Genomic DNA, 170,497 nt, shown 5'->3' on the forward strand with positions numbered 1-170,497 from the left:
AAAAACGACCCGGACGCACATGCGACCGGGTCGTCAAATCCCGCCCTAAACGGTACACCGTTCGCTATCTAAGAAAAGACCTTAACTGAACGGCATTACTCGCGAAGAGGGCTTTTTTGCGTTTCGACCGATCGAATCAGAGCTGCGGATTGAGCTTTTCGACCTTCGAATGCAGCTTGTTCAACGCGGCGATGTACGCCTTCGCCGACGCCGCGACGATGTCCGGATCCGTGCCCACGCCGTTCACGATGCGACCGCTCTTCGACAGACGCACGGTGACTTCGCCCTGCGCCTGCGTGCCGGTCGTGATCGCGTTGACCGAATACAGCACGAGCTCCGCGCCGCTCTCGACCTTCGATTCGATCGCGTGCAGCGTCGCATCGACCGGACCGTTGCCGCGCGCTTCGCCCGTGACTTCGGTGCCTTCCACCGCGAACACGACCTTCGCTTGCGGCTGCTCGCCGGTTTCCGAATGCTGCTTCATCGACACGAAGCGGAAGTGCTCTTTCGCCTGCGCCTCGGCGGATTCCTCGGAGACGATCTGCATGATGTCTTCGTCGAAGATTTCGGCCTTGCGGTCGGCGAGATCCTTGAAGCGCGCGAACGCCGCATTCACGTCGGCTTCGGATTCGAGCGTCACGCCCAGTTCTTCCAGACGCTGCTTGAACGCATTTCGGCCCGACAGCTTGCCGAGCACGATCTTGTTCGCGCTCCAGCCCACGTCTTCCGCGCGCATGATTTCGTAGGTGTCGCGCGCCTTCAGCACGCCGTCCTGATGGATGCCCGAAGCGTGCGCGAACGCATTCGCCCCGACGACCGCCTTGTTCGGCTGCACGACGAAACCGGTGATCTGCGAGACGAGCTTCGAGGTCGGCACGATCTGCGTCGTGTCGATGCCCAGATCGAGGCCGAAGTAATCCTTGCGCGTCTTCACCGACATCACGATTTCTTCGAGCGACGTATTGCCCGCGCGCTCGCCCAGACCGTTGATCGTGCATTCGACCTGACGCGCGCCGCCGATCTGCACGCCCGCGAGCGAATTCGCGACCGCCATGCCGAGGTCGTCGTGGCAATGCACCGACCAGATCGCCTTGTCGGAGTTCGGCACGCGCTCGCGCAGCGTCTTGACGAGATTGCCGTAGAGCTCCGGCACGCCGTAGCCGACCGTATCCGCGATATTGATGGTGCGCGCGCCTTCGTCGATCACGGCTTCGAGCACGCGGCAGAGATAATCGATATCCGAGCGGCTGCCGTCTTCCGGCGAGAATTCGACATCATCCGTGAACTTGCGCGCGAAACGCACCGCGAGGCGCGCCTGGTCGTAGACCTGCTCCGGCGTCATGCGCAGCTTCTTCTCCATGTGCAGCGCCGACGTCGCGATGAACGTGTGGATACGGAACTGGCCGGCGGGCTTGAGCGCATCGGCGGCGCGCTGGATGTCCTTGTCGTTCGCGCGGGCGAGCGAGCAGACCGTGCTGTCCTTCACGAGCCCCGCGATGGTGTGGATCGCGTCGAAGTCGCCGTTCGAGCTGGCCGCGAAGCCGGCCTCGATCACGTCGACCTTCATGCGTTCCAGTTGCTTCGCGATGCGGATCTTCTCTTCCTTCGTCATCGACGCGCCGGGGGACTGCTCGCCATCGCGCAAGGTCGTGTCGAAGATGATCAACTTGTCTGCTGCCATGTTGGGCTCCTGTGGGGAGATTTATCGATTGTTGGAGATATCGAGACGAAACTCAAAAGGGAATTCGGGTGTTCGCGCCACCGCTGGCGTCGAAAACCTGAATGGACGAGCAGACGGGAGGCGTGAAGGATCAGCGCGGTAGGCGCGCTAGCAGCGATAGTGCGCGTAGCGACGCACTAGCCGGAAACAACGAGAAGGGGAACGTGAAAAAGTTCATTTAAAAACTATAACGACTTTTGATGACCTGTGCAATGAGGCTTTCCGATTGCGCCGATTGACGCTGCCTCGCGCCCGAACGCAAAACAAAAAAGCCTGCGTCCGCAAAGGAGGCAGGCTTTTTTCGATGCCGACAGACGATCAGTAACCGCCGATCGACGCGCTCACGCGCTGGCGCAGTTCCGCGCCGTCGCCGACTTGCGCGTTCTCGATGCGACGCGCGCCCTGAAAACGCTTTTCCCAATAGCCGTCTTCCATGTCGTCGACACGGATCGTGCTGCCGGTCGACGGCGAATGCACGAACTTGTTGTCGCCGATATAGATGCCGACGTGCGAGAACGAGCGGCGCATCGTATTGAAGAACACGAGGTCGCCCGGCTTCAGGTCGGAGACGGTCACTTTCTCGCCGACCCGGCTCATTTCCTCGGCGCGGCGCGGCAAGGTCATGCCGAGCGTGTCCTGGAAAACGTAGCGGACAAAGCCGCTGCAATCGAGACCGGAATCCGGCGTGTTGCCGCCCCAGCGATAACGCACGCCGATCATGTTGAGCGCGCCGACGACGACGTCGCCCGCCTTGCTCGCCACGCCCGACAGAAACGACTTCGCGCCGCCCGGATTGCTGGCGGCGTCTGCGCTTGCTGCATCGCTGGATTTGCTGGAGAAAATGCCGTTGTTGGCATTTTGGCTGCTACTGCTGACTTCGTCGGCGAACGCGCCGGAAGTTGTTGTCATCAGAAGGCCGATTAACATGCTCGCGGCGGCGCGCGCACATGTCTGAGTCATCGTTAGTGGCTGCATCGGTCGGTAGGTTTTACAATTAAAAGCTGCTAAATCAGGGAGATACGTGAAAGTTTGGAGGGATACTAGCCATAAAGTATTTAACTGTCAAAAGAAATAGAAAAATACAATTGAGACGCGCACCCAATTGGCGAAAAAGAAAGATTTTTAGGAAACTAGCGATGCTTTCAGAAGCTTTCTTGTGTATTCGTCAGAAGGGTTCGCAAAAATCTTCTCTACTTCCCCCGACTCCACGACAAAACCATTCCGCATGACCGCGACGCGATGAGCCATCGCGCCGATCACCTGCAGGTCGTGGCTAATGAAAACGTAACCAAGATTGTGCTTCTTCTGAATATCGGCCAGAAGCGCAAGCACTTGAGTTTGAATGGAAACATCGAGCGCGCTGGTCGGCTCGTCCAGGATCAGGATGCTCGGTTCGAGCACGAGCGCGCGCGCGATCGCAATGCGCTGGCGCTGTCCGCCGGAGAATTCGTGCGGATAGCGATCGAGCGCCGCGCGCTCCATGCCGACTTCGCGCAGCACGGCGATCACTTTCGCCCGTCGAGCGGCGGCATCGAGTTCCGGTCGATGCAGCGCGAGCCCTTCTCCGACGATGCGCTCCACCGTCTGCCGCGGCGAGAGCGAGCTGAACGGGTCCTGAAACACCACTTGCAAGTTCGAGCGCAGCACGGTTTTTTCGCGTCCGCGAAAATCGCCGATTGCGCGCCCCTGGAACTCCACCGCGCCGTTCGAGATGCGCTGCAGGCCGAGTAGCGCCATCGCAAGCGTCGATTTCCCCGACCCCGATTCGCCGACGATGCCGAGCGTCTCGCCCTGGCGCACCGTCAGCGTGACGTCGTCGACGGCCCTGAAGCGGCCGCGCCGGAACCAGCCAGCGAAACCCGGCAGACGCGTCGGGTAATCGACGGACACATCCTTCGCATCGAGCAGCACCGGGGCGATGGGCAGCACCGGCAGCACGCTGCGCTTCGGCTTGCTCTCGATGAGCCGCTTCGTGTACGGATGCTGCGGCGACGCGAAAATGGCCTCCACCGTGCCGCTTTCGACGAGCACGCCCTTCTCCATCACCGCGACGCGCTCGGCGAAGCGCCGCACGAGATTCAGGTCGTGCGTGATGAGCAGCACCGCCATGCCGCGCTTTTCGGCTTCATCGCGCTGAAGTTCGAGCAGCAACTCGACGATCTGCGCGCGGATCGTCACATCGAGCGCGGTGGTCGGCTCGTCGGCGAGAAGAAGCCGCGGCCGGCAGGCGAGCGCCATCGCGATCATCACGCGCTGACGCTGTCCGCCCGAAAGCTGATGCGGATAACTGTCCACGCGCCTTTCCGGCTCGGTGATCCCCGTACGCGCGAGCAGCGCAATCGCGCGTTTTCTCGCCTCGCGCGGGCTCGTGCCGTCGTGCAGGCGGATCGTCTCGCCGATCTGGTCCCCGACCGTGTAGAGCGGATTGAGCGCGGTCATCGGCTCCTGAAAGATCATCGCGATGTCGGAACCGCGCAGACCTCGGATCGCGCGTTCGCTTTTCGACAGCAATTCCTCGCCGTTGAAGCGGATCGATCCGCTCACTTCGGCCTCGTGCACGAGGCGCAACACCGACAGCGCCGTCACGCTCTTGCCCGAGCCCGATTCGCCGACGAGCGCCACACGCTCGCCCGCGCGAATGTCGAGATTGACGCCATCGACCGCGAGCGTGTCGCCGAAGCGCACGCGCAAGTCTTCGATCGAAAGTAGCGGCTCCGTCACTGCCCGCCTCCGGCTTTCACGGCATCGGAAATACGCGTATCGAGCGCGTTGCGCAAGGCGTCGCCCATGAAGGTCAGCAGGAGCAGCGTCGCGACGAGCACGCCGAACGTCGACAGCGAAATCCACCACGCGTCGAGATTGGCCTTGCCCTGCGCGAGCAACTCGCCGAGCGACGGCGTCGGCGACGGCACGCCGAGGCCGAGAAAATCGAGGCTCGTGAGCGCGAGAATCGCTCCGCTCATGCGAAACGGCAGGAACGTAATGACGGGCGTCAGGCTATTGGGCAAGACGTGCCGCCAGATGATCTGCCAGTTCGACAAACCCATCGCGCGCGCGGCGCGGACATAATCCTGCGTGCGGTTGCGCAGAAACTCCGCGCGCACGTAATCCGACAGGCCGATCCATCCGAACAGCGACAGCAGGATGATCAAAAGAATGAGACTCGGCTCGAATATCGACGCGAAGATGATCAGCAGATAAAGCTCCGGCAACGCGCTCCAGATTTCGATCAGGCGTTGCCCGGTGATATCGATCCTGCCGCCGAAGTAGCCCTGCACCGCGCCCGCGACGACACCGAGCACGGTGCCGATCGCCGTCAGCACGAGCGCGAACAGTACCGACACGCGAAAGCCGTAGACGAGGCGCGCGAACACGTCGCGGCCGCGATCGTCGGTGCCGAGCCAGTTCTCGCGCGACGGCGGCGCCGGGTTCGAGCCCTTCGAAAAATAGTTGAGCGTGTCGTAGTAGTAGTGATTCGGCGGATAGATCGCGAAGTTGCCGGGCGCGCTGAAGCGATCGCGCACGAACGGATCGAGATAATCGGCGGGCGTCGGAAAGTCGCCGCCGAAGGTCGTCTCCGCATACGTCTTCACGAGCGGAAAGTAAAAGTGGCCCTGATAGCGCACGACGAGCGGCTTGTCGTTCGACCACAGCGGCCCCGCGAGACTGATGACGAACGCCGCGATGAACACGATCAGGCTCCAGTATCCGAGCCTGTTTCGCTTGAAGCGCAGCCATACGCGCCGTCCTGGCGGCACCGATGCCGCGCCGCGCAGCGGTTGCGCATCGCTGCCGTTGGCACCGCGCCGTGACGATTCCGGTGAAGCGGCTCGATTCAAATCAGCGCTCCAGTTGTTCGAATTGAATGCGTGGATCGACCCAGACGTAACAGAGGTCCGAGATGAGCTTCGTCGCGAGGCCGATCAGCGTGAAGAGATAAAGCGTGCCGAGCACGACCGGATAGTCGCGCCGCACGACGGATTCGTACGAGAGCAGTCCGAGGCCGTCGAGCGAAAAGAGCGTCTCGATCAGCAGGCTGCCCGTAAAGAACGCGCCGATGAACGCCGCCGGAAAACCGACGATCAGCGGCAAGAGCGCGTTGCGGAATACGTGCTTCCACAGCACGCGCCGCTCACTCAAGCCTTTGGCGCGCGCGGTCAGCACATATTGCTTGCGGATTTCGTCGAGGAACGCGTTCTTCGTGAGCATCGTGACGACGGCGAAGCTGCCCACCACCGACGCCACGACCGGCAACGTGATGTGCCACAGATAATCGAGAATCTTGCCGCCGAGCGAGAGCGTCGCCCAGTTGTCGGACGTGAGATTGCGCAGCGGAAACAGTTGCCAGAACGTGCCGCCGCCGAAGAGCACGAGCAGCAGCACGCCGAGCACGAAGCCCGGAATCGCAAAGCCGACGAGCACGATGAGACTCGTCGCGACATCGAACTTCGAGCCGTTCTTCACGGCTTTGGCGATGCCGAGCGGCACCGATATCAGATACGTGATGAAGAAGGTCCACAAGCCGATGCTGATCGACACCGGCAGCTTCGACACGATCAGCGACCACACGCTCTGATGCCTGAAATAACTCTCGCCGAGATCGAAGCGCGCGAACTTGCCGAGCATCAGAAAGTAGCGTTGCAGCGGCGGTTTGTCGAAGCCGTAGAGCTTCTTCAGTTGCTCGACCTGCTGTGCATCGACGCCCGTATGCGTGCGCAGCCCGAAGCCGCCGCCGCCTTCGGACTGTCCGCGCCGCAAGTCGTGCACCGCCTGTTCGACCGGACCGCCCGGCACGAACTGGATCACGACGAACGTGAGCGTCAACACGCCGATGAGCGTCGGGATCATCAAGAGAATGCGTTTAAGGATGTAGCTCCACATGGCGCGTCCTCGTTACTTCGCCGCGTGCGCGGCGGGCCCGGATTTGGCCCACCACGTCGATATGACCCACTCTTCCGCGCCGTAATACAGCGGCAGCGTCGACGGGTACGCCAGCGTATTCCGATACGCCACGCGATGCGTCGCCGAGTACCAGTGCGGCACCACATAGTAGCCGTTCATCAGCACGCGATCGAGCGCGTGCGTCGCGTCCACCAGTTGCTCGCGCGTCTGCGCGGAGATCACTGTCTGCAGGATCGCATCGACGGCCGGCGACTTCACGCCTGCGAGATTGTCGGAGCCCTGCTCGTCCGCGGACTTGCTGCCGAAGCGCGAAACCTGCTCGGTGCCCGGCACCTGCACGTCGGGCATGCGCACGCTCGTCATGTCGAAGTCGAACGCATCGAGACGTTTCTGGATCAACGCGTAATCGACGGTGCGAAAGTTCATCGTGATGCCGAGCTTCTGCAGATTGCGCCCGAACGCGGCCGCGACCGGCTCCATCGACGCGCCGCCGCCGGTGTCGTCGAGAATCTCGAAGACGAACGGCTCGCCCTTCGCGTTGCGCAGCGCGCCGTCGCGATACGTCCAGCCGGCTCGAGCGAGCAATTCGCGCGCCTTGATGAGATTGGCGCGCAGCGAGCCGGGCGGATCGGTGTCCGGCTGACGCGGCATCTCGCCGAACACGGAAGGATCGAGCTGCTTCTTCAGCGGGTTCAATATCGCGAGTTCGCCTTCGCTCGGCAATCCCTTCGCCTGCAGATCCGTGTTGACGAAAAAGCTGTCGATGCGCCTGTACTGATTGAAGAACAGTTGCCGGTTGAGCCACTCGAAATCGAGCGCGAGATCGAGCGCCTGACGCACGCGCACGTCCTTGAAGAGCGGCTTGCGCGTGTTCATGAAGAAGCCCTGCATGCCGGTGCCGTTGTGGTGCGGGAACTCGCGCTTGATGAGCTCGCCGCTGTCGAAGCGTTTGCCGATATCGCGCCGCACCCAACTGCGCGCGACGTACTCGACCAGCACGTCGTACTCGCCCGCCTTGAACGCTTCGAGGCGCGCGGTCGGATCGCCGTAAAGCTTGTAGTCGATGCGCGCGAAATTGAACGTGCCGACACGCACCGGCAGCGCCGCGCCCCAGTAATCCGGATTGCGCCGGTACGAGATCGTGCGGCCGTTGTCGTAACGATCGATCAGATACGGCCCGCTGCCGATGGGCTTCTGGAACGCGATCTTGTCGAACGGAATGCGCGTGCCGTCCGGCTTCATGCCCCACTTGCGCGAAAACACCGGAATGCCGCCCGCGAGCAGCGGCATCTCGCGCGTCGCGATCTTGAACTCGAAGCGGATCGTCTGCGGATCGACGATCACCGCGCGCGCGATCTGCCCGAAGTACACGGAGAACTGCGGCGCGGCAAGCGGACTCTTGAGCGTCTCGAACGAGAACTTCACGTCTTCCGCCGTGACCGGATCGCCGTTGGAAAAGCGCGCTTTCGGATTGATGTGGAAGGTGGTCGACATGCCATCGGGCGCGACGGAAATGTCATCGGCGAGCAGGCCGTAAGCGGTCGATACTTCGTCGGAACTGCCTGTCGTCAGGCTCTCGAACATCAGCGAAAGACCGGGCGCGGGATTGCCGCGCAACGTGAACGGATTGAACTTGTCGAAGCTCGTCAGCCGGTTCGGGTTCGCGAGGACGAGCGTGCCGTCGCGCGGCGCGTCGGGATTCACGTAATCGAAGTGCTTGAAACCGGCCGGGTATTTCGGCTCGCCGTATTGCGCGATGGCATGCACCGCGTAAGCCGGACTCGCGAGCCATGCCGCCGATGCGGCCAGCGACCAGGTCAGGACCAAGCGTGAGGCGCTGCATAAACGGATCGTCATGTGCCTCTGGGCGCGATTTGAGTGTGTGACGCGATGGAGTGACCCGGCCGGAAACCCGAAGCGCGAGCCGCGGGAATCTTAAGGCGAGGCATTGCGATGTGAGAGAATTCTACCCAAAATCACGCACCGCTCGGCCTGCGACCCAAGGGTTGTCGACTGGCCGATCGCGCCACGCACGACCCCGCGCGGCATCGGACAACCGGTGCGCGCCGCGACACTGACATCAAAGAAGGAGCATTCATGGGCTTTCTCGCTGGAAAACGAATTCTGCTGACGGGCCTGCTGTCCAACCGCTCGATCGCTTACGGCATCGCCGCGGCCTGCAAGCGCGAAGGCGCGGAACTGGCGTTCACGTATGTCGGCGAGCGCTTCAAGGAGCGCATCACCGAGTTCGCGACCGAGTTCGGCAGCGACATGGTCTATCCGTGCGACGTCGCCGACGACGCGCAAATCGATGCGCTGTTCGCGTCGCTGAAAGAACGCTGGGACTCGCTCGACGGCCTCGTGCACTCCATCGGCTTCGCGCCGCGCGAGGCGATCGCGGGCGATTTCCTCGACGGCATGACGCGCGAGAACTTCCGCGTTGCGCACGACATCTCCGCCTACAGTTTCCCCGCGCTTGCGAAAGCCGCGCTGCCGATGCTGAAAGACGGCTCGTCGCTGCTCACGCTGTCGTATCTCGGCGCCGAGCGCGCGCTGCCGAACTACAACACGATGGGCCTCGCGAAGGCATCGCTCGAGGCGAGCGTGCGTTACATGGCGGCGTCCCAGTCGCTCGGCGCCAAGGGCGTACGCGTCAACGCCATCTCGGCCGGCCCGATCAAGACGCTCGCGGCGAGCGGCATCAAGAGCTTCGGCAAGATTCTGAACTTCGTCGAACAGAATGCGCCGCTCAAGCGCAATGTGACGATCGAGCAAGTGGGCAATGTCGCCGCGTTCCTGCTGTCGGATCTGTCGAGCGGCATGAGCGCGGAAGTCGTCCACGTCGATGCCGGATTCCATGCGGTCGTCGGCGGAATGGGCGGCGACGCGGAATAAGCGCCCGTTCGCAGCTGCAAAACGAAGCGCCGCTCACTTCAGGTGAGCGGCGCTTTTTATTTGCCGCGATGACCGCGCCCTGCCTCAACGATAGCCGTGCGGGCCGCCATGTCCGTTGCCGTGCCCGTTGCCATGTCCGTAACCGTGCCCCGGCGGCGGACCATGCGGGCGCGGCGGAGGCGGCGGACGGCCGTGCCCGTAATGACGATAGTAGTCGTTGCGGCTCCAATAGCGTCGGCCGTCCCAGTACCGGCTGCCATGCCAGCCGATGACGACCGGCGGCGCGTACATCGGCGCGGGCTGATAGACGACGGGCGGCGGAGGCGGTGCATAGACCGGCGTCGGCGCGACGTAGACCGGCGCCGGAATGCCGATATTCACGCCGACATGAACGTCCGCCGCGCGCGCGATGCCCGTCACGCTCAGCGCCGCCATGGTCAGCACACCGGCCACGATTCGTCCCGAGAACTTCTTTTTCATATGCAACCGGACCTCGCTTTGTACTTGTTCGCTTGCGCTCAAATATAACGAAAACCTTTCGACGCAATATTTCAGCTTTGTAAGTTATTGCCTGCTCGCGCTTTACGTCTGGAGAAACCTTACCTTTTGTTACATCGCGCGGGTGAGAATTCGCGGCGTTGTTGTTTTACTGGGAATTCGCCCTTCCACGTTCAAGCGGCAACAAAAAAGCCACCCGTGACGAACGAGTGGCTTTCGGCGACGGACGCCGGGCGGCGCGGGACGATCAACGCCAGCCGTTGTGACGGCCGTGGTCATGGCCGTCTTGATCGTGGCCGCGGCCATGATCGTAGTGGCGATAGTAATCGTCGCGATCCCAGTAGCGACGGCCATCCCAGTAACGATCGCCATGCCAGCCGACCACGATGGCCGGCTGCACGTAGACCGGCGCCGGAGGCGGCGCGTACACGACGGGCGGCGGAGGCGGCGCATAGACCGGCTCGGGCGCGACGTACACGGGCGCGGGCACCCCGATGTTCACGCCCACGGACACACCCGCATTGGCCGCGCCGGACACCATCAGACCGCCGAACATCACGGCGCCAGCCAGCACGGAAGCCTTCGATACCTTGTTCATGTAAAGCCCCACCCCGATGGGTTGTTTGTTGTGTTGACCGGACTATATCGGACGGATGCCGCATCGAGTGTTCGACTTCGTAACCTGCTATTACCGAGGAAAAACTTACGAAAAGTAAGCTCGTGCAGATGAAAAAACGGCGGCCCTCGCATCGCGAAGATCGCCGTTCGTGAGAGGCGCAGCGAAGATCAGTTCGGCAGTTCCTGGCCTTTCGTTTCCGGCGCGAGCGGGATCACCGCGAGACCGATGAGAAACGCAATCGCGGTAATGGCAATCGGCACGCCGAGCGTCTTCATGTTGAGCACCATCGCGCCGATGCCGAAGTTCACGATCGCGCCGAAGAAGCGCCCGACCGACGTGCAGAACGCGAAGGCCGTCGCACGCACGCGGGTTTCGAACTGCTCGGGCAGCCACAGCGAGAAGAGCGCGAAGTTGCCGCCGAAAAAGCCCAGCACGACGAGCAGCGCGATGAACGGCACCAGCCCGTTCGGCAGATAGAACGCCCAGCCGAACGCGAGCGCGATCGACGCCGCCATGCCGACGAAATACACCGCGAGCGTCTTTCTGCGGCCGATCTTTTCGGCCATCGGCGGCAGCGCGAGACAGCCGACGATCGTGCCGATCGAAAGCAGCCCCGTCGCGATCGACGCCATGCGCGCGGCATCGTGCTTGTCCATGCCCGCCTTCGTCGCGAGCTGAACGACCGCCGACGGTTCATACACCGCGCCCGCCCACAAGCCGATGATCGCCACCGTCAGCAGCACGGCCGCGACGATCGTCCGCTTGCGATATTGCGCATTGAAGATCGCCTTCAGCGAACTCTCGTGCTTGACGTGCGGATGAGCGGTTTCGGCGCGTTCCCACTTGTCGGTTTCCTTCACGCGCAGGAGCACCATGATCGACACGACGACCGGAAACAGGCCGACGAGAAACATCGCGCGCCAGCCGAACGTCGCGCCGATCGTGTAATTGAGCGCGGCGGCGAGGAAGAAGCCCGCGTAGTAGCCGGTCTGCAGATAACCCGCGCCCATCTTCCGGCGGTCTTCCGGCCAGGCTTCCGCGACATACGTGCCCGCGAGCGCCCATTCACCGCCGATCCCCACGCCCGCGCAAAACCGATAGAAGCCGAGCTCCCACACGTTATGCGCGGTCGCCGCGAGGCCGGTGAAGATCGCGAACGTGAAGATGGTCGCCGCGAGCACTTTCGTGCGTCCGAAACGGTCGGCGAGCGGTCCCCAGATGAACGACAGTCCCCATCCGACGAGAAAGAGCGCGAAGAGAATCGAGCCCGCAAGCCCGATGTTCGCCGGCGTCGCCGCATAGCCCGAACGCGGCAGCAATTCGGTGAGCGCCGGCGCGAGCACGAGCGCGTAGATGAACGAATCCATTCCGTCGAGCGTCCAGCCGGCCCACGCACCCCAGAAACCGGTGATCTGCGACCGGTTGAGCGGTGTCTTCGTGGCGCGCGTGGCGCTTATCTGTCGATCCAGCGTGCTGGGCATGGCCATGTCTCCAAAGGAATTAGCGACGCGCCGGTTAAAAATGTTTGTTATGGCGTCTAGGGAAAGCACCGAAGTACCGTGTGCGTTTTTATATATAATATTTGAACATCGACACACGACAAGTCCGCACTTTCACCTAGCCATGCCGACAGATCTCTCAGCCGGATCGACTCCGGCCTCATTTCGCGACGCGCAGTTCGAACCGCGCCAGAGCACGTCGCGCTTCATCGCGGATGCGCTGCGCGCCGCCATCGTCGATGGCTCGCTGTTGCCGGGCGAGCCGCTGCGGCAGGACGCGATCGCCCGGCAGTTTTCGGTCAGCGCCATTCCGGTGCGAGAAGCGTTCCGCCAGCTCGAAAGCGAAGGCTGGGTGACAATCGAGCCGAATCGCGGCGCGGCCGTCAGTCTGCAATCGGCCGACGAGGCGCGCGAGATCTACGAGATTCGCGCATCGCTCGAAAGTCTCGCGATCGGCATTGCGATCGCGCATCACACGCCCGAAACGCTTGCCGACGCGAAACGCCTGCTCGAAGCCGCCGAGAACGAGCCTGATCCGACGCTCTACGTCGTGCGCAACGAGCAGTTCCACATGGCGCTCTACGCGCCCGCCGACCGTCCTCGGCTGATGGAGCTGATCGGCCAGATGCATCGGCGCGGCGAACGCTATTTGCGGCTGAAGCTCGGTCTGCCGATCCACAAGGATTCATCCGATGCCGAGCACCGCGCGATCTTCGATGCCCTCGCCGCGCGCGATATCGAACAGGCGCAGACGCTCGTCGCGCGCCATCTGCTCGCGACGGGCGAACTGCTCTACCGCTTTCTCGCCGATGCCCAGGCGCTCGCGCACTCGAGCCACGTCAAGAAGAAGAAACGCCGCGCATCTTCCCGATCGAATTCCGTCAAGGCCGACCAATGAACGACGTCATCGCTAAAACCCGCAACTGGAACACGCGCGCGCAGGAAAAAGCGCGGCGTCTTAAGCTGATCGAGCCGTGGATGAACGGCTCCGTGCTCGATGCCGCGCACATCGTCGATGCGTTGAGTGCGCTCATCGTCACCGGCGACCGTGTCGCGCTCGAAGGCAACAATCAGAAGCAGGCGGACTTTCTCTCGCGCGCATTCGCGAAGCTCGATCCGGATCGCGTGCACGACATCCATCTGCTGATCTCGAGCATCAGCCGTCCCGAGCATCTCGCGCTCTTCGAGCAAGGCATCGCGCACAAGGTCGATTTCGCGTTCGCCGGGCCGCAAAGCCTGCGCGTCGCGCAACTGCTCGAAGACGGCATGCTGGAGATCGGCGCGATCTATACGTACATCGAACTGTATGCGCGCATGTTCATCGACTTGACGCCGCAGGTCGCGCTCGTGTGCGCGGTGCAGGCAGACCGGCACGGCAATCTGTACACGGGCGCCAACACCGAGGACACGCCGACGATCGTCGAAGCCACCGCGTTCCGGCATGGCATCGTGGTCGCGCAGGTGAACGAAATCGTCGACGAACTGCCGCGCGTCGATATTCCCGGCTCGTGGGTCGATGTCGTCGTCGAGGCCGATCGTCCGTTCGCCGTGGAGCCGCTTTTCACGCGCGATCCGCGTCACATCGGCGAATTGCAGATTCTCATGGCGATGATGACGATCCGCGGCATCTACGAGCGCTATGGCGTCAAGGCGCTCAATCACGGCATCGGCTTCGATACGGCCGCGATCGAACTGCTGTTGCCGACATACGGCGAGAAGCTCGGCCTCAAAGGAAAGATCTGCACGAACTGGGCGCTCAATCCGCATCCGACGCTGATTCCCGCGATCGAATCCGGCTGGGTGGACAGCGTGCATTGCTTCGGCAGCGAAGTCGGCATGGAGGACTACATCGCGGCGCGCTCCGATGTGTTCTTCACCGGCCGCGACGGCAGCCTGCGCTCGAATCGCGTGTTCTGCCAGCTCGCGGGGCAATACGGTGTCGATCTCTTCATCGGCTCGACCTTGCAGATGGACGCCGACGCGAATTCGTCGACGGTCACGCTCGGGCGGCTCGCGGGCTTCGGCGGCGCGCCGAACATGGGACACGATCCGCGCGGCCGGCGTCATTCGAGCGAAGCGTGGCTCAAGCTCCTGAAGGACGACGGCCCGAATCCGAAGATCGCGCGCGGCCACAAGCTCGTCGTGCAGACGGCCGAGACGTACAAGAAAGGCGGCGAGCCGACCATCGTCGATGCGCTCGACGCGATTGCCGTCGGCGAGAAAAGCGGCATGCCGATCGCGCCCGTGATGATCTACGGCGACGATGTCACGCACGTCGTGACGGAAGAAGGCATCGCGTATCTGCACGCGGCCGAAGGCGTCGACGAGCGCCGCGCCGCGCTCGCGGCGGTCGCTGGCGTGACGCCGATCGGCATGCGCGCCGATCCCGCGAAGACGGCGGAATTGAGACGGCGCGGCATCGTCGCGTATCCGGAAGATCTGGGCGTGCGGCGCGGCGAAGCCAAGCGCTCGCTGCTCGCGGCGCGCAGCATCGACGATCTCGTCGCGTGGTCGGGCGGCTTGTACGCGCCGCCCGCGCGCTTCCGGAGCTGGTGATGAAGCCGGCTCTTCGCGATCTTGCGCGCGCGGTCGCGTCGCCGTCGCTCATCGCGCAATGCGCCGTCGATGCGCTGATCGCCGAGGCGCGTCTCACGCCGAAGCCCGCGCTCGTCGATGAACGCGGCAGCGGCGCGCATCGCGATCTCGATCTGGACACGATGCTGCGTTCCGCTCGCGCCCTGCATCCGACGTTTCTCGCGATCGCGCGCGCGGCGTCGCACGCGGAGCCGTCGCAGATCTTGCGCGAGCAACTGGCGCGCATCGGCCGCGAAGGCGAATCCGCGATGATGCGCGCAACCGATGGCAGCAACGCGCATCGCGGCGCGATCTGGATCATCGGTTTGCTGTGCGCGGGCGCGGCGATGCAAGCGCCCGACGACAGCGGCGCGATCTGCTTCTCGGCGGCGAAGATCGCCCGTTTCGACGATCGCTACGCGCCGCTAACGGCAACGAAGAGCCACGGTGCGCGCGTCAGCGAACGCTATCGCGTGGCGGGCGCACGCGGCGAAGCGCGCGATGGTTTTCCTCACGCGCGGCTCGTCGGCCTGCCCGCGCTGGACGCCGCGCGCGCACGCGGACTCGCCGAATCCGACGCGCGGCTCGATGCGCTCGTCGCGATCATCGCGTCGCTCGACGATACGTGTCTTCTGCATCGCGGCGGAATGCCCGCGCTCGAAGCAGCGCATCGCGGCGCGCGCGATGTGATCGCTTGCGGCGGAGCGGCGAGCGTCGCGGGCCGTCGCGCGCTCGAGGCGCTTCACGAAGAACTGATGAAGCTGAACGCATCGCCCGGCGGCGCGGCCGACCTGCTCGCGGCGACACTCTTTCTCGACAGTCTCAGGCGCTTGCCCTGAAGAGGAACGAACGATGGAAAACATGCGATACGAATATCCGGCCAAACGGCCCGTCACGCGCCGCGCGCACGTGGGCGTCGTCGGCTCGGGCGATCTCGAAGTGCTGCTTTCGCCGTCACAAAGTGCGAACGCGGAAGTGGTGATCCGCACGAGCGTCGATGGCTACGGCCATGTCTGGAAAAGCGTGCTCGACCGCTTCTTCCAGCGCTACGACGGCGCGGCGAAAATCGAACTGAACGATTTCGGCGCGACGCCCGGCGTCGTCATGCTGCGACTCAACGAAGCCGTCGAAGCAAGCGAAAGCGAAGGAGACACGCCATGAACGCGCACGACACGTTTCTCGCGCGGCACAGCTTCATCGAAATGACGGCGCGCGAACGCGCGCACGCGCTGCTCGACCAGGGCACGTTCCGCGAACTGCTCGGCCCGTTCGACCGCATCGAATCGCCGTGGCTCGCGATGCAGAACATCGTCTGCCAGGCGGATGACGGCGCGGTCATCGCACGCGGCATGCTCGGCGGCGAACCGGCGGTGATCGCCGCGATCGAGCCGGCGTTTCAGGGCGGTAGCATCGGCGAAGTATCCGGCGCGAAGATCGCCGCCGCGCTCGAAATGGCCTTGAGCGAATTCGAAGCCGGGCGCGCGATCCGTCCCGTCGTGCTGTTCGAAACCGGCGGCGTGCGTCTGCAGGAAGCGAATCTCGGGCTCGCGGCCATCGCCGAAATTCAGGCGGCGATCGTCGCGCTGCGGGCTCATGTGCCTGTCGTCGGGGTGATCGGCGGGATGGTCGGCTGCTTCGGCGGCATGTCGCTCGCGGCCGCGCTCTGTACCGAGCTGGTGATGACGCGGCAGGCGCGCCTCGGCATGAACGGGCCGGAGGTGATCGAGCAGGAAGCGGGCATCGAGGAACTCGATTCGGGCGACCGGCGCCTCATCTGGTCGATGATCGGCGGCGAGGAACGCGTCGCGGTCGGTCTTGCGGACACGCTCGTCGAAGACGATACCGAGCAGGTGCGCGACGCCGTGCTCGCGGCGTTCAGGCGCGGCGTGCCGCCGCGGCATCGCACGGAGAACGTGGATGGCTTCATCGCGCGGCTCGCCGACGTCAACCCCGACGCCATCGATCCCGACACCTTGCGCAAACTGTGGGGCGCATCATGACCGACACACTTTCCCGCGGCGAGCGCTGGCTCGACGCGCTGACTTCTGCGTCGACGCAATCGGAGCGCGGGCCGATCCGCGTGCGCGAAGGCGCTCTCGATGGCGAACGCGCGAGCTTCTTTGCCGTCGTGCCCGATCCGCAGAACCGCTTCCCGCGCGCGACCGATAACGTCGTCGGCCTCGAACAGGGCTGGCTGCTCGCACGCGCCGTGCGCGAAACGATCGACGCCGATCGCGATGCCGGGGTGAAGCGCGCCATCGTCGCCGTCGTCGATGTGAAGAGCCAGGCGTACGGACGTCGCGAAGAACTGCTCGGCATTCATCTCGCGTGCGCCGCCGCCGTCGATGCCTACGCGAGCGCGCGGCTCGCGGGCCATCCGGTGATCGCGCTGATCGTCGGACCGGCGATGTCGGGCGCGTATCTCGCGCACGGCTATCAGGCGAATCGCATCGTCGCGCTCGACGCGCCCGGCACGGCCGTCCACGCGATGGGCAAGGAAGCTGCGGCGCGCGTTACGCGGCGCAGCGTCGAAAGCCTCGACGCGCTCGGCGACGCGGTCCTGCCGATGTCGTACAAGATGAGCGCCTACGCGAAGCTCGGCTTGCTGCACGAACTGATCGAAGGCGTCGACGCCGACGCGCCCTCTTCCGCCGACATCGAGCGCGTGAAGGCATCGCTCGCGGCGGCGGTGAAGGATGCGCGCAACGGTCCGCGCGATCTGTCGAACCGGCTCGCTTCCGCCGATGCGAAACGCACGCGCGCCGCATCGATCGAGGTGCGCAGGCGCATGCGCGAGCAGTGGAGCGTTTGATGGACCGCGTGATGGAGCGCGCGCCGCGTCCGCACGATTTGCTGCGGATCGCGCCCGGGACGGCCGCCTTTGACAACGCGCCGGCGTGGGTCGCCGCGTCGCTCGCGCGCGCGCCGTTCGTCGTCGTGCGGCGCGCACCGCGCATCGGCGCTGCGATTCCCGTCGGCGTGCGCGGAATGGCGCGCGGCGAACGCTTCGGCGCGTGGATCGAGACGCGTCACATCGACGCGATGCTCACGCCCGAAGCGCTGCGCACGCGCGAGCCCGATCCGGCGCGTCGCGACCTGCCCGCGTTCGCGTTGTTGCGCGCGGTCGCGCCGATCATCGACGGATGCGGTCTCGAATGGGGCCCGGCCGGCAGCGCGGGCTTCGAGCTCGCGTGCGCGATGCCGGCGATCACGCGCGACAGCGACCTCGATATCGTCGTGCGCGCGCCGACGCCCTTGCCCCGCGAAGACGCATCGGCGCTCTTCGATGCGCTCTCGCAAGCGGCGCAGAAGGAAGACACGCGCATCGACGTGCAGATCGAAACATGCGACGCGGCTTTCTCGCTCGCGGAGTTCGCGCGCGTCGGACTACGCGTCATGCTGCGGCACGCCGACGGCCCGCGCCTCGTCGCGAATCCGTGGGCAGCGGCATGATCGCCTATCTCTTTCCCGGACAGGGCGCGCAAGCGCCGGGCTTTCTGCATCGGCTCGGCGGCGGCGAGCCGCATCCGGCGATCGTCCGCACGCTCGACGAAGCATCCGATGTGCTCGGCGCGGACGTCCGCGATCTCGACAGCGCCGACGCGCTCAAATCGACCGTCGCCGTGCAGATTTCGCTCGTCGTCGCGGGCGTGGCCGCGGCGCGCGCGCTCGCGGAGGAAGGCGTCGAGCCGGAAGCCGTCGCGGGCTTGTCGGTCGGGGCGTTCGGCGCGGCGGTCGTGTGCGGCGCGATTCGCTTCGACGATGCGCTCGAACTGGTGCGCCTGCGCGCCAGGCTGATGGAAGACGCGTATCCGAGCGGCTACGGCATGCTCGCCGTGCTCGGGCTCAACGAAAGGGAGATCGCCCGCGCGATCGCCGATTGCGGCGCCGACGCCTACATCGGCAATCTGAACGCGCCGCGTCAAATCGTCCTTTCGGGCAGCGACGCCGCGCTCGCGCAAGTCCGCGACATCGCCCTGTCGCGCGGCGCGCGGCGCGCCGAACGGCTGTGCGTGAGCGTGCCCTCGCATTGCGTGCTGCTGGAAAGCGCCGCGCAACGGCTCGGCGAAGCGGCGAGCAAGGTGCGGATCGAGGCGCCGCGCATCGCCTACATCGGCAATCGCGGCGCGCGCGTGCTGCGTCGCGCCGACGCCATTCGCGAAGACCTCGCCGCCAATCTGCGCTATCCGGTGCGCTGGCACGAATCGACGATCGCGCTCGCCGAACTCGGCGCGAAGGTGTTCGTCGAGATGCCGCCGGGACAGACGCTCACGCAGCTTGCCGCCGAAGCCTTGCCGGACGCGGCTTCGATCGCGATGGACACCGCACCCGCCGCATCCGTCGCCGCACGCGTGCGCGCCGCCTGCAGGCGCGCGACCGATTGATTCGCGTTCCGTGCGCGACTGATGCACGGTTTCCGCTGGCGTTTTCATCTTTTTTGCCGACAAAATCGGAATTTTCGAATAGCTTACGAATCGACTGTCATTAGCATTTCGCTGCGTTCGCGCAATCTGCGCAGAACGACGATCACAACAACATTCGAAAGGTAAAACTATGACGATCTTCCGCATCGCGCTGGCGGCCTCCGCTGTGTTCACACTTGCGTCGTGCAGCAGCATGAGCAGCATGGATCCGAACCAATTGATGCAATCCGGGCAAATGGCGACTCAGGCGCTGTCGCTGAGCGACTCCGATGTCCGCACGCTGTCCGACAAGTCCTGTGCCGAACTCGACAAGGAAAACAAAGTCGCGGCGGCCAACAGCCCGTACACCCAGCGCCTGAACAAGATCTCGAAGCAGCTCGGCGACAACATCAACGGCGTGCCGGTCAATTACAAGGTCTATCTGACGAAGGACGTCAACGCGTGGGCGATGGCGAACGGCTGCGTGCGCGTCTACAGCGGCCTCATGGACCTGATGAACGATGACGAAGTGCGCGGTGTCGTCGGGCACGAAATGGGGCACGTCGCGCTCGGCCATACGAAGAAAGCGATGCAGGTGGCGTACGCGACGTCGGCGGCGCGCACGGTGGCTTCGGCGGCGGGCGGTATGGTCGGAAGCCTGTCGGCGTCGCAGCTCGGCGATCTGTCGGAAAAATTCGTCAACGCGCAGTTCTCGCAAACGCAGGAATCGGCCGCTGACGATTACTCCTTCGATACGCAGAAGAAGAAGGGCTACGACCCGAAAGGACTGGTCACGGCGTTCCAGAAGCTCGCGACCATCGATGGCGGCAAGTCGAGCATGCTGAGTTCGCATCCGTCGTCGCCGGCGCGCGCGAAGCATATCGAGGACCGGATCGCGTCAGGGAAGTAAGGATGTGACTGAGCGCGAGCGGCGACGCTCGCGTTCTCTTCGGCGACGATTCAGAAGGATGACGAAGCGATGCACTTCGTCGCAATGCACTTCGTCGCAATGCACTTCGTCGCAATGCACTTCGTCGCAATGCACTTCGCCGACTAACGCGGCAAAAAGAAAAAGCCCCGCAAGTTTTTAACCTTGCGGGGCCTTTCTACGACAACTGGCGGAGACGGCCATAACAGATTCCATAGAATTCCCTCAAGTTCTAATTTCAGTCTATTTAATCAATAAGTTACGCTCTGTTTTTTGTCCGGCTAAGTCTATAATGTTCCGGCACTATCCGGCATTCGCCGATGGGCCGAATGATGGGCTCAAAATGGGTATCTGGACAGTGCCCGCTGAACGGATGAAAGCGAAGGAAGCACATCGCGTCGCGCTCTCGACGCCCGCGCTGGCGCTTGTCAAGCGGCTGAAAGAACAAGAGCTACATGAGACGCTTGTCTTTCCGTCCCCACACGGAAAGGTTCTGAGCGATATGGTTCTCACGTCATTCCTGCGGCGCGTGGAAGCGAAGAGTGATACACCCGGACGCATTGCTACAGCGCACGGATTTCGTAGCAGCTTTCGCGATTGGTCGAGCGAGCACGGCTACGCCCGTGACCTTGCGGAGCGTGCCCTCGCGCATACCGTAGCGAACAAAGTTGAAGCGGCGTATCACCGTACTGACCTACTCGAGCAGCGCCGCCCATTGATGGAAGCATGGGCGCGGCATATCTTCGGCAATTGAGTGTGTCAAGGAATGGCCCGCCGAGTTCAGCGGGCCGTACACTTCGCTAACGACTCGATGCCTTGGAGATTTTTTTGAATTTCTCCCCTAACACCCATCCCTTGCCTGAACTGCACTCAACTTTCGTGTACATATCGATCTTTCCTGCCACATCTATTCCCGGCTGGCATGTGTCCATCGGTTGCAGGAAAAATACCAACCTTCCCTCCGGACTGTCATATACAGGTATCTTCTCTTCTGCAATCCAAGTCTCGTTTTGGTGGTCGGAACAACCAACTACCAGGAATGCCGCGCAGAGTAGCAGGCTACTTTTTCGGATAAACATTTTGCCCAACAAGCCTATTAGAGTGTTTCAGCCCTACCATGAGATCAGCCGGCGATATAGTATCCATGAACGCGAATCTCGGATCGTGCGCCTGAATCCCCGCAGCTTCCAACACTTCCGCGACATTGGATGAACAGCTATTATCCGTTACCGAGTATGTCTTATTCTCCGCCATCCTTCGCTTGATCTCCGACAGCATCTTTTGTTTTTCCGACGCCGTTATCCGAAGAACATATCCCCATGAATCTCTTCGCATTGATACCTGTTGCCGATACAGATAATGCTCTTTTGTGTCTTGATCCCAACCGGGGTGCGCTCGCCCGTACTCAATTCCATCAATAACCATAGCGGAATGACCAAACTGAGAACCCATCGAAATAGCTCGGGAGTCGCTGATAATTATCTCTACCGTGTCAGTCTGGACGTGAACCTGCTTCGGAGTGGAATCTTTTGTCAAGGTTGTCGTCTTGGTTGCAACCTTAGTTAATGTCTTTCCGTTAGGCGACTTTACTTGATCCATGCTCTCTCTGCCTCAGATGTATATGTGAATAGATTCGGCGTTAGCTGTACATGAAAGTAAATGCGTTCGCCCATTTTCGTCCGTCACACCATGTTCAATCTCTCCGCCAGTGCGTTCGATCGCGTATTCGAAGTTTGCTAACGGCTCTCCCGTTTTTCTGTCCAATAACTGGAATCGTTCGTCAAAGCTCGGAAACGGGGCACTGCTAAATGCTGTTGAACCGCCGCCAGTCGTTGAGCGAGTGCCTTCGCCTTTCCCGTCCCTTATCAAGAACTCGGAATGCCCCGAAAGCACGCGATTTTGCCCACACGGACAGAGCACTCGATCCAGATGCTTGACGAGTGGCAAGCCTTCATCAAGGATCGTATCGGCAGTGCCTAATATCGGAAATCCGCCTTCACAGTTGCCACAGGTTGCAATGTCGTTGCGACGGGAGAGCGTTTGTCCGTTCTCCGCGAAGAACGACGAGGAACCGCCTAGAACTCGGCCTCGCGTGGTCGTCCAATCGCCTTTTCCAACCAATCTGTCAGTCATGCAGTCACCGCCGTTCTATGGATGACGAAGATTGTTGATTCGTTATGCTTGCTTTTTAACATCCAATTTAACTCCTATATGAAACGCTCACCGAATCGGTGATTAGTCAGCATACGAGAGCACCGACGACACGCAACCGGCCACAGACATAGGCACGCCAAATTCAACGAATTTTGACCGCATCGTACAATCTGCGATGCGGGGTTTTGTCGTATTCTGCGAAGTCTGGCGCGTGGTTGCGCCAGAAGCGGGCTTGGCGGCCTGTTGCGATAAGAACCCGTAGCGCCTGTGCAATGCAGGCGTTCCGCTAGCGCGCGCCCGTTCGCGCGGCGCGTCGCTCCTGTTCGTCCATGGGTGGGACTTTGACAGGAACCCGCAAGGGTTGCCGGTTTGGTTCTATCGCCCGGTCCGCCAACCTGTCACTGTTCCCGCCCGCCCCAACTTGGGGCGGCTCCGGGGCTTTACACAGGAGCGATACATGGACAAACGGACCACAGTAAAACGAGAGTTCCTTTCGGCAACTGGCTCACTAAAGATTTCCTGTTCATTGGGTCAAGTCTTCGTCAGCATCGATCGCGCACGGAGTACGATCGCCCACTACAAGGAATTCCTCATCACACAGCAAGCGGCGCAACTCGCGCCAATTGAAGCAACTCTCGTTGACACGCTTAACTCGATACGAGGCGCTCGGAGCGCGTTCCGGGCCTTCGAAGCGGACTCTGATTCGTTGGACGATGCCGAAGAGCTAGCGGTTGAAACCCGCGATAACATGCCGCTCGATTCCTGACTGGATTCGCCCGCGCGAGCGCGCGGAATCGTGTGTAACGATTCCGCAATTTGTAGCCACGCAAGACTGGCGGCCCACCTGTTTCGCATCGCGTGGGTGCTTCAAAGATTCGGGCCTCTCATGGCTGACCCGTTACCCAGAACCCCGTATTTTCCCCGTTCTTACGGCGTCTCCCATCACTTCCACGGGCGATGTGACCCCGCTCATTCATCCTGTTCCAGACGCGCCCGACACTCGCGCAGGAACCCATTCAGGCGACGCACCTCGTCTCGCCATTGCGCCGAACGCGTTCCGTGTACGCGCGCGTTGCGAGAAGCGACCTGCTTCCCCGATTCACTGCGCGGGCCCGTCGAGCTTTCCCACGGCTGCCAGCGCCGAATGGCTTCGGCTTGCTGGGCTCGCTGCTCCGCCGTCCATCGTCTGCTCATCGCATACGTCCGTTAATAGTTCGTTCGTCGTCTCGCCACTTTTCCCGCGCGCGCGAGCCTCGCGCGGCGCGTCGCCGCTCGCGACGTTGTTCACCTGCTGCGGCCCGTCGGCATATTCGCCTGCTTCACGAACGCCATCGGGCGCGGGTTCTTGATTTCGGCCAGCGCTTCGACTGTCGCGCGGCACTGCGCCTGTGCCTTGAGCGCTAGACGGCCATAAACGTCTGCTGCCCCATGTACTCGCCTACGTTCACAGCCGCGCGCCGCAAGAGTGCGTTGAACATCGGGTCAAGCGTGTTGGCCTGCGTGGTAAGCATTCGCTCCACCGCCGACAAGTCACCGCCCGTCGCCGCCCGTCACCGCCTCCGATTCTGCACGTAGTTGCGCCGCATAGGACGAAAAATCCGCAGCATCGCCAAATATCAAGTTTGTCCAAGGCAGCGCACCACCCGCGCCGCGCAGTACCGGACTCGTTGCGACCTTCGCACCGTAAGCCGGAGGTTCGCCATCCTTCGCACCCGTACCCGCGTCCTTTGTGCGCGCCTTCTTGCTTACCTTGATTGTCATCGCGTCATCTCCGCTAGTCCGCTTTGCTGCGCCGGTCGTCCAGACCTTCGCCGCGCCAAGTGCGCGCCGCCAGCACTTCGTGCGCGGCTGCCTGCGCGCGTTGTTCCCGCAGCCGTGCATTGAAGTGCGCACGATCGTTCAACAGGTTCGCCACCGACCCGATCATCGCCAGCAACAGAACCTCCACCGCGTGCGAGCGCGGCCAGCCTTCGCGCGCCGCCAGTTCGTCAATCGCCGCGCGCAGTTCGGTGCGCATCCGAGGAACCGCATCTGACCTCAGATAGGGTCCCCACGGCAAGAACGGACCGTCCGCGACCGGTACGCCATCGCAGACCAACGTCGCATCGGCGGAAAATTTTGGGTTTTGCTTAAAACTCGGAGTTACGCGGGTTACATGGGATACGCTTCCCGCTGCGCCTTGACTGGCGGGCGTTTGCGCGTAACCCGTTTTTGCGGGATGCGTAACCCCGTAACCCGTCACGGGGTTACGCTCGGCGGGCGCCGTTACCTCGTCGGGGTTACAGGCTAACGGTGCCGACGAAAACGGGTTACGCGCGCACCCTTGTGGCGGAGGACTCGGCGCGTTCTGTAACCGCGTAACCCTTGTAACCCCATCTTTTGTACCAGTGGCGAAACTTCGTGGAATGGTCATGCTTCGCCCCACACGCCAGAAGTCAGTACGTACACCTTCGTCGGTCCTTTCGTACCGATGCACTCGGCCCGTTGCGAGCGCCCATCGCTTGCCGGTTGAGCCAGCCCGCCTCAATCAATGCCTTCGAGACGGCTCTCGGTTCGTAGCCCGCGCTGAGTTCGCGCTTGTACACCTCGGGCAGAACGAGATATTCGACGCCGCCATTGCCCTCGCTGCGACGGAAGCCCGCCCGGTTGATCGTGCGACGGTCGTCCACCGCGCCCAGATCGGAGAAGCGGCTTTCCTCGTGTAGCTCAATGAACGCTTTCACTTGCGACAGGATGGCGGCGCGCTCCTGATTCCCTGCGCTCCCGCGCGCATCAAGCCATTCGGCGAAGCAGCGCGTCGCCGCCTCGAATGCCGCACCTTCGGGCCAGCCGGTCACGCCATTCGCCGTGGCTTATTCGCCCGCCAGCCCGATCAATGCGAAGCGCTGGCAGACACCCTGCGCCTGCCCTCCTGCGTTCGCCGGTAGGTGACCCGTCACGAATGCGCGAATCTCGTCATGCAGCCATTGATTCAGCACCGCTAAATCGACAGTCGCGGCTTCGAGAAATGCGGTTGCCGCGCTGCCGTAGTAGGTCGCCGCGTTCTCGGTCAGCAGCGACGACAGCGCGCCGCCGTTCTCGCATTCGTGCGGATGATCGAACAGGCCATGCTCCGCGCCCGCATCGGCGGGAACGTCCACCAGCCTGACTTCCTGCCCCGCCTTGATTCTCTTGCCGCCGTCGCGCATGTGTTGCGCAAGTCCGATTTCGCCCGCCGACAGGAACAGCAGCCGCCACGCTTGGCGCGGGCGCGCGGTTCCCGTGCGGGCGGCGCGCGCCTTGCCGCTGCCGTTCGCGAGCATGTAGGCGATTTCGCCCGCTTCGCGGGGATCGACTTGCGCGAGTTCGTCCAGCACCAGCAGCGCATCGTTATGCAGAGCGGCGAGCGCTTCCAGCCCGTTCGCCGTCGCGCGCCAGCGTTGCAGATACCCCGCGCCGCCGAACACCGACGACGCGACATGTAGCGCGGTCGTCTTCCCCGTGCTGGATGGCCCGACGAGATTCAGCCCTCCCGATTCCTGTCCGGCCGGATGCAGCAGCATCGCAGCGAAGGCCGTCGATACCGCGAGCAGCAGACGCGAATTGCCGACGCAATAACGCGCGACGTTCGCCTGCCAATCCGCGAGCGTTCCCGCGTGCGAATAGTGGCGCTGAAACGTATCCGACTGAAAGAGCACGTGCTCCGACGCTTGGCCGATGGTGCGCTCTGGCAACACGAACACATGCTGATGCCAGCCGGTGCGCGTCACGCAGCGGGCCCGCGCGTCCGGGCGAGCGTTCGTGATGTATTCGAGCAGTTTGTTACGCGGCTTGTATCCGGGCGCAAGGTCCAGCCCTAGCCGCGCGAGTTCGCCACGCACGTCCGCGCCGTCGCCCTTGAACAGTTCCATCGGCATCGCCCAGATATGCGGCGTACCGTCTGCGTCCTTCCATTCGAGCACGCGGCCCCAATTCTCCGAATCGCTATCACGGACCAGCGCAGTGACGTGCAACGGCGCGCACACGCGATGCGGTACGCCGTCGTCGTCCTTGAAGAACACGCCAAGGTGATTCACGGCGAAACCGGGCGGAGGGCGCACGGCGGCGCGCGACGGTTGATCGTTCGCGCGTTCGCTCGTATCGTTCTTTGCGCTCATGGTTTTTTGGCGACGAGCTTCAGAGTACGGCGGCAACCCGCCACGCCAGCGCATCCAGAATTCTGCGCGGGCAGCGTCGAGAGCGTCGGCATCGTCGGGGCGTTCATCGGGTCGCGCCGACACAGTTACCCCTTCGCACGATAGCCAGTCGGGTCAGCGAGAAAGCGCTCAATATCGCCCGCGCGCCAGCCTACCGAACGCCCGCCCTGCGGCCCGAGCGGAATCGGCGCGGGAAACGTTGCTTGGAGCCGCGCATTCGGGCTATCGATCAAGCAATCGACGTTGGCGAACTGTCGGTGTGTCGCGAAGACGGGCGCAGAATAAACGGACGAACACGTTGGTTACGAACGGCGGCACGTCTACGGGCTGGACTTGAAAGAATGGGCCAAGAAGATCGCGCCAAGCGAGCGCCCGGTCTTCCTGTCGATGCATTTCATCGGCAGTCAATCCACACCACAGGGCTGCGGCGACCGGAACGTGATAGACCGAATAGCACGCCTGCACCGTAGCGCAGCTATCGTCTTCCCAAGGTTTGCCCATGCGTTTCTCCCTACGCAAAGACATTACACAAGCCACAGCGAAGACGCGCGGCATCCCCCTATCTGCTCAAAATTTCAGCAGTCTTGACGATGCTATCAGAATGGGAGTTGTCTTATAAGCGCTGATACAGGACGATGTCTTCCGGAGACAGGTAGAGCCATCCAGAACAGTCCGCTGTATCGTTTCGCCAACACATCACGCGTCGATGATCAGGACGACAAACGACCGTAGCCTGCGCTCGCTGATGGGCCATTTGATGGGTCGAAAAAGCAAAAACCCCGTAAGTCCTTGAACTTACGGGGTTTTCGTACCACTACTGGCGGAGACGGAGGGATTCGAACCCTCGATCCAGTTTTTAGCCAGATGCTCCCTTAGCAGGGGAGTGCCTTCGACCTCTCGGCCACGTCTCCCAAACTTTTCGCCGCACCGGGAGTGCAGTGCAACGAGATCGAGATAATAGCGTGTTCGCAGGCCGGGGTCAAATTCACACGACGATTTTTTTCGAAACGGCCAATATGGAATCGCGCGTTCAGCGAACTGCAACGATGTGAAGGCCCGCGAGCCTTCACATCTCCGTCACACGCTTACACGCTTACGCGCGATCCAGCTCGAACGCCTTGTGCAGCGCGCGCACGGCGAGTTCGGTGTACTTCTCGTCGATCAGCACCGAGATCTTGATTTCGGACGTCGAGATCATCTGGATGTTGATGCCCTCTTCCGACAGCGTGCGGAACATCGTGCTCGCAATACCCACGTGCGAGCGCATGCCGACGCCCACCACCGACACCTTCGACACCTTCGGGTCGCCCAGCACGGTTTCGGCCTGGACGTGGCCCTTCACCTGGTTGTTCAGGATTTCGAGCGCGCGCTGATAGTCGCCGCGGCCGACCGTGAACGTGAAGTCGGTCTTGCCGTTCACGCTCTGGTTCTGAATGATCATGTCGATGTCGATGTTCGCATCGGCGACCGGGCCGAGAATCTGATACGCGACGCCCGGCTTGTCAGGCACGCCCATGACCGCGATGCGCGCTTCGTCGCGCTGGAACGCGATGCCAGAAATCACTGCTTTTTCCATGTTCTCGTCTTCTTCAAAAGTAATCAGGGTGCCGGAGTGCATTTCGGCTTCGAGCGGCATCAGCGGGTCGGTCAGGCTGGAGAGCACACGCGTCTTCACCTGATACTTGCCGGCGAATTCCACCGAGCGGATTTGCAGCACTTTCGAGCCGAGGCTCGCCATCTCCAGCATTTCCTCGAAGGTCACGCGGTCCAGCCGGCGCGCTTCTTCCACCACGCGCGGATCGGTCGTGTAGACGCCGTCGACGTCGGTGTAGATCAGGCATTCGTCCGCTTTCATCGCCGCCGCGATCGCAACCGCCGACGTGTCCGAGCCGCCGCGTCCGAGCGTCGCGATATGGCCTTCCGGATCGACGCCCTGAAAGCCCGTGATGACGACGACCTTGCCCGCGTCGAGGTCCTTCAGCACGCGTTCGCCGTCGATTTCGCTGATACGCGCCTTCGTGAACGCGCTGTCCGTCTTGATCGGCACTTGCCAGCCGGCATAACTCACGGCGTCGAGGCCTTCCGCGTGCAGCGCGATGGCCAGCAAGCCCACGCTGACCTGCTCGCCGGTGGAGGCAATCATGTCGAGTTCGCGCGGGTCCGGATCGGCCTTGATGTCTTTCGCGAGACCGAGCAGGCGATTGGTTTCGCCGGACATCGCCGAGGGCACGACGACCATCTTGTGGCCGGCCTTATGCCATTTGGCGACGCGCTTGGCGACGTTCTTGATGCGCTCGACCGAGCCCATCGAAGTGCCGCCGTATTTGTGTACGATGAGTGCCATTGTCGTTCTTGAACTGGAGAGAAAACCGCGCTTCACGCGCTTTGACGCGAGAACGCTCGAGACTCGCGCTCGATCGCTTCAGGGGATGTCGAAGCCGGCTACGATACGCGGGCGCTGCCGCACGCCCTTCGCACGCTCGCGCCATTGATAAGCGACGCGAGCGGATGCGTCGTTGCGGGCGAAATCGAGTCTTTTGAACGCAGATGCCGCGCAAAAACGCGCTTGGGCGAAAACGAGTTACCGTACCCGATCGAGGCTGAAATTACAAGATGAGGCACCGGTGACGGCGATTTTACCGGCTTCGGCGCAACGTTTGCCCAAAGCGCCTCACACGAGCAGCAAATCCGGCCGCCACGAAATGCGCCGCAGCGGTCCGTGCGCGGCGCTCGGCGCGGCCTCGCGGTTCACGCCGACATGCGGCACGAACAGCAGCGCCTCGCCGATGAAAAGCAGCGGCACATCGCGCTTCCAGGCCGGCACGCCGCGCTCCTGAAAGAGGTTCTTGAGCGTGCGGCTCGGCGCTTCGGCCGCGACGCGCATGCGCTCGCCGCCCGCACGCGAACGCGCGACGAGCGGCGCGGCGCGCAACACGCCCTCCCCGACGATATCGTCGGCGGAAGAATCAGCGGGCTCGAACACGAACGAGCCGCGCCATTGCGGCAGACGCCACACCTCTTCGCCCTGCCATAGCAGTTCCGCCGCGACTTTGAGCGCGGCCGCGCCTTCATCGAGATCGGGCGCATCGGCGCTGTCGCCGGCTTCCCAGAACAGCAGATTGCGATACACGCGCAAGCTGTGCCCCGCATGATCGACGCGCAGCGCGTGGCCATCGCGCGCGGCGGCGGCATCGCGCAACTGACGCAACATGTCGGCGATGCGCGCCGTCGATGCCGCCATCAAACCGCGCGAGCGGATCCAGAAACGCATGAGATTGATCGCGCGCTCGTCGTCGAGTGCGAGAAACGCGTCGAGCACGAGCGCGCCCTCTTCGTCGGCGCTCTGAACGTGTCCGAGATCGATGCGCGCAAGCTGATCCAAAAGCCGCTGCGCCGACGCGGCATGCGATGCCGTGCGCGCGAGGGCATCGCGAAAGCCGGGAAAATGCACCGCGAGCATCGGCAGCACGTCATGGCGCAGCGCGTTGCGCGAATAGCGCGTGTCGGCGTTGGATTCGTCGTCGATCCAGCTCAGGTCGCGCTCGTGCGCGTATTGCTCCAGTTGCGCGCGCAGCAGGCGCAGCAGCGGACGCACACGCGGCGCGGCGCCGTCCGCGCGTTGCGGCGCCATCGCCGCGAGGCCCGCGACGCCCGCGCCGCGCAGCAGTTGCAGCAGCACGGTTTCGGCCTGATCGTCGGCATGATGCGCGATGAGCAGCGCCGCCGCGCCATGCTGATCGCAGAGCTCGTCGAGCGCGCGATAACGTGCGTCGCGCGCCGTGGCTTCGAGGCTCTCGCCGCCGGTCCGCGCGACATCGACATGACGCGCGTCATACCGCACGCCGAGCGACGCCGCAAAGCGCTCGCAATGCGCGGCCCACGCGTTGGCGTTCGGACTCAGACCGTGATGAACATGCAGCGCGATCACACGTCGCGCGCCGAAGCAACTCACGGCCGCGTCGAGCAGCACGGTGGAGTCGAGCCCGCCGCTCAATGCGACCGCGAGAAGTGAATCCGGGGAAAGGTCCGCGTCCGAAACCGCCGCGCGCACCGCCTGTAACACGAGGCGGCCGGCCGGGGTTTCGTTATCGGATGTCACGAGAGTTCGTGATGGATGAGATGACGAAGATGACGGGAACGGATTACGCGCCCGGCAGCGATTCCTTGAACTTGCCGTACGCCATCAGCTTTTCGAAGCGGCGCTCGCGCAAGTCGTTGACGCTCATGCCCTGGAACTGACGCAGCGAATCGGCGAGTGCGCGGCGCAGGAGCGCGGCCATGCCCTTCGCGTCGCGATGCGCGCCGCCGAGCGGCTCGTTCACGATCTTGTCGATGAGACCGAGCGCCTTAAGACGATGCGCCGTGAGGCCGAGCGCTTCGGCCGCTTCCGGCGCCTTCGCCGCGCTCTTCCACAGGATCGACGCACAGCCTTCCGGCGAAATGACCGAGTACGTGGAGAACTGCAGCATCATCACGGTATCGGCGACGGCGATCGCCAGCGCGCCGCCCGAGCCGCCTTCACCGATGATCGTCGTGATGATCGGCGTCTTGAGCTCCGCCATCACATAGAGATTGCGGCCGATGGCTTCCGACTGGCCGCGCTCTTCCGCGCCGATGCCCGGGTACGCGCCCGGCGTATCGACGAACGTGAAAATGGGCAAGCTGAACTTCTCGGCGGTACGCATCAGGCGCTCCGCCTTGCGATAGCCTTCCGGACGCGGCATGCCGAAGTTGCGCAGCGCGCGTTCCTTCGTGTCGCGGCCCTTCTGATGGCCGATCACCATGCACGGCTGGCCATTGAAGCGCGCGAAGCCGCCGACGATCGCGAGGTCGTCCGCGAATGCGCGGTCGCCATGCAATTCATGAAAATCGGTGAAAAGCTCGCTGACGTAATCGAGCGTGTACGGACGCTGCGGGTGACGCGCAATCTGCGAAACCTGCCACGGCGACAGGTTTGCGTAGAGATCCTTCGTGAGCTGCTGGCTCTTCTTCGACAGCCGCTCGATTTCTTCCGAAATATCGACAGCGGAATCGTCCTGAACGAAGCGGAGTTCTTCGATCTTCGCTTCGAGTTCAGCGATCGGCTGCTCGAAATCCAGAAACGTGGTCTTCATATGTTCGAGTCCTGGGAACATCGGGCAGCGCGTATTCTAACCGCGTCCGCCCCTCAAAAATTCGCGCGTGAACTATCGATTATAAAGCAACGATAGCGCGCGCTTTTCGCGTGGTTATTTTAGTGATCTGACGGAATCGGATTGAGGCTGCGCCACATGTACCACGTCGCGACCGTGCGCCACGGTTCCCAGTTCGCCGCCACTTCGCGCGCCTCGCTGCGCGTCACCGGCTCGCCGCTGAAGTAGTTGACGCTGATCGCCTGAATCAGGCCGAGATCGTCGAGCGGCAGGACGTCCGGGCGCGACAGATTGAAGATGAGGAACATCTCCGCCGTCCATCGGCCGATGCCGCGAATCTGCGTGAGCTCGGCGATGACGGCTTCGTCGTCCATCGACGTCCATGCGTCGACGTGCAGCGCGCCCGATTCGAAATGCTGCGCGAGATCGAGAATGTACTCGGCCTTGCGTTTGGATAAGCCGCACGCCTGCAGTTTCTCGTGACCGAGCTTGATGAAGTGCGCCGGATGAACCTCGGGACATGCGCCCTTCACCCGTTCCCAGATCGCCTGCGCGGCCTTCACCGAAATCTGCTGGCCGGCAACGGAACGCGCGAGCGTGGAGAACGGATCGCCGAGATTGACGAGATGAATCTCGCCGAACTTCGGAATCAGCTTCTTGAGTATGCGGTCGCGTCGCATCAAATCTGCGCACGCGCGGTCCCAGTAGTCGGGACGAACGGCTTCGCGCGTGAGTCCGCCGATTTGCACGGGCACCGCGGCATCCGATGTGACGACGCGCGACTTGCGCACCACTTCGCCGCGTTCGGCAACGAGCGCCTGAGCGCGCGCGCCATCGCCTGCGATCGCGCGGCCGTTGCCCTTCGCGGGCGACGCTTCGGCTTCTTCCGTGCCCGCTTTCGATGCGCGCGCAGCGCCGTTCAGGCGCGTTGCCGTCTCCGGCTTCGCGGGCTTGAGCGCAACGCTGCGCGCCGGCTTCGCCGTCTTGCCGGCCGCCGCACCTGCGCCATCGATCTTCTGCGTGTTCACTTTCGTTTGTGCGCTGCTCGCGCGCTTCGTTGCGCCCGACGCATCGCTGACAGACGCGGGTCGCTTGACCGGCGTCTTCCTGGCCGTTGCCATCTTGCCTCCTGCCTGGTGAGTCGATCAGAGGGTTCGAAGGGCCGCGCTCAAACGCGGCGCCATTCGGTCGACCCACCCGGTTTGTCTTCAAGCGCAATACCGGCTTCGAGCAATGCAGCGCGAATCCGGTCTGCTTCGGCATAGTTCTTCGCCTGCTTCGCGGCGATGCGCTCGGCGATCTTCGCTTCGATCTCTTGCGGCGAGAGTCCCTCGCTCGAGCCTGCGCCGCTCGCCCGCTGCAGGAACGCACGCGGCTCGCGCTGAAGCAGTCCGAGCACGCCCGCAAGACCCTTGAGCTGACGAGCGAGCGCGGCATCGCGCGTACGATTCACTTCGCTCGCGAGATCGAACAACACCGACACGGCCACCGGCGTGTTGAAGTCGTCGTTCATCGCAGACTGGAAACGCTGCGCGTTCGCCTCGCTCCAGTCAAGTTGCTGATTGTCCGGCTCGACATCCTTCAACGCCGTATATAGGCGCGTCAACGCGTTCTTTGCGTCGTCGATATGCACGTCGCTGTAATTCAGCGGCGACCGATAGTGTGCCCGCGCAATAAAGAAGCGCACGACTTCAGCATCAAATTTTTCAAGAACTTCGCGGATCGTGAAAAAGTTGCCGAGCGACTTCGACATCTTTTCACTGTCGATCTGCACGAAGCCGTTGTGCATCCAGTAGTTCACGAACTGCTTTCCGGTTGCGCCTTCGCTTTGCGCGATCTCGTTCTCGTGATGCGGGAACTGGAGATCCATGCCGCCACCGTGGATGTCGAACTGTTCGCCGAGCAACGTGCAGCCCATCGCGGAACATTCGATGTGCCAGCCGGGACGCCCGCGGCCCCACTTCGAGTTCCAGCCTGTGTCTTCCGGCTCGCCCGCCTTCGATTGCTTCCACAGCACGAAGTCGAGCGGATCTTCCTTGGCGTCGTTGGCCGTGACGCGCTCGCCCGCGCGCAAGTCTTCGATCGACTTGCCGGACAGCTTGCCGTAGTCGGTGAACTTGCGCACCGAGTAATTCACGTCGCCGTCTTTGGCCTGATATGCATAACCGTTGGCGTGCAACGCATCGATCATGCCGAGCATCTGCGGCACGAACTCGGTCGCGCGCGGCTCGATGTCCGCACGCGCGACGCCGAGCGCGTCCATGTCCTCATACATCGCCTCGATGAAACGCTGCGTGAGCGACTTGATCGATTCGTTGTTCTCCACCGCGCGGCGAATGATCTTGTCGTCGATGTCGGTGATGTTGCGGACGTAAGTCACCTTGTAGCCGATCTCGCGCAGCCATCGCTGAACGATGTCGAACACCACGAACATGCGCGCGTGCCCGACGTGACAGTAGTCATACACGGTGATTCCGCAGACATACATGCGTACCTCGCCGGCGCGAAGCGGCGTGAAGGTTTGCTTGTCACGCGCGAGCGTGTTGTAGATGCGCAGCGAGTTCATAGAAGGCGAAGCATGGGCCGGAATCAACCGTGTGCCGGGCAGCGAGCGCCGTGAGCGATACGCGCGGGAGCGAAGAGACCCACACGCGAGCGCGAACACGACGGTCATGCGACCAGGACGGAGACGGCCACGAGTGGCGAAAGACAGTCTGGAGTCGGCGCGAGATGCTCGCCTGGAGATCCAGGCGCAAGACTCGTGCGCGGGACGTGCAGACCTTTTGTTAGAATGGGTCGGAGTATAACACCGGGACTTGAGCCTATGAAATCTCGAAGCGGCCGCGCGGCGGGCATGGCAAGCCGCGCTCCGGGCCGGGCCGAAAGCCTTGCCGGAGACGACGCCGCATCGGGCATTTCCGCTCGTTCTCCAGTGCTCGCACGCCTTCGCGTGCTCGGGCGCTCGCCGTCCCTTTCGCCGCTTCCACGGCTTCTTTCGCCGCCTCATTCATTGACTCGATTCCAAGTGACTCATCGCCACGCGCGCACGCCTCTGCAACTCTCTTGCCGGCTCGTTTCCCGGACGCTCGCCATCGCGGCGCTCGGCTTCGCATGTGTCGGCATGTCCGGGGCCGCGCTCGCGCAGACCTCGACCGCAACTCGCGACGACACGCCGCAGATCGATTCGGCCATCGCGGGCAAGGACTGGAACGCCGCGCTAACACAACTCGATGCGCGCATCGCGAGCAACCCGCGCGACGTGCAGGCAAAGTTCAAGCGCGCCACCATGCTCGCGCGCCTGAATCGCGACGACGAAGCCATCGCCGCCTTCACCGAGCTCACGCAAGCCTATCCAGAATTGCCGGAGCCGTACAACAACCTCGCCGCGCTCTACGCGAAGAAGGGCCGCTACGAGGATGCACGCGTCGCGCTCGAAACCGCGGTCAAGGCGAATCCAGGCTACGCGCTCGCCTATGACAACCTGGGCGATCTTTATCTTCGTCTCGCGAGCGAGTCGTACAAGCGCGCGCAATCGCTCGGCTCGAAGAGTCCGCTCACGCGCCAGCGCATCACGGCGATTCAGAACATCTACAACCCGCCGAAGAAGCGCGCGGGCGCGGCAGAAGGCGCATCGGGAACGGGCGCGGCAATTGCGCCAAGTCCGGCCGCGGACGAATGGGCACCGGCATCCGGAGCCGCCTCGCAGACGATGCCCGGTCCCGACGATTACGCGCCGTTCGGCGGCCCGACGAGCCCGCTGCCGGCCACGCCATACGTCGCGCCGCAAGCGCAGCCATAAGCAGGCGCATTCGCGGCCGACTGTTTGCATTCACCACACGAGGATCGATCCTTCATGAAATTCCTGATGTTGGCGCTGTCGAGCGCTGCCCTGATCGCGACCACGCCTGCGTTAGCGCAGCCGAACGCGCAGGCCGCGCACCCCACCGTGCTCTTCAAGACCACGCAAGGCGACATCAAGGTCGAGCTGTATCCCGAGAAAGCGCCGAAGACGGTCGCGAACTTTCTCGACTACGTGAAGTCCGGTCAGTACAGCGGCACGATCTTTCATCGTGTAATTCCGGGCTTCATGATCCAGGGCGGCGGCTATAGCACGAGCTTCGCCGAGAAGCCGACGCGCGCGCCGATTCCGCTCGAAAGCAAGAACGGTCTGAAGAACGCCACCGGCACGCTCGCGATGGCGCGCACGAGCGATCCGAATTCGGCCACCGCGCAGTTCTTCATCAATACCGTCGATAATGCGGGTCTCGACTATCCGAGCCCGGACGGCAACGGCTACGCCGTGTTCGGCAAGGTCGTCGCGGGCATGGACGTCGTGAAGAAGATCGAAGGCAGCCCGACCACCACGCGCGGCCCGATGCAGGACGTGCCGCAAAAGCCGACCGTGATCGAGTCGGCCACCGTGGTCCCGCAGTAATCCGTAAGCGCCTGTCGCTGACCTGGCGCGCGCTGCGCCAGGGCTCAATCAAACACAATGGAGAGAACATCATCATGGTCGAACTGCATACGAACCACGGCGTCATCAAGATTGAACTGGACGCCGACAAGGCCCCGAAGACGGTCGAGAACTTCCTCAACTACGTGAAGAAGGGTCATTACGACAACACCGTGTTCCATCGCGTGATCGATGGCTTCATGATCCAGGGCGGCGGCTTCGAGCCGGGCATGAAGCAGAAGCCGACCGATGCGCCGATCGACAACGAAGCCAACAACGGCCTCAAGAACGAAAACGGCTCGATCGCGATGGCGCGCACGAACGACCCGCATTCGGCGACTGCACAGTTCTTCATCAACGTGAAGGACAACGACTTCCTGAACCACTCGTCGCCGACGCCGCAAGGCTGGGGCTACACCGTGTTCGGCAAGGTCGTCGAAGGCATGGACGTGGTCGAGAAGATCAAGAAGGTGAAGACCGGCTCGAAGGGCTTCCACCAGGACGTTCCGGTCGACGACGTGGTGATCGAGAAGGCCGTCGTGGTCTGATCACGGTCATTGCATGATCGATACGAAGACTTCATTCGATCGCGAAGCAGCGGGCACAGCGAAAAACGCGCGCCCGCTGTTTTTCATTGGCGATCTGCATCTTTCCGAAGCGATTCCGAAAACGGTTGCGGCCTTCGAGCATTTCATCGAGGTCACGGCGAACGACGCCGATTCGGTCTTCATCCTCGGCGACCTGTTCGAGTTCTGGATCGGCGACGACATTCTCGACGGCCCCGCGACCGACCCGCGCGCCAGCTTCGCGCGCCGCATGACGCGCCTCATGCATACGCTCTCGGAACGCGGCATCGGCCTATATGTGATGCACGGCAATCGCGATTTCCTGCTGGGCAAGCGCTTCATGAAAGATGCAGGCGCGCTGCCGCTGCCCGATCCGTTCGTCATCACCGCGTTCGGCAAGCGCATCGTGCTCGCCCACGGCGATGGCCTGTGCACCGCCGATCGCGCCTATCAAGGCTTTCGCTCGTTCGCGCGCAACAAGCTCGCGCAACGGCTCTTTCTGGCGTTGCCGCTCGACACGCGCCTGGGCATCGGCCAGCGCATGCGCTCGAAAAGCGAGGGCGCGCGCGTGACCACCGGCGTCAAGGCGAAGTACGACGTGACGAAGAAAGCGGTCGCGGAACTCTTCATCAATAGCCGCACGAACACGCTGATTCACGGCCACACGCATCGTCCGGCGATGCATCGCGAAGTCGCAGGCGTGCGCTGGGTTCTGCCCGACTGGGAACTCGACGCGGACCCGCCGCGCGGCGGCTATCTGCGCGTCGATGAAGAAGGCGTGCGCCCGCTGCCGCTTTAACTCGCGCGTTCGAGCGACGCGGCGCGCTCGTCCGCCGCCTTGCCATCCATCGACGTGCTAGGCGCTTGAGATCGACGAGCGCGGCGCCATCGACGGCGTTGAGCGCTTCCACGCGCGCGCCGAGCCGTTCGAGCGCCGCGACGATGTCGTCGATGCGCTGCGTCTGCGTCGACGCGTGATCGATCAGCCCGTGGATCGCGAGCGACACGGGATCGTCCGCGTTCGGCGTAATGCCGTAAGCGCAAAAGCCGCTCTTCGCGGTTTCATCGGATGGCTTCTTCGCGACGGCCGGCATCACGATGCGCGCCGGATTGCCCACCGCCGTACCGCCCGCCGGCACCGGCTTCACGACGACCGCATTCGAGCCGATCTTCGCATCGGCGCCGACCGTGAAGCCGCCGAGCACCTTCGCGCCCGCACCGACGATCACGCCGCGCCCGAGCGTCGGATGACGTTTCGCGCCGCGCGTGAGCGACGTGCCGCCGAGCGTCACGCCCTGATAGATCGTGCAGTCGTCGCCGATTTCGGCCGTCTCGCCGATCACGACGCCCATGCCGTGATCGATGAACACGCGCCGTCCGAGCGTCGCGCCCGGATGAATTTCGATGCCGGTGAGAAAGCGCGCGATCTGCGACACGAACCGCGCGAGCCAGCGCCACTGTCCGCGCCAGCACGCGTTCGCGATGCGATGCAGAGCGATCGCGTGCAGCCCCGGATAACAGGTGACGACTTCCCAGGCGCTGCGGGCGGCGGGATCGCGCTCGCGGATGGCGGCGATGTCTTCGCGAAGTCGGTCGAACATGGCGATGTCTCTGAAAGGGGGACGAGTGCTTTGCACGAATCGCGCAAAGCTTATCGGCGTTCGCCGTTTTTCGCCGATTGTAGGACGAGCGCGCGCAGTCTGCCCGATGCCCCCGACGCCAGCGCGGTCAGTCCTTTTTCGTCCGAAGGAGGATGTGCTTCGCGATGCCGCGCAAAATATTCACTTCTTCGCGCTCGAGCCCGGAACGCGCGAACATCCGCCGCACGCGCGACATCAGCTTCTTCGGATTGGCCGGATCGAGAAAATCGAGCGCGACGAGCGCGTCTTCGAGATGCGCGTACATGCCTTCGATTTCATCGCTCGATGCGCTCTGCCCCGCCGATTCCACCACGGCAAGCGGGCTCGCGGACGTCTGGAACGCGACGCGTAGTTCATACGCGAGCACCTGCACGGCCTGCGCGAGATTGAGCGAGCTGTAGGCGGGATTGGCCGGAATATGTGCGAGCGCGCTGCATCTTTCGACGTCCGCGTTGGAAAGCCCGGTGCGCTCGTTGCCGAACACGAGCGCGATATCGCCGTGGCGCACGAATTCATGCGCGCGTTCGGCGAGCGCGCGCGGCGGCATCTGCGGCGGCCCGTATTCGCGCATACGCGCGGTCAGCGCGACCGACCAGCGCACGCCGACGAGCGCATCGGCGAGCGTGTCGACGACATGCGCGGACGCGAGCACGTCGTCGGCGCCGGAGGCCATCGCGATGGCTTCGGGCTCGTTCTTGACGTCGGTCACGCGCGGCGCGACGAGGACGAGGCGCGCGAAGCCCATCGTCTTGAGCGCGCGGGCGGCCGCGCCGACATTGCCCGGATGACTCGGCTCGACCAGGATGAAGCGCGTCGACGTGAAGCCGCCGGCGGGCGCGGAAAGTTCGTTGGGTTCCAAGGCGCGGTTCGTGCTGAATTTTGAAGAAAGTGCGACCCGATATGTTAACGCGCTTTGGCCATGCGCCGGAACCGCGCGGCCACTTTCGGGTAAAATGGCGCCTTCGCGCGCGGCGAACGGTTCTTGCGTGGCTTCCAAAGAACCTTCGCGCGAACGCCCCGCTCTTATTCAATTCGTCTTTCGTCGACATAGTCGTTGTCGCCAATTTTCCCGTCCACACGAAGCTGCTGGGCGGTCAGAGGATTTCGCTCATGCATCCGATGCTCAATATCGCTGTCAAGGCCGCCCGCCGCGCCGGACAGATCATCAACCGCGCGTCGCTCGATCTGGATCGTCTCCAGGTCAGCAAGAAACAGCACAACGACTTCGTGACGGAAGTCGACAAGGCGTCCGAAGCCGCGATCATCGAGACGCTGCACACCGCCTATCCCGATCACTCGATCCTCGCCGAAGAATCCGGCGCGACGGATCGCGAGTCGGAGTTTCAGTGGATCATCGATCCGCTCGACGGCACCACCAACTTCATCCACGGCTTTCCGTACTACTGCGTGTCGATCGCGCTCGCGCACAAGGGCGTCGTGCAGCAGGCGGTCATCTACGATCCGACGCGCAACGACCTCTTCACCGCATCGCGCGGCCGCGGCGCGTATCTGAACGAGCGACGCATTCGCGTGGGCAAGCTCGACCGTCTGTCGGATGCGCTGATCGGCACCGGCTTCCCGTTCCGCGACGGCCAGGGTCTGAACGCCTATATGCGCCTCTTCAGCGAAATGACGCTGTCGTGCGCAGGGCTGCGCCGTCCGGGCGCGGCGGCGCTGGATCTCGCGAACGTCGCGGCCGGCCGTCTCGACGGCTTCTTCGAGCAAGGCATCCATCCGTGGGATGTGGCGGCGGGCAGCCTCATCGTGACCGAAGCGGGCGGACTCGTCGGCAACTACACCGGCGAATCGGATTTCCTGTTCAGAAACGAAATCGTCGCCGCCAATCCGAAGGTCTACGCGCAGATGGTCAAGATCCTCGACATGTACTCGCGCACGCGCCTGACCGGCGAATAAGCCGCATCGAGGGGGCGCGTCTTGCGCCCCTTTTGTTTTACCTCTTCCGCATCCCGGGCGCGCCGCCTGCTCTGCACCGAATGCAGGGCTCCGTTACAGTGCAAGCTTTGCCCTCGTTCCGGCAACGGCGATGCGCGCTTTCTTCCGCCTGCCCCGCTCTCACGCCGCGCGCCGCGCCCCACGTCATTCCCGCTCATGAAGAAAGGCTTCTATACGATCATCGCCGCGCAGTTCGTTTCGTCGCTCGCCGACAATGCGCTCCTGATCGCGGCGATCGCCATGCTCGCCGTCGTGCATTCCGCGCCGTGGGTCACGCCGCTGTTGCAGATCTTCTTCACGATTTCGTATGTTCTGCTCGCGCCATTCGTCGGCGCATTCGCCGATGCGATCCAGAAGCGCCACGTCATGTTCACGTCGAACGCGCTCAAGGCGGCCGGCTGCGCGATGATGATCGCGGGCGTGCATCCGATGATCGCGTATGGCGTCGTCGGCCTCGGCGCGGCGGCCTATTCGCCCGCGAAATACGGCATTCTCACCGAACTCTTGCCGCCGCAAAAGCTGATCGCGGCGAACGCGTGGCTCGAATCGGCGACGGTCGGCTCGACGATTCTCGGCACCGTGATCGGCGGCGCGCTCGTGAGCCAGGTCGTCGGGCGCTGGGTCGAGCACGCGCATCTGCCGTTCGTGAGCAGCGCCGCGCACGCCGCGCTCTTCGCCGTGATGGTGATCTACGCGTCGGCGGCCGCCATCAACGTATTCATCCCCGATACCGGCGCGCGCTATCCGAATCTGCTGAACGAACCGACGAAGCTCGTCCACGATTTCTCGCGCTGCTTCATGGTGCTGTGGAAGGACAAGCTCGCGCAGATCGCGCTGTGGGTCACGACGCTGCTCTGGGGCGCGGCCGTCACGCTGCAATTGCTCGTGCTGAAATGGGCCGATGCGAACCTCGGCCTGTCGCTCTCCAAAGCCGCCGTGCTGCAGGGCGTGACGGGCGTGGGCATCGCGCTCGGCGCGGCGGCGGCGTCCGCGTGGATCGTGCTGCGCCAATCGCTGAAAGTGCTGCCGGTCGGCGTGCTGATCGGCGCGGTCGCGGTCGCGATGGCGTTCTACAACAAGGACCTCTTTCCGGCCGGCGCGGGCGTGCATATCGGTCCGCTCTTCGCGCCGGCGTACATCCTGATGGCCTATCCGCTGATGATCGCGCTCGGCGGCCTGTCGGGCTTTTTCATCGTGCCGATGAACGCGATCCTGCAGCATCGCGGCGCGACGCTGCTGTCGGCCGGACATTCCATCGCGGTGCAGAACTTCAACCAGAATCTCGCCGTGCTCGCGATGCTCGGCGCTTACGCCTTGCTGTTGACGGAGAAGGTGCCGGTGCAGTGGATCATCGTCGCGTTCGGCGTCTTCGTGTGCCTGATGATGGCGCTGGCGATGCGCCGCCACACGCACAACGAGCGCGAAACCGATCTCGTCGCGCTCGCCGAGGAATGAACCTTGCTCCACGGTGAACGGTGTATTCTGGGTTCATGCCCCGGCGCCGGCTCACGAGGAAACCATGGGAGGAACGCCGGCGGCGGGGTCGGGTCGTAACGCCATGTATGGCCCGGCGCGGCCGATCGCGGGCATCCGCATGGCGCATCGCGGACGGACCCGGCGATATTCATTCCTCGGCAAACGTCAATAAAGGAGCATGGAAATGGGATTGTTCACACGTTCGACGCTCGACAGCAAGATCAATGGCGCAGCCGATGTCGGCCAGCGCGCGGTGCGTGGTGCGAGCGACGCGGTCGATTCGGCGAGCAGCCAGTTGCGCAGCCTGCTCGATGATCTGGAAAGCTCGATCTCCGGCGCAAGGGACGTCGATGCCGACAAGCTGCGCAAGGAACTGCAATCGCGCCTCAAGACCGCCCGTTCGCAGATGAACGGCGCGGGCACGGCGCTCACCGGCAGACTGAACGACGCAGCCGGTTACGCCGACGAGTTCGTTCACGACAAGCCGTGGCACACGCTCGGCGCGGTGGCGGGTCTCGCATTGCTCGTCGGATATCTCGCCGGGCGCGCGTGACGCGCTCCGGCGTCATCGGAAATCGCCGCCGGCACGGCATCGCGTCCGTGCCGGCGGCGGCGTTCGCGCAGGCGATGCACATCGACTAGACACATCTCGTTGGCCATTCGGCCGACTCGCCTTCTTCTCGCGCCAGGTTAAACTCCTGCTCTATCGGCTGAACGACGGCCGGCGCACGTCGCGCCCGGCCGTTTAGTCATTCTGGCCTTCAAAGCACGCAAGATGGGCACTCAAACGGCAACTCCCGACACCTCACCAGACACCGCCGCGCCGCTCGCGGACCTGTCGCAGCACACGCCGATGATGCAGCAGTATCTGCGCATCAAGGCGGAGCATCCCGGCACGCTCGTTTTCTACCGGATGGGCGATTTCTACGAGCTTTTCTTCGACGACGCCGAGAAAGCCGCGCGTCTGCTCGATCTCACGCTCACACAGCGCGGCGCATCGGGCGGCAATCCGATCAGGATGGCGGGCGTGCCGCATCACGCATGCGAACAATATCTCGCGAAGCTCGTGAAGCTGGGCGAATCGGTGGCGATCTGCGAGCAGATCGGCGATCCGGCGACATCTAAAGGTCCGGTCGAGCGCAAGGTCGTGCGCGTCGTCACACCGGGCACGCTCACCGACGCAGCCCTGCTCTCCGATAAGAGCGATGTCTATCTGCTGGCGCTCTGCCCCGCGCACAACCGTCGCGGCGTGGTGACGAGCGTCGGCCTCGCGTGGCTCAATCTCGCGAGCGGCGCATTGCGTCTCGCGGAAGTCGCGCCGAATCAGGTCAGCGCGGCGCTCGAGCGCATTCGTCCGGCGGAAACGCTCATCGCCGATTCGATCACCGACGTTCAGGCGTCGCTCGGCGTGACGCATCCCGGCGCGACCACGCGCGTGCCGGCGTGGCACTTCGACGTCGGCTCGGGCACGCAGCGCTTGCGAGAGCAACTCGATGTCGCGAGCCTCGACGGTTTCGGCGCGCAAACGCTCACCTGCGCGTGCGGTGCGGCCGGCGCGCTGCTGCTCTATGCCGCCGCCACGCAAGGCCAGCAGTTGCGCCACGTGCGCAGTCTGAAAGTCGAATACGAATCGGAGTACATCGGGCTCGATCCGGCCACGCGACGCAATCTCGAACTCACCGAAACACTGCGCGGCACCGAATCGCCGACGCTGTTCTCGCTGCTCGACACTTGCTGTACGACGATGGGCAGCCGCCTGTTGCGCCACTGGCTGCATCATCCGCCGCGCGATGCGTCGATCGCTCAGGCGCGCCAGCAGGCGATCGGCGCATTGCTCGACGCGCCCACGAGCGGCGGCCTCGACACGCTGCGCGGCGCGCTACGCAAGATTTCGGACATCGAGCGCATCACGGGCCGTCTCGCGTTGCTGTCGGCGCGTCCGCGCGATCTGTCGAGCCTGCGCGATACCTTCGCCGCGCTGCCCGATCTGCGCGCCCTCGTCGCCGCAGTCGCCACGCATGCGCCGGCGCTCGAGCGCATCGACGCCGGGCTTGAACCGCCGCACGAATGTCTCGATCTGCTGACGAACGCCATCGCAGCGGAACCCGCCGCGCTGATTCGCGACGGCGGTGTGATCGCGCGCGGCTACGATCCCGATCTCGACGAATTGCGCGATATTTCGGAGAACTGCGATCAGTTCCTGATCGATCTCGAAGCGCGCGAGCGCACGCGCACCGGCATCGCGAATCTGCGTGTCGAGTACAACAAGGTGCACGGCTTCTATATCGAGGTCACGCGCGGGCAGACCGACAAGGTGCCCGACGACTATCGCCGCCGTCAGACGCTCAAGAACGCCGAGCGCTACATTACGCCCGAACTGAAGGCTTTCGAAGACAAGGCGCTTTCCGCGCAGGAACGCGCCCTCGCCCGCGAACGCGCGCTGTACGACGCGCTCTTGCAGAACCTGTTGCCCTTCATCGCGGATTGTCAGCGCGTCGCAAGCGCGCTCGCGGAACTCGATCTGCTGTGCGCGTTTGCCGAACGCGCCCGCGCGCTCGACTGGGTCGCACCGGAATTCAGCGCCGACGCGGGCATCGATATCGAACAGGGCCGGCATCCGGTCGTCGAGGCGCAGGTCGAGCAGTTCATCGCCAACGACTGTTGTCTCAGCCAGGACCGCAAGCTGTTGCTCATCACCGGCCCGAACATGGGCGGTAAATCGACCTTCATGCGCCAGACCGCGCTGATCGCGCTGATGGCGCACGTCGGCAGTTACGTGCCCGCAAAGCGCGCGCGTTTCGGCGCGCTGGATCGCATCTTCACGCGCATCGGCGCCGCCGACGATCTCGCGGGCGGACGTTCGACCTTCATGGTCGAGATGACGGAGGCAGCGGCGATTCTCAACGACGCGACCGCGTCGAGCCTCGTCTTGATGGATGAGATCGGACGCGGCACGTCGACCTTCGACGGCCTCGCGCTCGCATGGGCGATCGCGCGGCATCTGCTCACGCACAACGCCTGCTACACGCTCTTCGCCACGCATTACTTCGAGCTCACGCAGTTGCCCGCGGAATTTGCGCAGGCGGCCAACGTGCATCTGTCGGCGGTGGAGCACGATCACGGCATCGTGTTCCTGCACGCGGTGAGCGAAGGTCCGGCCAATCAGAGCTACGGTCTGCAGGTCGCGCAGCTCGCCGGCGTGCCAGGCGCCGTGATCCGCGCGGCGCGCAAGCATCTCGTCCATTTGGAGCAGCAGTCGATCAGCCAGCCCGCCGCGCAATTCGACCTGTTCGCGAGCCAGCCTTACACGCCTTATGAAGATGAAGCGCCAGCGAAGGAAGCGCCCGAACATCCGGTGATGGAAAAACTGCGCGCGCTCGATCCGAACGATCTGCGGCCGCGTGAGGCGCTCGATCTGCTCTACGAACTGCATGAACTGGCGAAGCTTGCGCCGGATGCCTCGCGTTGAGCGTGACACTTCGCGCGTTGCGCGTGCCGCGACACGTTTGACGCGCGTCATGGCGATCGGCGCCGCACTCGCGTGCGGCACGATCGCGCAGGCGCGCGCCGAGGGCAGCGCGCCGCTCGGCTTCGCGGTTCTGTCCGGCGCCATTTCCCGCCCCGCCGACGAAGCGCCCGTGCGCCGCATGCTCGACGCGATCGGGCGCGACCCCAACATCGCGTTCATCGTCTACGACGGCAATTTGAAGGACGGCGCCGAACCGTGCCGCGACAGCGTCTATCAGTCGCGGCACGATCTGCTCGACGCGTCGCGCACGCCGCTCGTGCTGCTGCTCGGCCAGCACGACTGGGCGGATTGCGGACTCGCGCATGCGGGTGCCTACGATCCGGTCGAGCGGCTCGACTTCGTGCGCCAGCTCTTTTTCGCCGATGCCGGGTCGCTCGGGCAGAACCCGCTTACGCTCTCGCGCGAAAGCGATGTCGCGCGCTTTCGGACCTTCCGGGAAATCGTGCGCTGGCAGGCGCAAGGCGTCGCGTTCATCGGGCTGAATGCACCGAGTCCGAACAATCACTATCTGACCGCGGGCGGGCGCAACGGCGAGTTCGAGGATCGCGCCGTCGCGACAACATTCTGGCTCGAACACGCGGCGGAATCGGCGCGACGTTCCGAGATGCGCGCGCTCGTCATCCTGCTGCAGGGCGATCCCGATTTTTCGCGCTACGAACGTCGCGAGCGCTTCGCGTGGCTGCGCTTCTCGCGCACGAACCAGCCGCGCGATGGCTTTCTGGAATTGAAACGCAGCCTCGTGAAAGCGGCCGAAAGTTTTCGCGGGCCCGTGATCGTGATTCACGGCACGGATGCGCCCGAGCCGAACGGCTTTCACATCGATCAACCTTTGCGCAACGACAAGGGCTTGATCGTTACGAATCTCACGCGCGTCGCGATTGCGTTCAAGAAGCCGCAATCGCAATGGCTCGAAGTGCAGAGCGATGCGCAGTGGCATCCGCCGTTTCGTCTGCGCGTGCGCGATGTGAATGTGAATGTGAAGGACACGCGCACGCGTGAACCGGTCGCGCCACCAGAGACGCCAGCTGCATCCTACCCGGCTCCTTACCCCGCGCCCTACCCCGCGCCTCAGCCGACGATGCCCGCATCAGCGCCGCCCGCGTTGCCGCGTAACGACCTGCCCGAGTCGCTGCCGGCGCCGCCGTCGATGCCCCTGCCGGCATCCGACCTGCCGCCGATCCTCACGCCGCCGCAGTCGTTGCCGCCGATCTATCCCGTGCCCGCGTCGGGCGTGCAGAACGAGACCGGCGCGACGAACGGGCAATAAAAAAGCGCAGCCGTAGCTGCGCTTTCTGCATCGGCCGACGCGCTCAGTGCAGCGTCGGACCCGCGTCCTTGGGCGGTGCGTCGTCATCGTCTTCGTCGTCATCGACGACATGCAGGCCGTCCGCGCCGTGCGCGTGTTGATGTTCGATTTCGTCGTCCGTCGCCGTGCGCACTTCCTGCACCGACAGCGCGAAACGCAGCGCCATGCCGGCGAGCGGATGATTGCCGTCGAGCACCACTTTGTCTTCGGCGACGTCGGTCACGGTGTAGATGAGCGAGTCGATATCGTCATCGCCGTCTTCGGGCGTGCCTTCGAACTGCATGCCGACTTCCAGCGGCTCCGGAAAACGGCTGCGCTCTTCGACCTTCACGAGCTCGGGATCGTACTCGCCGAATGCATCCTGCGGCTCGAGTTGAATGAGCGTTTCATAGCCCGCCTCGTGACCGTCGAGCGCTTCCTCGATCTTGGGGAACGTGCCATCATAGCCGCCGTGCAGATAGACCATCGGCTCGTCGCTCTCCTCGATCAGATTGCCTTGCGCATCCGATAGCTTGTAAGCGACCGAAACGACAGTGTCTTTCGCAATTTTCATTGGATCCTCCAAGATACAAGCCTCGATTATACGATGCCCAAGCGGCCCTCATACGCAACACCGTCCCCCGTTTCCGGCCTTCCCGAGCATGCCCGCGCGCCTTTGCCGGACGAACTCACACCGCTGTTGGGCAACCGTACGCCGCGACAGTTCATGCGGCGTTACTGGCAGAAGAAACCGCTCTTGATCCGGCAGGCGATTCCCGATATCGCGGCGCCGCTCGCACGCGACGAACTGTTCGAACTTGCCGATCTCGACGACGTCGAGGCACGGCTCATCACGCATTTTCGCAATGCGTGGAATCTGGAGCACGGACCGTTCGCGCCCGACGAATTGCCATCGGTCAAAAAGCGTGAATGGACGCTGCTCGTGCAAGGCGTGAACCTGCATCACGACCGCGCACACGCGCTGATGAACCGGTTCCGCTTCATTCCGGACGCGCGCCTCGACGATCTGATGATCTCCTATGCGACCGATGGCGGCGGCGTCGGACCGCACTTCGACTCTTACGACGTGTTCCTGCTTCAGGTCCATGGCAAGCGGCGCTGGCGAATCGGCGCGCAGCGCGACCTTTCGCTAAAACCCGGACTGCCGTTGAAAGTTTTACAGCACTTCGAGCCCGAGGAAGAATGGGTGCTGGAGCCGGGCGACATGCTTTATCTGCCGCCGCATATCGCACACGACGGCATCGCCGAGGGCGAATGCATGACGGCATCGATAGGCTTTCGCGCGCCCTCGTCGCACGAGCTCACGGCTCAGTTCCTCTATCACCTCGCCGAGCGCGCCGGTGAAGCATCGGAGGGTGCTCGCGGCAACGCGCGGTATCGCGATCCGGCGCAGGAGCCGGTGTCGAATCCGGCGGCGCTGCCCGCGCTGCTGATCGACCGCGTTGGCGCGATACTTGCGAACGTGAACTGGAACGAAAAGGACATCGCGGAGTTTCTGGGTACTTATCTGAGCGAGCCGAAAGCGAATGTCGTGTTCGATGCACCCGACCGTGCGCTGAATGAGCAAAAATTTGTAGAACGAGCGAAAAAGACAGGCGTCAGGCTGGATAGAAAGACCATTTTGCTCTACAACGCCCGTTCTTATTTCGTAAATGGCGAAGCGGAAGTCTTGTCGTCGAAGCTGAAAAAGTGGCTCCCTGAATTGGCCGATACTCGGTCTCTGGAGGCGAAACGCTTTGTAACACTTACAGACGAATCGACAATGACAGCGCTGCTACACGAATGGTATCGTGCGGGCTGGATTCTTTTGGGCGCTTTGCCTTGACGGGCGTGCCTTTACAGGATTTCACGGAATACAGCAGATGCTAGAAATTTGCTGTTCCGCAATATGAAAATTTGTATGAGAAAGACAACGTATCGTCCCCTGATTTATCGACGGTCGTTACGAAAGTGCCTATAATTTCCGGCCAAGCCGTAGGAAGTCTCACATAAAAAAGAATTGTGAGTCTCCACAGCGGCCCAGGTCGGTGTTGGAGCACACATTACCGGTACTTTGCGCTGTTGCTTACCTTTAACCATAAAAGGACGTGATCATGAAGAAATCCCTCCTCGTAGCATCCCTGTTGGCTGCTGTTGCTCTGGCTGCATGCAACAAGTCTAGCGAAACGGCTGCTCCGAGCGCTGCAAGCGATACGTCGGCTGCTTCGGCTCCGGCTGCTGCTGCTTCGGACGCAAACGCTGCTGCATCGAGCGCTTCGGCCGCTGCAAGCGACGCAGCTTCGGCTGCTGGCGCAGCTTCGGACGCTGCCGCTTCGGCTGCCGCTCCGGCATCGGGCGCAAGCCAGTAAGGCTAGCGCTACGCCGCAGGCCGCTTCATGCGGTCTGCCAACGAAAAAACCGGCCCTTGGGCCGGTTTTTTTGTATCTGCTTTTGTATCTGCTTGCGGCGTCGGTCGGCGCGCAAGGCATCTTCGATTCAGAGCGTGAGCCAGTCGAAGCCTTCCGCCTGAGTCGCGACGACGACGTCCACCGCACTCGCGCCCAACACGGACGCAAGCGCCGCCTGCGCGAGGTGCGGCAGATTGTTTTGCTGACTCAGATGCGCGGCCACGAGATGGCGCAGCTTGGAGCGATCCAGCGACGCGAGAATGGCCGCCGCCGCTTCGTTATTCAGGTGTCCATGCGTGCCGCCAATACGCGCCTTGAGCATCGGCGGATAGCGGCTCGCGGCAAGCATCTCGACATCGTGATTGGATTCGAGCACGAGCGCGTCGCAGCCGCTCAGCACGCTCGTGATATGCGGCGTCGACACGCCGACATCCGTCAACACGCCGAGCCGGCTCGCGCCGTCGGAGAACACATATTGCAGCGGCTCACGCGCATCGTGAGGCACGGTGTACGGCAGCACGCTCAGATCGCCGATGGCGACGCTTTCATCGCCCCATAGCACGTTCAATTCGACCTTGGCTTCATCGGCGCCGATGGCGCGCGCCGTGCCCCAGCTCATGTACAGCGGAATCGACCAGCGGCGCGCCAGCGTCAGCGCGCTGCCGATATGGTCCGTGTGCTCGTGCGTGATGACGATGGCGTCGAGATCTTCGGCACGGCAGTTCAGACGCGCGAGACGGCGCTCGACCTCCTTGCCGGAGAATCCGCAATCGAGCAGCACGCGCGTCGTCGTCGTACCGCTCGATGCCTCGACGAGCAATGCATTGCCCTCGCTGCCGCTGCCGAGACTGGCGAATCTCACGATGTCTTCACTTCAGGATGTCGTTAGTTCAACTGCGCGTGCAGCAAGGAAACGATGCGCTGCGCATCGGACGACGTGTCCGGCTGGCCGTTCGCATCGACGACGCCGACTTGCGTGACCGAGTCGGCCTTCGGCCTCACGTTGACGAGGAACTGGCGCGTCGGCTTCGGCGTGTTGCTCGAGAAGAACTTGCCGAAGAGGCCGTCCTTCTTCAGCTCCGCCATGGAGTCCGAAAAATGGACGTAATAGATGCCCTTGTCGCGATCGCGATTGTCGACCGTGAAGTTGGTGCGATCGAGCGCGAGGCCCACACGCAGCCAGGCGCGATCGAACGGCTCGGCGAGATCGAGCGTGGAGCCGCCCGCGCTCGGGTCGACCGCGACCTTCGCGCCGATCGGACGCGCTTGCGCCATCAACTGCTGCGACTGCTTTTCCGTCAGGCCGAACTTCTGCATCAGCTTCGTGAGCACCGCGGCTTCGAGCTGCGGATTACGCGGACGCGCCTCCCAGCGCGACGACGTCTTGTCCTGCCCCGTCAGCACTTCTTCCATCGCGCTGTGCGTGACGGAGATGTCGGTCGAGCCATCGGATGCGCGATCGACCTGCGTGCGGAACATGTCGCGCGTACCCGACGAGTACGCGAAGTCGAGCAGCTTGCCCACGCTGTTCCTGAACCAGTCGTTCGGAATGTTCGCGCGGTTTTCGGCCCAGTCCGTCGCCATGATGCCCGTCTGCGGGGCATCGGTCTTGAGCGTGAAGCCGTTCTCTTCCCAGAACTCCTTCAGCGGTCCCCAGACCTGGTCCGGCGAACGGCCATCGACGACGAGCCAGCGGTGATCGCCATCGCTTTCGATGTGCATGCCGAACGGATCCTGCGCGTTCGGCACGCCGAGCGTCGCGTTGCCGGCCGGCGTGACCGCTCGCTCCGCGGCGCCGCCGAGCGAGTTGATCTTGGGCGGCGCGGCATAACGCTGGCTGATGTCGGCCGTGGTCAGGTCGGACGGAACGGCCAGCGAGGGTGCGGTTTCAGCAGCCTTGTAGTTGACGCGATCCGGCGCGAGCCAGTCGTTGAGCGTGTCGCAACCCGCGAGCGCGAAGACCGCACCGGCGCCGAGCGACAGCACGCCCAGGCGTTTGGCACGAGTAAGAAGAGCGGAACGTTTCATGAGGTCCTTCTTTGCTGCTGATGCGCATTGCCTCGCGCCGAACCCGCTCTAGGCGAGCGGCTCAGCGAGGCCAATGTCGAGGCCAATGAGCGGCGGTTGATGACTGAAGGTGTGGTTCATTTCGATCACGTGCGGCGGCGCGGCTTTCGATTCCTTGTGACTCGGCGCGCCGCCCCATGCGATCAGGCGAGGAGCCCGGCGTCGCGCAACGCGCCACGCACCACGTCGTGATAGCGCGCGTCGAGCGGCGTGAGCGGCAGCCGGATGCCGCCTTCCATGCGGCCGAGCGCCTGCAGCGCCCATTTGGCCGGAATCGGATTCGATTCGCAGAAGAGTTGCTTGTGCAGCGACAGCAGCTTCAGATGGATGCGGCGCGCGGTGATCGCATCGCCTTCGATCGCGGCGCGGCAGAGCTGGCTCATTTCCTTCGGCGCGACGTTGGCCGTCACCGAGATGTTGCCGTGTCCGCCGAGCAGCATGAGCGCGATCGCCGTGGGATCGTCGCCGCTGAAGATGCTGAAATGCGCCGGCGCGTGCTTGATCAGATGCGCAGCGCGATCGATGTTGCCCGTCGCTTCCTTGACGCCGATGATGCCCGGCACGTCCGCGAGGCGCAGGATCGTTTCGTTGCTCATGTCGGCAACGGTGCGGCCCGGCACGTTGTAGAGCAGCACCGGCAGATCGACGGCTTCGGCGATCGCCTTGAAATGGCGATACATGCCTTCCTGCGTCGGCTTGTTGTAATACGGAACGACTTGCAGCGTGGCGTCGGCGCCGACCTTTTTGGCCTGCTTCGAGAGCTCGATGGCTTCGGCGGTCGAATTGCCGCCCGCGCCCGCGATGATCGGAAAGCGCTTGGCCGTATGCTCGACGGCCGTCTGGATCATCAGGATGTGTTCTTCGACCGACAAAGTGGCCGACTCGCCACTGGTGCCGACCACGACGAGTCCGTTCGAGCCTTGTTCGACGTGCCAGTCGATCAGTTTTCGAAACGCCGGCAGATCGAGACTACCGTCCTCGTGCATCGGTGTGACGATGGCAGGGATACTGCCGCGGATCTGGATGCCGCCGTGTGTTCCGTTTGTCATGAAACTCTATGAATTTAATCGTGAATTTAATCGCAAAAAGCGATATTACGCGATTGTAGCGGATTAGCCGCCGAGCGCGTAACGTGGCGGACCCGGGGGTATGTTACTAATCGTGAGTGGGTTTTCCGCTGACTGCGGTGCGCGAACCGCACAGATTCGCTGCACGTAGGCAGGGCGCGGGTCATCGACGAACCCGTCTTCGTAGCCGATCACGCGCAGTCGCCCTCGCACCGCTTCGAGCAGTTCGCCGGGTTCGAGCAGAAACGCCGGATTCGACGGCTTGCCGATACTGCCGTTGCCCGCCGCGAACGTTTCGTAGATCAGCACGCCGCCGGGCGCGAGCGCGTCGATGAAGTGCCCGAACAGCGGCCGATGCAGATAGTTGGTGACGACGACGGCATCGAACTTTCGATCGCCCGAAAGCGGCCAGGGCGCGCCGTTTTCCAGATCGGCGGCAAGCGTTTCGATGCCTTCGAGCGCCGCCATCGACGCGAGCGCGTCCGCGTCACGATCGACCGCCAGCACGGAAAAACCGCGCGCCGCGAACCAGCGCGCGTGGCGCCCGCTGCCCGCGGCGACGTCGAGGACCGCGCCGCCGGGCGCGACGAGATGCGCCCAGCGCGCGACCCACGGACTGATCGCACTGTCCATCAGTTGTAAGACAGCCCCATGGCCTCGCGCACGTCGCGCATCGTTTCGGTCGCGAACTTGCGCGCCTTGTCGCAGCCGTCCGCGACGATCGCGCGCAACAGCGACGGATCGTCCATGTACTTCTGCGCGCGTTCCAGCATCGGCTGCTGCTCGCGCAGAATGCCTTCGATCACCGGCTGCTTGCACTCCAGACAGCCGATGCCCGCGCTGCGGCAGCCCTTCTGCACCCATTCGTGCGTGTTTTCGTCGGTGTAGACCTGATGCAGTTGCCACACCGGACACTTGTCGGGATCGCCCGGATCGGTGCGGCGCACGCGCGCCGGGTCGGTCGGCATCTTGCGGACTTTCTGCTCGATGGTCGCCGCGTCCTCACGCAAGCCGATGGTGTTGCCGTACGACTTCGACATCTTCTGGCCGTCGAGGCCCGGCATGCGCGACGCTTCGGTCAGGAGAACCTGCGGCTCGACCAGAATGATCTTGCGCGCGCCTTCGAGATAGCCGAACAGACGCTCGCGATCGCTCATCGACAGGCTTTGCGATTCCTGCAGCATCGCGCGCGCTTGTTCGAGCGCTTCGTCGTCGCCTTCCTGCTGATACGCGACGCGCAGCTCGTGATACAGCTTCGAGCGCTTGCCGCCGAGTTTCTTGGCCGCTTCGAGCGCCTTCTCCTCGAAATCCGGCTCCTTGCCATAGAGATAGTTGAAGCGGCGCGCGATCTCGCGCGTCATTTCCACGTGCGGCACCTGATCCTCGCCCACCGGCACGAGCGACGCGCGATACAGCAGGATGTCCGCCGCCATCAGCACCGGATAGCCGAGGAAGCCGTACGTCGACAGATCCTTTTCGCGCAGCTTTTCGATCTGCTCCTTGTAGGTCGGCACGCGTTCGAGCCAGCCGAGCGGCGTGCCCATGCCGAGCAGCAGCGAAAGTTCGGCGTGCTCGGGCACGCGGCTCTGGATGAAGAGCGTCGCCTGTGCCGGGTCGATGCCGGACGCCAGCCAGTCGATGAGCACTTCCCAGACGTTTTTCTCGATGACCTCGGGCGTCTCGTAGTGCGTCGTGAGCGCGTGCCAGTCGACCACTGCGAAGAAGCACGGATATTCGGACTGCAGCCGCACCCAGTTTTTCAGCACGCCGTGATAGTGGCCGAGGTGCAGCGACCCGGTGGGCCGCATGCCGGAGAAGATACGGTCAGGGAACATGATGTTATGGGAATAGTGAAGCGAGGGGATTCAAGATAGCCGACACCGCCGTATAGCCGACGTTCACGAGCGGCCCGAGCCAGAAGCGCGTCAGCACGCCGGTCACGACGAGCGCCATCACGATGAAGAAGCCGTACGGCTCGAGCTTCGAAAACGCGATGGACGCGCGCACCGGCAGAAGCGCCATGACGACACGGCCGCCGTCGAGCGGCGGCAACGGAAAGAGATTGAGCACGCCGAGCACGAGATTCACGCTGATGCCCGCCTGAGCCATGCCCGTGAAGAACGGCTCGTCGATGTGAAAGGCCCGCAGCAGCACGAAGATCACGCCCCAGACGATCGCCTGGGCGAAGTTGCTGCCCGGCCCGGCCGCCGCGACCCACAGGCTGCCCCAGCGCGGATTGCGCAGGTTGCCGAACGCCACGGGCACGGGCTTCGCATAGCCGAACATGAACGCACCGCTCGTCACGAAGTAAAGGACGATCGGAATGACGATCGTGCCGATCGGGTCGATGTGGCGCATCGGGTTCATCGAAACGCGGCCGAGAACGTAGGCCGTGTTGTCGCCGAGCAGTCGCGCGGCGTAGCCATGCGCGGCCTCGTGCAGCGTGATCGCGAAAATCACGGGGAGCGCGTAGACCGCGATGGTCTGTATCAGGGAAGCATCCATAGGGCGGTATTGTAACAAGCAGGCAGGTTGGATCAGACACGCACGGCGGCGCCGGGCGCGCACTATTTCGCCCATGGTGTGAGCAAACGCTTAATCGGGTCGTATGCCCGTGTGCGCTACTGCGCGGCGCTTACGCCGTGAGCCCGAACGGTTCGAGACTGCCTCTCCCCGCGCGCACGAGCACTGGCTCCCCCGAAGAAAGATCGATCACCGTGGACGGCTCCGCCGGACACGCGCCGGCATCGATCACGAGTTCGATCTGTTTTTCGAGGCGTTCGCGGATTTCCTCGGCGTCGTTGAGCGGCTCGGTGTCGGGCGGCAGGATCAGCGTCGATGCAAGCAGCGGTTCGCCGAGCGCCTCCAGCAACGCGAGCGTGATCGCGTGATCGGGCACGCGCAGCCCGATCGTCTTGCGCGACGGATGCGAAAGCCGCCGCGGCACTTCCTTGGTCGCCTGCAGCACGAAAACGTAAGGCCCAGGCGTCACCGACTTGATCAGCCGATACTGCTGGTTGTCGACCATGGCGAAATTGGACAGCTCGGAGAGGTCGCGCACGAGCAGGGAGAGCAACTGCTTGTCGTCGATGCCGCGCACGCGTCGCAATCGCTCGACCGCGTCCTTGTCGTCGAGATGGCAGCCGAGCGCGTAGCTCGAATCGGTCGGCAACGCGACGAGACCGCCGTCCTTGATGATCTGCACGGCCTGATTGATGAGCCGCGGCTGCGGATTATCCGGATGAATGCGAAAGAATTGAGACATGGCGACGCCTTATTGTTTCGATCGTTATCGCGATGGGCCGAGCGGCGCGCGACTTCTTGTCTCGCGCGCGAGCGCGCCCTGCGCGATGAGCGTGCGGAAAATCACAGGTGATGCAAAGACCGTGCGCGAGCAGAAAGACGCGCGCCGCGGGAACGCTAAAGCCAGCGCTCCCAGACAGGCGTGAGATCGTCGGGCAACGGCGGAAGCAGGCCGAGATCGACGCGCCCTTCGCCCGCGCCGTGGAAGTCCGAGCCGCGCGATGCCTCGAACCCATAGCGGCGCGCGACATCGGCGTATTCGCGGTACTGGTCGGGCGTATGGCTGCCCGTCACGACTTCGATGGCCCGGCCGCCGAGCTCGATGAATTCATCGAAGAGCGCGGCGAATTCGACCGGCGTGAAATCGTAGCGGCCCGGATGCGCGATGATCGGCTCGCCGCCCGCATCCTTGATCCATTTCACGGCGTCCGCGAGCTTCGCCCAGCAATGCCCGACGAAACCCGGCTTGCCGTCGCCGAGATAGCGCGCGAACACATCCGACGTGGACTGCGCATACCCCGCCTCCACCAGATACCGCGCGAAGTGCGTGCGCGAGATCATGTCGGGATCGTCGGTGAAGCGCAGCGCGCCTTCGTAGCAATCCGGAATGCCGACCGCCGCGAGCGCCTCGCCGATCGCCACGCCGCGCGCCGCGCGCCCGTTGCGCGTCGATTCGAGCCCCTTGCGCAGCGCATCGTTATGCGGATCGACGTTCATGCCGACGATATGCACCGTGCGCGAAGCCCACGTCACCGAAATCTCGACGCCGGGCAGATAGCGCATGCCGAGCGCCTCGGCGGCCTTCTTCGCTTCGTCCTGCCCGCCGAGCTGATCGTGATCCGTCAGCGACCATAACGTGACGCCGTTCGCGTGCGCGCGCGCGGCGACATCGGCGGGCGCAAACTGTCCGTCGGACACGGTGGAATGGCAATGCAGATCGGCGTTCATCGTCGTTTATCGGGCTTCACTCACATTCTAACTGTATCGGCGCGACAAGCCGATTATGTAGTTCCTTCGTTCCGTGCTGCGCCGCTCACGCGCAGAACGATTCGACGAGCGCCGCGACGCGCTCCGGCTGATCGTGATGGATCATGTGACCGGCCTCGTCGACGATTTCCTCGCGCCAGTCGGGGAACGCCTGAAAGCGCGTCTTGAATTCGGCGATGGGCGTCTCGCCCGCGAAAGCCGCGAGCGTCGGCGAATCCTTCGCCTCGACGTGCAGCACGGGCGCCGCCACGCGCGCCCACGCCGCGCTCACCTCGTCGAGCCGATACAGCGTCGGTCCGCGCAATTTGTGCGCCGGATCGGCAAGCAGATGGAAGCGCCCATCCGCTTCCTCGCGGGACCAGTGTTGCGCGAGATAGCGCGCACGCGCGAGCGGCAGACGCGGATTCGTGCGGATCAGCCGGTCGGCGACTTCGTCGAGGCTCGCGTAGCTGCGCAGCGCGGGCGGCGCGCGCAGATCGTCGAGCCATTGCGAAATGCGCCCCGGCGATTGCGACGCGCGCGCCGCCGGCAATCCGAAGCCTTCGAGATCGACCACGCGGCGCACGCGCGCGGGCCGCACGCCCGCGTACAGCAGCGCGACGTTCGCGCCCATGCTGTGGCCGACGATGTTCACCTGACCGCCCGGCGCGTAATGGTCGAACAGCACGTCGAGATCGGAGAGATAGTCGGGAAAGTAGTAATGGCCGCCGCCCTTCTGCGCGACCGGCCAGTCGGAGAGCCCGAAGCCGCGCGCATCGGGCGCGAGCACTTGCCAGTCGCCCACGAGTGCATCGACGACGAACTGGAACGACGCGCCGATATCCATCCAGCCGTGCAGCATGAAGAGCATCGGGGCGTCGGGCGAGCCCCAGCGGCGTACGTGCAGGCGCACGCCGCGCGCGTCGACGAATTCGGAGCGCGAATCTTTCATGGTGTCGTCTCGAAGTAAAAAAGGATGATCGTTCGATTATAGCGACGAAGAACCTGCCCTACTTCGCATCGTCGAGGCCGGCGAGTGCGCGCAGTTCGGCTTCGTCGAAACCGGCGTCGCGGCGCGCTTCGAAATTGAACGGGCCGCGCAGCTTCGGCGCGCGATATTGCGCGGCGAGGCGTTCGTAAGTCGTGTGCGGGTCCAGATTTCGCGCGTCGCACAGAAATCGGAACCAGCGATTGCCGATCAACACATGGCCGATTTCATCGCGCAGGATGACGTCGAGGATCGCCGCGGACGGGTGATCGCCCGCCTGCGCGAGACGCTTTCTGATCGGCGGCGACGCGTCGAGCCCGCGCGCCTCCAGTGTCCGCGGCACGAGCGCCATGCGCGCCAGCACATCGCCGCGCGTGCGTTGCGCCATGTCCCACAGCCCATCGTGCGCCGGGAAGTCGCCGTAAGCGTGGCCGAAATCGGCGAGGCGCGCGCTCAGCAGCGAAAAGTGATGCGCCTCCTCCGCCGCCACCTTCAACCAGTCGAGATAAAAATCCTGCGGCATCGACGGAAATCGCCAGACGGCATCGAGCGCGAGATTGATCGCGTTGAATTCGATGTGCGCGAGCGCGTGCAACAGCACGGCGCGCCCCGCATCCGACTGCATGCTGCGACGCTTCAGCGACGATGGCTCCACGAGCGCCGGACGCTCGGGCCGGCCAGGCAGATCGCCGGGTTCCGCGAACTCGGCTCGTGGATCGATCCGCGGCGGCTGGGCGCGCGCCGCATCGAGAAGTGCGCCGGCGCGCGCGGCTTTCGTCGCGGGATCGCGCTCGCGCAGGACCGCGAGCGCTGCGCGGCGGGCGCAGTCATCGGCATCCGGGGAAATGACAAGGTCGTGCATCGGACTGTCTCGAAAACGGGCGTCGAACACTGCGTTCCAGCGGACGCTTACGGCAAACAGCTAAAATGGTAATCCCGGCGGACGCCTCAAAACGCGCAACGACGCGCGTGCGCCGCCTCACCGGCAGGCGCGCATTGTAGTCCCACCTTCACGACATCACGCCTCAGGAGACAATGTGGCCATCTACAAACTCGGCGACGACGCCCCGACCATCCACGAAAGCGTGTTCCTCGCGGACACCGCGACCATCATCGGCCGGGTGACGCTCGAGGAAAACGCGAGTGTCTGGCCCGGCGCGGCGCTGCGCGGCGACAACGAGCCGATCGTCGTCGGACGCGGCAGCAACGTGCAGGAAGGCGCGGTACTCCACGCCGATCCGGGTTTTCCTCTGACGATCGAGAGCGATGTCACCGTCGGCCATCAGGCAATGCTGCACGGCTGCACGATCAAGGAAGGCTCGCTGATCGGAATCCAGGCGGTGGTCTTGAATGGCGCGGTGATCGGCCGCAACTGTCTGGTTGGCGCGGGCGCCGTCGTCACCGAAGGCAAGGTGTTTCCGGACAATACGCTGATTCTCGGCGCGCCCGCCAAGGCAGTGCGGGAAATCGGCGAGGCGGATATCGCCCGCATGCGTGCGGCCACGGCGAGTTATGCCGACCGTCGCGAATATTACAAGGCGCACCTCGTGCGTATCGGCTGAACGGACGCCGCACGAGACGGCGCAGCAGCCTCAACACCCAAGGAAGAGTTGTGAACGACCAGTTGCAGAAATTCATGTTCAACGCGGCGCCGGTGCGCGGCGAGATCGTCTCGTTGCGTCATACGTGGCAGGAAGTGCTCGCGCGCCGCTCGTATCCCGTGGCCGTGCGCAACGTGCTCGGCGAAATGATGGCCGCATGCGCGCTGCTGTCCGCGAACCTCAAGTTCGACGGCACGCTCATCATGCAGATCTACGGCGACGGTCCCGTGAAGATGCTGGTCGTGCAGTGCAATTCGAACCTGTCGCTGCGCGCCACGGCGAAGCTGGCCGATGGCGGCGAGAGCGAGCTCGACAGCGAAATGTCGCTGCCGGACCTGCTGAACCGTCACGGGCGCGGCCGCTGCGTCATCACGCTCGATCCCTCCGACAAAAAGCCGGGGCAGCAACCGTATCAGGGCATCGTACCGCTGTCGGACGAGCATGGCGCGCTCAAGTCGATGGCCGAAGTGCTCGAGCACTACATGCATCACTCCGAGCAGCTCGACACACGCTTGTGGCTCGCCGCCGATACCGACCGCGCCGTCGGCCTGCTGCTGCAGAAGCTGCCGGGCGATGGCGGCATCGTTCCGCATCCGGGCGAGCACGACGCCGATACGTGGCAGCGCGTCTGCCATCTCGGCAGCACGCTTTCGAACGACGAATTGCTGAAGGAAGAGCCGGATACCGTGTTCAAGCGCCTTTTCTGGCAAGAAAACGTCCAGCACTTCGAGCCGGCAGCGGCGCGCTTCCAGTGCACGTGTTCGCGTGAGAAGGTCGGCGGCATGCTGAAGATGCTCGGCCGCGAGGAAGTCGACAGCGTGATCGTGGAGCGCGGCAATGTCGAAGTGCATTGCGAGTTCTGCAACCAGCGCTATGACTTCGACTCCGTCGACGTTGCGCAACTTTTTGTCGCAAACGAACTCTCACAAGGTGTGAGCCCGGCGTCGGACCGGCGCCACTGAAACGCCGCGCAAGCCTTGTCCAGTCGAGGTTTCGCCACGCGCGCCGGTGACGCTCGAAGCACGGCGCGCCGCTTGCGGCCTGCTTTCGGCCCGGCTCTCACGACAGATTCCGCAAGCTATGATGGGACTCCTGCACAGATGTCCGGCCCGCTGGAGGTCGCAAAATGAAAACCGCAACACTCAACTGGAAGTTGCTGCCGTGTCTGGCCGGGGTCGCGCTCGTCGCCGGCTGCATGATGGATCCGCCCGGCCCGTCGCCGATCTATAGCCGCTTGCCCGACACATCGCCTGCGCCGCAACAGACGCTCACGCCGCAGCAGGAGATGGACCGCTACAACGCCATCGACAAGCAGGCGCTCAACGAATCGCAGCAGGCAGCCGCGGCTGGCAACGCCGCGAAGACGATGTCGCAGTTCTACGCGCCCGCGCCGGTGTCGGTCTACGGCGGCTATTCGAGCGGCGGCTGGGGCGGCCCGTACTGGGGCACCGGCATCGGATTCGGCACTTCGTGGTAGGCGAGGCGGCCATCCGCCTTTGTCTGCCAAATACAAAAATGGCGCGGTCGTGACCGCGCCATTTTTTCTCTCAACCAGCCGGCGTCTTACTGCGCCGCGCCCTGCTGCTTTTTCTTCGCTTCGGCCGCTTTTTCCTTCTGCGCCTTCTTGTCCAGCTCGCGCAACTCCTGCTTCGAGCGCGACACGGGATTCGGCACCACGCGCAGCGGCGCCGCTGAAACCTGACCGCGCGTCGAGCCGTTCATGCCCGGCACGTTCGCGGAATTGACGGGCGCGTTCGAATTCGGCGAGACGAACTGCACGAACACCTCGCTGTCCTTCACCATGCCCATCTCGTAGCGCGCGCGCTCTTCCACGGCGGCGGTGCCGTTTTGCAGGTCCTGCACTTCGCCCTGGACGCGCTCGTTGCGCAGTCTCAGATTCGTGTTCTTGTCCGTCTGCTGCGCGAGCTGCTGCTGCAATTCATGCACGCGCAGCCAGCCGCCATGTCCCCACCAGAGCGGGTATTGGATCAGCACCAGCAAAAGAACCAGAACGACAGTTACGAGCCGCATTCACGTAGCCGAAATAAGCGCCGCCCGGCGGCAAGCTGCCCCGGGCGACGGGCTTCAAAAGATGACGCTTCAAAGACCACTAAGCGTCCTTATCGACTAAAGCGGCAAAAGCTTTAGCGCAAGTTGTAAAACGCCGACTTGCCCGGGTAGCTGGCGATATCGCCGAGATCTTCCTCGATGCGCAGCAACTGGTTGTACTTCGAGATGCGATCGCTGCGCGACAGCGAGCCGGTCTTGATCTGGCCGGCGTTCAGGCCGACCGCGATGTCCGCGATGGTCGAATCTTCCGTCTCGCCCGAGCGGTGCGAGATGACCGCCGTGTAGCCCGCGCGCTTGGCCATTTCGATCGCCGCGAAGGTTTCCGTCAGCGTGCCGATCTGGTTGATCTTGATGAGGATCGAGTTCGCGATGCCCTTCTCGATGCCTTCCTTCAGAATGCGTGTGTTCGTGACGAAGAGATCGTCGCCGACGAGCTGGATCTTCTTGCCGAGCTTGTCGGTCAGCGTCTTCCAGCCTTCCCAGTCCGACTCGTGCATGCCGTCTTCGATCGACACGATCGGGAACTTGTCGGCGAGCGTGGCGAGGTAATCCGCGAATTCGGTCGACGACAGTTGCAGGCCTTCGCCAGCCAGTTGGTACTTGCCGTCGTGATAGAACTCGCTCGCCGCGCAGTCGAGCGCGAGCAGCACATCTTCACCGGCGCGATAACCGGCCTTCTCGATGGCTTGCAGAATCGTCGACAGGCACTCGTCGTTGCTGCCGAAGTTCGGCGCGAAGCCGCCTTCGTCGCCCACCGCGGTGCTCATGCCGCGCTCGGCCAGGATCTTCTTCAGCGCGTGGAACACTTCCGCGCCGCAACGCAGCGCTTCGCGGAACGTCGGCTGGCTCACCGGGACGATCATGAATTCCTGGATGTCCAGGCTGTTGTTCGCGTGCGCGCCGCCGTTGACGATGTTCATCATCGGCACCGGAAGCTGCATCGCGCCCGAGCCGCCGAAGTAGCGGTACAGCGGCAGGCCGGCTTCTTCGGCGGCAGCCTTCGCGACCGCCATCGACACCGCGAGCATCGCGTTCGCGCCGAGACGCGACTTGTTGTCGGTGCCGTCGAGTTCGAGCAGGGTCTTGTCGAGGAAAGCCTGTTCCGAGGCGTCGAGGCCCATGATGGCTTCGGAAATCTCGGTGTTGATGTGTTCGACGGCCTTAAGCACGCCCTTGCCGCCGTAGCGGCCCGCTTCGCCGTCGCGCAATTCGATGGCCTCGCGCGAGCCGGTGGATGCGCCCGAAGGCACCGCCGCGCGGCCCATCGTGCCCGACTCGAGCAACACGTCGCATTCGACGGTCGGATTGCCTCGCGAATCGAGAATCTCGCGGCCGATGATATCTACGATAGCACTCATGGTTTCCTCAAGAAATGACGATGAATTCTGTCAGTCACAACGAAGCGCGCCGCCTGTTTTTACACTTCGATACACGCTTCACTGGCTTCGCTCAGACCCATTCGATGACCGCCGGGTTCAGCTCCGGCGCAAAGAGCGGTCGTTTCGGGACCGGATCGAATCCGGTCCGCATCGCTTTCGTGGGGAGCGGGCGTCTCATCCGCCGGTTGCGGATGCCGCCCCGATGCGTTGCACGCTCCTCCGTTGCCCGGATGACGCCGGACGGCCTGATCTCGCAACACGGGCGCCCATGATGACGCCCGCGCCGTACTACTTTTTGCTGCCGACGCTCAGTTGAAGTCGTTCTCGAGGAACGAACCGCTTTTCACCGCGCGATCGATCGTGATGAGCGTCGAAAGCAGCGCTTCCATGTGATGCAGCGGCACCGCGTTCGGGCCGTCGGACTTCGCGCAGGCCGGGTCCGGATGCGTCTCCATGAAGAGGCCCGCCACGCCCGTCGCGACCGCCGCACGCGCCAGCACCGGCACGAATTCGCGCTGACCGCCCGAGCTCGTGCCCTGCCCGCCCGGCAACTGCACCGAATGGGTGGCATCGAAGACGACCGGCGCGTTGGTTTCGCGCATGATCGCGAGCGAGCGCATGTCGGACACGAGGTTGTTATAGCCGAACGACACGCCGCGCTCGCACGCCATGAAGCGGTCTTCCGACAGACCCGCTTCACGCGCGGCGTCGCGCGCCTTGTCGATCACGTTCTTCATGTCGTGCGGCGCGAGAAACTGGCCCTTCTTGATGTTGACCGGTTTGCCCGAGCGCGCGCACGCGTGGATGAAGTCGGTCTGACGGCAGAGGAACGCGGGCGTTTGCAGCACGTCCACGACCGATGCGACCGCTTCGATTTCTTCCTCGGTGTGCACGTCCGTGAGAACGGGCACGCCGAGCTGCTTCTTCACTTCGCCGAGAATGCGCAGGCCTTCGTCCATGCCCGGACCGCGATACGACTTGCCCGAACTGCGGTTCGCCTTGTCGAACGACGACTTGTAGATGAACGGAATGCCGAGCTTCTGCGTGATTTCCTTCAGCCGGCCGGCGACGTCGATGGTCATTTGCTCCGACTCGACGACGCACGTGCCCGCGATCAGGAAGAACGGCTTGTCGAGGCCCGCTTCGAAATGACACAGCTTCATGCTTGCGCTCCCGCGGTGGCTTTCGCCGGCGCCTTCACGCCATTGCCTTCGGCGTGCGCGCGCGCTGCATCGACGAATGCCTTGAAGAGCGGATGCCCGTCGCGCGGCGTCGACGTGAATTCGGGGTGGAACTGCACGCCGACGAACCACGGGTGCAGCGACTGCGGCAACTCCATCATCTCGGGCAGATCCTCGCTCGGCGTACGGGCGCTGATGATAAGCCCGCCGGCTTCGAGCTGGGGCACGAAACGGTTATTGACTTCATAACGGTGACGATGACGCTCGTTCACATCGCTGCCGTAGATGCGCTCGGCCATCGTTCCCGGCTTGATCGGGCACTTCTGCGAGCCGAGGCGCATGGTGCCGCCGAGATCCGACTCTTCGTTGCGCTTTTCGATGCGGCCCGCGCGGTCGTACCACTCCGTGATGAGCGCGACGACCGGGTTGCCCGTGTCCTGATCGAACTCGGTGGAATTCGCATCGGCGAGACCGGCGACATCGCGCGCGAACTCGATCACCGCGAGCTGCATGCCGAGGCAGATGCCGAGATACGGCGTCTTCGATTCGCGTGCGTAGCGGATCGCCTTGATCTTGCCTTCCGTGCCGCGACGGCCGAAACCGCCCGGCACCAGCACGGCGTCGAGGTGCTTCAGTGCGTCGGTGCCTTCGGCGTCGATCTGCTCGGAATCGATGTACTCGATGTTGACCTTCGTCGACGTATGGATGGCCGCGTGACGCAGCGCTTCGATCAGCGACTTGTACGATTCGGTGAGTTCGACGTACTTGCCGACCATGCCGATGGTCACTTCGTGCTTCGGATTTTCGAGCTTCTCGACGAGGTTCGACCACATCGCCAGATCGGCCGGCGGCGGCGCGAGCTTCAGCTCTTCACAGATGATGTCGTCGAGGTGCTGGTCGTTGAGCATCTGCGGAATCTTATAGATGCTGTCCGCGTCCCAAACGGAAATGACCGCGTCTTCGGGCACGTTCGAGAACATGGAAATCTTGGCGCGCTCGTCGTCGGGAATGCGGCGGTCGGCGCGGCACAGGAGCACGTTCGGATAGATACCGATTTCGCGCAGCTTCTGCACGCTGTGCTGCGTGGGCTTCGTCTTGAGTTCACCCGCCGTCGCGATGAACGGCACGAGCGTGAGGTGCACGAAGCACGCGCTGTTGCGGCCCATGCGCAGGCTCATCTGACGCGCGGCTTCGAGGAACGGCAGCGATTCGATGTCGCCCACCGTGCCGCCGATTTCCACGATCGCCACGTCCGGCTGGCCGCACGTCGCCGCAGCGGCGCCGCGCTCCACGAATGCCTGGATTTCGTTGGTGATATGCGGAATGACCTGCACCGTCTTGCCGAGATACTCGCCGCGGCGTTCCTTGCGGATCACCGATTCGTAGATCTGGCCCGTGGTGAAGTTATTGGCCTTGCGCATCTTCGTGCTGATGAAGCGCTCGTAATGGCCGAGGTCGAGGTCGGTCTCCGCTCCGTCTTCCGTCACGAACACTTCCCCGTGCTGGAACGGGCTCATCGTGCCGGGGTCGACGTTGATGTAGGGATCGAGCTTGAGGAGAGTGACTTTGAGACCGCGCGATTCGAGGATCGCGGCGAGAGAGGCGGCGGCAATACCCTTGCCAAGGGACGAAACTACGCCGCCGGTGACGAATACATATTTGGTCATCGCTAGATGCTCGCGGGAAAAACGGATTATACCGTAAAGGCCGGTTCCCACGAAGCGCGCCCGGCGCGGATATTGGCTACAAATCCGCGCATTTCGGCGTCATTTTTGCGGAACGTGACGCGGGCCGTTCGTCAAGTCCCGCGCGCGTGCTCGCGCCCTTTTCAGCGCGCCGTCTGCATGGCCGTGAGCAGCCGCTGCACGGCGCGCGCGGTGTCGATCGGGCGCTCCATCGGAAAGAGATGGCTGCCTTCCATCCATTCGATGTGCTCGCCCGCGATGCGCCGCGTCATCCCGAGCCCGACCTGGCGCACTTCGCGCGAATGCGTCCCCGCGATGAAACCGACGGGCACCGGCGCGCCGTGCGCGAGCCGCGCGCCGAGCGTGTGCGGCAGCGTGCGATAGATCAGATATTCCACATGGCGATCGAATGCGAGCGAGCGTGCGCCGTTCGCATGGGTCTGCGGAATGCCGAAATCGATATAGTCCGACAGCATGCGTTCGTCCCAGCGCGCGAACGCCGGTTTCGACAGGAAATGCCGCCACGCCTCGTCGCGGCTCGCCCACTGCGTGCGGCGCTTGCGCGTCGCGGCGGCGGGCGACAGGCGCTCGTCCAGCCCGGTCCATTGCGTGACGCGCAGGAGTCCGCTCTTCCAGCCCGCGATCACCGGCGAATCGAGCATCACCACGCCTTTCACCCATTCCGGGCGCTTCAGCGCCGCCATCAGCGACAGATAGCCGCCGAGCGAATGCCCGACGAGCCACACCTTCGGATGATCGCCGTCGGCTTCGCGCCGATAGCGGCTCATGTCGTCGATGAGCTGATCGACGAGATACGGCCAGTCGCGTGTCACGGGAAAGCGCGCGTCATGGCCGATGCGCTCGATGCTGCGAACTTCGTATTCGTCGGAAAGCTCCGCGAACATCGTGCGATACGTCGATGCGGGAAAACCGTTCGCGTGCGAGAAATGGATGATGTCTTTCAAGCGTGTCTCTTGTTTTTTTAGCGTTTAGCGCGCCATCCAGTAGCGCGCGTGGCTTTGCCGGTAGCGCTCGAACGTAATCTGCGAACCGATTTCGATACGCGCCGCGCCGTCTTCGTCGCTGCGCGAAAGCACGATGTCGCGCATCCGGTAGCGCGCGAAAACGGTCGGATGCGGATGATGAAAACGGTTGCGATAGCCTACCTGAAATATCGCGGCCAACGGCCCGACAGAATCGAGGAAAGGCTCGGTGGACGAAGTGCGGCTGCCGTGATGCGGCACGATGAGCACATCGGCGCGCAGGTCTGACGCGTCGCGCGCGATCAGCATGCGTTCGACGTCCGCTTCGATATCGGCGGCGAAGAGCGCCGAGCGTCCCGCCGCGTTCGTCACCTTGAGCACGCACGACTGCCGATTCGGCTTGCCCGAAAGCGGTCCCGGCTCGGGCCACAGCATTCGGAATTCGACGCCGTCCCACGTCCAGCGCTGCCCCGCCGCGCAACGCAGCGTCTGCGCGCCGCGTGCGCGCGCATCGGACCACGACGCGTCCTGCGCGGGCAGCGACGCGAGCAGTTGCCGCACGGCGATCGATTGCAGCACCGCCGGCGCGCCGCCCGCGTGATCCGAATCGGAATGGCTGATGACGAGCGCATCGAGCGCGCGCACGCCCGCAGCCTGCAGATACGGCACCACGATCCGCTCGCCCGCATGCGTCGATTCGGGACCGGGACCGGCGTCGAAGAGCAACGTGTGCCGCGCCGTTTCGACGACGAGCGCCGAGCCCTGGCCGATATCGAGCGCGGTGACGCGAAACGCGCCGACCGGCGCGGGATGCATCGCGGGCGCGAGCAGCGGCAGCCACGTCAGCGGCGCGGCGAAGCGCAACGGCCAGCCGCGCGGCGCGAGCGCCCATGCGACGCCGACGCACGATGCCGCGAGCGCGAACGCATCCGGCCGGGGCAAAAGCCAGAGCGACGCGGGCGCGGCATTCGCGAGACGCGCGAGCATGTCGCAGAGCACGGACAACGCGGCATGGGCGACGTGAAGCATCGGCGCATCGAGCGGTGCGGGAAGCATGAGACCGGCGAGCGTCGCGGGCGTCACGAGCGCGCTGATCCACGGAATCGCGAACGCATTCGCGAGCGGACCGAGCAGCGGAATCTGCGAGAACCAGTAGACGGTGAGCGGCGCGAGCGCGATCGTCACCGCGTACTGCACACGCGCGCTCGACGCGATATACCGCCGCGCGCGCGCGGCGAACCGCGCGACGATCGCGAGCGGCCTGCGCTTCGCGACATGTTGCGGACGATGACCGACTTCGCTCGGATCGACGCGATCCCATTGATCGACGTCGTCCTGTTCTTCCGTTTGCGCCCGCGACGCGCGACGTCCCGCCGACGCGATCGCATGCAGAATCGCCGCCACCGCGCAGAACGACAGCCAGAATCCCGGCGCTGTCACCGCCCACGGATCCGCGATCAGCACGAACGCGAGCGCCCAAAGCAGCACGAGCGACGACGACGGCCGTCGTCCGAAGAAAAACGCGAGCGCAACGACCAGCAGCATCCACAGCGTGCGTTGCGCGGGCACGTTGAAACCAGCGAGCGCGGCATAGCACGCAGCGAACACGGTCGCGCCGATGGCCGCCGCTTTCGGCGTGGCCGCGATCAACGGCGCGCTCAGGCCGCGCAAGCGCACGCGCTTCCACACGAATCCGACGATCAACGCCGCCAGCCCCGCGACGAAGCCGATATGCAAGCCCGATATCGCAACGAGATGACTCGTGCCGGTCGCGCGCATGACGGTCCAGTCGGCATCGCTGACGGCGTCCTGCGCGCCCACCGCGAGCGCGACGATGATCCCGCGATGCGGCGCATCGCCGAGCACGGTCTCGATGCGTTCGCGTGCGCGCGCACGCAGCCGGTCGATCGTCAGCCGCGGACCCGACGCATCGGCGTGCAAACGGCGCGGCTCGCGTGCTGCCGATACATAACCCGTCGCGCGAATGCCGCGTTCGAGCAGCGTTGCTTCGGCATCGCGCAGACCGAAGTTGGCGTTGGCATGCGGACGCTCCAAACGCGCCATCAAGCTCCATCGCTCGCCGGCGTGCAGGTTCGGAACATGATCGCCCGACATCCAAAGCAAGCGCACGACGCGCGGAAAGTCATGCAATTTCGCGCCGTTGGCCTCGACTTCGAAGAGAAAGCGCGTACCGTCGGCGCGTCGCTCGGGCATGCCGCGCACGAAACCCGTCAGTTCGATGTCGCGCTGCTCGTAGCGTGCTGGCAATTGTTCGCGCAGCCGCAGATCCGCGCGTATCGCCGCATACGCGAAACCCAGCGCGCAAGCAGCCAGCGCGAAGCTCGCGATGCGCGCACGCGGCTCGATCGCGCCCGACGCAATCGCGATGACGAACGCCGTGCAGCACGCGCACCACGCGATGACATCCGGCAAGCGAGCCTGCTGCTGCAACCACCAGACACCCAATGCAAATCCCAGCAGAATCGCCCGCACATCTTCCCTCTTCGTTCCTCGTCACGGCGAACGCATGCAGCCGATGCGTCCATCGAAACGATTATGAAGAGGCGAGCGCGAGCCGTGGGAGCGCAGCGTGAGCGTTAGCCGTTGTGCCTAGGGAAAGCACGTTTTCGTCGATGCCGCGCAGTTGCGCGAGCACTTGCGCGATGCGCGCGACCTGGTCCGGCGTGTTGCGTTGCTTGTAGCGCCAGGACGGCGCGATGTCGGGCGCATCGGTTTCGAGCACGATCGCGTCGAGCGGCAGCTCCGTCGCGAGCCGGCGGATCTGCAGCGCGCGCTCGAACGTGAGATTGCCGCCGAAGCCGAGATGCATGCCTTGCGCGATGAACGCCTCGGCCTGCTGGAAACTGCCGTTGAACGCATGCGCGATGCCGCGATGAATGTCGTGCGCGCGCAAGCCCTTCAGCACCTTGTCCTGCGACTTGCGCACATGACAGATGACCGGCAGATCGAACTCGCGCGCGAGCTTCAGTTGCTCGTTGTAGAAGAACTGCTGGCGGGCGTCGTCGAGCGTCGGCACGAAGTAATCCAGCCCGATTTCGCCGATGCCCACAAAGCGCGGATCGTCCATGCTCGCTTCGATTTCCTCGCGCAGCGTGCGCAGGTCGTCTTCGTGCGCGCCCGGCGTGAAGAGCGGATGAATGCCGAGCGCGTACGCGCCGCCTTCGATGCGATGCGCCAGCGCCCGCACCGTGTCGAAGTTGAAGCGCCCGACGCCCGGAATCACGATGCGCGTCACGAGCGCATCGAGCGCGGCATCGGCGACGGCATCGCGGTCGGCATCGAATTCGCCGGCATCCAGATGACAGTGCGTATCGATCCACATGGCGGCCTCCGCGCGTCGCGAAAGATTCAGACCGGCACGACCGGCTCTTCGTGCAGCACGCCGTCGCGCAGGCGCAGGATGCGGTCGCAGCGCGCGGCGAGATCGGGATCGTGCGTGACGATCACAAAGCTCGTCTCGAGCGTGCGCGACAGCTCCAGCATCAGGTTGAAGACGGTATCGGCGGTGCCGCCGTCGAGATTGCCGGTGGGTTCGTCGGCGAGCACGCATGCGGGATGCGTGACGAGCGCCCGCGCGATCGCCACGCGCTGACGCTCGCCGCCCGACAATTCGCCCGGCCGATGCTTCGCCCGATGCCCGATGCCCACGCGCTCCAGCATGACGAGCGCTTCCTTGCGCGCGTCTTCCTCGGGCATGCGGCGGATGCGCAGCGGCATCGCGACGTTGTCGAGCGCCGTGAATTCCGGCAGCAGATGATGGAACTGATACACGAAACCGAGCGCGCGATTGCGCAGCTCGTTGCGTTCCTTTTCCTTCAGTTCGGTGAACGGCTTGCCGAGCAGCGAGACCTTGCCCGCGCTCGGTTCGTCGAGCCCGCCGAGCACATGCAGCAGCGTGCTTTTACCCGAGCCCGATGCGCCGACGATCGCGAGCTTTTCGCCCTTCATCACGTCGAGTTGCGCGTTGTTGAGCACCTGCACGTTGAAGCCGCCCTGCACGAACGTCTTCGAAATCGCCGATGCCCGCAGCACGATGTTGTTGGCCGGAATCAGATCACTCATAGCGCAGCGCCTCCGCCGGACGAACCTTCGCGCCGCGCCAGCTCGGATAGAGCGTGGCGAGCGACGACAACAAAAATGCGATGACGCCGATCTTGACGACATCGCCCGGCACGAGCTCAGACGGCAGTTCGCTGATGAAATACACCGAGGACGGCAGGAACTGCACGTTGAAAAGATGCTCGATCATCGGCACGAGCCATGGAATGCTCCACGCGATCAGACAGCCGAGCGTCACGCCGAGGGCCGTGCCGATGAAGCCGATCGTCACGCCCTGCACGACGAATATCTTCATGATCGAGCCCGGCTGCGCGCCGAGCGTGCGCAGAATGGCGATATCGGCCTGCTTGTCGGTGACGGTCATCACGAGCGACGACACGAGATTGAACGCCGCTACCGCGATGATCAGCGTGAGGATGATGAACATCATGCGTTTCTCGATCTGCACGGCGGAGAACCACGTCTTGTTCTGTTGCGTCCAGTCGCGAATGTACAGATCGCCCGACAGCGTGCCCGCGAGCTGGCGCGCGACTTCGGGCGCGCGCTGCATGTCCTTCAGGCGCAGGCGCACGCCGGTCGGCGCGGGCAGGCGAAAGAGCGCTTCGGCATCGCGGATTTCGATGAGCGCGAGCGTCGAATCGTATTCGTAGTGCCCCGACTCGAAAACGCCGACGACGGTGAACTGCTTGAGGCGCGGCATCATGCCGGCCGGCGTGATGGTGCCTTCGGGCGCGACGAGCGTGATCTTGTCGCCCCGCGTCACGCCGAGGTTGGCCGCGAGATCCTTGCCGAGCACGATGCCGAACTCGCCCGGCTTCAGGTCCGTGAGCTTGCCCGCGCGCATTTCCTTGCCGATGTCGGACACTTCCGGCTCGAGCGTGGGCTCCACGCCGCGCAGCGCGACGCCGCTCACGGCGCCCTGACGCGTGAGCAGCGCCTGCGCTTCGACATAAGGCGCGGCGCCGATCACTTCCGGATTGCGCTTCGCTTCCTGCGCGGTCAGTTGCCAGTCGGGCATGGAGCCCGTCGGCGAGAAGATTTCGACGTGCGCGAGCACCGACAGCATGCGGTCGCGCACTTCCTTCTGGAAGCCGTTCATGACCGACAGCACGACGATCAGCGCGGCGACGCCGAGCGCGATGCCCGCCATCGAAACGAGCGCGATGAAGGAGATGAAGCCGTTGCCCGTGGTGCGTTTGCTGGCGCGCGTGTAGCGCCAGCCGATCTGCCATTCGTACGGAAGTTTCAAGCGATTCCTTTCTGCTGCTGTTCCAGCGTTGTTGAGTCCGGTGAAGCAAATTTGCGAAAGTTTGCCATATGTCGCGAAAGCCACGCACTGGCAGCCTTCGTCCGCGAGGCGGGAACGGCGCGCCGAGCCTGATCGGAGAAGGCGCTTTGCCCTACAATGCCGAGCATCATGCCCGTTCATCATCTCCATCTCCTGTTGCCGTTCGCCCTGCCTTCGGCCGCGGACGCCGCCACCGCCCTGCACGGACTGGAGAGCGCGGCGCTCGACAAGCTGCTCGCCCGCGCCACGCTCGAAGAACGCGTCATTGGCGAGGATTTTCAGCGCACGCTGCCGCACGAACGCTGGATCGCGCGCCGCTTCGGCGCGGTGACGCCCGCCGATCAGCGCTATGCCGACGACGCCCCGCTCGCGCCCTTCATGCTGCTCGCCGACGGCGGCACGCCCGGCGATGCGCTCTGGGCCTGCATCGAGCCGGTTCATGTCCGTATCGCGCACGATCATCTCGTATTGATCGATCCCGACACGCTCGGCGTGCACACGGAAGAAGCGCGCGCCCTGCTCCAGACCGCGCGGCCGGTGATCGAAGCGCTCGGCGTGACGCTGCAAGCGCCGACGCCATTACGCTGGTACGTGTCGGGTGAAGCGCTGGGCGCGCTCGCGGGCGCATCGCCGTTGCGCGCGACCGGGCGCAACATCGAAATCTGGCTGCCGCACGAGGCCCGCACCGGCGATCGCTCCCGCGCGTGGATGAAGCTGCAGAACGAAGTGCAGATGGCATGGTTCGAACATCCGCTGAATCTGGAACGCGAATCGCGCGGCCTGCCTGCGATCAATTCGATCTGGCTCCACGGACAAGGCGCGATGCGGCCCGTGCAAAGCCCGTTCGCGCGCGTGATGTCCGATGCGGCCGCGACGCGCGGTCTCGCGCTCGCTTCCGGCGTGAAGCCGTCGATGCCGCCGGCGTCGTTTGCATCGCTCTCGATAGACGACGCGCAGGACGCGACGCTCGTCGAGCTCGATGCGTTCTCCGCGCCGTTCATCGAACAGGATTGGGCGCGCTGGAACGATGCGCTCAAGGCGCTGGAAAACGCGTGGTTCGCGCCCGCGCTGCAGGCGCTTCTCGACGGCTCGCTCGGCCGCCTGAGTCTCACGCTTTGCGGCGATACCGGCTCGGTCACGCTCTCGGTCACGCGCGCCGATCTGCGCAAGTTCTGGCGGCGCCGTCCGATCGCGGCGCTCTTCATCGAATAAGGCACTTTGCAATGACGCGAATCGTTACGCGCGCTTCTTCTCCCGCCGATGCCGAAGCGCTGATGCGCCACGGCCTGCATCCCGTCATCGCGCGTCTTTACGCATCGCGCGGCGTGACTTCTCCCGATGAAGTCGAAACCGAATTCAAGCGCCTGCACGCGCCCGCCGGCCTGAAAGGCTGCGACGCCGCCGCCGTCGTGCTCGCCGATGCGCTCGTCTCGGGACAGCGCATGCTCGTCGTCGCGGACTATGATTGCGACGGCGCGACCGCATGCGCCGTCGCCGTGCGCGGGCTGCGGATGTTCGGCGCGAACATCGACTATCTGGTTCCGAACCGCTTCGAATACGGCTACGGGCTGACGCCGGAAATCGTCGAGCTGGCGTCGCGTTCGAAGAGCGGCCTGCCCGATCTGCTCATCACGGTCGATAACGGCATCGCGAGCGTCGATGGCGTCGCGGCGGCGAACGCGCTCGGCATCGACGTGCTCGTCACCGATCATCACCTGCCCGGCGACGAGCTGCCCGCCGCGCGCGCGATCGTCAATCCGAATCAGCCGGGCTGCGCGTTTCCGAGCAAGTGCATCGCGGGTGTCGGCGTCATGTTCTACGTGCTGCTCGCGTTGCGCGCGGAGTTGCGGCGGCGCGGCGCTTATGCCGATGGCACACCCGAGCCGCGTCTCGATGGCCTGCTCGATCTCGTCGCGCTCGGCACCGTCGCCGATGTCGTGAAGCTCGACTGCAACAACCGCATTCTTGTCGCGCAAGGCCTGAAGCGGATTCGCTCGGGCCGCATGCAGCCGGGCATCGCCGCGCTCTTTCGCGCCGCCGGCCGCGATGCGCGCGCGGCGTCGGGTTTCGATCTCGGCTTTGCACTCGGGCCGCGCCTCAACGCGGCGGGACGGCTGTCGGACATGTCGCTCGGCATCGAATGCCTGACGACCGACGATGTCGGCCGCGCCTGGGAGCTCGCGCAGCAACTCGATTCGATGAACCGCGAGCGTCGCGAAATCGAAGCCGGCATGCAGCAGCAGGCGCTCGCCGAATTGCAGACGATCGATCCGGGCGAGCGCGCCACGCTCACGCTCTACGACGCGAGCTGGCATCAGGGCGTGATCGGCATTGTCGCGGGGCGGCTGAAGGAGCGGTTTCATCGGCCATCGTTCACGTTCGCGCACGCCGACGACAGCGGCACGCTCAGCAAGGGCTCCGGCCGCTCCATTCCGGGCTTTCATCTGCGCGACGCCGTCGATCTGATCGCCAAACGCGAGCCCGGCCTCATCCACAAGTTCGGCGGACACGCAATGGCCGCGGGCCTGACGCTTTCCACCGCCGACATCCCGCGCTTCACCGCCGCGTTCGAAGCGATCGGGCGCGAATGGCTGACGGCCGAAGCGCTGTCGCGCACCGTCGAAACCGATGGCGAACTCGAAGACGCGTACTTCACGCCGCAATTCGTCGAAATGCTCGACGCCGCCGTCTGGGGACAGGGCTTTCCCGCGCCGACCTTCTCCGGCGAGTTCGAAGTCGCGTCGCAGGCGCTCGTGAAGGACAAGCATCTGAAGCTGTCACTGTTGCGCGGGCGGCAGCGTTTCAACGCGATCTGGTTCAACCACGTCGATCCGCTACCGCCGCGCGCGACCGTCGCGTACCGGCTCGTCAGCGATTCGTGGAACGGCGTCGCGCGGGTGCAGCTGATCGTGGAGCACGCGGGCTGAGCGGCCCGCCGCGCACCCCGAAGGCCGGGGAAACCCTGTCGATCGGCTATAATTTCATCTTTTTACGAAGCCGAAGATCGACAATGGAAGCGGAACGTCTCAACGCGATCGAAAGCCTTCTGGCCGACCTGCGCCGCCGCGCGGGCGAGCTACGGGGGTATCTTTGACTACGACGCCAAGTCCGCGCGTCTAGCCGAAGTCAATAAGGAACTCGAAGACCCGAACGTCTGGAACGACTCGAAGAACGCCCAGGCGCTCGGTCGCGAAAAGAAGCTGCTCGACGGCGTGGTCTCCGCACTCACCGCCCTCGACAACGACCTGCGCGACGCGGACGAACTGTTCGGCATGGCGCGCGAGGAAAACGACGAGGACACGCTCGTCGCATCCGAATCCGATGCGGATGCGCTGCGCCTGCGCGTCGAAGACATGGAATTCCGCCGGATGTTCTCGAACCCGGCCGACCCGAACAACTGCTTCATCGACATCCAGGCGGGCGCGGGCGGCACCGAAGCGTGCGACTGGGCGTCCATGCTGCTGCGCCAGTACCTGCGCTACTGCGAACGCAAGGGCTTCAAGACCGAAGTGCTCGAAGAGTCCGAAGGCGACGTCGCGGGCATCAAGAGCGCGACGATCAAGGTCGAGGGCGAATACGCATACGGCTATCTGCGCACCGAAACCGGCATTCACCGCCTCGTGCGCAAGTCGCCGTTCGACTCGTCGGGTGGGCGTCACACGTCGTTTTCGTCGGTGTTCGTGTATCCGGAAATCGACGATTCGATCGAGATCGAGATCAATCCCGCCGATATCCGCACGGACACGTATCGCGCATCCGGCGCGGGCGGCCAGCACATCAACAAGACCGACTCCGCCGTGCGACTCACGCACGCGCCGACGGGCATCGTCGTGCAGTGCCAGAACGACCGTTCGCAGCACCGCAATCGCGCGGAAGCCATGCAAATGCTCAAGGCGCGTCTCTACGAATTCGAGATGCGCAAGCGTCAGGCCGAGCAAGACAAGCTCGAATCGAGCAAGACCGACGTGGGCTGGGGCCATCAGATCCGCTCCTACGTGCTCGACCAGAGCCGCGTGAAGGACTTGCGCACCAACGTGGAAATGAGCAACACGCGCGCCGTGCTCGACGGCGACCTCGACGACTTCATCAGCGCGAGTCTGAAACAGGGCGTTTAATTCGCCGACGCGGGTATCGACTTCGATATCCGCGTTTTCAATTCAGCCCGCCTCGCATCAAAAAGCCACAATCATCATGACCGAACCGATTCAACCGGGCGCCGCTCCCGAACTGGAAGAGAACCAGATCATCGCCGAGCGACGCGACAAGCTGCGCGCGATGCGCGAGCAAGGCATCGCCTATCCGAACGACTTCCGCCCGACGCATCAGGCCGCCGCGCTGCAGAGCGACTACGCCGAAACGGATAAAGACGCGCTCGAAGCGAATCCCCTGCCCGTCGCGATCGCCGGCCGGATGATGTTGAAGCGCGTGATGGGCAAGGCGAGCTTCGCGACGGTTCAGGATGGCAGCGGCCAGATCCAGTTCTTCGTGACGCCCGCGGACGTCGGCGCCGAAACCTACGACGCATTCAAGAAGTGGGATCTGGGCGATATCGTCGCCGCCAAGGGCGTGCTGTTCCGCACGAACAAGGGCGAGCTGTCGGTGCGCTGCACGGAGTTGCGTCTGCTCTCGAAGGCGCTGCGTCCGCTGCCGGACAAGTTCCACGGCCTCGCCGATCAGGAAACGCGCTATCGCCAGCGCTATGTCGATCTGATCGTCACGCCGGAATCGCGCAAGACCTTCATGGCGCGCACGAAAGCCGTCACGTCGATCCGCAATTTCATGGCGCAGGCGAGCTTCATGGAAGTCGAAACGCCGATGCTCCACCCCATTCCCGGCGGCGCGGCGGCCAAGCCGTTCACCACGCATCACAACGCGCTCGACATGCAAATGTTCCTGCGCATCGCGCCCGAGCTGTATCTGAAGCGGCTGATCGTCGGCGGTTTCGAGCGCGTGTTCGAGATCAACCGTAACTTCCGGAACGAAGGCGTGTCGCCGCGTCACAATCCGGAGTTCACGATGATGGAGTTCTACGCCGCGTACACCGATTACCGCTGGCTGATGGACTTCACCGAGCAACTGATCCGCCAGGCCGCGATCGATGCGCTCGGCACCGCCACCATCACGTATCAGGGGCGCGAGCTTGATTTGAGCAAGCCGTTCCATCGTCTGACGATCAATCAGGCGATTCAGAAGTACGCGCCGCAATACACCGACGCGCAGTTGTCCGATGCCGCGTTCCTGCGCACGGAACTGAAGAAGTTCGGTGTGGATACGACGCAGCCCGCGTTCCTCAACGCCGGTCTCGGTTCGCTGCAGCTCGCGCTGTTCGAAGAGACGGCTGAATCGCAATTGTGGGAGCCGACGTACATTGTCGATTATCCGATCGAAGTGTCGCCGCTCGCGCGTGCGTCGGATTCGGTGCCGGGCATCACCGAGCGTTTCGAGCTCTTTATCACGGGCCGCGAAATCGCCAACGGCTTCTCGGAGCTGAACGATCCGGAAGATCAGGCCGCGCGCTTCCAGAAGCAGGTCGACCAGAAGGACGCCGGCGACGAAGAAGCGATGTACTTCGACGCCGATTACATCCGCGCGCTCGAATACGGCATGCCGCCGACGGGCGGTTGCGGCATCGGCATCGACCGTCTGGTGATGCTGCTGACCGACAGCCCGAGTATTCGCGACGTGATTCTGTTCCCGCATCTGCGTCGCGAGGACTGAGCTTTCGCCTCGGTTTTCAGCGAAAAAAGCGCGCCTTTCGAGGCGCGTTTTTTTTCGATGGAACGATCGTTGTTGTAACCGCTGGTAAAAATTTCAAGCCGTATTCGGCCCGGAAGGGCGCAGAGCCGCGAGCCATCGCGATTGGCATTGCTCCTGCTTTCCTCGAAAGAGACAAGCTCCGCGAATTTGTTACACGCCGAAAAAGCGGAAAGTCGGCGCGTCCCCGAGAATGGGCGTGATCGCCGACATCGGTAGCGGCAGTTCGCCTCGAAACGGAGGTTCGATAATGGATAACGGAACCAGCAAACTCAGCACGTCACCCTCTTCCGGCAGCGCTCAGCCGCCGCAGCGGCGTCTGCATCCGCTCATCGCCACGGCGGCGGGCGCGGTCATCGTCGCGAGCCTCGTGGCTACCGCCGCGATGACGGGACTGTTCCCGAGGGCATCGAGCAATTCCTCGCAAAACCCGCAGACACAGACGGCGGCGGTCGCGCAGCAGCCAGTAGTCGATTCCGCCGCGCCGAGCCCGGCGCAGCAGCAAGCCGCCGCTCAACAGCAGGCGGCGCAGCAACAAGCCGCCCAGCAACAGCAAGCGGCACAGCAGCAGGCGCAACCGGCCCCGGCGCAGCCACGACCCGCGCAGCCATCGTATGCGCAGCAACCGCCGCAGCATCCGGCGTATTGCTCGACGTGCGGCACCGTCGAGTCGATTTCAGCCGTCAAGCATGAAGGCCGCGGCACCGGCATCGGCGCGGTCGGCGGCGCGGTGGCGGGCGGCGTCGTTGGCAATCAGTTCGGCCGTGGCGGCGGGCGCACGGCGATGACGCTGCTCGGCGCGCTCGGCGGCGGTCTGGCCGGCAATTCGGTCGAAAAGCATATCCGCAGCGAAACCGATTACTCGGTGCACGTGCGGATGGAAAACGGCAAGACTCGGACCTTCACGTACAAGAATCCGCCGCCGTTCCAGCAAGGCGAGCGCGTGCATATTCAGAACGGCACGCTGGTCGCGGGTTGATCGGCGCGCAAAAAGCAAAAAGGCGGCGAACCTCATCGGTTGCCGCCTTTTTTGTTTGAAAGCGTCGAGGCCTAGTGTTCCCGCTGCGAACTGCGCGCGGGATTCGGCCGTCCGCGCATCGCAAGATAGCCCCACCAGATATAGCCCGAGAAGCCGTACAGCACGAACAGGCAGAACAGCATGACCGGCGGATCCGACGACACCAGTACGAACGCCACCACGATCAGCAACACGCCCGCGAACGGCACGCGATAGCGCACGTCGAGCGCCTTGCCGCTGTAGAACGGCGCGTTCGATACCATCGTCACGCCGGCGTAGATGGTCAGCGCAAACGCGACCCACGGCAGCCACACGAGCTTGAGCGGCACGCGATTGTCGGTCGCGAGCCAGACGAAACCGGCGATCAGCGCAGCCGCGGCGGGTGACGGCAAGCCCTGGAAGTACCGCTTGTCGACCACGCCGACGTTCGTATTGAAGCGCGCGAGCCGCAGCGCCGCGCCCGAGCAGTAGACGAACGCGGCGAGCCAGCCCCAGCGCCCGAGATCCTTCAACACCCATTCGTACATGACGAGCGCCGGCGCGACGCCGAACGACACCATGTCCGAAAGGCTGTCGAACTGCTCGCCGAACGCGCTCTGCGTGTGCGTCATGCGCGCGACGCGTCCGTCCATGCCATCGAGCACCATCGCGACGAAAATGGCGATGGCCGCGATCTCGAAACGCACGTTCATCGCCTGAACGACGGCGAAGAAGCCGCAAAAAAGCGCGGCCGTGGTGAACGCGTTGGGCAGCAGGTAAATGCCGCGTTTTCTGAGGAACTGCTGCCGCTTCGCGCGCCGCGTCTCCACGGCGCCGACGTCCTGCGCGGCCTTGTTGCGGCGGAACGCGCGCGGAGGCGTCGCGTTCGCGCGATTACGGCGCGGTTTGAATGCCGCCATCGAATCCTCCGCGTTATTCCGCGAATTCGGCGAGGATCGTCGACGAAGCCGAAACCTTCTCGCCGATCGACACGCGCGGCCGGCTGCCAACCGGCAGATACACGTCGACACGCGAGCCGAAGCGAATGAAGCCGTAGCGCTGGCCGCGCGTGAGCGGCTCGCCCACATGCACGTAGCAGAGAATGCGTCGCGCGATGAGGCCCGCGATCTGCACCGACGTCACGGTATGCCCGCCCGCCGTCTGCAGCACGACCGCGTTGCGCTCGTTCTCGGTCGACGCTTTATCGACGGCCGCGTTCAAATACGCGCCCGGAAAGTACTGCACCTTCGTGATGGCGCCGTCCACCGGCGAGCGCTGCGAGTGTACGTTGAACACGTTCATGAACACGCTGATCTTGAGCGCTTCGCGGCCCACGTACGGATCGTGCGCGGTTTCGACCGCGACGATGCGGCCATCCGCCGGACACAGCACCGCGTTGGGCTGGGTCGGAATCGGGCGGGCCGGATCGCGGAAGAACTGGACGACGAAAATCACGATCAGCCAGAAGATCCAGGCGAAGCCAAAGCCGCCGATCGCCTGCACGAGGATGGCGACGACAGCCGCGATGGCGATGAACGGCCAGCCTTCGCGGGCAATGATCGGATGAGGATAGTTCATGAACGAGTTCTGTGTTTTATAAAAACCGTAGGATAGCAAAAGCCGCCCGGCGCACAGGGCATCCGGGCGGCTTTCGATGCAGCAAAAAGCGTGACTAGCGAAAGATTTAGTTCTTCGACTGGTCGACGAGCTTGTTCTTCGCGATCCACGGCATCATCGCGCGCAGCTTCTCGCCGACTTGCTCGATCTGATGCTCCGAAGTCAGACGGCGGCGCGATTGCAGCGTCGGCGCACCCGCGCGGTTCTCGATGATGAAGCTCTTCGCGTATTCGCCCGTCTGGATGTCCTTCAGCACGGCCTTCATCGCCTTCTTCGTCTCTTCCGTGACGATGCGCGGACCCGTCACGTATTCGCCATATTCGGCGTTGTTCGAGATCGAGTAGTTCATGTTGGCGATGCCGCCTTCGTAGATCAGGTCGACGATCAGCTTCAGTTCGTGCAGGCACTCGAAGTACGCCATTTCCGGCGCGTAGCCCGCTTCCACCAGCGTTTCGAAGCCGGCCTTGATCAGGTCGACGGTGCCGCCGCACAGCACGGCCTGCTCGCCGAACAGGTCCGTTTCGGTTTCTTCACGGAAGTTCGTTTCGATGATGCCCGCGCGGCCGCCGCCGTTCGCCACCGCATACGACAGCGCCACGTCGCGCGCGGAGCCGGACTTGTCCTGCGCCACGGCGACCAGGTGCGGCACGCCGCCGCCTTGTGTGTACGTGTTGCGCACGGTGTGGCCCGGCGCCTTCGGCGCGATCATGATGACGTCCAGATCGGCGCGCGGGATCACCTGACCGTAGTGCACGTTGAAGCCGTGCGCAAACGCGAGCGCCGCGCCCTGCTTGGCGTTGTCATGCACTTCGTTCTTGTAGACTTCAGCGATCTGCTCGTCCGGCAGCAGCATCATGACCACGTCCGCGCCCCTCACGGCTTCGGCCACTTCCTTCACCTTGAGGCCCGCGTTCTCGGCCTTGCTCCACGATGCGCCGCCCTTACGCAGGCCGACCGTCACGTTCACGCCGCTTTCCTTCAGGTTGAGCGCGTGTGCATGGCCTTGCGAGCCATAACCGATGATGGTGACTTGCTTGCCCTTGATGAGGGAGAGGTCGGCGTCCTTGTCGTAGAAAACTTTCATGGTGGTTCCTTGATCGTGCGTTGAATTTGGTTGCGCTACTTTGCTTCGTTTTGACCGGAAAGGCGTCAGACCTTGAGAATCCGCTCGCCCCGGCCGATGCCTGAGCTGCCCGTGCGAACCGTTTCGAGGATCGCCGTGGCGTCGAGCGCCTGGATGAACGCGTCGAGCTTGTCGGACGCGCCCGTCAGTTCCATCGTGTAGGTCTTCTCAGTCACGTCGATGATGCGGCCGCGGAAGATATCCGCCATGCGCTTCATTTCTTCGCGTTCCTTGCCGACCGCCCTTACCTTAATGAGCATCAGCTCGCGCTCGATGTGGGCGCCCTCTGTCAGGTCGACCACTTTCACCACCTCGATCAGGCGGTTCAGGTGCTTCGTGATCTGTTCGATCACGTCGTCCGAGCCAATGGAGACGATGGTCAGCCGCGACAGCGAACTGTCTTCGGTCGGCGCCACCGTCAGCGTTTCGATGTTATAGCCGCGTGCCGAAAAGAGCCCGACGACGCGCGATAACGCGCCCGGTTCGTTCTCCAGCAAAACGGAGATGATGTGTTTCATTGTCTTTTCCCGAATGTGTCCAGAAGAGGCGTTCGTCCGAAAAACCCGCGCGCGTCACATGTCCTTTGTGAAGACAGGCGCGCGCGGGCCTCGCGAGTCGAAGCCGCGTTATAGATCCTCAGACCCGAGCAGCATTTCCGTGATGCCTTTGCCTGCCTGCACCATCGGGAATACGTTTTCGGTGGGATCGGTCTGGAAGTCGAGAAATACGGTGCGATCCTTCAGGCGCAGCGCTTCCTTCAGCGCCGGCTCGACGTCCGCGGTCTTTTCGACGCGAATGCCGACGTGACCGTACGCCTCAGCGAGCTTCACGAAGTCGGGCAGCGCGTCCATGTACGAACTGGAATAGCGCTTCTTGTATTCGATCTGCTGCCACTGGCGCACCATGCCGAGATAGCGGTTGTTCAGCGAGATGATCTTGACGGGCGTGTTGTACTGCTTGCACGTCGAGAGCTCCTGAATGCACATCTGGATCGAGCCTTCGCCCGTGATGCAGACCACTTCGTCGTCCGGATAGGCCATCTTCACGCCCATCGCCGCCGGCAGGCCGAAGCCCATCGTGCCGAGACCGCCCGAGTTGATCCAGCGGCGCGGCTTGTTGAACGGATAGAACTGCGCCGCCCACATCTGATGCTGGCCGACATCGGAACACACGAACGCGTTGCCGTCGGTCAGTTCCCAGAGCTTTTCGACGACGTACTGCGGCTTGATGATCTCGCTCTTGCGGTCGTAGGACAGGCAATCCTTCGAGCGCCAGCCTTCGATCTCGTCCCACCACTTCGCGAGCGCCTGCGTGTCCGGGCCGTGCTCGGCGTGCTGAAGCTGCTCGATGAGCTCCTTGAGCACTTCCTTCACGTCGCCGACGATGGGGATATCCACCTTCACGCGCTTGGAAATGGACGACGGGTCGACGTCGATATGGATGATCTTGCGCGGCGACGACGCGAAGTGCTTCGGATCGCCGATCACGCGGTCGTCGAAGCGCGCGCCGATGGCGATCAGCACGTCGCAGTTCTGCATCGCCATGTTGGCTTCGTACGTGCCGTGCATGCCGAGCATGCCGAGGAACTTCTTGTCCGATGCGCGATAGCCGCCGAGGCCCATCAGCGTGTTGGTGACGGGATAGCCGAGCAGATCGGCGAACTGGTTCAGCTCGCGCGATGCGTCGGCGAGGATGATGCCGCCGCCGGTATAGATGTACGGGCGCTTCGCCGACAGCAGAAGCTGCACCGCCTTGCGGATCTGGCCCGAATGGCCCTTCGTGACCGGATTGTACGAACGCAGCGACACGCTCTTGACCGGCTCGTACTTGCACGGCGCCTTCGACACGTCCTTCGGAATGTCGATCAGCACCGGGCCGGGACGGCCGGTACGCGCGATGTAGAACGCTTTCTTGACGGTCTCGGCCAAGTCGCGCACGTCCTTCACGAGGAAGTTGTGCTTCACGCATGGACGCGTGATGCCGACGGTGTCGCACTCCTGGAATGCGTCGAGACCGATGGCCGCGGTCGGAACCTGCCCGCTGATGACGACGAGCGGAATCGAATCCATGTAGGCCGTGGCGATGCCGGTGACGGCATTGGTGACGCCCGGGCCCGAGGTCACGAGACACACGCCGACGTTGCCGGTCGAGCGCGAATACGCGTCGGCGGCGTGCACGGCGGCCTGCTCGTGGCGCACGAGAATGTGCTGAATCTGGTCTTGCTTGTACAGCTCGTCGTAGATGTAGAGTACCGAGCCGCCGGGATAGCCCCAAATGAACTCGACGTTCTCATCGGCCAATGCGCGCATGAGCACGGTGGCGCCGATGGAGTCAGCTTCGTGAGGAGGAGTCGTATCCGACGTGGAGAATTCCGCGCTGGGCATGTTCATTCATCACCTTTCGAATTTTCGGCAAAAAATTGATCGGGTGCTCTCTGCCGGGCTTGTGGCTCGGGTTCAAGCGGCGCGTCTAGGTTTGACTGGCGTGCTTCTTGGGCTCGCCTCAAAGCAGACATTTCACTGATGATGCGAGTCAGAAAATGTAACAGCGGCGCGCGCGGGCGGTCAAGCAAAAAGTTACCGAACGCGGCGTGCGCGCTGATTTTGCGCCGTTGCGGTGCGAAAGTTCCTTTACGGGGAGCGGCTGTCCGGGGCGCATTCGACCGGTCGAGTGCAGGCGGCAAATGGCAACAAAAGCTCTCATCCGCTCCGGATGCGGCGAAACTTTGCTAGGATTCGCAGGTTTTCCTAGAACTCCACGATCCTCATCGACGCAACTTCGGACGCAGCTTCGTTGCGCCGGGTCCCCAACGGATGGCATCAGACAAGGAACTCGCCGACTTCCTGGCGGGCGTCGAAAGACGCGCGTTCAAGCAAACCGTGTACACCGTTCGCGACGACGACGCGGCGCTCGACATCGTGCAGGACGCGATGATCAAGCTGGCGGAAAAATACGGCGACCGGCCTGCATCCGAGCTTCCCCTTTTATTCCAGCGTATCCTTCAGAACGCGACGCATGATTATTTCCGTCGCCAGAAGGTGCGCAACACCTGGGTCAGCCTGTTTTCGTCCTTCGGCAATGCGGACGACGACGAATTCGACCCGCTCGAAACCCTCGAATCCGAGGACGGCGCGGCGAGCAGCGAGAGCAGCGAAAACCGTCTGGAGCGCGAGCAGGTATTGAATCTGATCGACGCCGAAATCCAGAAACTGCCCGCGCGTCAACGAGAAGCTTTTCTCATGCGTTACTGGGAGGATATGGATGTCGCCGAGACGGCCGCCGCGATGGGATGCTCCGAGGGTAGCGTGAAGACGCACTGTTCACGCGCTACGCATGCACTCGCGCAAGCCCTGAAAGCCAAAGGGATCACGCTATGAGTTCCACTCTTGAAACGAAGGAAAACGAGTTCGCGCTGAAAGTCGTGCGCGCACTCGATGAAAGCACGTCGAACATTCCGGCTGCCGCCGTCGACCGGCTGCGCGATGCGCGCCGCGCCGCGATCGCGCGCAAGAAGCCGGAGAAGGTGGCCGTCGCGATGACCGCGCCCGCCTTCGCTCCGGCGTTCGCCGGAGGCACGCTCGACGCGGGCGGCGCCGATAACGGCCGCGGCGCAAAAGGGCTGCTCGCGCGGCTCGGCGGCCTCGGACTCGCGTGGCCGCTCGCGGCGCTCGTCATCGGGATTGCGGGCATCGCGTATTGGGAAGATCAGCAGCGCAAGGCGGAACTGGCCGACATCGACGCGGCCATGATGAGCGACAGCCTGCCCATCGACGCCTATCTGGATCACGGTTTCAACGCGTATCTGACGCGCAATCATTAAGCACTGAAAACAGCGGGGGAATTTCCGGGTGAGTTACAAGCGCGGTCTCGCGATTGTCTTTAGTTGCGCGATTGCGGGTCTGGTTGCGTTCGCCGCGACTTATCCGCGCTTTTATTCCACCGCCGCAGCGCCGTCGTCCGCCGCCGCGCCGAGCGGCAGTTCCGGCACGCCCGCCGATTCGAACGCATCGCCGCTCGCGGCGCTGTCGTCCGACAGCCCGATCTCCTGGAGTCATCTCACCGAAGCGCAGCACGTTGCGCTCGCGCCCTTCGCCACGCAGTGGGACTCGTTCTCCGACGAGCGCAAGAAAAAGTGGCTCAGGATCGCGTCGCGGTTCCATCGGATGTCGCCCGACGCGCAGAAGCATCTGCATCAGCGCATGGAAGAATGGGTGCGGCTCACGCCCGACCAGCGCAAGGTCGCGCGCGAGAACTATCAGGTTTCGAAGTCGGTGCCGCTCGAAAAGCGCGAGAAGGCGTGGGACGCGTATCAGAAGCTCTCCGAAGAACAGAAGAAAAAGCTGGCCGCGAGCGAGCACACGCGCCGTCCGACAATCGTTTCCGCGCCGCCCACCGGCAAGACGGAAGTGAAGGACATCAACCGGCTCGTCGCGGCGCGCGAGCAGGGACACGTCGGCGGCCACGCGGACGGCAGTTCGGCGGCGGCGGCCGCGCCGGCAGTGCCCGTTTCCGGCGCGCCGGCGCAACCCGCCATTCCGAACGCGGCGAGCATCGTGCCGGCCACGCCGATTCCGGTATCGCCGCAGCAGGCGCCTTCGATGTACAACGGCTCGTGAGCGCGCAGCCGGCAGTGGCCACCGTCGATCCGATGCGCGCGCCCACACTGCGCCGCCGGCTCGCGACGATGCTCTACGAAGGCGTCATTCTCTTCGGCGTCGTGTTCCTCGCCGGTTATCTCTTCAGCACGCTCACGCAGCAACGCAACGGCCTCACGCATCACAACTGGCTGATGTCGTGGATCGGCATCGTCCTCGCGGCTTACTTCGTGTATTTCTGGACGCACGGCGGCCAGACCCTGCCGATGAAAACCTGGCGCCTCAAACTCGTCGATGCGCGCGGGCAACCCGTCAAACCCGCCCGCGCGCTCGCGCGCTACGCGCTCGCGTGGCTGTGGTTCCTGCCGCCGCTCGCGCTGCACCCGCTCTTCTCGCTCGCCGTGCCGCAGACGCTCGCCGTCTTCGCCGCGTGGGTCGCGCTGTGGGCCGCCGCCGTGTGGCTCGATCCGGCGCGTCAATTTCTCCATGACCGCCTCGCCGGCACGCGCATCGTTCCCGCGCAATCCGTTGTCAAGTAATAAGAACTTCTCGTGACTGTCACGGCTCGGTCACGGCCGGAAGGCGTAATGCGCATACCGAAACCCGATGCGCGAGCCAATGGCCTTCAACTCGTCCGCCCGACCGGCAATCGACCCGACCTCTTCCTTCAGCTTCAGCAATAACGAACTGCGCACCGGTCCCTTCGCGCTGCGATCGGAGTCCACGGAATCGTTCGGGTCCGAATCCGCGTCGCCGGGCCAGCACGACGGCATCGCCGATTCTGGCGGAGAGCCGCATCGATACCGCACGATCTGGCTGTCCGATATCCACCTCGGCTCGGGCGGCTGCCAGGCGCCGTATCTGCTCGATTTCCTGCGGCACCACGAGTCGGAGTATCTGTATCTCGTCGGCGACATCATCGACGGATGGCAGCTTCGCAAAGGCTGGTTCTGGCCGCAGGCGCACAACGACGTCGTGCAGAAAATCCTGCGCAAGGCGCGAAAGGGCACGCAGGTCGTGTACATCCCGGGCAATCACGACGAAGCGGCGCGCCAGTTCTGCGATCTCGCGTTCGGCGACATCCACGTTCGCGGCGAAGCCTTTCACACGACGCTCGCGGGCAAGCGTCTATGGATCGTGCACGGCGATCTCTTCGATGGCGTGATCCAGCACGCCAAATGGCTCGCCTATCTCGGCGACACCGCCTACACGATGATCCTGCTGCTCAACCGCTGGTTCAATCGCGTGCGCACGAAGCTCGGCTTCAACTACTGGTCGCTGTCGCAATACCTGAAGCATCAGGTCAAGAACGCGGTGAACTTCATCTCGCAGTTCGAGCGCGTGATGACCGACGAAGCGCGCCGCCGCGGCTGCGACGGCGTCGTGTGCGGGCACATCCACAAGGCCGAAATCCGCGACATCGACGGCATTCTCTACTGCAACGACGGCGACTGGGTAGAGAGTCTCTCGGCGCTCGTCGAAACCTACGACGGCGAACTGAAAATCGTCTACTGGACGGTGATGCGCTCGCCGGAAGCGCGCCCGGCGAAAGCACGCGCGACCGTCTGACCACGAACGAACCAACGGGGCCAAAGCTGATGAAGATCATGATCGTTACCGACGCATGGGAACCGCAGGTCAACGGCGTCGTGCGCACGCTCACGCAGACGACGAAGGAACTCACCGCGCTCGGACATCGCGTGGAATTGCTCACGCCGCTCGAGTTCAGAACGATTCCCTGCCCGACCTATCCGGAGATTCGCCTGTCGCTGATGCCGGGACAGCGCGTCGCGAGCCGCATCGACGCGTTCGGGCCGGACGCGCTGCACATCGCCACCGAAGGTCCGCTCGGACTCGCGGCGCGCGCGTATGCGCTGCGTCACAAGCTGCCGTTCACGACCGCGTACCACACGCGCTTTCCGGAGTATGTGAAGGCGCGCTTCGGCATCCCGCTCGCGCTGACGTATCGCTTCCTCCACTGGTTCCACAAGGGCTCGCAGGCGGTGATGGCGCCGACGCCCGTCGTCAAAAGCGATCTCGAAAAATACGGCTTCACCAATGTCGTGCTGTGGACGCGCGGCGTCGATCTCGACATCTTTCATCCGATGGAGTCGAAGGTGCTCAACACGGCGCGGCCGATCTTTCTGTACGTCGGGCGCGTGGCCGTGGAAAAGAACGTCGAGGCGTTTCTCAAGCTCGATCTGCCCGGCTCGAAGTGGGTCGCGGGCGAAGGTCCGGCGCTCGCGGAGCTGAAGTCGCGCTATACGAACGTCAACTATCTGGGCGTGCTGTCGCAGCCGGAGCTCGCGAAGGTCTACGCGGCGGCGGATGTCTTCGTGTTCCCCAGCAAGACCGATACTTTCGGCCTCGTGCTGCTCGAAGCGATGGCCTGCGGCACGCCGGTCGCGGCCTATCCGGTGACGGGCCCGATCGACGTGCTCGGCGAAAACGGCCCCGGTGCGCTCGACGACGACCTTCACGAAGCCTGCCTGCAGGCGCTGAAAATCGAACGCGCCGATGCCCGCGCGTGGGCCGAACGCTTCTCGTGGCGCGCGGCCTCGGAGCAGTTCGCATCGCATCTGCGCCAGTTCGGGCCGCGCGCCGCGAGCTCGGACCGGGCAGCGGCATGACGCGACACGCCGTGGCGCAGGAACGGGCCGAAGCGAACGCGCGAGGCGCTTCGTCCGCGACGGCCCGCGCGCGCGATCCCTTCGACGATGACCCCGAAGACATCGACGAAACGTCCGCGCAGCCGCCCGAGCCGCTCGGCCCCGACGACCTGCCCTTCAATCCGTACAAGGGCAACCGCGGCTTCACGCGCGCGTGGCACGCGATGAAAAATTCGCTGTACGGTTTTCGCGTCGCGATTCGCGAGGAAAGCGCGTTTCGTCAGGAATTGACGCTCGCCGCGATCCTCTTGCCATGCAGCCTTTTCGTGCCGGTCTCGCCCGTCGAGCGCGCGGCGCTGATCGCGTCCGTGCTGCTGGTGCTGATCGTCGAGTTGCTGAATTCGAGCGTCGAGGCGGCCATCGACCGCATATCGCTCGAACGTCACGAGTTGTCAAAGCGCGCGAAGGATTTCGGCAGCGCCGCGGTGATGGTCGCGCTCGGCGTCTGCGTCATTACCTGGGGTCTGATTCTTTGGCCGTTTGCATCCGCTTGGCTCGCGCGTATCTTATAAAAGAGAATTCGTGCGCTCAAAGCTCGCGTCCGTGCCGCAGAACGACCGGTTTATAATCGTCCGATATTCTCAAAAATAGCAACGGAAGCGGCCGCGCGAACGCTCATCCCGAGCCCTCGCGGCCCGATCCCAAGGTCGGACGACATGGAAGCCAAACCACCCCGCCGCACCCGCGAACGGATACTCGAGCTGTCGCTGAAGTTGTTCAACGATATCGGCGAGCCGAACGTCACCACGACGACGATCGCCGAGGAGATGGAAATCAGTCCAGGCAACCTGTACTACCATTTCCGCAACAAAGACGACATCATCAACAGCATCTTCGCGCAGTTCGAGCAGCAGATTCAGAAGCGTCTGCGCTTTCCGGACGATCATCGCCCGACGATCGACGAGATGTGGTCGTATCTGCAATACATGGCGGATTTCTTGTGGACTTACCGCTTCCTGTATCGCGACCTGAACGATCTGCTCGCGCGCAACCGCACGCTCGAAACGCACTTCAAGCAGATCATCACGCACAAGGTGCACTTCGCGAGCCAGTTGTGCGAGGCGCTCGTGGCCGATCAGGAAATGGTCGCGACGCCCGAGGAGATCAAGGTGATCGCGACGAACATCGGCGTAATCGCGACGTACTGGCTGTCGTATCAGTACGTGATGAATCCGCGCAAGTACAACGATCAGGAAGCGATCCGCACGGAACTGCATCAGGCGAGCCTGCATATCATCTCGATCATGGCGCCGTATCTGCGCGGACGCTCGCGTCAGCTCTTCGACGATCTCGTTTCCGGTAAGCTGCCAAAGCGCGAGTATGCGGATTTCCTGCCGCCGCGCGAAGACGCGTCCAACGCATCGAACGCGTCGAAGACCGAAATACCGAAGGATTCCAGATAAATGAAGGCAGTTTGTGTTTATTGCGGCTCCGCGACCGGCGCCCGCCCCGTCTATGCCGAAGCGGCCAAGGCATTCGGCCGCGCGCTCGTTGAAAACGATCTCTCGCTCGTCTACGGCGGCGGCCGCGTCGGGCTGATGGGACTCATCGCCGATGAAGTGCTCGCCGCGGGCGGACGCGCCGTCGGCGTGATTCCCGAGTTGCTGCTCGCGAAGGAAGTGGGCCACACGGATCTCACCGAATTGCACGTCGTGCCCGACATGCACGAGCGCAAGAAGAAGATGGCCGATCTGTCGGACGCGTTCGTCGCGATGCCGGGCGGCGTCGGCACGTTCGAGGAGTTTTTCGAGGTCTACACGTGGGCGCAGCTCGGCTATCACCAGAAGCCGGTCGGCTTGCTCGACGTGAACGGCTACTACGATCCGCTCATGGCGATGCTGCGTCATACGGTCGACGAAGGCTTCATGCGCGAGGCGTATCTGGATTTCATTCAGGTCGCAGCCGAACCCGGCGAGATGATCGCAAAGCTGAAGACCTACACGCCGCCCGCGATCGACAAGTGGTCCGAAAAACGTAACGCCGTCTGAGGAGCGGAACCGATGTCGAAAGTCATCCTGATTACGGGGGCAAGCCGCGGCATCGGCCGCTCGGCTGCGGTGCTCGCGGGCGCGCGCGGCTGGTCGGTCGGCGTCAACTACGCGTCGAACGCCGCGGCCGCCGATGACACCGTCGCGGCCGTCGTTGCGGCGGGCGGCAAGGCCATCGCGATTCCCGGCGACGTCAGCGATGAAGCCGCGATCATCGCGATGTTCGACGCGACCGAGAAAGCCTTGGGCAAGATCGATGGCGTCGTGAACAACGCGGGCATCGTCGCGCCCGGTTCGATGCTCGCGGACATGGATATCGCGCGCATGAAGCGCATCTTCGACATCAACGTGCTCGGTGCGTATCTCTGCGCGCGCGAGGCGGCGCGGCGCATGTCGACTTCGCGCGGCGGCAAGGGCGGATCGCTCGTGAATGTATCGTCGGCGGCGGCGCGGCTCGGCGGGCCGAACGAGTACGTCGATTACGCGGGATCCAAAGGTGCGATCGACACGCTCACGATCGGGCTGTCGAAGGAACTCGGGCGCGAAGGCGTGCGCGTGAACGCGATTCGCCCCGGGCTCATCGATACCGACATCCACGCGAGCGGCGGCAAGCCGGATCGCGCGCACGTACTTGGCGTGCAGACGCCGATCGGACGCGCGGGCACCGCCGATGAAGTCGGCGAATCGATCGTATGGCTGTTGTCGGATGCGTCGTCGTATGTGACGGGCGCGATTCTGGACGTGTCGGGCGGGCGTTGATCACGCAGGCTCGGGCATGAACTCGAGCCGATAACCGCGCTCCTCGAGCATCTTGACCACAGGCGGCTCCAGCGGATGTTCGTCGATGTGGCGCCGCGTCGCGCCATAACGCACGACCGGCGGATCGATGCTGGCAAGACGCCGCCATGAACCGTGCATGCCGAATACAGCGTGAAGGTTCACGCCGATGTGACTGAGCGCGGCATGTTCGAAACCGAAACGCGCCGCGACTTCGAGCGGCGCGAACCGCAGACCCACGGCTTCCAGCTCGGGACGCAACATGCAGGTGAGTTGCACGTCTTCATGCGTGGCGTCGTTGAACCAGCTCATGGCGATCGGCTCGGAATCGCTGACGTCGGGCGGCGGGACCACCATCCGGATGTGCGGATGATCGACCAGCGCACGAAGCATGCGACGGCTACGGAGACTGAAGCCTCCGTTGAGCACCGGAATCACGACGGAGTCCGGGTTCTCGAGATCGCCGTACCAAGAAAAATCCTTCTTCCAGTAAATGCCTTCGGGTCTGTCGACGCGCGCGAGGTGTCCGGGCGCGCCGATATAGTCGTATTCGAGGAATTCATCGGTCCAGTTCGACGCGTCGAGCAGCCAGCCGTCTTCCTGGACGATCAGCACGTACTCCGTTTCGACCATGCGCCACAACGCGAACATCATGAAAAGGCTGTATTCCTTGAAGCTCAGCGGCGCGATGGCACGGTGACGAATGTCCGGCGGAAGATTGCCGGGTGCGGACGGGCTTAGAAGCAAGGCGGAAGCGCCGGGCATTTGCCGGCGGGAGAATTCGAGCGCCAGCGCCGCGCCGTGGGCGTCGTTCAGTCCGGTCACGGAGACCAGAGTGATGTTGCTGAAATCGGGCATGAAACACGTCGGATGATAAGGATGCCGAGCGATTCTAAATCACTGGTATTCGACGCCATCTCAAAAGGCTGGGTCATTCATCGACGCGCATTTGGCGGCGAGAATATGGTTTTGACGGGGAAAGTGCGCGATCAATTTCGATGAAGCGAGCAAATCGATCGGGTGGCTGACCGGTTTGGTTCCACCATCTTGCCTACTCCGGAACGAACCTCAATCGGTATCCACGTTCCTGAAGCATACGTGCAAATGCACGTTCTCCATGTTTCTTCATGACGGCGCTTAGTCTGATTTGAAATTGGACCGTGGGCGGATCGATACTCACTAGCCTCCGCCACGAGCAATGGTGACCAAACAGCGTCATGGTGTTGAAGTTGCGATGCAAATATCCGGCGTTTTCCATTCCAAAGCGCGCGCATAGCTCCGCCGGCGCGAAGCGTATTCCGACGGCCTCCAGTTCCGGGCGCAAAATCGCGGTCAACTGCACATCTTCGTTGGGTGCGCCGTTGACCCATGTCATCTTGAGTGAATCTCCGCCTACGCTATCCGGCGGCGGGATACGCACCATGATCTCGGGATGGTCGGCGAATACACGCATCATGCGCCGGCTGCGCAAACAGAAGCCACCGTTGAGCACGGGCATGACCCGCTTGCCCGGCTGATCAAGTTCCAAGCCCCATTTGTGGTGAACAACCCATTGCGTTCTGTCTTGGGTATCGATGCGCCCGACATGAGTCGGCGGCCCCACGTAATCGTAGTCCAGGAACTCGTCACTCCAGTTATTCGCATCGAGGACCCAGCCATCGTCCTGGACAATCAGCGCAAAGTCCGTTTCGATGACACGCCATAGCGCGAACATCATGAACCAGCTGTACTCTTGATACGTGAGGGGTGCAATCTTTCGATGTTCGATTCCTGCTGGCAGGTTCGCCGGAGCATGCGGACTGCACAATAATGCGCGCGCACCCGGCATTTGTTGCCAACTCAAAGTAAGTGCATCGGCCGCCCGCCCGGCATTCGAACACCCGGTTACGGATACGATCGTAATGTTGCTGAAATTCTGCATTCTTTTTCCATGAACTGCGGATAAGCGACCCAATGCTGTTATGAAAGGGCCTGCCAAGGTTCCGTTTCGTCGATGTCGGCAGGTCGGCGAGTCTATGCTTATGGCATGTCGACGCGCCATAGAAATAGTGCGAATTCAAGTCGCATAGGTAGACGAATCCACAGGGTCAGGACCGTCCAGACAACGAATCGAAAAATCTGTGCAGCGGGCGTGTTTATCCGGAAACGCGCACACACCATCGAGCAGGGCCTTCTTTCCGGGCACCACTCGATGGCGACGTTCTGGAAACCGCGATTATTGGATCGGCAGACTGGAAAGCGCTTTCTCGGCGTTGACAATTCCGCCCCCGCATCCCTCAGGGCAGCGTCCGGCCATCGAAGTGGCCGTAGAGACCAGAACACTCTTGATCTGGTCCAGCGTCAAACTCGGTTGCTTTTCGAGCATGAGCGCGATCACACCCGATACGTGCGGGGCAGACTGTGACGTGCCGCTTGACAGCTTGTAGGAGTTGTTCGATTGCGGAGCTGTCTTCCCTTCGTCAGTAAGCGAGATAATTGCCTCGCCCGGCGCCATGACCGTGACCGACGAGCCATAGTTCGAAGTAGCCGAGCGATTGCCAGCAGAGTTTGTCGCACCAATAGATAGCACTCCACGGCAGTTTGCGGGCAGTTGAGTGGATGCGTCGGCATTGGCATTTCCACTTGCCGCGACGATCACGGCGCCTTTGCCAACTGCAAAGCTGACTGCGTCTTGCATGGTCTTACTGCATGCGCCGATACCACCGAGACTCATGTTGATCACGCGCGCTGGATAAGGGTTATCAGGTACGCCTGACACTGAGCCTCCCGCAGCCCACACGACGGCATCCGCGATGTCCGACAACTCACCGCCACAGCGCCCAAGCACCCGGACGGGCAAGATCTTGCTGTTATATGCGACGCCGGCGATTCCAGTCCCATTATTGGTCTTTGCCGCGATGATTCCAGCAACGTGGTCCCCGTGCCACTCCGAGTCCTTCGCGGAATTCTGCACACCCGAGGGGCATACGTCCCCTATCTGCGTCCAATTGCCGGGGTCCGTCGCATCGGATGAACGCCCGGACCGGTTTCTATCGTAGTTTGCATTGCTTATAAAATTGTATCCGGGAAGCGTCTGACCATCGAGATCCCTATGCGATGTATAGCCCGAATCGAGCACCGCAATCACGACGCCCTTTCCGGTCGCTTGTTCCCACGCAGCAGGCATCGCAATGGCGGTCGCCTGGCTCGACAAATTCCACTGATAGCTGTTATAGAACTGATCGTTCGGCACGAGATTCGCCTGCAGCATTAGGTTAGGCTCGATGTACTCCACCTCCGGGCTCTTCAGATACTCCACCATGAACGCCTGAGCCTCAGAGGAACTCATGCGCTTCGACGCCCGGATGACGTGCCCTCGACCACGCGTCACACTTCTTTCTTCGATCGAAAGATTCCTCAGTTTGGCCACGCGCGCATTGTTCGAAGTGGCCAGCGTAGCGTCGTTGATTGATCGATGCGCGGCACTGTCACCACTGCCGCTCTCGTTCGCCTGCGAGCGGTAATAGACGATGAAACTGTCGTACTCGCTTCCCTGAAGCAATCCGCTGACATTCGCGCGCGATGCATACTCCGTAGGGATTTCGTTCGCAGCGAGCCTCGTTGTCGCTTTCATTTGAGTGGACTCGGGCAACACCGATCCGAGTTCGGAAGATCCCCCGCCGCAGGCTGCGAGACTAGCGGAAGCAGCCATGATTAAAGCAATAGTTCTTTTCGTCATTATTTTGATTCTATTTTTTTAATTCGTATACCTAATTTATAGGACCGTAATACATGAACTTACGACTAACACGCTATGCGACCATGCCGTCCTCCTCTGTCGATGATGAGTTCCCGAAAACCTCCCTAGCGTCATCGTCTGGGGGCGATGTCTTCCAGTGCGTCGCCCTATGCCTGCTCACTCCGCAGCGAACGTTACGCGATACCCGCGCGCCTCCAACATACGCACGACATCCATTTCCCGGAATGCCCGCTGTGCCAAACTGCGTTTGACTTCGTACTCCACGCTCGGTGGATCGATGCTGACCAGACGGCGCCAGAAAGCATGATGGCCGAAAAGGTCCATGAAATCGGCATCGCCATAGATAGGACCGGAATCTTCGACTGCGAAGCGCTTGCACAAATCGAGCGGAGCGTACTTGATCCCGACCGCCTCGAGTTGCGGACGCAAAGTGGCAGTCAGTTGCACGTCTTCATTGGGTGCGCGATTACTCCAGCGCATGCGAAATTCGCTGTTATCGAGTAATTCCGGCCGCGGAATCTCAACCTTGATTTCCGGATGATCCATCAATGCGCGCAACATGCGCCTGCTGCGCAGGCTGAAGCCTCCATTCAAAACAGGCCGCACGACATGGCCCGGACGATCTATCCGATCGCGCCATTTGAAGTGTGAAATCCATTCGGTACCGGCGGCCGATTCGACGCACGCCTGATGAACGGGTGCCCCTATGTAGTCGTAGTCGAAGAATTCGTCACGCCAGTTATTGCCGTCCAGAACCCAGCCATCATCCTGCAAGACGAGCGCGAAATCGGTGTCGATCAGCTTCCAAAGCGCAAACATCACGAACCAGCTGTATTCGTGGTAGTTCATGGGAGCGATCTTGCGGTGCGCGATTCCTTCAGGCAGCCCGCGCGGCGAATTCGGGCTGCAAAGTAATGCGCGCGCGCCTGGCATTTGTCTGCGACTCAATTCCAGCGCTGGAACGGCGCACGTGGCGTCCTGCAAACCTGTTACGGAAACCAAAGTAATTCGATTAAAGTTCGCGCGCGTCATGCTCTTGCGATGGTCCGATATATGAATAGTGCCTTGATACAGCGGTATTCATATAAGGGGCGCATCGCTCATGCATCAATAGAACTAATCGGAAAACGGATCGTCAACGACCAATGTCAATCCGTTCGATCGACGATGTGACGCGGGCTTCCTCACGTAAAAGGGATGCGGCACACGCTTCGCCCGTGGGTCAAAACCCGCCATGCGCCGCCAGCCACGCCTCCTCATCGGCGCGCATTTCGCGTCCGAGAATCCGATTGCGATGCGGAAAGCGTCCGAAGCGCTCGACCACTTCTGCGTGCTCCAGCGCCGATTCATGGAAGCTCGAAACGCCGGTCTCTTCTTTCAGCTTTGCGAATAAGCGCAGCGCCTCGCGCTGGCTCCCCATCGATTCATCGTGCTCGAACGGCATGTACGCGAACGCGCGATGGTACGCACTCGGCAAGCGCAGATCGTCGCCGCGCTCGACCAGCGTCTTCGCCAGCGCGAGCGCACGCGCATCGCCCGCAAACGCGCGCGGCGTGTTCCGATGACAATTGCGCGAAAACTGATCGATGAGCACGATCAGCGCAAGCGTGCCGAGCGGCGTGCTTTCCCAATCGCGCAAGCCGCCCGCGTGCGCCTCGTCGAGCAGCGCGCCGAAACGTTCGGTGAGCAGCGAATCGAAGGCGCGCTTCTTCTTCCACCACAGCTTGCGATCCTGACCGAATTCCGCTGAACCGGGCGCGCCGAACCAGAGATCGAGCACGGCCTGAGCGCGCGGATCCATGTTCAGACGAGTTCCAGCACCAGTCGCCGCGTGCGCGCGCTCTTCTTCTCCAGCTTCGCGATGCGCAACTCGCCGATCTCCTCCGTGTTGCGCACATGCGTGCCGCCGCACGGCTGCAGATCGACATTCTCGATGCGCAAGAGACGCACGCGGCCGAGGCCCGTCGGCGGCTTCACGCTCATCGTGCGCACGAGCTCGGGACGCGCGGCCATTTCATCGTCGGTGATCCATTCGGTCTGCACGCCGTGCGCGCCGCCGATCAGCGCGTTGAGCTTCGCTTCGACGGCTTCGCGCTCGATCGGCTCGACCGTCGCGAGATCGAGCCGCGCGTATTCCGTCGTGATGCTGCAGCCGTCGACGGGATACGGCAGCACCGCGCAGATCAGATGGCTCGCCGTATGCAGCCGCATGCGCCGGTAACGCTGCGCCCAGTCGATCTCCGCGCTCACCTTGTCGCCGGTTTTCAGCTTCGCAAGCGCATCCTCCTGACCGGGCGCGGGAACGTGAACCGCGTCATCCGGCGTTGCGCCTTCGAACTTCGCCTTGCGCGTATCGGCGATCGCGATGACCGTGCCGTCCGCGAGCGTCAGCGTGCCGGCATCGCCCGCCTGGCCGCCGCCGAGCGGATAGAACACGGTTTGATCGAGGTGGATGCCCTGCTCGTCGATGGCGGTGACGGTCGCGTCGCAACGCGTTTGATAAGCGTCCTCGCGAAAGAGTGCGCGTGTGCTCATGGTCGTGCTTCCTTGCGATGAGGCGAAAAAGCCGATGATGCATCAGCCGCGCCCCGCCTGAACCGGTACAAAAGAAAGCGAATCAACCGGGACGGTTGCGCATCCAGTCTGCGGTATCGAAGAACGAAGTGAGCAGCCGCTCGCGCAAGGATGCGTCGATGCCGATGTCTTCCATCGCCCACGCCATGCAGCGCAGCCATTGATCGCGCTCGCTCGATGCAATCGCGAACGGCAGATGCCGCGCCCGCAAACGCGGGTGACCGAAGCGGCTGATGTAGTGATCCGGCCCGCCCATCCAGCCGCACAGGAACCAGAACGTCTTGTCGCGCGAATTGTCGAGCGTCGGCGGATGCAGCGCGCGGATGCCCGCGAACTCCGGCTCGAGGTCCATCAGATCATAGAAACGGTCGACGAGCGCGCGCACGCGCTCTTCGCCGCCGACCAGCTCGAAAGCGGTCGGCTTTTGCACATCGTCTTCGGGATTGACGTCGGTCATTGCTCTGATTCGAAAAACTACGCGTCGCGCAGCGATTGCAGCGCGGGGCGCGCCAATACGCGCCGCAGGCTCAGCCAGCCGCCGAGCCCCGCGCACGCGACGCCCGCGACGATGCCCACCGGCACGAGCCACGGATTGAAATCGATATGAAACTCGAACACGCGCGCCGCCAGCACATAGCCGATGCCCTGCGCGCCGACCGCGGCCATCAGCCCGGACAGCGCGCCCACGGCGACGAACTCGGCGACCTGCACCGAGCGGATCTGTCCGTGCGACGCGCCGAGCGCGCGCAACAGCGCCGATTCGCGCACGCGTTCATCGCGCGTGCCGGCAAGGGCCGCGTAGAGCACGAGCACGCCCGCCGCGAGCGTGAAGAGGAACAGGAACTGCACCGCGCCGATCACCTGCGCGAGCGTGCGATGAATCTGCGCGAGAATCGGCGCGATATCGATCGCCGTCACGTTCGGATAACGCGCGACGAGCCCGTCGATCACGCGTTGCTCGTCCGCCGGCAGATGAAAGCTCGTGATGAAGGTCGCGGGAAGATCGGCGAGCGCGTCGGGCGGCAGCAGCACGAAGAAGTTGACCTTGAACGAATTCCAGTCGACCTTGCGCACGCTCGTCACCGGCGCTTCGACCGGCAGTCCGGCGACGTCGAAACGCAGCACGTCGCCCATCTTCACGCGGATCGTCTTCGCGATGCCCTCTTCGATCGACACCTGCGGCTTGCCGTCTTTGCCGAACCACGCGCCTTGCGTGACGCGGTTATCGCCCGGCAGTTCGGTCGTATACGACAGATTGAATTCGCGATCGACGAGGCGCTTCGCGTCGGCACGGTCGTAGTTGTCCGGATTCACAGCCTTGCCGTTGATGGCGACGAGACGCGCGCGCACCATCGGCGAAAGCGCGGCGTCGGGCTGGCCGTGCGTGTGCAGATAGTCGAGCACGCCGGCGCGCTGGTCCGGCTGAATGTCGATGAGAAACTGATTCGGCGCGTCGGGCGGCGTCGCGTCGCGCCAGCCCTTGATGAGATCGTTGCGCGTCATGCCGATGAGCAGCAGACACATCAGCCCGATGCCGAGCGCGGTGATTTGCAGCGCGCTCGACCCGCTGCGCCGCTCCAGCGACGCGAGCGCATAACGCCAGCCGACGCCCGCGCGGCTGCGCTCGCGCCGCACGAAGCGCGCCGCCGCCCAGAGCGCCGCGCGCGCGATCGCGCCGAACACGAGCAGGCCCGCCGCGAAACCGCCCGCGACGATGCCGCCGAGCTTCAACTCGCCCGCCGCGACGATCAAAAGCGCCGCGAACAGCAGCACGCCGACGCCATACGCGGCATGGGCGACGCGTTGCGCATCGCCAAGCTCGCGCCGGATGACATGCACCGGCGGCACGCGCGTGATCGGCAGAAGCGGCGGCAGCGCGAAGCCGAGCAGCAGCACGAGCCCCATCGCGACGCCTTGCAGCGCGGGCCAGACGCTCGGCTGCGGCAGTTCGACATCGACGAGCGAGCCGAGCCAGTTCAGCAGCACGAGATGCCCGCCGAAACCGAGCACGACGCCCGCCGCGCTGCCGATCAGGCCGATCGCCAGAAATTCGTTCAGGAAGAGCGCGCGCAGCGTGCGCTGGCTGACGCCGAGACAGCGCATCGCGGCGCAGCCGTCGAGATGACGCCGCGCGAAACGATGCGCCGCCATCGCGATCGCGACCGCCGCGAGCAGCGCCGTCAACAGCGACACCAGCGTGAGGAAGTGGCTCGCGCGATCGATCGTCTGGCGCACTTGCGGCTGGCCGTCGGAGAGCGATTCCAGCGCGACGCCGCGCAGCTTGCCGCCATCGACGTTCTCGCGCGCGAACTTCGCGAACTGCTCGACCTGGCTGTCGGAACCGGCGACGAGCAGGCGATACGTCACGCGGCTGCCGTAGCCGATGAGTCCCGTGGCGGCGATTTCGTCGGCGCGCATCATCAGGCGCGGCGAGAAGTTGACGAACGAGAAGCCGCGATCCAGTTCGCGCGTGATGACGCCCGCGACCGTGAACGTGCGCGTGCCGACTTTCACCGTGCCGCCGACCTTCGTCTTGAGCGCATCGAGCAAGGCGGCGTCGACCCAGACGGTGCCGGGCGCGGGAATGCCGTGCGCGGGCGCATCGGCGGCGTCGACGGCGGGCGCGATGCGCAGCGCGCCGCGCAACGGATAGCCCTGCGTCACGCCCTTGATCGCCGCGAGGCGCGAGAGCGGCTGCGCGGACGTCGAACTGATCATGCTCGGGAAAATCGTCGTGCCCGCCGTCTCGAGTCCGAGCGATTTCGCTTGCGTTGCGAACATCGGATCGACGGGATGATCGGCGCGCACGACGAAATCGGCGGCGATCATCTGGCGTCCGTCGCGCGCGAGTCCCTGGCGCATGCGATCCGCGAGAAATCCGACGCTGGAGAGCGCCGCCACCGCCAGCACCAGCGCGAGCAGCAGCATCGTGAGCTCGCCCGCGCGCCAGTCGCGGCCGGTCATGCGCCACGCCTGACGCATCGTCTGCATGAAACCGAGCGTGATGTGCGGATGCGAATGTCCTGCCTTACGTGCGGCCTGATCGTTCCTGAATGCGGTGCTCAATCGTGCTTGCTCCGCAGCCGGTTCATCCGATGTTCCGATCTCGGCAGCATGTGCTTGGCCATGCGCGACACCCCGCCGTGCACGCCGCGCGCGAGCCTCGGCAGCGCCCAGCCCGCCAGCACCAGAAACGCGAGAAGCAGCACGAGAAACAGCAGCGGCACGAAGAGCGCGAGCGCGATGCCGGTGACCGCGCCGACATCCTCGGTCGCCGACGCCGCCCAGTTCGACACCGGCTCCGGCGACAGATTGATGAGCGCCCGCGTGCCCGCCTTCGCGAAATGCGATGCACCGGCGAGCGTGCCGCCCGCGAGCGCGGCGATGGTGAGCATGGCGGGATCGGCGTGGCCGAGGGAGCCGGCGGCGAGCACCGCGCCCGCCGGAATGCGGATGAACGTGTGCACCGCGTCCCACAGGGAATCGAAGGCGGGAATTTTATCGGCGAGAAATTCGACGACCGCGAGCACGCCCGCGACGCCGATCACCCACGGCGAGCCGAGCACCGCAAGCGAATCCGGCAGGTGAACGATTCCCATGCGCTGGAACATGCCGGCGATGAAAACAGTGAGATACAGGCGCAGCCCGCTCGCCCATGACAGGCCCGCTGCGAGCGAAAGTGACTCAAGCATTGCCGTCTCCCTTAATGCCGCCAGCTGCCGGCGTTCGCCGCTACGGGACGATTTGCCGACTGAAAAGAGCGGTCTTTGCGGCAGATGCCGGAAGAAGCCGCCTACATCCGCGAAGATAGAACGAAAACGCGCAAAACGTTGCGCTCAGACAAATGCGGATGACCTCGAACCATTATATCCACGCAAATACGCGCGGTGCAGCACGGTTCAAGCGATTGGCGTTCCCGGCGCCCTCAGTGTCCTGACGAGAGCTTGAGCCCGATCAGCCCGGCGACGATCAGCACCGCGCTCAGGATGCGCGCCGCCGACAGCGCTTCGCCCATGAACACGATTCCGAAGACGAACGCGCCGACCGCGCCGATGCCCGTCCAAACGGCGTAGGCCGTGCCGAGCGGCAGTTGCTTCATGGCCATCGCGAGCAGGACGAAGCTGCCGAGCGCGGTGATGACGGTAAAGACGGACGGTCCGAGCCGGGTGAAGCCTTCGGACGATTTGAGACCGGCCGCCCAGGCGACTTCCAGCAGACCGGCGACGAAAAGAAGAATCCAGGACATCGAGCGACTCCCTTGAAAATGGGGCCGTCCCCGACGAAACGATGCGCATGCGGTCGTCCGCATGGCTTAGGCGCGAAAGCCGAAGATTGTACCAAACGGGTGCATTCGCGGCAGGCGCACGCGGCGCTTCGCCGCGCGGCGTGTGGTCGCGTTCCTTAAAACCATGCTATTAAGGAGAAAAGCGCCCGCGCGAGGCGCGCCTTTCGACACATCCGCTGCAAAAAGCCTGAACAAGGAGCGTTCATGGATGTCGACTCGGTCCTGCTCTCCCGCTTCCAGTTCGCGTGGGTCGTCGCCTTTCACATTCTGTTGCCGGCCTTCACGGTCGGTCTGTCGTGCTTCATCGCGACGCTCGAATTCAACTGGTGGATCACGAAGCGCGACGTCTATCGTCGCCTGTCGGCGTTCTGGCTGAAAATTTTCGCGGTGTCGTTCGGCATGGGCGTGGTGTCGGGCATCGTGATGCCGTTTCAGTTCGGCACCAACTGGAGCCGTTTTTCGGATGCGACCGCGAACGTCGTCGGCCCGCTGATGGGCTACGAAGTGCTGACGGCGTTCTTCCTCGAATCGGCGTTTCTCGGCGTGCTGCTCTTCGGGCGCAAGCTCGTGCCGCAGTGGGCGCATGTGATGTCGGCGATTTTCGTCGCGGCGGGCACCGTGATCTCGTCGTTCTGGATTCTCGCCGTCAATAGCTGGATGCAGACGCCGCAAGGCCACCGCGTGCTGCCGGACGGCCGCTTCGAAGTGGTGAGCTTCTTCGACGTGATCTTCACGCCGTCGTTTCCGTACCGGCTCGGGCACACGGTGAGCGCGTTTCTCGTGACGGCCGGCTTCGTGATTCTCGGCGTCGGCGCGATGTATCTGCGCCAGCGCCGCGCGCTCGAGGAAAGCCGCGTGATGGTGAAGATGTCGCTGATCTTTCTCATCATCATGGTGCCGGTGCAGATGGTGATCGGCGACGCGCATGGACTCAACACGCTCAAGCATCAGCCGGCCAAGCTCGCGGCGATGGAAGCGCTCTGGGAATCCGGCACGCGCGTTCCGGCCAATCTCTTCTCGATTCCCGATCAGGACGAGGAACGCAATCACTTCGAAATCTCGATTCCGGTGCTCGGCAGCATTTATCTCACGCACGACCCCAACGGCTACGTGCGCGGCCTCAAGGACTTTCCGCGCGAGGACCGGCCGCCCGTCGCGGTCGTGTTCTTCGCGTTTCACATCATGGTCGGCATCGCGCTGCTGATGTTCGCGCTCGTGCTGTGGGGCATCGTGCAGTTCGCGCGCGGGCGCATCGAGACGAGCACGCGCTGGCTGCGCGCGGCGACGTGGGCGATGCCGCTCGGCTTCATCGCGGTGATCGCCGGCTGGACGACGACCGAGGCCGGCCGTCAGCCGTGGACCGTCTACGGCATCCTGCGCACGAAGGATTCGGTGACGCCCTCGCTCACCGCCGCCGATGTCGGTCTCTCGTGGCTGCTCTATGTGCTCGCCTATCTCGTGATCTTCGGCGCGGGTTTGTTCCTGCTGCGGCGGCTGGTGCGCGTCGGGCCGGCCGAAGTCGGCCATGCGCACGAAAAGGACGAACTCGATACGAAGGCGCGCGCGGCGCGTCCGCTGTCGGCGGTATCGGCGGGCGCGAACGGCGCGACGCCCCGCGTGAGCGAGGACGACATCGTGCCGCCCGGCCGCGGACGCAAATAAGCAACGAACCGGAGAACGCGATGCTCGATCTCGTGCCGCTGTGGGCCGCCATTCTCGCGCTGGCGGTGTTCATGTATGTGCTGCTCGACGGCTTCGATCTCGGCGTAGGCATGGTTTTTCTGCTGCGCCGCGACGCCGAATCGCGCAATCTGATGATCAACTCCGTCGCGCCCGTCTGGGACTTCAACGAGACCTGGCTCATTCTCGGCGGCGGCGGATTGTTCGCGGTGTTTCCGCTCGCGTTCGCGATCATCGTGCCGGCCGTTTATTTCCCGATTCTCTTCATGCTGCTCGGGCTGATCTTTCGCGGCGTCGCGTTCGAATTCCGCGAAGTGACCGGCGCGCGCAAATGGCTGTGGGACGGGGCGTTCGGCTGCGGCTCGCTCGTCGCGACGTTCTCGCAGGGCATCGTGCTCGGCATGTTCATCCAGGGCTTCCCGATCGAAGGCCGCGTCTACGCCGGCACGAGCTGGAACTGGGTCGCGCCGTTTCCGTTGCTCGTCGGCGTGGGGCTGATCTTCGGCTATGCGCTGCAAGGCACGACGTGGCTCGTGCTCAAGACCGAAGGCGAACTGCAGGACTGGAGCCGCAAGATGGCGCGCTATGCGCTCATCGGCGTGATCGCGTTCATTCTGCTCATCAGCCTGTGGACGCCGCTCAAGGACGCGCGCATTGCCGCGCGCTGGTTTGCCTTCCCCGACAGCCTGGCGTTCGCGCCGGTGCCTGTGCTCACCGTGCTGCTCGCGTGGACGCTCTGGTCGAGCCTCGCGAAAGACCGCGACGTGCTGCCGTTCCTGTGCTCGATCGGGCTCTTCTTTCTCGCGTTCACGGGGCTCGTCATCAGCCTGTGGCCGTTCATCGCGCCGCCTTCGGTCACGCTCTGGGATGCGTCCGCCGCGCCCTTGTCGCATCAGTTTCTGCTGATCGGGACGATGTTTCTGCTGCCCGTCCTGATGATCTACGTGATCTGGTCGTACTGGGTGTTCCGCGGCAAGGTACGCGGCGACATGGGTTATCACGCGGAATAGTCAGAGCTTCTGCTGCGTGGCGAGCGACAGGATGCGCGCCCATTTGTGCGCCTCGCCGCGATCGCGCATCGGCAGCGTCCATTCGCCGTGCTTCGCGTCCCGCACGTCGAGCACGACCTGCCACGCGCCGTTCGTTCCATTCGCCTGCCGCATGCGCGCGCCGCGCAGGTCCGCGAAGATATAGCTGCCGCGCTCGTCGCCGACGCGCACATCGCACAGACGCTTGCCCGCCGCGACCCGCACGCCGCCCCAGTCGGTTTTGAGTTCGTGGGTCCAGTCGCCGTGTTCGCCTTTGCGCAGATTCGGCGCGATCTCGCGGCGGCTCGCGAGCCAGCGCATCACGCCCGCCGCGATGATCGCCAGCACGACGATCGCAACCGCCACCGCGACGCCGAGGCCGAAGTGCGCGTGTAGCGCGTCGAACGACCATATCGCGCCGTAAATCAGCAATCCTAAGACGATCAGTCCGACGACGATGGGCATCGCGCCTCCCGCACGCTCAATCGATGAGACCGCAGCGTATCACTGCGCCTTGTGCTTCGCGTTCCAGTCGCGCAGCGCCTGCAGCGTGTTGGCGACGTGCTGGTCCGGCGACAGGCTCGTGTATTCGTAAATGACGCGGCCGTCGGGCGCGATCACGTAGGACACGCGATTGGCCATCGTGCTTTTCATCGGCATGGAGGCGTCGTAGGACTTGATGATCTTCGAGTTTTCGTCCGCCGCGACCGGAAACTTGCTGCGGCATTCGCTCACCGAAAACTTCTTCAACGTATCGATGTTGTCGTGCGACACGCCGATGACCGTCGCGCCTTCGGCCTTGTACTGATCGACCGCTTCCGCGAACTCATGCGCCTCGATCGTGCAGCCCTTCGTGAACGCCGCCGGATAGAAGTACAGCACGACCGGGCCTTTCTTGAGGGCATCGGCGAGCGAATAGTCGTACACGTTGCCGCCGAGCGACGCCTGCGCGGTGAAGTCGGGCGCGGCATCCCCGGGCTTGAGCGTCGCGCCTGCGACGAGCGGATAAACGGCCGCGGCCGCGGCCATCGCCAGAACAGCAGCCGCTTTCATACCGGAAAATCTTTTCATGCGCGCTCCTTTCGAAGACCTCGTTCATGCAAAGACGCCAACTATGCGTCGTCCTCGCCCTGATCCATCCGGTGTTGCGCGAACCACGCCGCCGCTTCGAATTGCAGTTTCGCGAGCACCGCGGGCGTGAGCACGTCGAGCGATGGCTGCGCGTGCCGGCTCGCGTCGATGGCGGGCGCATCGCCCCGCTCGGCAGCCCGCGCGATGCCGAGCAGCGCGCCGAGCAAGCCTTCGCCCGCGAGAATGGCCGTGCGGATTTCGGCCGCCAGATGGAGCTTATCGAGAATTTCCACGGGCTGCATGTTCAGCACGACATGCACGAGCGAGAAGATGCCGGTCATGAACGCGGCGTCGGAGAAGGCTTCGTCGGCGGGACGCAGCTTTTCGGCCGCGAGCTCCAGGAAGCGCGCGCGCGTGCCGACGAGTTGCAGCAGCGGATCCGAGCGCCACGGCAAACCGCTGCCGTCCGCGTAAAGCAGCAGCTGCGCCCAGCGCATCAACTGGCGCGTGCCGGTCGCGGCGATCGCCTCGCGCAACGACGACACGCGCCGCCCGCGCGTCTGCGCACTCGAATTCGCGAGACGCATCAGCTGCACGACGATATCCGGATTGCGCTTCAGTTCCGCTTCCAGCTCGCGCAGGCCCGGCTCGCCGGCGAGCACGGCCATGAGGCGCAGAAGCGAGCCGCGCGCCGGGCTCTCGCGCCGCGCCGAAAGCACCTGCGGCCGCGCGAAGAAATAGCCCTGAAAGAGATCGAAGCCGAGACGTTTGGCGCGCGTCAGATCGTCGAACGTCTCGATCTTTTCCGCCACGAGCAGCTTGCCGCGCCGCTTCACTTCCGCAGCGAGTAGCGGCAGATGCCGATCGTCCGCGGCGAGGAAATCGACCTTGACGATATCGACGGTCGGCAGCGCGGCATGCAGCGCGTCGTCGAGCTTCACGACGTCGTCGAGCGCGAAGCGAAAGCCCGCGTTGCGCAACTGCGCGCAGCGTTTGAATAGCGACTCGTCGAACGTGATGCTTTCCAGCAGCTCCAGCACGAAACGCTCGGGCTGCATGATGTGGACGATGTCGTCGAACAGCAGCTCGCGGTTCATGTTCACGTAACCGGGATGCGGCCCGAGCACCGCCGGCACGCCCATCTCGCCGATCGTGCGCGCGACGACATGCGCGGTCGCCTGCACGTCGTCGTGGATGCGGGCGCGATTGTCGGGGCTGTCGCGAAAGAGCAGTTCGTAGGCGACGAGCGCGCCTTCGCCGTCGAGGATCGGCTGACGCCCGACATAGACGCTTTGCCCGCGCCGCGCCGATGCCGCGCGCTTCAGGGAAGAATCGGGCATGGCGCGGACCGGTCGGATGCGCGCGGCGGCGCCGTGAAGCGTTGCGTGATGGCCGGCTCGATGGCCTTGGCTATGGCACAGGCCGGCCGCTTGGTGGATTCGATCATGGGGCGAACGAGTCGAACGGAATTCTGATGGTCAACAGCACGGCGAAAGCCCTGCGTCCGGCGGCACACCGACGAGAGAACGGGTTCCCGGCCGCAAACGCGCCACTGTAACCGAATTCTCCTGACGAGATAATATGAAACCTCATATCGACAATAACTGGACATTCTTGATGCCGCGATGCGCCCGCCGCATCCGCGCCGCCGGTTAAAGAAATCCCCGATCGCGCCGATAACTCGCCTGATAGAGCGTGTCGCGCCTCATTGCGGCACGTCCCGGCCGGAGCCCGCGAGGCGCGTGTTCCGCGCGCCGCCGCCTGGCCGAAACAGCAGGCGCAGCCGCCAGAAACCAACGAGACCATGCAAGCGAACCGGATCAACGTCTCCCGCCGCGCACCGTGGCGCATCGCGCTCGATGCGCTCTCTCGCGCATGGGGAAGCGCCGCGCGCGAGCGGCATCCCGAGAGCGCCGGGGAGCCGCCCGCGCCCGCGACATCGCCCGGGGCCGGCGCGCCGGATGCGCCCGTCGCCGCCGTCGCGAATGCCCTGACCGACGCGTCCGAGGCCACGCTCGGCGCGGTCGACTTCCTCGCCCAGCTCGACGATGCGCTGCGCTTCCAGTATGTATCGGATGCGAGCATCGAGTTCATCGGCTATCACCGCGATTATCTGAGCATGCTGACGCTGCACGATCTCGTCGCATCCGAGGAAGCCGACGAGCTGCATGCGCTCGTCGCGCGGGCGCGCGTGAGCGGCAAGCTCGAATCGGCGACGCTGACGGTCGTGAAGTCGCTCACCTATCCGATCTGCGTCGAGTTGCGGCTCGTGTCGACGGCCGCGCGCGGCATGCCCGGCTTCGCGCTCGCCGCCTTCGACGTGACGCACTGGCGCGAGCGCGAAGCGGCGCTCGTGCATACGATCAATCACGATGCGCTGACGGGCCTCGACAATCTCATCGCCCTGAAGGCCGCGATCGTTGCGGCGCAGGACGAAGCCGAACTCACGCGCACGCACGCGGGACTCGTGCTGCTCGACATCGACGATTATCAGCGCATCAACCGCGCGCTCGGCTACGACGCCGGTGACGAGCTGCTGCGCGAAACCGCGCGGCGCATCCAGCATACGGCGGGACACGGCGAGCGCGTCGCGCGCGTGGCCGGCGACGAATTCGCCGTGCTGCTGCCGCCCGGCACCACGGCGGAACTCGCCGAAAGTCTCGGGCGGCGCTTGCTCACCGCGATCGCGCAGCCCTACCGGCATCGCGGGCAGCACACGCATTTGTCGGCGAGCGTGGGCGTCGCGCTGTATCCGGATCAGGCGGGCAGGCTCGCGAAAAGCGAAGCGCAGACCAACCTCTTGCGCATGGCCGATCAGGCGCTCGCGCAGGCGAAGGAATCGGGCGGCAATGCGCTCGTCTTCCACACGATCGACGACAACCCCGCCGACGCCGAGCGCCTCAAGCTCGAAGCGGACCTGTACGAAGCCGTGCGCAACGGTGAGTTCTCGCTCTACTTCCAGCCGATCACGAAGATCCGCACGGGCGCGGTGGTCGGTGTGGAAGCGCTGATGCGCTGGAATCATCCGGTGCACGGGCTCGTGCCGCCGTCGACGTTCATTCCGCTCGCGGAATCCATCGGCCTCATCAATTATCTGGGCAACTGGGTGCTGAAGGCCGCGTGCATGCAGATCGTGCAGTGGGACGCGATCGGCATCCGGCTCGATTACGTGTCGGTGAACGTGTCGCCGCAGCAGTTCCGCGACAAACGATTCACCGCCGCAGTGAAGGAAGCGCTCGCGCTCACCGGCATCGACGCGCGGCGGCTCGTGTTCGAGATCACCGAAAGCCTTCTGATGCACGATCCGGAGGAAGCGACGCGCCTGCTCGAAACGCTGACGACGATCGGCATCCGCTTCGCCGTCGACGATTTCGGCACCGGCTATTCGAGCCTCGCCTATTTGCAACGTTTTCCGCTCTCGAAGCTCAAGATCGACCGCAGCTTTGTCGAGAACCTGATTACGTCCCGAAACAATCGCGCGATCGTGAGCGCGGTGGTCGGGCTGGCGCAATCGCTCGGACTGGAGCTGGTGGCCGAAGGCGTCGAAACCGAGGCGCAGCGGGATTTGCTCGCGGACCTCGGATGCGACCATATTCAGGGCTGGCTCATCAGCCATGCGTTGCCGTCGGACGAGCTGGCGCGCTCGTTCCAGTCGCATTCGCTCGTATTGCACGAGACATTATGAACGGACGATTGTTCGTGTTTTAATCGAAGCACGCGCCGTAACTCCCTAATAACGTGTACATTTCGTTGTTGGGTGCTGGATTGCAGGACCGCCTCGGGTTAGCCGTCGCGTAACGAACGAGTTCTTATTTTTTGCAATGGCACGCACCAAGGCCGAACTACTGGACAAGCTGTGGTCGCGCATGAGCGAGCGCGGGGATTTCCCCATGCTGTCTCAGGCGCTGCGCTCGACTGTGTCCGCAATGAGCGATGACGACCTCGACTTCACGTCCCTCGTGCAAGTCGTGCTGTCGGACGTCGGCCTCACGCAGAAGGTGCTGCGGCTCGCCAACTCGGCGATGTACATCGCGTTCGGCGGCAACATCACCACCGTCACGCGCGCGTTGATGGTGCTCGGCATGGACGCCGTCGGTCATCTCGTCGTCGGGTTGAAGCTCGTCGACCACTTCCATCAGAGCGCGCCGCGCCGTATCGACGCGAAGCTCGAACTGAACCGCACCCTGCTCTCGGGCGCGGTTGCGCGGCAGCTCACCGAGCACAAGGACTTGCGCTCCGCCGAGGAAGCGGTCGTCTGCACGCTGATGCGGCAGATCGGCAAGCTGCTCGTCGCGTTCTATCTCGAACACGAGTGGGATCAGTTGCGCCGCAAGGCCGCTTCGGAAAACATCCCCGACAGCGCCGCCTGTGCCGCGCTGCTCGGCGTCACCTTCGACGAGATCGGCCTCGAAGCGGCGGACCGCTGGCGTCTGCCCGAGACGATTCGCGAAGGCATGCGCGCGACCGATCCGAACGCGCCTGTCGATGAAACCGTGCCGAAGCACGTTCGCTGGCTGCGCGCGATCTCCAACTATTCGACCGAAGTCGCGGACGCGCTCACGGCGCAAAACGTGGCCGCGGACGGCCGCGAATCGGTGCTCTTCGATATCGCGAACCGCTACACCGGACCGCTCAACACCGACGCCGACACGCTCACGTCGATGAGCCTCGCGCTCGCGAACGAAGAAGCGAGCGACGGCGTGATGCGCGAGATCTCCGAGCTGCAGGCCAACGCCGATGCCATGGCGCGCGCGAACGTATCGGCGGAGGCGCGCATCGGCGCGAGCGTCGCGGACTTGCGCTCGTTGCCGTCGAAGAATGCGCTCGCGCCCGCGCTCGCGCTCGCGTCGGAATCGATACTCGGCAGCCTGCATCTGTCGCGCACCGTGGTGTTCGTGCGCCAGGCCAACAACGAATTCCACGCGCGTCTCGGCCTCGGCGCGGGCGTCGAGCCGATGTTGCCGAAACTGCGCTTCTCGGCGGAGTTCCGGCCCGACGTGTTTCATCTCGCGATCAGCAATCCGGTCGGCATCTTCATCGAGAACGCGCACGACGCGCGCATCGACGCCCGCCTGCCGCGCTGGTACAAGGAGACGCTCGGCGAAGCGCAGGCGTTCGTCGTGCTGCCGGTGAAATCGAACGATACGACCGTCGCGCTGATCTACGGCGACTGGACCTCGCCGCAACACGTGCGCAAGATCTCGCCCGCCGAGATGAGCGCACTGAACGAGCTCACGAAGGAGCTGAGCCGTTTTTTCTTTAGCGCGAACTGGAAGGAAGTCGAGCTCATCTGAGCGGCTTCCTTCTTGCGCGCAGACCCCTTCCTCCGCCTTATTCCCGCTTCAGAATCGCCACGGCCTGCTCGCCGTATCGCACGATATAGCCGCCGTGCGCGCGCTGCCATTCGCGTGCTTCCGATTCGTTCGCAAACCAGTTCTTCTCGTAGTCGTTGAACGCGCCGGCGTCGAGCCGATAGCGGTCGATCGCCGCGTCCGGCTGTTCGTCGATGTGGGATTTGCACGCGTCCCAGCCTGGGTAGCCGAGTTCGACGGCGAGCATCGAAAGCAGATGCTTCAGTTGCAGATCGTCGCGCATCGCGTGCAGATCGGCGAGGCGTTCCGCGCGCGTGACGTTCGTCGCGAGCAGGCGGCGCAGAACGGGCATCGACGCGCTCGTATCGCCGTCGCGGGCGTGACGAAGCAGACGCCGCGCATGTTCGCGCAGATAGTCGCTATTGGAAACGGAAGAAGAGATCGGACAGGATGTAAACCACATGACGTTGTTCCTTTGTTGCGCCGTTCTCGCTGCGGCTATAAAGGTTCGACGTTGCGGTTCGATCCAAAGTTGAGGTGCTGCACGGCAGGTGCGTAAGACTTTCGCGAGACCGGGCGCCCTGCCGCGCCCGTCCGCGATTCTATCCTCAAGCCTTGCGTCAAGCCAACTGGAATTTTCCGACGAGCGACTTGAGCGCGCGCGCCTGATCGTCGAGCGATTGCGCGGCGGCCGCCGCCTGTTCGACGAGCGCGGCGTTCTGCTGCGTGTTCGCGTCCATCTTCGTGACGGCCTCGCCGATCGACTCGATGCCCGTCTTCTGCTCCGCCGATGCCGCCGAGATCTCGCCCATGATGTCCGTCACGCGGCGCACGGCCTTGACGACTTCCTCCATCGTGGCGCCCGCTTCCTGCGCGTAGGTCGAGCCGTCCGACACGCGCGACACCGATGTATCGATGAGCCCTTTGATCTCCTTCGCCGCCGACGACGAACGCTGCGCGAGACTGCGCACCTCGCCCGCGACGACCGCGAAGCCGCGTCCCTGCTCGCCCGCGCGCGCCGCTTCGACCGCCGCGTTCAGCGCGAGGATGTTGGTCTGGAACGCGATGCCCTCGATCACGCCGATGATGTCGCCGATGCTCTTCGCGCTCGCGTCGATGCGCTGCATCGTTTCGACGACGCGGCCCACGACCGCGCCGCCCTTCTCCGCGATCTCCGACGCGCTCGCCGCGAGCGTGCTCGCCTGCTTCGCATTGTCGGCGTTCTGACGCACCGTCGACGTGAGCTGCTCCATGCTGGCCGCGGTTTTTTCCAGCGCGACGGCCTGCTCCTCGGTACGGCGCGACAAGTCGACGTTGCCCGTTGAAATCTCGCTCGATGCCGAAGCGATCGCCTCCGCGCTCGCCGCGATATCGCCGACGGTCGACGACAGTCCCGCCTGCATTTCGGAGAGCGCGTGAAGCATCGACGCGTCGTCGCGACGCTTGAGCTTGACCGGATACGCGAGATCGCCCGATGCGATGCGACGCGCGATGTCCTTCGCATAACCGGGCTCGCCGCCGAGCTGGCCGGCGAGACGCCGCACGACCCATTCGGAGACGACGATCGCGAGCGCGAACAACGCGAGCGTCAGCACCGACACCATCACGAACGACGAATGGAAGATGAACGCGGCGGATTCGATCGTCGCCTTGGCTGCGGCGCCGCGGCGCGCGACGAGTTCATCGACCATCTTTTCGAGCTTGCCCGTTTCGACGAGCAGCGACACGTCCTGCATGCCGACTTGCCAGTTCATCTGCGAGAGATCGAGCGGTTGCTCCTTCACGAGCTTCACGAACGTCCGCAGATTCTCGGCCCACTTGCCGAGCGCGATCGAGAAGTTCTTTTGCTGCGCGAGCGCGTCCTTGTCGGCGTGATCGATGTATTGCGCGAGCTGCGCCTGTTCACGTCCGATTTCGGCGAGCGATTGCTCGATCTGCGCGCCGAGATCGTCGCGCTCTTTCGCCGTGCTCGCGGTGAGCAGCATCTTCTGCGACCGGCTCGCGCGCAGCAGATAGCCGCGCGTTTCCTCGGCCGCGCGGCTCGCGACGTAGCCTTGCGTGTAGATGGATTCGGTCGCGCCGTTCAGACGGCTGATCTGCGTGAGCGAAATTGCGCCGATGACGAGCGTGCCCGCGAGCACGAGTCCGAAAGCCAGCCTGAGCGATGCCTTGACTGATAGCGTGCGCTTCGCTTCGTCATGCGCCATGAAGCCCGCGTCTTTTGCGCCGCGTAGCGAAAACAGTTTCATCGATCGAATCCCCGAATTTGTTCTTTGGACTGGGCCGTCGTGAGGCGTGTCCTGGTCTGATCCCTGCCGGGAATACGGCAGGTTTGCGGGCTTTCTTGAGCCTTTTTTTAGCAGGAGCGCACGTTCGTTCGCTCCGCCGTCGCTTCTTATAACCGGCCAAAAAACCTTGCGTGCGACGAAATCGCAGCTGGATTCGCTGCCGATCCTGTCCGATTCGCGACAAAGCTTGGCAGGACAACGCGTCGGGGACAGCCTACACTTGTCAGAAATTCAGTCTGCGCATAAATGTCGCACTGACAAAAGATCGATTCCGAGACGCTTTCCTGCTTTCACAAGCCATCACTATGCAAACGAGCATCGACAAGGGCGCTTTGTCGCCTTCCGGCGCATCGGCCGGCGCTTCCGCCAACGCTTCTGCCAACGCTTCCGCCGCGACATCAGCGGGCGCGCAACGCACCGTTTATTCCGTTCTGGGCGCGATCAGCTTTTCGCACCTTTTGAACGACATGATCCAGTCGCTGATTCTGGCGATCTATCCGATGTTCAAGAGCGAATTCGCGCTCACGTTCGGACAGATCGGCCTCATCACGCTCGTGTATCAGGTGACGGCTTCGCTGCTGCAACCGCTCGTCGGCCTGTACACGGACAAGCATCCGAAGCCGTATTCGCTTCCGGTCGGCATGGGCTTCACGCTGTCGGGTCTCTTGCTGATGTCGGTCGCGGGCAGCTTCGGCACGCTCTTGATCGCGGCGGCGCTGGTCGGCTGCGGATCGTCGGTGTTTCATCCGGAATCGTCGCGGGTGGCGCGCATGGCGTCGGGCGGCAAGCACGGTCTCGCGCAGTCGCTCTTTCAGGTCGGCGGCAACGCGGGTTCGTCGTTGGGTCCCTTGCTCGCCGCGCTGATCGTCATCCCGCACGGGCAAAAGAGCATCGCGTGGTTCTCGGTGGCCGCGCTCGTCGCGATGTTCGTGCTGGCGAATATCGGCCGCTGGTACAAGCGTCATCCGGCGACGAAGAAGGGCCGCGCGCAGACCGCGCACGCGACGCTGCCGCGCAACAAGGTCGTCATGGCGATGAGCGTGCTCGTGCTGCTCGTGTTCTCGAAGTACTTCTATCTGGCGAGCATCACGAGTTACTTCACGTTCTATCTGATCAGCAAGTTCGGCATCTCGGTGCAGGCCGCGCAGATCCATCTGTTCGTGTTCCTCGCGGCGGTGGCGGCGGGCACGATCATCGGCGGTCCGGTCGGCGACAAGGTCGGGCGCAAGGCGGTGATCTGGGTGTCGATTCTCGGCGTCGCGCCGTTCACGCTCTTGATGCCTTACGCGAACCTGTTCTGGACGGGCGTGCTGTCGGTGATCATCGGGCTCGTGCTGGCATCGGCGTTCTCGGCGATTCTCGTGTATGCGCAGGAACTGATTCCGGGCAAGGTCGGGATGGTCGCGGGCTTGTTCTTCGGATTCGCGTTCGGCATGGGCGGCGTGGGCGCGGCGGTGCTCGGGCATCTCGCGGATGCGACCAGCATCGATTATGTGTACAAGGTTTGCGCGTTCCTGCCGTTGCTGGGCGTGTTGACGGTGTTGTTGCCGAAGACGCATGAGGGGAAGGCGAAGGCCTGAGCGCACGCGATGACGATCACAACGGGCACGCCGGACCGCGTGCCCGTTGTGTTTTGGGCGCTCAGTTTCCCAACGCCTCCCTCACCTGCATCAACGCGCCCGGATCCTCGATCGTCGGCAGCTCGCCCGGATCGCGCCCTTCCGCCAACGCCGCGATCGCGCGTCGCAGCAGCTTCCCCGAACGCGTCTTCGGCAGCATCGTCACGAAATGCACGCGCGCCGGACGCGCGATCGCGCCGAGCTGCGAATCCACCGCGTGACACAACTCCGCTTCCATGCCCTCGCGCGCGCCCGGCGCATTGATGCGATCGGCATCGCGCAGCACGACGAACGCCGCGGCCGCCTGCCCCTTCACGGAATCGGCGATGCCGACCACCGCGACCTCCGCGACCGCCGGATGCGCCGACAACGCCTCTTCGATCTCGCGCGTGCCGAGCCGATGCCCCGCCACGTTGATGACATCGTCGGTGCGGCCGAGGATCGACACGTAGCCGTCCTCGTCCTGCACACCCCAGTCGAAGGTCGAATAGACCATCTGATTCGGCACGCTCTTCCAGTACGTGTCGACGAAGCGCTGGTCGTCGCGCCACACCGTCTGCATGCAGCCCGGCGGCAGCGGATACGCCAGCGTGACGACGCCCTTCTCGCCGGGCGCGCAGGCATCGCCGGTCGCTTCGTTGCGCAGCGTAAGATTGAAGCCCATCGACGGTACGCCCGGCGAGCCGAGCTTCGACGGCAATTCTTCGATGCCGCGCGGAATCGCGATCATCGGCCAGCCGGTTTCCGTCTGCCAGTAATTGTCGATGACGGGCTTTTTCAACGCGCTCTGGATCCAGTGCGCAGTCGGCTCGTCGAGCGGCTCGCCCGCGAGAAACAGCGTGCGCAGGCTCGACAGATCGTATTTCTCCATCAGCGCCGGATCCTGCTTCTTCAGCACGCGGATCGCGGTCGGCGCGGTGAACATCAGATTGATCTTGTACTGCTGGACGAGCCGCCACCAGATGCCGCCGTCGGGACGAATCGGCGTGCCTTCGTACATCACGGTCGTGAGGCCGGCGATCAGCGGCGCATAAATGATGTAGCTGTGCCCCACGACCCAGCCGATGTCCGATGCGGTGAACATCGTGTCGCCCGGCGCGCCCTGAAAGATGTGCTCCATCGATGCGGCGAGCGCGACCGCGTAACCGCCGACATCGCGCTGCACGCCCTTCGGCCTGCCCGTCGTGCCGGACGTGTAGAGCACGTACGACGGCTCGTTCGATTCGAGCCATTCGCACGGCACGTGCGCGTCGAAAAATTGCTCGCGCAGCGGTTCGTACGCGACGAGATAACTCGCCTGCAAGCGCTCGGGCGCGAGTTGCCGGTCGATCAAGAGCACTTGCGGCACCTTGTATTCGGCGCGCGAGAGCGCTTCGTCGACGAGCGGCGTGTAGTCGATCACCTTGCCCGCGCGCGCGCCGGCATCGGCGGTGACGATGAGCGCAGGCTCGGCATCGTCGATGCGCGCCGCGAGATTCGGCGCCGCGAAGCCGCCGAACACGACCGAGTGGATCGCGCCGATGCGCGCGCACGCGAGCATCGCGAAGAGCGCTTCGGGAATCATCGGCAGATAGATGAGCACGCGATCGCCCTTCTTCACGTGCAGCGAGCGCATGACGGCTGCCATGCGGTTCACTTCCGCGTGCAGCTCGGCGTAGGTGTAGCGGCGCTCGATGCCCGTTTCCGTCGATACGTAGACGAGCGCGTCCTGTTGCGCACGCGACGCGAGATGCCGGTCGACGGCGTTATGGCACAGATTGGTCTTGCCGCCGACGAACCACCGCGCGAACGGCGGCTTGCTGCGGTCGAGCACCCGCTCGAACGGCGTCTGCCAGTGAATGCGACGGGCCTGTTCGGCCCAGAACGCTTCGGGCTCGTCGATCGACCGTCGATACGCTTCTCGGTAAGTCGGCATGCGCGTCCTCTGCAAAGCGGCGTTGGCTGAGCCCTGAGCATAGAGCAGCCGTCCAACCCGCGCCAGACCGGGCGCGCCCTGATCGGTCCGGCGCGTCAGAGCGCCCGGGTTCGGGCTGAGGCGCGGCCCTCGGACGCGGTGTGCTTGAGCAGCACCGGCGCAAGCTCGCCCGCGACGCGCATGCTCGACACGACGACCGTTCGTACGCCGCATCCGTCCGTCAATGCGCGCAGCGTTTCTCGCGTGCTCGCGCGCGCCTCGATGCGCGGTTCGATCAGGATCAGGCCGCGGCAGTACGCGGCCAGCATCGCGCGATGCGTGCGCATCCACGCGGCGCGCAGACGGGCGTCGTCGGCGGTTTCGTTTGCGTCGTGCTCGGCCACGAGAACGAAAGGCGTCGCGAGGGACACGAGACGGCGCATCTGCGCGCCCCATGCGAACGCATAGCCCGGTTTCACGGCGCGCGGACGCAGGCGCACGAGCGGGAATCGGCTCGCGTCGAAAAGACGCTCGTCGAGTTCGATGGATTTCGGTGCGAGGTCGGCGGCGTTCACAGCGGTTTCGGACTCCAGTAGTTGAGCGCGGCGACGAGCGACGGCCAGCGGGAACGCCGCGGCACCACGCGTTTCTTGGGCTGCGTGGCGCGTGGCGCGCGGCGAGCCGATTCCTGCGCCGCCTGCGCCGCCTGCGCCGTCGCCTCCGTCCACGCGCGGCGCGTGGTTTCGAGCACCTTCGCGGCGTTCGCCGAAACAGCGCAACGCTCGCCCCGCTCGCCGCTTTCGGACGCCGGGCGCGCTTCGCCCATCGTGCCGATGGCGGTGAAATCGTTGGTCATGTCGTCGGGCCTCCAATGTCTGCCTCACGGTGTGCGAGTCATTGTATTGAGAATCATTCTCAACTACAAGCAGGATTTTCGACGATGCGCGGCCCGTGGAAAGCCGCGTCCGCGTGGCATTCGGCGCTCGATCAGCCGGCAGCGCGGAGAAAGCGCGACAAAATGCCCGACGAGTAAGTCGCGGCGATCGACGTCAGAAATTCGGTGAACGATAGCGGCGCGGCGGCGTCCGCTGCATCGGAAATGGTCCGCACGACCGCGCACGGCACGCCGTGCTCGTAGCAGACCTGCGCGATGGCCGCGCCTTCCATTTCGACCGCGAGCGCGTCGGGCAGCGCGTCGCGCAAGCCGAAGAGCGCGTCGTGGCTCGCGATGAAGCGATCGCCGCTCACGATCAGCCCGCGATGCACGCGCGGCCCGGCGACGGCGAAGCGCTCCGTCAGCGTACCGCCCTCGTCGGCGATGAACGCATCGGCGGCGGCGGCGAGCGCATCGGAAAGCGCGCGATCGGCCTCGAAGCGCGCGCGGTCGAGCAGCGGCACTTCGTAGCGCGGAAAGAGCGGCGATGCGTCGAGATCATGCTGCAGCAAAGCATCGGCGATGACGACATCGCCCACTTGCACGTCCGCCCGCACGCCGCCCGCGACGCCTGTGAAGACGATGGCATCGGTTTCGAACACATGGATGAGCGCGCTCGCGGTCGCGGCCGCCGCCACCTTGCCGATGCGCGCGAGCGTGACGACGGCCGGCAGCCCATGCGCGTCGCCGACGTAATACTCGCGCTGGCCGAGCGTCACGGTGCGAACTTCGCCTGCCGAGCGCATCTGCGCGATGAGGTCGCCCAGTTCCTGCGGCAGCGCCGCCATGATGCCGAGCCGCTTCGTCTTCATTCGACGGCCTGCAGTTTCGCCACGGCCAGCGCGAGCCACTTTTCGCCGTGGCGCTTGAAGCGCACTTGCGCGCGCGCGTCGCCGCCCGAGCCTTCCAGCGCGGTCACGGTGCCTTCGCCGAACTTCGTATGGAACACGGCCTGGCCGACCTTGAAGCCGGATTCCGCCGCGCGCTGCTCGTTGGCGAACGACGGCAATGCCGCGCTGGCGCCCTGATCCCGCGCATAGCCGGAAGAACCGCCGCGCTCCTGTCCGGGACGCGCAAACCAGTCGCGGCCCCAGCCGGCGTTGTCGGCGCGTCCGCCCCAGCGCGCGCCCGCCTCCATCTTCGGCGTGAGCCACTTCAGCGAGCCTTCGGGCAATTCGTCGAAGAAACGCGAACGGATGTTGTAGCGCGTCTGGCCGTGCAGCATGCGGCTCTGCGCGAACGACAGATAAAGCCGCTCTTTCGCGCGCGTGATCGCCACGTACATGAGACGCCGCTCTTCCTCCAGCCCGTCCGATTCCTGCGCGCTGTTCTCGTGCGGGAACAAGCCCTCTTCCAGCCCGGTGATGAACACCGCCGTGAATTCGAGGCCCTTGGCCGCGTGCACGGTCATCAGTTGCACGGCGTCCTGGCCGGCCTGCGCCTGGTTGTCGCCGGCTTCGAGCGATGCGTGCGACAGGAAGCCGGCGAGCGGCGTCATCGTGTCGGGATTCTGCGCGGGATCGGCGATGCCGGGCGCATCGAGCACTTCGATCTCGCCGTCCTCGCTGACGATCTCCGGCAACGCCGACGCGCCCGGACGCAGCGGAATGGAGCGCGCGGGCGTATCGAGCCCGTAGCCTTCCTCGCTGACGAACGCCGCCGCCGCATTCACGAGTTCCTGCAAGTTCTCGAGCCGATCCTGGCCCTCGCGCTCGGTTTCGTAGAACGCGGCGAGACCGCTCGCGCGCACGACGTATTCGACGGTTTCCGGCAGGCTCATCTGCTGCGTTTCGGCGCGCATTTTCGCGATGAGCGTCGCGAATGCGCCGAGGCTCGTGCCCGCCTTGCCGGTGACGTACGGCACGGCGGCGGCCATCGAACAGTTGTAGAGACGCGCCGCGTCGGCCACTTGCTCGATGGAGCGCGCACCGATCCCGCGCGTCGGGAAATTGACGACGCGCGCGAAGGCGGTATCGTCGTTCGGATTGTCGATGAGACGCAAATACGCGAGCGCATGCTTCACTTCCTGCCGCTCGAAGAAGCGCAGACCGCCATACACGCGATACGGAATGCCCGCGTTCACGAGCGTATGTTCGATGGTCCGCGACTGCGCGTTGCTGCGATAAAGCACCGCGACCTCGCCGCGCGACACGCCCGTATTGATGAGCGCCTTGATTTCCTCGACGATCCAGCCCGCTTCCTGCGAATCCGTTGCGGCCTCGTAGACGCGCACCGGCTCGCCGTGTCCCGCGTCGGTGCGCAGATTCTTGCCGAGCCGGTTGGCGTTGTTGGCGATCAGATAGTTCGCGGTATCGAGAATATGGCCGTGCGAGCGATAGTTCTGCTCCAGCTTGATGAGATTGCGCACGCGGAATTCGCGCTCGAAATCGTGCATGTTGCCGACGTTCGCGCCGCGGAACGCGTAGATCGACTGGTCGTCGTCGCCGACCGCGAAGATCGCGTTGTGCTCGCCCGCGAGCAGCTTGAGCCACGCGTACTGCAGCTTGTTCGTGTCCTGAAACTCGTCGACGAGAATGTTGCGAAAGCGCGCCTGATAATGCGCGCGCAGCGGCGGATTGTGCGCGAGGAGTTCATAACAGCGCAGCAGCAGTTCGGGAAAATCGACGACGCCTTCGCGCTGGCATTGCTGATCGTAGGCTTCGTAAAGCTCGACGAACTTGCGATTGAACGCATCGGTGGCGTCGACGTCTTTCGGACGCAGGCCCTGCTCCTTCGCGTTGTTGATGAAGTACTGCAGATTCTTCGCCGGATACTTCTCGTCGTCGACGTTCAGGCCTTTCATCAGCCGCTTGATCGCGGACAGCTGGTCGGCCGTGTCGAGAATCTGGAATGTCTGCGGCAGGCCGGCGTCGCGGTAATGCGCGCGCAGCATGCGGTTGCACAAGCCGTGAAACGTGCCGATCCACATGCCGCGCGTATCGATGGGCAGCAGCGCGGACAGGCGCGCCATCATCTCGCGCGCGGCCTTGTTCGTGAAGGTGACGGCGAGGACGGTCGGCGGCGACGCGTAGCCCTGCTGGATCAGCCACGCGATGCGCGTGATGAGCACGCGCGTCTTGCCGCTGCCGGCGCCCGCGAGAATGAGCGCGGGCTCGTCCGGGAGCGTCACGGCGGCGAGTTGTTCGGGATTCAGATTCGCGAGCAGGTCGGGCATGGGAAAGAGGCGTCGAGGTAAGCGAGCATTATAAATGTCCGGTTCTTCGACGACTTTCCGCGTCGCCCATCGCAGCCGACACTCGATTACGGCGCAGACGGCCTACTTTCCATGGATTGTTGCATTTTCTGGGCCGCGTCCGCGCCCAGCGTATTTCGCACACGTCCGTTCACAAGCGTGTTCAGAAATTTGTCATCGAAGCCATTCGCCACTTTCCAGGCGTCCCGATCCCGCTCGAACACGAATTCGCCCTTGAGCTGCACGTATGGCATCGCACCGATAACGCTCAACAGATTGTCCTTATAGTCGACCAAAACCGGACATGCGTAGGAATGGTCATCGATCCTGCGGCAATCCGCTGCCGGAAGCACGCCGATGACCCTCGCTTCCATCGTCCTCGGCACATCTTCCCCGTACACCGGTTTGTGATGCGACGGCGACCGTCTGCCCACGCGATCGTCGATTCCCTTGATTCCCGCGATGACCGCCGCGCGAATCGCGTCGCGGCCGAGCGGGGCGCCCAGCGCCTTGTTCAGCCCGGCCTCGTTGTAGCGCGCGGCGACGTATTCGTACGGATAGGTGTGCACTTCGAACTCACCATTCTTTTCCCTGGGCCGGATCACGTAGCCTATGGGGCTCGTCGCCTCCCCCGCTTTGATGACCGCTGTGCAACCGCGCGATCTGTCGCCATCGTCGTAGCCCACTTCCTGGAAATCCGAAAATCGTGGCGTCAAATCACGGTCATCGTTCAGCGACAGGCCCGGACGCTTCGTGGCGAGATCGGTCTTCGATTGGACGCCGATCCGGAACAGCGCGTCCTTCGTGCTGGTTGCCGCGCAGGATGGCGTGCTTGCCGACCAGAGGGTGTAGGCCCCGACCGCCGCGAAGATCACGCAAAACGCCGATGCGCATCCGATCATGCGACGTTTCACCTTCTTGCGCGTGCGCGCGGCGAACGCCGCGAATGGCGCCCGGAAACGCGGGTCGATCTGCCCGACGACCGACTCGTACTGCAACAAGTCCTCGGGCGCCTTGTCCGTCTCCAGCGTTTCCACGAAACGGACCGCCGCCGCTTCCGCCGCTTGCTCATCCAGGAAACCTTCTTGAATGAGCCAGTCGAGCATCGCGCGCGCGGAATCGAAGCGCAGGTCGATCTCCGACATCTGGTCCATCGACTCTAGCACCCGCAGGGCCGTTTTATCGTCGATATAGCGGCAACTATTCAACACTGCCAAGGTCTGCAAGCGGACCATGCCCGCGACGCTAACCTTCTGACACTCCTGATCTGTGGTCATCTCGCCCCTTTCTCTTGCGCCACTCGTGCCGGATGCACGCGTGCGAATCCGCCAACGTAGAACCATGGCTTTTTGCGATACAGGGACAGAGCGCGCTTTTGACAATTACTTCCAGATATCGCTCTTACGGGGCACTCGGGCACCGTACGAGTAGGCCACGTGGGCACCGCTATAATTGACGGATTCCCTGCTTTCAGATCTAGACGAACGACGACATGAGCGACAACACACTGGCAAAAAGCTTCGAGCCTCAAAACATCGAGTCCCAATGGGGCCCGGAATGGGAAAAGCGCGGATACGCCGCTCCCACGTTCAAGGAAGGCGCGAAGAATTTCTCCATCCAGTTGCCGCCGCCGAACGTCACCGGCACGCTGCACATGGGGCACGCGTTCAACCAGACCATCATGGATGGCCTGACGCGCTATCACCGCATGCTGGGCGAAAACACGCTGTGGGTGCCGGGCACGGACCACGCGGGCATCGCGACGCAGATCGTCGTCGAACGCCAGCTCGATGCGCAAGGCATCTCGCGCCATGACCTCGGCCGCGAAGAGTTTCTGAAGCGCGTCTGGGCGTGGAAGCAGCAATCCGGCTCGACCATCACGAATCAGGTTCGGCGTCTGGGCGCATCGATCGACTGGTCGCGCGAATACTTCACGATGGACGACAAGATGTCGGCCGCCGTGCGCGACGTGTTCGTCACGCTCTATAAACAAGGGCTGATCTATCGCGGCAAGCGGCTCGTGAACTGGGACCCGGTGCTCGGCACCGCCGTGTCCGATCTCGAAGTCGTGAGCGAAGAAGAAAACGGCAGCCTGTGGCACATCAACTATCCGCTGCCGGACGGTTCCGGTCATCTGACGGTCGCGACCACGCGCCCGGAAACCATGCTGGGCGACACCGCCGTGATGGTGCATCCGGAAGACGAGCGTTATCAGCATCTGATCGGCAAGACGGTGACGTTGCCGCTATGCGATCGCGAAATCCCGATCATCGCGGATGAATACGTCGATCGCGAATTCGGCACCGGCGTCGTCAAAGTCACGCCCGCGCACGACTTCAACGACTACGCCGTCGGCCAGCGCCACAAGCTGCCGCAGATCGAAATTCTCACGCTCGACGCGAAGATCAACGACAACGCGCCTGAAAAATATCGCGGCATGGATCGCTTCGACGCGCGCAAAGCCGTCGTGAAAGATCTCGAAGCGCTCGGCCTGCTCGAATCCGTCAAGCCGCACAAGCTGATGGTGCCGCGCGGCGACCGCACCAACGTGGTCATCGAACCGATGCTGACGGACCAGTGGTTCGTCGCCATGAGCAAGCCGGCGCCCGAAGGCACGTTCAATCCGGGCAAGTCGATCACGGAAACGTCGCTCGATGTCGTGCGCAACGGCCAGATCAAGTTCGTGCCGGAGAACTGGACGACCACCTACTATCAGTGGCTCGAAAACATCCAGGACTGGTGCATTTCGCGCCAGTTGTGGTGGGGCCATCAGATTCCCGCGTGGTACGGCGAGAAAGGCGAGATTTTCGTCGCGAAGACCGAAGAAGAAGCCCGCGCCGAAGCCGACGCGCAAGGCTACAAAGGCGCACTCAAGCGCGATGAAGACGTGCTCGACACCTGGTTCTCGTCCGCGCTCGTGCCGTTTTCGTCGCTCGGCTGGCCGAACGAGACGAAGGAACTGAAGGCGTTCCTGCCGTCGTCGGTGCTCGTGACAGGCTTCGACATCATCTTCTTCTGGGTCGCCAGAATGGTGATGATGACCACGCATTTCACCGGCAAGGTGCCGTTCGACACCGTCTATGTGCACGGACTCGTGCGCGACGCCGAAGGCCAGAAGATGTCGAAGAGCAAGGGCAACACGCTCGACCCAATCGATATCGTCGATGGCATCGACCTCGAATCGCTCGTCGCCAAGCGCACGACCGGCCTCATGAATCCGAAGGCCGCCGCGCAGATCGAGAAGAAGACGCGCAAGGAATTCCCCGAAGGCATTCCGTCGTTCGGCACCGACGCGCTGCGCTTCACGATGGCCTCGATGGCCACCCTCGGCCGCAACGTGAACTTCGATCTCGCGCGCTGCGAGGGTTATCGCAACTTCTGCAACAAGCTCTGGAACGCCACGCGTTTCGTGCTGATGAACTGCGAGGGCCACGATTGCGGTTTTGCGAATCCGGGCGCGTGCAAGCCAGGCGATTGCGGCCCTGGCGGCTACACGGATTACTCGCAGGCGGATCGCTGGATCGTGTCGCTGCTTCAGCGCGTGGAAGCCGAAGTGGAAAAGGGTTTCGCGGACTATCGTTTCGACAACGTCGCGAGCGCGATCTACAAATTCGTGTGGGACGAGTACTGCGACTGGTATCTCGAACTCGCGAAGGTGCAGATCCAGACCGGCACGCCCGAGCAGCAGAGGGCGACGCGTCGCACGCTCTTGCGTGTGCTCGAAACGGTGCTGCGCCTCGCGCATCCGATCATTCCTTTCATCACGGAAGCGTTGTGGCAGAAGGTTGCCCCTCTCACCGACGCCTTCCCGCAAGGCGCGAAGGAAGGCGAAGTCTCGATCATGACGCAGCCTTATCCGCGCGCCGAGCAGAAAAAGATCGATGAATCGTCAGAACAGTGGGCTGCCGAACTGAAGAGTGTCATCGATGCATGTCGTAATCTACGTGGCGAAATGAATCTGTCGCCCGCGGTGAAGGTGCCGTTGCTCGCGCACGGCGACGCGGCGCGCCTCACCGCGTTCGCACCGTATATCGCTGCCCTCGCGCGTCTTTCCGAAGTGAAGATCATCGACGACGAAGCCGCCCTCGACAAGGAAGCTCATGGCGCGCCCGTCGCGATCGTCGGCACGAGCAAGCTCGTGTTGAAAGTCGAAATCGATATCGCCGCGGAACGCGAGCGCCTGACCAAGGAAGTGGACCGTCTGACGGCCGAGATCGCAAAATGTAACGCGAAACTCGGAAACGAAAGCTTTGTTTCAAAAGCGCCGGCCGCTGTCGTTGAACAGGAGCGTAAAAGGCTGGCAGAATACGGAACCACTATCGAGAAGCTTCAGGCCCAATTATTGCGTCTGCCTGCTTGAATTTGAGGGTTCGAATCATTTATCGATCCGCTCCGTCTGTCTCGACGTTTCATTGATTAAGAGGATCAGGGTCATCACATGCTAAAAGTTACCAAAGCGGTTTTCCCCGTCGCAGGTCTGGGCACGCGGTTCCTTCCCGCGACCAAGGCCAGCCCGAAGGAAATGCTGCCTGTCGTCGACAAGCCGCTGATTCAGTACGCGGTCGAAGAAGCAATGGCGGCCGGCATTACCGAAATGATCTTCGTGACGGGACGCAGCAAGCGCGCCATCGAAGATCACTTCGACAAGTCCTATGAGATCGAAGCGGAACTCGAAGCGCGCGGCAAGGACAAGCTGCTCGAACTCGTGCGCAGCATCAAGCCGAGCCATGTCGACTGCTTCTACGTGCGTCAGGCCGAAGCGCTCGGTCTCGGCCACGCTGTGCTCTGCGCGGAGAAGCTCGTCGGCGACAATCCGTTCGCCGTGATCCTCGCGGACGACTTGCTGTACGGCAAGCCGCCCGTCATGTCGCAGATGATCGAAGTCTTCGATCACTATCACAGCTCGGTGATCGGCGTCGAAGAAATCCCGCCGGAGGATTCGAAGTCCTACGGCATCATCGACGGCAAGGAATGGGAAGACAACATCTTCAAGCTGTCGGGAATCGTCGAAAAGCCGGAACCCGCCGTGGCGCCGTCGAACCTGGGCGTAGTCGGCCGGTACGTGCTGAAGCCGCGCATCTTCGATCACATTCGCGCGCTGAAGCCGGGCGCGGGCGGAGAACTGCAACTGACGGATGCGATTCAATCGCTGCTGTCGGATGAGCAAGTGCTCGCGTACAAGTATCAGGGCACGCGCTTCGATTGCGGCAGCAAGCTCGGCTATCTGAAGGCGACGGTCGAGTTCGCGCTGCGTCATCCGGAAGTGAAGCAGGAATTCGAGGAATATCTGCGCAATCGCGCGCCGATTCTCGAAGACTGACTTTCTGGCCGGATCGGCTGAAAAAAATGCCCGTCACCTGCGTGACGGGCATTTTGCTTTTGGGCGTTTGCTTGTGCGTTCGTTGGCTTCAACGCCGGCGCATCAGGAAGATGAACGTCTTGTCCTGTGCGGTCGACTCGACGATCTCGTTGCCGGTCTGCTTCGCGAAGGCCGCGAAATCGCGTTGCGATCCCGGGTCGGTCGCGAGCACTTTCAAAATCTGACCGCTCGTCATGTCGGCGAGCGCCTTCTTTGCCCGCAAAATCGGCAACGGGCAGTTGAGCCCGCGCGCGTCGACTTCCTTGTGAACTTCCATCGCGATTGAACCTTTGTTTGCCGGTGAGGGGAGCGCTCGTGAAGGTTCGATTTTAACGCAGAGGTCAAAACTCCACCGCCCGCCCACTCTCATAAGCCTGCCGCATCGCAATACCAATGCGCGTCGCCTCTCTTGCATCGTCGAGCGTCAGCCCCGTCGGCTGCCCTTGCCGAAGCAACCCGACGAACGCCTGCGCCTCGCGCAAAAACGCATCCTCGAAGCGCTCGAAGAACGTCGGCGTGCAGGCATTGCGCACGCCCTGCGCATCCGCGATTTCCACGCGATTCGCCCGCGGATTGCGTCCCACCGACAGCGCGCCCGCCGTGCCGATCACTTCCGTCTGCGTGTCGTGCCCATGCGCCATCGTCCGCGACGCATACAGCACCGCGAGCCGTCCGTCATCGAACTCGATCGTGCCCACGCCATTGTCGATGTCATTGCACTCGCGCAAGCCTTCGTGAATCGCGATGGTTCCGCTCGCATACACGCGTTTCGCGCGCGGATTGCCGAGCAGCCAGCGCGCAAGATCGATGTCGTGCACGCTGCAATCGAGAAACAGCCCGCCCGATGTCGGCGCGAATCGCACGAAGAAGCCATCGGGATCGTTCTTGTCGCAGGTCTGCGAGCGCACCATGAACGGCCGGCCGATCGCGCCGCTCGCGACGCGATCGAACGCATCGCGATAGCTCGCATCGAAGCGCCGCACGAAGCCGATCATCACTTGCAGATGCGGATGCCGCGCGTGCTCTTCGATCACCGCGTCGCATTCGGCGAGATTGAGCGACAGCGGCTTCTCGCAGAACACATGCTTGCCCGCGCGCAACGCGGCGATGATCTGCCGCGCATGCAGCGACGTCGGCGTGACGAGCCACACGGCATCGACGGAGGCATCGGCGAGCAGTTCATCGTAATCCGCATAAAGCGACAACTCGGGAAGACTCGACGAAGCCCACTCGCGCTCGTCCACAACCGGACTGCACGCCGCGACGAGTTTCGCGCCCGGCACGCGCCACGCGAGATTCTCCGCATGCCGGCGCCCGAGCCGCCCCAGTCCGGCGATACCGAAGCGCACCGCGCTCATGCGACGTTCTCCCCGAGCTTGACGATGCGCTTCTCGCGCCACGACAAGGTCGCCGCTTCGGCGAGTTCCAGCGCCTTCAGGCCATCGGCGACGGTGGTTCGCACCGGTTTGCCGTTGCTGACCGCATCGAAGAAATGCGCGATTTCCGCCGCATACGCCGCGCGATAACGTTCGAGAAAGAACGCCTCGGGCTTGTCGCTCGACACCGACGCCGACGTGTACGCGGTGACTTCCGTCGGCCGCACATTGCCAGCCTGCAGCATGCCCGCGCTGCCGAGCAGCTCGAAGCGCTGATCGTAGCCATACGCCGCGCGCCGCGCCGTATTGATCTGGCACAGACGCCCGCGCTTCGTGCGGATCGTGACCGCGGTCGAATCGATATCGCCCGCTTCGGCGATGGCCGCATCGCTCAAGCAACTGCCCGTCGCGTGCAACGTGTCGGCTTCGTCGTCGAGAATCCAGCGGAAGATGTCGAAGTCGTGAATCAGCATGTCCTTGAAGATGCCGCCCGAATGCAAGATGTACTCGACCGGCGGCGCGCCCGGATCGCGGCTCGTCACGATCAGCATTTCCGGATCGCCGATCTCGCCCGCGTCGATACGCGCCTTCAACGCCGAGAACGTCGGATCGAAGCGGCGCTGAAAGCCGATCATGCAGACGACGCCCGCCTTCTCGACAGCATCGGCGCACGCGCGCGCACGCTCGGTCGTGAGATCGACGGGCTTCTCGCAGAACACATGCTTCTTCTGCGCCGCCGACGCCAGAATCAGATCCGCGTGCGTGTCCGTGCTCGAACACACGACGGTCGCGCCGACGGAGGCATCGCCCATCGCGCCATCGACATCGGCGACGGTCGCGCCATGCGCTTTCGCGAGCGCGGCGGCCGCGTCGCGATTCACATCGACGACGTATTTCAGACGCACGCCCGGTTGCCGCGCGAGATTGGCCGCGTGAATCTTGCCGATGCGCCCCGCCCCAAACACCGCCACATCAATCGTCATAGCCACCTGTCTCCTTGGATTCCTCAACGTTCAACTCGAGCCGGTACGCGAGCGCGATGAACAACGCCTGGCACAGGCAAATGGTGCTCGTGAGCGAGCGAAACGCGAACGCGCTGCCCTCCTTCACGAACAGACTCGCGCTCGCGTGACGCGCGAGCGGCGAAAGCTGGCTATCGGTGATGACGAGCGTCGCCGCGCCGTGATGCTGCGCGGCGCGCACGCAATATTGCGTCTCCTTGCCGTAGGGCGCGAAGCTGATCGCGATCACCACGTCTCCCTTCTTCACGCTGCGCACCTGTTCGCGAAACATGCCGCCGAAGCCCGAGATCAAATGCACGCGCTTCTTCGTGTGCTGCAATGCATAGACGATGTAGCTCGCGACCGCGAACGACCGGCGCACGCCGATCACGTAGATGTTCTCCGCCTGCGAAAGCATCTCGACGGCGGCTTCGAACTGCGCGTCGTCGAGACCGGCTTCGAGCTCGTCGAGACCCGTGCGGCTCGCCGCGATGAACTCGCGCGCGACCGACACGCCGGACGCATCGCCCGCCTTCTCGTCGATGAGCTTGCGTATGCGCTGCTGATACGTCTGCTGCGAACCGCCCGCGCCCGTGTACGCCTGCCGGAACACGGCCTGCAAGTCGGAGAAACCGGAGAAACCGAAGCGCTGCGCAAACCGCACGACCGCCGATGCATGCACGCCGCACGCGTTGGCGATATCGCTCGTGCGATCCATCATCACGCTTGGCCGATGCTGCTCGATATACGTCGCGACGCTCTTCAGCTGGCGCGGCAGCGAGTCGTAGGCGTCGGTGATCCGCTGCATCAGTTCGTCGACGCTTTGCACGTCGGTGCTGGTCTCATCCATCACAGGCTCTTTCGATGTTCGTCGTGAACCGATTATAGGAACACGGCAAGCAAATTGGAATGTATTTTCCATTTGCCGCACCAATGAAATTTCTATTGCAGGCCACCGAAAACTGACCTACTCTTGGTCCTGAGCACGGCACATCGAAGGGTCGGCTCGCGAAACATCACACCAAACAACAACCGAGATAGGTGGAGACAATGACCATTTGCAACGGTCGGGCCGCGCTGCGCGCGCTGGTGGCTGCTGCTGCGTTGTGCAGCGCATCGATGATGGCGGCGAGTCCCGCACACGCGGCGCCCGACGCGAAGTTCGTGCTGATCAGCCACGCGCCGGACTCGGATTCCTGGTGGAACACCATCAAGAACGCGATCAAGCAGGCCGACGAAGACTTCAACGTGCAGACGGACTACCGCAATCCGCCGAACGGCGATATCGCGGACATGTCGCGCCTGATCGAGCAGGCTGCCGCGCGCAACTACGATGGCGTCATCACGACCATCGCCGACTTCGATGTGCTGAAGAGCGCCATCAACAAGGTCACGGCGAAGAAGATTCCGCTCGTCACGATCAACTCGGGCACCGAGGAACAGAGCGCGCAACTGGGCGCGATCATGCACGTCGGCCAGCCGGAATATGTGGCGGGCAAGGCGGCCGGCGAGAAGGCGAAGGCCGCGGGCGTGAAGTCGTTCGTCTGCGTGAATCACATCGCGACGAACACGGTGTCGTTCGATCGCTGCAAGGGCTTCGCGGACGCACTCGGCATCGACTACAAGGCATCGACGATCGATTCGGGACAAGACCCGACCGAGATTCAGTCGAAGGTATCGGCGTATCTGCGCAATCATCCGGATACGGGCGCGATCCTCACGCTCGGACCGACGCCCGCATCCGCGACGCTCAAGGCCGTCACGCAAATGGGCCTGCAAAACAAGGTGTATTTCGTGACTTTCGACTTCTCGGACGACATCGCGAAGGCCATCAAGGACGGCACGATCAAGTTCGCGATCGATCAGCAGCCGTATCTGCAAGGCTATATCCCGGTGGCCGTGCTCGCGATCGTGAAGAAGGAGCATACGACCGATCCGGCGAAGATCCGTCAGCTTCTCGAAGCCAATCCGAAGTTCAAGGCGCGCCTCGAAACCTACGGATTGCAGCCGTCGTACGGACCCAAGAACATTCGTTCGGGCCCGGGTTTCATCACCAAAGAAAATCTCGACAAGGTCGTGAAGTACGCGGGTCAATATCGTTGATCCCGGCGTGACCTGATTCGGGCGGCGCTTCGCGCACCGCCCGCTTTTATCGACGTTCAGCGCGCCTTGCTGCGTCCGTTCGCGGACGCGGCGGGGGCGCGCGCATCGGTACCGCATCGACATCGAGTCTCAAGGAGCCATCATGGGCGTAGCCGGCAAACACTACCCTCCTCACGTGAACCGTCAGCAGGACAACGCTGAAACACCTGACCAGGCCAAGCCCTCGGATGAGCGCGTACGCCACACGTCGTGGTTCGGTCATTTGCTGAATCGCCCGGAGTTCGCGGCCATTTCCGGCACCGTGCTCGTCTTCATCGTGTTCGGCTTCGGCGCGGGATCGTCGGGCATGTTCAACCTCGACGGCGTGATGAACTGGTCGCAAGTGGCCGCCTATCTCGGCCTGCTCGCGGTCGGCGCGTGTCTCCTCATGATCGCCGGCGAGTTCGACTTGTCCATCGGCTCGATGATCGGCTTCGCGGGCATGATGGTCGCGTTGCCGGCGGTCTATTTTCATTGGCCGCTATCCCTTTCGATTCTCTTCGCGTTCGTCATGTCGATGCTGCTCGGCGCATTGAATGGCTATCTCGTCATGCGCACGCGCCTGCCGTCGTTCATCGTCACGCTCGCGTTCCTGTTCATTCTGCGCGGCCTCACGCTCGCGCTGTCGATCATGTTCGCGGACCGCACCATCATCTCGGGCGTCGGCGATCTCGCCCAGGCCGATCCCATCGCCGACACGCTCTTTCATGGCGTCGCGTTTCACGGCCTGTTCACCTGGCTCGCGCACATGGGCATCGGCAAGCTGCTCGACAGCGGCCAGCCGCTCGTGCCGGGCATTCCGAAAGTCATCATCTGGTGGCTCGCGCTCGCGGCGGTCGGCGCGTTCGTGCTCGCCAAGACGCGCTACGGCAACTGGATTCTCGCGGTCGGCGGCGATGCGAATGCAGCGAAGAACGTCGGCGTGCCGGTGAAGCGCGTGAAGATATCGCTCTTCGTGCTCACCGCGTTCTGCTCGTGCCTCTTCGCCGTGCTGCAAGTGTGCGATATCGGCTCGGCGGCGGCGGATCGCGGCTTGCAGAAGGAATTCGAAGCGATCATCGCGGCGGTCATCGGCGGCACCTTGCTGACGGGCGGCTACGGATCGGTCGTCGGCGCATGTTTCGGTGCCCTGATCTTCGGTGTCGTGCAGATCGGCATCACTTATACGAACGTGAGCTCGGACTGGTTCCGCGTATTCCTTGGCGTGATGCTGCTCATCGCCGTGCTCTTCAATCACTACGTGCGCCGCCGCGTGTCCCAGGCTCAATGAGAGGAGCAACGATCATGCAAGACGACAACATCCTCGCGCTCGAAAACGTCAGCAAGTTCTTCGGCAAGGTGATCGCGCTCAACGGCGTCACGTTGCGGCTCAAACGCGGTGAAGTGCATTGTCTGCTCGGCGATAACGGCGCGGGCAAATCGACACTCATCAAGACGCTCGCAGGCGTGCATCAGCCCTCTTCCGGCGACTATCTCGTCGATGGCAACCCCGTGCATTTCGACTCGCCGAAAGAAGCGCTCGATCTCGGTATCGCGACCGTGTATCAGGATCTCGCGCTCGTGCCGTTGCTATCGGTGGCGCGCAACTTCTTCATGGGACGCGAGCCGCAAAAGAAGCGCTTCGGCATCAGCGTGATGGACCTCGACCTCGCCGCCGAAACGTCGCGCGCCAAGCTCGCCGAAATGGGCATCAATGTGCGCGATCCGCATCAGCCGATCGGCACGATGTCCGGCGGCGAGAAGCAATGTCTCGCGATTGCCCGCGCGATTCACTTCGGCGCGCGCGTGCTGATCCTCGACGAACCGACCGCCGCGCTCGGCGTGAAGCAGAGCTTCAATGTGTTGAAGCTCATCCACAAGGCGCGAGAAAAAGGCATCTCGGTGATCTTCATCACGCACAACGTTCACCATGCCTATCCGATCGGCGATTCGTTCACGCTGCTCAATCGCGGCCGCTCGATGGGCACGTTCACCAAGGACAACATCAGCAAGAACGAAGTGCTCGACATGATGGCGGGCGGCGCAGAAATGCAGCAGATGATGACCGAACTCGAAGGCGCGACGATCTGAGGACATTGAATCCATGCCAACGCAAAATCCCTCTCGCTTCGCGCCGGATCGCACGCGCGATATCGTGTGTCTCGGCCGCCTCGCCGTCGATCTCTATGCGCAAAATGTCGGCGCGCGGCTCGAAGATGTATCGACGTTCGCGAAGTATCTCGGCGGCTCGTCGGCGAACATCGCGTTCGGCTGCGCGCGGCTCGCGCTGAATGCGTCGATGCTCGCGCGCGTCGGCAACGATCACATGGGGCGCTTTCTCACGGAGACGCTCGAACGCGAAGGCTGCGATGTGAGTCACGTTCGCATCGATCGTGACCGGCTCACCGCGCTCGTGCTGCTCGGCCTCGAAGACCGCGACACGTTTCCGCTCGTGTTCTATCGCGAGAACTGCGCGGACATGGCCGTCGACGAACACGATTTCGATGAAGCGTATATCGCGTCATCGAAGGCGCTGCTCATTACGGGCACGCACTTCTCGACGGAACAGGTGAACCGCACGAGCCGTCGCGCGCTCGACTACGCGCGAAGCAACGACGTTCGCACGATTCTCGACATCGACTATCGGCCTGTCTTGTGGGGTCTCACGGGCAAGGCGGATGGCGAGACGCGCTTCATCGCGAATGAAGGCGTCACCGCGCATTTGCAGCGCATTCTGCCGTTGATCGATCTCGTCATCGGCACGGAAGAAGAGTTTCGCATCGCGGGCGGCAAGGACCGTCTGATCGATGCGCTCGCGATGGTCCGCAAGGTCACGAGCGCGACGCTCGTCGTGAAGCGCGGGCCGCTCGGCTGTTCGATCATCGAAGGCGCGGTGCCGTCGTCCATCGACGATGCGCCGGTTCATGGCGGCGTCGGAGTGGAAGTGCTCAACGTGCTCGGCGCCGGCGACGCGTTCGCTTCAGGCTTCTTGTCGGGATGGCTGCGCGACGAGCCGCTCGAAGCCTGCGCGCGAACGGCCAATGCATGCGGCGCGCTCGTCGTGTCGCGTCACGGCTGCGCGCCCGCGATGCCCACGCCCGCCGAGCTCGATTACTTTCTCGCCGCGGCGAAGGAAGACCCCGCGCGCATGCGCCGCCCCGATCGCGATGCAAAGCTCGCGCGTCTGCATCGCGTAAGTCCGAAGCGCAAGCAATGGGACGAAGTGCTCGGCTTCGCGTTCGATCATCGCAATCAGTTCTTCGATCTCGCGCAGCAAACGGGCGCGAGCGAAGCGCGCATCTCGACGTTGAAAAACCTGTTCGTCGAAGCCGTTGCACAGACGGAGAAAGAACTCGCGCTCGAAGGACGCATTGGCGTGTTGATCGACGATCGCTACGGGCAAGATGCGTTGAACGCGGCGACGGGACGCGGCTGGTGGATCGGCCGGCCCGTCGAATTGCCCGGCTCGATGCCGCTCGAATTCGATCATGGCCGCTCCATCGGCACGACGCTCGTGCAGTGGCCGCGCGAGCAGGTCGCGAAGTGTCTCGTGCAATATCACCCCGATCATCCGCATGACGTGCGTCTCGAACAGGAAGCGCAGTTGCGCGCGCTCTACGATGCCGTTCAGGCAAGCGGCAACGAACTGCTGCTCGAAGTGATCGTGCCGAAAAACGGGCCACCGATTGAAGACGACACCGTGTGTCGCGCGTTGAAGCGCCTTTATAACCTCGGCATCTATCCGGAATGGTGGAAGCTCGAACCGATGAGCGCGAAGCAATGGCAAGCCATCGATGCGCTGATCGCGCAGCGCGATCCGTATTGCCGTGGCGTCGTGTTGCTGGGCTTGTCGGCGGGCGTCGATCAGCTGCGTGAAGGCTTCGCAGCGGCGGCATCCTCGAAGACGTGCAAGGGCTTCACCGTCGGGCGCACGATTTTTCATGAGCCGAGTCATGCGTGGCTCGCCAATGAGATCGACGACCGCGAATTGATCGCGCGCGTGCGACGCACGTTCGAAGCGCTGATCGATGCATGGCGCGAGGCGCGTTCGTCTTTGGGCGCAGAACTTCGAGTGACACAGGAGCAAGCCGCATGAACCAGCGTGCAACGCAATCGGAGACCGCAGTGAGTTCGACCATTCGACTGACCGCCGCGCAAGCGCTCGTGCGCTATCTCGCGGCGCTTCGCACCGGACACGGCGAGCCGCTTTTCGGCGGCGTGTTCGCGATCTTCGGGCATGGCAATGTCGCGGGCATGGGCGAGGCGTTGTATCGGCATCGCGATGAATTGCCGACGTATCGCGCGCACAACGAGCAGGCGATGGCGCATGGCGCGATCGCGTATGCGAAGGCGCATATGCGGCGGCGCATGATGGCGGTGACGACGTCGATCGGTCCGGGCGCGACCAATCTCGTGACGGCGGCCGCGCTCGCGCATGTGAACCGCTTGCCGGTACTGCTGTTGCCGGGCGATATCTTCGTGTCGCGCGCGCCCGATCCGGTGTTGCAGCAAGTGGAGGATGGTCACGATGGCGGCGTCTCCGCTAACGATGCGTTGAAGGCGGTATCGCGTTACTTCGATCGCATCGTGCATCCCGCGCAATTGTTGAGCGCATTGCCGCGCGCGATACGCGTGCTCACCGATGCGGCGCAATGCGGCCCGGTCACGCTCGCGTTGCCGCAGGACGTGCAGGCGATGGCGTACGACTACCCTGCTTCGTTCTTCGAGCCGCGCGCCGTCGAGTTTCATGCGCCGGCACCGATTCCGCGCGAGATCGAACGCGCCGCCGCGATGCTGCGTGAAGCGCGCGAGCCGTTGATCGTATCGGGTGGCGGCGTGCTGTACGGGCTCGCGACCGATGCGTTGCGCACGTTCGCGCACAGGCATGGCGTGCCCGTCGCGGAGACGCAGGCGGGCAAAGGCGCGCTCGCCTGGGACGATGCGTTGAACGTCGGCGGTATCGGCGTGACGGGCGGCACCGCTGCGAACGAACTCGCGCATGCGAGCGATTGCGTGCTTGCTATCGGCACGCGTCTGCAGGATTTCACGACCGGATCGAACACGCTATTCACGCAGGCGCGGCTTGTCGCGGTCAATGCGAATCCGTTCGATGCGCTCAAGCAGAACGCGCTCGCCGTGCAGGCGGATGCGCGTGCCGCGCTGGAAGCGTTGTCCGAAGCGCTCGGCGACTGGCACGCATCGCCGCAATGGACGACGCGCGGGCATCGGCTTGCGAATGAATGGCGCGAGACCGTGGCGCATGTGACGAACACGCCCGTCGCGGATGGCAAGCTGCCGCGCGAAGCCGATGTGATCGGCGCGGTGCAGCGCTCGGACGATGCTTCTTCAGCCAACGATATCGTCGTGTGTGCTGCGGGCACTTTGCCCGCGGATTTGCAGAAGCTCTGGCGCACCAGCGCGCCGGGCGGTTATCACGTCGAATACGGCTATTCGTGCATGGGCTATGAAGTCGCGGGCGGACTGGGCGTGAAGCTCGCGCGGCCCGAGCGCGAAGTGATCGTGATTGTCGGCGACGGCTCGTATCTGATGATGAATAGCGAGCTCGCTACGTCGGTGATGCTCGGCGCGAAGTTGATCGTGGTGTTGCTCGACAATCGCGGGTTCGGGTGCATCAATCGCTTGCAGCAGGCTTGTGGCGGGGCGCCGTTCAACAATCTCATCGATGATTGCAAGCAGGGCGCGCTTGGGGCGCCGGAGATCGATTTCGCGATGCATGCGCGGTCGCTCGGGGCTTTGGCGGAGCATGTTTCCAGCATCGATGAGCTTATCGTCGCGATGAAGCGCGCGCGGGCGGCGGATCGCAGTTATCTCATCTCTATCGATACGGATCCTTCGAGGACTACCGAGGAAGGTGGATGGTGGTGGGAAGTCGCCGTTCCTGAAGTGTCGGATCGCGCGGCTGTCGTCGTTGCGCGTGAGGCCTATGAGCAGGCCGTCAAAGCTCGTAGTGTTTGATTGAGCTTCTATGGAAGCCTGTGATCGCGTCGGTCTATTGGCGTTGCCCCTGTGCGGGGCGGCAGTCACTTTCTTTGCTGCTGCAAAGAAAGTAACCAAAGAAAGCAGCTCGTCACGGCCCGCGGTCACACGCAATTTGGGTAGTTCTCTCGTCCCAGGCGGCACTCGCCTAAAGAGTGCCCTCAAACACCTAATCGGGCTTGGCTCGCGCACGGTCCGCCGCCCGAAAACGCTGAGGACACTGGTTCAGCACGAAAGAGCTTCGGCACAGCGCTGCGCGCTGCCGCCGGGTCTGCAAGGGAAACCCAAGGGCGGCGATTGCAGTGAGATGGAGACGTTAGTAGAGAAGCACGCGCGGCCCCGATTGACCGGTCGGCCGCGAAGCGGGCTGGAGCTATTTGGTGCTGAACCAGTTTGGTGTGTGGTGCGAGGTGGCAGACCGTGCGCGATCCAATCCCGATGGGGCCTATGAGGGCACTCCTTAGGCAGCCCACGATGGACGAGAGGACTACCCAAATTGCGTGTGACCGCGGGCGTATCGGAAGCTGCTTTCTTTGGTTACTTTCTTTGCAGCAGCAAAGAAGGTGACTGCCGCCCCGCACAGGGGCAGTGCTAATAGACCACTAAGAAACCGGGATCCGGCGAAAGCGAAAGCAAAAAGCAAAAAGGAGAACCCAACATCATGCCTTTGAAAAAGATACGCATCGGCATCAATCCATTGTCATGGATGAACGACGACCTGCCTTCGCTCGGCGGCGAGACACCTCTCTCCACCGCCCTGACGGAAGGAAAACAGATCGGCTATGAAGGCTTCGAGCTAGGCAACAAGTTCCCTCGCGAACCGCAAGCGCTAAAAGCCTTGCTCGCGCAGTACGAGCTAGCGCTAGTCTCAGGCTGGTACTCGGGCCGACTCGCAGAACGCAGCGCAGAAGAAGAAATCGAAGCCGCGGGCCCCCATCTCGACCTGCTCGCGCAAAACGGCGCGACCGTAATGGTCTACGGCGAGGTCGCCAACTCGATCCAGGGCGCGCCAAAACCGCTCTATCAACGTCCGCGCTTTTTCTCGGATGCGCAATGGACCGGGTACGCAGACCGCCTGAACCGCTTCGCCGAATACACCCTCTCGCGCGGCGTGCGCGTCGCCTATCATCATCACATGGGCGCGTATGTCGAAACGCCCGCCGACGTCGACCGCCTCATGGCGCTCACCAACGATTCGGTCGGCCTGCTGTTCGACGCGGGACACATCACGTTCGCGGGCGGCGATGCCCTGAGCGTGCTGCAAAAGCACATCGCTCGTGTATGCCACGTCCACTGCAAAGACGTGCGCCCCGAAATCGTGAAGCTCGCGCGCAATCGCAACTGGAGCTTTCTCGATGCGGTCATCAACGGTGCGTTCTCCGTGCCCGGCGATGGCTGCGTCGACTATCCGGGCATCATCGCGTGTCTCGCGAAGCATGATTACGAAGGCTGGCTCGTCGTGGAAGCGGAACAGGATCCGGTGATCGCGCCGAGCTACGCATACGCCGACAAGGGCTATCGCACGCTGCGTACGCTCGTCGACGCAACATTCAAGGAGGCAGCATGAGCCTGCTAGTGAAAGCATCGCGCGAAGGACAAACCATCGCGCGCGTCACGCCCGATTCCGCCGGCTGGAAGCACGTCGGCTTCGCGGCGTATCGCCTGAATGCGGGCGATGTCGTGCATGTCTACGACGCGGATCGCGAAAGCTGCATCGTCGTGTTGACGGGCACGGTGAGCGTCGAAGCGGGCGACGAGCATTATCAGTCGGTCGGCTCGCGCGACAGCGTGTTCGAAGACGCCGCGCCGTATGCCGTCTACGTGCCGCCGAAGCTGGCCGCCATCGTGCGTGCGGAACGCGATGCGCAGATCGGCGTCGCGAGCGCGCCCGCGAAGGGCGAGTTTCCGCCGCGTCTCATCGAGCCATCGCAGATGAAGCGCTCGACGCGCGGCAAGAACGCGAATACGCGCTACGTGTGCGACATTCTTCCGCAAACGGAAGATGCCGAGTCGTTGCTGGTCGTGGAAGTGCGCACGCCGGGCGGACATGCGTCGAGCTATCCGCCGCACAAGCACGATCAGGACAATGTGCCCGTCGAAAGCTCGCTCGAAGAGACGTATTACCATCGACTGAATCCGCCGCAAGGATTCGCGTTTCAGCGCGTTTATACCGATGAACGCGATCTCGATGAAACGATGGCCGTCGAGGATCACGATGTCGTCATGGTGCCGCGTGGGTATCATCCGGTGGTCGTGCCGTATGGCTACGATAACTACTATCTGAACGTGATGGCCGGCGACAAGCGGACGTGGCACTTCAAGAACGATCCGAAGCATGAGTGGATCGTGGAGAGGGATAGCAAGGCGCAGGGTTAAGCGAGCGGGAAGGCGAATGCCGCATGTCGCGGCATTCGCTGCACTACGCGTTCCAGGGATCGAAGATCATCGCGTCGAACTGACTAATGGGTGCCGATGCTCTTTCTCGACGCAGCGATTTCCGCGTACGCATCGGCTGCATCGTTATCGAAACTCGGCAGACGGCCAGCGAAATCTTCACTGAAGATGATCCGCGTGGCGTCCCATAGGCGCTGCCGCCTGATACCTGCGGCCATCGACCATATTCCATGGAGAATTTCTCCACGCGTGACAGTCGTGGTGAACAGTGCCGAACGCGGCTCGTTGGCGAGCCATGTCAAAACGCGCTGTTCCGGCGCCGGACGCAGCAACTCGGAAAGGACGTTGGTATCTAGAACGATCATTCATCGAGCCCCGACGGGTTACGAATCGCCTCGCGCTTGGGAAGCTCCAACTCGACTCCGCCAAGCGGATCGATGCGGCCACGAATCGATTCGACAAGAATCTTTCCTTGCGCCGGTTCTGTCCAAAGAGCTGTCCGCAGAATGTCGCGAGCCTCTTCCTCCATCGAGCGACCGTGCTTCGCTGCCTGCATACGCAGGAACTTCAGGCATATTGACTCGAATCGAACGTGCCACCGACCGACAGCCATTGCCGCGAGATCGCTTCATCGCGCGCGAGCGTCTCGATCGTCCCATCGAACTGTATCGCCCCATGCCCCATGACCGCGACGCGCGCATCGAGCGTGCGCGCGATCGTCAATCGCTCTTCGATCAGCAGCGTCGCGACGCCGCGGTTGCGCAGCATCGCGAGGCACGCGGCCACTTGCGCGAGCACTTGCGGCGCGAGCCCTTCGCCCGGTTCGTCGATGACGACCAGCGACGGATCGCCCGTCAACGTGCGCGCGAGCGCGAGCATCTGCTGCTCGCCGCCCGACAGCGCGCCCGCCTTCACCGACGCGCGTTCTTCGAGCACGGGAAACAGCCGATACGCATCGCGCAACGCAAAACGCGTGCCCTTCCTTTCGCCAAGCACGAGATTTTCGCGCACCGTGAGCGCAGGGAACACATCGCGCGTTTCGGGCACGTAACCAATGCCCAGCCGCGCGATGCGATGCGCCCTCAAGCCGACGAGCTGAACATCGCGATAGCGCATGTCGCCCGCGCATCGCACGAGTCCCATGATGGCTTTCGCGAGCGTCGATCGTCCCGATCCGTTGCGGCCGACAAGCGCCACCGCTTCGCCTTCGTCAATGCACAGGTGCACGCCGTGCAGCACTTGCGCCGCGCCGTACCACGCGCGCAAATCGTCGATACGCAACTGCGCCTTCATGACGCGACTCCACCGAGATACGCGTCCTGAACAGCGCGATTCGCGCGTATCGCAGCGGGCGTATCGGTGGCGATCACGCGCCCTTGCACGAGCACCGAAATGCGATCCGCGAGGCCGAAAACCGCATCCATGTCATGTTCGATGACGAGCAGCGTGCGCCCTTCCGTCGTCGCGCGAATCAGTTCGAGCGCGCGAGTCGCCTCCGCGCGATTCATGCCGGCGGTGGGCTCGTCGAGCAAGATCAGCGGCGCATCGGTGGCAAGCGCGATGCCCAGATCGAGCGCGCGTTGCTCCGCGTACGTCAGGCGTGCCGCGAGTTCGTCGGCGCGCGCGGCAAGGCCGATGGCATCGAGCATCGCGTGCGCGCGTTCGTCGATTCGTCGCGAAGGCAGCCATCGATCGACAAGCCGCGACGATGCCGCGCCGAGCGCCGCGCAACGCAGGTTCTCGAACACGGACAAGCCGCCGAACACGCTCGTCGTCTGAAAGCTGCGGGCAAGCGAGCGCGATACGCGTTGCGGCGGCTTGCCGGTGATATCGATTCCGCTCGCGACGATGCGTCCATCGTCGGGCCGCGTGCGTCCCGAGATCAGATCGAAGAGCGTGGATTTGCCCGCGCCGTTCGGTCCGATGAGCGCGTGCCGCTCGCCCGCAGCGACCTGCAAGTCGACGCCGCGCAGTACGCGCGTCACGCCGAAGCGCTTGACGATGCCATGCAATTCGAGCGCCGCGTTCATCGCGCGGTCCTCGTGCGTCGCGCGAGCCACAAGCCCAGCAACGCGCACGGCAACGCGATGAACCACGCGCGTGCATCGGTTCGTCCGGCGTAAAGCGCTTCGACCGGCACGACGACCGCGACGCCCCACGCGATCGCGCTCAGCATGCCGATGCACAAGGACCGCGCATCGCGCCGAACGAGGCCCGCGACGCCTTCCGGCGCGGCCACGACGACCCACATGAACAAGAGCCCGAGATACATCGGCCACGCGGTGCTGACGCTCGCGAGCCCGACGCTGAAGAACGTGAGCAGCACCGCGCCGACGACCGGCCCGGCGAACGTGCCCGCGCCGCCGATGACGGTCGCGACGAGCGCGCTCGTCGATCGCGCGAGACCGACGCTCTCCGACGACACCAGCTCGACGTTGATCAACGCCAGCACGCCCGCGATGCCCGCGAAAAACGCCGACACGATCAACACGTGCAAGCGCACGCGCGCGGGCGCGAAGCCGATCGCGGCGGCGCGCGCGGGATTGTCGCGCACGGCGTTGGCGAGACGGCACATCGGCGTGCGCGAAAACGCGAACATCGCGACCGCCGATATCACGCACCAGCACGCGATCAACGCATACGCCTCGCGCGGCGGCCCGAAGGTCATCGCGAAGAACGAAGGCCCGCTCGCGCGATCGATCGTCACGCCGCCCTCGCCGCCGAACCACCCCGGCACGAGCCACACGCATGCGGCGACGAGTTCGCTCAAGCCCAGCGTGATCATCGCGAAGGACGTGCCCGCGCGCTGCGTCGAAATCGCGCCGAAAACGACGGCGACGAGCATCGCCGCGCATCCGCCGATCATCGGCAGTAACGGCAACGGCACGCCGAATCGATTGAACGCATGCGCGGCGGCGAACGCGCCGAGACCCGAATAGACCGCGTGCCCGAACGAGAGCAAACCCGTCTCGCCGAGCAACAGGTTGTACGAAAGCGCGAGGACGATGAGCGTCGCCGTCTGCGCGAGATACGCGAGCAGCCACGATTGATCGACGACGAGCGGCGGCAGCGCGAGCGCGACGATCAGCGCGATGAAGACCTTAAGCATCGCGCGTGCGCTCGCCGAAAAGCCCGCGCGGCCGCGCGGCCAACATCGCGACGAGCAGCAGATACGGCAGCACGGGCGCGAGTTGCGCGACCGTCAACGCGCTCCACGCAGGCGGCAAGGTCACGCCGAGCGATGCCGCGATGCCGCCCGCCGTCGCGCTCGCGCCGACCGCGAAGGTCTGGACGCAGCCGATCAGAAGCGACGCGACGAGCGCGCCGCCGAGCGATCCGAGCCCGCCGATCACGACGACGACGAACACGATCGGGCCCATCGCATCGGCCATCGCCGGTTCGATGACGGCGAGCGGCGCGCCGATCACGCCAGCGAGCGCGGCGAGCGCGGTGCCGGCGGCGAAGACCATCGTGAAGACGCGCGGCACATCGTGGCCGAGCGTTTCGACGGTCGCGGGATGCGTAAGCGCCGCGCGCACGATGAGCCCCGTTTTCGATGTACGCAACACGAGCCACAGCGCGCCGAGCATGACGACGGCGACCGTCATCATGAACACGCGATAGCGCGCGAACGATGCGCCGTACAGCATGAAAAGCGGTCCGTCGAGCACGCGCGGAACGGCGGCGGGCAACGGCCCGAATCCCCAGACGAGCTTCACGCCCTCGCCGATGACGATGGCCGCGCCGAACGTCAGCAGCATGTCGGCGAGCGCGCCGCGCGCATGGACGCGCCTCAATAGCAGGCGCTCGAACAAGGCCCCGGCAACGCCAACGATCAATGGCGCACAGATGAGCGCGAACCAGAATCCGCCGTACGCGGCGAGCGCCTGCCCGACATACGCGCCGAGCATGTAGAAACTCGCGTGCGCGAAGTTGAGCACGCCGAGCATCGAGAAAATCAGCGTGAGTCCCGCCGACAGCATGAACAGCAGCAATCCCACGCTCACGCCGTTGAGCAGACTCACGCAAAACCACTGAAGCAAAACGCGACCCTCAGCCGGTGATGAGCGGCTTCAACGCATCGACGAGCGGCGCGGGCAACGGCACCGGCCTGCGCGTCACGCGATCCACGTAGACATGCACGAAATGCCCCTGCGCGGCGGCTTCGTCCGCGCCTTGCGTGAAGATCGCGACTTCGTAGCGCACGCTCGTATTGCCGAGCTTCTCGACGCGCAAGCCCGCCTCGATCGGTTCGGGAAACACGACCGGCGCGAAGAAATTGCAGCGCGTCTCGACGACGAGGCCGATGGTTGCGCCCTCGCTGAAATCGAGCACGCCCGCGCGCAGCAGATACTCGTTCACGACCGTATCGAAGTAGCTGTAGTAGACGACGTTGTTGATGTGGCCGTAGACGTCGTTATCCGACCAGCGCGTGCTGATCGGCAGGAAGTGCGCGTAATCGGCGCGCGTGGTCGGGACCGGCTTGCTCATCGCTCAGAGAGACTCCATCAGCATGCGTCGATAATCGTCGGCGCTCGCCTCGCGCGGGTTCGTCTTGTGGCAGTGATCCGCGAGCGCGCCCTTCACGACCTTGTCGAACATGCTTTCGTCGACGCCCATCTGCGACAGACGCGTCGGCAGGCCGAGGCGCGCGGTCATGTCGTGCACGGCCTGCGCGACATCGGCGTTATCGGGGAGATTCATCACGCGGCGCATGCGCGCGAAACGCCGGTCCGCGACGACCGTCGGCGCGCTTTCGTTGAAGCGCAGCACGGCAGGCAAGACCACCGCGTTCAGCGTGCCGTGATGCAGCGACGTGCGTCCGTTCACCGCCAGCCCGCCCAGCGGATGCGACAGCGAATGCACGCAGCCGAGGCCCTTCTGGAACGCCATCGCGCCCTGCATCGACGCGGACATCATGTTCAGACGCGCGTCGCGGTCCTGGCCGTCGTGCGTCGCGCGCTCGATGTTGGCCCACGCGCGTTCGAGTCCATCGAGCGCGATGCCGTCGGCGGGCGGATTGAACGCGGGCGCGAGAAACGTTTCGATGCAATGCGCGATCGCGTCCATGCCGGTCGCGGCGGTGAGCGGCGGCGGCAGGCCGAGCGTGAGCGACGGATCGCAGACCGCCGATTTCGGCAGCAGATGCCACGAATGGAAGCCGAGCTTGCGCCCGTCGTTCAGGATGATGATCGCGCCGCGCGCCACTTCGCTGCCCGTGCCCGACGTGGTCGGCACCGCGATCAGCGGCGCCGCGCGCTCGGTGATCTTGCCGCTGCCGCCTTCGATCGTCGCGTAGGTCGTGAGCGGCTCGTCGTGCGTCGCGGCAATCGCCACGCCCTTCGCCAGATCGATCGATGAGCCGCCGCCCACCGCGATCAGGCCGTCGCAGCCTTCGCGCTTGTATTGCGCGGCGGCTTGCATGACCATCGCTTCGGTCGGATTCGACGGCGTGTCGTCGAACACCGGCAGCGCGCCGAGCCGCGCGCTTTCGATCACGCGATCGGCAAGCCCCGCCGCCTTCACGCCTTTATCGGTGATGACGAGCGGACGCTTCATCCCGATGCGCGCGCATTCGCTTTGCAGCGTCTGTAGCGCGTCGTAGCCGAGATGAATGTGGGTCAGATAGAAGATGAAGGCCATGGCGTCAGCGTCGATAAAAGAGGTGCGGCCATGTTGAAACCGCACGCCGGAAGTGTCAATCGGGGTTAGATCGACGCCGACAAGGCGCGCACTTCATCGACGAAGCGCTCGACGGTCCCCCGCTGCGTATCCCACGCGCACATCAGACGGCAGCCGCCCGAGCCGATGAACTGATAGAAGCGCCAGCCCTTCGCGCGCAGCGCCGCCGCGACGTGCGCCGGCAACTCCGCGAACACCGCGTTCGATTCGGGCTTGAAGAGCAGCGACACGCCCGGAATGCCGGCGAGGCGCTCGGCCATCAGCGATGCCATCGCGTTCGCGTGACGCGCGTTGCGCAGCCAGACGTCGTCGTCGAGCAGACCGAGCCACGGCGCGGAAATGAAGCGCATCTTCGAGGCGAGTTGCCCGGCCTGCTTCAGGCGATAGGCAAAATCGGCGGCGAGCGCCTTGTCGAAGAACACGACCGCCTCACCCACCGGCAGACCGTTTTTCGTGCCGCCGAAGCACAGCACATCGACGCCCGCGCGCCACGTGATCTCCGACGGATGCACGTTCAGCGTCGCGACCGCGTTCGCGAAACGCGCGCCGTCCATGTGGATCTTCAGATGCCGCCGCTTGGCGATGGCCGCGATCGCGCGGATCTCCTCGACGGTGTAGACGGTGCCGACTTCCGTCGCCTGCGTAAGCGAGACGACCTTGGGCTTCGGATAGTGGATATCCGAGCGCTTCGTGACGAGTTCCTCGATCGCGTCGGGCGTGAGCTTGCCGTTCTCGCCCTTCGCGGTGAGCAGCTTCGAGCCGCCGGAGAAGAATTCGGGGCCGCCGCATTCATCGGTTTCGATATGCGCGAGTTCGTGGCAGATCACCGAGTGATACGACTGACAGAGCGACGCGAGCGCGAGCGAATTGGCCGCCGTGCCGTTGAAGACGAAGAAGACTTCGCAATCGGTCTGGAAGAGGTTGCGGATGCGGTCGCAGACTTGCGTGGTCCACGAATCGTCGCCATAGGCGGGTTCGTGGCCGCTCGTGTTGGCCTGGATCAGCGCTTGGAGCGCTTCCGGGCAGATGCCTGCGTAGTTGTCGGAGGCGAAGTGTTGGATCGGGTCCGTGGGCGCTGTCATGGGGTCGCTGTGATGGCCGGTTTGAACGCGGCGCGCGCGGACGCTAAGACATCGAACGTCATCGCGCGCGCCGGCAATCGGGCCATTTTAGCGGTTCATCGCCTTCCGAACCGCGTGCGCCTACTTGGTGTTCGGCGCGCTCGCGGCGTTGGCCTGCTGCGCCTGTTGCGCCTGCTTGTCCTTCTTGTTCGCTTCGTGATGGCCGATCGCGCAGCCGCCGATCGCGCCCGCGGTGCCATGTCCGCCCGCGACATGTCCCGCGACGCCGCCGACCGCCGCGCCCTTCAGACAGCCCTTCGCCTGCGCGGCGCCCGTTGCTGCGAGCATCGTCGAAGCCAGAATGATCGATGCGAGTCTGCGATTCATATGTCGTCTCCCTTGTGTTGATGGAACTTCACGGGAAGACGCACGCGCCATACCTGACAGCGTGTAAAGAAAAACGGCCCGATCTTCGTCAGATCGAGCCGTTTTGTCAGAAGCGATGAACGCTTAAAGCTGCTGCTGCACCCATCCGGTCACGCCGGCCAGCGCGGCCGGCAGATTGGCCGGTTCCGTGCCCCCTGCCTGCGCCATGTCGGGACGGCCGCCGCCCTTGCCGCCGACCTGCTGCGCGACGAAATTGACGAGCTCGCCCGCCTTCACCTTTTTCGACGCGTCCGGCGTCACGCCCGCGATCAGGCTGACCTTGCCGCCATCGACCGATGCAAGCACGATCGCCGCGCTCTTGAGCTTGTCCTTGAGCTTGTCGACGGTTTCACGCAGCGTCTTCACGTCCGCGCCTTCGAGTTGCGCGGCGAGCACCTGCACGCCGGAAACATCGACGGCCTTCGAGACGAGTTCGTCGCCCTGGCTCGCCGCCAGCTTCGATTTCAGCGCGCCCAGTTCCTTCTCCAGCGACTTCACGTGCTCCTGAACCTGCGCGATGCGTTGCGTGAGTTCGGACGGTTGCGCCTTCAGCACGCCCGCTGCCGCATTGATGCGCTGATCCAGTTCCTGCACGTAGCGCACGGCGTTGTCGCCGGTGATCGCCTCGACGCGGCGAATGCCCGCCGCCACGCCACCTTCCATCACGATCTTGAAGAAGCCGATGTCGCCGGTGCGCTGCACGTGCGTACCGCCGCACAGCTCGCGCGAGAAGCCGAGATCGAGCACGCGCACGGTGTCGCCGTATTTCTCGCCGAAGAGCGCCATCGCGCCGCCCTTCACCGCGTCGTCGTACGGCATCACGCGCACGACGCCCGGCGCGTTCGCGATGATCTCGTTGTTGACGATCTGCTCGACGCGACGGATTTCTTCGTCCGACATCGGCGCGTTGTGTGCAAAGTCGAAGCGCGTCTTGTCCGCATCGACGAGCGAGCCTTTCTGCTGCACGTGACCGCCGAGCACTTCGCGCAGCGCCTTGTGCATCAAATGCGTGGCCGAGTGATTGCGCGCGGTGCGGGCGCGGCGCACGCCGTCGATTTCCGCCTTCACGACGTCGCCGACCTTGAGCGTGCCCTGCTCGACCGTGCCGTGATGACCGACGACATCGGCCTGCACTTTCAGCGTGTCCGCGACGGCGAAGCGCACGCTTGCGTTCGCGAGCACGCCCTGATCGCCGACCTGGCCGCCCGATTCGGCATAGAACGGCGTGTGATCGAGCACGACGACCGCTTGCTGGCCGTCCTTCACTTCATTGACCGATGCGCCTTCGACGTACAACGCGAGGATTTTCGCGTCGTCGAAGATTTCCTTTTCGTAGCCGTGGAACGTGGACTTCGCGCCCGAGTATTCGAGGCCCGCCGCCAGCTTGAACTTGCCGGCCGCACGCGCCTGATCGCGCTGACGCGCCATCGCGTCGTCGAACGCGGGTTCGTCGACGGTCACGCCACGCTCGCGGCACACGTCCGCCGTGAGGTCGAGCGGGAAGCCGTAGGTGTCGTGCAGCTTGAACGCGAGTTCGCCGTCCAGTTGCTTCACGCCCTTCTTTTCGAGATCGGCGAGTTCGCCTTCGAGGATCGACATACCGTGCTCGATGGTCTCGAAGAAGCGCTCTTCTTCCTGACGCAGCACGTCGGTCACGCGTTGTTGCGCATCGGTGAGTTCCGGATACGCCGCGCCCATTTCCGCGACGAGATCCGCGACGAGCTTGTGGAAGAACGCGCCCTTCTTGCCGAGCTTGTAGCCGTGACGGATCGCGCGGCGCACGATGCGGCGCAGCACGTAGCCGCGGCCTTCGTTGCCGGGAATGACGCCGTCGACGATCAGGAACGAGCATGCGCGGATGTGGTCCGCGATCACCTTCAGCGAGTTGTTTTCCAGGCCCGGCGTGTTCGTTTCGCGCGCCGCGGCCTTGATGAGATTCTGGAACAGGTCGATCTCATAGTTGCTGTGCACGTGCTGCAGCACGGCGGCGAGACGTTCGAGGCCCATGCCGGTATCGACGCACTGCTTGGGCAGCGGCGTCATGTTGCCTTGCGCGTCGCGATTGAACTGCATGAACACGAGATTCCAGATCTCGATGAAGCGGTCGCCGTCTTCTTCGGGCGATCCCGGCGGGCCGCCCCAGATTTCCGGGCCGTGGTCGTAGAACACTTCGGAGCACGGACCGCACGGGCCGGTGTCGGCCATCTGCCAAAAATTGTCCGATGCGTAACGGGCGCCCTTGTTGTCGCCGATGCGGATGATGCGCTCGACCGGCACGCCGATTTCCTTCGCCCAGATATCGAAGGCTTCGTCGTCTTCCTGATAGACCGTGACCGTGAGTTTTTCCGCCGGCAGGTTGTAGACCTTCGTCAGCAGTTCCCAGCAGTAGTGAATCGCGTCGCGCTTGAAGTAATCGCCGAACGAGAAGTTGCCGAGCATCTCGAAGAACGTGTGATGCCGCGCGGTGTAGCCGACGTTCTCCAGATCGTTGTGCTTGCCGCCTGCGCGCACGCTGCGCTGCGCGGTCGTCGCGCGCGAATACGGACGCGATTCGCTGCCCAGGAACACGTCCTTGAACTGGACCATGCCCGAGTTGGTGAAGAGCAGCGTCGGGTCGTTGCCGGGCACGAGGCTCGACGAACGCACGATCGTATGGCCCTTCGATTCGAAAAACTTCAGGAATTTCTCGCGTATTTCGGCGGCTTTCATAGCGTACGGGGCGTGTCTTCGGTTCTTTGATGGCGCCCGCGGGCAGCTGATTTCGCAGGCTGCCGGCGGAACAAGGGTGATTGTCGATTATACGGGATTCGCCGCGCGCGCCCGGGCGATGCGGACGCCCGCGCTATCGCGCACGCCGCGGTTCTGTGCGACAGTCGCACTCCGGAGACACAACGTAGCGAGACACATCGATGGGAGCCTTGAGCCATATTCGCGTGCTGGACCTGACCCGCGTGCTGGCGGGACCGTGGTGCGCGCAGACGCTCGCCGACTTCGGCGCGGACGTCATCAAGATCGAGCGGCCCGGAACCGGCGACGACACCCGTCACTGGGGCCCGCCCTACCTCAAGACGCCCGAGGGCAACGACACGCACGAAGCCGCGTACTACCTCGCGGCGAACCGCAACAAGCGCTCGGTGACGGTCGATATCGCCACGCCCGAAGGCCAGCAGATCGTGCGCGAACTGGCCGCGCAAAGCGATGTCGTCCTCGAAAACTACAAGGCCGGGCAACTGAAGAAGTACGGGCTCGACTACGAGTCGCTGAAGGCCGTGAAGCCGGACATCGTCTATTGCTCGGTGACGGGCTTCGGGCAGACGGGGCCGTACGCGTCGCGCGCGGGCTACGATTTCATCGTGCAGGGCATCGGCGGATTCATGAGCATCACCGGCGAGCGCGACGGCCAGCCTGGCGGCGGTCCGCAGAAAGCGGGGGTGGCGATCGCCGATCTGATGACCGGCATGTACGCGACCATCGGCGTGCTCACCGCGCTCGCGCACCGCGACCGCACGGGCGAGGGCCAATACATCGACATGGCGCTGCTCGACGTGCAGGTCGCGATGCTCGCCAACATGAACACGAATTTTCTCGCGAGCGGCAAGCCGCCGGTGCGCTGGGGCAACGCGCATCCGAACATCGTGCCGTATCAGACCTTCCAGACGAGCGATGGCTGGATCATCGTCGCGGTGGGCAACGACGGGCAGTTCCGCAAGTTCGTCGAAGCGGGCGGACGCCCCGAGCTGGCCGACGACGCGCGTTTCGCGGCGAATCCGTCGCGCGTGCGCAACCGCGACATGCTCGTGCCGATTCTCGCGGACATGGTGCGTCTGAAAGGCAAGCACGAATGGATCGCCGAGCTCGAGGCGGCGGGCGTGCCGTGCGGGCCGATCAACGATCTCGGCGAAGTATTCGAGGATCCGCAAGTGCTCGCGCGCAGGATGCAGATCGATCTGCCGCATCCGACGGCCGGCACCGTGAAACTCGTCGCGAGCCCGATCAAGATGAGCGCGACGCCGCCCGAAGCGCGCACGCATCCGCCGCTGCTAGGCGAGCACACGTCGAGCGTGCTGGCCGACGTGCTCGGCTACGACGAAGCGAAAATCGCGCGATTGCGGGAAAAGAAGGCGATCTGAACCCTTATCGAACGCCCGCGCCGATCAGACCGCCCGCCGCCGCGCCCGCGACGGTGCCGATCGGCCCGCCCGTGACCAGATACCCGAGCGCGCCGCCGGCCGCCGCGCCGACGCCCGCGTGAGCCTGCTGACGCGAGACGTTTGCGCAGGCGGCGAGGCTCGAGACGAGCGCGGCTGCGGCGGCGAATTTGAGCGTCGTGAGGGCGATCTTCTTCATGATGGGCTTCCTTGTGTTGTCGTTGTGATGTGTTGTGCCTGGCGCTCGAGCGTGCCCCTGGAACCGGCGCGCTCGATGCACGCGAGCCGATCTTAAGAGCCCGCGCGCGCGCCTTTCAACGCGATTTACGTCCCGTTACGGCGGTTACGAGGCGTGCCGCGGCACGTAAACCATGTAACGGAACTCGCGAAACGGCGCGACGGCTGGAACCGCCCGGCGAAACAAAGCGCGAGCGCTTCCTCATACGCCGCCGCGGCCTGCCCCGGACGGTTGCGTAAGGTAGAATCGACCCAATATTCAAGGCCTTCGTACGCGTTTCGAGTTTCATCGAGCGCTTCCCGAACCGATCACGCGCGCGAGCGCATCCGCTGCCACTTTTTCCGCATGAACACCGATCGCAACGACGCTCCGGCGCCATCCAATTTCATTCGCAACATCATCGAAGACGACAACCGCTCCGGCAAATGGTCGCAGCGGGTCGAGACGCGCTTTCCGCCGGAGCCGAACGGCTATCTGCATATCGGCCATGCGAAGAGCATCTGCGTGAACTTCGGCCTCGCCGCGGATTACGGCGGCGTGTGCCATCTGCGCTTCGACGATACGAATCCCGAGAAGGAAAGCGTCGAATACGTCGATTCGATCATCGACGCCGTGAAATGGCTCGGCTTCGACTGGAACAAGAACGGCATCGAGCACCGCTATTTCGCGAGCGACTACTACGACAAGCTGTACGAATACGCCGAAATGCTCATCAAGAAGGGCCAGGCGTACGTCGACAGTCAAACGGCCGAAGAGATGCGCGCGACGCGCGGCTCGGCCACCGAAGCCGGCATCAACTCGCCGTATCGCGATCGTTCGCCCGAAGAAAACCTCGACCTCTTCCGCCGCATGAAGGCGGGCGAGTTCAAGGAAGGCGAGCACGTGCTGCGCGCGAAAATCGACATGGCGTCGCCGAACTTCAACATGCGCGATCCGGTCATCTACCGCATCCGCTTCGCGCATCATTACCGTACCGGCGATACGTGGTGCATCTACCCGATGTACGACTACGCGCACTGCGTGTCGGACGCGATCGAGAACATCACGCACTCGCTCTGCACGCTGGAGTTCGAAGATCATCGGCCGCTCTACGACTGGTTCCTCGCGCAGCTCGCGGACGACGGCGTGTTTCAGCGTCCGCTCCCGCAACAAATCGAGTTCTCGCGCCTGAACCTCACCTACGCGATCACGAGCAAGCGCAAGCTGCTGCAGCTCGTGCAGGACAATCACGTCGACGGCTGGGACGATCCGCGCATGCCGACCATCGTCGGCGTGCGTCGCCGCGGCTTTACGCCGGAAAGCATTCGTTTGATGGTCGAGCGCGTCGGCGTGACGAAGGTCGATTCGTGGATCGACATGAGCATTCTCGAAGGCGCACTGCGCGACGATCTCGACGAGAAAGCGCCGCGCGCGATCGCCGTGCTCGATCCGCTGAAGCTCGTCATCGACAACTATCCGGAAGGACAGAGCGAGGAATGCAGCGCGCCGGTGCATCCGCATCATGCGGATCGCGGCGTACGCACGTTCCCGTTCTCGCGCGAATTGTGGATCGAGCGCGAGGACTTTCAGGAAACGCCGCCGAAGGGCTATTTCCGCCTCTTCCCCGGCAACAAGGTGCGTCTGAAGTACGGCTTCATCGTCGAATGCACGGGCGCGGACAAGGACGAGAACGGCAACGTGATCGCCGTGCACTGCAACTACTTCCCGGACAGCAAGTCGGGCACCGAAGGCGCGAACAACTACAAGGTGAAGGGCACGATCCACTGGGTCAGCGCGGCGACCGCTTATGCGGCCGAGGTGCGTCTGTACGACCGTCTGTTCAAGGAACCGCAGCCGGGCGCGGGCGGCGCGGAGTTCCTCGACGCGCTCAATCCGGATTCGAAGCGCGTCGTGAACGCCTATCTCGAACCGAGCGCGCGCGATGCGAACGCCGAAGACCGCTTCCAGTTCGAGCGGCACGGCTACTTCGTCGCGGACCGTGTGGATTCGCAGCCGGGTAAGCCCGTGTTCAACCGCATCGTCAGCCTGCGCGACAGCTGGGGCAAGCCGGCCTGACATCGATGCAACGAGGGCGCCGCGCGGCGCCCTCGTCGTGTCTGGCGGCCCGGCCATACGCCGCTTCCAACGAGGAGAACATGAAGCAGTCGCATTCCTTCGCGCCGCGCCGCACACGGGCCCAACGAAGCGCCGCCCTCGCCTCCGTGCTGCTGTTCGCATCCGCCGGCGCGGGTGCCGCCACGAGCGCCGAACTGGCGACGGCCCAAGCCAGCGTCGATCAGATGCCGCCGTCGGCGACGCTGCGCAAGATCGCCGAGAACGGCGCGATCGTGCTGGGCACGCGCGAATCGTCGGTGCCGTTTTCGTACACGGTGAAGCAGCAGCCAGTGGGCTACTCGTACGACATCGCACTGAAGGTCGTCGACGACATCAGGAAGCGCCTCAAGATGCCGAACCTCGCGGTCAAGAACGTGATGGTCACGTCGGCGAACCGCATCTCTTATGTCGTGAACAATCAGGTCGATCTGGAATGCGGCTCGACCGCGCATGTGGCCGATCGCGATCCGCTCGTCGCGTTCTCGAACAGCTTTTTTCAGTACGGCATCCGCATGGCCGTGAAGAAGAAGTCGGGCATCCGCGATTACGACGATCTCGCGAACAGGACGGTCGTGACGACGGCGGGCACGTCGGACGAGCGCATGCTGCGGCAGATGAGCATCGACAGGAAGCTGAACCTGCGCATCATCAGCGCGCGCGATCATGCGGAGGCGTTCGCCGCGCTGAAGTCGGATCGCGCGGTCGCGTTCGTGATGGACGATCCGCTTCTCTATGGCAAGATCGCGCAGGAAGGCGCGGCGCGCAATGAATACACGGTGACGGGCGCGCCGCTCGCGAACGAAGCGTACGGCTGCATGATGAGAAAGGGCGACCCGGTGTTCAAGCGCATCGTCGACGACGTGATCGCCGGCATGCAGCGCTCGGGCGAAGCCACGAAGCTCTACGAGACGTGGTTCATGCGCCCGATTCCGCCCGACGGCATCAACCTGCAATTCCCGATGTCGCCGGAAATGAAGGCGCTCTTCGCCAATCCCAACGACCGCACGATCGACTGATCGCGCCGGTCAAAGCGTCTCGTGCAGTTCGGCGAGCGAGAGCGTGGTCTGAAAGAGCCGCGCGAGACTGCGGCTCGCGAACTGATCGACATCCGCCGGACTGACCCAGCGATACGCATCCATCTCCGGAATCATGGTGCCGTCGCTGTAGCGCGGGAAAAACGATTCGCACACGCAATTTTCAAGCTGCACTTCCTCGGCGGAAACGCGCACCGCGAACAGATGCAGATCCTTGTCGCGGCGATAGACGAAGCGCCCGAGATCCTTCAGACGTTCAGCGGGCAGCACGATGCCCGTCTCCTCGACGAGCTCGCGCAACGCCGCCTCGCGCGGGTTTTCGCCCGGATCGGCGGCGCCCTTGGGCACGTCCCAGTGCGTGGTTTCGGTCGCGTGACAGAGCAGCACGTCGCCCTGTTCGTTGAGGATGACCACGCCGCACGATACGGTGCGCGAGGTCATCGATCGCTTGCCCGGTTCGTCACTGCTTCTTGAGTTTCCACGTGCCGTCGCTCTGCTTGCATGCGGTCGGGATCCAGGTTTGCGTCTGTCCCTTCGCGTGTGCGACGAGCGTGACCTTGCGGCATTTGAGGCCGCCGGATTCGAAGGTTTCCTGCGGCGTCACCGTTCCGTTGATCGGGACCGTGTTGCCCGTGCCCTCGTTGTTCCAGTCGAGCGATTCGCCGTCCTGCTTCGTGTTGAGCGCGATCTGCGCGGCCTTGTTGAGCGCCTGCAGGTCGCGCTGCTTCATGTAGGTGATCGGCGTGTTGTTCAGGAAGCCGAGATTGGCGGCGGATGCGGTCGCGCTCACGGCGACGAGCGCGGCTGCCGCGATCGTCCGGAGAGAGGCGTGAGCGAACGCTCGATCTCGTATCGGCATGAAGTTTCTCCTCGTTGCATTGGTGTTTCGCCGATGACCGCGCCGGCCGTCGGCTGCAACGAGAATAGCATGAGGCGCGGGCCGCGCCGCCCGCGCTGTCTCAGTTATGCGCGGACTTCATTTCGTTGATGCCGATGCCCTTTTGCGAGTCCTTGTCCCTCGCCGGATCGTAGTCGTCGGTGAGCGTGCCGAGGAACGCGACGACGTCCTTGATCTCGGCTTCGTCGAGCGCGGGTTTGTCGCCTTTCTTGCGATCGAACGGCGGCTCGGTGTTGACGTTCTCCCAGTACTTCTTCGGCAGGTCGTCGAACTTCTGCACGGCGCCGTTCTTCGACACCGGATAGAACTTTTCTGGATTCGTGTCGCGCTCGACATAGAAACGCACCACGTCTTCCAGACGATGATAGATGCCGTTATGGAAGAAGGTCTTGCGCGTCGCGACGTTGCGCAGCGACGGCGTGCGGAAGATCCCGCAATACTCGTCCATGCCCTTCAGGTCGCGACGCTCGGGACCGCATGCGCCGAGATCGTGGAAATTCGGATTCTTGTTGATCGGCAAGGCGCGGTTGCGCGGCACGCCGATCGCGATCAGGCCGAAGTCGCTGAACTGCGGCGGCGAGCCGTCCTTCGCGCGCTGGCTGATGTGGCACGACGCGCAATTGCCCTTGTTCTCGTCGTTGAAGAGTTGCAGGCCGTGCATTTCGGCGTCGTTGAGCTTCGCGCGGCCGGCGAGGAACGCGTCGTACTTGCTCGTGTACGGATAGAACTTGTCGGGCGATTGCTCGAACGCTTCGAGCGATTCCAGCACCGACGCGAACGCCTTGTCGTCGCTTGCGAAGACATCGGCGCCGAACGCGCGGCGGAAATCATCGGCATAGGACGACGCCTTCACCGCCGCGACGACCTTGCCCGGCGTGCTGCCCATTTCGAACGACGACAGAATCGGGATGCGCGCCTGATCCGATCCGCGATCGACGCGGCCGTCCCACGTCAGGCCGCCGGTCGGTCCGGCATCGACGCTTTCGTCGCCTTCATCGTCGGAATCGTGGAAGTGACGCGTGAAGGCCGGCACCGACTGCAAGTACTTGAGCGACGGCACCGCGCGAAAGCCCGCCTGATGCATGTCGTTGCCGCCGAGCTGCACGGACAGCGCATTCGGCGGCCCGAACGCATGACTCGGGCTATGGCACGACGCGCACGCGAGCTTGCCCGACCCGGACAGCGACGGATCGAAGAAAAGCTTCTCGCCGAGCGAGGTGATCTGCTTCACATGCGCGAATACTTCCGCGCGCGATTGACCGTGCGGCGCCGAGTTGTCCGCGTTGGCCGCATTCACCGTCTTGGCCGCGACGTTCGCCGCGTGCGAATCGCAGCCGCTCATCGCCGCCGAAAACGCGGCAAGCGCGATGGAACACAGGACGAACGGCAGGCGCATCGAAGACATGGCGTAGGAGGCGGAATCGAAAGATGCCGAAGCGTATGTCGTCTGCGTGTCTTTCATGTGACAAGCCTCGACGCTTTCACATCGAACCATCTACGCGAAATTTATTAAGCAAACATTACGCAAACGAAAGCGTTATTACATGGTTGCGTCAATTTGCGTTGCGACACTGCGCACGCCGGCGAGCAAAGACTCATTCGACGATGAAGCCGCGCCGTGCGCCGGTCCCCAACACAAGAGAGATCCTCAATGAACAAGAAACTCGTTTGCGCGGTGCCGATCGTGGCCACTGCCGCATTCGGCCTCTACGCATGCGGTGGCGACGACCATCACGACAGCAGCGATATTTCTTCGGTGAAGAACGTCGTCGTGATCTACGCGGAAAATCGCAGCTTCGACAATCTGTACGGGCATTTCCCCGGCGCGAACGGCCTGCAGAACGTGACGGCGGCGAGCGCGCAGCAACTCGACCGCGACGGCAGCGTTCTGCCGACATTGCCGACGATCTGGACCGGCCTGACGGCGACGGGCGTGACGCCCGCGATCACCGCGGCGATGACGACGAATCTGCCGAACGCGCCCTTCGCCATCGACGATCCGAAGGGCTTCAACATTCAGCTCAACGTCACGACGCGCGATCTGTATCACCGCTTCTACGAGAATCAGATGCAGATCGACGGCGGCAAGAACGACAAGTTCGCCGCGTGGGGCGATTCGGGCGCGCTCGTGATGGGTCACTACGACACGCCGCCGGACAAGCTGCCCCTCTACAAGATCGCGCAGCAATACACGCTCGCGGACAACTTCTTCATGGGCGCGTTCGGCGGCTCGTTCCTGAATCACCAGTGGCTCGTCTGCGCCTGCACGCCGATCTATCCGAACGCGGACAAGAGCGTCGCGTCCGGCTCGATTTCGGCCGTGAATGCCGATGGGGTGTCGCTGAAGCTCAAGACGAATCCGCCGCCTTCGGCGCTCACCGGCTCGGCGGACGCGCAGTTCGTGAACTCGGGCACGCTCACGCCCGACTTCTACGCCGTCAACACGATGCAGCCGCCGTATCAGCCGAGCGGCAACCCGGCGCCCGCGGGCGTCGATCCGGCGCTCGGCGATGCGACCAAGGCCAACACGCTGCCGCCGCAGACGCAGCAGCACATCGGCGATCTGCTGAACAGCGCGGGCGTGAGTTGGGCGTGGTACGGCGGCTCGTGGGCGGCGGCGCTCGCGAACCGCTCGGTCATCAACGGCGCGGTCAACGTCGTGCCTGACTTCCAGACGCATCATCAGCCGTTCAACTACTTCGCCGATCTCGCGCCCGGTACGGCGAACCGCGCGCAACACTTGCTCGACGGCGGCACGAACGGTTCGGAGTTCATCAAGGCGATCGACGCGGGCACGCTGCCGCAAGTCGCGTTCTACAAGCCGCAGGGCAACCTGAACGAGCACGCCGGTTACACGGACGTCGCGCAGGGCGACCAGCACATCGCCGATCTGATCTCGCATTTGCAGAAGAGCCCGCAGTGGAAGAACATGGTCGTCGTCGTGACGTACGACGAAAACGGCGGCTTCTGGGATCACGTCGCGCCGCCGAAGGGCGATCGCTGGGGTCCGGGCACGCGCATTCCGGCGCTCATCATTTCGCCGTACGCGAAGAAGGGCTTCGTCGATCACACGCAGTACGACACCACGTCGATCCTTCGCTTCATCACGAAGCGCTTCAACCTGCCGACGCTGCCGGGCCTCGCCTCGCGAGACGCCGCGCTGGTGGCGAACGGCGCGCCGAAGATGGGCGATCTGACCAACGCGCTCGACTTCTCGCAGTAAGCATCGCGCGCACGCAACAATGACAGGGCCGCGGCTTTCGAAGCCGCGGCCCTTTCTTTTTGCCGACGATCAAGCGAGCGCGAAGATCGTCGCCAGATCGCTCGTGCGCGACGCGCCCGCTTGCGCGAGAACGCGCGCTTCCAGTTCGTCGATGTGCGTACGCATCGCAGTTAGCGCGGCATCGAGATCGCCCTGTTCGAGGGCGTCGATGAGTTGCGCGTGTTCATCGGATGAGCAGTTCGACAGCTTCGATGGATCGAAAAGCGCCTTGTAGAGCTCGGTCTTCGCGACGAGCCTCGCGAGAAACGCCTCCACTTCCGGCGCGCCCGCGAGTTCCGCGAGGAGCACATGAAACTGGCCCGCGAGACGCACGCATTCCGCGACGCTTCCCGCTTTCAGCGCGCGCTGTTCGGCCTTGACGTGAGCGCGCAACGCACGCAACGCCTTCACGCTCAACGCGCCGCACAGCGATGCGACGATGCCCGCCTCCACCACTAGCCGCGCGCGATAAACCTCGCGGATGTCGTCGACGGTCGGCGACGGCACGAACGCGCCGCGATTCGCTTCGAGCGTGAGCTTGCCTTCCGCGCCGAGGCGCGCGAGCACCTTGCGGATCGTGCCGCGCGTGCACTCGAAGGCTGCGGCGAGCTCGCGCTCGACGAGCTGCGCGCCGGGCGCGAGCTTGCCCTGCAAAAGCGCGGACGCGATTGCCGCGTAGACGCGCTCGTCCGCGGAAATGTCCTTCGATGAAGTGTCCTTGCGTGATGCCATGATGCCCGCCGTGCTTGCGATGAATCGCATTGTAGCGAGCGCGCACCGCCGCGTACGAATGCGCCCTATTCGGTTCGTCGTATTTTTGGTTGACCAAAAATAGATAGAATGGTCAACCATTTCGCACCGAGGATGAGTCACATGAAAGCATCGAACGTCGCGTGGCTCGCGGTGATCGTCGCGATCGGCCTGAATCTGCGGCCGCTGCTCACGTCCGTCAGTCCGCTGATGGGCGTGATCTTGCACGCGACAGGACTGTCGTTTCGCGGGGCGTCGATGCTGACCGGCTTGCCCGTCGTCGCGATGGGCGCGTGCGCGTTCGGCGCGAGCGCGCTGTCACGCTCGGTCGGCAATGCGCGCGGCGTGGCGCTCGGGCTCATCGCGATCGTCGCGGCGTGCGCGGCGCGCCTCGTCGCGGGGAACGCGGTGGCGCTCGTCGCGAGCGCGGCCATCGCGGGCACGGGCGTCGCCGTCATTCAGGCGCTCTTGCCGGGCGTGATGAAGACGCGCTTTCCCGCGCGCCTGCCCTTCGCGATGGGCCTCTATTCCGCATCGATCATGGCGGGCGGCGGGCTCGGCGCGAGCATCACGCCGGCGGTCGCATCGCGCGTGACGTGGCAGGCTGGACTCGCGTTCTGGGCTGTTCCCGCGCTGATCGCGCTCGCGGCGTGGATGATGCTGATGCGCGCCGATGCGTTGCCGCGCGTCGCATCGACGGGCCGCGCGAAGCCCGCGCCGTCGCTCTTTCTCAATCGTCGCGCGTGGACGCTCGGGATTTTCTTCGGGCTCGTCAATGGCGGCTATACGAGCCTCGTCGCGTGGATGCCCGCGTATTACCAGCAACTCGGCCGCGGCGTGACCGAAAGCGGCGCGCTGCTGGCGATGCTCACGGCGTTCCAGGCGTCGTCCGCGCTGCTGTTGCCGATGGCGGCGGCGCGTTTCGGACGCGGCAGGGATCGTCGTCCGTGGATCGCGCTCGGCCTCGCCGCGCAGCTCGCGGGGTTCGCGCTGTTGCTAGTGGCGCCGCTTGCCGCGCCGCTCGCCGTCGTCGCGTTGCTCGGCGCGGGCCTTGGCGGTGTGTTCGCCCTTTCGCTCGTGCTGACGCTCGATCACGCCGACGATCCCGCGTTGGCCGCGCGGCTCGTCGCGTTCGTGCAGGGCGTGGGGTTCGTGATCGCGGCGATTGCGCCGGTCGTCGCGGGCATCGTGCGCGACGTGAGCGGCGGCTTCTCGATGTCGTGGATGATGCTCGCCGCGAGCCTCGTCGCGATGATCGCGCTCGACGTCGTGTTCGCCCCGCGCGGGTACGCGCGCGCGATGCGGTCCGCGCGGGTCAGCGAACCGCGTGACAGGCGAAGAACTCGTCGAGCAGATCGGTCATCTGCCATACGGGACACGGACGGCGGCAATGCCCGTCGTAGCCCGCTTCCTTGAGATGCGCGATCGGCTCTTCGGGCAGGAAACCGCTCATCGCGATGATGAGGCGAGTGGCGTCGTCATCGGCTTCGCGCAGCGCCCGCACCAGCGCGTAGTTGCCGGAACCTCCGATGCGCGTATCGAGAAAAAGCACATGCGGACGCCATTGCTCGACGATGTTTCTGGCCGATGACACATCCGCCGCAAGCTGCGCCGGAAAGCCCTTCAGCTCGAACAGCGACGCAAGCGATGCGCCGAGCACGCGTTCCGGCAGCGCGAGCAGCACGCGGCGCGATTCCGGTTGCAGGCGCAGCTTCTTGCGATTCCAAAGCGAGCATTGCGCCGGGCTGGTTTCGTATGCTCGATTGTTCAAGTCACCCTCTTTCGACGATGCGGTACGCACCGTCACCGTTGTGGCGCACCGCGCGCCACGATGACGCATCGGCGCACCGTCGATGGGCGGCACGTCTGCTTGTACGAGATGGTTAAATTTGTGAAGCGTTGTGTGGCGCGGAGTTGCCGGGATCGGGCGCGCACGCGGGGGAAGGACGGGCAGGAAGCGGGCCAGGCGATGGCGCCTCGCTGCTTGCTTTGCGCGGAGCGCAAAGCAAAAAGCCCAGCCGAAGGAAGACTGGGCTTTTGCCTGTGTGCAGCCGTTTGGCCCGCCCTACACGACTCGAACGTGTGACCTACGGCTTAGAAGGCCGTTGCTCTATCCAGCTGAGCTAAGGGCGGAGAACCGGAACGCGCGGCGGAAGCAACGCGAGTAAGACGCGAGACAACCGCGAAAACCGCCGCGAATCAGAAGAGATCGCGATTTTACCTCATTCGCCGCTGCCCTTGTCCCGGCTCGTCACATCGGCTGCGGATGCATCATGAACCAGCCGAGGAAGAAGATTCCCGCGATCACGCAATACACGCCGAACGACGCGAGCTTGCCGTGGCCTTCGAAGTAGCGCATCAGGAAGCGCACGCTCAGATACGCCGCGATGCCCGTCAGCACCCCGCCCAGCACCGAATCGGCGAGTTGTCCCGGCGCGTGAAAGAGCTTCGGCAATTCGAGCACGCCCGCCGCGAAGATGATCGGCGTGCCGAGCAGGAACGAGAATTCCGCCGCCGCTTCAGCCGTGAGACCCGCGCCCACGCCCGCGATCATCGTCAGGCCGCTGCGCGAAAAGCCCGGAATCAGCGCGCCGATCTGCGCGAGCCCGACCAGAAACGCCTGCCTGAACGTGAGCTTTTCCGGCGCCCGCGTCGCGCGGCTTCGCTGCAGACGGTCACCGAGCCACAGCAGCACGCCGTTGACGATCAGCGCCGCCGCGACGATCCGCAGATCGTGAAAGATGGCCTCGAGCCGCTTCTCGAGCAGCAAGCCGACGATGCCCGTCGGAATCGTGCCGATGATGAGCGCCCACATCATGTGCCCATCGTCGTTCTTGCGTCCGCCGAGCGACGCGAAGAAGCCGCGGATCAGCGCGATCCAGCGTTCACGGAAATACCAGAGCAGCGCGACGGCCGTGCCCAGATGCAGCGCGACGAGAAACGGCAGCAGTTGCGGCGCGTGCTTGTCGATGTGCATGCCGATCAGGCCGGGAACGAGGAGCGTGTGCCCGAGGCTGCTGACAGGAAAGAGCTCGGTTACGCCCTGGAGCACGCTTAAGAAAACGAGAAACCACAAAGTCACGCGTCGGTCCTTTTTCGGGGAAGGTGGAGGACGCGCCGTGCAGTTCCATTCCTCGCGTCACGCGAAGCCAAAGATGCCGGACAGGGAATGTGGAACAGGAAGGATGAGTCGATACGGCGCGCAAACGGGACCGATTATGCCGTCGGCTAAATCGAGCGCCAAGCGCTTACCGCACACAAATTGCGCCGACAGTCAATCGTCGGCAAAACGAAGCATTATCGAAAGTCGATGACAGGCAATACGAAAGCGAGCGCGCCTCCGAACGGGACGCGGACTCGCAATTCGGCGATCGCCCGTCAGGCCTTCAGCTTGTAGAGGAAAAGCGCCGTGCTTGCCCCGAAGAGCCCGAACATCGCGACGCCATTGCCATCGCCAGATCCATGGTTACTCCTTGTCCGTCTGATTCCCAACACAGGGAGCATATAACAACATATTGCATAAGCCTTGCTTAGTCGCAATTTCCCGCAAAGGGTTTTTCCGGACAGAATTCCAAGGCAGAATCGTCGGGTTGAGCCGCGTCGCTCAGGAGCGTGCGCGGCGTCTCGCCATCCAACGGAGCGCCTGCCATCATGTCACCGGAATCCGACATCATCGAAATCGAGCGCGACGGCGCCGCCATCGAGCTCGCGCCGCACGCGGGCGGACGGCTCATGACCTGGCGCGTCGGCGGCAAGTCCGTCGTGCACTGGCCCGACGCCGCCGACTGGTCCAATCCCGCGAAGATCCGCGGCGGCAATCCGCTGCTCTTTCCGTTTCTCGGACGGCATTTCGTCGATGGCGAAATCGGCAAGTGGCGCGATCCGGAAGGCATCGTGCATGCGCTGCCGACGCACGGCTTCGCGCGCAACCTGCCCTTTTCCCACACGCGCGACGCCGACGGCCACGGCCTGCGCATGACGCTCGTCGACAGCGACGCCACCCGCGACGGCTATCCGTTCGCGTTCCGCTTCGAGGCGGCGTACCGCATCGTCGACGGCCATACGCTCGAAGTCGAGCTGACGACGTCGAATCCGGGCGAGGTCGCGCTGCCCTACTACGCCGGGCATCACTTCTATTTTCATCTGCCGCACGGCCAGCGCGGCGAGAGCAGCGTCGCGCTGCCGCACACCGAACGGCGCCGTCAGCTTCCGGACGGCTCGATCACCGAAGCCGAGCCCGGCCTGCCGCGTTATTCGCTCGCCGATCCGGGCATCGTCGATACGTTTCATTGCCTCACGCGACAGTCCGACGAACCGGTGCTGTTGAATCTGCCGGGCCTGAAGCGCACGATCGCCTTCGAGTTGCAGCAGCCCGATTCCGTGCCGTGGTACGCGGTCACGACCTGGACCGAATCCGACGCATCGGACTTCTATTGCGTCGAACCGTGGATCGGCCTGCCCGATGCCATCCACAACGGGCGCGGCCTGCGCTGGCTCGCGCCGGGCAAGACGGAGACGGCTTCGCTGCGGCTCGTCGTCGGCGAGCAGGCGTAGGCGAAGCGGCGTCATTCTGTCCGGGGAAACCCGAGACGGTAAAATCCTGCCTTTCGATTCGCCGCGCGGCTGTGCTCGCACTGCTCGCGGCGATGCTTTGCGAGGTCAGGTTTGCAAAAAACAATTCGACGGCTCGTCTGCGCATCGCTCATCGCAGTGTTGGCCGCTTGTGGAACGGGGCCGGTCGCGCCGGGTTTCTATCGTGTAGAGCGTGGAGACACGGTTTCCAAAATCGCGCGCGAGAATCGCACGACGATCGCGAACATCAAGCGCTGGAACGGGCTCGCGAATCCCGACGCCATCGAGGTCGGACAGGTGCTGCGCATCGCGCCGCCTGCGGGCAGCGCGAGCACCGCGGATTCATCGGGTGCGGCGGCAACGGGCAGCGCGAAGAGCGAAGCCGGCGCGCAGGCGTCCTCGCAGAGCAAGGCCGGACCGGGCGTCACGCTCGTGTGGCCGGCGCAGGGCAGCGTCGTTCGCAGCTTCGACGGCAAGAACTCGAAGGGCATCGACATCGCCAATGCGGCGGGCACGCCCGTCGTCGCCGCCGCGAGCGGCAATGTCGTCTACGCCGGCAACGGTCTGCGCGGCTACGGCAACATGCTGATCGTCAAGCATGACGACGATTATCTGACCGCCTACGCCCACAATCGCGTGCTTCTGGTGAAGGAAGGCCAGACCGTGCAGCAGGGCCAGCAAATCGCCGAAATGGGCGACACCGACAGCAATCGCACCATGCTGCATTTCGAAGTGCGCTACATGGGCCGCTCGACGGACCCGGCGCGCTATCTGCCGCCGCGCTGACAGCCGGCGGCCGCTTTAAGGAAGATCGATGAGATTGACGATGAGGATGAACACTGCCGCGCTCGGCGCGGCTCTCGCGCTCACCGGCGCGCTGGCCGGCTGCGCGAGCGGCCCGACGATGACCTATCTGCCTTCGGGCGACACGGGCTTCGCGATCAACTGCAGCGGCGGCGACGCGGCGACGAGCTGGGCGGCCTGCTACAAGCAGGCGGGTGAAACGTGCGGCGCGTACGGTTACGACGTGATTTCGAAGGATGCGGACAACGGCGCGACCGCAGGCGGCACGGTGGGCGGAATCTTCGGCGCGAACATCAAGAACCGTTCGATGGTGATCCGCTGCAAGCAGTAACGCCCGTCAGCGGTCTTTCGGCGCCCACGTGCGCCAATGCCCCGACAACGGATCGATATGCGCGGCAAACGCCACGAGCGAAGCGACGGCGAGCGGCGCGACAGCAGCAAAAATCCAGAGCAGATCCATGACAGATACATTTTGCAACAAGTTCGGGCGATGATACCCGAGCGGCAAAAGTTTCGTTGGATGAATCCCGCCGAAATCGCCGAAACGGAAAGAGTTACGCATTACGGTTTCTTGCATCCCTGCACGAGGCGCGCCTTGCATCCCGTTACGCACGGAAACAAGCGCATACAGCCGTGACGCGCTCGAATTCCTAGACTGGCGGCAGCCCGTGCCGTATCTCCGCGCGAACGGTTGGCGCGGGTCAGAAGCCCCGGTGCGCCCGCATCGGGGCTTCGTCTTTGCGGGGCTTACTGAGGCTTGGCAGGATCGGAGATCATCGACGGCGGCGTCATGTCCGTCGGCACGCCCTTGTAGTCGGGCGGATCTTTCGGTTCGTGCTTTTGATGGCCAGACTCCGCACAGGCGGCGAGACCGAACGTGAAGAAAACGGCGCAAGCGAAGGCGGAAACAGCGCGCATTGAGACTCCTGGAAGAGCGTAGAAAAGACAAAGGGGTTACAAGCCGTAACTTGTAACCCCTTCGTGTATCGTGGTCGGAGCGAAAGGATTCGAACCTTCGACCCTCTGATCCCAAATCAGATGCGCTACCAGGCTGCGCTACGCTCCGACGAGCCGCAGATTGTAGCGTGCCTGACCCGCGTCCGCAATGCCGAACTCAGGCACGCTACTTTCTGCTGCATCCGAAAGCGAACCTCATCATCCGGAGACAATCGATGAACCTCATTCTCTGGCGACACGCCGAAGCAGAAGATCAGGCGTCGAGCGATCTCGCGCGGCAGCTCACGCCGCGCGGGCGCAAACAGGCGCAAGGCATCGCGAAGTGGCTGAAGGCGCGCATCGACGATGACGCCGTGCTGCTCGCCAGTCCCGCGACGCGCACGATCCAGACGGCCGAAGCCTTCGGCGACCGCTATCGCGTCGTCGACGCGCTCGCGCCCGGCAACGGCGCGCAGGCCGTGCTCGATGCGGCGGGCTGGCCGGACGGCATTGCGGAGACGGTCGTCGTCATCGGGCATCAGCCAACGCTCGGCCGGGTGGCCGCGCTCCTCATGACGGGCCACGAAGCGGATTGGTCGATCAAGAAGTCGGGCATCTGGTGGCTCCAGTCGCGCACGCGCGGCGGCGACGGGCAAAGCGTGCTGCGCGCGGTCATCAATCCGGACCTGCTTCAGGCGTCGTAAGCTCGCGTTCATGCGGATGTCGTTTCATCGAAACGTCATTGCGATGCCATGCGAGCGTCACTGTGCATTACTACATTGGCGAGGACTTGAAGCCACAGCAACGTCCTGTCGAGGAACGCCAATGCAAGAACTGCCGACGCCTTTCCTGCAACTCGGAGCGTCATCGCTCTCGCTCGATTCGCGCCGCCACCTTCCGCGCACGTCGGAAACGAACACGGGCCGCGAGCGCCTGCAAGTCGCGTGGGCGCGCGACGACGACGCCCTGCGCGACGCGCAGCGCCTGCGCTTTCGCGTGTTCTCGGAGGAAATGGGCGCGCGTCTGTCCGGCCCCGCAGGGCTCGACGTCGACGCCTTCGACGCCTATTGCGATCACCTGCTCGTGCGCGATCTCGACACGCTGCAGGTCGTGGGCACGTATCGCGTGCTGCCGCCGCATCAGGCGGCGCGCATCGGGCGTCTCTACGCTGAAAGCGAATTCGACGTGTCGCGCCTCACGCACCTGCGCCCGAAGCTCGTCGAAGTAGGACGCTCGTGCGTGCATCCGGACTATCGCAACGGCGCGGTGATCATGTCGCTGTGGGGCGGCCTCGCCGCGTACATGATGCAAAACGGCTATGAGACGATGCTCGGCTGCGCGAGCGTCGGCATGATCGACGGCGGTCATTACGCCGCGAATCTCTACACGTCGCTACCCGCCGATGCGCTCACCGCCCCTGAGTACCGCGCGTTCCCGCACACGCCGCTGCCCGTCGAGGAGTTGCGCACCGGCGCGAACGTGAGCCCGCCGCCGCTCGTGAAGGGTTATCTGCGGCTCGGCGCGAGGATTTGCGGCGCGCCGGCATGGGATCCGGATTTCAACACCGCCGACTTCCTCACGCTCTTCCGTCTGTCCGATATCAACGCTCGTTACGCGCGGCATTTCATCGGCGACATGCAGGGACGTTGAAGCCCTGAAACGCAAAAGGCCCCGTTGACTCGACGGGGCCTTCGCTTTTCTCACGACGCGAAAATCAGTCGCCCGTATAGACCACGCGATACGGCCGCCCGATCTTCTCCCATTCCATCGCTTCCTGAACGAGGCTGTAGTCGGTGAGCGGATTGTTCGCCACCCACTCGTTCGGCAGATGCACTTCGAAACCGCCACTCGCCTGCCTCACTTCGATGCCGGGCAGCCCGACATCCGTGCGCCGGCGCGACAGCAGCGCGGCGAGCCGCAGGCAAAACAGCAGCGTCCATTCGACGTCGCGCGCCTGCGCGAGCTTGCCGAGCTTGCCGGCGTGGCCGAGCACGAGCGCGGCGAGACGCGCCTGATCGGTGCGGGAAAACCCCGGCATGTCGGCGTTGCTCGCGATATACGCCGAATGCTTGTGATACGCACTGTGCGCGATCGACAGTCCGATCTCGTGCAGCGACGCGGCCCACGCGAGGAACATGCGGTTCTCCTCGCGCACGTCTTCGTCGGGTTCGCCGAGCTGGTCGTAGAAGCTGATCGCCAGTTCGCCGATGCGCTCCGCCTGCGCGGCATCGACGCCATAACGGCGCTTGAAGCCTTCGACCGTCACCGTCCGCATGTCCTGATGCTGCGAGCGTCCGAGCAGGTCGTAGAGCACGCCGAGGCGCAGCGCGGCATCGGTCGTATCGGCATAGTCGATGCCCAGTTCCTCGAACACGCCGAGCATGATCGACAGCCCGCCCGCCAGCACCGGCACGCGATCGGGCTTCAACGCGACGAGCTTCAGCCGGTTCACGTTCTCGGCCTTGATGAGCGCGCGCTTGAGCTTCTCCAGCCCGCCGCGCGAGATGCCGTGCGTGATGCCTTCGTCGTTGAAGCCGTTCGCCTCGATCAGTTCCGCGAGCGCGCGCGCCGTGCCCGACGAGCCGATGGCCTGATCCCAGCCGGTGCCCTTGTATTCGCTCGAAATGATCTGGATCTCGCGTTTGGCGGCGAGTTCGGCCTGCCGCATCGTGTATTCGTCGACGTTGCCGGCCGGGAAAAACTGGCGGCTATGGCTCACGCAGCCGATATAGAGGCTTTCCATGTGGATCGGCGTGTAATGCGATCCGATGATGAATTCCGTCGAGCCGCCGCCGATATCGACCACGAGCCGCTTGCCCGCGCTCGCCGGCACCGAATGCGCGGCGCCCGCGTAGATGAGGCGCGCTTCCTCGCGCCCGGCGATGACTTCGATCGGAAACCCGAGCGCGGCTTCCGCCTCGGCGAGAAAGTCGGGCGCGTTTTTCGCGACGCGCAGCGTGTTGGTGGCGACGGCGCGCACCTGGTCGGGATGGAAATCGCGCAGACGTTCGCCGAAGCGCTTCAGCGCGTCCCAGCCGCGCACCTGCGATGCGCGGTCGAGCATCTTGTCCTTCGAGAGGCCGCCGCCGAGGCGTACGGGCTCGCGCAGCGCGTCGACCTGATAGATCTGGCTGCCGGCGGGCGTTTCCTCGACCCGTCCGACGATCAACCGGAAACTGTTCGATCCGAGGTCGACCGCGGCAAGTAGATGGGGATGTGTGACCATCGGATATCCAGAAATCGTGAAGTGGGGGAAGCACTGTCACAGCGGCGCTGCTGCAGCGCACGAATTCTATTCTATGCCGGGTTGGCGAGCGGGCCTTGCCGTCCCGTTCGGAACCGCGCGTTTGCGCTGGCAACGCTATCGGCAATGTGAGTAGAATTTGTGACATCCGTTATGTCATAAAAAATACATCATACTGTGAGAGCATCCGAGAGTTCCCTTGCCCATCTGATCGAGACACCTTCCCTCCCTCCGATGTCCATACGCTATCCGCTCTTCAACCGCGAACTGGGCATACTAGGTTTCAACGAGCGCGTCCTCGCGCAAGCCGCCGATACGACGGTTCCCCTGTTGGAACGCCTGCGTTTCATCTGCATCACCAGCAGCAATCTCGACGAATTCTTCGAAGTCCGTATGGCGGGTCTGCAAGAGCAGATGCGCGACAACCCCGGCTCGCTCTCGCCGGATGGCATGTCGCTGCAGCACGTCTACGACCTCGTCTCCGAGCGCGCGCAGCGGCTCGTGCGCCAGCAATATTCGATGCTGCATGACATCGTGCTGCCCGCGCTCGAAATGGAAGGCATCTATTTTCACGGCGCGGAGGACTGGACGGAGCAGCAGACCGGATGGGCGCGCGACTACTTCTACAACGAACTGCTCCCCGTCCTGACGCCTATCGGGCTCGATCCCGCGCATCCGTTTCCGCGCGTGCTGAACAAGAGCCTGAACTTCGTCGTCGAGCTGGAAGGCACCGATGCCTTCGGCCGTCAGGCGATGATGGGCATCGTGCAGGCACCGCGCGCGCTGCCGCGGCTCGTTCGCATGCCCGAAGCGCTGTCGGGCTATCCGCATGGTTTCGTGCTGCTGAGTTCGTTCATGCAGCACTTCGTGAACGAGCTGTTTCCGCATCTCGTCGTGCGCAGTTGCAATCAGTTTCGCATCACGCGCAACAGCGAGCTTTTCGTCGATGAGGACGAAATCACCAATCTGCGCGTCGCGCTGCAGGGCGAATTGCCGGCGCGGCATCTGGGCAACGCGGTGCGTCTCGAAGTGTCGGCGGAAACGCCGCCGCATCTCGTGCGGCGTCTGCTCGACGAAGGTCAGCTGAGCGAACGCGATCTGTATCGCGTGAACGGGCCGGTGAATCTCGTGCGGCTCATGCAGTTGCCCGAGATGGTCGATCGACCCGATCTCAAGTTCGTGCCGCATATTCCGTCGGTGCCGAAGGCGATCGTGAACACGTCGAATCTTTTCGATGCGATCGATCAGGGCGATATCCTTTTGCATCATCCGTACGAGAGTTTTCAGCCGGTGCTGGAGCTGCTGCTTCAGGCCGCGAAGGATCCGCAGGTCGTCGCGATCAAACAGACGATTTATCGCACCGGCACCGATTCGCCGCTCATGGATGCGCTGATGCAGGCCGCGCGCAATGGCAAGGAAGTGACGGTCGTCGTGGAACTCCTCGCGCGCTTCGATGAAGAGACGAACATCAATTGGGCGTCGCAGCTCGAAGCGGTTGGCGCGCATGTGGTGTATGGCGTCGTCGGCCATAAGTGCCACGCGAAGATGATGCTGATCGTGCGGCGCGTGTCGCAAGGCGGCAAGTTCGTGTTGAAGCGTTATGCCCACTTGGGCACGGGCAACTATCATCCGCGCACGGCGCGTCTTTATACCGACTTCGGTCTGATGACTTCCGATCAGGAAATGTGCGAGGACGTGCATCACGTCTTTCAGCAACTGACGGGCATTGGCGGAGAGATTCCGCTGCATCAGTTATGGCAATCGCCTTTCACGCTACATGCGAAGCTGATCGATGCGATCCGCGCCGAGGCCGAGCATGCGCGGGCGGGACGGCGTGCGCGCATCGTCGCGAAGATGAATGCTCTGCTCGAGCCTACGGTTATTGCCGCGCTTTACGAGGCTTCGCATGCGGGCGTGAAGATCGATCTGATCGTGCGCGGGGTTTGTTCGTTGAAGCCCGGCGTCGAGGATCTTTCGGAGAACATTACGGTTCGGTCAGTCGTCGGGCGCTTTCTCGAGCATCATCGGATTTTTTACTTCTATGCGAATGGCAGGGAAGATGTGTTTTTGTCGAGCGCTGACTGGATGGATCGCAACTTCTTTCGTCGTGTGGAAGTGGCGTTTCCAATTCGCGATAGGCGGTTGAAGCGGCGGGTTATTGCTGAAGGGTTATCGGTTTGTCTTGGCGATAATCAATCGGCTTGGGTCATGCAGAGCGATGGGCATTATCGGAAGCGCCGTCCGGGTAAGTCTATTCGCAACGCGCAGTTGGGGTTGCTGGCTAAGTTTTGTTCTTGATGTTTTTTGCCCTTTTTCGTGCGTGTTTTCTTCTTCGCTGGATTCGGTATTCGCGTCGGGCTTTGTGCTTGTTCGCTTCCGCTTTCGTGGAATCCTGCGTTCGTGTCGGTCTATTAGCGTTGCCCCTGTGCGGGGCGGCAGTCACTTTCTTTGCTGCTGCAAAGAAAGCAACTGTATTGAGCGTCAAGGGTTGAGTTG

General features: G+C 63.7%; 160 protein-coding genes, 3 tRNA genes and 1 pseudogene. 66 read left to right on the plus strand and 98 right to left on the minus strand.

The window, feature by feature from the left end; all coding sequences use genetic code 11:
* Window positions 1-136: 136 nt before the first annotated feature.
* The 6 genes from QCE58_RS10040 to QCE58_RS10065 form a co-directional block, all read right to left on the minus strand.
* Window positions 137-1,681 (minus strand): 2-isopropylmalate synthase, encoded by a 1,545-nt coding sequence (locus tag QCE58_RS10040; protein WP_008341793.1) that lies wholly within the window; start codon window positions 1,679-1,681, stop codon window positions 137-139.
* A gap of 357 nt (window positions 1,682-2,038) precedes the next feature.
* Window positions 2,039-2,695 (minus strand): C40 family peptidase, encoded by a 657-nt coding sequence (locus QCE58_RS10045; protein WP_008341795.1) that lies wholly within the window; start codon window positions 2,693-2,695, stop codon window positions 2,039-2,041.
* A gap of 147 nt (window positions 2,696-2,842) precedes the next feature.
* Window positions 2,843-4,441, minus strand: coding sequence for an ABC transporter ATP-binding protein (locus QCE58_RS10050; protein ID WP_250496850.1), 1,599 nt, complete (start codon window positions 4,439-4,441; stop codon window positions 2,843-2,845).
* The gene (locus tag QCE58_RS10055; RefSeq protein WP_008341799.1) at window positions 4,438-5,559 is read right to left on the minus strand and encodes an ABC transporter permease; all 1,122 of its coding nucleotides are present in this window, start codon (window positions 5,557-5,559) and stop codon (window positions 4,438-4,440) included. Before QCE58_RS10055 ends, QCE58_RS10050 begins: the two co-directional genes overlap by 4 nt.
* A 1-nt stretch (window position 5,560) precedes the next feature.
* Entirely contained in the window at window positions 5,561-6,601 is a 1,041-nt protein-coding gene (locus QCE58_RS10060) for a microcin C ABC transporter permease YejB (RefSeq protein WP_008341800.1), read from the minus strand.
* Window positions 6,602-6,613: 12 nt separating this feature from the next.
* Window positions 6,614-8,479 (minus strand): extracellular solute-binding protein, encoded by a 1,866-nt coding sequence (locus tag QCE58_RS10065; RefSeq protein WP_250521187.1) that lies wholly within the window; start codon window positions 8,477-8,479, stop codon window positions 6,614-6,616.
* A 240-nt stretch (window positions 8,480-8,719) separates the two neighbouring features.
* On the opposite strand from QCE58_RS10065, the gene fabI reads away from it, so the two are divergent.
* The gene (fabI, locus tag QCE58_RS10070; protein WP_008341802.1) at window positions 8,720-9,517 is read left to right on the plus strand and encodes an enoyl-ACP reductase FabI; all 798 of its coding nucleotides are present in this window, start codon (window positions 8,720-8,722) and stop codon (window positions 9,515-9,517) included.
* A gap of 84 nt (window positions 9,518-9,601) precedes the next feature.
* On the opposite strand, the gene QCE58_RS10075 is transcribed toward fabI, so the two are convergent.
* From QCE58_RS10075 to QCE58_RS10085, 3 genes are all read right to left on the minus strand, one after another.
* The gene (locus QCE58_RS10075; RefSeq protein WP_175982687.1) at window positions 9,602-9,997 is read right to left on the minus strand and encodes a hypothetical protein; all 396 of its coding nucleotides are present in this window, start codon (window positions 9,995-9,997) and stop codon (window positions 9,602-9,604) included.
* A 265-nt stretch (window positions 9,998-10,262) separates the two neighbouring features.
* Entirely contained in the window at window positions 10,263-10,613 is a 351-nt protein-coding gene (locus tag QCE58_RS10080; protein WP_250502226.1) for a hypothetical protein, read from the minus strand.
* A gap of 188 nt (window positions 10,614-10,801) precedes the next feature.
* Window positions 10,802-12,115, minus strand: a complete 1,314-nt coding sequence (locus QCE58_RS10085) for an MFS transporter (RefSeq protein WP_244807413.1) — start codon at window positions 12,113-12,115, stop codon at window positions 10,802-10,804.
* A 142-nt stretch (window positions 12,116-12,257) separates the two neighbouring features.
* On the opposite strand from QCE58_RS10085, the gene QCE58_RS10090 reads away from it, so the two are divergent.
* The 10 genes from QCE58_RS10090 (at window position 12,258) to QCE58_RS10135 (ending at window position 20,792) form a co-directional block, all read left to right on the plus strand.
* Complete coding sequence (locus QCE58_RS10090) at window positions 12,258-13,031, plus strand: GntR family transcriptional regulator (RefSeq protein ID WP_008341808.1); 774 nt, start codon at window positions 12,258-12,260, stop codon at window positions 13,029-13,031.
* Window positions 13,028-14,689, plus strand: coding sequence for a malonate decarboxylase subunit alpha (gene mdcA / locus QCE58_RS10095; RefSeq protein ID WP_175982690.1), 1,662 nt, complete (start codon window positions 13,028-13,030; stop codon window positions 14,687-14,689). Before QCE58_RS10090 ends, mdcA begins: the two co-directional genes overlap by 4 nt.
* Window positions 14,689-15,546 carry a triphosphoribosyl-dephospho-CoA synthase gene (locus QCE58_RS10100; RefSeq protein ID WP_250521188.1) on the plus strand — a complete coding sequence of 286 codons (858 nt, stop codon included), beginning with the start codon at window positions 14,689-14,691 and terminating at the stop codon, window positions 15,544-15,546. The genes mdcA and QCE58_RS10100 overlap by 1 nt, the downstream gene beginning before the upstream one ends.
* 13 nt (window positions 15,547-15,559) lie before the next feature.
* A complete protein-coding gene (locus tag QCE58_RS10105; RefSeq protein ID WP_008341815.1) occupies window positions 15,560-15,868 on the plus strand; it encodes a malonate decarboxylase subunit delta in 309 nt (102 codons plus the stop codon).
* On the plus strand, window positions 15,865-16,707 hold the full coding sequence (locus QCE58_RS10110; RefSeq protein WP_250434891.1) for a biotin-independent malonate decarboxylase subunit beta: 843 nt from the start codon (window positions 15,865-15,867) through the stop codon (window positions 16,705-16,707). The genes QCE58_RS10105 and QCE58_RS10110 overlap by 4 nt, the downstream gene beginning before the upstream one ends.
* Window positions 16,704-17,519, plus strand: coding sequence for a biotin-independent malonate decarboxylase subunit gamma (mdcE, locus tag QCE58_RS10115; protein ID WP_033535772.1), 816 nt, complete (start codon window positions 16,704-16,706; stop codon window positions 17,517-17,519). Before QCE58_RS10110 ends, mdcE begins: the two co-directional genes overlap by 4 nt.
* Window positions 17,519-18,160 carry a malonate decarboxylase holo-ACP synthase gene (locus QCE58_RS10120; protein ID WP_250521189.1) on the plus strand — a complete coding sequence of 214 codons (642 nt, stop codon included), beginning with the start codon at window positions 17,519-17,521 and terminating at the stop codon, window positions 18,158-18,160. Before mdcE ends, QCE58_RS10120 begins: the two co-directional genes overlap by 1 nt.
* Window positions 18,157-19,092 carry a malonate decarboxylase subunit epsilon gene (gene mdcH, locus QCE58_RS10125; RefSeq protein WP_250521190.1) on the plus strand — a complete coding sequence of 312 codons (936 nt, stop codon included), beginning with the start codon at window positions 18,157-18,159 and terminating at the stop codon, window positions 19,090-19,092. Before QCE58_RS10120 ends, mdcH begins: the two co-directional genes overlap by 4 nt.
* Before the next feature lie 169 nt (window positions 19,093-19,261).
* Complete coding sequence (locus tag QCE58_RS10130; RefSeq protein ID WP_175982696.1) at window positions 19,262-20,020, plus strand: M48 family metallopeptidase; 759 nt, start codon at window positions 19,262-19,264, stop codon at window positions 20,018-20,020.
* A 310-nt stretch (window positions 20,021-20,330) separates the two neighbouring features.
* Entirely contained in the window at window positions 20,331-20,792 is a 462-nt protein-coding gene (locus QCE58_RS10135) for a site-specific integrase (protein ID WP_250521191.1), read from the plus strand.
* Between the two features lie 305 nt (window positions 20,793-21,097).
* Here QCE58_RS10135 and QCE58_RS10140 read toward each other — a convergent pair whose 3' ends face one another.
* Together QCE58_RS10140 and QCE58_RS10145 are read right to left on the minus strand one after the other, a co-directional pair.
* A complete protein-coding gene (locus QCE58_RS10140; RefSeq protein ID WP_250496858.1) occupies window positions 21,098-21,637 on the minus strand; it encodes a DUF4105 domain-containing protein in 540 nt (179 codons plus the stop codon).
* Between the two features lie 12 nt (window positions 21,638-21,649).
* On the minus strand, window positions 21,650-22,171 hold the full coding sequence (locus QCE58_RS10145; RefSeq protein WP_250521192.1) for a PAAR domain-containing protein: 522 nt from the start codon (window positions 22,169-22,171) through the stop codon (window positions 21,650-21,652).
* Window positions 22,172-22,649: 478 nt separating this feature from the next.
* Between QCE58_RS10145 and QCE58_RS10150 the strand changes: the two genes are divergently transcribed.
* A complete protein-coding gene (locus QCE58_RS10150) occupies window positions 22,650-22,958 on the plus strand; it encodes a hypothetical protein (RefSeq protein ID WP_250496860.1) in 309 nt (102 codons plus the stop codon).
* A gap of 764 nt (window positions 22,959-23,722) precedes the next feature.
* Here the strand turns inward: QCE58_RS10150 and QCE58_RS10155 are convergent.
* The 11 genes from QCE58_RS10155 to cysS all read right to left on the minus strand — a co-directional run bounded on the left by QCE58_RS10155 (window position 23,723) and on the right by cysS (window position 34,065).
* Window positions 23,723-23,953 carry a hypothetical protein gene (locus QCE58_RS10155; protein WP_250496862.1) on the minus strand — a complete coding sequence of 77 codons (231 nt, stop codon included), beginning with the start codon at window positions 23,951-23,953 and terminating at the stop codon, window positions 23,723-23,725.
* 13 nt (window positions 23,954-23,966) lie between these two features.
* Window positions 23,967-24,209, minus strand: coding sequence for a hypothetical protein (locus QCE58_RS10160; protein ID WP_250521193.1), 243 nt, complete (start codon window positions 24,207-24,209; stop codon window positions 23,967-23,969).
* 418 nt (window positions 24,210-24,627) lie between these two features.
* Window positions 24,628-25,029, minus strand: coding sequence for a hypothetical protein (locus tag QCE58_RS10165; RefSeq protein WP_250496864.1), 402 nt, complete (start codon window positions 25,027-25,029; stop codon window positions 24,628-24,630).
* Between the two features lie 15 nt (window positions 25,030-25,044).
* Window positions 25,045-26,328, minus strand: coding sequence for a DUF927 domain-containing protein (locus QCE58_RS10170; RefSeq protein ID WP_250496865.1), 1,284 nt, complete (start codon window positions 26,326-26,328; stop codon window positions 25,045-25,047).
* Window positions 26,329-26,589: 261 nt separating this feature from the next.
* Window positions 26,590-26,868 carry a hypothetical protein gene (locus QCE58_RS10175; protein ID WP_250496866.1) on the minus strand — a complete coding sequence of 93 codons (279 nt, stop codon included), beginning with the start codon at window positions 26,866-26,868 and terminating at the stop codon, window positions 26,590-26,592.
* A 317-nt stretch (window positions 26,869-27,185) separates the two neighbouring features.
* Window positions 27,186-27,278: transfer RNA gene (locus QCE58_RS10180), tRNA-Ser, on the minus strand.
* A 182-nt stretch (window positions 27,279-27,460) separates the two neighbouring features.
* Window positions 27,461-28,711 carry an aspartate kinase gene (locus QCE58_RS10185; protein ID WP_175982697.1) on the minus strand — a complete coding sequence of 417 codons (1,251 nt, stop codon included), beginning with the start codon at window positions 28,709-28,711 and terminating at the stop codon, window positions 27,461-27,463.
* A 327-nt stretch (window positions 28,712-29,038) separates the two neighbouring features.
* A complete protein-coding gene (tilS, locus tag QCE58_RS10190; protein ID WP_250521194.1) occupies window positions 29,039-30,466 on the minus strand; it encodes a tRNA lysidine(34) synthetase TilS in 1,428 nt (475 codons plus the stop codon).
* A gap of 43 nt (window positions 30,467-30,509) precedes the next feature.
* Entirely contained in the window at window positions 30,510-31,481 is a 972-nt protein-coding gene (locus tag QCE58_RS10195) for an acetyl-CoA carboxylase carboxyltransferase subunit alpha (protein WP_008341830.1), read from the minus strand.
* A gap of 119 nt (window positions 31,482-31,600) precedes the next feature.
* Complete coding sequence (locus QCE58_RS10200; RefSeq protein WP_250521195.1) at window positions 31,601-32,620, minus strand: endonuclease III domain-containing protein; 1,020 nt, start codon at window positions 32,618-32,620, stop codon at window positions 31,601-31,603.
* A 47-nt stretch (window positions 32,621-32,667) separates the two neighbouring features.
* Entirely contained in the window at window positions 32,668-34,065 is a 1,398-nt protein-coding gene (gene cysS / locus QCE58_RS10205; protein WP_244807422.1) for a cysteine--tRNA ligase, read from the minus strand.
* Between the two features lie 555 nt (window positions 34,066-34,620).
* Between cysS and QCE58_RS10210 the strand changes: the two genes are divergently transcribed.
* From QCE58_RS10210 to QCE58_RS10225, 4 genes are all read left to right on the plus strand, one after another.
* The gene (locus QCE58_RS10210) at window positions 34,621-35,298 is read left to right on the plus strand and encodes a tetratricopeptide repeat protein (protein WP_250521224.1); all 678 of its coding nucleotides are present in this window, start codon (window positions 34,621-34,623) and stop codon (window positions 35,296-35,298) included.
* Between the two features lie 54 nt (window positions 35,299-35,352).
* Window positions 35,353-35,934: a peptidylprolyl isomerase gene (locus QCE58_RS10215; protein WP_008341835.1), complete on the plus strand. Its 582-nt coding sequence runs from the start codon at window positions 35,353-35,355 to the stop codon at window positions 35,932-35,934.
* Between the two features lie 74 nt (window positions 35,935-36,008).
* The gene (locus tag QCE58_RS10220; protein WP_008341836.1) at window positions 36,009-36,500 is read left to right on the plus strand and encodes a peptidylprolyl isomerase; all 492 of its coding nucleotides are present in this window, start codon (window positions 36,009-36,011) and stop codon (window positions 36,498-36,500) included.
* A gap of 13 nt (window positions 36,501-36,513) precedes the next feature.
* On the plus strand, window positions 36,514-37,317 hold the full coding sequence (locus tag QCE58_RS10225) for a UDP-2,3-diacylglucosamine diphosphatase (RefSeq protein WP_250439948.1): 804 nt from the start codon (window positions 36,514-36,516) through the stop codon (window positions 37,315-37,317).
* On the opposite strand, the pseudogene cysE reads toward QCE58_RS10225, so the two are convergent.
* Together cysE and QCE58_RS10235 are read right to left on the minus strand one after the other, a co-directional pair.
* A pseudogene (gene cysE, locus QCE58_RS10230) lies at window positions 37,314-38,119 on the minus strand (serine O-acetyltransferase). The gene QCE58_RS10225 and the pseudogene cysE overlap by 4 nt on opposite strands.
* A gap of 127 nt (window positions 38,120-38,246) precedes the next feature.
* The gene (locus QCE58_RS10235; RefSeq protein WP_033535788.1) at window positions 38,247-39,017 is read right to left on the minus strand and encodes an RNA methyltransferase; all 771 of its coding nucleotides are present in this window, start codon (window positions 39,015-39,017) and stop codon (window positions 38,247-38,249) included.
* 251 nt (window positions 39,018-39,268) lie between these two features.
* On the opposite strand from QCE58_RS10235, the gene QCE58_RS10240 reads away from it, so the two are divergent.
* The 5 genes from QCE58_RS10240 (at window position 39,269) to QCE58_RS10260 (ending at window position 46,383) form a co-directional block, all read left to right on the plus strand.
* Window positions 39,269-40,072, plus strand: coding sequence for an inositol monophosphatase family protein (locus QCE58_RS10240; protein WP_008341842.1), 804 nt, complete (start codon window positions 39,269-39,271; stop codon window positions 40,070-40,072).
* A gap of 195 nt (window positions 40,073-40,267) precedes the next feature.
* Window positions 40,268-41,566 (plus strand): lysophospholipid transporter LplT, encoded by a 1,299-nt coding sequence (gene lplT / locus QCE58_RS10245; RefSeq protein WP_250521196.1) that lies wholly within the window; start codon window positions 40,268-40,270, stop codon window positions 41,564-41,566.
* A 205-nt stretch (window positions 41,567-41,771) separates the two neighbouring features.
* Entirely contained in the window at window positions 41,772-42,140 is a 369-nt protein-coding gene (locus tag QCE58_RS10250; RefSeq protein ID WP_008341847.1) for a YqjD family protein, read from the plus strand.
* 222 nt (window positions 42,141-42,362) lie between these two features.
* Window positions 42,363-45,056, plus strand: coding sequence for a DNA mismatch repair protein MutS (mutS, locus tag QCE58_RS10255; RefSeq protein ID WP_409014100.1), 2,694 nt, complete (start codon window positions 42,363-42,365; stop codon window positions 45,054-45,056).
* Between the two features lie 49 nt (window positions 45,057-45,105).
* Entirely contained in the window at window positions 45,106-46,383 is a 1,278-nt protein-coding gene (locus tag QCE58_RS10260) for a hypothetical protein (protein ID WP_250521197.1), read from the plus strand.
* 43 nt (window positions 46,384-46,426) lie between these two features.
* Here QCE58_RS10260 and QCE58_RS10265 read toward each other — a convergent pair whose 3' ends face one another.
* Window positions 46,427-46,975: a peptidylprolyl isomerase gene (locus QCE58_RS10265; RefSeq protein ID WP_008341850.1), complete on the minus strand. Its 549-nt coding sequence runs from the start codon at window positions 46,973-46,975 to the stop codon at window positions 46,427-46,429.
* Window positions 46,976-47,008: 33 nt separating this feature from the next.
* Here QCE58_RS10265 and QCE58_RS10270 point away from each other — a divergent pair, with 33 nt between their 5' ends.
* Together QCE58_RS10270 and QCE58_RS10275 are read left to right on the plus strand one after the other, a co-directional pair.
* Window positions 47,009-48,247, plus strand: coding sequence for a cupin domain-containing protein (locus QCE58_RS10270; protein WP_033535775.1), 1,239 nt, complete (start codon window positions 47,009-47,011; stop codon window positions 48,245-48,247).
* Window positions 48,248-48,515: 268 nt separating this feature from the next.
* Entirely contained in the window at window positions 48,516-48,770 is a 255-nt protein-coding gene (locus QCE58_RS10275) for a hypothetical protein (protein WP_074168913.1), read from the plus strand.
* A gap of 127 nt (window positions 48,771-48,897) precedes the next feature.
* On the opposite strand, the gene QCE58_RS10280 is transcribed toward QCE58_RS10275, so the two are convergent.
* From QCE58_RS10280 to QCE58_RS10325, 10 genes are all read right to left on the minus strand, one after another.
* Entirely contained in the window at window positions 48,898-49,671 is a 774-nt protein-coding gene (locus tag QCE58_RS10280; protein WP_008341854.1) for an MBL fold metallo-hydrolase, read from the minus strand.
* A gap of 23 nt (window positions 49,672-49,694) precedes the next feature.
* Window positions 49,695-50,837, minus strand: a complete 1,143-nt coding sequence (gene bamC, locus QCE58_RS10285; RefSeq protein WP_008341855.1) for an outer membrane protein assembly factor BamC — start codon at window positions 50,835-50,837, stop codon at window positions 49,695-49,697.
* Between the two features lie 182 nt (window positions 50,838-51,019).
* Window positions 51,020-51,925 (minus strand): 4-hydroxy-tetrahydrodipicolinate synthase, encoded by a 906-nt coding sequence (gene dapA / locus QCE58_RS10290; RefSeq protein ID WP_008341856.1) that lies wholly within the window; start codon window positions 51,923-51,925, stop codon window positions 51,020-51,022.
* Between the two features lie 63 nt (window positions 51,926-51,988).
* A complete protein-coding gene (locus QCE58_RS10295) occupies window positions 51,989-52,576 on the minus strand; it encodes a bifunctional 2-polyprenyl-6-hydroxyphenol methylase/3-demethylubiquinol 3-O-methyltransferase UbiG (RefSeq protein ID WP_244807428.1) in 588 nt (195 codons plus the stop codon).
* Window positions 52,576-53,778: a tryptophan--tRNA ligase gene (locus QCE58_RS10300; protein WP_008341861.1), complete on the minus strand. Its 1,203-nt coding sequence runs from the start codon at window positions 53,776-53,778 to the stop codon at window positions 52,576-52,578. Before QCE58_RS10300 ends, QCE58_RS10295 begins: the two co-directional genes overlap by 1 nt.
* 4 nt (window positions 53,779-53,782) lie before the next feature.
* Window positions 53,783-54,448: a site-2 protease family protein gene (locus QCE58_RS10305; protein WP_008341863.1), complete on the minus strand. Its 666-nt coding sequence runs from the start codon at window positions 54,446-54,448 to the stop codon at window positions 53,783-53,785.
* A gap of 130 nt (window positions 54,449-54,578) precedes the next feature.
* Window positions 54,579-55,208, minus strand: a complete 630-nt coding sequence (locus tag QCE58_RS10310) for an L-threonylcarbamoyladenylate synthase (RefSeq protein WP_008341865.1) — start codon at window positions 55,206-55,208, stop codon at window positions 54,579-54,581.
* 155 nt (window positions 55,209-55,363) lie between these two features.
* Window positions 55,364-56,194, minus strand: coding sequence for a 3',5'-nucleoside bisphosphate phosphatase (locus QCE58_RS10315; protein WP_008341867.1), 831 nt, complete (start codon window positions 56,192-56,194; stop codon window positions 55,364-55,366).
* Window positions 56,195-56,279: 85 nt separating this feature from the next.
* On the minus strand, window positions 56,280-57,164 hold the full coding sequence (locus QCE58_RS10320) for an alpha/beta fold hydrolase (RefSeq protein ID WP_244807429.1): 885 nt from the start codon (window positions 57,162-57,164) through the stop codon (window positions 56,280-56,282).
* 58 nt (window positions 57,165-57,222) lie between these two features.
* Complete coding sequence (locus tag QCE58_RS10325; protein ID WP_250521198.1) at window positions 57,223-58,062, minus strand: ferritin-like domain-containing protein; 840 nt, start codon at window positions 58,060-58,062, stop codon at window positions 57,223-57,225.
* 175 nt (window positions 58,063-58,237) lie between these two features.
* On the opposite strand from QCE58_RS10325, the gene QCE58_RS10330 reads away from it, so the two are divergent.
* From QCE58_RS10330 to QCE58_RS10340, 3 genes are all read left to right on the plus strand, one after another.
* Window positions 58,238-58,762 (plus strand): gamma carbonic anhydrase family protein, encoded by a 525-nt coding sequence (locus QCE58_RS10330; protein WP_008341871.1) that lies wholly within the window; start codon window positions 58,238-58,240, stop codon window positions 58,760-58,762.
* Between the two features lie 50 nt (window positions 58,763-58,812).
* Window positions 58,813-59,763, plus strand: coding sequence for an Hsp33 family molecular chaperone HslO (hslO, locus tag QCE58_RS10335; protein WP_175982707.1), 951 nt, complete (start codon window positions 58,813-58,815; stop codon window positions 59,761-59,763).
* 164 nt (window positions 59,764-59,927) lie between these two features.
* The gene (locus tag QCE58_RS10340; protein WP_008341874.1) at window positions 59,928-60,278 is read left to right on the plus strand and encodes a hypothetical protein; all 351 of its coding nucleotides are present in this window, start codon (window positions 59,928-59,930) and stop codon (window positions 60,276-60,278) included.
* Window positions 60,279-60,364: 86 nt separating this feature from the next.
* Here the strand turns inward: QCE58_RS10340 and ftsB are convergent, their stop codons facing one another.
* The 9 genes from ftsB to QCE58_RS10385 all read right to left on the minus strand — a co-directional run bounded on the left by ftsB (window position 60,365) and on the right by QCE58_RS10385 (window position 71,428).
* A complete protein-coding gene (ftsB, locus tag QCE58_RS10345) occupies window positions 60,365-60,832 on the minus strand; it encodes a cell division protein FtsB (RefSeq protein WP_008341875.1) in 468 nt (155 codons plus the stop codon).
* A gap of 113 nt (window positions 60,833-60,945) precedes the next feature.
* On the minus strand, window positions 60,946-62,229 hold the full coding sequence (gene eno, locus QCE58_RS10350) for a phosphopyruvate hydratase (RefSeq protein ID WP_008341877.1): 1,284 nt from the start codon (window positions 62,227-62,229) through the stop codon (window positions 60,946-60,948).
* A 329-nt stretch (window positions 62,230-62,558) separates the two neighbouring features.
* Entirely contained in the window at window positions 62,559-63,413 is an 855-nt protein-coding gene (kdsA, locus tag QCE58_RS10355) for a 3-deoxy-8-phosphooctulonate synthase (RefSeq protein WP_008341878.1), read from the minus strand.
* The gene (locus tag QCE58_RS10360) at window positions 63,410-65,098 is read right to left on the minus strand and encodes a CTP synthase (RefSeq protein WP_008341880.1); all 1,689 of its coding nucleotides are present in this window, start codon (window positions 65,096-65,098) and stop codon (window positions 63,410-63,412) included. The genes kdsA and QCE58_RS10360 overlap by 4 nt, the downstream gene beginning before the upstream one ends.
* A gap of 161 nt (window positions 65,099-65,259) precedes the next feature.
* On the minus strand, window positions 65,260-66,081 hold the full coding sequence (locus tag QCE58_RS10365; protein WP_008341881.1) for an alpha/beta fold hydrolase: 822 nt from the start codon (window positions 66,079-66,081) through the stop codon (window positions 65,260-65,262).
* A gap of 24 nt (window positions 66,082-66,105) precedes the next feature.
* Window positions 66,106-68,592: a DNA internalization-related competence protein ComEC/Rec2 gene (locus QCE58_RS10370; protein WP_250521199.1), complete on the minus strand. Its 2,487-nt coding sequence runs from the start codon at window positions 68,590-68,592 to the stop codon at window positions 66,106-66,108.
* A gap of 61 nt (window positions 68,593-68,653) precedes the next feature.
* A complete protein-coding gene (locus QCE58_RS10375) occupies window positions 68,654-69,442 on the minus strand; it encodes a TatD family hydrolase (RefSeq protein WP_250521200.1) in 789 nt (262 codons plus the stop codon).
* A 26-nt stretch (window positions 69,443-69,468) separates the two neighbouring features.
* Window positions 69,469-70,182, minus strand: a complete 714-nt coding sequence (lolD, locus tag QCE58_RS10380; protein WP_008341887.1) for a lipoprotein-releasing ABC transporter ATP-binding protein LolD — start codon at window positions 70,180-70,182, stop codon at window positions 69,469-69,471.
* A complete protein-coding gene (locus QCE58_RS10385; protein ID WP_033535777.1) occupies window positions 70,175-71,428 on the minus strand; it encodes a lipoprotein-releasing ABC transporter permease subunit in 1,254 nt (417 codons plus the stop codon). Before QCE58_RS10385 ends, lolD begins: the two co-directional genes overlap by 8 nt.
* Window positions 71,429-71,584: 156 nt before the next feature.
* On the opposite strand from QCE58_RS10385, the gene QCE58_RS10390 reads away from it, so the two are divergent.
* The 5 genes from QCE58_RS10390 to QCE58_RS10410 all read left to right on the plus strand — a co-directional run bounded on the left by QCE58_RS10390 (window position 71,585) and on the right by QCE58_RS10410 (window position 78,200).
* Window positions 71,585-72,679: a regulator gene (locus QCE58_RS10390; RefSeq protein ID WP_250521201.1), complete on the plus strand. Its 1,095-nt coding sequence runs from the start codon at window positions 71,585-71,587 to the stop codon at window positions 72,677-72,679.
* An 11-nt stretch (window positions 72,680-72,690) separates the two neighbouring features.
* Entirely contained in the window at window positions 72,691-74,394 is a 1,704-nt protein-coding gene (gene recJ, locus QCE58_RS10395) for a single-stranded-DNA-specific exonuclease RecJ (RefSeq protein ID WP_008341891.1), read from the plus strand.
* 83 nt (window positions 74,395-74,477) lie between these two features.
* Window positions 74,478-75,582, plus strand: a protein-coding gene (gene prfB, locus QCE58_RS10400; RefSeq protein WP_144403574.1) for a peptide chain release factor 2 whose coding sequence is annotated in 2 segments (ribosomal slippage) — window positions 74,478-74,558 and window positions 74,560-75,582 — 1,104 coding nt in all. Because the reading frame shifts where the segments join, the coding sequence is not laid out codon by codon here.
* Window positions 75,583-75,658: 76 nt separating this feature from the next.
* The gene (gene lysS, locus QCE58_RS10405) at window positions 75,659-77,185 is read left to right on the plus strand and encodes a lysine--tRNA ligase (protein WP_244807434.1); all 1,527 of its coding nucleotides are present in this window, start codon (window positions 75,659-75,661) and stop codon (window positions 77,183-77,185) included.
* A gap of 286 nt (window positions 77,186-77,471) precedes the next feature.
* On the plus strand, window positions 77,472-78,200 hold the full coding sequence (locus tag QCE58_RS10410; RefSeq protein WP_250507411.1) for a glycine zipper 2TM domain-containing protein: 729 nt from the start codon (window positions 77,472-77,474) through the stop codon (window positions 78,198-78,200).
* Window positions 78,201-78,271: 71 nt separating this feature from the next.
* On the opposite strand, the gene pssA is transcribed toward QCE58_RS10410, so the two are convergent.
* From pssA to QCE58_RS10435, 5 genes are all read right to left on the minus strand, one after another.
* Window positions 78,272-79,138, minus strand: a complete 867-nt coding sequence (gene pssA / locus QCE58_RS10415; RefSeq protein ID WP_034473055.1) for a CDP-diacylglycerol--serine O-phosphatidyltransferase — start codon at window positions 79,136-79,138, stop codon at window positions 78,272-78,274.
* Window positions 79,139-79,151: 13 nt separating this feature from the next.
* On the minus strand, window positions 79,152-79,796 hold the full coding sequence (locus QCE58_RS10420) for a phosphatidylserine decarboxylase (protein ID WP_034473054.1): 645 nt from the start codon (window positions 79,794-79,796) through the stop codon (window positions 79,152-79,154).
* A gap of 106 nt (window positions 79,797-79,902) precedes the next feature.
* Complete coding sequence (ilvC, locus tag QCE58_RS10425) at window positions 79,903-80,919, minus strand: ketol-acid reductoisomerase (protein ID WP_250521202.1); 1,017 nt, start codon at window positions 80,917-80,919, stop codon at window positions 79,903-79,905.
* Between the two features lie 65 nt (window positions 80,920-80,984).
* Entirely contained in the window at window positions 80,985-81,476 is a 492-nt protein-coding gene (ilvN, locus tag QCE58_RS10430) for an acetolactate synthase small subunit (RefSeq protein WP_008341906.1), read from the minus strand.
* Between the two features lie 108 nt (window positions 81,477-81,584).
* A complete protein-coding gene (locus tag QCE58_RS10435; RefSeq protein WP_008341907.1) occupies window positions 81,585-83,348 on the minus strand; it encodes an acetolactate synthase 3 catalytic subunit in 1,764 nt (587 codons plus the stop codon).
* 423 nt (window positions 83,349-83,771) lie between these two features.
* Between QCE58_RS10435 and QCE58_RS10440 the strand changes: the two genes are divergently transcribed.
* From QCE58_RS10440 to QCE58_RS10485, 10 genes are all read left to right on the plus strand, one after another.
* Window positions 83,772-84,335, plus strand: a complete 564-nt coding sequence (locus QCE58_RS10440) for an RNA polymerase sigma factor (protein WP_244807436.1) — start codon at window positions 83,772-83,774, stop codon at window positions 84,333-84,335.
* A complete protein-coding gene (locus QCE58_RS10445) occupies window positions 84,332-84,778 on the plus strand; it encodes a DUF3619 family protein (protein WP_175982714.1) in 447 nt (148 codons plus the stop codon). Before QCE58_RS10440 ends, QCE58_RS10445 begins: the two co-directional genes overlap by 4 nt.
* A gap of 28 nt (window positions 84,779-84,806) precedes the next feature.
* A complete protein-coding gene (locus QCE58_RS10450) occupies window positions 84,807-85,574 on the plus strand; it encodes a DUF3106 domain-containing protein (protein WP_250439961.1) in 768 nt (255 codons plus the stop codon).
* Complete coding sequence (locus QCE58_RS10455; RefSeq protein WP_008341911.1) at window positions 85,571-86,092, plus strand: RDD family protein; 522 nt, start codon at window positions 85,571-85,573, stop codon at window positions 86,090-86,092. Before QCE58_RS10450 ends, QCE58_RS10455 begins: the two co-directional genes overlap by 4 nt.
* 67 nt (window positions 86,093-86,159) lie before the next feature.
* Complete coding sequence (locus tag QCE58_RS10460; protein ID WP_250521203.1) at window positions 86,160-87,122, plus strand: UDP-2,3-diacylglucosamine diphosphatase; 963 nt, start codon at window positions 86,160-86,162, stop codon at window positions 87,120-87,122.
* Window positions 87,123-87,151: 29 nt separating this feature from the next.
* On the plus strand, window positions 87,152-88,183 hold the full coding sequence (locus QCE58_RS10465) for a glycosyltransferase family 1 protein (protein WP_034473050.1): 1,032 nt from the start codon (window positions 87,152-87,154) through the stop codon (window positions 88,181-88,183).
* Entirely contained in the window at window positions 88,180-88,734 is a 555-nt protein-coding gene (locus tag QCE58_RS10470; RefSeq protein WP_250496885.1) for a diacylglycerol kinase, read from the plus strand. Before QCE58_RS10465 ends, QCE58_RS10470 begins: the two co-directional genes overlap by 4 nt.
* A 144-nt stretch (window positions 88,735-88,878) precedes the next feature.
* Window positions 88,879-89,625, plus strand: a complete 747-nt coding sequence (locus QCE58_RS10475) for a TetR/AcrR family transcriptional regulator (RefSeq protein ID WP_008341915.1) — start codon at window positions 88,879-88,881, stop codon at window positions 89,623-89,625.
* Window positions 89,626-90,210 (plus strand): TIGR00730 family Rossman fold protein, encoded by a 585-nt coding sequence (locus QCE58_RS10480; protein WP_244807439.1) that lies wholly within the window; start codon window positions 89,626-89,628, stop codon window positions 90,208-90,210.
* Window positions 90,211-90,222: 12 nt separating this feature from the next.
* Window positions 90,223-90,969 (plus strand): SDR family oxidoreductase, encoded by a 747-nt coding sequence (locus QCE58_RS10485; protein ID WP_244807440.1) that lies wholly within the window; start codon window positions 90,223-90,225, stop codon window positions 90,967-90,969.
* Here QCE58_RS10485 and QCE58_RS10490 read toward each other — a convergent pair whose 3' ends face one another.
* From QCE58_RS10490 to sugE, 10 genes are all read right to left on the minus strand, one after another.
* On the minus strand, window positions 90,970-91,845 hold the full coding sequence (locus QCE58_RS10490) for a DUF5672 family protein (RefSeq protein WP_034473046.1): 876 nt from the start codon (window positions 91,843-91,845) through the stop codon (window positions 90,970-90,972).
* Window positions 91,846-92,038: 193 nt separating this feature from the next.
* Window positions 92,039-92,908 carry a DUF5672 family protein gene (locus QCE58_RS10495; RefSeq protein WP_008341920.1) on the minus strand — a complete coding sequence of 290 codons (870 nt, stop codon included), beginning with the start codon at window positions 92,906-92,908 and terminating at the stop codon, window positions 92,039-92,041.
* Window positions 92,909-93,202: 294 nt separating this feature from the next.
* A complete protein-coding gene (locus QCE58_RS10500) occupies window positions 93,203-94,600 on the minus strand; it encodes a S8 family peptidase (protein WP_250521204.1) in 1,398 nt (465 codons plus the stop codon).
* Window positions 94,601-94,882: 282 nt separating this feature from the next.
* The gene (locus tag QCE58_RS10505) at window positions 94,883-95,758 is read right to left on the minus strand and encodes a DUF5672 family protein (protein WP_250521205.1); all 876 of its coding nucleotides are present in this window, start codon (window positions 95,756-95,758) and stop codon (window positions 94,883-94,885) included.
* Between the two features lie 190 nt (window positions 95,759-95,948).
* Window positions 95,949-96,527, minus strand: coding sequence for a DUF924 family protein (locus QCE58_RS10510; RefSeq protein WP_008341924.1), 579 nt, complete (start codon window positions 96,525-96,527; stop codon window positions 95,949-95,951).
* Between the two features lie 2 nt (window positions 96,528-96,529).
* The gene (locus QCE58_RS10515) at window positions 96,530-97,261 is read right to left on the minus strand and encodes an alanyl-tRNA editing protein (protein WP_008341926.1); all 732 of its coding nucleotides are present in this window, start codon (window positions 97,259-97,261) and stop codon (window positions 96,530-96,532) included.
* A gap of 82 nt (window positions 97,262-97,343) precedes the next feature.
* A complete protein-coding gene (locus QCE58_RS10520) occupies window positions 97,344-97,757 on the minus strand; it encodes a group II truncated hemoglobin (protein WP_008341927.1) in 414 nt (137 codons plus the stop codon).
* A gap of 17 nt (window positions 97,758-97,774) precedes the next feature.
* Complete coding sequence (locus QCE58_RS10525; protein ID WP_409014117.1) at window positions 97,775-100,291, minus strand: ABC transporter permease; 2,517 nt, start codon at window positions 100,289-100,291, stop codon at window positions 97,775-97,777.
* A 71-nt stretch (window positions 100,292-100,362) separates the two neighbouring features.
* Window positions 100,363-100,992 carry a DUF4126 domain-containing protein gene (locus tag QCE58_RS10530; protein ID WP_250521206.1) on the minus strand — a complete coding sequence of 210 codons (630 nt, stop codon included), beginning with the start codon at window positions 100,990-100,992 and terminating at the stop codon, window positions 100,363-100,365.
* A gap of 233 nt (window positions 100,993-101,225) precedes the next feature.
* Entirely contained in the window at window positions 101,226-101,546 is a 321-nt protein-coding gene (gene sugE / locus QCE58_RS10535) for a quaternary ammonium compound efflux SMR transporter SugE (protein ID WP_008341930.1), read from the minus strand.
* A gap of 243 nt (window positions 101,547-101,789) precedes the next feature.
* Between sugE and QCE58_RS10540 the strand changes: the two genes are divergently transcribed.
* Window positions 101,790-103,247 (plus strand): cytochrome ubiquinol oxidase subunit I, encoded by a 1,458-nt coding sequence (locus tag QCE58_RS10540; RefSeq protein ID WP_244807443.1) that lies wholly within the window; start codon window positions 101,790-101,792, stop codon window positions 103,245-103,247.
* A 20-nt stretch (window positions 103,248-103,267) separates the two neighbouring features.
* Window positions 103,268-104,275 carry a cytochrome d ubiquinol oxidase subunit II gene (gene cydB / locus QCE58_RS10545; RefSeq protein WP_034473035.1) on the plus strand — a complete coding sequence of 336 codons (1,008 nt, stop codon included), beginning with the start codon at window positions 103,268-103,270 and terminating at the stop codon, window positions 104,273-104,275.
* On the opposite strand, the gene QCE58_RS10550 is transcribed toward cydB, so the two are convergent.
* From QCE58_RS10550 to QCE58_RS10560, 3 genes are read right to left on the minus strand one after another with little or no spacing between them, the layout of a single operon-like run.
* The gene (locus tag QCE58_RS10550) at window positions 104,276-104,758 is read right to left on the minus strand and encodes a hypothetical protein (RefSeq protein WP_008341933.1); all 483 of its coding nucleotides are present in this window, start codon (window positions 104,756-104,758) and stop codon (window positions 104,276-104,278) included.
* A gap of 39 nt (window positions 104,759-104,797) precedes the next feature.
* Window positions 104,798-105,364 (minus strand): peroxiredoxin, encoded by a 567-nt coding sequence (locus QCE58_RS10555; RefSeq protein ID WP_051996614.1) that lies wholly within the window; start codon window positions 105,362-105,364, stop codon window positions 104,798-104,800.
* 41 nt (window positions 105,365-105,405) lie between these two features.
* Window positions 105,406-106,704 (minus strand): EAL and HDOD domain-containing protein, encoded by a 1,299-nt coding sequence (locus QCE58_RS10560; protein ID WP_008341935.1) that lies wholly within the window; start codon window positions 106,702-106,704, stop codon window positions 105,406-105,408.
* A 464-nt stretch (window positions 106,705-107,168) separates the two neighbouring features.
* Between QCE58_RS10560 and QCE58_RS10565 the strand changes: the two genes are divergently transcribed.
* Both QCE58_RS10565 and QCE58_RS10570 read left to right on the plus strand, forming a co-directional pair.
* Window positions 107,169-109,049, plus strand: a complete 1,881-nt coding sequence (locus tag QCE58_RS10565) for a bifunctional diguanylate cyclase/phosphodiesterase (RefSeq protein WP_008341936.1) — start codon at window positions 107,169-107,171, stop codon at window positions 109,047-109,049.
* A 136-nt stretch (window positions 109,050-109,185) separates the two neighbouring features.
* Window positions 109,186-110,658 (plus strand): HDOD domain-containing protein, encoded by a 1,473-nt coding sequence (locus QCE58_RS10570; protein WP_008341937.1) that lies wholly within the window; start codon window positions 109,186-109,188, stop codon window positions 110,656-110,658.
* A 37-nt stretch (window positions 110,659-110,695) separates the two neighbouring features.
* Here the strand turns inward: QCE58_RS10570 and QCE58_RS10575 are convergent, their stop codons facing one another.
* The gene (locus QCE58_RS10575; RefSeq protein WP_250521207.1) at window positions 110,696-111,139 is read right to left on the minus strand and encodes a hypothetical protein; all 444 of its coding nucleotides are present in this window, start codon (window positions 111,137-111,139) and stop codon (window positions 110,696-110,698) included.
* A gap of 157 nt (window positions 111,140-111,296) precedes the next feature.
* Window positions 111,297-112,925 carry a methyl-accepting chemotaxis protein gene (locus tag QCE58_RS10580; protein WP_008341939.1) on the minus strand — a complete coding sequence of 543 codons (1,629 nt, stop codon included), beginning with the start codon at window positions 112,923-112,925 and terminating at the stop codon, window positions 111,297-111,299.
* A gap of 344 nt (window positions 112,926-113,269) precedes the next feature.
* Between QCE58_RS10580 and QCE58_RS10585 the strand changes: the two genes are divergently transcribed.
* A complete protein-coding gene (locus QCE58_RS10585) occupies window positions 113,270-114,544 on the plus strand; it encodes an MFS transporter (RefSeq protein WP_008341940.1) in 1,275 nt (424 codons plus the stop codon).
* A 61-nt stretch (window positions 114,545-114,605) separates the two neighbouring features.
* On the opposite strand, the gene QCE58_RS10590 is transcribed toward QCE58_RS10585, so the two are convergent.
* The 6 genes from QCE58_RS10590 to QCE58_RS10615 form a co-directional block, all read right to left on the minus strand.
* Window positions 114,606-116,498: a propionate--CoA ligase gene (locus QCE58_RS10590; RefSeq protein WP_034473029.1), complete on the minus strand. Its 1,893-nt coding sequence runs from the start codon at window positions 116,496-116,498 to the stop codon at window positions 114,606-114,608.
* Window positions 116,499-116,593: 95 nt separating this feature from the next.
* On the minus strand, window positions 116,594-117,052 hold the full coding sequence (locus QCE58_RS10595) for a hypothetical protein (protein WP_034473027.1): 459 nt from the start codon (window positions 117,050-117,052) through the stop codon (window positions 116,594-116,596).
* The gene (locus tag QCE58_RS10600; RefSeq protein ID WP_250521208.1) at window positions 117,049-117,333 is read right to left on the minus strand and encodes a hypothetical protein; all 285 of its coding nucleotides are present in this window, start codon (window positions 117,331-117,333) and stop codon (window positions 117,049-117,051) included. The genes QCE58_RS10595 and QCE58_RS10600 overlap by 4 nt, the downstream gene beginning before the upstream one ends.
* Before the next feature lie 131 nt (window positions 117,334-117,464).
* The gene (locus tag QCE58_RS10605; RefSeq protein ID WP_244807447.1) at window positions 117,465-118,223 is read right to left on the minus strand and encodes a 5'-methylthioadenosine/adenosylhomocysteine nucleosidase; all 759 of its coding nucleotides are present in this window, start codon (window positions 118,221-118,223) and stop codon (window positions 117,465-117,467) included.
* A complete protein-coding gene (locus QCE58_RS10610) occupies window positions 118,220-120,586 on the minus strand; it encodes a UvrD-helicase domain-containing protein (protein ID WP_008341949.1) in 2,367 nt (788 codons plus the stop codon). Before QCE58_RS10610 ends, QCE58_RS10605 begins: the two co-directional genes overlap by 4 nt.
* A gap of 86 nt (window positions 120,587-120,672) precedes the next feature.
* The gene (locus QCE58_RS10615) at window positions 120,673-121,881 is read right to left on the minus strand and encodes a hypothetical protein (RefSeq protein ID WP_250521210.1); all 1,209 of its coding nucleotides are present in this window, start codon (window positions 121,879-121,881) and stop codon (window positions 120,673-120,675) included.
* 215 nt (window positions 121,882-122,096) lie between these two features.
* On the opposite strand from QCE58_RS10615, the gene QCE58_RS10620 reads away from it, so the two are divergent.
* Window positions 122,097-124,964 (plus strand): valine--tRNA ligase, encoded by a 2,868-nt coding sequence (locus tag QCE58_RS10620; RefSeq protein ID WP_250521211.1) that lies wholly within the window; start codon window positions 122,097-122,099, stop codon window positions 124,962-124,964.
* Window positions 124,965-125,042: 78 nt separating this feature from the next.
* Window positions 125,043-125,924, plus strand: coding sequence for a UTP--glucose-1-phosphate uridylyltransferase GalU (gene galU / locus QCE58_RS10625; RefSeq protein ID WP_008341953.1), 882 nt, complete (start codon window positions 125,043-125,045; stop codon window positions 125,922-125,924).
* 88 nt (window positions 125,925-126,012) lie between these two features.
* Here galU and QCE58_RS10630 read toward each other — a convergent pair whose 3' ends face one another.
* From QCE58_RS10630 to QCE58_RS10645, 4 genes are all read right to left on the minus strand, one after another.
* Complete coding sequence (locus QCE58_RS10630) at window positions 126,013-126,240, minus strand: sulfurtransferase TusA family protein (protein WP_008341954.1); 228 nt, start codon at window positions 126,238-126,240, stop codon at window positions 126,013-126,015.
* 64 nt (window positions 126,241-126,304) lie between these two features.
* Entirely contained in the window at window positions 126,305-127,321 is a 1,017-nt protein-coding gene (locus QCE58_RS10635; RefSeq protein WP_034473020.1) for a Gfo/Idh/MocA family oxidoreductase, read from the minus strand.
* Complete coding sequence (iolG, locus tag QCE58_RS10640) at window positions 127,318-128,322, minus strand: inositol 2-dehydrogenase (protein WP_008341957.1); 1,005 nt, start codon at window positions 128,320-128,322, stop codon at window positions 127,318-127,320. Before iolG ends, QCE58_RS10635 begins: the two co-directional genes overlap by 4 nt.
* Entirely contained in the window at window positions 128,312-129,190 is an 879-nt protein-coding gene (locus tag QCE58_RS10645) for a MurR/RpiR family transcriptional regulator (protein WP_008341959.1), read from the minus strand. The genes iolG and QCE58_RS10645 overlap by 11 nt, the downstream gene beginning before the upstream one ends.
* A 200-nt stretch (window positions 129,191-129,390) precedes the next feature.
* Between QCE58_RS10645 and QCE58_RS10650 the strand changes: the two genes are divergently transcribed.
* The 7 genes from QCE58_RS10650 to iolB all read left to right on the plus strand — a co-directional run bounded on the left by QCE58_RS10650 (window position 129,391) and on the right by iolB (window position 138,834).
* The gene (locus QCE58_RS10650; protein ID WP_008341961.1) at window positions 129,391-130,443 is read left to right on the plus strand and encodes a sugar ABC transporter substrate-binding protein; all 1,053 of its coding nucleotides are present in this window, start codon (window positions 129,391-129,393) and stop codon (window positions 130,441-130,443) included.
* Between the two features lie 142 nt (window positions 130,444-130,585).
* Window positions 130,586-131,752: an ABC transporter permease gene (locus QCE58_RS10655; protein WP_008341964.1), complete on the plus strand. Its 1,167-nt coding sequence runs from the start codon at window positions 130,586-130,588 to the stop codon at window positions 131,750-131,752.
* A gap of 14 nt (window positions 131,753-131,766) precedes the next feature.
* Window positions 131,767-132,552: an ATP-binding cassette domain-containing protein gene (locus QCE58_RS10660; RefSeq protein WP_008341966.1), complete on the plus strand. Its 786-nt coding sequence runs from the start codon at window positions 131,767-131,769 to the stop codon at window positions 132,550-132,552.
* A gap of 13 nt (window positions 132,553-132,565) precedes the next feature.
* Complete coding sequence (gene iolC / locus QCE58_RS10665) at window positions 132,566-134,557, plus strand: bifunctional 5-dehydro-2-deoxygluconokinase/5-dehydro-2-deoxyphosphogluconate aldolase (RefSeq protein WP_250521212.1); 1,992 nt, start codon at window positions 132,566-132,568, stop codon at window positions 134,555-134,557.
* Window positions 134,554-136,437, plus strand: a complete 1,884-nt coding sequence (gene iolD, locus QCE58_RS10670; RefSeq protein WP_250521213.1) for a 3D-(3,5/4)-trihydroxycyclohexane-1,2-dione acylhydrolase (decyclizing) — start codon at window positions 134,554-134,556, stop codon at window positions 136,435-136,437. Before iolC ends, iolD begins: the two co-directional genes overlap by 4 nt.
* Before the next feature lie 682 nt (window positions 136,438-137,119).
* Window positions 137,120-138,025, plus strand: coding sequence for a myo-inosose-2 dehydratase (gene iolE / locus QCE58_RS10675; protein WP_250434926.1), 906 nt, complete (start codon window positions 137,120-137,122; stop codon window positions 138,023-138,025).
* Entirely contained in the window at window positions 138,022-138,834 is an 813-nt protein-coding gene (gene iolB / locus QCE58_RS10680; protein ID WP_250502251.1) for a 5-deoxy-glucuronate isomerase, read from the plus strand. The genes iolE and iolB overlap by 4 nt, the downstream gene beginning before the upstream one ends.
* 83 nt (window positions 138,835-138,917) lie before the next feature.
* On the opposite strand, the gene QCE58_RS10685 is transcribed toward iolB, so the two are convergent.
* From QCE58_RS10685 to alaS, 11 genes are all read right to left on the minus strand, one after another.
* Window positions 138,918-139,217, minus strand: a complete 300-nt coding sequence (locus QCE58_RS10685) for a PIN domain-containing protein (RefSeq protein ID WP_250521214.1) — start codon at window positions 139,215-139,217, stop codon at window positions 138,918-138,920.
* On the minus strand, window positions 139,214-139,408 hold the full coding sequence (locus QCE58_RS10690) for a FitA-like ribbon-helix-helix domain-containing protein (protein ID WP_250521215.1): 195 nt from the start codon (window positions 139,406-139,408) through the stop codon (window positions 139,214-139,216). Before QCE58_RS10690 ends, QCE58_RS10685 begins: the two co-directional genes overlap by 4 nt.
* 11 nt (window positions 139,409-139,419) lie before the next feature.
* A complete protein-coding gene (locus QCE58_RS10695; RefSeq protein WP_034473012.1) occupies window positions 139,420-140,145 on the minus strand; it encodes an ABC transporter ATP-binding protein in 726 nt (241 codons plus the stop codon).
* The gene (locus QCE58_RS10700) at window positions 140,142-140,882 is read right to left on the minus strand and encodes an ABC transporter ATP-binding protein (protein WP_250434930.1); all 741 of its coding nucleotides are present in this window, start codon (window positions 140,880-140,882) and stop codon (window positions 140,142-140,144) included. Before QCE58_RS10700 ends, QCE58_RS10695 begins: the two co-directional genes overlap by 4 nt.
* Window positions 140,879-141,961, minus strand: a complete 1,083-nt coding sequence (locus QCE58_RS10705) for a branched-chain amino acid ABC transporter permease (protein WP_250521216.1) — start codon at window positions 141,959-141,961, stop codon at window positions 140,879-140,881. The genes QCE58_RS10700 and QCE58_RS10705 overlap by 4 nt, the downstream gene beginning before the upstream one ends.
* Complete coding sequence (locus QCE58_RS10710; RefSeq protein WP_250440001.1) at window positions 141,954-142,835, minus strand: branched-chain amino acid ABC transporter permease; 882 nt, start codon at window positions 142,833-142,835, stop codon at window positions 141,954-141,956. Before QCE58_RS10710 ends, QCE58_RS10705 begins: the two co-directional genes overlap by 8 nt.
* Before the next feature lie 70 nt (window positions 142,836-142,905).
* A complete protein-coding gene (locus tag QCE58_RS10715) occupies window positions 142,906-143,343 on the minus strand; it encodes a thioesterase family protein (RefSeq protein WP_008341987.1) in 438 nt (145 codons plus the stop codon).
* Window positions 143,344-143,346: 3 nt separating this feature from the next.
* Window positions 143,347-144,495 carry an iron-containing alcohol dehydrogenase gene (locus QCE58_RS10720; protein ID WP_250439987.1) on the minus strand — a complete coding sequence of 383 codons (1,149 nt, stop codon included), beginning with the start codon at window positions 144,493-144,495 and terminating at the stop codon, window positions 143,347-143,349.
* Window positions 144,496-144,560: 65 nt separating this feature from the next.
* On the minus strand, window positions 144,561-145,595 hold the full coding sequence (locus QCE58_RS10725; protein WP_033537101.1) for a low specificity L-threonine aldolase: 1,035 nt from the start codon (window positions 145,593-145,595) through the stop codon (window positions 144,561-144,563).
* Window positions 145,596-145,736: 141 nt separating this feature from the next.
* The gene (locus tag QCE58_RS10730; protein ID WP_008341990.1) at window positions 145,737-145,982 is read right to left on the minus strand and encodes a hypothetical protein; all 246 of its coding nucleotides are present in this window, start codon (window positions 145,980-145,982) and stop codon (window positions 145,737-145,739) included.
* A gap of 123 nt (window positions 145,983-146,105) precedes the next feature.
* Entirely contained in the window at window positions 146,106-148,730 is a 2,625-nt protein-coding gene (gene alaS / locus QCE58_RS10735) for an alanine--tRNA ligase (protein WP_250521217.1), read from the minus strand.
* Between the two features lie 200 nt (window positions 148,731-148,930).
* Here alaS and QCE58_RS10740 point away from each other — a divergent pair, with 200 nt between their 5' ends.
* Window positions 148,931-150,151 carry a CaiB/BaiF CoA-transferase family protein gene (locus tag QCE58_RS10740; RefSeq protein ID WP_175982533.1) on the plus strand — a complete coding sequence of 407 codons (1,221 nt, stop codon included), beginning with the start codon at window positions 148,931-148,933 and terminating at the stop codon, window positions 150,149-150,151.
* Between the two features lie 4 nt (window positions 150,152-150,155).
* On the opposite strand, the gene QCE58_RS10745 is transcribed toward QCE58_RS10740, so the two are convergent.
* Window positions 150,156-150,368, minus strand: a complete 213-nt coding sequence (locus tag QCE58_RS10745; RefSeq protein WP_008341996.1) for a hypothetical protein — start codon at window positions 150,366-150,368, stop codon at window positions 150,156-150,158.
* Window positions 150,369-150,752: 384 nt separating this feature from the next.
* Between QCE58_RS10745 and QCE58_RS10750 the strand changes: the two genes are divergently transcribed.
* Both QCE58_RS10750 and QCE58_RS10755 read left to right on the plus strand, forming a co-directional pair.
* Window positions 150,753-152,462 (plus strand): glutamine--tRNA ligase/YqeY domain fusion protein, encoded by a 1,710-nt coding sequence (locus QCE58_RS10750; protein WP_250521218.1) that lies wholly within the window; start codon window positions 150,753-150,755, stop codon window positions 152,460-152,462.
* 80 nt (window positions 152,463-152,542) lie between these two features.
* Complete coding sequence (locus tag QCE58_RS10755; RefSeq protein WP_008341999.1) at window positions 152,543-153,517, plus strand: transporter substrate-binding domain-containing protein; 975 nt, start codon at window positions 152,543-152,545, stop codon at window positions 153,515-153,517.
* A 9-nt stretch (window positions 153,518-153,526) separates the two neighbouring features.
* Here the strand turns inward: QCE58_RS10755 and QCE58_RS10760 are convergent, their stop codons facing one another.
* From QCE58_RS10760 to QCE58_RS10770, 3 genes are all read right to left on the minus strand, one after another.
* Window positions 153,527-153,976, minus strand: coding sequence for an NUDIX hydrolase (locus QCE58_RS10760; RefSeq protein ID WP_250439990.1), 450 nt, complete (start codon window positions 153,974-153,976; stop codon window positions 153,527-153,529).
* A gap of 19 nt (window positions 153,977-153,995) precedes the next feature.
* Window positions 153,996-154,394: an RT0821/Lpp0805 family surface protein gene (locus QCE58_RS10765; protein WP_008342001.1), complete on the minus strand. Its 399-nt coding sequence runs from the start codon at window positions 154,392-154,394 to the stop codon at window positions 153,996-153,998.
* A gap of 100 nt (window positions 154,395-154,494) precedes the next feature.
* Entirely contained in the window at window positions 154,495-155,838 is a 1,344-nt protein-coding gene (locus QCE58_RS10770; protein ID WP_250521219.1) for a cytochrome-c peroxidase, read from the minus strand.
* A 246-nt stretch (window positions 155,839-156,084) separates the two neighbouring features.
* On the opposite strand from QCE58_RS10770, the gene QCE58_RS10775 reads away from it, so the two are divergent.
* Window positions 156,085-157,656, plus strand: a complete 1,572-nt coding sequence (locus QCE58_RS10775; RefSeq protein ID WP_244807461.1) for an acid phosphatase — start codon at window positions 156,085-156,087, stop codon at window positions 157,654-157,656.
* Between the two features lie 69 nt (window positions 157,657-157,725).
* On the opposite strand, the gene QCE58_RS10780 is transcribed toward QCE58_RS10775, so the two are convergent.
* Complete coding sequence (locus QCE58_RS10780) at window positions 157,726-158,427, minus strand: GntR family transcriptional regulator (RefSeq protein ID WP_250521220.1); 702 nt, start codon at window positions 158,425-158,427, stop codon at window positions 157,726-157,728.
* Window positions 158,428-158,568: 141 nt separating this feature from the next.
* Between QCE58_RS10780 and QCE58_RS10785 the strand changes: the two genes are divergently transcribed.
* The gene (locus QCE58_RS10785; protein ID WP_250521221.1) at window positions 158,569-159,861 is read left to right on the plus strand and encodes a cyanate transporter; all 1,293 of its coding nucleotides are present in this window, start codon (window positions 158,569-158,571) and stop codon (window positions 159,859-159,861) included.
* Here the strand turns inward: QCE58_RS10785 and QCE58_RS10790 are convergent.
* From QCE58_RS10790 to QCE58_RS10800, 3 genes are all read right to left on the minus strand, one after another.
* The gene (locus QCE58_RS10790) at window positions 159,761-160,216 is read right to left on the minus strand and encodes a response regulator (protein WP_063828766.1); all 456 of its coding nucleotides are present in this window, start codon (window positions 160,214-160,216) and stop codon (window positions 159,761-159,763) included. The genes QCE58_RS10785 and QCE58_RS10790 overlap by 101 nt on opposite strands.
* Before the next feature lie 285 nt (window positions 160,217-160,501).
* Window positions 160,502-160,578, minus strand: a tRNA-Arg gene (locus QCE58_RS10795).
* 118 nt (window positions 160,579-160,696) lie between these two features.
* The gene (locus tag QCE58_RS10800) at window positions 160,697-161,527 is read right to left on the minus strand and encodes an undecaprenyl-diphosphate phosphatase (protein ID WP_008342009.1); all 831 of its coding nucleotides are present in this window, start codon (window positions 161,525-161,527) and stop codon (window positions 160,697-160,699) included.
* A 569-nt stretch (window positions 161,528-162,096) separates the two neighbouring features.
* Between QCE58_RS10800 and QCE58_RS10805 the strand changes: the two genes are divergently transcribed.
* From QCE58_RS10805 to QCE58_RS10815, 3 genes are all read left to right on the plus strand, one after another.
* On the plus strand, window positions 162,097-162,999 hold the full coding sequence (locus QCE58_RS10805) for an aldose epimerase (RefSeq protein ID WP_250521222.1): 903 nt from the start codon (window positions 162,097-162,099) through the stop codon (window positions 162,997-162,999).
* Between the two features lie 111 nt (window positions 163,000-163,110).
* Window positions 163,111-163,803 (plus strand): peptidoglycan DD-metalloendopeptidase family protein, encoded by a 693-nt coding sequence (locus QCE58_RS10810; RefSeq protein WP_244807465.1) that lies wholly within the window; start codon window positions 163,111-163,113, stop codon window positions 163,801-163,803.
* A gap of 28 nt (window positions 163,804-163,831) precedes the next feature.
* Window positions 163,832-164,152 (plus strand): hypothetical protein, encoded by a 321-nt coding sequence (locus tag QCE58_RS10815; RefSeq protein ID WP_175982542.1) that lies wholly within the window; start codon window positions 163,832-163,834, stop codon window positions 164,150-164,152.
* A gap of 6 nt (window positions 164,153-164,158) precedes the next feature.
* On the opposite strand, the gene QCE58_RS10820 is transcribed toward QCE58_RS10815, so the two are convergent.
* The 3 genes from QCE58_RS10820 to QCE58_RS10830 form a co-directional block, all read right to left on the minus strand.
* On the minus strand, window positions 164,159-164,422 hold the full coding sequence (locus tag QCE58_RS10820; RefSeq protein ID WP_235366331.1) for a hypothetical protein: 264 nt from the start codon (window positions 164,420-164,422) through the stop codon (window positions 164,159-164,161).
* 146 nt (window positions 164,423-164,568) lie between these two features.
* The gene (locus tag QCE58_RS10825; RefSeq protein ID WP_250478753.1) at window positions 164,569-164,739 is read right to left on the minus strand and encodes a hypothetical protein; all 171 of its coding nucleotides are present in this window, start codon (window positions 164,737-164,739) and stop codon (window positions 164,569-164,571) included.
* A gap of 71 nt (window positions 164,740-164,810) precedes the next feature.
* Window positions 164,811-164,887, minus strand: a tRNA-Pro gene (locus QCE58_RS10830).
* A 106-nt stretch (window positions 164,888-164,993) separates the two neighbouring features.
* Here QCE58_RS10830 and QCE58_RS10835 point away from each other — a divergent pair.
* On the plus strand, window positions 164,994-165,461 hold the full coding sequence (locus QCE58_RS10835; RefSeq protein WP_034474269.1) for a histidine phosphatase family protein: 468 nt from the start codon (window positions 164,994-164,996) through the stop codon (window positions 165,459-165,461).
* Window positions 165,462-165,582: 121 nt separating this feature from the next.
* Window positions 165,583-166,407, plus strand: a complete 825-nt coding sequence (locus QCE58_RS10840) for a GNAT family N-acetyltransferase (RefSeq protein WP_008342022.1) — start codon at window positions 165,583-165,585, stop codon at window positions 166,405-166,407.
* 64 nt (window positions 166,408-166,471) lie between these two features.
* Here the strand turns inward: QCE58_RS10840 and ppx are convergent, their stop codons facing one another.
* Complete coding sequence (gene ppx, locus QCE58_RS10845; protein WP_008342024.1) at window positions 166,472-167,983, minus strand: exopolyphosphatase; 1,512 nt, start codon at window positions 167,981-167,983, stop codon at window positions 166,472-166,474.
* A gap of 252 nt (window positions 167,984-168,235) precedes the next feature.
* Here ppx and ppk1 point away from each other — a divergent pair, with 252 nt between their 5' ends.
* Entirely contained in the window at window positions 168,236-170,299 is a 2,064-nt protein-coding gene (ppk1, locus tag QCE58_RS10850) for a polyphosphate kinase 1 (protein ID WP_008342026.1), read from the plus strand.
* Here the strand turns inward: ppk1 and QCE58_RS10855 are convergent.
* Window positions 170,283-170,497 (minus strand): hypothetical protein (locus QCE58_RS10855; protein WP_309779533.1); only part of this gene is annotated, 215 nt, incomplete at its 5' end. The genes ppk1 and QCE58_RS10855 overlap by 17 nt on opposite strands.

The sequence above is a fragment of the Caballeronia sp. LZ028 genome (assembly GCF_031451415.1).
In the GTDB taxonomy this organism is placed as follows: Bacteria; Pseudomonadota; Gammaproteobacteria; order Burkholderiales; family Burkholderiaceae; genus Caballeronia; species Caballeronia zhejiangensis.

Coding starts and splice junctions, on each gene's coding strand:
- QCE58_RS10040 (WP_008341793.1), bottom strand. CDS start 1,681: ATGGCAGCAGACAAGTTGATCATCTTCGACACGACCTTGCGCGATGGC.
- QCE58_RS10045 (WP_008341795.1), bottom strand. CDS start 2,695: ATGCAGCCACTAACGATGACTCAGACATGTGCGCGCGCCGCCGCGAGC.
- QCE58_RS10060 (WP_008341800.1), bottom strand. CDS start 6,601: ATGTGGAGCTACATCCTTAAACGCATTCTCTTGATGATCCCGACGCTC.
- QCE58_RS10065 (WP_250521187.1), bottom strand. CDS start 8,479: ATGACGATCCGTTTATGCAGCGCCTCACGCTTGGTCCTGACCTGGTCG.
- fabI (WP_008341802.1), top strand. CDS start 8,720: ATGGGCTTTCTCGCTGGAAAACGAATTCTGCTGACGGGCCTGCTGTCC.
- QCE58_RS10075 (WP_175982687.1), bottom strand. CDS start 9,997: ATGAAAAAGAAGTTCTCGGGACGAATCGTGGCCGGTGTGCTGACCATG.
- QCE58_RS10080 (WP_250502226.1), bottom strand. CDS start 10,613: ATGAACAAGGTATCGAAGGCTTCCGTGCTGGCTGGCGCCGTGATGTTC.
- QCE58_RS10085 (WP_244807413.1), bottom strand. CDS start 12,115: ATGCCCAGCACGCTGGATCGACAGATAAGCGCCACGCGCGCCACGAAG.
- QCE58_RS10090 (WP_008341808.1), top strand. CDS start 12,258: ATGCCGACAGATCTCTCAGCCGGATCGACTCCGGCCTCATTTCGCGAC.
- mdcA (WP_175982690.1), top strand. CDS start 13,028: ATGAACGACGTCATCGCTAAAACCCGCAACTGGAACACGCGCGCGCAG.
- QCE58_RS10100 (WP_250521188.1), top strand. CDS start 14,689: ATGAAGCCGGCTCTTCGCGATCTTGCGCGCGCGGTCGCGTCGCCGTCG.
- QCE58_RS10105 (WP_008341815.1), top strand. CDS start 15,560: ATGGAAAACATGCGATACGAATATCCGGCCAAACGGCCCGTCACGCGC.
- QCE58_RS10110 (WP_250434891.1), top strand. CDS start 15,865: ATGAACGCGCACGACACGTTTCTCGCGCGGCACAGCTTCATCGAAATG.
- mdcE (WP_033535772.1), top strand. CDS start 16,704: ATGACCGACACACTTTCCCGCGGCGAGCGCTGGCTCGACGCGCTGACT.
- QCE58_RS10120 (WP_250521189.1), top strand. CDS start 17,519: ATGGACCGCGTGATGGAGCGCGCGCCGCGTCCGCACGATTTGCTGCGG.
- mdcH (WP_250521190.1), top strand. CDS start 18,157: ATGATCGCCTATCTCTTTCCCGGACAGGGCGCGCAAGCGCCGGGCTTT.
- QCE58_RS10130 (WP_175982696.1), top strand. CDS start 19,262: ATGACGATCTTCCGCATCGCGCTGGCGGCCTCCGCTGTGTTCACACTT.
- QCE58_RS10135 (WP_250521191.1), top strand. CDS start 20,331: ATGTTCCGGCACTATCCGGCATTCGCCGATGGGCCGAATGATGGGCTC.
- QCE58_RS10140 (WP_250496858.1), bottom strand. CDS start 21,637: ATGGATCAAGTAAAGTCGCCTAACGGAAAGACATTAACTAAGGTTGCA.
- QCE58_RS10145 (WP_250521192.1), bottom strand. CDS start 22,171: ATGACTGACAGATTGGTTGGAAAAGGCGATTGGACGACCACGCGAGGC.
- QCE58_RS10150 (WP_250496860.1), top strand. CDS start 22,650: ATGGACAAACGGACCACAGTAAAACGAGAGTTCCTTTCGGCAACTGGC.
- QCE58_RS10155 (WP_250496862.1), bottom strand. CDS start 23,953: ATGACAATCAAGGTAAGCAAGAAGGCGCGCACAAAGGACGCGGGTACG.
- QCE58_RS10160 (WP_250521193.1), bottom strand. CDS start 24,209: ATGCGCACCGAACTGCGCGCGGCGATTGACGAACTGGCGGCGCGCGAA.
- QCE58_RS10170 (WP_250496865.1), bottom strand. CDS start 26,328: ATGAGCGCAAAGAACGATACGAGCGAACGCGCGAACGATCAACCGTCG.
- QCE58_RS10175 (WP_250496866.1), bottom strand. CDS start 26,868: ATGGGCAAACCTTGGGAAGACGATAGCTGCGCTACGGTGCAGGCGTGC.
- QCE58_RS10185 (WP_175982697.1), bottom strand. CDS start 28,711: ATGGCACTCATCGTACACAAATACGGCGGCACTTCGATGGGCTCGGTC.
- QCE58_RS10195 (WP_008341830.1), bottom strand. CDS start 31,481: ATGAAGACCACGTTTCTGGATTTCGAGCAGCCGATCGCTGAACTCGAA.
- QCE58_RS10200 (WP_250521195.1), bottom strand. CDS start 32,620: ATGGCAACGGCCAGGAAGACGCCGGTCAAGCGACCCGCGTCTGTCAGC.
- cysS (WP_244807422.1), bottom strand. CDS start 34,065: ATGAACTCGCTGCGCATCTACAACACGCTCGCGCGTGACAAGCAAACC.
- QCE58_RS10210 (WP_250521224.1), top strand. CDS start 34,621: ATGTCCGGGGCCGCGCTCGCGCAGACCTCGACCGCAACTCGCGACGAC.
- QCE58_RS10215 (WP_008341835.1), top strand. CDS start 35,353: ATGAAATTCCTGATGTTGGCGCTGTCGAGCGCTGCCCTGATCGCGACC.
- QCE58_RS10220 (WP_008341836.1), top strand. CDS start 36,009: ATGGTCGAACTGCATACGAACCACGGCGTCATCAAGATTGAACTGGAC.
- QCE58_RS10225 (WP_250439948.1), top strand. CDS start 36,514: ATGATCGATACGAAGACTTCATTCGATCGCGAAGCAGCGGGCACAGCG.
- QCE58_RS10240 (WP_008341842.1), top strand. CDS start 39,269: ATGCATCCGATGCTCAATATCGCTGTCAAGGCCGCCCGCCGCGCCGGA.
- lplT (WP_250521196.1), top strand. CDS start 40,268: ATGAAGAAAGGCTTCTATACGATCATCGCCGCGCAGTTCGTTTCGTCG.
- QCE58_RS10250 (WP_008341847.1), top strand. CDS start 41,772: ATGGGATTGTTCACACGTTCGACGCTCGACAGCAAGATCAATGGCGCA.
- mutS (WP_409014100.1), top strand. CDS start 42,363: ATGGGCACTCAAACGGCAACTCCCGACACCTCACCAGACACCGCCGCG.
- QCE58_RS10260 (WP_250521197.1), top strand. CDS start 45,106: ATGGCGATCGGCGCCGCACTCGCGTGCGGCACGATCGCGCAGGCGCGC.
- QCE58_RS10265 (WP_008341850.1), bottom strand. CDS start 46,975: ATGAAAATTGCGAAAGACACTGTCGTTTCGGTCGCTTACAAGCTATCG.
- QCE58_RS10270 (WP_033535775.1), top strand. CDS start 47,009: ATGCCCAAGCGGCCCTCATACGCAACACCGTCCCCCGTTTCCGGCCTT.
- QCE58_RS10275 (WP_074168913.1), top strand. CDS start 48,516: ATGAAGAAATCCCTCCTCGTAGCATCCCTGTTGGCTGCTGTTGCTCTG.
- bamC (WP_008341855.1), bottom strand. CDS start 50,837: ATGAAACGTTCCGCTCTTCTTACTCGTGCCAAACGCCTGGGCGTGCTG.
- dapA (WP_008341856.1), bottom strand. CDS start 51,925: ATGACAAACGGAACACACGGCGGCATCCAGATCCGCGGCAGTATCCCT.
- QCE58_RS10295 (WP_244807428.1), bottom strand. CDS start 52,576: ATGGACAGTGCGATCAGTCCGTGGGTCGCGCGCTGGGCGCATCTCGTC.
- QCE58_RS10300 (WP_008341861.1), bottom strand. CDS start 53,778: ATGTTCCCTGACCGTATCTTCTCCGGCATGCGGCCCACCGGGTCGCTG.
- QCE58_RS10305 (WP_008341863.1), bottom strand. CDS start 54,448: ATGGATGCTTCCCTGATACAGACCATCGCGGTCTACGCGCTCCCCGTG.
- QCE58_RS10310 (WP_008341865.1), bottom strand. CDS start 55,208: ATGTCTCAATTCTTTCGCATTCATCCGGATAATCCGCAGCCGCGGCTC.
- QCE58_RS10315 (WP_008341867.1), bottom strand. CDS start 56,194: ATGAACGCCGATCTGCATTGCCATTCCACCGTGTCCGACGGACAGTTT.
- QCE58_RS10320 (WP_244807429.1), bottom strand. CDS start 57,164: ATGAAAGATTCGCGCTCCGAATTCGTCGACGCGCGCGGCGTGCGCCTG.
- QCE58_RS10325 (WP_250521198.1), bottom strand. CDS start 58,062: ATGCACGACCTTGTCATTTCCCCGGATGCCGATGACTGCGCCCGCCGC.
- QCE58_RS10340 (WP_008341874.1), top strand. CDS start 59,928: ATGAAAACCGCAACACTCAACTGGAAGTTGCTGCCGTGTCTGGCCGGG.
- ftsB (WP_008341875.1), bottom strand. CDS start 60,832: ATGCGGCTCGTAACTGTCGTTCTGGTTCTTTTGCTGGTGCTGATCCAA.
- eno (WP_008341877.1), bottom strand. CDS start 62,229: ATGAGTGCTATCGTAGATATCATCGGCCGCGAGATTCTCGATTCGCGA.
- kdsA (WP_008341878.1), bottom strand. CDS start 63,413: ATGAAGCTGTGTCATTTCGAAGCGGGCCTCGACAAGCCGTTCTTCCTG.
- QCE58_RS10360 (WP_008341880.1), bottom strand. CDS start 65,098: ATGACCAAATATGTATTCGTCACCGGCGGCGTAGTTTCGTCCCTTGGC.
- QCE58_RS10375 (WP_250521200.1), bottom strand. CDS start 69,442: ATGTGGATCGATACGCACTGTCATCTGGATGCCGGCGAATTCGATGCC.
- lolD (WP_008341887.1), bottom strand. CDS start 70,182: ATGAGTGATCTGATTCCGGCCAACAACATCGTGCTGCGGGCATCGGCG.
- QCE58_RS10390 (WP_250521201.1), top strand. CDS start 71,585: ATGCCGAGCATCATGCCCGTTCATCATCTCCATCTCCTGTTGCCGTTC.
- recJ (WP_008341891.1), top strand. CDS start 72,691: ATGACGCGAATCGTTACGCGCGCTTCTTCTCCCGCCGATGCCGAAGCG.
- lysS (WP_244807434.1), top strand. CDS start 75,659: ATGACCGAACCGATTCAACCGGGCGCCGCTCCCGAACTGGAAGAGAAC.
- QCE58_RS10410 (WP_250507411.1), top strand. CDS start 77,472: ATGGATAACGGAACCAGCAAACTCAGCACGTCACCCTCTTCCGGCAGC.
- pssA (WP_034473055.1), bottom strand. CDS start 79,138: ATGGCGGCATTCAAACCGCGCCGTAATCGCGCGAACGCGACGCCTCCG.
- QCE58_RS10420 (WP_034473054.1), bottom strand. CDS start 79,796: ATGAACTATCCTCATCCGATCATTGCCCGCGAAGGCTGGCCGTTCATC.
- ilvC (WP_250521202.1), bottom strand. CDS start 80,919: ATGAAAGTTTTCTACGACAAGGACGCCGACCTCTCCCTCATCAAGGGC.
- ilvN (WP_008341906.1), bottom strand. CDS start 81,476: ATGAAACACATCATCTCCGTTTTGCTGGAGAACGAACCGGGCGCGTTA.
- QCE58_RS10435 (WP_008341907.1), bottom strand. CDS start 83,348: ATGAACATGCCCAGCGCGGAATTCTCCACGTCGGATACGACTCCTCCT.
- QCE58_RS10440 (WP_244807436.1), top strand. CDS start 83,772: ATGGCATCAGACAAGGAACTCGCCGACTTCCTGGCGGGCGTCGAAAGA.
- QCE58_RS10445 (WP_175982714.1), top strand. CDS start 84,332: ATGAGTTCCACTCTTGAAACGAAGGAAAACGAGTTCGCGCTGAAAGTC.
- QCE58_RS10460 (WP_250521203.1), top strand. CDS start 86,160: ATGCGCGAGCCAATGGCCTTCAACTCGTCCGCCCGACCGGCAATCGAC.
- QCE58_RS10465 (WP_034473050.1), top strand. CDS start 87,152: ATGAAGATCATGATCGTTACCGACGCATGGGAACCGCAGGTCAACGGC.
- QCE58_RS10470 (WP_250496885.1), top strand. CDS start 88,180: ATGACGCGACACGCCGTGGCGCAGGAACGGGCCGAAGCGAACGCGCGA.
- QCE58_RS10475 (WP_008341915.1), top strand. CDS start 88,879: ATGGAAGCCAAACCACCCCGCCGCACCCGCGAACGGATACTCGAGCTG.
- QCE58_RS10480 (WP_244807439.1), top strand. CDS start 89,626: ATGAAGGCAGTTTGTGTTTATTGCGGCTCCGCGACCGGCGCCCGCCCC.
- QCE58_RS10485 (WP_244807440.1), top strand. CDS start 90,223: ATGTCGAAAGTCATCCTGATTACGGGGGCAAGCCGCGGCATCGGCCGC.
- QCE58_RS10490 (WP_034473046.1), bottom strand. CDS start 91,845: ATGCCCGATTTCAGCAACATCACTCTGGTCTCCGTGACCGGACTGAAC.
- QCE58_RS10495 (WP_008341920.1), bottom strand. CDS start 92,908: ATGCAGAATTTCAGCAACATTACGATCGTATCCGTAACCGGGTGTTCG.
- QCE58_RS10500 (WP_250521204.1), bottom strand. CDS start 94,600: ATGAAAGCGACAACGAGGCTCGCTGCGAACGAAATCCCTACGGAGTAT.
- QCE58_RS10505 (WP_250521205.1), bottom strand. CDS start 95,758: ATGACGCGCGCGAACTTTAATCGAATTACTTTGGTTTCCGTAACAGGT.
- QCE58_RS10510 (WP_008341924.1), bottom strand. CDS start 96,527: ATGGATCCGCGCGCTCAGGCCGTGCTCGATCTCTGGTTCGGCGCGCCC.
- QCE58_RS10515 (WP_008341926.1), bottom strand. CDS start 97,261: ATGAGCACACGCGCACTCTTTCGCGAGGACGCTTATCAAACGCGTTGC.
- QCE58_RS10520 (WP_008341927.1), bottom strand. CDS start 97,757: ATGACCGACGTCAATCCCGAAGACGATGTGCAAAAGCCGACCGCTTTC.
- QCE58_RS10525 (WP_409014117.1), bottom strand. CDS start 100,291: ATGCAGACGATGCGTCAGGCGTGGCGCATGACCGGCCGCGACTGGCGC.
- QCE58_RS10530 (WP_250521206.1), bottom strand. CDS start 100,992: ATGCTTGAGTCACTTTCGCTCGCAGCGGGCCTGTCATGGGCGAGCGGG.
- sugE (WP_008341930.1), bottom strand. CDS start 101,546: ATGTCCTGGATTCTTCTTTTCGTCGCCGGTCTGCTGGAAGTCGCCTGG.
- QCE58_RS10540 (WP_244807443.1), top strand. CDS start 101,790: ATGGATGTCGACTCGGTCCTGCTCTCCCGCTTCCAGTTCGCGTGGGTC.
- cydB (WP_034473035.1), top strand. CDS start 103,268: ATGCTCGATCTCGTGCCGCTGTGGGCCGCCATTCTCGCGCTGGCGGTG.
- QCE58_RS10550 (WP_008341933.1), bottom strand. CDS start 104,758: ATGCCCATCGTCGTCGGACTGATCGTCTTAGGATTGCTGATTTACGGC.
- QCE58_RS10555 (WP_051996614.1), bottom strand. CDS start 105,364: ATGAAAAGATTTTCCGGTATGAAAGCGGCTGCTGTTCTGGCGATGGCC.
- QCE58_RS10560 (WP_008341935.1), bottom strand. CDS start 106,704: ATGCCCGATTCTTCCCTGAAGCGCGCGGCATCGGCGCGGCGCGGGCAA.
- QCE58_RS10565 (WP_008341936.1), top strand. CDS start 107,169: ATGCAAGCGAACCGGATCAACGTCTCCCGCCGCGCACCGTGGCGCATC.
- QCE58_RS10570 (WP_008341937.1), top strand. CDS start 109,186: ATGGCACGCACCAAGGCCGAACTACTGGACAAGCTGTGGTCGCGCATG.
- QCE58_RS10575 (WP_250521207.1), bottom strand. CDS start 111,139: ATGTGGTTTACATCCTGTCCGATCTCTTCTTCCGTTTCCAATAGCGAC.
- QCE58_RS10580 (WP_008341939.1), bottom strand. CDS start 112,925: ATGAAACTGTTTTCGCTACGCGGCGCAAAAGACGCGGGCTTCATGGCG.
- QCE58_RS10585 (WP_008341940.1), top strand. CDS start 113,270: ATGCAAACGAGCATCGACAAGGGCGCTTTGTCGCCTTCCGGCGCATCG.
- QCE58_RS10590 (WP_034473029.1), bottom strand. CDS start 116,498: ATGCCGACTTACCGAGAAGCGTATCGACGGTCGATCGACGAGCCCGAA.
- QCE58_RS10600 (WP_250521208.1), bottom strand. CDS start 117,333: ATGACCAACGATTTCACCGCCATCGGCACGATGGGCGAAGCGCGCCCG.
- QCE58_RS10605 (WP_244807447.1), bottom strand. CDS start 118,223: ATGAAGACGAAGCGGCTCGGCATCATGGCGGCGCTGCCGCAGGAACTG.
- QCE58_RS10610 (WP_008341949.1), bottom strand. CDS start 120,586: ATGCCCGACCTGCTCGCGAATCTGAATCCCGAACAACTCGCCGCCGTG.
- QCE58_RS10615 (WP_250521210.1), bottom strand. CDS start 121,881: ATGACCACAGATCAGGAGTGTCAGAAGGTTAGCGTCGCGGGCATGGTC.
- QCE58_RS10620 (WP_250521211.1), top strand. CDS start 122,097: ATGAGCGACAACACACTGGCAAAAAGCTTCGAGCCTCAAAACATCGAG.
- galU (WP_008341953.1), top strand. CDS start 125,043: ATGCTAAAAGTTACCAAAGCGGTTTTCCCCGTCGCAGGTCTGGGCACG.
- QCE58_RS10630 (WP_008341954.1), bottom strand. CDS start 126,240: ATGGAAGTTCACAAGGAAGTCGACGCGCGCGGGCTCAACTGCCCGTTG.
- QCE58_RS10635 (WP_034473020.1), bottom strand. CDS start 127,321: ATGAGCGCGGTGCGCTTCGGTATCGCCGGACTGGGGCGGCTCGGGCGC.
- iolG (WP_008341957.1), bottom strand. CDS start 128,322: ATGACGATTGATGTGGCGGTGTTTGGGGCGGGGCGCATCGGCAAGATT.
- QCE58_RS10645 (WP_008341959.1), bottom strand. CDS start 129,190: ATGGATGAGACCAGCACCGACGTGCAAAGCGTCGACGAACTGATGCAG.
- QCE58_RS10650 (WP_008341961.1), top strand. CDS start 129,391: ATGACCATTTGCAACGGTCGGGCCGCGCTGCGCGCGCTGGTGGCTGCT.
- QCE58_RS10655 (WP_008341964.1), top strand. CDS start 130,586: ATGGGCGTAGCCGGCAAACACTACCCTCCTCACGTGAACCGTCAGCAG.
- QCE58_RS10660 (WP_008341966.1), top strand. CDS start 131,767: ATGCAAGACGACAACATCCTCGCGCTCGAAAACGTCAGCAAGTTCTTC.
- iolC (WP_250521212.1), top strand. CDS start 132,566: ATGCCAACGCAAAATCCCTCTCGCTTCGCGCCGGATCGCACGCGCGAT.
- iolD (WP_250521213.1), top strand. CDS start 134,554: ATGAACCAGCGTGCAACGCAATCGGAGACCGCAGTGAGTTCGACCATT.
- iolE (WP_250434926.1), top strand. CDS start 137,120: ATGCCTTTGAAAAAGATACGCATCGGCATCAATCCATTGTCATGGATG.
- iolB (WP_250502251.1), top strand. CDS start 138,022: ATGAGCCTGCTAGTGAAAGCATCGCGCGAAGGACAAACCATCGCGCGC.
- QCE58_RS10685 (WP_250521214.1), bottom strand. CDS start 139,217: ATGATCGTTCTAGATACCAACGTCCTTTCCGAGTTGCTGCGTCCGGCG.
- QCE58_RS10690 (WP_250521215.1), bottom strand. CDS start 139,408: ATGCAGGCAGCGAAGCACGGTCGCTCGATGGAGGAAGAGGCTCGCGAC.
- QCE58_RS10695 (WP_034473012.1), bottom strand. CDS start 140,145: ATGAAGGCGCAGTTGCGTATCGACGATTTGCGCGCGTGGTACGGCGCG.
- QCE58_RS10700 (WP_250434930.1), bottom strand. CDS start 140,882: ATGAACGCGGCGCTCGAATTGCATGGCATCGTCAAGCGCTTCGGCGTG.
- QCE58_RS10705 (WP_250521216.1), bottom strand. CDS start 141,961: ATGCTTAAGGTCTTCATCGCGCTGATCGTCGCGCTCGCGCTGCCGCCG.
- QCE58_RS10710 (WP_250440001.1), bottom strand. CDS start 142,835: ATGCTGTCGGCGGGACTCACGCTGATTTTCTCGATGCTCGGCGTGCTC.
- QCE58_RS10715 (WP_008341987.1), bottom strand. CDS start 143,343: ATGAGCAAGCCGGTCCCGACCACGCGCGCCGATTACGCGCACTTCCTG.
- QCE58_RS10720 (WP_250439987.1), bottom strand. CDS start 144,495: ATGGCCTTCATCTTCTATCTGACCCACATTCATCTCGGCTACGACGCG.
- QCE58_RS10730 (WP_008341990.1), bottom strand. CDS start 145,982: ATGAATCGCAGACTCGCATCGATCATTCTGGCTTCGACGATGCTCGCA.
- alaS (WP_250521217.1), bottom strand. CDS start 148,730: ATGAAAGCCGCCGAAATACGCGAGAAATTCCTGAAGTTTTTCGAATCG.
- QCE58_RS10740 (WP_175982533.1), top strand. CDS start 148,931: ATGGGAGCCTTGAGCCATATTCGCGTGCTGGACCTGACCCGCGTGCTG.
- QCE58_RS10745 (WP_008341996.1), bottom strand. CDS start 150,368: ATGAAGAAGATCGCCCTCACGACGCTCAAATTCGCCGCCGCAGCCGCG.
- QCE58_RS10750 (WP_250521218.1), top strand. CDS start 150,753: ATGAACACCGATCGCAACGACGCTCCGGCGCCATCCAATTTCATTCGC.
- QCE58_RS10755 (WP_008341999.1), top strand. CDS start 152,543: ATGAAGCAGTCGCATTCCTTCGCGCCGCGCCGCACACGGGCCCAACGA.
- QCE58_RS10760 (WP_250439990.1), bottom strand. CDS start 153,976: ATGACCTCGCGCACCGTATCGTGCGGCGTGGTCATCCTCAACGAACAG.
- QCE58_RS10765 (WP_008342001.1), bottom strand. CDS start 154,394: ATGCCGATACGAGATCGAGCGTTCGCTCACGCCTCTCTCCGGACGATC.
- QCE58_RS10770 (WP_250521219.1), bottom strand. CDS start 155,838: ATGTCTTCGATGCGCCTGCCGTTCGTCCTGTGTTCCATCGCGCTTGCC.
- QCE58_RS10775 (WP_244807461.1), top strand. CDS start 156,085: ATGAACAAGAAACTCGTTTGCGCGGTGCCGATCGTGGCCACTGCCGCA.
- QCE58_RS10780 (WP_250521220.1), bottom strand. CDS start 158,427: ATGGCATCACGCAAGGACACTTCATCGAAGGACATTTCCGCGGACGAG.
- QCE58_RS10785 (WP_250521221.1), top strand. CDS start 158,569: ATGAAAGCATCGAACGTCGCGTGGCTCGCGGTGATCGTCGCGATCGGC.
- QCE58_RS10805 (WP_250521222.1), top strand. CDS start 162,097: ATGTCACCGGAATCCGACATCATCGAAATCGAGCGCGACGGCGCCGCC.
- QCE58_RS10815 (WP_175982542.1), top strand. CDS start 163,832: ATGAGATTGACGATGAGGATGAACACTGCCGCGCTCGGCGCGGCTCTC.
- QCE58_RS10820 (WP_235366331.1), bottom strand. CDS start 164,422: ATGCAAGGCGCGCCTCGTGCAGGGATGCAAGAAACCGTAATGCGTAAC.
- QCE58_RS10825 (WP_250478753.1), bottom strand. CDS start 164,739: ATGCGCGCTGTTTCCGCCTTCGCTTGCGCCGTTTTCTTCACGTTCGGT.
- QCE58_RS10835 (WP_034474269.1), top strand. CDS start 164,994: ATGAACCTCATTCTCTGGCGACACGCCGAAGCAGAAGATCAGGCGTCG.
- QCE58_RS10840 (WP_008342022.1), top strand. CDS start 165,583: ATGCAAGAACTGCCGACGCCTTTCCTGCAACTCGGAGCGTCATCGCTC.
- ppx (WP_008342024.1), bottom strand. CDS start 167,983: ATGGTCACACATCCCCATCTACTTGCCGCGGTCGACCTCGGATCGAAC.
- ppk1 (WP_008342026.1), top strand. CDS start 168,236: ATGTCCATACGCTATCCGCTCTTCAACCGCGAACTGGGCATACTAGGT.